General features: G+C 61.9%; 183 protein-coding genes, 15 tRNA genes, 6 rRNA genes, 9 pseudogenes, 2 riboswitches and 1 other annotated feature (2 of these 216 only partly in view). Of the genes and pseudogenes, 143 read left to right on the top strand and 70 right to left on the bottom strand.

Annotated features, from left to right (window positions below):
• The 13 genes and pseudogenes from TC41_RS01075 to TC41_RS01140 form a co-directional block, all read left to right on the top strand.
• Positions 1–296 carry the end of a ribose-phosphate diphosphokinase gene (locus TC41_RS01075; protein WP_008340731.1) on the top strand. The gene continues 649 nt to the left of window position 1, outside the view, so the window shows 296 of its 945 coding nt (coding positions 650–945); its start codon lies off the left edge, out of view; its stop codon occupies positions 294–296.
• A 13-nt stretch (positions 297–309) separates the two neighbouring features.
• Entirely contained in the window at positions 310–885 is a 576-nt protein-coding gene (gene pth / locus TC41_RS01080; RefSeq protein WP_014463133.1) for an aminoacyl-tRNA hydrolase, read from the top strand.
• A 93-nt stretch (positions 886–978) separates the two neighbouring features.
• Positions 979–1,218, top strand: a complete 240-nt coding sequence (locus tag TC41_RS01085) for an anti-sigma-F factor Fin (protein WP_014463134.1) — start codon at positions 979–981, stop codon at positions 1,216–1,218.
• 35 nt (positions 1,219–1,253) lie between these two features.
• Positions 1,254–4,676 (top strand): transcription-repair coupling factor, encoded by a 3,423-nt coding sequence (gene mfd / locus TC41_RS01090; RefSeq protein WP_041694854.1) that lies wholly within the window; start codon positions 1,254–1,256, stop codon positions 4,674–4,676.
• 243 nt (positions 4,677–4,919) lie between these two features.
• Positions 4,920–5,435: pseudogene (spoVT, locus tag TC41_RS17175) on the top strand (stage V sporulation protein T); the annotation flags it as partial.
• A gap of 345 nt (positions 5,436–5,780) precedes the next feature.
• The gene (gene mazG, locus TC41_RS17180; RefSeq protein WP_041695607.1) at positions 5,781–7,262 is read left to right on the top strand and encodes a nucleoside triphosphate pyrophosphohydrolase; all 1,482 of its coding nucleotides are present in this window, start codon (positions 5,781–5,783) and stop codon (positions 7,260–7,262) included.
• A 64-nt stretch (positions 7,263–7,326) separates the two neighbouring features.
• Positions 7,327–7,599, top strand: coding sequence for an HU family DNA-binding protein (locus TC41_RS01110; protein WP_014463137.1), 273 nt, complete (start codon positions 7,327–7,329; stop codon positions 7,597–7,599).
• A 3-nt stretch (positions 7,600–7,602) separates the two neighbouring features.
• Positions 7,603–7,905: an RNA-binding S4 domain-containing protein gene (locus TC41_RS01115; protein WP_014463138.1), complete on the top strand. Its 303-nt coding sequence runs from the start codon at positions 7,603–7,605 to the stop codon at positions 7,903–7,905.
• Between the two features lie 170 nt (positions 7,906–8,075).
• Positions 8,076–8,336, top strand: a complete 261-nt coding sequence (locus tag TC41_RS01120) for a YabP/YqfC family sporulation protein (protein ID WP_014463139.1) — start codon at positions 8,076–8,078, stop codon at positions 8,334–8,336.
• Complete coding sequence (gene yabQ / locus TC41_RS01125; protein WP_014463140.1) at positions 8,333–8,857, top strand: spore cortex biosynthesis protein YabQ; 525 nt, start codon at positions 8,333–8,335, stop codon at positions 8,855–8,857. Before TC41_RS01120 ends, yabQ begins: the two co-directional genes overlap by 4 nt.
• A 131-nt stretch (positions 8,858–8,988) precedes the next feature.
• The gene (locus tag TC41_RS01130) at positions 8,989–9,336 is read left to right on the top strand and encodes an FtsB family cell division protein (protein WP_041694856.1); all 348 of its coding nucleotides are present in this window, start codon (positions 8,989–8,991) and stop codon (positions 9,334–9,336) included.
• A 147-nt stretch (positions 9,337–9,483) separates the two neighbouring features.
• Positions 9,484–9,885, top strand: coding sequence for a S1 domain-containing RNA-binding protein (locus TC41_RS01135; RefSeq protein WP_014463142.1), 402 nt, complete (start codon positions 9,484–9,486; stop codon positions 9,883–9,885).
• A 162-nt stretch (positions 9,886–10,047) separates the two neighbouring features.
• Positions 10,048–10,248 (top strand): hypothetical protein, encoded by a 201-nt coding sequence (locus TC41_RS01140; RefSeq protein ID WP_014463143.1) that lies wholly within the window; start codon positions 10,048–10,050, stop codon positions 10,246–10,248.
• Positions 10,249–10,326: 78 nt separating this feature from the next.
• Here TC41_RS01140 and cmpA read toward each other — a convergent pair whose 3' ends face one another.
• A complete protein-coding gene (gene cmpA, locus TC41_RS16100) occupies positions 10,327–10,449 on the bottom strand; it encodes a cortex morphogenetic protein CmpA (protein WP_014463144.1) in 123 nt (40 codons plus the stop codon).
• A 144-nt stretch (positions 10,450–10,593) separates the two neighbouring features.
• Positions 10,594–11,049, bottom strand: a complete 456-nt coding sequence (locus tag TC41_RS01145; protein WP_067850158.1) for a ComE operon protein 2 — start codon at positions 11,047–11,049, stop codon at positions 10,594–10,596.
• Positions 11,050–11,187: 138 nt separating this feature from the next.
• Between TC41_RS01145 and spoIIE the strand changes: the two genes are divergently transcribed.
• From spoIIE to ftsH, 6 genes are all read left to right on the top strand, one after another.
• Complete coding sequence (gene spoIIE / locus TC41_RS01150; RefSeq protein WP_014463146.1) at positions 11,188–13,653, top strand: stage II sporulation protein E; 2,466 nt, start codon at positions 11,188–11,190, stop codon at positions 13,651–13,653.
• Positions 13,654–13,749: 96 nt separating this feature from the next.
• Complete coding sequence (locus TC41_RS01155; protein WP_014463147.1) at positions 13,750–14,469, top strand: vWA domain-containing protein; 720 nt, start codon at positions 13,750–13,752, stop codon at positions 14,467–14,469.
• Positions 14,466–15,371 (top strand): protein kinase domain-containing protein, encoded by a 906-nt coding sequence (locus tag TC41_RS01160; RefSeq protein ID WP_014463148.1) that lies wholly within the window; start codon positions 14,466–14,468, stop codon positions 15,369–15,371. The genes TC41_RS01155 and TC41_RS01160 overlap by 4 nt, the downstream gene beginning before the upstream one ends.
• A gap of 148 nt (positions 15,372–15,519) precedes the next feature.
• Positions 15,520–16,917, top strand: coding sequence for a tRNA lysidine(34) synthetase TilS (gene tilS, locus TC41_RS01165; protein ID WP_237699993.1), 1,398 nt, complete (start codon positions 15,520–15,522; stop codon positions 16,915–16,917).
• 43 nt (positions 16,918–16,960) lie between these two features.
• A complete protein-coding gene (gene hpt / locus TC41_RS01170) occupies positions 16,961–17,503 on the top strand; it encodes a hypoxanthine phosphoribosyltransferase (RefSeq protein WP_014463150.1) in 543 nt (180 codons plus the stop codon).
• Between the two features lie 90 nt (positions 17,504–17,593).
• A complete protein-coding gene (ftsH, locus tag TC41_RS01175; RefSeq protein ID WP_014463151.1) occupies positions 17,594–19,402 on the top strand; it encodes an ATP-dependent zinc metalloprotease FtsH in 1,809 nt (602 codons plus the stop codon).
• Between the two features lie 188 nt (positions 19,403–19,590).
• On the opposite strand, the gene TC41_RS01180 is transcribed toward ftsH, so the two are convergent.
• Complete coding sequence (locus TC41_RS01180; RefSeq protein ID WP_014463152.1) at positions 19,591–20,466, bottom strand: hypothetical protein; 876 nt, start codon at positions 20,464–20,466, stop codon at positions 19,591–19,593.
• Between the two features lie 614 nt (positions 20,467–21,080).
• Between TC41_RS01180 and TC41_RS01185 the strand changes: the two genes are divergently transcribed.
• From TC41_RS01185 to TC41_RS01235, 11 genes are all read left to right on the top strand, one after another.
• Positions 21,081–22,154 (top strand): HD-GYP domain-containing protein, encoded by a 1,074-nt coding sequence (locus tag TC41_RS01185; RefSeq protein ID WP_237699994.1) that lies wholly within the window; start codon positions 21,081–21,083, stop codon positions 22,152–22,154.
• 45 nt (positions 22,155–22,199) lie between these two features.
• A complete protein-coding gene (gene hslO / locus TC41_RS01190; protein WP_049784309.1) occupies positions 22,200–23,093 on the top strand; it encodes an Hsp33 family molecular chaperone HslO in 894 nt (297 codons plus the stop codon).
• Positions 23,090–23,878: a dihydropteroate synthase gene (gene folP, locus TC41_RS01195; RefSeq protein WP_014463155.1), complete on the top strand. Its 789-nt coding sequence runs from the start codon at positions 23,090–23,092 to the stop codon at positions 23,876–23,878. The genes hslO and folP overlap by 4 nt, the downstream gene beginning before the upstream one ends.
• Positions 23,856–24,356 (top strand): 2-amino-4-hydroxy-6-hydroxymethyldihydropteridine diphosphokinase, encoded by a 501-nt coding sequence (folK, locus tag TC41_RS01200; protein WP_014463156.1) that lies wholly within the window; start codon positions 23,856–23,858, stop codon positions 24,354–24,356. The genes folP and folK overlap by 23 nt, the downstream gene beginning before the upstream one ends.
• Positions 24,334–24,642, top strand: a complete 309-nt coding sequence (locus tag TC41_RS16665; RefSeq protein WP_014463157.1) for a helix-turn-helix domain-containing protein — start codon at positions 24,334–24,336, stop codon at positions 24,640–24,642. Before folK ends, TC41_RS16665 begins: the two co-directional genes overlap by 23 nt.
• A gap of 231 nt (positions 24,643–24,873) precedes the next feature.
• Positions 24,874–25,350, top strand: coding sequence for a transcription elongation factor GreA (gene greA / locus TC41_RS01210; RefSeq protein ID WP_012809648.1), 477 nt, complete (start codon positions 24,874–24,876; stop codon positions 25,348–25,350).
• A 235-nt stretch (positions 25,351–25,585) separates the two neighbouring features.
• Complete coding sequence (gene lysS / locus TC41_RS01215) at positions 25,586–27,073, top strand: lysine--tRNA ligase (RefSeq protein WP_014463159.1); 1,488 nt, start codon at positions 25,586–25,588, stop codon at positions 27,071–27,073.
• A 251-nt stretch (positions 27,074–27,324) separates the two neighbouring features.
• Positions 27,325–28,867, top strand: a 16S ribosomal RNA gene (locus tag TC41_RS01220).
• Between the two features lie 107 nt (positions 28,868–28,974).
• Positions 28,975–31,922 (top strand): 23S ribosomal RNA (locus TC41_RS01225).
• Between the two features lie 259 nt (positions 31,923–32,181).
• Positions 32,182–32,299, top strand: a 5S ribosomal RNA gene (gene rrf / locus TC41_RS01230).
• Together the 16S, 23S and 5S rRNA genes form the textbook arrangement of a ribosomal RNA operon.
• A 2-nt stretch (positions 32,300–32,301) precedes the next feature.
• Entirely contained in the window at positions 32,302–32,805 is a 504-nt protein-coding gene (locus TC41_RS01235) for a hypothetical protein (protein WP_014463161.1), read from the top strand.
• A gap of 83 nt (positions 32,806–32,888) precedes the next feature.
• Here the strand turns inward: TC41_RS01235 and TC41_RS01240 are convergent, their stop codons facing one another.
• Positions 32,889–33,356, bottom strand: a complete 468-nt coding sequence (locus TC41_RS01240; protein WP_014463162.1) for a DinB family protein — start codon at positions 33,354–33,356, stop codon at positions 32,889–32,891.
• Between the two features lie 154 nt (positions 33,357–33,510).
• On the opposite strand from TC41_RS01240, the gene TC41_RS01245 reads away from it, so the two are divergent.
• From TC41_RS01245 to TC41_RS01265, 5 genes are all read left to right on the top strand, one after another.
• Positions 33,511–34,347, top strand: a complete 837-nt coding sequence (locus TC41_RS01245; RefSeq protein ID WP_014463163.1) for an undecaprenyl-diphosphate phosphatase — start codon at positions 33,511–33,513, stop codon at positions 34,345–34,347.
• 141 nt (positions 34,348–34,488) lie between these two features.
• Positions 34,489–35,688, top strand: a complete 1,200-nt coding sequence (locus TC41_RS01250; protein WP_014463164.1) for an MFS transporter — start codon at positions 34,489–34,491, stop codon at positions 35,686–35,688.
• Positions 35,689–35,896: 208 nt separating this feature from the next.
• A complete protein-coding gene (locus TC41_RS01255) occupies positions 35,897–36,832 on the top strand; it encodes a DMT family transporter (RefSeq protein ID WP_041694858.1) in 936 nt (311 codons plus the stop codon).
• A gap of 97 nt (positions 36,833–36,929) precedes the next feature.
• Positions 36,930–37,541 carry a VanZ family protein gene (locus TC41_RS01260; protein ID WP_014463166.1) on the top strand — a complete coding sequence of 204 codons (612 nt, stop codon included), beginning with the start codon at positions 36,930–36,932 and terminating at the stop codon, positions 37,539–37,541.
• Complete coding sequence (locus TC41_RS01265; protein ID WP_014463167.1) at positions 37,508–38,290, top strand: SDR family NAD(P)-dependent oxidoreductase; 783 nt, start codon at positions 37,508–37,510, stop codon at positions 38,288–38,290. Before TC41_RS01260 ends, TC41_RS01265 begins: the two co-directional genes overlap by 34 nt.
• A gap of 86 nt (positions 38,291–38,376) precedes the next feature.
• On the opposite strand, the gene TC41_RS01270 is transcribed toward TC41_RS01265, so the two are convergent.
• Positions 38,377–39,540: an aminotransferase class I/II-fold pyridoxal phosphate-dependent enzyme gene (locus tag TC41_RS01270; protein ID WP_041694859.1), complete on the bottom strand. Its 1,164-nt coding sequence runs from the start codon at positions 39,538–39,540 to the stop codon at positions 38,377–38,379.
• A 73-nt stretch (positions 39,541–39,613) separates the two neighbouring features.
• On the opposite strand from TC41_RS01270, the gene purN reads away from it, so the two are divergent.
• From purN to TC41_RS01350, 16 genes and pseudogenes are all read left to right on the top strand, one after another.
• Entirely contained in the window at positions 39,614–40,234 is a 621-nt protein-coding gene (gene purN / locus TC41_RS01275; protein WP_041694860.1) for a phosphoribosylglycinamide formyltransferase, read from the top strand.
• Between the two features lie 30 nt (positions 40,235–40,264).
• Positions 40,265–41,251: an NAD(P)H-quinone oxidoreductase gene (locus TC41_RS01280; RefSeq protein WP_014463170.1), complete on the top strand. Its 987-nt coding sequence runs from the start codon at positions 40,265–40,267 to the stop codon at positions 41,249–41,251.
• A gap of 144 nt (positions 41,252–41,395) precedes the next feature.
• Positions 41,396–42,856, top strand: a complete 1,461-nt coding sequence (locus tag TC41_RS01285) for a PTS mannitol transporter subunit IICB (RefSeq protein ID WP_081462221.1) — start codon at positions 41,396–41,398, stop codon at positions 42,854–42,856.
• Positions 42,857–42,859: 3 nt separating this feature from the next.
• On the top strand, positions 42,860–44,884 hold the full coding sequence (locus TC41_RS01290) for a BglG family transcription antiterminator (RefSeq protein WP_014463172.1): 2,025 nt from the start codon (positions 42,860–42,862) through the stop codon (positions 44,882–44,884).
• A 6-nt stretch (positions 44,885–44,890) separates the two neighbouring features.
• On the top strand, positions 44,891–45,319 hold the full coding sequence (locus TC41_RS01295; RefSeq protein WP_081462304.1) for a PTS sugar transporter subunit IIA: 429 nt from the start codon (positions 44,891–44,893) through the stop codon (positions 45,317–45,319).
• Positions 45,316–46,467: a mannitol-1-phosphate 5-dehydrogenase gene (locus tag TC41_RS01300; RefSeq protein ID WP_014463174.1), complete on the top strand. Its 1,152-nt coding sequence runs from the start codon at positions 45,316–45,318 to the stop codon at positions 46,465–46,467. The genes TC41_RS01295 and TC41_RS01300 overlap by 4 nt, the downstream gene beginning before the upstream one ends.
• A gap of 30 nt (positions 46,468–46,497) precedes the next feature.
• Positions 46,498–46,767 carry an HPr family phosphocarrier protein gene (locus tag TC41_RS01305; RefSeq protein ID WP_041694861.1) on the top strand — a complete coding sequence of 90 codons (270 nt, stop codon included), beginning with the start codon at positions 46,498–46,500 and terminating at the stop codon, positions 46,765–46,767.
• A gap of 10 nt (positions 46,768–46,777) precedes the next feature.
• Positions 46,778–48,484 carry a phosphoenolpyruvate--protein phosphotransferase gene (gene ptsP, locus TC41_RS01310; RefSeq protein ID WP_041694862.1) on the top strand — a complete coding sequence of 569 codons (1,707 nt, stop codon included), beginning with the start codon at positions 46,778–46,780 and terminating at the stop codon, positions 48,482–48,484.
• A 313-nt stretch (positions 48,485–48,797) separates the two neighbouring features.
• Entirely contained in the window at positions 48,798–49,373 is a 576-nt protein-coding gene (locus TC41_RS01315; RefSeq protein ID WP_041694863.1) for an RNA polymerase sigma factor, read from the top strand.
• On the top strand, positions 49,366–50,199 hold the full coding sequence (locus tag TC41_RS01320; protein ID WP_014463178.1) for an anti-sigma factor: 834 nt from the start codon (positions 49,366–49,368) through the stop codon (positions 50,197–50,199). The genes TC41_RS01315 and TC41_RS01320 overlap by 8 nt, the downstream gene beginning before the upstream one ends.
• A gap of 111 nt (positions 50,200–50,310) precedes the next feature.
• Complete coding sequence (locus TC41_RS01325) at positions 50,311–51,324, top strand: amidase (protein WP_308727033.1); 1,014 nt, start codon at positions 50,311–50,313, stop codon at positions 51,322–51,324.
• A pseudogene (locus tag TC41_RS01330) lies at positions 51,311–51,898 on the top strand (IS607 family transposase). Before TC41_RS01325 ends, TC41_RS01330 begins: the two are co-directional and overlap by 14 nt.
• On the top strand, positions 51,870–53,021 hold the full coding sequence (locus TC41_RS01335; RefSeq protein WP_014463180.1) for an RNA-guided endonuclease InsQ/TnpB family protein: 1,152 nt from the start codon (positions 51,870–51,872) through the stop codon (positions 53,019–53,021). The pseudogene TC41_RS01330 and the gene TC41_RS01335 overlap by 29 nt, the downstream one beginning before the upstream one ends.
• Positions 52,984–53,652, top strand: a complete 669-nt coding sequence (locus TC41_RS01340; protein ID WP_237699995.1) for an amidase family protein — start codon at positions 52,984–52,986, stop codon at positions 53,650–53,652. Before TC41_RS01335 ends, TC41_RS01340 begins: the two co-directional genes overlap by 38 nt.
• Positions 53,653–53,815: 163 nt before the next feature.
• Positions 53,816–54,370, top strand: a complete 555-nt coding sequence (locus tag TC41_RS01345) for a hypothetical protein (RefSeq protein WP_014463182.1) — start codon at positions 53,816–53,818, stop codon at positions 54,368–54,370.
• Positions 54,371–54,372: 2 nt separating this feature from the next.
• Positions 54,373–56,007: a hypothetical protein gene (locus TC41_RS01350; protein WP_237700070.1), complete on the top strand. Its 1,635-nt coding sequence runs from the start codon at positions 54,373–54,375 to the stop codon at positions 56,005–56,007.
• 60 nt (positions 56,008–56,067) lie between these two features.
• On the opposite strand, the gene TC41_RS01355 is transcribed toward TC41_RS01350, so the two are convergent.
• Together TC41_RS01355 and TC41_RS01360 are read right to left on the bottom strand one after the other, a co-directional pair.
• A complete protein-coding gene (locus tag TC41_RS01355) occupies positions 56,068–57,744 on the bottom strand; it encodes an ATP-binding cassette domain-containing protein (protein ID WP_081462222.1) in 1,677 nt (558 codons plus the stop codon).
• Complete coding sequence (locus TC41_RS01360) at positions 57,674–58,621, bottom strand: ABC transporter ATP-binding protein (protein WP_014463185.1); 948 nt, start codon at positions 58,619–58,621, stop codon at positions 57,674–57,676. The genes TC41_RS01355 and TC41_RS01360 overlap by 71 nt, the downstream gene beginning before the upstream one ends.
• A 107-nt stretch (positions 58,622–58,728) precedes the next feature.
• Here TC41_RS01360 and TC41_RS01365 point away from each other — a divergent pair, with 107 nt between their 5' ends.
• Positions 58,729–59,322 carry a biotin transporter BioY gene (locus TC41_RS01365; RefSeq protein ID WP_014463186.1) on the top strand — a complete coding sequence of 198 codons (594 nt, stop codon included), beginning with the start codon at positions 58,729–58,731 and terminating at the stop codon, positions 59,320–59,322.
• A 148-nt stretch (positions 59,323–59,470) separates the two neighbouring features.
• Positions 59,471–61,093, top strand: coding sequence for a putative bifunctional diguanylate cyclase/phosphodiesterase (locus tag TC41_RS01370; protein ID WP_148260090.1), 1,623 nt, complete (start codon positions 59,471–59,473; stop codon positions 61,091–61,093).
• Between the two features lie 265 nt (positions 61,094–61,358).
• On the opposite strand, the gene TC41_RS01375 is transcribed toward TC41_RS01370, so the two are convergent.
• Positions 61,359–61,712, bottom strand: coding sequence for a DUF5684 domain-containing protein (locus TC41_RS01375; RefSeq protein ID WP_148260091.1), 354 nt, complete (start codon positions 61,710–61,712; stop codon positions 61,359–61,361).
• Between the two features lie 226 nt (positions 61,713–61,938).
• Between TC41_RS01375 and TC41_RS01380 the strand changes: the two genes are divergently transcribed.
• The 7 genes from TC41_RS01380 (at position 61,939) to crcB (ending at position 67,338) form a co-directional block, all read left to right on the top strand.
• Positions 61,939–62,616, top strand: a complete 678-nt coding sequence (locus TC41_RS01380) for an ArsR/SmtB family transcription factor (protein ID WP_237699996.1) — start codon at positions 61,939–61,941, stop codon at positions 62,614–62,616.
• A gap of 72 nt (positions 62,617–62,688) precedes the next feature.
• Positions 62,689–62,895 carry a hypothetical protein gene (locus TC41_RS01385; protein ID WP_014463191.1) on the top strand — a complete coding sequence of 69 codons (207 nt, stop codon included), beginning with the start codon at positions 62,689–62,691 and terminating at the stop codon, positions 62,893–62,895.
• An 86-nt stretch (positions 62,896–62,981) separates the two neighbouring features.
• The gene (locus TC41_RS01390) at positions 62,982–64,208 is read left to right on the top strand and encodes an MFS transporter (protein ID WP_237699997.1); all 1,227 of its coding nucleotides are present in this window, start codon (positions 62,982–62,984) and stop codon (positions 64,206–64,208) included.
• A gap of 148 nt (positions 64,209–64,356) precedes the next feature.
• Complete coding sequence (locus TC41_RS01395) at positions 64,357–65,586, top strand: alpha/beta hydrolase (RefSeq protein ID WP_237699998.1); 1,230 nt, start codon at positions 64,357–64,359, stop codon at positions 65,584–65,586.
• Between the two features lie 5 nt (positions 65,587–65,591).
• Positions 65,592–66,377, top strand: coding sequence for a 3-hydroxybutyrate dehydrogenase (locus TC41_RS01400; protein WP_041695619.1), 786 nt, complete (start codon positions 65,592–65,594; stop codon positions 66,375–66,377).
• Between the two features lie 43 nt (positions 66,378–66,420).
• Positions 66,421–66,483: riboswitch (Fluoride riboswitch) on the top strand.
• Positions 66,484–66,553: 70 nt separating this feature from the next.
• Positions 66,554–66,970 carry a fluoride efflux transporter FluC gene (locus TC41_RS01405; RefSeq protein WP_041695621.1) on the top strand — a complete coding sequence of 139 codons (417 nt, stop codon included), beginning with the start codon at positions 66,554–66,556 and terminating at the stop codon, positions 66,968–66,970.
• Positions 66,967–67,338: a fluoride efflux transporter CrcB gene (crcB, locus tag TC41_RS01410; RefSeq protein ID WP_014463196.1), complete on the top strand. Its 372-nt coding sequence runs from the start codon at positions 66,967–66,969 to the stop codon at positions 67,336–67,338. The genes TC41_RS01405 and crcB overlap by 4 nt, the downstream gene beginning before the upstream one ends.
• Before the next feature lie 739 nt (positions 67,339–68,077).
• Here the strand turns inward: crcB and TC41_RS01415 are convergent.
• From TC41_RS01415 to TC41_RS01430, 4 genes are all read right to left on the bottom strand, one after another.
• The gene (locus TC41_RS01415) at positions 68,078–68,938 is read right to left on the bottom strand and encodes a hypothetical protein (RefSeq protein ID WP_014463198.1); all 861 of its coding nucleotides are present in this window, start codon (positions 68,936–68,938) and stop codon (positions 68,078–68,080) included.
• A 991-nt stretch (positions 68,939–69,929) separates the two neighbouring features.
• Positions 69,930–70,403: a GtrA family protein gene (locus tag TC41_RS01420; RefSeq protein WP_014463200.1), complete on the bottom strand. Its 474-nt coding sequence runs from the start codon at positions 70,401–70,403 to the stop codon at positions 69,930–69,932.
• Between the two features lie 28 nt (positions 70,404–70,431).
• On the bottom strand, positions 70,432–71,547 hold the full coding sequence (locus tag TC41_RS01425) for a 5-methyltetrahydropteroyltriglutamate--homocysteine S-methyltransferase (protein WP_041694867.1): 1,116 nt from the start codon (positions 71,545–71,547) through the stop codon (positions 70,432–70,434).
• A 41-nt stretch (positions 71,548–71,588) separates the two neighbouring features.
• Positions 71,589–73,214 carry an MFS transporter gene (locus TC41_RS01430; RefSeq protein WP_158306707.1) on the bottom strand — a complete coding sequence of 542 codons (1,626 nt, stop codon included), beginning with the start codon at positions 73,212–73,214 and terminating at the stop codon, positions 71,589–71,591.
• Positions 73,215–73,348: 134 nt separating this feature from the next.
• Between TC41_RS01430 and TC41_RS01435 the strand changes: the two genes are divergently transcribed.
• The 3 genes from TC41_RS01435 (at position 73,349) to TC41_RS16510 (ending at position 76,315) form a co-directional block, all read left to right on the top strand.
• The gene (locus TC41_RS01435) at positions 73,349–74,278 is read left to right on the top strand and encodes a LysR family transcriptional regulator (protein WP_014463203.1); all 930 of its coding nucleotides are present in this window, start codon (positions 73,349–73,351) and stop codon (positions 74,276–74,278) included.
• Positions 74,279–74,408: 130 nt separating this feature from the next.
• Complete coding sequence (locus TC41_RS01440) at positions 74,409–76,013, top strand: S53 family peptidase (protein ID WP_014463204.1); 1,605 nt, start codon at positions 74,409–74,411, stop codon at positions 76,011–76,013.
• A 125-nt stretch (positions 76,014–76,138) separates the two neighbouring features.
• Complete coding sequence (locus tag TC41_RS16510) at positions 76,139–76,315, top strand: hypothetical protein (RefSeq protein ID WP_014463205.1); 177 nt, start codon at positions 76,139–76,141, stop codon at positions 76,313–76,315.
• A 71-nt stretch (positions 76,316–76,386) separates the two neighbouring features.
• Here TC41_RS16510 and TC41_RS01445 read toward each other — a convergent pair whose 3' ends face one another.
• Together TC41_RS01445 and TC41_RS01450 are read right to left on the bottom strand one after the other, a co-directional pair.
• On the bottom strand, positions 76,387–77,085 hold the full coding sequence (locus tag TC41_RS01445; RefSeq protein ID WP_014463206.1) for a response regulator: 699 nt from the start codon (positions 77,083–77,085) through the stop codon (positions 76,387–76,389).
• Positions 77,082–78,671, bottom strand: coding sequence for a DUF4118 domain-containing protein (locus tag TC41_RS01450; protein WP_237699999.1), 1,590 nt, complete (start codon positions 78,669–78,671; stop codon positions 77,082–77,084). The genes TC41_RS01445 and TC41_RS01450 overlap by 4 nt, the downstream gene beginning before the upstream one ends.
• A 274-nt stretch (positions 78,672–78,945) precedes the next feature.
• Here TC41_RS01450 and kdpF point away from each other — a divergent pair, with 274 nt between their 5' ends.
• Genes kdpF through TC41_RS01470 form a run of 5 tightly spaced genes read left to right on the top strand, consistent with a single transcriptional unit; the run spans position 78,946 to position 85,699 of the window.
• Positions 78,946–79,023 carry a K(+)-transporting ATPase subunit F gene (kdpF, locus tag TC41_RS17185; protein WP_148260233.1) on the top strand — a complete coding sequence of 26 codons (78 nt, stop codon included), beginning with the start codon at positions 78,946–78,948 and terminating at the stop codon, positions 79,021–79,023.
• 49 nt (positions 79,024–79,072) lie between these two features.
• Complete coding sequence (gene kdpA, locus TC41_RS01455) at positions 79,073–80,761, top strand: potassium-transporting ATPase subunit KdpA (protein WP_014463208.1); 1,689 nt, start codon at positions 79,073–79,075, stop codon at positions 80,759–80,761.
• A 17-nt stretch (positions 80,762–80,778) separates the two neighbouring features.
• A complete protein-coding gene (gene kdpB / locus TC41_RS01460; RefSeq protein ID WP_014463209.1) occupies positions 80,779–82,830 on the top strand; it encodes a potassium-transporting ATPase subunit KdpB in 2,052 nt (683 codons plus the stop codon).
• 14 nt (positions 82,831–82,844) lie between these two features.
• Positions 82,845–83,438, top strand: coding sequence for a potassium-transporting ATPase subunit KdpC (gene kdpC, locus TC41_RS01465; RefSeq protein ID WP_041694870.1), 594 nt, complete (start codon positions 82,845–82,847; stop codon positions 83,436–83,438).
• Positions 83,435–85,699: a universal stress protein gene (locus TC41_RS01470; protein ID WP_041694871.1), complete on the top strand. Its 2,265-nt coding sequence runs from the start codon at positions 83,435–83,437 to the stop codon at positions 85,697–85,699. Before kdpC ends, TC41_RS01470 begins: the two co-directional genes overlap by 4 nt.
• Positions 85,700–85,790: 91 nt before the next feature.
• Here TC41_RS01470 and TC41_RS01475 read toward each other — a convergent pair whose 3' ends face one another.
• A complete protein-coding gene (locus TC41_RS01475; RefSeq protein WP_041694872.1) occupies positions 85,791–86,390 on the bottom strand; it encodes a polysaccharide deacetylase family protein in 600 nt (199 codons plus the stop codon).
• A gap of 110 nt (positions 86,391–86,500) precedes the next feature.
• On the opposite strand from TC41_RS01475, the gene TC41_RS01480 reads away from it, so the two are divergent.
• A complete protein-coding gene (locus TC41_RS01480) occupies positions 86,501–87,625 on the top strand; it encodes an aldo/keto reductase (RefSeq protein WP_237700000.1) in 1,125 nt (374 codons plus the stop codon).
• Here TC41_RS01480 and TC41_RS01485 read toward each other — a convergent pair.
• Both TC41_RS01485 and TC41_RS01490 read right to left on the bottom strand, forming a co-directional pair.
• A pseudogene (locus TC41_RS01485) lies at positions 87,573–89,233 on the bottom strand (IS1634 family transposase). The gene TC41_RS01480 and the pseudogene TC41_RS01485 sit on opposite strands and share 53 nt — an antisense overlap.
• Before the next feature lie 250 nt (positions 89,234–89,483).
• Positions 89,484–90,695, bottom strand: a complete 1,212-nt coding sequence (locus TC41_RS01490) for an MFS transporter (RefSeq protein WP_041695628.1) — start codon at positions 90,693–90,695, stop codon at positions 89,484–89,486.
• A 151-nt stretch (positions 90,696–90,846) separates the two neighbouring features.
• Between TC41_RS01490 and TC41_RS01495 the strand changes: the two genes are divergently transcribed.
• The 5 genes from TC41_RS01495 (at position 90,847) to TC41_RS01515 (ending at position 96,508) form a co-directional block, all read left to right on the top strand.
• Positions 90,847–92,019, top strand: coding sequence for a glycosyl hydrolase family 18 protein (locus TC41_RS01495; RefSeq protein WP_014463217.1), 1,173 nt, complete (start codon positions 90,847–90,849; stop codon positions 92,017–92,019).
• A 345-nt stretch (positions 92,020–92,364) separates the two neighbouring features.
• Positions 92,365–93,477 (top strand): sugar ABC transporter substrate-binding protein, encoded by a 1,113-nt coding sequence (locus TC41_RS01500; protein ID WP_014463218.1) that lies wholly within the window; start codon positions 92,365–92,367, stop codon positions 93,475–93,477.
• A 75-nt stretch (positions 93,478–93,552) separates the two neighbouring features.
• Positions 93,553–94,335 carry an ATP-binding cassette domain-containing protein gene (locus TC41_RS01505; protein WP_014463219.1) on the top strand — a complete coding sequence of 261 codons (783 nt, stop codon included), beginning with the start codon at positions 93,553–93,555 and terminating at the stop codon, positions 94,333–94,335.
• A 1-nt stretch (position 94,336) separates the two neighbouring features.
• The gene (locus TC41_RS01510; RefSeq protein WP_014463220.1) at positions 94,337–95,542 is read left to right on the top strand and encodes a sugar ABC transporter permease; all 1,206 of its coding nucleotides are present in this window, start codon (positions 94,337–94,339) and stop codon (positions 95,540–95,542) included.
• A gap of 150 nt (positions 95,543–95,692) precedes the next feature.
• Complete coding sequence (locus tag TC41_RS01515) at positions 95,693–96,508, top strand: transposase (RefSeq protein ID WP_041695629.1); 816 nt, start codon at positions 95,693–95,695, stop codon at positions 96,506–96,508.
• Between the two features lie 547 nt (positions 96,509–97,055).
• Here TC41_RS01515 and TC41_RS01520 read toward each other — a convergent pair.
• Positions 97,056–98,180, bottom strand: coding sequence for a hypothetical protein (locus tag TC41_RS01520; RefSeq protein ID WP_237700001.1), 1,125 nt, complete (start codon positions 98,178–98,180; stop codon positions 97,056–97,058).
• Between the two features lie 246 nt (positions 98,181–98,426).
• Positions 98,427–98,683, top strand: a binding site (T-box leader).
• A gap of 65 nt (positions 98,684–98,748) precedes the next feature.
• Here TC41_RS01520 and TC41_RS01525 point away from each other — a divergent pair.
• From TC41_RS01525 to TC41_RS01535, 3 genes are all read left to right on the top strand, one after another.
• Positions 98,749–100,443, top strand: coding sequence for a 2-isopropylmalate synthase (locus TC41_RS01525; protein ID WP_193352812.1), 1,695 nt, complete (start codon positions 98,749–98,751; stop codon positions 100,441–100,443).
• 82 nt (positions 100,444–100,525) lie between these two features.
• A complete protein-coding gene (locus TC41_RS01530) occupies positions 100,526–101,023 on the top strand; it encodes a glutathione peroxidase (RefSeq protein WP_081462306.1) in 498 nt (165 codons plus the stop codon).
• 189 nt (positions 101,024–101,212) lie between these two features.
• Positions 101,213–101,536, top strand: coding sequence for a hypothetical protein (locus TC41_RS01535; protein ID WP_237700002.1), 324 nt, complete (start codon positions 101,213–101,215; stop codon positions 101,534–101,536).
• 41 nt (positions 101,537–101,577) lie between these two features.
• Here TC41_RS01535 and TC41_RS01540 read toward each other — a convergent pair.
• The 15 genes from TC41_RS01540 to TC41_RS01610 all read right to left on the bottom strand — a co-directional run bounded on the left by TC41_RS01540 (position 101,578) and on the right by TC41_RS01610 (position 102,924).
• Positions 101,578–101,654 (bottom strand) — tRNA-Ile (locus TC41_RS01540).
• 3 nt (positions 101,655–101,657) lie between these two features.
• Positions 101,658–101,734, bottom strand: a tRNA-Asp gene (locus tag TC41_RS01545).
• 4 nt (positions 101,735–101,738) lie between these two features.
• Positions 101,739–101,834, bottom strand: a tRNA-Ser gene (locus tag TC41_RS01550).
• Between the two features lie 7 nt (positions 101,835–101,841).
• Positions 101,842–101,917: transfer RNA gene (locus TC41_RS01555), tRNA-Glu, on the bottom strand.
• Positions 101,918–101,924: 7 nt separating this feature from the next.
• Positions 101,925–101,999 (bottom strand) — tRNA-Val (locus TC41_RS01560).
• A gap of 1 nt (position 102,000) precedes the next feature.
• Positions 102,001–102,074: transfer RNA gene (locus TC41_RS01565), tRNA-Gly, on the bottom strand.
• Positions 102,075–102,093: 19 nt separating this feature from the next.
• A tRNA-Gly gene (locus TC41_RS01570) sits at positions 102,094–102,168 on the bottom strand.
• A gap of 55 nt (positions 102,169–102,223) precedes the next feature.
• Positions 102,224–102,295, bottom strand: a tRNA-Glu gene (locus TC41_RS01575).
• 1 nt (position 102,296) lies between these two features.
• Positions 102,297–102,372 (bottom strand) — tRNA-Thr (locus TC41_RS01580).
• Positions 102,373–102,378: 6 nt separating this feature from the next.
• Positions 102,379–102,453 (bottom strand) — tRNA-Asn (locus tag TC41_RS01585).
• 5 nt (positions 102,454–102,458) lie between these two features.
• A tRNA-Ala gene (locus TC41_RS01590) sits at positions 102,459–102,534 on the bottom strand.
• Positions 102,535–102,540: 6 nt separating this feature from the next.
• Positions 102,541–102,617: transfer RNA gene (locus tag TC41_RS01595), tRNA-Pro, on the bottom strand.
• A gap of 7 nt (positions 102,618–102,624) precedes the next feature.
• Positions 102,625–102,701: transfer RNA gene (locus TC41_RS01600), tRNA-Arg, on the bottom strand.
• Between the two features lie 69 nt (positions 102,702–102,770).
• Positions 102,771–102,845: transfer RNA gene (locus TC41_RS01605), tRNA-Thr, on the bottom strand.
• A 3-nt stretch (positions 102,846–102,848) separates the two neighbouring features.
• Positions 102,849–102,924 (bottom strand) — tRNA-Lys (locus tag TC41_RS01610).
• A gap of 467 nt (positions 102,925–103,391) precedes the next feature.
• Here TC41_RS01610 and TC41_RS01615 point away from each other — a divergent pair.
• The 4 genes from TC41_RS01615 to TC41_RS01630 all read left to right on the top strand — a co-directional run bounded on the left by TC41_RS01615 (position 103,392) and on the right by TC41_RS01630 (position 109,177).
• Positions 103,392–104,936: ribosomal RNA gene (locus tag TC41_RS01615) — 16S ribosomal RNA — on the top strand.
• 108 nt (positions 104,937–105,044) lie between these two features.
• Positions 105,045–107,991, top strand: a 23S ribosomal RNA gene (locus TC41_RS01620).
• 41 nt (positions 107,992–108,032) lie between these two features.
• A 5S ribosomal RNA gene (gene rrf / locus TC41_RS01625) occupies positions 108,033–108,149 on the top strand.
• 476 nt (positions 108,150–108,625) lie between these two features.
• On the top strand, positions 108,626–109,177 hold the full coding sequence (locus TC41_RS01630; RefSeq protein ID WP_041694875.1) for a hypothetical protein: 552 nt from the start codon (positions 108,626–108,628) through the stop codon (positions 109,175–109,177).
• Here TC41_RS01630 and TC41_RS01635 read toward each other — a convergent pair.
• Positions 109,174–109,860 carry an IMPACT family protein gene (locus TC41_RS01635; RefSeq protein ID WP_041694876.1) on the bottom strand — a complete coding sequence of 229 codons (687 nt, stop codon included), beginning with the start codon at positions 109,858–109,860 and terminating at the stop codon, positions 109,174–109,176. The two genes, TC41_RS01630 and TC41_RS01635, sit on opposite strands and share 4 nt — an antisense overlap.
• A gap of 538 nt (positions 109,861–110,398) precedes the next feature.
• Here TC41_RS01635 and TC41_RS01640 point away from each other — a divergent pair.
• The 5 genes from TC41_RS01640 (at position 110,399) to TC41_RS01660 (ending at position 119,494) form a co-directional block, all read left to right on the top strand.
• On the top strand, positions 110,399–112,090 hold the full coding sequence (locus TC41_RS01640; protein WP_041694877.1) for a hypothetical protein: 1,692 nt from the start codon (positions 110,399–110,401) through the stop codon (positions 112,088–112,090).
• A 138-nt stretch (positions 112,091–112,228) separates the two neighbouring features.
• A complete protein-coding gene (locus TC41_RS01645; protein WP_041694878.1) occupies positions 112,229–114,268 on the top strand; it encodes a hypothetical protein in 2,040 nt (679 codons plus the stop codon).
• Positions 114,255–114,677 carry a hypothetical protein gene (locus TC41_RS01650; protein WP_014463230.1) on the top strand — a complete coding sequence of 141 codons (423 nt, stop codon included), beginning with the start codon at positions 114,255–114,257 and terminating at the stop codon, positions 114,675–114,677. The genes TC41_RS01645 and TC41_RS01650 overlap by 14 nt, the downstream gene beginning before the upstream one ends.
• A gap of 226 nt (positions 114,678–114,903) precedes the next feature.
• Positions 114,904–117,948, top strand: a complete 3,045-nt coding sequence (locus TC41_RS16125) for a beta strand repeat-containing protein (RefSeq protein WP_148260095.1) — start codon at positions 114,904–114,906, stop codon at positions 117,946–117,948.
• Between the two features lie 85 nt (positions 117,949–118,033).
• Entirely contained in the window at positions 118,034–119,494 is a 1,461-nt protein-coding gene (locus TC41_RS01660) for a tetratricopeptide repeat-containing glycosyltransferase family 2 protein (protein WP_158306708.1), read from the top strand.
• Between the two features lie 87 nt (positions 119,495–119,581).
• Here TC41_RS01660 and TC41_RS01665 read toward each other — a convergent pair whose 3' ends face one another.
• The 3 genes from TC41_RS01665 to TC41_RS01675 all read right to left on the bottom strand — a co-directional run bounded on the left by TC41_RS01665 (position 119,582) and on the right by TC41_RS01675 (position 122,661).
• Positions 119,582–120,943: an FtsK/SpoIIIE domain-containing protein gene (locus TC41_RS01665; protein WP_041694881.1), complete on the bottom strand. Its 1,362-nt coding sequence runs from the start codon at positions 120,941–120,943 to the stop codon at positions 119,582–119,584.
• Positions 120,944–121,035: 92 nt separating this feature from the next.
• Positions 121,036–122,244, bottom strand: a complete 1,209-nt coding sequence (locus TC41_RS01670) for a hypothetical protein (RefSeq protein ID WP_014463235.1) — start codon at positions 122,242–122,244, stop codon at positions 121,036–121,038.
• 195 nt (positions 122,245–122,439) lie between these two features.
• Complete coding sequence (locus TC41_RS01675; protein ID WP_158306709.1) at positions 122,440–122,661, bottom strand: hypothetical protein; 222 nt, start codon at positions 122,659–122,661, stop codon at positions 122,440–122,442.
• Positions 122,662–123,244: 583 nt separating this feature from the next.
• Between TC41_RS01675 and TC41_RS01680 the strand changes: the two genes are divergently transcribed.
• The 7 genes from TC41_RS01680 to TC41_RS01710 all read left to right on the top strand — a co-directional run bounded on the left by TC41_RS01680 (position 123,245) and on the right by TC41_RS01710 (position 130,371).
• Positions 123,245–124,048, top strand: a complete 804-nt coding sequence (locus TC41_RS01680; protein WP_237700071.1) for a helix-turn-helix domain-containing protein — start codon at positions 123,245–123,247, stop codon at positions 124,046–124,048.
• A 231-nt stretch (positions 124,049–124,279) separates the two neighbouring features.
• Positions 124,280–125,155 carry a tyrosine-type recombinase/integrase gene (locus tag TC41_RS01685; RefSeq protein ID WP_041694883.1) on the top strand — a complete coding sequence of 292 codons (876 nt, stop codon included), beginning with the start codon at positions 124,280–124,282 and terminating at the stop codon, positions 125,153–125,155.
• A complete protein-coding gene (locus TC41_RS01690) occupies positions 125,152–125,898 on the top strand; it encodes a hypothetical protein (protein ID WP_014463239.1) in 747 nt (248 codons plus the stop codon). Before TC41_RS01685 ends, TC41_RS01690 begins: the two co-directional genes overlap by 4 nt.
• Positions 125,899–126,088: 190 nt before the next feature.
• Positions 126,089–126,685 carry a hypothetical protein gene (locus tag TC41_RS01695; RefSeq protein WP_148260097.1) on the top strand — a complete coding sequence of 199 codons (597 nt, stop codon included), beginning with the start codon at positions 126,089–126,091 and terminating at the stop codon, positions 126,683–126,685.
• Complete coding sequence (locus tag TC41_RS01700) at positions 126,615–128,480, top strand: hypothetical protein (RefSeq protein WP_041694884.1); 1,866 nt, start codon at positions 126,615–126,617, stop codon at positions 128,478–128,480. Before TC41_RS01695 ends, TC41_RS01700 begins: the two co-directional genes overlap by 71 nt.
• Positions 128,393–129,526 (top strand): hypothetical protein, encoded by a 1,134-nt coding sequence (locus TC41_RS01705; RefSeq protein ID WP_158306710.1) that lies wholly within the window; start codon positions 128,393–128,395, stop codon positions 129,524–129,526. The genes TC41_RS01700 and TC41_RS01705 overlap by 88 nt, the downstream gene beginning before the upstream one ends.
• A 32-nt stretch (positions 129,527–129,558) precedes the next feature.
• Positions 129,559–130,371 carry a hypothetical protein gene (locus tag TC41_RS01710; protein WP_041694885.1) on the top strand — a complete coding sequence of 271 codons (813 nt, stop codon included), beginning with the start codon at positions 129,559–129,561 and terminating at the stop codon, positions 130,369–130,371.
• A gap of 59 nt (positions 130,372–130,430) precedes the next feature.
• On the opposite strand, the gene TC41_RS01715 is transcribed toward TC41_RS01710, so the two are convergent.
• Positions 130,431–131,675 carry an FtsK/SpoIIIE domain-containing protein gene (locus TC41_RS01715; protein ID WP_014463244.1) on the bottom strand — a complete coding sequence of 415 codons (1,245 nt, stop codon included), beginning with the start codon at positions 131,673–131,675 and terminating at the stop codon, positions 130,431–130,433.
• A gap of 411 nt (positions 131,676–132,086) precedes the next feature.
• Complete coding sequence (locus TC41_RS01725) at positions 132,087–133,286, bottom strand: transposase (RefSeq protein WP_041695631.1); 1,200 nt, start codon at positions 133,284–133,286, stop codon at positions 132,087–132,089.
• A gap of 297 nt (positions 133,287–133,583) precedes the next feature.
• Here TC41_RS01725 and TC41_RS01730 point away from each other — a divergent pair, with 297 nt between their 5' ends.
• A complete protein-coding gene (locus TC41_RS01730; RefSeq protein WP_041694887.1) occupies positions 133,584–135,407 on the top strand; it encodes a PucR family transcriptional regulator in 1,824 nt (607 codons plus the stop codon).
• Positions 135,408–135,716: 309 nt separating this feature from the next.
• On the opposite strand, the pseudogene TC41_RS01735 reads toward TC41_RS01730, so the two are convergent.
• Positions 135,717–136,043, bottom strand: a pseudogene (locus tag TC41_RS01735) (transposase); the annotation flags it as partial.
• 86 nt (positions 136,044–136,129) lie between these two features.
• Positions 136,130–136,426 (bottom strand): annotated as a pseudogene (locus TC41_RS15575) (IS1634 family transposase); the annotation flags it as partial.
• Between the two features lie 84 nt (positions 136,427–136,510).
• On the opposite strand from TC41_RS15575, the gene tnpA reads away from it, so the two are divergent.
• The 4 genes and pseudogenes from tnpA to TC41_RS15585 form a co-directional block, all read left to right on the top strand.
• A complete protein-coding gene (gene tnpA / locus TC41_RS15580) occupies positions 136,511–136,831 on the top strand; it encodes an IS66 family insertion sequence element accessory protein TnpA (protein ID WP_014463249.1) in 321 nt (106 codons plus the stop codon).
• A 53-nt stretch (positions 136,832–136,884) separates the two neighbouring features.
• On the top strand, positions 136,885–137,187 hold the full coding sequence (gene tnpB, locus TC41_RS01745) for an IS66 family insertion sequence element accessory protein TnpB (RefSeq protein ID WP_049784400.1): 303 nt from the start codon (positions 136,885–136,887) through the stop codon (positions 137,185–137,187).
• A 49-nt stretch (positions 137,188–137,236) separates the two neighbouring features.
• Positions 137,237–138,862 carry an IS66 family transposase gene (gene tnpC, locus TC41_RS01750; protein WP_014463251.1) on the top strand — a complete coding sequence of 542 codons (1,626 nt, stop codon included), beginning with the start codon at positions 137,237–137,239 and terminating at the stop codon, positions 138,860–138,862.
• Between the two features lie 81 nt (positions 138,863–138,943).
• Positions 138,944–139,171 (top strand): annotated as a pseudogene (locus TC41_RS15585) (transposase); the annotation flags it as partial.
• Positions 139,172–139,506: 335 nt separating this feature from the next.
• Here TC41_RS15585 and TC41_RS16130 read toward each other — a convergent pair.
• A pseudogene (locus TC41_RS16130) lies at positions 139,507–139,778 on the bottom strand (transposase); the annotation flags it as partial.
• A gap of 421 nt (positions 139,779–140,199) precedes the next feature.
• On the opposite strand from TC41_RS16130, the gene TC41_RS01760 reads away from it, so the two are divergent.
• Genes TC41_RS01760 through TC41_RS15325 form a run of 4 tightly spaced genes read left to right on the top strand, consistent with a single transcriptional unit; the run spans position 140,200 to position 145,163 of the window.
• The gene (locus tag TC41_RS01760) at positions 140,200–140,856 is read left to right on the top strand and encodes an HlyD family secretion protein (protein ID WP_014463254.1); all 657 of its coding nucleotides are present in this window, start codon (positions 140,200–140,202) and stop codon (positions 140,854–140,856) included.
• A gap of 24 nt (positions 140,857–140,880) precedes the next feature.
• A complete protein-coding gene (locus tag TC41_RS01765) occupies positions 140,881–142,461 on the top strand; it encodes a DHA2 family efflux MFS transporter permease subunit (protein ID WP_237700072.1) in 1,581 nt (526 codons plus the stop codon).
• 34 nt (positions 142,462–142,495) lie between these two features.
• Positions 142,496–144,655 carry an efflux RND transporter periplasmic adaptor subunit gene (locus TC41_RS01770; protein WP_041694889.1) on the top strand — a complete coding sequence of 720 codons (2,160 nt, stop codon included), beginning with the start codon at positions 142,496–142,498 and terminating at the stop codon, positions 144,653–144,655.
• Positions 144,656–144,701: 46 nt separating this feature from the next.
• Positions 144,702–145,163, top strand: coding sequence for a MarR family winged helix-turn-helix transcriptional regulator (locus TC41_RS15325; protein ID WP_193352813.1), 462 nt, complete (start codon positions 144,702–144,704; stop codon positions 145,161–145,163).
• A gap of 53 nt (positions 145,164–145,216) precedes the next feature.
• On the opposite strand, the gene TC41_RS01780 is transcribed toward TC41_RS15325, so the two are convergent.
• The 3 genes and pseudogenes from TC41_RS01780 to TC41_RS17190 form a co-directional block, all read right to left on the bottom strand.
• Positions 145,217–145,918, bottom strand: a complete 702-nt coding sequence (locus TC41_RS01780) for an FtsK/SpoIIIE domain-containing protein (RefSeq protein WP_014463258.1) — start codon at positions 145,916–145,918, stop codon at positions 145,217–145,219.
• Positions 145,919–145,994: 76 nt separating this feature from the next.
• Positions 145,995–146,616 (bottom strand): annotated as a pseudogene (locus tag TC41_RS17355) (transposase); the annotation flags it as partial.
• Between the two features lie 51 nt (positions 146,617–146,667).
• The gene (locus tag TC41_RS17190; RefSeq protein WP_374952861.1) at positions 146,668–146,997 is read right to left on the bottom strand and encodes a DUF6788 family protein; all 330 of its coding nucleotides are present in this window, start codon (positions 146,995–146,997) and stop codon (positions 146,668–146,670) included.
• Between the two features lie 263 nt (positions 146,998–147,260).
• On the opposite strand from TC41_RS17190, the gene TC41_RS01795 reads away from it, so the two are divergent.
• Genes TC41_RS01795 through TC41_RS01805 form a run of 3 tightly spaced genes read left to right on the top strand, consistent with a single transcriptional unit; the run spans position 147,261 to position 151,536 of the window.
• A complete protein-coding gene (locus TC41_RS01795) occupies positions 147,261–149,603 on the top strand; it encodes an HlyD family efflux transporter periplasmic adaptor subunit (protein WP_041694890.1) in 2,343 nt (780 codons plus the stop codon).
• Positions 149,600–150,319, top strand: a complete 720-nt coding sequence (locus tag TC41_RS01800) for an ABC transporter ATP-binding protein (protein ID WP_041694891.1) — start codon at positions 149,600–149,602, stop codon at positions 150,317–150,319. Before TC41_RS01795 ends, TC41_RS01800 begins: the two co-directional genes overlap by 4 nt.
• Positions 150,319–151,536: an ABC transporter permease gene (locus TC41_RS01805; protein WP_014463263.1), complete on the top strand. Its 1,218-nt coding sequence runs from the start codon at positions 150,319–150,321 to the stop codon at positions 151,534–151,536. The genes TC41_RS01800 and TC41_RS01805 overlap by 1 nt, the downstream gene beginning before the upstream one ends.
• Positions 151,537–151,608: 72 nt before the next feature.
• Here the strand turns inward: TC41_RS01805 and TC41_RS01810 are convergent, their stop codons facing one another.
• On the bottom strand, positions 151,609–152,307 hold the full coding sequence (locus tag TC41_RS01810; RefSeq protein ID WP_148260099.1) for a hypothetical protein: 699 nt from the start codon (positions 152,305–152,307) through the stop codon (positions 151,609–151,611).
• A gap of 97 nt (positions 152,308–152,404) precedes the next feature.
• Between TC41_RS01810 and TC41_RS01815 the strand changes: the two genes are divergently transcribed.
• The 3 genes from TC41_RS01815 (at position 152,405) to TC41_RS17110 (ending at position 158,382) form a co-directional block, all read left to right on the top strand.
• A complete protein-coding gene (locus TC41_RS01815; protein ID WP_041694893.1) occupies positions 152,405–153,325 on the top strand; it encodes a ribokinase in 921 nt (306 codons plus the stop codon).
• A gap of 111 nt (positions 153,326–153,436) precedes the next feature.
• Entirely contained in the window at positions 153,437–154,714 is a 1,278-nt protein-coding gene (locus tag TC41_RS01820; protein ID WP_014463266.1) for an exonuclease SbcCD subunit D, read from the top strand.
• Entirely contained in the window at positions 154,711–158,382 is a 3,672-nt protein-coding gene (locus tag TC41_RS17110) for an AAA family ATPase (RefSeq protein ID WP_014463267.1), read from the top strand. Before TC41_RS01820 ends, TC41_RS17110 begins: the two co-directional genes overlap by 4 nt.
• 146 nt (positions 158,383–158,528) lie before the next feature.
• Here the strand turns inward: TC41_RS17110 and TC41_RS01830 are convergent, their stop codons facing one another.
• The gene (locus TC41_RS01830) at positions 158,529–159,794 is read right to left on the bottom strand and encodes an MFS transporter (protein ID WP_014463268.1); all 1,266 of its coding nucleotides are present in this window, start codon (positions 159,792–159,794) and stop codon (positions 158,529–158,531) included.
• Positions 159,795–160,140: 346 nt separating this feature from the next.
• Here TC41_RS01830 and TC41_RS01835 point away from each other — a divergent pair, with 346 nt between their 5' ends.
• Positions 160,141–162,519 (top strand): heavy metal translocating P-type ATPase, encoded by a 2,379-nt coding sequence (locus TC41_RS01835; protein ID WP_014463269.1) that lies wholly within the window; start codon positions 160,141–160,143, stop codon positions 162,517–162,519.
• A 34-nt stretch (positions 162,520–162,553) separates the two neighbouring features.
• Here TC41_RS01835 and TC41_RS01840 read toward each other — a convergent pair whose 3' ends face one another.
• The 7 genes from TC41_RS01840 to TC41_RS01870 all read right to left on the bottom strand — a co-directional run bounded on the left by TC41_RS01840 (position 162,554) and on the right by TC41_RS01870 (position 168,478).
• The gene (locus TC41_RS01840) at positions 162,554–164,089 is read right to left on the bottom strand and encodes a class I adenylate-forming enzyme family protein (protein WP_014463270.1); all 1,536 of its coding nucleotides are present in this window, start codon (positions 164,087–164,089) and stop codon (positions 162,554–162,556) included.
• Positions 164,090–164,259: 170 nt separating this feature from the next.
• Positions 164,260–165,012, bottom strand: coding sequence for an anti-sigma factor (locus TC41_RS01845; protein ID WP_014463271.1), 753 nt, complete (start codon positions 165,010–165,012; stop codon positions 164,260–164,262).
• The gene (locus TC41_RS01850) at positions 165,009–165,548 is read right to left on the bottom strand and encodes an RNA polymerase sigma factor (RefSeq protein WP_014463272.1); all 540 of its coding nucleotides are present in this window, start codon (positions 165,546–165,548) and stop codon (positions 165,009–165,011) included. Before TC41_RS01850 ends, TC41_RS01845 begins: the two co-directional genes overlap by 4 nt.
• A gap of 64 nt (positions 165,549–165,612) precedes the next feature.
• Positions 165,613–166,254, bottom strand: a complete 642-nt coding sequence (locus TC41_RS01855; protein WP_041694894.1) for a hypothetical protein — start codon at positions 166,252–166,254, stop codon at positions 165,613–165,615.
• A 76-nt stretch (positions 166,255–166,330) separates the two neighbouring features.
• Positions 166,331–167,455 carry a molybdopterin-dependent oxidoreductase gene (locus TC41_RS01860; protein ID WP_014463274.1) on the bottom strand — a complete coding sequence of 375 codons (1,125 nt, stop codon included), beginning with the start codon at positions 167,453–167,455 and terminating at the stop codon, positions 166,331–166,333.
• Between the two features lie 4 nt (positions 167,456–167,459).
• Complete coding sequence (gene tatC, locus TC41_RS01865) at positions 167,460–168,200, bottom strand: twin-arginine translocase subunit TatC (RefSeq protein WP_014463275.1); 741 nt, start codon at positions 168,198–168,200, stop codon at positions 167,460–167,462.
• Positions 168,197–168,478, bottom strand: coding sequence for a twin-arginine translocase TatA/TatE family subunit (locus TC41_RS01870; RefSeq protein WP_041694895.1), 282 nt, complete (start codon positions 168,476–168,478; stop codon positions 168,197–168,199). The genes tatC and TC41_RS01870 overlap by 4 nt, the downstream gene beginning before the upstream one ends.
• 222 nt (positions 168,479–168,700) lie before the next feature.
• Here TC41_RS01870 and TC41_RS01875 point away from each other — a divergent pair, with 222 nt between their 5' ends.
• From TC41_RS01875 to TC41_RS01920, 10 genes are all read left to right on the top strand, one after another.
• The gene (locus tag TC41_RS01875) at positions 168,701–170,182 is read left to right on the top strand and encodes a UDP-N-acetylmuramoyl-L-alanyl-D-glutamate--2,6-diaminopimelate ligase (RefSeq protein WP_014463277.1); all 1,482 of its coding nucleotides are present in this window, start codon (positions 168,701–168,703) and stop codon (positions 170,180–170,182) included.
• A gap of 60 nt (positions 170,183–170,242) precedes the next feature.
• A complete protein-coding gene (locus TC41_RS01880) occupies positions 170,243–172,327 on the top strand; it encodes a peptidoglycan D,D-transpeptidase FtsI family protein (RefSeq protein WP_014463278.1) in 2,085 nt (694 codons plus the stop codon).
• A gap of 182 nt (positions 172,328–172,509) precedes the next feature.
• Entirely contained in the window at positions 172,510–173,469 is a 960-nt protein-coding gene (locus TC41_RS01885; RefSeq protein WP_148260100.1) for a hypothetical protein, read from the top strand.
• Between the two features lie 309 nt (positions 173,470–173,778).
• Positions 173,779–174,738, top strand: a complete 960-nt coding sequence (locus TC41_RS01890) for an MTP-1 family protein (protein WP_014463280.1) — start codon at positions 173,779–173,781, stop codon at positions 174,736–174,738.
• A gap of 122 nt (positions 174,739–174,860) precedes the next feature.
• Positions 174,861–175,481 carry a tetratricopeptide repeat protein gene (locus tag TC41_RS01895; protein WP_041694896.1) on the top strand — a complete coding sequence of 207 codons (621 nt, stop codon included), beginning with the start codon at positions 174,861–174,863 and terminating at the stop codon, positions 175,479–175,481.
• 117 nt (positions 175,482–175,598) lie between these two features.
• Complete coding sequence (gene panD / locus TC41_RS01900; protein ID WP_014463283.1) at positions 175,599–176,006, top strand: aspartate 1-decarboxylase; 408 nt, start codon at positions 175,599–175,601, stop codon at positions 176,004–176,006.
• 150 nt (positions 176,007–176,156) lie between these two features.
• Positions 176,157–177,239, top strand: coding sequence for a homoserine dehydrogenase (locus TC41_RS01905; protein WP_041694897.1), 1,083 nt, complete (start codon positions 176,157–176,159; stop codon positions 177,237–177,239).
• A gap of 79 nt (positions 177,240–177,318) precedes the next feature.
• Positions 177,319–178,383: a retropepsin-like aspartic protease gene (locus TC41_RS01910; RefSeq protein ID WP_014463285.1), complete on the top strand. Its 1,065-nt coding sequence runs from the start codon at positions 177,319–177,321 to the stop codon at positions 178,381–178,383.
• A 36-nt stretch (positions 178,384–178,419) separates the two neighbouring features.
• Positions 178,420–180,084, top strand: coding sequence for a GspE/PulE family protein (locus TC41_RS01915; RefSeq protein WP_041694899.1), 1,665 nt, complete (start codon positions 178,420–178,422; stop codon positions 180,082–180,084).
• 149 nt (positions 180,085–180,233) lie between these two features.
• The gene (locus tag TC41_RS01920) at positions 180,234–181,340 is read left to right on the top strand and encodes a type II secretion system F family protein (protein ID WP_237700004.1); all 1,107 of its coding nucleotides are present in this window, start codon (positions 180,234–180,236) and stop codon (positions 181,338–181,340) included.
• A gap of 305 nt (positions 181,341–181,645) precedes the next feature.
• On the opposite strand, the gene TC41_RS01925 is transcribed toward TC41_RS01920, so the two are convergent.
• Positions 181,646–182,998 (bottom strand): IS1380 family transposase, encoded by a 1,353-nt coding sequence (locus TC41_RS01925; protein WP_014462925.1) that lies wholly within the window; start codon positions 182,996–182,998, stop codon positions 181,646–181,648.
• Positions 182,999–183,188: 190 nt separating this feature from the next.
• On the opposite strand from TC41_RS01925, the gene TC41_RS01930 reads away from it, so the two are divergent.
• The 9 genes from TC41_RS01930 to gspM all read left to right on the top strand — a co-directional run bounded on the left by TC41_RS01930 (position 183,189) and on the right by gspM (position 190,455).
• Positions 183,189–183,707: a prepilin-type N-terminal cleavage/methylation domain-containing protein gene (locus TC41_RS01930; RefSeq protein ID WP_237700005.1), complete on the top strand. Its 519-nt coding sequence runs from the start codon at positions 183,189–183,191 to the stop codon at positions 183,705–183,707.
• A 136-nt stretch (positions 183,708–183,843) separates the two neighbouring features.
• The gene (locus TC41_RS01935) at positions 183,844–184,239 is read left to right on the top strand and encodes a type IV pilus modification PilV family protein (RefSeq protein ID WP_014463290.1); all 396 of its coding nucleotides are present in this window, start codon (positions 183,844–183,846) and stop codon (positions 184,237–184,239) included.
• Between the two features lie 59 nt (positions 184,240–184,298).
• On the top strand, positions 184,299–185,921 hold the full coding sequence (locus TC41_RS01940) for an IS1634 family transposase (protein WP_014463291.1): 1,623 nt from the start codon (positions 184,299–184,301) through the stop codon (positions 185,919–185,921).
• A gap of 67 nt (positions 185,922–185,988) precedes the next feature.
• A complete protein-coding gene (locus tag TC41_RS01945) occupies positions 185,989–186,531 on the top strand; it encodes a hypothetical protein (RefSeq protein WP_041694900.1) in 543 nt (180 codons plus the stop codon).
• A gap of 48 nt (positions 186,532–186,579) precedes the next feature.
• On the top strand, positions 186,580–187,233 hold the full coding sequence (locus tag TC41_RS17195) for a prepilin-type N-terminal cleavage/methylation domain-containing protein (protein WP_041694901.1): 654 nt from the start codon (positions 186,580–186,582) through the stop codon (positions 187,231–187,233).
• 195 nt (positions 187,234–187,428) lie between these two features.
• Positions 187,429–188,235 carry a hypothetical protein gene (locus TC41_RS01955; protein WP_014463294.1) on the top strand — a complete coding sequence of 269 codons (807 nt, stop codon included), beginning with the start codon at positions 187,429–187,431 and terminating at the stop codon, positions 188,233–188,235.
• A 51-nt stretch (positions 188,236–188,286) separates the two neighbouring features.
• Positions 188,287–189,255: a type IV pilus biogenesis protein PilM gene (gene pilM, locus TC41_RS01960; RefSeq protein WP_041694903.1), complete on the top strand. Its 969-nt coding sequence runs from the start codon at positions 188,287–188,289 to the stop codon at positions 189,253–189,255.
• A gap of 4 nt (positions 189,256–189,259) precedes the next feature.
• A complete protein-coding gene (locus TC41_RS01965; protein WP_014463296.1) occupies positions 189,260–189,868 on the top strand; it encodes a PilN domain-containing protein in 609 nt (202 codons plus the stop codon).
• Entirely contained in the window at positions 189,865–190,455 is a 591-nt protein-coding gene (gene gspM / locus TC41_RS01970; protein WP_014463297.1) for a type II secretion system protein GspM, read from the top strand. The genes TC41_RS01965 and gspM overlap by 4 nt, the downstream gene beginning before the upstream one ends.
• 268 nt (positions 190,456–190,723) lie before the next feature.
• Here gspM and TC41_RS01975 read toward each other — a convergent pair whose 3' ends face one another.
• The 4 genes and pseudogenes from TC41_RS01975 to TC41_RS01990 form a co-directional block, all read right to left on the bottom strand.
• On the bottom strand, positions 190,724–191,764 hold the full coding sequence (locus TC41_RS01975) for a type IV pilus twitching motility protein PilT (RefSeq protein ID WP_041694904.1): 1,041 nt from the start codon (positions 191,762–191,764) through the stop codon (positions 190,724–190,726).
• 66 nt (positions 191,765–191,830) lie between these two features.
• Positions 191,831–192,982, bottom strand: a complete 1,152-nt coding sequence (locus tag TC41_RS01980; RefSeq protein WP_014463299.1) for an RNA-guided endonuclease InsQ/TnpB family protein — start codon at positions 192,980–192,982, stop codon at positions 191,831–191,833.
• Positions 192,954–193,523, bottom strand: a pseudogene (locus TC41_RS01985) (IS607 family transposase); the annotation flags it as partial. The gene TC41_RS01980 and the pseudogene TC41_RS01985, both read right to left, overlap by 29 nt.
• Before the next feature lie 199 nt (positions 193,524–193,722).
• The gene (locus TC41_RS01990) at positions 193,723–194,508 is read right to left on the bottom strand and encodes a prepilin peptidase (protein ID WP_041694905.1); all 786 of its coding nucleotides are present in this window, start codon (positions 194,506–194,508) and stop codon (positions 193,723–193,725) included.
• Between the two features lie 178 nt (positions 194,509–194,686).
• Between TC41_RS01990 and TC41_RS01995 the strand changes: the two genes are divergently transcribed.
• Both TC41_RS01995 and TC41_RS02000 read left to right on the top strand, forming a co-directional pair.
• Positions 194,687–197,332, top strand: a complete 2,646-nt coding sequence (locus TC41_RS01995) for a DEAD/DEAH box helicase (RefSeq protein ID WP_014463302.1) — start codon at positions 194,687–194,689, stop codon at positions 197,330–197,332.
• Between the two features lie 137 nt (positions 197,333–197,469).
• Positions 197,470–198,786: an ArnT family glycosyltransferase gene (locus tag TC41_RS02000; RefSeq protein ID WP_041694906.1), complete on the top strand. Its 1,317-nt coding sequence runs from the start codon at positions 197,470–197,472 to the stop codon at positions 198,784–198,786.
• A 125-nt stretch (positions 198,787–198,911) separates the two neighbouring features.
• On the opposite strand, the gene TC41_RS02005 is transcribed toward TC41_RS02000, so the two are convergent.
• Complete coding sequence (locus TC41_RS02005; RefSeq protein WP_041694907.1) at positions 198,912–200,261, bottom strand: sigma-54 interaction domain-containing protein; 1,350 nt, start codon at positions 200,259–200,261, stop codon at positions 198,912–198,914.
• Positions 200,262–200,414: 153 nt separating this feature from the next.
• Here TC41_RS02005 and gabT point away from each other — a divergent pair, with 153 nt between their 5' ends.
• Entirely contained in the window at positions 200,415–201,737 is a 1,323-nt protein-coding gene (gabT, locus tag TC41_RS02010; protein WP_014463305.1) for a 4-aminobutyrate--2-oxoglutarate transaminase, read from the top strand.
• Positions 201,724–203,214 carry an aldehyde dehydrogenase family protein gene (locus TC41_RS02015; RefSeq protein ID WP_014463306.1) on the top strand — a complete coding sequence of 497 codons (1,491 nt, stop codon included), beginning with the start codon at positions 201,724–201,726 and terminating at the stop codon, positions 203,212–203,214. Before gabT ends, TC41_RS02015 begins: the two co-directional genes overlap by 14 nt.
• 58 nt (positions 203,215–203,272) lie before the next feature.
• Here the strand turns inward: TC41_RS02015 and TC41_RS02020 are convergent, their stop codons facing one another.
• Positions 203,273–204,211, bottom strand: a complete 939-nt coding sequence (locus TC41_RS02020) for a hypothetical protein (RefSeq protein WP_041694908.1) — start codon at positions 204,209–204,211, stop codon at positions 203,273–203,275.
• A 436-nt stretch (positions 204,212–204,647) separates the two neighbouring features.
• Here TC41_RS02020 and TC41_RS02025 point away from each other — a divergent pair, with 436 nt between their 5' ends.
• From TC41_RS02025 to TC41_RS02035, 3 genes are all read left to right on the top strand, one after another.
• Positions 204,648–205,916, top strand: a complete 1,269-nt coding sequence (locus TC41_RS02025; protein ID WP_237700006.1) for a transglutaminase-like domain-containing protein — start codon at positions 204,648–204,650, stop codon at positions 205,914–205,916.
• A 28-nt stretch (positions 205,917–205,944) separates the two neighbouring features.
• Entirely contained in the window at positions 205,945–207,000 is a 1,056-nt protein-coding gene (locus TC41_RS02030; protein WP_014463310.1) for a glycoside hydrolase family 130 protein, read from the top strand.
• A gap of 131 nt (positions 207,001–207,131) precedes the next feature.
• A complete protein-coding gene (locus TC41_RS02035; protein WP_041694910.1) occupies positions 207,132–207,413 on the top strand; it encodes a hypothetical protein in 282 nt (93 codons plus the stop codon).
• Positions 207,414–207,480: 67 nt separating this feature from the next.
• On the opposite strand, the gene rocF is transcribed toward TC41_RS02035, so the two are convergent.
• Genes rocF through pruA form a run of 3 tightly spaced genes read right to left on the bottom strand, consistent with a single transcriptional unit; the run spans position 207,481 to position 211,199 of the window.
• A complete protein-coding gene (gene rocF / locus TC41_RS02040) occupies positions 207,481–208,377 on the bottom strand; it encodes an arginase (RefSeq protein ID WP_014463312.1) in 897 nt (298 codons plus the stop codon).
• Between the two features lie 15 nt (positions 208,378–208,392).
• The gene (locus tag TC41_RS02045; RefSeq protein ID WP_041694911.1) at positions 208,393–209,604 is read right to left on the bottom strand and encodes an ornithine--oxo-acid transaminase; all 1,212 of its coding nucleotides are present in this window, start codon (positions 209,602–209,604) and stop codon (positions 208,393–208,395) included.
• A gap of 44 nt (positions 209,605–209,648) precedes the next feature.
• The gene (gene pruA, locus TC41_RS02050; RefSeq protein WP_014463314.1) at positions 209,649–211,199 is read right to left on the bottom strand and encodes an L-glutamate gamma-semialdehyde dehydrogenase; all 1,551 of its coding nucleotides are present in this window, start codon (positions 211,197–211,199) and stop codon (positions 209,649–209,651) included.
• Between the two features lie 262 nt (positions 211,200–211,461).
• On the opposite strand from pruA, the gene TC41_RS02055 reads away from it, so the two are divergent.
• From TC41_RS02055 to rpoN, 3 genes are all read left to right on the top strand, one after another.
• A complete protein-coding gene (locus tag TC41_RS02055; protein ID WP_041694912.1) occupies positions 211,462–212,925 on the top strand; it encodes a sigma-54 interaction domain-containing protein in 1,464 nt (487 codons plus the stop codon).
• Between the two features lie 262 nt (positions 212,926–213,187).
• Positions 213,188–214,576, top strand: coding sequence for an amino acid permease (locus TC41_RS02060; RefSeq protein WP_014463317.1), 1,389 nt, complete (start codon positions 213,188–213,190; stop codon positions 214,574–214,576).
• Complete coding sequence (rpoN, locus tag TC41_RS02065) at positions 214,576–215,841, top strand: RNA polymerase factor sigma-54 (protein WP_014463318.1); 1,266 nt, start codon at positions 214,576–214,578, stop codon at positions 215,839–215,841. The genes TC41_RS02060 and rpoN overlap by 1 nt, the downstream gene beginning before the upstream one ends.
• Here rpoN and TC41_RS02070 read toward each other — a convergent pair.
• The 4 genes from TC41_RS02070 to TC41_RS16520 form a co-directional block, all read right to left on the bottom strand.
• Entirely contained in the window at positions 215,826–217,511 is a 1,686-nt protein-coding gene (locus tag TC41_RS02070; protein WP_014463319.1) for an ABC transporter ATP-binding protein, read from the bottom strand. The genes rpoN and TC41_RS02070 overlap by 16 nt on opposite strands.
• 153 nt (positions 217,512–217,664) lie before the next feature.
• Positions 217,665–219,416, bottom strand: a complete 1,752-nt coding sequence (locus tag TC41_RS02075; protein ID WP_014463320.1) for an ABC transporter ATP-binding protein — start codon at positions 219,414–219,416, stop codon at positions 217,665–217,667.
• Positions 219,413–219,730, bottom strand: a complete 318-nt coding sequence (locus TC41_RS16515; protein ID WP_014463321.1) for a hypothetical protein — start codon at positions 219,728–219,730, stop codon at positions 219,413–219,415. The genes TC41_RS02075 and TC41_RS16515 overlap by 4 nt, the downstream gene beginning before the upstream one ends.
• A complete protein-coding gene (locus tag TC41_RS16520; protein WP_193352814.1) occupies positions 219,727–219,867 on the bottom strand; it encodes a hypothetical protein in 141 nt (46 codons plus the stop codon). Before TC41_RS16520 ends, TC41_RS16515 begins: the two co-directional genes overlap by 4 nt.
• Positions 219,868–220,131: 264 nt before the next feature.
• Positions 220,132–220,215, bottom strand: a riboswitch (cyclic di-GMP riboswitch).
• Positions 220,216–220,434: 219 nt separating this feature from the next.
• Here TC41_RS16520 and TC41_RS16145 point away from each other — a divergent pair.
• Together TC41_RS16145 and TC41_RS02095 are read left to right on the top strand one after the other, a co-directional pair.
• Positions 220,435–223,482, top strand: coding sequence for a DUF4855 domain-containing protein (locus TC41_RS16145; RefSeq protein ID WP_237700007.1), 3,048 nt, complete (start codon positions 220,435–220,437; stop codon positions 223,480–223,482).
• 11 nt (positions 223,483–223,493) lie between these two features.
• Positions 223,494–225,881, top strand: a complete 2,388-nt coding sequence (locus tag TC41_RS02095; protein WP_237700008.1) for a peptidoglycan-binding protein — start codon at positions 223,494–223,496, stop codon at positions 225,879–225,881.
• Between the two features lie 44 nt (positions 225,882–225,925).
• Here TC41_RS02095 and TC41_RS02100 read toward each other — a convergent pair whose 3' ends face one another.
• Both TC41_RS02100 and TC41_RS02105 read right to left on the bottom strand, forming a co-directional pair.
• Positions 225,926–226,822, bottom strand: a complete 897-nt coding sequence (locus TC41_RS02100) for an SDR family oxidoreductase (protein ID WP_014463325.1) — start codon at positions 226,820–226,822, stop codon at positions 225,926–225,928.
• 24 nt (positions 226,823–226,846) lie between these two features.
• Positions 226,847–227,959, bottom strand: coding sequence for a helix-turn-helix transcriptional regulator (locus TC41_RS02105; protein ID WP_014463326.1), 1,113 nt, complete (start codon positions 227,957–227,959; stop codon positions 226,847–226,849).
• 548 nt (positions 227,960–228,507) lie between these two features.
• On the opposite strand from TC41_RS02105, the gene TC41_RS02110 reads away from it, so the two are divergent.
• The 3 genes in view from TC41_RS02110 to TC41_RS02120 are tightly spaced (at most 54 nt apart) and all read left to right on the top strand, a layout consistent with a single transcriptional unit that may run on beyond the window.
• Positions 228,508–228,909 (top strand): MFS transporter, encoded by a 402-nt coding sequence (locus tag TC41_RS02110; RefSeq protein ID WP_014463327.1) that lies wholly within the window; start codon positions 228,508–228,510, stop codon positions 228,907–228,909.
• A gap of 54 nt (positions 228,910–228,963) precedes the next feature.
• Positions 228,964–230,493, top strand: a complete 1,530-nt coding sequence (locus TC41_RS02115) for a carboxylesterase/lipase family protein (protein ID WP_041695641.1) — start codon at positions 228,964–228,966, stop codon at positions 230,491–230,493.
• Between the two features lie 45 nt (positions 230,494–230,538).
• Positions 230,539–230,686, top strand: the 5' portion of a protein-coding gene (locus TC41_RS02120; RefSeq protein ID WP_014463329.1) for a glycoside hydrolase family 3 C-terminal domain-containing protein. Its footprint extends 2,129 nt past the window's final position; the window shows 148 of its 2,277 coding nt (coding positions 1–148); its start codon is at positions 230,539–230,541; its stop codon lies beyond the right edge, outside the window.

Below are 230,686 nucleotides of genomic sequence, written 5' to 3' on the forward strand. Positions count from 1 at the left end.
CCATCCTGATTGACGACATGATTGACACGGCGGGGACCATCACCGCGGGCGCGGCGGAGCTTTTGAAACGGGGCGCGCGCGGGGTGTACGCGTGCTGCATTCATCCCGTGCTCTCGGGACAGGGCGTGGAGCGCCTGCAGAACTCCGCCATCGAAGAGGTGGTCGTCACCAACACCATTGCGCTGCCCGAGCACAAGCGGATCGACAAAATCAAGGTGCTGTCGGTGGCGGAGCTCATCGCGGAGGCCATCATCCGCGTGCACACGCAGCGCTCCGTGAGCCAGCTGTTCGACTGAGGAGAGACGGACCTTGAAAGTCATCGTGGGACTCGGAAATCCGGGGCGCGAGTATGAGCGCACCCGGCACAACGCCGGGTTCATGGCCATCGACACCTTGGCGGAGAAACTCGCGGCGCGCGTGGACCAGGCCGACTTCCACGCGCTCGTCGGCGACGCGCGCTACGCGGGCGAAAAGGTTCTGTTGGTGAAGCCGCACACGTATATGAACGTAAGCGGCCTTTGCGTAGGCGAGATTGTCCGCTACTATCGGATCGATCCGGCCGAAGACCTGATGGTCCTCTACGACGACATGGACTTTCCCCCGGGCGTCGTTCGGCTGAAGGCGCAGGGGTCCGCAGGAGGCCACAACGGGATCAAGTCCATCATCGATTGGCTTGGCACGGAGAAGTTCGGGCGCGTCCGCATCGGCATCGGCCGGCCGCCGAAAGGAGCGCCGATTGTGCCGTACGTCCTGGGAGCGTTTTCGCGAGAGGAAGAGCCGCACATCCGCAGGGCGCTGGAAACGGCCGCAGAAGCGGCGCTGTACGCCGTCGAGCGCGGATTCGCCAACGCCATGACCCTCTACAACGCGGCGGCCAAGGCTTGAGCCGCCGCGAGCGGCGGAGGTATGGGAAGCGCATCGCGTCTCCATACTAAGGGGAGACCTGTCTGACAAACGTCTGACAAAGGGGCGATCCCGATGCGCTTCGAATACGTCTGCCGCTATTGCAGACAGAAAATTGGGGCGGTGGACGCGTCGCACTGGTCGCTGAGCGACGCGATGGAGCGGCTCGGCCTCCACCATCTCGAACCGGATCACCAGTGGGACGTCATCCGCCCTCGCGACAACCAGTTTGAGATTCAAACCGTCTGCGACGCCTGCGAGCAGGCCGTCGCGATGCATCCCGAACTGCTCTTGGAAGGAAGTATCATACAATAAATCCAGGTACATGCGTGTGCTGGGAGGGGGAAAAGGTGAAGGGTCTCGTCGAACTCATGGCCGCAGACGGGGCGCTTTCGTCATTGGCGGACGGGATGGGGCCGCGCAGAAACGACATGCTCATCACGGGCGTGACCGGAGCCGGACGGCAGCTCGTGATGGCGGCCTTGTACCATCTCCGCAATCGCCGTCTCCCAGAGTCGATGATTGTGGTGACGCATACGGCCAGTCACGCGCAGACCATCTGGGAGGACTTGAAGGAGTACCTGCCGGACGCGCGCGTCTATCTGTATCCCGAGCGAGACAACGCGCTCGTGGATTACCTGGCGTCGTCCTCGGATGTTCTGGCGGATCGGCTGCACGTCCTTGAGGCCCTCGCGCAGGAGGGCCCTGTCGTCGTGGTCACCACGCTTCTCGCGGCCTGGCAGCCGGTGACGAAAAAGCATCACTTTCTACACTCGCTGGTGAACCTCGCGGTAGGGGAGACCAAGCCCATCGACGACGTGGTGGCTCAGCTCGTGCGCGGCGGCTACGAGCGCGTCAGCCTCGTGGAGAGCCGCGGCCAGTTCAGCGTGCGCGGCGGCATCCTCGACGTCTTCCCGCTGGGCCACGACCTCCCATATCGCATCGAGTGGTTTGACACGGACATTGACTCCATTCGCACGTTCGATCCCGCGACGCAGCGATCCCAGGACAAGCGGGATCGCGTGTCGTTTGGCCCGGCGTTCGACCTGATGCTCCCGCAGCCCGTCGCGGACAAGGTGGCGGATGAGCTCGAGGCACGGCTGGAAGCCAGGCTGAAGACCGTGACCGATGCGGCGCTCCGGGATCGGCTGGAGCAGTCCATCTCGGCGGACATCCGCAAGTTGCGAGAGGGGCAGCCGTTTGCGGGCGTGGCTCGCTACCAGCTTCTGTTCCCGGATCACGCGGACACGCTGTTCGATCACGTCTCTCAGCCTGCATTTGTCTGCTTCGACGAGACGGCTCGGATCCTGGAGCGCGCGGAAGTGCTTGAGAAAGAGTTTCGCGAGTGGCTCTCAGGCGCCATCATGCGGGGCGAGGTGCTCTCGGGGACGGTCGACGCCATTCACTACGAGGCGAAGTTTCAGGAATTGAATCGGCCGAAGGTGCATTTTGCGACGTTCGCCCATACCCGCGGCAGTCAGCGGTATCAGCAGGTGCTCAACATCTCGGCGCGCAGCATGCAGAATTTCCACGGTCAGATGAACGTGTTGAAGCAGGAGCTCGCCCGCTGGGAGAAGGCGCACACGCAGGTGGTGTTTGCGGCTGCGACCAAGGAGCGGGCGGATCACCTGGCGCGCGTCCTGGACGACTATCGCATCCAGGCGGACCAGGTAGAGGTCTTTACGCCGGGATCGAAGGTGCCGCAAATTGTCGTCGCCAACCTGTCGAGCGGGTTCGAGTTGCCGATGCACCGCATCGCCGTGATCGTCGAGACCGAGGTGTTCACGGCAAAGCGCAAGCATCGCCAGACGCGCGCGCAGGTCTCGGATGCGGAGCGGATCAAGAGCTACCAGGAGTTGAACGTCGGCGACTACGTGGTGCACGTGAATCACGGCATTGGCCGATACATGGGCATCAAGACGCTCGAGGTGGATGGCCGCCGCAACGACTACCTGTACCTGAGCTACGCGGGCGGGGACAGCCTGTACGTGCCGGTGGACCAGATTGACCAGATTCAAAGGTACATCGGCTCGGGCGAGAAGGAGCCGAAGCTGCACAGCCTCGGATCGAGCGAATGGCAGAAGACGAAGAACCGCGTCAAGAAGTCGGTGCGCGACATCGCGGGGGATCTCCTGAAGCTTTACGCGAAGCGCGAAGCGACGCCCGGGCACGCGTTCTCGCCCGACACGCCCTGGCAGGCGGACTTCGAGAACATGTTCCCATACGAGGAGACGCCGGATCAGCTTCGCGCCATCGCGGAGATCAAGCGGGACATGGAGAAGCCGCGCCCGATGGATCGGCTCTTGTGCGGCGACGTGGGCTACGGCAAGACGGAGGTCGCCATGCGCGCGGCGTTCAAGGCGGTGATGGACGGGAAACAAGTCGCGGTCCTGGTGCCGACGACGGTCCTCGCGCAGCAGCACTATGAGACGTTCAAGGAGCGGTTCGCCGGATTCCCGGTGAAAATTGAGATGCTGAGCCGCTTCCGGACGCGCAAGGAGACGCAGGAGGTGTTGAAGGGCCTCAAGGAAGGGACCATCGACATCGTCATCGGCACCCACCGGCTTTTGCAGAACTCGGTGCAGTTCAAGGATCTTGGGCTTCTCATTGTGGACGAGGAACAGCGCTTCGGCGTGACGCACAAGGAAAAGCTGAAGCAGTTGCGCGCGAACGTGGACTGTTTGACGCTCACCGCGACGCCCATCCCGCGCACGCTCCACATGTCCATGCTCGGCGTGCGCGATCTGTCCATCATCGAGACGCCGCCTGAGAACCGGTTCCCGGTGCAGACGTACGTCGTGGAGTACAACGAGGGCCTTGTCAAGGAAGCCATCGAGCGCGAACTCGCCCGCGGCGGACAGGTGTACTTCGTCTACAACGACGTCCAGACCATCCACCGCATGGCGGAACGCGTGCAGTCGCTCGTGCCCGATGCGCGCGTGAGCGTGGCGCACGGTCAGATGGCCGAGGCAGAGCTCGAGCGCGTGATGCTCGACTTTCTCGAAGGCGAGTACGACGTGCTCGTCACCACCACCATCATCGAGACGGGACTCGATATTCCGAATGTGAACACCTTGATTGTCTACGACGCCGACAAGTTCGGTCTGTCCCAGCTTTACCAGCTGCGGGGCCGCGTCGGCCGATCCAACCGGATTGCGTACGCATATTTTACCTATCAACCGGCCAAGGTGCTGTCGGAGGTCGCGGAAAAGCGCCTGGCGGCCATCAAGGAGTTCACCGAACTGGGCAGCGGCTTCAAGATCGCCATGCGCGACCTGTCCATCCGCGGCGCGGGCAACCTGCTCGGTGCCGAGCAACACGGATTCATCAACTCAGTGGGCTTCGACATGTACACGGAACTTTTGCAGCAGGCCATCCGCGAGCTGCGCGGCGAGCAGCTGGAGAAGCCCGTCGAACCGACCATTGACGTGCCCGTCGAAGCGTACATTCCAGACACCTATATCTCGGATCCGTCGCAGAAAGTGGCCATGTACAAGCGGTTCCGGGCAATACAGGCGGTGTCCGAGGCGGACGATCTCGAGGACGAGCTCATCGATCGCTACGGCGATCCGCCGCAGGAGGTGCGCAATCTGCTCGACGTGACGAGGCTCAAGAGCCTCGCGATGCAGGCGCACGCGGATCACATCGCGACGCAGGGGGCCGAGACGACCGTGCGGTTCCCGAACGAAAGCAGGCGGCCGTCGATTATCCGAAGCTCCTGTCCATGGCGGTCAAGCACAAGGCGCAGGTCACCTCGCGGCCGAACGGCATGATCTTTGTGGCGTTCCGCACTAAGGGCCTGGCAGGGGACGAGATCGTCCGCAGGCTCATCGCCTTCTTGGCCGATTACCTGGAGATGGTGCGGCAGTCCAAAAGCAGGAAGAGGTGGCGGGCGTCTGACTCCCGCCGCGCCTGGCCCTCATGGCTTGGCTGGTGCATAGAGGATCTGGGCGAGTCGCATAATACAGTCACGTCGGATTCCGTTGCACCAAACTTCATGAGGGTGAGGGATCTTTTTGAAAGCCACAGGCATCGTGCGGAGAATTGATGATCTCGGTCGGGTGGTCATTCCGAAGGAAATTCGACGGACGTTGCGCATTCGCGAAGGCGATCCCTTAGAGATATTCGTGGACCGCGATGGCGAGGTCATCCTGAAGAAGTATTCGCCCATCGGTGAGCTCGGGGACTTTGCCAAGGAGTACGCGGATTCGCTGGCCGAAAACACGGGGCACATCGCGATGATTGCGGACCGGGACGTGATCATCGCCGTGTCGGGGGCGCCGAAGAAGGAGTTTTTGGACAAGCCTGTGAGCGAAGACATCGAGCAGGCGATGGAGGAGCGCAAGACCGTTCATAACTCGACGGCGGGGGAGTACGCCATCGTGCGAGACCGCCCGGAGCGATTCGGCGCGCGCGTCATCGCGCCCATCATCGCCGCGGGCGATCCAATTGGCGCGGTCATCCTCGCCACCCGCGACGAGAGCGTGCGGATGGGGGAGACCGAGGTCAAGTTGGCGGAAACCGCCGCCGGTTTTTTGGGAAGCAGATGGAACAATGAACAAGCGTCATCCATAATGTACCATATATGCATGGGGTGTTCAAGTGCGATTCGGACGGATGAGCGCCAACGGCGCATGTCGAAACCGACGGCCGATCGCCATCGGGCCTCCCGCACTGGGGAAACAGGAGCCAGCGGGAGGCCGTTTTGTGTTCGCGATCCGTGTGCAGTATCATGTGGACGATGCGTAGGGAGACGAATGGGACGGAGACGGCGCGCTGAGCCTCAAGTTCAGCATGCAAAAACGGACCGGTCTCCACCTAGAGGACCTCGAACGCCGAGGGTTGCACGGAAGCCAGTCCATGGAGGGGTAGGCGCATTGAGCACGGTGCACATTGTCGGATTGGGCCCTGGAGATCCGGACAGCATCCCGATTGGATCGTACGAGATCATGCGGCGCGGCTGGCCCGTCGTGCTTCGCACGCGCGAGCATCCCGCGGTAAAGCGGCTCGACGAAGCGGGCGTCACCTACCAGACGTGCGATGATCTCTACAAGACGTGCGACACGTTTGACGCCGTCTACGATGCGATTGTCGCGCGCCTGCTCCACCTCGCCGAAGGCCATCCGCATGTCGTCTACGCGGTTCCGGGCCACCCTCTCGTGGCCGAGCGCGCGGTCCAAATCCTGTTGGCGCAGCCTCACCCGGGTGTGGAGGTGGAGGTAGGCCCAGGTCAGAGTTTTCTCGATCTCGCCGCGGCGAGGCTCGGGATCGATCCGGTGGAGGGGCTCCTGTTGCTCGACGGCCTTGCGCTTCGACATGACCAACTCAACCCGCGCCTGCACACCTTCATCGCCCAGGTGTATGATCGCGCCGTGGCGAGCGAGGTGAAACTCACCTTGATGGAGCTCTACCCGGACGAGTACGAGGTCGTGGTGGTGCGCGCGGCCGGCGTTCGCGGAGAAGAACGGATGGAGCGCGTGCCACTGTACGAGATCGACCGTCTTGCGTGGATCGACCACCTCACGACCCTGTATGTGCCACCAGCCAAGGACGCGGCCGTGTTGTACCGGGATCTGCACGAGGCCCCGCGCATTGTCGAGGTCCTGCGCGGGCCAAACGGCTGCCCGTGGGATCGGAAGCAGACGCACGCGTCGCTGCGCAAGTACGTCGTCGAGGAGGCGTACGAGGTGGCGGAGGCCATCGACGAGGGCGATGCTGATCACCTCGCGGAGGAGTTGGGAGATCTCCTGCTGCAGATTCTCCTCCACGCGCGCATCGCGGAGGAAGCGGGCGAGTTCACGCTCCGCGACGTGTTCGCGGGGCTGGCGGCGAAGCTGGTCCGCCGCCACCCGCACGTGTTTGGGGACGAGGTGGCGAAGACGGCGGACGACGTCCGCGGCATTTGGGAGCAGGTAAAACAGGATGAGCGTAGAAATGAAGAGCGTGAAGAGAGCGCCTTGTCAGGCGTGAAGCTCGCCGGGCCAGCGCTCGCCGTGGCGCAGGCGGTCCAGAAGGCGGCGGCCAAAGTCGGGTTCGACTGGTCGGACGAGGCCGACGTATGGCAGAAGGTCAAAGAGGAAATGAATGAACTTGACATCGAGCGACGTCGGGAGCCGCGGGATGCCGCCAAGCTCACTGCGGAAGCCGGGGATGTGCTGTTTGCCGTCGTCAACCTCTGCCGGTTTCTCGATCTCGACGCCGAGACTGTCCTGGCCCAGGCGACGCGCCGATTTGTCCGCCGATTCCGGTACGTGGAGGAACGGCTGCGCTCCAATGGGGAAGCATGGGAAACCGCGTCGCCAGAAGCCCTTGACGCGTACTGGAACGAGGCAAAAATCGCATTTTCACAGTCGAACTAGCAGGATTCCCGGCGAGAAGAACGAATAACATTCCCGACATTCCCACGAAAGGGGTATCGCACGCGTGAACAAGATGGAACTCATCAACCGTGTCGCGGAAGAGACGGGATTGAAGAAGAAGGACGCCGAGGCCGCTGTGAACAAAGTGTTCGAGGTCATCGAGAAGGCCCTCGCCAACGGCGAGAAGGTGCAGATCATCGGCTTCGGCACGTTTGAGACGCGTTCTCGCGCTGCGCGCTCGGGCCGCAACCCGCAGACGGGCGAGGTCATCGAGATCCCGGCTTCCACGGTGCCTGCGTTCAAACCGGGCAACAAGCTCAAGGAAGTCACGCGCTGAACCTTGCGACTCGATAAGTTTCTCAAGGTGTCCCGCTTGATCAAACGGCGCACCCTGGCCAAGAAAATCTGCGATGCCGGGCGCGTGTTGGTGAACGGCCGCCCCGGCAAAGCGGCGACGGATGTGGCCGTGGGGGACGAGATTGTCATCCAATACGGCAACAAGACCGTGACGGTCGTCGTCCGGCGCCTCGCGGAGAATCCGCGGCGGGACGAGGCGGCTTCTCTTTACGACATGGTCCGCGTGGAACCGCGCGCGGGCGACGTCGACGAAGCGTTTGTCGACGATGAAGAGGAAACTCCATAAGCCCGGTTCGGGACCGGCCCGTGAAGGCCGGTCTTTTGCTATGGGCGAGGGCGCGGCTTGCACTTGTTCGGGCCGGCGTTCGGCGCCCAGACGGGGTTGTGCGCTCCCTCGGTCTACATGTCCACCCTCGGTCATACACTCGGAGCGACAGGGTGGTTGGAGGTGTCGGCATGGATCCGGCCGAGGGACACGATGTGCACATCTTCGGCAGGCGGGAGATCGAGGTGACCGGGGTCGAGCGCCTCGAGCGGTTCGATGCGGAGGCCTTCGTCATCGCGACGCGCGCGGGCGAGCTAAGCGTCCAGGGGAAATCGCTCGCCATTAAGGCGTTCGATCGGCAGACGGGGATCATTCGCATTGAGGGCGAGATTGGCGCGCTCCTTTACGGAGATCATCGCCGAGCGCCGCGGTGGGGGCGGCTTCGGCCATGAACGCGGGGCAGAACGTGGCCTATGTGCTGTGGATGCTCGCTTCGGGAGCGGCCATGGGCGCGGTGTTCGACTGGTACAACACCATCTCGGGCGGTTTCCGCTGGCTGCGGCGCCTGCGGCCGGTGTGCGATCTCGCCTTTTGGCTGTCGGCGGCCGTGGGCGTGTATCTGCTCACGTTTCGGACCATTGGCGGCGAATTTCGCATCTGGACGCTCGTGCTGCTCGTGGTGGGCTACGGCCTGTATCGCCTGACCCTCAGGCGGCGCGTCGTCCGCGGGGCGTTCGCCGTTGTGGCCGTCATCCGCTTCATCGTGCGAATGGTGCGCCGCACGTTGGAGATCTTCGTGGTCTGGCCACTCCGGATGGCGGCTCGGCTGGTGGTGGCCGTCGCGACGGTCTTGTACCGAGTGGGGCTGATGGTGGAGAACGCTGCGTGCCGCATCGTCGCCATCGCCTTCGCCGTCGTCACGTTCCCGGTTCGCCGCTACGTTCGCCGAGACGCCGGATGGCGAAAAAACTAGCCGCCTGGCAAGAGGATTTCTGGCAGCGCGCGTCGAATTGGTTGATCCAAAGCCGCGGATCGGCTCGCTGACGCGCCTTTGCCGGTATGTCGGCGTGCCAGGCGGTAAATCTCACAGAGGAGCGTTTCGCCATGCGAGCAGTCGAGTCGCGCCCGTTGCCAAGCGTCAGGCGAGAGCCTCAACGGCAGCGACGGAACTTCCCCGTGCGCATCCGTTACGTGGCTGCGCTGGCCATTTGCGCGTGGGCGTTCTTTTACTTCTGGCATGCGGAACGTCCCCAATTGCGCCAGCTCGCGGCGGAGAACGCCAAACTGGAGAAGCAGCTGACCTCGCTCCAGGCCGAGCAGCGCTCATTGCAGACGGAGAAGCAACAATTGAACAATCCGGCGTACATTGAAAAGTACGCGACGGAGCATCAGAACCTCGTGATGCCCAACACAGTGCCGTTCGATTTGCAGTCGCCGTCCAAGTCCCACTGACGTCGCGGACGTACGTGAGTCGAAAGGGCGCAAGGCGGATATCCTACGGATGAGCGGAGGTGGCCGCCGGGGCTTCACGCCGTTTGTCAGGCAAGCCGTTCATCGGATTCTTTTGGTCCAATCGGACAGGGAGGAACAAGCAACTTTATGGCCATTGAGGTCGGGAGCAAAGTGACGGGCAAAGTGACGGGAATCACGCGATTTGGCGCGTTTGTCACGTTGCCCGAAGGCGAGACGGGTTTGGTGCACATCTCCGAGATCTCGGACGACTATGTCCGCGACGTCAACGATTACCTGAAGGTCAACGACGAGGTCACCGTCAAGGTGCTGAGCGTCAGCGGAGATGGGAAAATCGCCCTGTCCATTCGCCAGGCCAACGAATTGTCTGGCCGCGCGCATCGCGGAGGATCGCGAGGGGGTCAGCGCCAGGACCGGCGCCAGGGATTCGAACAGATCATGAATCGATTTCTCAAAGACAGCGAAGAGCGCCTTGCGCAGCTCCGGCGGAGCGAGGCCAAGCGCGGCGGCCGCGGCGGTCGTCGCGGCTGACGTCGAGCCGCGGTGGCACCTGCTTTCAGCGCGGCGCACTTCGCGAGAAAATCGTGAAAAAAGCACCGGGTTCTGCGAAGGGCCCGGTGTTTTCGCGTCATAAAATGTGTCGCTTTCCCTCACATTCCTGCCGCGCGCCAAGCGCCTGAGAGGAGAAGTTTCGTGCAGGCCGATACCTACTACCTCGAATACGAGCTTCACGACGGCACGCGCGTCTTTCTCGCCTTCGACAACGAGAACGATCGCGACGGCTGCCACATCTCGCTCGATATGTACAAGGCCCAGCTCGGCCCCATCACGCAGGAGGTGCTGGACCGCATTCTGGGCAAATTCCATGGGCGGATCGCCGGGTTCCCGGGCTAAGGTGCGCTTCGGATCTGGCGCCGCGCCTAGGCGCACGGGGCGCGGCGGAAGGCCAGCTCAACCGTTTGGACGGCCCGCTCACGGCTCCGCTTTCGCGTCCGATTTCCGATATCGGTAATACGCTTCATTCAGCATCACGATGGCCTTGCGATCGCGATTGAGGAACGCTCTCCTGAGTTGACTCCGAAGCCATTCCGGCATTCCACATCACCTCGCTCGTCGCCAGTTGTTTGTAGTGTACGCGGCGGGGACAGAAATGGCGCCCAGCAATCTCGCGCTTTGAAGGCTCGCCTTCGGCTCGAAGCGCGCGAGGGCGACCGACCTCACGCCGCGCCTGGCACCGCCCTATACCAGAAGATCCAACCGGCTTCGCACCTGTTCGACAACCACGCCCGCCTTCGACAGCAGTTCCATCGCGTACGGGTCCGGCCGATACTCGAACTCGTAAAATACGCGCCGGATCCCGGCCTGAATGAGGCTCTTTGTGCACGTCAGGCAGGGCGTGTGCGTGACATACAGATCCGCGCCTTCCGCCGCGATGCCAAAGCGCGCGCACTGCAGCAACGCGTTCTGCTCCGCGTGAATCGCCCGCACGCAGTGGCCGTCCACCACTTTGCAGCCCACGTCCACGCAGTGCTCGTCCCCGTGGATGCTGCCGTTGTATCCGCTGGCGATGATCCGCTTGTCACGCACCAACACGCACCCCACCTGCAGCCTCGTGCAGGTGGATCTCGCCGCCATCACCCGCGCCTGCGACGCAAAGAAGCTGTGCCAGTCCATCCGCTCTCGCTTCATCTCCATGTCGATCACGCCCTCCCCGTGCCGAACGATGTCCAGAATTCTCGAAAATTTTCCCGCTGCCGCAGACGCCGTTTGACAAAATCTGCAGTTTTACCTGCCCTATAATGGCCATACACATGGATGAAAGGGGACGGATGTATGGTCGGAAAGCGAACACGGAGCGGGCCGAAACCTCATCTTGCTGAGCCGAATCGGGCGGCGCGCTCCAAACCTGCTTCTCGCTGGACCCTTCGGGCGTGGCGCCGCGCCCTGCTCATCGGCGCGCTCGCGTTCCTCCTCGGCCGCGCCTCCATCGATCACGCCGTGGCGCCGTTTGCCCTCGCCTATTACGCAGTCGTGATGGCGCTGGCGGGCGAGCGCCGCGCGTGGCCCGCATACGCCGGCATCCTCGGCGCGTTCACCGCGGGCGTGGACAGAGGACTGGAACTCGCCGCAGCCATCGTGCTGTACAAACTCGTGCACCGGATTATCTTCCGCCGCAAGACGGCGGACATCATCTGGGCGCCTATTCTCGCCGGCGCCGTGGGCTTCGCCGTTCACCTCGCCACGTTCGGGACAAGCCTCACGTTCGCCGAGGCGCTGCTCGCCTTCAGCCAGGGCGCCCTGGTCACCATCTTAGCGCTCATCTTCCTGCAGTGCATTCACCTCTTCCTCGGGCAGGAGCTCACGCGCACGCTGCGCTACGAGCAGGTGATGAGCGTCGTCATCCTCATCGCCTCCGTCATCATGGGCTTCGACGGGCTCGCCATCCACGGCGTTCCGCTCGCGCTCTTGGCCATCGACTGGATGGTGCTCGTGCTCTCCGCTACCGGGATTGGACCCGCCGTGGCCGGCGCCGTCGCCATCAGCATGCTGTCGCTCTTGAGCCACCAGGCGTCGCTCATGGAGGTGGGGGTGCTCGGCTTCATCGCGCTCATCTGCGGCCTGATGCGCGACGCCAACCGGTTTGCCGTGGCCGCCACGTTCGTGGCCGGCGTCGGCGTGCTCACGCTCGCCTACGCGCACGCCTATGCGCCCCTCCTCGTGCAGATGTCCGCCGCCGGCGCCGCGTCGGTGCTGTACCTCCTGACGCCCCGGAGTCTCTTTGCCGAGCTTCGCTCCTTCGTGCCCGGGACGCCTGAACATTCCGCCGACGAGCGCACGCGCGCTGAGCGGGTGCACGCGCTCATGACCGAGAAAATCCACGAGGTCAGCCAGATCTTCGAGGAGCTCGCCGACACCTTCTCCGACGTCAGCGGCAACGACTACCTCTTGATGCGCGATCTCGTCACGCAGACCATCCAGAAGACCCGCGACAGCGTCTGCTCGCTCTGCCCGCGCCAGACCCTCTGCTGGGGGCGCGAGATGATCCAGACCTACAACGCCATGAAGCACACGCTCGCGCAGATTGAGTCCGCGAACGGCCGCCGCGCCGCGCCCACGCCGGAACTCAGGGATCGCTGCATTCGCCTCGATCCCATGATGAGCACGCTGCGCTACAACCTCGATCTCACGCACCGGGACTACAAGTGGCTGAAAAAGATGATGGAAGAGCGAAAGCTCGTGGCGCATCAGCTGGCGGGGGTGGCGGATGTCGTCCGGGCCATCGCGAAGGAACTCGAGATGGAGCAGAAGACACTCCTGTCGGATCGCGAGAAGATTGTGAGCGCGCTTGAGGAACTCGGGCTCTACGTGGATGACGTCCGCATCGTAAGCCTCGAGCCGGGCCGCGTGGAAATTGAGGTGGTGCAGCCGTCCGAGAGCGCGCACGAGACGTCCGCGCGCATGATTGCGCCCCTTCTGTCGGGCATCCTCGGCGAGCACATCACGGTCGCCAAGCTCACCGTGCCGCCGCACGGCGGGCCCTGCACGGCGACCTTCGCCTCGGCGCGCCAGTATCAGGTGCATGCCGCGGCCATGGCCATCGCGAAGGACGGCCGCCCCGTCTCGGGCGACACGCATACCGCGGTCGATCTCGGCAACGGCCGCTACGCCCTCGCCATTTCCGACGGCATGGGCAATGGCGAGCGCGCGAAGCAGGAGTCGAAGTCGGCCATCGACCTCCTGAAGCGGCTCATGAAGGCCGGATTCGACGAAAAGCTCGCCGTGCGGACCATCAACTCCGCGCTCGTGCTCAGATCGCGCGAGGAAATGTTCACCACCCTGGACATGGCCGTGATCGACCTGTTCCACGCCAAGTGCGAGTTTCTGAAGGTTGGCTCTGCGCCGAGCTACATCAAGCGAGGGCAGGAGGTCATCAAGGTCATCGGGAATAGCGTGCCCATCGGCATCCTCGAGGAGATTGAGGTGCAGACCATCGAAGTCCAGCTCCTGCCGGGCGACGTGCTCATCCTCGTCTCGGACGGCATCTACGACGCGGCACCGGAAGGCGCGGAGGCGGACGACTGGGTGCAGGCGGCGCTCGCCCAGATCCGCTCGACAGATCCGCAGACCCTCGTGGACGAGCTCGTGGAGATGGCCGTCGAGGCTTCGCACGGCAAGGTGCGCGACGACATGACCGCGGTGGCGGCCGTGATCGAGAGGTATCAGGAGCAGTGGGCGGCCATCCGGCTGCCGAACGTGCCGAGTCTCCGGTCCGCCGAGCGCAAGCGCCGCATGGCTTGAGCGCAGCCTGCAACGGACTCTATCAAGCTTTTGGGAATGAAACGGTTCCACCTCGGCGATACTGGCGACTAGCAAGTTTCGCGGAGGTGGATTGTTTTGTCCAGGGAAGCGACCATCCGGCAGATCCTCGTCATCACCGACGGCTGTTCCAACATCGGGCCCGATCCCGTCGAAGCCGCGCGCAGGGCGCACCGGCACGGCATCGTCGTCAACGTCATCGGCATCGTGGGGCGCGGCGACGCGGGCGAGCAGGGCTATCAAGAGGCGCACTCCATCGCGGACGCGGGCGGGGGCATGTGCCGCATCGTGCAGCCTGCAGACATCTCGGCGACGGCGCAGATGATGACGCACCAGACCATGCAGATGACGCTTCAGCAGGTGGTTAACCAGGAGCTCCTCGCCGTCATGGGCAAGTCGGCGGAGGATTTGCCGCCCGCCGATCGCGCCCGCGTCATGCAGGTGGTGGAAAGGCTCGAGGACGAGGTGGCGCTGCATCTCGTCGTCTGCCTCGACACGAGCGCGAGCATGCGCGACAAAATCCCGACCGTGCGCGAGGCGGTGCGCGATCTCGCCTTGTCGCTCAAAGTGCGATCCGGCCCCCTGGCGGTGAGCGTCATCGCGTTCCCGGGCAAGGGCGAGGAGGCGACGCGGCTCGTGCAGCCCTTCTCCTCCGAGGTGAACGTCGCGGCGCTCGAGGCGGAGCTCGTGGCACGGGGCGGCACGCCGACCGGCCCGGCCATCGATCACGCCGCCGATCTTCTCCTCTCCTACGCGCGCAACGTCGACGAGGACGCGCCGCGGCGTGAGTTCGGATGACCCATTCCCGCCCGCTCGCGCCCGGCACGTGGGTGGAGGGCAAGTGGACGAACCGGCGCTGGCGGATCCGCGGCGTGCTCGGCACGGGCGCGAACGGGGTGGTCTACGCGGTGGAGCGGGACGACGGCCTTCAAGGCGCTATGAAAGTGTGCGAGACAGCGGGCCAGGTGGCGTTTGAGTGGTCGCTCTTGAACCTCGTGCGAGGGCCGGGATCGCCGTTTCCCGCGCCGCAGCAGATCGACGACTCCAATCGCGCCGGCGCCCGCTTCTTTTACGTCATGGAGCGCATTTCCGGCAAGCCGCTCGACAAGGTCTGGCCGGCGCTTGCGCCCGCCATGCGCAAGCAAGTCATGATCCGCATCGTCGAAGGGCTCGCCAAGCTGCACGCCACCGGCCACGCGTTCTGCGACGTCAAGCCGCAGAACGTGCTTGTCCAGGAGGCCAGTGGTGAGGTGCGCTTCGTCGATCCCGGCGGCGTGACGCCGTTTGGCAAAGCCGTCCGCCAGTTCACGCCGACAACCGACGGCGCCTTCTTCGGGCTATGCGACAGGCGCGCGAGCGCGGCGTACGACGTCATCGCCTTGGCGCTCATGGCCGTATCGCTCGAGGTGCCGTCGCCCGCGAACTTGTACCATCTGCCGCCGGAGAAGCGGAGGGAATGGCTCCTGCGCGCGGTGGCGGATCAGGTGGACGGCGCGTGGCGACCCGTGTGGCATCGCGTGCTGCGCCGGGAGATTCGGGACGCCGAGGCGCTTCGCGCCGCCGTCGCGGAGGTGCGCGTGAAGGAGAAAGTGAAACAAGGGGGCGGGCACGACTGGACGGCCGCGTTCATGTGGGCGAGCATCGCGTGCGCCGTGCTCACCACGGCCTGCGCCTGGGCACTCTATCTCCGGATTTTCTGACCCCTTGCACGGCTTCGACCGGCGGCTTCGCTTTGCTACAATGAAGGCAGACAGGGCACGCCCGCGCGCCGGACGAGGCGATCCGGGCGGCCGACATCGGAAACGGCGGGAACATCCTTTGGGACGAGCGCGCCATCTTCTCACGCACGTGATTTCCTTCTTCCAACAGCATCGGCTCGAGACCGCCCACGCGGTGTTAGGCGTATCCGGCGGCGTGGACTCGATGGTGCTCCTGCATCTGTGTCAGCGCGCCGCAGAGGAGGCGCCGCGCGCCCTGGGCGGTTTTTCCGTGGTCCACGTGCACCACGGTCTGCGCGAAGCGGCGGATGCCGACGCCGCCTTCGTCGAGCGATATTGCCGAGATCGCGGCATTGCGTGCGAAATTGTCCGCGTGACGGTCGAGGATGCGCGCGGAGAAGGGGTGGAGGCGGCGGCTCGGCGCGCGCGGTATGAGGCGCTCGCCGAACGCGCGCGGGCGAAAGGCGGTGTCATCCTCGTGGCGCATCACGCGCAGGACGAGCTGGAGACGTTCGTCATGCGCCTGTTGCGGGGCGCGGGCCCGGGGGGGCTTGGCGCCATGCGCACGGAGGCGGAGATGAACGGCGTGCGGGTGCTGAGGCCGCTCCTCGCGGTGGAGAAGCGCGAGATTGAGCGGTACGCGGCTCTGCATGGGGTGCCGCACGTGGAGGATGAGACGAACGAAGACCCCCGGTTTTTTCGCAACCGCGTCCGTCAGGTGGTGATCCCGGCGCTGCGCGCCGTCGAACCGCGCGCGGAAGAGAAGGTTCTGCAGGCGCTCGAGCTCTTGTGGGCGGAGGACGCGTTCATGCGCGAGATGGCGCGCGAGGCTGTGCGACGCGTTGCGGCGCGCGGCGCCGACGGCCGAATCGCCTTTTCTGCCAGCCGCCTTGGCGAACTTCACGTTTCTTTACAACGCAGGGTGATTCACATACTATTGAATTGTTTCTCCGCGCGCGAGTGGACGTTGGCTCACGTCGAGGCGGTTCGCCGCCTGGCCCTCTCGGGGCCCCCGTCGGGCGAAGTCCATCTCGCGGTGGATGTGCGGTGCGTCAGATCCTACGATAACCTGTACATAGGTCACCTGCCCATCGCTCGTCCCGCGGTGGAGGCCAAGGTAGCGTGGGAACTCCTTGCGGCGGCGGAGGTCCGCCTCGGGGAAGGCGAGGCGTGCTGGCGGTTTCGGCGGCTGCGCGTGGCGCATCCGGCGTCCGCCCGCATGCCGTCGCCCTGGTGGCTCCTGTTGCCTGCCGACGTGTCCCGCGCCGAAATCGTCACCGGGGTGCCGACGAGGGAGCGGGTGCCGCTCTTCGGCGGGCACGGAACCAAGAAACTGCAGGACGTCTTCACGGACGCCAAGCTGCCGCGGGAGTGGCGTGCGCGCTGGCCGCTCCTTCGGGTGGACGGCGACATCGTCTGGATCCCCGGCATTATGCGATCCGGCGCGCACCTTTGGCGCGGCGGACCCGCGTTTGTCATTCGGGCGCGACCGCCTGCGGCGTGCCTGCGCGCGCTTGGCGAGCGGTAGAGGCAGTGGGTAAACATTTCACAGCGGACATGGGGAGGCACTCATGCATCCTGATCTGGAGCGTATCCTGTTCGATGAGGAAACTTTGCAGGCCAAAGTGGCCGAGATGGGAGCGACGCTGAGCCGAGACTACGCAGACAAAACGCCTCTTCTCATCTGCATCCTCAAGGGCGCGGCGCTGTTCATGGGCGATCTCGTCAAGCGGATCGACGTTCCGGTCGAGATCGACTTCATGGCGATTTCAAGCTACGGCCAGTCGACCAAGTCGTCCGGTGCGGTCCGCATTTTGTACGATCTCGAGCGCCCGGTCGAGGGGCGCGACGTCATCATTGTGGAGGACATCGTGGACACGGGCCTCACGCTCGCGTACCTGCGCGACACGATGATTCGGCGCCAGGCGGCGAGCGTAAAGATTGTCTCCCTGTTCGACAAACCGAGCGGGCGAAAGGTCGACATCCAGCCGGACTACTTCGGCTTCACGGTGCCGGACGCGTTCATCGTCGGCTACGGCCTCGACTACGCGGAGCGGTACCGCAACCTGCCATACGTGGGCATCCTCAAGTCTGACATCTATGCGACAGGTTGACGCGCGTCTCCCTGGCGGGCGTCTTTCTTGCTAGGAACGCCTATCCCGGTATGGTACAATAGTCGCGCCGTAACCGAGAGGAGGTAAGGCATGAACCGTTTTTACCGGAGCGTTGTCCTGTACGTGCTGATCCTGTTCGTGCTGATCGGCGTACTGAGATACCTCACCGGCCCTGAGCAGGTTCGCGGGCCGATTCCATATAGCCAGTTCATTCAATATGTCGAGCACAACCAGGTCACGGGCACGCTGCAGGTCACGCCCGACGGCCTCACCGCGACCATCGACGGGACCCTCAAAAACGGGGAAAAGTTTGAGACTCGGGCTCTGTACGACAACAACCTCGAGCCCTTCTTGCAGAGCCACAACCTGTCGTTCAACGTCATTCCGCAGCCCCGCGGAAGCGTATGGCTCTCGCTCCTCGAGCAGGTGGTTCCGTTTGCCTTCCTCTTCATCTTAATGTTCATCCTGTTCAACCAGGCCCAGGGCGGCGGCAACCGGGTCATGAACTTCGGCAAGAGCCGGGCCCGGATGTACACGGAAGACAAGCGAAAGGTCACGTTCGCGGACGTCGCAGGGGCGGATGAGGAGAAGGCAGAGCTTGAGGAGATTGTCGAATTTCTGAAAGATCCGAAGCGCTTCACCGCGCTCGGCGCGCGCATCCCGAAGGGCGTGCTGCTGGTAGGCCCACCCGGCACCGGTAAGACGCTCCTCGCGCGCGCGGTGGCGGGCGAAGCCGGCGTGCCGTTCTTCAGCATCAGCGGTTCGGACTTCGTCGAGATGTTCGTCGGCGTGGGTGCTTCGCGCGTGCGCGATTTGTTCGATCAGGCGAAGAAAAACTCGCCCTGCATCATCTTTATCGACGAGATCGACGCCGTGGGGCGGCACCGCGGCGCGGGGCTCGGCGGCGGACACGACGAGCGCGAGCAGACGCTGAACCAGCTGCTCGTGGAGATGGACGGCTTCTCTTCGAACGAGGGCATTGTCATCATCGCCGCCACCAACCGCCCCGACATCCTGGATCCCGCACTGTTGCGCCCGGGCCGGTTTGACCGGCAGATTGTCGTCAATCGACCGGACGTGAAAGGGCGCGAGGAGATCCTGCGCGTGCACGCGCGGAACAAGCCGCTCGCGCCCGATGTGAACCTCGAGATCATCGCGAAGCGGACGCCGGGCTTCACCGGCGCAGATCTCGAGAACGTGTTGAACGAGGCGGCGCTGCTTGCGGCCCGCAAGAAGCAGAAGGAAATCACCAACGCGGATATCGACGAGGCTATCGATCGCGTCATGGCGGGGCCGGAGAAGCGCAGCCGCGTGATGAGCGAGAAGGAGCGCAGGCTCGTCGCTTATCACGAGGCGGGCCACGCGGTGGTGGGCTACTTCATCCAGCCGGATCGCACGGTGCACAAGGTCACCATCGTCCCGCGCGGCATGGCCGGCGGCTACACGCTGAGCCTGCCGAACGAGGACCGGTACTTTATCACGAAGCAGCAGATGCTCGATGAAATCTGCATGACGCTCGGCGGGCGCGTCGCGGAGGAGATTGTCTTCGGCGAGATCTCGACCGGCGCGTCGAACGACCTCGAGCGGGTCACGAACATCGCCCGGCAGATGATCACGGAGTACGGCATGAGCGACAGGCTCGGCCCGCTGCAGTACGGCAGCCGCGCGGGAGGGGCCATCTTCCTGGGGCGAGATCTCCAGGGCGAGCCGAACTACAGCGATCAGGTGGCGTACGAGATCGACCAGGAGATGCGGGAAATTGTCGAGACGTGCCACGAGCGCACGCGGCGCATCCTGACGGAGAAGCGCATGGCGCTCGATGCGCTGGCGGAGCGCCTCCTGGAGAAGGAGACGCTCGACGGCGAGGAAGTGAAGGAGATCCTCGAGCGGTATCGGTGAACAGGGGCCTAAGGCGAAAATGGAGAGCGGGATGCGCCAGCGGTGTGGCGGCATCCCGCTATTCTTTTTGAGGCAGCTCTACGCGTCAACATGGCGCGGAGCTTGACGGCCGACAAAGAGCACGTTGCGGTCGGTCGGGCAGGTGGCCTGCCAGTCGGTCCGCATGCCGCCGCCTTGCACTCAACTTTTCACGTTGAGCGGGGGATAATACGGGGAAGGATCTGCATTATGGAGTAGTTCAGCGTGTACATCCCCGGTCCGACAATTTCCTCGCCGCGAACGCCGTCTTTCTCCAGTACGGCCGCTACCTGGATGAGCTCATTGAAGTACCCACTGGGTTGTTTGAACTCCGCATACACGTTGCAGGTAGCGTGCGGCGGAATCACGACGCCGGCGCTTGTGAGCGGTCTCGCATCCTTTGGATAGCCACCTGGAACGTCCTTGCTGTTCATTACATAACCAACCCTTGAGAATTGAAACCCTCCGGCTGTTTCTAGACCCATGAAGCGCACCGGGACGTCCGAATGATTTGCAAATCGAAAGCCAAAATCGTGCGGCCCCGTCAGATAGTCGGGCTGTCCTGCTTCTCCGCCAGATAAGTAGGGGAGCGCGAGCCAATCGACGGGGTGCTTGACGACGCGGGTATACGCTTTACCGAGAACAAAGGACCGGTTTCCCGTCGCAAGACGAACGGTGACGCCGATTGGATCGCCTCGATAGGTGCCGGCAACGCGTGCGCTCCAGAGGAGTGCATATTGGAATACGACTTGACTCTCGCTCGTCTGGATGTGTACTGGTGTCTGGATGTGTACTGGTGCGACGGGGTGGAGCGCATTTGCGTGCAGATCTGCACCTTGCAGCGGAAGCCGTTCTTTTCGGTAAGGGTTTGTGATATTCGCCTGAATCGTGATGGTCTGGCTGGGGCCTGTGACCACAGAATACAGCCACTTGTTGAAGATGGTCCATCGATCCGTCGGGCCGCTCGGGTGCCCGCAACCCGTGGCCAGCCCTGTTACCAAAGCGACAAGTGAGGTGAAGGTGACGAGTCTGGATGACCGTGTCATGCGTTCGTCACATCCCGATGCCAGTGATGTGCCACTCATATGTTGGGGTTGAGTCAAGTGGAGTCACCGCGCCATGGACGACCGTCGAAGTGAATGCGCAAGTGACGGACATACCAGCCAGTGCAATTTGAGCAGTACGACTAAGGCGGAGAAAGCGCTGACTTTTCATGAGAATGTCCTCCCCGTATGAAATGGTTTAGACCCAGTTCTCCATGAACGCACGCGCCAAGCTCAGGGATTGAGTCGCTGGGGTATCCCCAGAGACGATGACCTTAAGCGTAGAGTCCGGGGCAGTTCTGGTTCCTCCTGTGGATTGGTTCTCACGGCCCGAAAATTCGTTCGACTGGTCACCCACTTGACGTTTCACCGCAGGTCTTGAAATGGATGTACATATCGCTTATACCCGAGACGCACAATTCGAACATGAGTCTTCAGGCCCATGTCGTGCTAGCATTCCGATAGCACTTCCCTGGTCCGGCCGTCCCCTTCTGGCGCTGCGCCGCGGTGAAATGTGTGAGCGGGCAGCAGGATCTGGACCACTTCGCCTTGAATGAAGATAGGGTGTTCGGCTCAACAGGGTTAGGACATGCGGAGGGATGCGCCCCGTGAGGTGGGTGGCCACACAGTACGTCAAACCGAATTCCATTTTGGCACAACGCGTGCCGGACAAGCGGGGCCGCACCCTGCTGGCGAGAGGCGTGGTCTTGACCGACAACTTGATTCGCCGACTCATAGAACTCGGTGTGCGGGCGGTCTGCATTGAGGACAAGGCCACGGAGGACATTGTGGTCCGGGAAGTGGTGAGGGAAGACACCAAAATCCGCCTGTTCGGCATGACATACGACACGCTTCATGAACTCGCGGTCACCCAATTTGCGCCGCACGTGCGGGCGTTTCAGATTCGGAAGATGTTCACGCCGGTGGTGGAGGACGTGATCGACGAGCTACGGTCCACGGGGGCGGCGGCGGATCAGCTGAGCACCGTGTACGTGCAGGACGGGGAACTCTTCCACCACTCGGTCAATGTGATGTTTTACGCGGTGACGCTCGGGCTGAAGCTCGGCCTGAACCGACACGACCTTGTCGATCTCGGCATTGGTACCCTCTTGCACGACGTCGGCAAGCTGCGACTGGATCGGAAGATTCTGCAGAAGCCGGGGCGACTCACAGACGAGGAGTTTCGCATCATTCAGCAGCACGCGCGCATCGGGTACGATATCCTGATGAGGCAGGGCGATATCTCGGTGAGATCGGCCGTGATCGCCCTTCAGCATCACGAGCGGCTGGACGGAAGCGGCTACCCGGACCGCTTGGTGGGCAGGGACATTCACCTGTTCAGTCAGGTGGCGATGGTGGCCGACGTCTACGAGGCGCTCACGGCCAACCGCGTCTATCGCCGGGCCTTCCTGCCGCACGATGCCCTTGCCATCCTGGAGAACGACACGGCGCAGGGCAAACTGCCAAAGCGCGTCATGGAGGCGTTTCTCGCCACGGTGTCCGTGTATCCGCTCGGCATGTCGGTGCGGCTGTCGGACGGGACGCTGGGCGTCGTAGTGGTACCGTCGGCCCACAACCGGCAGTACCCGGTGGTGCGCGTCATCGAGGATGCGGAGGGCCGCCCGGTGGAACCGTATGAGATCGATCTCGCCACTGCGCGCGACGTGCACATTGCGACCTGTGAGGCGTGAGACAAGGCGGCGGGACTGCGAGCCCGTCGCGCAGGGGGAATGGAGATGACGAAAGACCGCGTGATCCGCGCCATCGCGCGGGAGGGACGCGTGCGCGTCCTCGCCTGCCACACCACCGAGCTCGTGCGCGAGCTTGCGAGGCGCCACCACACTTGGCCGGTGGTCACGGCGGCGCTTGGGCGCACCGCCTCCATCGCCGCGATGATGGCGATGCTGCTCAAAAATCACGAGTCCATGACGGTCAAGATTGAAGGGGACGGGCCGATTGGATACCTGGTGGTGGAGGCGCTGCCCTCAGGCGACGTGCGCGGCTATCCGGGCAACCCGCACGTGCACCTGCCCCCGAACAGCCAGGGCAAGCTGGACGTGGGCGGCGCCATCGGGCGGGGGCACCTGTACGTGGTGCGGGATACGGGATTGAGATCGTACTACACGTCGTCGAGCGAGCTCGTCTCGGGGGAGATTGCAGACGATTTCACCTATTATTTTGCCACGTCCGAACAGACGCCGTCCGCGGTAGGCGCGGGCGTGCTCGTCGGCACGGACAACGTGCCCATCGTGGCGGGCGGATTCCTGATTCAGCTCATGCCCGGGCACACGGAGGAGGACGCCGCGTACGTGGAAGAGCGCCTGGCCGAGGTTCCGAGCGTCACGGGCTTTTTGGAGAAGTACCCGGCGGCGGATGCGCTTTTGTTCAAGCTCTTCCCGGACGCGCATATCCTAGCCATGCAGGACGTGCGCTTCCGCTGCAAGTGCAGCTATCCTCGCCTGCGCGACGTGTTGCTGAGCCTCGGTGCCAAGGAGCTCCGAGCTATCCGCGATGAGCAGGGCCAGGCCGAACTCACGTGCCATTTCTGCGGCAACGTGTACACGTTCGGGCGAGAGGAGCTGGACGAGATGATTGCCGAGATCGAGCAGCAGGGGGTGGGCGCGCCGTGACGGTGGTCATGGGGATTCTGAACGTGACGCCGGACTCGTTCTCGGACGGAGGCCGGTATCTGGATCCGGAGGCGGCCGTGGCTCGGGCGCTCGAGATGGAGGAGGAAGGCGCAGGCATCATCGACATCGGCGCGGAAAGCACGCGGCCCGGACACACGCCGCTCTCGCCGGACGAGGAGTGGCGCCGCCTGGAACCGGTGCTCGAGCGGCTCGCGGGGCGGCTCAAGGTGCCCATCTCCATCGACACGTACCACGCCGAGACCGCGCGCAGGGCCGCACAGTACGGAATCGCCATCGTGAACGACGTGTCCATGCTGCAGGATCCGGACATGCCCGCCGTCGTGCGCTATCACGGCCTGCGCTACGTGCTCATGCACACGCGCCGCGAGGTGCTGCCCGGGCTCCCCGTGGCCGCCATGGTGGAAGAACTCCGCCGCCCACTCGCGCGGCTCCTCGAGGAAGGCGTGCCCGCGCGAGACATCCTCGTCGATCCCGGCATCGGCTTCGGCAAGACGCGCGAGCAGGATCTCGCCTGCCTCGCCGAGATCGGCCGCTTTCAGGCGCTCGGCCATCCGGTGCTCGTCGGCGCGAGCCGCAAGCGGGTCATCGGCCACGTGCTCGGCGGCGTGCCGGTGGGCGAGCGGCTCGCCGGATCGCTCGCCGTGGTGGCGCACGCGTGCATGGCGGGCGTGGACATCGTGCGCGTCCACGACGTGCGCGATTCGGTGCGCGTGGTGCGGATGATGGAGGCGATTTTGGCGCATGGCGGATCGTTCGCTTCATGACGCGTACATCGGGGCCGGATCGAACGTCGGCAGGCGCATCGTTCATCTCGGCTTCGGCATCGAGAGGCTCAAGGGGCTTGGCGAGATCGCGGGCGTGTCCCAGGTGTACGAGACCGCGCCCGTGGGCTACCTGGATCAGGGCGATTTCCTAAATCTAGCCGTCCACCTGCGCACGCGGCTTTCGCCTCACGAGCTTTTGCGCGCGCTGCTCGCCATCGAGGCGAGGGCCGGGCGCACGCGCGAGATTCGCTTCGGCCCGCGCACGCTCGATCTCGACCTGCTCCTGTACGACGATCTTGTGCTCGATACGCCGGAACTCACGCTGCCGCACCCGCGCATGTGGGAGCGGGCGTTTGTCATGGTGCCGCTCGCGGATCTGAACCCGCACCGTCTCGCCCCGAGCGGCGAGACGTGGGCCGATCTCGCGGCGCGCCTTCGCCAGAAAGACGAGGTGCATGAGGTTGGACGCTTTTGGTAGGCGGCTGCGCGCCTTTCGCAAGCTGAAGCAGATGACCCAGGCCGATCTCGCCCGTGGCCTCGGCGTGAGCCTCGCGACCATTGGGGGCATCGAGCGAGGCACGCGGCAGCCGACGGAACATCTCGTACGCGCCATCGCGAGCGCCCTCTCCGTCGGCGTGGATGAGTTATGCGGCCGGGACTGGCCCGCGAAGGGTGAGGATGCCGAAGCGTGGGATGCGGCGGGTGATTCAGGTGCGGATCATGAGCCTGCGGTCCATGCGAGCGCCTTTCACGAAGGTACCTAGCGAAAAGGACCCGCATGGTCTGCGCGTGTCGCAGGATCAGGGCGCGATGGTACGTTGACAATGTGTGGGGCCGTCTCTATAATGGCGCATAGATCCGCGAGTGACGATTTCGTTTTCCGGACAATGGTATCCTGAATGGCTCACAGCGCGCGTGCTGCCAGGGATGGCATGCACGCTTCTCGCTATTCCGGGAGCCTTGAAGCATCGACTGGGAGCAAAGGAGAGACAGCCATGGCAGATAAAGAAGTGTTGCTGACGCCCGAGGGCCTGCGCAAGCTCGAGGAGGAGCTGGAACTCCTGAAGAGCGTCAAGCGGCGCGAGGTCGCGGAGCGCATCAAGGTTGCCATCAGCTACGGAGATATTAGTGAGAATTCTGAGTATGAAGACGCCAAGAACGAGCAGGCGTTTATCGAAGGCCGCATCATGACCCTCGAGAAGCAGCTGCGTAACGCGCGGGTCATCAACGAGGACGAGGTCGACACCAACGTCGTCAGCATCGGATCGACGGTCAAGGTGTTGGATCTGGACCTGGACGAGGAAGTGGAATACACCATCGTGGGATCTGCGGAGGCCAACCCCGCCGAGAATAAGATCTCGAACGAGTCGCCCGTGGGCAAGGCGCTGCTCGGCAAGCAGATTGGCTCGATTGTCGAAGTGAACGTTCCCGCAGGCGTCATCAAGTTTAAAATCCTTGAGATCAAGCGGTAAGCGTATTCCGCGGCAGCGCGCCCGACTTTTGGCATCCGGTTGTGCGGACGAGGCTCTGTGCCTCGTCCCTTTGCATGTCTGGCGGAGGTCGGGCGAGATCGCCCACTGTCCGCGCACTGGCGGGGGTGGAGGCGTTCGTGAGCCTTCGGTTTGCAACTTGCGCCGTTTTGTCCAATGATGATACAAGAAGCGCCGGGTCATCATTCCGGTCAACTTTCCTGAGGAGCGTGTCGGTTTGGAAGAGCAAGAGCTGATTCAACATCGCCTGGAGAAGATGAAAGCCCTGCGCCAGCGCGGCATCGATCCGTTCGGCGGCCGCTACGATGTGACGCATCACGCGGCCGACATCCATCGTTTCGGCGAGGGCAAGAGCCAAGAAGAACTGGAGCGCGAGAACCTTCGCGTGCGCATCGCCGGTCGCATGGTGGCCCGCCGCGGCCACGGCAAGGCCACCTTCGCCGTGCTGAACGACGTCACCGGCAACATCCAGATCTACGCCAAGTACGACGTCCTCGGCCCCGAGGCGTACGACGTCTTCCAGCACCTCGTCGATCTCGGCGACATCCTCGGCGTCGAGGGCACCGTCTTCCGCACCAATCGCGGCGAGATCACCGTGCTCGCGGAGCAGGTGACGTTTCTCACCAAGTCCCTTCGCCCCCTGCCCGAGAAGTGGCACGGGCTCAAGGACGTCGAGACCCGCTACCGCCAGCGGTATCTCGATCTCATCGTCAATCCGGATGTGCGCCAGATTTTCATCGCCCGATCCCGCATCATCCAGGAGATCCGCCGCTTCCTGGACGGCCAGGGATTCCTCGAGGTCGAGACGCCGACACTCCACACCGTGGCGAGCGGGGCCCACGCGCGCCCGTTCATCACGCACCACAACGCGCTCGACATGGACCTGTACCTGCGCATCGCCATCGAGCTGCACCTCAAGCGGCTCATCGTCGGCGGCCTCGAGCGCGTGTACGAAATCGGCCGCGTCTACCGGAACGAGGGCGTCTCGACGCGCCACAACCCCGAGTTCACCATGCTCGAGCTGTACCAGGCGTACGCCGACTTCCACGACATCATGGATCTCACCGAGAACATGGTGCGCCACGCGGCCAAGGCCGTGATCGGCAAGCTCCACGTTCCGTATGGCGATCACGTCGTGGACCTCGAGTCGCCCTTCAAGCGCGCGCACATCGCCGATCTCGTGCTGGAGCACACGGGCGTCGACTTCCGCCGCGTCACCTCGGACGAGGAGGCCCGGCGCCTGGCTGCGGAGCACGGGGTGAAGATTGAGCCGCACATGACCTACGGGCACATCCTGAACGAGTTCTTCGAGCAGCGCGTCGAGGACAAGCTCATTCAGCCGACGTTCGTCTACGGCCACCCGGTCGAGATCTCGCCGCTCGCCAAGAAGAACGCGGACGATCCGCGCTTCACCGACCGGTTCGAGCTGTTCATCGTCGGCCGCGAGCACGCGAACGCCTTCAGCGAGCTGAACGATCCCATCGATCAGCGCGAGCGCTTCCTGGCCCAGCTCCGCGAGAAGGAGGCGGGCAACGAGGAGGCGCAGGAGCTCGACGAGGACTTCCTCACGGCGCTCGAGCACGGCATGCCGCCCACAGGCGGGCTCGGCGTGGGCATTGACCGGCTGGTGATGTTGCTCACGGGCCAGCCGTCCATCCGCGACGTCCTGCTCTTCCCGCTCATGCGCGACCGGCAGGACGACTGAGCGCCGTGGGTGCGAGGCGCGGGCCGGGGCCGTCTGGCCCGGCCCTTCGCCCGCCGTGCATTTCATGGTCTAAAAATTTCCTTGCCCGATCCCGCTTGACACAGAGGGGGAGAGGGTGATAGTATCATTTTCGCCGCCCGCGAGGCGGCACGAAAAAACCGCGCGGCAGCGCGGGGATCGCTCCTTGAAAACTAAACACACGAGACCACCGAGCCCGCAAGTCTTTGCGATAGAGGTCAGGATAGAACGCTTGGATTGAGAGTTTGATCCTGGCTCAGGACGAACGCTGGCGGCGTGCCTAATACATGCAAGTCGAGCGGACCTCTTTTGAGGTCAGCGGCGGACGGGTGAGGAACACGTGGGTAATCTGCCTTTCAGACCGGAATAACGCCCGGAAACGGGCGCTAATGCCGGATACGCCCGCGAGGAGGCATCTTCTTGCGGGGAAAGGCCCGGATGGGCCGCTGAGAGAGGAGCCCCGCGGCGCATTAGCTAGTTGGCGGGGTAACGGCCCACCAAGGCGACGATGCGTAGCCGACCTGAGAGGGTGACCGGCCACACTGGGACTGAGACACGGCCCAGACTCCTACGGGAGGCAGCAGTAGGGAATCTTCCGCAATGGGCGCAAGCCTGACGGAGCAACGCCGCGTGAGCGAAGAAGGCCTTCGGGTTGTAAAGCTCTGTTGCTCGGGGAGAGCGGCATGGGGAGTGGAAAGCCCCATGCGAGACGGTACCGAGTGAGGAAGCCCCGGCTAACTACGTGCCAGCAGCCGCGGTAAAACGTAGGGGGCGAGCGTTGTCCGGAATCACTGGGCGTAAAAGGGTGCGTAGGCGGTCGAGCAAGTCTGGAGTGAAAGTCCATGGCTCAACCATGGGATGGCTCTGGAAACTGCTTGACTTGAGTGCTGGAGAGGCAAGGGGAATTCCACGTGTAGCGGTGAAATGCGTAGAGATGTGGAGGAATACCAGTGGCGAAGGCGCCTTGCTGGACAGTGACTGACGCTGAGGCACGAAAGCGTGGGGAGCAAACAGGATTAGATACCCTGGTAGTCCACGCCGTAAACGATGAGTGCTAGGTGTTGGGGGGGACACACCCCAGTGCCGAAGGAAACCCAATAAGCACTCCGCCTGGGGAGTACGGTCGCAAGACTGAAACTCAAAGGAATTGACGGGGGGCCCGCACAAGCAGTGGAGCATGTGGTTTAATTCGAAGCAACGCGAAGAACCTTACCAGGGCTTGACATCCCTCTGACGGGTGCAGAGATGCACCTTCCCTTCGGGGGCAGAGGAGACAGGTGGTGCATGGTTGTCGTCAGCTCGTGTCGTGAGATGTTGGGTTCAGTCCCGCAACGAGCGCAACCCTTGACCTGTGTTACCAGCGCGTTGAGGCGGGGACTCACAGGTGACTGCCGGCGCAAGTCGGAGGAAGGCGGGGATGACGTCAAATCATCATGCCCCTGATGTCCTGGGCTACACACGTGCTACAATGGGCGGTACAAAGGGAGGCGAAGCCGCGAGGCGGAGCGAAACCCAAAAGCCGCTCGTAGTTCGGATTGCAGGCTGCAACTCGCCTGCATGAAGCCGGAATTGCTAGTAATCGCGGATCAGCATGCCGCGGTGAATACGTTCCCGGGCCTTGTACACACCGCCCGTCACACCACGAGAGTCGGCAACACCCGAAGTCGGTGAGGTAACCCCCGAAAGGGGAGCCAGCCGCCGAAGGTGGGGTCGATGATTGGGGTGAAGTCGTAACAAGGTAGCCGTACCGGAAGGTGCGGCTGGATCACCTCCTTTCTAGGGAGAAGGACGGGGCTTGCGGGTTTGGGAGGTTGGGTGTGTTTAGTTTGAGGGAGCGAGAGCTCTCTCGGAGGACCTTGGCAAGTGCATAGGGAGAAAGGCAAGGTGAAGCTAGGAAGGGCACACGGTGGATGCCTAGGCGCCAAGAGCCGAAGAAGGACGGGGCGAACGCCGAAATGCCACGGGGAGCCGTAAGCGGGCTGAGATCCGTGGATGTCCGAATGGGGGAACCCGCTGGCGGGAAGCGCCAGCAGCTTAAGGCCGAAAGGCGTTAAGCGGGGAACCGGGGGAAGTGAAACATCTCAGTACCCCGAGGAAGAGAAAGCAAACGCGATTCCGTGAGTAGTGGCGAGCGAAAGCGGAGGAGCCTAAACCGCATGCGTGGGAAAGGCTGCAGCCGTTGCGCATGCGGGGTAGAGGGGGCTGTTTGCGGCGAGCTGCAGGGTAGCCAGCCCGAGTGGGTGCGTAGGAGAACGGTCTGGGAAGGCCGGCCAGAGACGGTGAGAGCCCGGTATCCGAAACGCGCGCACGAGGGTGGAAACAGACCCCGAGTACTGCGGGACACGAGGAATCCCGTAGGAATCTGGGAGGACCACCTCCTAAGGCTAAATACTCCTTGGCGACCGATAGTGAACGAGTACCGTGAGGGAAAGGTGAAAAGGACCGCGGGAGCGGAGTGAAAGAGAACCTGAAACCGTGTGCCTACAAGCAGTCGGAGCACCGAAAGGTGTGACGGCGTGCCTTTTGTAGAATGAACCGGCGAGTGATGCGGGCGAGCGAGGTAAAGGCGGAGGAGCCTAAGCCGAAGCGAAAGCGAGTCTGAAGAGGGCGTGAGTTCGTCCGCATCGACCCGAAACCGGGTGATCTACCCCTGGTCAGGGTGAAGTGCGGGTAACACCGCATGGAGGCCCGAACCCACTGGCGTTGAAAAGCCAGGGGATGAACTGGGGGTAGGGGTGAAATGCCAATCGAACCCGGTGATAGCTGGTTCTCCCCGAAATAGCTTGAGGGCTAGCGTCAGGGGATGAGTTGTGGAGGTAGAGCACTGATGGGGTGCGGGGCCCGCGAGGGCTACCAAGCTTCGTCAAACTGCGAATGCCACAATGTCGAGGAACCTGGCAGTGAGACTGCGAGCGATAAGGTCCGTAGTCGAGAGGGAAACAGCCCAGACCCGCAGCTAAGGTCCCGAAGTACCGGTTGAGTGGGGAACGATGTGGCGCTGCGAAGACAACCAGGATGTTGGCTTAGAAGCAGCCATCATTGAAAGAGTGCGTAATAGCTCACTGGTCGAGTGGCGCTGCGCGGAAAATGGAACGGGGCTAAACCGGACACCGAAGCTCGGGATGGCGACATGGTAGGGGAGCGTTCCATGTGCGGGGAAGCTGAGCCGGAAGGCAAGGTGGAGCGCATGGAAGTGAGAATGCCGGTATGAGTAGCGAAAAGAGGGGTGAGAATCCCCTCCGCCGAAAGCCCAAGGTTTCCTGGGGAAGGCTCGTCCGCCCAGGGTCAGTCGGGACCTAAGGCGAGGCCGAAAGGCGTAGCCGAAGGAGAACAGGTTGACATTCCTGTACCACCGTAGGCGCTTGAGCGAAGGGGTGACGCAGGAGGACGAGGGAAGCGGCCGGATGGAAGAGGCCGTCCAAGCAGCGAGCGTGGGGTGTAGTGAAATGCGCACCCTGGAAAGCGTGAGCTGTGATGGGGAGGGAAGGACAGTACCGAAGTCCCGACGTTCACACTGCCGAGAAAAGCCTCTAGCGAGCCGAAGGTGCCCGTACCGGAAACCGACACAGGTGGGCGCGTGGAGAACACGAAGGCGCGCGGGAGAACTCTCGTTAAGGAACTCGGCAAAATGGCCCCGTAACTTCGGGAGAAGGGGCGCTCTTCCTGGAGGAAGAGCCGCAGTGAAAAGGCCCAAGCGACTGTTTAGCAAAAACACAGGTCTCTGCGAAGCCGAAAGGCGACGTATAGGGGCTGACGCCTGCCCGGTGCTGGAAGGTTAAGAGGAGGGCTTAGGGGGTGTACCCCCGAAGGTCCGAATCGAAGCCCCAGTAAACGGCGGCCGTAACTATAACGGTCCTAAGGTAGCGAAATTCCTTGTCGGGTAAGTTCCGACCCGCACGAAAGGCGTAACGACTTGGGCGCTGTCTCAACGAGAGACCCGGTGAAATTGTAGTACCTGTGAAGATGCAGGTTACCCGCGGTTAGACGGAAAGACCCCGTGGAGCTTGACTGTAGCCTGATATGGGACAACGGTGTTCCATGTACAGGATAGGTGGGAGACGGAGAAGCTTGGGCGCCAGCCTGAGTGGAGTCGGCGTTGGGATACCACCCTTGGGACACGGTTGTTCTAACCGGCCTTGTGAGGACGCGAGGCGGGACAGTGTCAGGCGGACAGTTTGACTGGGGCGGTCGCCTCCTAAAGGGTAACGGAGGCGCCCAAAGGTTCCCTCAGCGCGGATGGAAATCGCGCGGAGCGTGCAAAGGCAAAAAGGGAGCTTGACTGCGAGACGGACAGGTCGAGCAGGGACGAAAGTCGGGCTTAGTGACCCGGTGGTGCCGAGTGGAAGGGCCATCGCTCAACGGATAAAAGCTACCCCGGGGATAACAGGCTGATCTCCCCCAAGAGTTCACATCGACGGGGAGGTTTGGCACCTCGATGTCGGCTCATCGCATCCTGGGGCTGAAGTCGGTCCCAAGGGTTGGGCTGTTCGCCCATTAAAGCGGTACGCGAGCTGGGTTCAGAACGTCGTGAGACAGTTCGGTCCCTATCTGCCGCGGGCGCAGGATACGTGAGAGGGGTTGTCCCTAGTACGAGAGGACCGGGATGAACCGACCGCTGGTGTACCAGTTGTCCCGCCAGGGCACCGCTGGGTAGCCAAGTCGGGAAGGGATAAGCGCTGAAGCATCTAAGCGCGAAGCCCGCCTCAAGATGACGTATCCCATTCCGTGAAGGAAGTAAGACCCCTCGAAGACGACGAGGTAGATCGGTCTGGCGTGGAAGCGCAGTGATGCGTGGAGCGGACAGATACGAATCGGTCGAGGGCTTCACCTGAAAGGCTCCCTATGCACGGTGGCAAGGGCCAAGAAGACAGATGTGAAGCGACACTGCGAGCGAGTAAGGCGCAGAAGCGCCGGCTCGGGACGCAAGCTTCGCAGAGAAATCTGAGGCGAAGAGAGACGTGAGCGGGTACGCTTGAAAGAGCGACTCGCAACCGAGCTTCGCCGACGATACAGATGCGAAGCGACATGCGAGCGAGGAGATCTGCAGGCCGAAGGCCGAAGCCCTCCGAGCGAGCATGGAGCGAAGCAGGTCTGGTGACCATAGCGGAGGGGCAACACCCGTACCCATCCCGAACACGGACGTGAAGACCTCCAGCGCCGAGAATACTGGGGAGGGCAGCCTCCTGGGAAGGTAGGTCGTTGCCAGGCGAGTGACAAAGGTCAGGCACATCAGCCTGGCCTTTTTGTCGTTTTTGCGGATGTTTTGGATCCTTGTCCAGGACGAGATGGAAGCGAAGTGCGAAGGGCGGGAGCAGATCTGCAGGCCGAAGGCCGAAGCCCTGCTCCCGCCCTTCGCACGAAGCTTGGCACGAGCCCCATCGTGCACACGCACCGCCTTTCCTGCGTACGCTGACGTCAAGGGGCGATCCGGCGTGCGTCCGTTGACTCCTCTTCAGGAAAACACGGTGACCAACGACATCAACACGCGCGTGACGCAGGTGAACACCGCGGTGACCGTGCTGAACACCGCAATCATGCTTGTCTCCATCGGCTTATCCCTCTACGCCCTGAGGGCCGCGCGCAAGGCGTCAGAGCCGTTTGTTGACGCGGCGCTGTCGCCTTCGACTACCACCAGGGTAGGTCGGGCGCGGCGATCCCGGCGCTTGGAACGGGCACGTCCCTCGCGACAGGTGTTGAACAGCCGGACCCGGTGAGAAAGGCCCTCAACTATCGCTCCAACCCAAAAGCAGGGCCTTGCGGAATCCAACTCCGCAAGGCCTTTCAGAGTCTGCTCCCTTTATCCTCGGTGCACGAAAAATGGGAGTTTCTCCGCGCCCATGATCCGCGCATACACGAATAACTGTCCCTTGTGGTGCACTTCGTGGTCGATCATGCTGCTAAGTAGCACGTTTACCGGCAAATCCGCTCCAAACACCGCCTTCGTGTCGACGAGGCTTTCCAATTGTTCGTCCGACACGGACGCGACGTCCGCATGCGTGCGGTCGGTCAAGGACGAGATCGCCTGCAAGATCGCCTGTTTCGTGCTGAGATCGGGTCTTTCGGGCTGGTTTGTGATGCGCCCGGTCTTGGCCGCGGCCGCAAACCATGCACCTGTCGAGAGAATATGCCAGACGAGATCGCGAAACGACATCGCCCCGTCCCACGGCTTGAAGTCGAGCTTGTCCTCGGGCACCGAATCCACGAGCGGCGCGAGGACGTCTCGATGCGAGTGCCAGTGCGTAAGCACGGACTCCACTTTGCTCATGCGACATCGCTCCTTTATCGCTCCTTTTTCTTGCTTCGCTTCGAGCTTAGCACGATCGCGTCCCGCACAAAAGGCCGGGATCAGGTGAGCGAGATCGAATCTTCTTGTACAATGGGACCGAGACCCCATCTTCCGAAAGAAAGGCAGGCGCTGTATGCACCTACTGCAGGTCATCATTTACGGAATCGTGCAAGGCATCACGGAGCTATTTCCTATCTCGAGCGTCGGACATGCGGTCATTTTGCCGTACCTGTTACGTTGGACGGAGTTTTCACAATCCAACCAGTTTCTCCCTTTCGTCGTGATGCTCCACCTGGGGACAGGCCTGGCGCTTCTGATTTACTTCTTGCCGGAATGGCTCCATCTCATCGCTTCGATTTTCGACCGGCGAAGAAACGTGGAGCGGCGGATCCTGCTCCTGATCATCGTGGCGACCATCCCTGCCGCGGTTCTGGGCAAGATCTTCGAACACAAACTTCAGGAATTGTTCCCATCCGCTTTGTCCGCCTCCATTTTCCTCATTGTGAACGGAGTTGTGCTGTTCTGGGCCGACGGCATGCGCCGTAAGCGGAGGAGAACGACGACTCGCATGGAGAATCTGTCGTACGGCCGGAGCTTCCTCATCGGCATTGTTCAATCGTTCGCGCTCATCCCGGGCTTTTCGCGAAGCGGCATCACGATGGCGGCTGGCTTGGCAAGCGGGCTCGAATACGAGGATGCGGCGCGCTTCAGCTTTCTCCTCGCGACGCCAGTCATTCTCGGGGCTGGCATCCTCGAAGTGCCGAAAATGCTGCACCAACACAATCACGTGATGTTTCACGATGGGCTGATCGGTGGCTTGTGCGCAGGCGTGATGGCGCTCCTCAGCACGGCCTTTCTCATGCGCTACTTCGAGACCACCGAAGTCCGCGCCTTGCGTCCATTCGGATGGTATTGTATTGTAGTAGGCGTGGTTGTTGCCATTCTGGCGGCGCTGCACATCCAATTTTGAATTCAGAGCGAAACGCTGCGACGGCGCGAGCGGGTGAGCCAACTGCTCGCCCGCTTTTTCGACGTTTGATTCGTGATGCGAAATAGCGGTGCGATTGCGCCTCGACGTTCCTAAAGAGAGATTCTGCAGGGGTGATGGTGCGTGGCTGTGGTGCAGGCGGTTCGCGAAAAGGGGCGGATGAACCGGGACGCCGTGTGGAGCATCAGCGGTTCCCACTTTCTCAACGACTTGTCGACGACCGGGCTTGTGCCGGCGTTGACGCAGCTGTACAAGCCTCTGTTTCACCTCAACTACACGGAGATCAGCCTGATTGTGCTTGTGTCCTATATCACGTCTTCCGTGGCGCAGCCCTTGTTTGGGGCGTGGGCGGATCGAAACCCGAAGGCGTGGATGCTGCCCTTGGGGCTCTTTCTGTCCACCCTGGGCATCACGTTGACCGGCATCGCGCCCAGCTATGGCGTGCTGCTTCTCATGGTGGCTGTAAGCGGCCTGGGGTCGGGGGCGTTCCATCCAGAGGCCTCGCGCGTGGCACACCTCGCGGCGGGCCGGGCGAAGGGCCTCGCACAGGCCATTTTTCAGGTCGGCGGAAACGGCGGCCAAGCGATTGGGCCCCTCATCGTGTCGCTGTTCATTCTCTCGGCTGGTCTTCACAGCATCCTCTGGATGCTCATAGGGGTGGCGCTGGGGTTGGTGTTCACGCTGCGCTTGTATCCGTGGTACAAGGCGGCGCTTCGCGACTATGCGAAGGTGCGCAGGACCATCGAGGGCGAAAATCGGATCGGCGCCGTCGCGCTCTTGGTGGTCGTGATTGTGCTTCGCTCCTGGTGCCAAATTGGCATCGCGCAGTTCATGCCATTCTACTATGCGCACAAATTTGGGATGTCGTATCAACTGTCCGATGCCCTCATGTTCGTGTTTCTGGGGGCCGGCGCGCTGGGGACGTTCATCGGCGGCGCCCTCGCGGATCGCATGCCGAAACAGCGCATTCTGTTTCTGTCGATGCTCTTGTCCATTCCGTTCGCCTTCGGGCTGCCGTTCCTACACGGCGCGTGGGCTGCCGTGGCGCTGTTGCCGTTCGGATTCTTTATCCTCTCGTCGTTTGCGGTCACGGTAGTCTACATGCAGATGCTGTTGCCGCGCAACGTCTCGCTCGCGTCCGGGCTCACCATCGGCTTCGGCGTGGGCGCGGGCGGGATTGGCGCGACCTTCTTCGGTGTCTTGGCCGATCACGTCGGCCTCACAAGCGTCCTCTACATCCTGATGGCAGTTCCCATCGTCGGGGCGATCCTCTCCGCCTTTTTGCCCGTTGATTCGAAGAGCGGATCGTTCGCTCGCGCTTGACGGATGGACTCGCGCACCGCTCGTACAGAGCGGTGTTTTTCGTTGCTGCGGGTTATCGACAGGCTGGGGCGAGGACGGTAGGATGGAGGCGACGGGAGGTGGCCACAGTGCCAGCGCGCTTCGAACTCGACGTGCCCCGTGTCCAACGCTGAAGGCGAGGGCACAACCCTTCGCCAGGTTCCACTACACAACGGGCGGAGGGATGGGGATGAAATCTTCCTGGATGGGCGCCTTGTGTCTGGCGCTTGCAGCTTCTCTTTGGGGCGGCACGTATGTGGTGAGCAAGGCAGTGATGAATTGGGTTGATCCGTCGGCGCTCATCTGGCTGCGGTACGCGCTCGGCGCGCTCGCGCTTGGTGCGGTCGGTCTTGTACGGCGGGTGAACTGGCGAATGTCGGCGCGCCATGTTGGCACGGTGGTCGCCATCGGCCTCGTGGGCTACGCGCTCTCCATCTGGGCGCAATTCGTGGGGACCCAATGGTCGACGGCGCAGATGGGGGCGGTCATCACCTCGGGGACGCCCGCGTTTATGGTCATCTTCGCGCGCGTCCTTCTTGGCGAAGCCATCACGTGGAGGCGGGCTGCGTCGGTGATCCTCGCGACGCTCGGCGTCATCGTCATGATAGGCCTCGGCCACCAGGCGCACAGCCGGGAGGCTTGGGGTGGCCTGATTCTCCTTGTTGCGGCCGTGACCTGGGGACTTCAGTCTGTGCTGGTGAAGCGCGTGCCCTCTGAATATTCGTCCATTGTCGTCACGGCGTATGCCATGCTCGTGGCCCTGGCTGTGATGACGCCTGTCAGCTGGCCGCACATGCCGCGCCTCGAGGCCCTCCTCGGTCACACGTGGGTGTGGCTGGGGATCCTGTACCTCGGCGTGTTGTCCACGGCCGGTGCGTTTCTTCTCTGGAACGAGGGTTTGCGGCGCATGCCCGCGGGCGCAGGGGGCGTGTACTTCTTTCTGCAGCCGCTCGTGGGCACCGCGCTCGGATGGATCGTTCTGGGGGAAAATGTGACGCCCTCCTTTTGGTTCGGGTCTCTGCTCATCCTCGGGGGTGTGGCACTCGTGATCCGTGAGCCCGAATCCTCTGAAAGATCTGTGAGATGGGCGTCTTCGCTATCCAAAGACGGGTCTCAAGACTCATGACGTCCGCGGCATTCCTGCGTTATGATCCGTGCGGATCGCCATGCTGGGACCGGAGGGCGAGGCATCCCCTCCGGATGCCAAGTCCAGGAGGAGATGCATGATCACGTTTCTCCCCTTCGGCCTTATGTTCTGGGGTGCGTACACGGCTTGTTGGGTGGTGCGCGCCGCGGTGCACCGGTGGCGCCTCGAGTGGCGCGCACTGTGCGCGCACCAAGCGTTGTTTCTCTACGCGCTGTGGCTGGTGGACGCCGCGCTCTTTCCCATCCCCCTGCACGGGGTGCCGTCGTGGCCCGAGATCGACCTGTCTCCTTGGGAGACCCTGAGGAACGCGCTGAATGTGCGCACGGGCGTTTGGGAGATCTTCGCGCGCTCTCTTGCGCAGTTTGTTCCGCTCGGCGCGGCGCTCCCTGCCCTGTACGTGTCGATGCGCCGGCTGTCCCTCGTCCTCATGGTGTCGTTTTTCGCGGGGTCCGCTCTTCAGGTGGCCGGGCTCATCATCTCGGCTCGCATCGGCATCCCCTACCGGCTGTTCGAGGTCGACGACATTCTGTTCAACTGTGTGGGTGCGGCCATCGGCTTTGGATTATGGCGCGCCCAGGCGCTCATTCGCGTTCTTCGCCCGGCATCCGCTACACTGGAGGAGATGGGTGACATGCCAAGAGGGGAGCGAGGAACATGGAGCTTGGGCTCAAAGGCAAAGTCGCCGTGATCACCGGCGCCTCGAAGGGCATTGGACTGAGGACCGCGACGTTGCTCGCGATGGAGGGCGCCGATGTGGCCATCTGTGCGCGCACGGAAGCGGCTCTCGAAGAGGCCAAGCGTGCCATCGAACAGGCGTCGGGGAGGCGCGTCTTCGCCATGCCCGTTGACGTGCGCCAGGCGCAGGCGTGTGAGTCGTTCATCGACGCGGTCGCGGAAGCGTTTGGCCGGATCGACATTCTGGTGAACAACGCGGGGACCGCCAACGCGCGGGACTTTCTCACGGTGAGCGATGAAGACTGGCAGGGCGATCTCGACCTGAAGCTGTTTGCCGCCATTCGCTGTTCGCGCCGCGCGGTGCCGCACATGCAGCGACAGCGCGGGGGCGCCATCGTCAATGTCACCGCGATTGGCGGCAAGACGCCTGGGCCGTCGTCGCTGCCGTCGTCTGTCTCGCGTGCCGCCGGGATCGCGCTCACCAAGGCCATGAGCAAGGACCTCGGCAAGCACGGGATCCGCGTGAACGCGGTGTGCATCGGGCAGATTCGAAGCGATCAGATTGAGAAGATGTGGAAGGCGCAGCGGCCGGACCTGACCTGGGAGGAGTTTTCGCGGCTCCCGGAGCACAACATTCCGCTGGGGCGCATCGGCGACACGGACGAAGCCGCGCGGGTCATCGCGTTTCTCGCTTCTGACGCGGCGTCGTACGTCACGGGCGTCGCTCTGAACATCGACGGCGGGCTCGCGGCGATGTGGTGAGGCAGGCCATGTGACAGGCGGCTGTGAAGCGCATCGGGCATGTGCACCGCACGCGCCAGTGTGCGGACGCGTGGGCGCATGCTCGTTCATCCGCGTTGCTGGCGGAGCCACGCACCGATGCGCCGCGCAGCCTCCCTGAGCACGGGGATGTCGTGGACAAACGCCATGCGGACATGCCCCTCGCCGCGGGACCCGAATGCGGTGCCTGGGGTGACCGCCACGCCGGTCTCTTTCAGCAGCGCGAGCGCGAACGGGTAGGAAGGCTGCCCGCCCGGCGTTTGGGCCCACAGGAACATCGTGGCCGCCGGTTTGCGCACAGGCCAGCCGGCTTCGGCGAGCGCTTCACAGAGCGCATCGCGCCGCTCCGCGTATACGGCTCGCTGATGCTCGTAGCCGTCCCACGGCGTCGTGAGTGCCGCGATGGCCGCGCGCTGCACGGGCAGAAACACGCCGAAGTCGATATGCGACTTCAGTTTGCGCAGCGCGGCGAGCGCGTCCGGGCGCCCGACGGCGTACGCGATGCGTGCGCCCGCGAGATTGTAAGTTTTCGAGAGCGAGTTGAACTCAATGGCTACTTCTTTGGCGCCCGGGATCGAAAGGATGCTGATGGGCTGAACCCCGTCGAACACGAGCTCCGAATAGGCGAAGTCGTGCACGAGCAGCAGGTCGTGCTGCTTCGCCAGCGCCACGGCCCGCTCGAGCGTGCCTCTCGTCGCCATCGCGGCCGTTGGATTGGACGGGAAGTTGAGGATCATCATCTTCGCCTGTCGCCACACCTCGGCTGGGATGGCGTCGAAGCGGGGCTGGAGCGTCTCGGCATCCACCGGGATGGGCTCCACTTGTGCGCCCGCGAGCCGAACCCCTGCGTCGTAGATGGGATACCCAGGATCGGGGATGAGCGCCACGTCGCCCGGATTGAGAAAGGTGAGCGCCAAGTGGCTCAGTCCGTCCTGCGATCCGGCGAGCTGCAGGACCTCCCGCTCGGGGTCCAGGGTCACGCCGTACCGCTCGTAGAAGCGGGCCACGGCCTCGTGGAACTCCGGCAGCGCCGTGATGGCGTACCGATATTCTCGCGGATCCCGCGCGGCGCGAATCAGGGCCTCGACGGCGTGCGGCGGCGGAGGGAGATCGGGCGAACCGACGCTGAGATCGATCACGTCGAGTCCCTTTTTGCGGCGCTCGTGGGCCGCGATGGCAAGCTCTTGGAACACGCCGTCTGGAAGTTGGTTGAGTCGATCCGATGGTGTCATGCTATCGTCCTCGCTCGTCGTTTGCAGATTCTCTTTCAGGATACACGCATTCAAAGGAGTGGAATAGTCGCCGATGCGAAAAATCGCGTTCCTCGCCTCCCACAACGGATCCGGCATGCGCTACCTGCTTGCGGCCCGGGCGCGCCACGAAATCGAGTTTGATCCGGTACTCGTGGTGAGCAACAATCCAGGCAGTGAGGCGCTCGCGTATGCGCGCGAGATGGGCATCCCGACCGCTATCCTCAACGAGAAGCGCTGCGGCGGCCAAGGGGAGGCGGATGAGGCGCTGTGCGAGGCACTGCGCGCCCACGGCGCGGAATGGGTGATCCTCTCCGGCTACATGAAGCGCATCGGACCTGCGACGCTCTCCGCCTACCGAAACCGCATCCTCAACATTCATCCGAGTTTGCTTCCGAAGTTCGGAGGGCCCGGCATGTACGGCATGCGCGTGCACGAGGCCGTGATCGCGAGCGGCGAATCGGTCACTGGCGCGACCGTCCATCTCGTGGATCACGAGTACGATCACGGCCCGGTGCTGGCGCAGGTCGAGGTCCCCGTTCTCCCGGGCGACACGCCCGAACGTCTGCGGGCGCGCGTCCTGGAGGTGGAAGGCCCCCTGTACCTACAGGTGCTCAAGAAGTTGGAGCGGGGCGAGATCGATCTGGATGCTTTTGGTGCGACCGCGTCCCTGTGATACGATGGTGAACGAAGGGGAGGCGACGACATGCTCGCGGTCATCATGAAGCAGTTCGGCGGGCCGGAGGTGCTCGAAATCGGCGAGGTGGAGACGCCAAAGCCCGGCCCCGGCGAGGTGCTGGTGCGCGTTCGAGCGACTGCTCTGAATCGCGCGGATCTTCTGCAGCGGCGCGGCCTTTACCCGCCTCCGCCGGGGGCGTCGGACATCCTGGGCCTCGAAATGGCGGGGGACGTGGAGGTGCTCGGCCCAGGCGTGACCTCGGTCCGCGAGGGCGATCGCGTCGCGGCGCTCTTGCCCGGCGGCGGCTACGCGCAGTACGCCGTGGTGCCGGCTGGCATGCTGATTCGGCTGCCTGACAACCTCTCGTACGAACAAGGCGCGGCCATCCCAGAGACCTTTCTCACCGCTTATCTGAACCTGTTCGTGCTCGGACGCCTGAGCCCAGGGGAGACGGTCCTCGTGCACGCGGGGGCGAGTGGCGTCGGCACGTCGGCGATTCAACTCATCCGCCTCGCGGGGGCGCATAGCATTGTCACGGCGGGTAGCGCCGACAAAATCGCCAAGTGCCTCGAGCTCGGCGCCAAGGCGGGATGGAATTACCACGACGGATCGTTCGTCGACTTTGTGCGCCGGGAGACAGATGGTCGCGGCGCCGACATCATCTTCGATTTCGTAGGGGCGCCTTACTTCCACGACAACCTGCGCGCGCTGGCCGTCGATGGGCGGCTCGTGGTCATCGGCACGATGGGCGGCACGAAGGTCGACGGGTTTGATCTCGGCCTTATCCTCGCGAAGCGGCAGCAGATCATCGGGACCGCTCTCCGCTCCCGCAGCTTGGAGGCGAAGATCGAGCTCACAGCAGCGTTTGTGGCGTTCGCCTACGACGCGCTGGCCAAAGGCGAGATCGCGCCGGTCATCGACCGGGTGTACGACTGGCGCGACGTCCGCGCCGCGCACGAACGAATGGAGGCCAATCAGAACATCGGAAAAATTGTCCTCAGGGTGACGGAATGACGAAAGAGCCTCGCCCTGACGGCACTCTTCGGGCCTGACGCGGTGTCCCGTGTCAGGCCTGAATTTGTTTGCGTTGATGCGCGCCACGCGCGTATGTATCTTGTTCGACAGAAAGCGATTACAACTGTCGAAGGAGGGCGTAACGTGGCGACCCAGGTAGCAGTACAACCGATTGCGTCGAGCGGCCGAGCTCGGGCGGCGATGCAAAAGTTCGGTGGTTTTCTGGCGGGCATGGTCATGCCTAATATTCCCGCGTTCATCGCGTGGGGGCTCATCACCGCGTTTTTCATTCCCACGGGTTGGACCCCGAACGCGAAGCTTGATCAACTGGTTTCTCCCATGGTCTCATTCCTCATTCCGGTTCTCATTGGCTTCACCGGAGGGCGTCTCGTGCACGGGATCCGCGGGGGCGTCGTCGGCGCCATCGCCACGGCCGGAGTGGCCATCGGCGCGTCTCAGCCGATGTTCATCGGTGCGATGATCATGGGTCCCCTCGGCGGCTACCTGATCAAGCAGTTCGATCGCGCCGTGGAAGGGCGCATCCGCGCCGGATTTGAGATGCTGGTCAACACGTTTTCCGCAGGCATTCTGGGCGGTGCGCTCGCGATCCTCGGCTTTCTGGCCGTGCAACCCATTATGGATCGCGTGTCGGCCTGGTTGGGCGCGGCGGCCGTGTGGGTGACCAACGCGCATCTTCTGCCGCTCATCGCCATCTTTATCGAGCCGGGCAAGGTCCTGTTTTTGAACAACGCCATCAACCACGGTATCCTTGAACCCATCGGCGTCGAGCAGGCCAAGGAGACCGGGAAGTCCATCTTCTTCCTTCTCGAGACCGATCCAGGGCCGGGCCTCGGCCTGCTCATGGCCTACTGGGCGTTTGCGAAGGGGGCCATCCGGCAGTCGGCGCCTGGCGCAATTCTGATTCAGTTCTTCGGCGGCATTCACGAGGTGTACTTCCCGTACGTGCTGATGCGGCCCATTCTGGTGCTTGCCGTGATCTTGGGCGGGATGGCGGCGGACACGACCTTCATGGTCCTGCACGCCGGCCTTGTGGCGACGCCGTCGCCCGGCAGCATCTTCGCCGAGATTGCCATGACGCCGAAAGGCGGCTACGTACCCGTGTTGTCGGGCATCTTTGTGGGCGCGCTCGTCTCATTCCTGGTGGCTTCCTTCTTCATCCGCCGGTCTCGAGACGAGATGGACGAGAGCACCTTGGCGTTCGCCCAGGCCGTGGTGCAGGACATGAAGTCTCAGTCCAAGTTTGCACCGTCCGCGCAGCCCACGGCGCAGGCTGTGGCGGAAGAAGCGGCGCTCGCAGGAGTCCCGCAGGCCGTGTATTTCGCGTGTGAAGCCGGCATGGGATCGAGCGCAATGGGCGCGTCGATTCTGAAGAAGCGGCTGCAGGAGGCTGGCTACGACATCCCTGTGCATCACGTGCCGGTGAACCAGTTGCCGCCCACGGCCGAGGTGGTGTTCACGCAGGCGAGTTTCGAGACGCGGGCGCGGCAGGTCGCGCCAAACGCGAAGATTTATTTGGTACAAAACTTCTTGAACAAGGCGACGTACGATCAGTTGATTGAGGACCTGAACCGTCTGAAGGGATGAGGCATGGCGAACGAACTGACGGATCGCCAAAAGCTCCTGCTCCTCGAACTGGTGCGGCACTCGGAAGGCGTGGATCCTTCCGAGGTCGCGCGCCGTTTGGACGTCAGCCGCCGCACGCTGCAGCGGGATCTGCGCGCCGTCGCTGGCTGGCTGCGCCCAATTCGGGCGCGGATCGAAAGCCAGGGAGGGCGGTTGTGCCTCCTGGCTTCGCCGCAGGAGTTGGAGCGCATTGAAGCGGCGCTGGGCTCAGTGAACGCGCGGACGGCGGCGATCACGCCGCGGCAGCGCGCTGCGCTTCTGGCCCTGTGGCTTCTTGCGGAGCCGGGGCCGCTCAAACTCGCCTATCTAGGCAAGGTCCTCGACGCCGCGCCCGCGAGCTTGAGCGGCGATTTGAACGATCTCGCCCCATGGCTGCGCGCTCGTCACCTGACGCTCGTGCGCAGGCAGGGTTTCGGCGTATTGATCGAAGGGAGCGAAGTGGCCAGGCGCGAAACCATGGCTGACATCGTCTACGAGCAGATTTCTCCGTATCAACTGGCTCGCATGACCACGCGAGAAGGCGATCTCAGCCATCCCGTCGCGCGCTGGCTCGTTGAATTTGTCCAAGAGCCGGTGCTCACGGCCGTCGCGGACGCCGTGGAGGCGGTGTTGGGCGCCGCGGAGCCGCCGGTAGAGGAGGCGGATCGGTTTGAGGTCTGGCTGTACGCGGTGATCCAATGCCTGCGGGTCGCCAGACGAGGGCTGGTGCGCGGAACGGATCTGGACGAGAGCGCAAGGCCTGGCGATGTTGCGCTCGCGAAGGAACTCTTGTCGAGTGTGGCGAAGGCGACTGGCCTTCCGGCCGTCTCGACCGAACCGGAGATCCGGTATATGGCCAGGCACCTCGCCGGCCTCCGCGTGCGCCTGGATGACGATTTCCGGCTGCTTCCGTCCAACGTGACCGCGCTCGATCTCGCCCATCGGTTCGTGCGCGCGGTCGAGGACATCACGCGGCTGCCGTTTGCGTCGGACCATCTGCTGGTGAGTGGGCTCGCGCAGCACCTCGCGCCTGTGCTCGATCGCGTCCGTGCTGGCCTGCCGATTCGAAATCCGCTGCTGGAGGAGGTCAAGGCCCGGTATCCGGATCTCTTTTCCGCGGCGGAATCGGCAGCGCACGAGGTGTTCGCCGCGCATGGGCTTCGGCTGCCGGATGAGGAAATCGGCTTTCTCGTCATGCACCTTGGGGCCTCCCGGGAGCGGCGATGGGCGGAGGAGAAGTGGCGCGCCGTCATTGTCTGCCCTCACGGGCTCAGCTCTGCGAGGCTTCTTGCGAGCCGTGTGCGCAAGGAGCTGCCCGAGATCTCGGTGCAGGAGGTGGCGTCGGCGAAATCCGCTGCGCACGTGAACGCCGATCTCATCCTGTCCACCGTTTCGCTGCCGGAGTCAGGCGTGCCTGCGGTGGTCGTGTCGCCATTTCTCACGGAGGAGGACCTCCGCGCGATTCGGCTAGCGCTTGCCAAGATGGAGCGGCCTGCGCGCACCTCGTTCAAGCCGGGAGAGACACTGACGGGCACATCCAAGTGGGCCTCGCGGCTCGCTTCTTTGGCCAGGACAGCCGCGATTCGAGCGGAGACCGTGGGCGAGGTCATTCGGCTCGTCGGGCTCGATCTCGTCCGACAAGGGCGCGCTTCCGACGCCGAATCGATTGCGGAGGCCATCGAGCGCAGGGAGCGGTTGGGGAGCGTCGTACTGCCGGATCGGCAGCTTGCTGTGTTGCATGCGAGGACCGACGGGATCGACGGCCCGTTTGTCGGCGTCTACCGCTTGGAGCGGCCAATATGGATGCGGGGAGTGGCGGAGGACGAGCCCGTGTCGGTCTTCCTGGTGCTGCTCGCCCCGGTGCACGAGGACCCAGTTGTCATCGACGGCCTCGGCCGCATCTCGGCGGCCTTGGTCGAATCGGAGACGCTGGCGGAGGCGCTGAAAAGCGCCGACGAAGAGGAAATTCGGCGGCGTCTGTACGACGCGATGGTTCGCCAAGGGGAGTGAATGAAGATGGTGAAATTGGACGCGCGCCACGTGGCGCTGAATGTGGGGACGGAGCCAAAGGAAGAGGCCATTCGCCGGGTTGGTCGCATGCTCGTGGAGCTCGGCCATGTCGAGCCGCCGTACGTCGACAGCATGCTCGAGCGCGAGGCTTCGACCACCACGTATATCGGCAACGGGATCGCCATTCCACACGGCATGCCGGACTCGGTGAAGTACATTCGCGAATCCGGCATTGTGGTGGCGCAGTACCCGGATGGCGTGGATTTCGGCGGGGAGAAGGCAAGGCTCGTCATCGGCATTGCAGGCAAGGGCGAGGAGCACATGGAGCTGCTTTCGCAGATCGCCACGGTCTGCATGGACGAGTCGAACGTCGCGAAGCTGGTCGGGGCGTCGTCGGCCGACGAGATTGTGCAGATTCTGGAGCGCGCGTCATGAGGCGGGCGCTGCACTTTGGCGCGGGCAACATCGGCCGCGGATTCATCGGCTGGTTGCTCGCAGAAGCCGGCTTTCAAGTGACGTTTGCGGACGTCGTGCCAAGCCTCGTGGAGGAGATTGCGGCGAAACGGAGCTACCGCGTCATTGAACTCGGCGAAGAAAAGCGCGTCGTCGAGGTGCAAGGCGTGGACGCGTGCCTGCTCGGCTCTGAGCGGTGCGTCGAGCTTGCGGCGACAAGCGATTGGATCACGACGGCGGTCGGCATTCGCCACCTCGAAGGCGTGGCCGAGGTGTTGGTGGAAGGATTTCGCCGGCGGATGAGAGCCGGGCGAGAAGGCGACGTGGTGGTCATTGCGTGCGAAAACGCGGTGCGGGCGACGTCCCAGCTGCGCCGTCACGTCGAGCGGCTGGCGGACGATGCGTTGCGCGAATTCCTGGATGCGCGCGTGCGCTTCCTAGACGCCGCGGTGGATCGCATCGCTCCAAACCGCGAGGGACACGCGGAGGATGCCCTGGACGCCGTGGTGGAGTCGTACTACGAGTGGGTGGTCGAGGGGAGTCCCGTGCGCGGCGCGCCGCACGGCATTTCGTGGGTCTCGGATCTCGTTCCGTATTTGGAGCGCAAGCTGTACCTCGTGAACGGGGCGCACGCCGCCATTGCCTATCTCGCGCATCTCCTCGGCATCGCGACCATCGGCGAGGCGCTCTCGCAACCGGACATCGAGCAGCACGCCGCGCGATTCCAGGAGGAAGCGGCGCGCGGGCTGGCGCATCGGCACCCCGCCTTCGATGTTGCAAATCTCACATCGTACGCGGCGAAGGTGCGAACCCGTTTCGCGAACCCACACGTGGTCGATCACGTCACGCGTGTCGCCCGCGACCCGCTGCGCAAGCTGGCGCCAGGCGAACGACTGGTGGGCCCACTCTTGGCGGCCGCCGAAGCGGGCTGCGAAACGACGGCCATCGAACGGGCCATCGCGTCCGCGCTGTGCTACCTGGACGAGCACGATGAAGCTTCGCTGGAGTTGCAGCGGCGGATTTCCGCGGAAGGCGCGGAGCAGGTGGTGCGCGCGGTGTGCGGCCTCGACGGGGCGCTGCTTCGCGCCGTGATGGCCGCGTACCAAGAACTGCAAGCCCGTATCCATTAAGAAGAGGCAAATCCACAGGAGGTTATGGAGATGGCAAAGGCACAGCGAGAAATCGAACTCAAAAACCCTTCCGGGCTGCATGCTCGGCCGGCTTCGCTGTTTGTGGCGGAGGCGAACAAGTTTCAGTCGGAGATTTTCTTAGAGGCGAAGGGCAAGCGGATCAACGCCAAGAGCATTCTCGGCCTGTTGTCGCTCGCCATTGGGCAAGGCACCGTCATCAAAATTGAGGCCGAGGGCGACGACGCAGAGCAGGCCGTCACAGCCTTGTGCGATCTTGTCGCCTCCGGGTTCGGCGAGTGAGGTGACCAAGATGGGCACGGTGTATCGCGGCGTGGCCGCGTCGGACGGGGTAGCGGTGGCGAAAGCGTGGCTCGTCGCCCCGAGAGAGCCGTCCGTCGAGCGCGCGGAGATTGCAGATCCTCAGGCCGAGTGGGCGCGCGTCGAGCGCGCCATCGCCGCCGCGAAAGAGGAACTCGCGGCGTTGCGCCAGACGGCTCTGGAAAAGCTCGGCGAGGCGAAGGCGCAGCTGTTTGTCGCGCACGCGCAGATGCTCGACGATCCCGAACTCACGGGGCAGATTCGCCAAGCCATTGAGGCGGAGCGCGTCAACGCCGAGTGGGCGGTGAAAACCGTGATCGACACCTTGGTGGGCCTGTTTGACGCGCTCGACGATGAGTACATGCGCCAGCGCGCGGCGGACGTCCGCGACGTGGGCAGCCGCCTGCTCCGCCATCTCCAGGGCGGGGACAGGGCGAGCCTCGCGGATCTCGCGGAGCCCGTCGTCCTGGTGGCGCGCGATCTCGCCCCCTCCGACACCGTCCAACTGGATCCCGCGCTCGTGCGCGCGTTTGTGACGGACATCGGCGGGCGCACCTCGCACACCGCCATCATGGCGAGATCGCTCGGCATCCCAGCGGTGGTGGGGCTCGGAGACATCACGGCGCACGTGGAATCTGGGCAGGTGCTCGCCGTCGACGGGAGCGAGGGACTCGTCGTTGTGGAGCCGAATGAGGAGGAGTTGGCGCGCTTCTCGGCGCAAGTGGAGCGGCAGCAGGGGGAACGCTCGCGCCTCGCCGCGCTGCGCGACGCCGAATCCGTGACGCCGGACGGCCGCAGGGTCGAGATCGCCGGGAACATCGGCACCCCGGCCGAAGTGGAGCAGGTGTTGGCTCAGGGCGGGGAGGGGATAGGGCTCTTCCGCTCTGAATTCCTATACATGAACCGCGAGACCGCGCCGACGGAGGAAGAGCAGTTTGCGGCGTACAAGGAAGTCGCGGAGGCCATGGCTGGGCGCCCGGTCATCGTGCGCACGCTCGACGTCGGCGGTGACAAAGGCATCCCGTATCTCGGCCTGCCGCACGAGGACAACCCGTTCCTCGGGTATCGGGCCATCCGCGTCTGCCTGGATCAAAGGGAACTGTTTGCGGCGCAGCTTCGCGCCATCCTGCGCGCGTCGCACTACGGCAAGCTGCGCGTGATGTTCCCGATGATCGCGACGGTGGAGGAGGTGCGGGCGGCCAAGCGCGAACTCGAGGCGGCGAAGCAGGCGCTGCGCGAAGAGGGCGTGCCGTTCGACGAGGACATCGAAGTGGGCATCATGATCGAGATTCCGGCGGCGGCCGTCATGGCGGATCGCCTGGCGAGGGAAGTCGACTTCTTCTCCATCGGCACGAACGATCTCGTCCAGTACACGCTGGCGTGCGATCGGCTGAACGAGCGGATTTCCCACCTGTACCAGCCGCTCAACCCGAGCGTGTTGCGGTTGGTGAAGATGGTCATTGATGGGGCGCACGCCGAGGGCAAGTGGGTCGGCATGTGCGGCGAGCTGGCGGGGGATCCGCGCGCGACCGCGATTCTCCTCGGCCTGGGACTGGACGAATTCAGCATGAGCGCCGGCTCCATCCTCAAGGTGCGCGACGTCGTGCGCAACACGCGCTACGAGGATGCGAAGGCTTTAGCGGCCCAGGCGCTCGAGGCCGATACCGAGGCGGATGTGTTGAAACTGGTGGAAGCCTGAGGCTCTGGAGTCGACGCGATCGACCATAAAAATCCCGCGGGGTGCACCGCCCCGTGGGATTTTTGCAGAAGGGCGTCGCTTGCCCATTCGAGCCTGGCGCGCGTTCGCAAGTACCTTCCTCTGAGCGCCCGTCCCTGCCTCATCACCCGCGTCCACTGATCCCATGTGGCCTTCATTGCGTATGATTCCGTGAAACGCGACGTCGGTCTTTGAGGAGCGGCAAGCCATGGCCTCCAGCTTGTCCCGTGCGGCAGCTTCCACTATCATACTTGACAGCACAACCAACTCCAGCGTCCGTTTGAGGAGAGTGGACATGAACGGTGAGCTGTCCGACGACATGCTGCTTGCCGCCATCGCGCGCGGCCAGCGCGACGCGCTCGAAGCGCTCTATGACCGCTTTGAGCGCCTCGTGTACAGCTTCGCCTACCGTGTGACCGGAGACGTCTCGCACGCCGAAGAGATTGTGCAGGACGTGTTTGTTAAGGTGTGGCGCCAGGCGCATGCCTACAATCCCGCGCTGGGCAAGGTTTCCACCTGGCTTTTGACCATCGCGCGCCGATCCGCCATTGATCTGCACCGCCGCGAGCGGCGCCAACAGCACGAGTCGGGCGAAGACGTGTTTCCCATCTTGCCGGATCACGGGCCCACGCCGGATCGCGTGGCGGAGCAAAGCGACTTGCGATCCCGCATCCGGGAGGCCCTTGCCAAGCTCCCGGAGGAGCAGCGGCAGGTTGTCGAGTGGATGTACTTCCAGGGATATACGCAAAACGAAATCGCGGAACGATTCGGTTGGTCGCTCGGGACGGTGAAGAGCCGCGCTCGGCTGGCGATGCAGAAGCTGCGCGAAGAATTGCAGGGCGTCGGATGGGAGGTGGAGGGCCGTGGCTGACAAGGTGTGCGAACTGTGTGCGCTCTACGTCCTCGGAGGGCTCGACGAAGCTGAACGGCGCTCGTTCGAGGAACATCTGGCCACATGCCCCGACTGCCAGGCCGAACTGGCCGAGATGAAACCCATCGCCGACGCCATGCTGTACGACTTCGACGAGGTGTCGCCGCCGCCCGAGTTGCGTCAGCGCGTCCTGGCAGCCGTCTTTGAGGAGATGGACGCGGAAAGCGGCGCGAAGGGCGTATCTGCATCGCCACGGGCCTCGAAAGAGGGCGCAGCGCCGCGTGACCGCGCGACCGACGACTGGCGTTCCGTGCAATTCTCATCTGCGTTCGAGCCAGCTTCGGATTCGAAATCGACGGTTGAAGCTTGGTCGTCGCGCCGCGAGCGGCGCCGGATTCGGACGTGGTGGATGGCGCCTTGGGCCGCGCTGGTGCTTGTCGCAGCAGGGCTCGGTTGGTCGCTGCATCGCGTCGCCCCGTACCAGACGATTGGCGAGGTGAAGACCCAGGTTCAGCTCGCGCCGACGGCAGGGATGGGTAGCGCGCAGATGTGGGTTATTGAATCGCCTCAGGGTAAAGAGATGCTCATCCGCTTTCACGGTTTGAAGCGACCGGTCGGATCGCAGGTCTACCAGGTCTGGGTGATTCACAACGGTCAGCCGCCGCAGTCCGCCGGTGTGTTTGTCCCGGACGCGCAGGGGAACGCCGTGTTTGCCTCGCTGATGCCGAACGAACCGGTGAATGTCGTGGCGGTGACGCTGGAGCCAAAGGCGATTGACGTGCGGCCGCTAGGCACGATGGTGTTCAAGGCACAGCTCTCCACCTGATGGCAAGCCGATGTGAGGCAAGTGCCGAGGCAGGAATTTGTTGCGGGGACATTGAAGGCATCCACCCTGAAACGGTCCATAGGAAGTGGGGCGATTGGGGTGTCGAGCCTCTTGACGGATCACGATGCGCTCGGCCTCGCGGAGCTGGTGCGGACGAGACAGGTCCACCCGCGGGAGCTCGTTCAGGCGGCCATCGAGCGCATTGAAGCGCTGAACCCAAAGCTGAACGCCGTCATTCACAAGCGCTATGAGAAGGCGCTCGCCGAGGCGGACACCGTGCCCCTCGACGCACCGCTGGCTGGCGTGCCGGTGCTCGCGAAGGACGTGCACCAGGAGATCCAAGGCGAGCCGATGACGTTTGGCTCCAAGGCGTATGCGTCGCACATCGCCAGTGAAGATTCCCATTTTGTGAGGCAGCTCAAACGCGCCGGAGCCATCTTCCTAGGTATCACCAATGTGCCGGAATTTGCGCTCATGGCCGTCACGGAGCCAAGGCACTACGGGCCCACGCGCAACCCTTGGGATTTGCAGGTGACGCCGGGCGGATCAAGCGGCGGTTCGGCTGCGGCGGTTGCCGCGGGCATGGTGCCGATGGCGGGAGCGAGCGACGGCGGGGGCTCCATTCGCATCCCCGCGGCGTATTGCGGCCTGTTTGGGCTGAAGCCGACGCGCGGGCGCACGCCTGTGGGGCCTAAGCTCGGGCGCCATTGGTTCGGTGCGTCGGTCAATCACGTCTTGACGCGAAGTGTACGTGACAGTGCGGCCGCCTTGGACTGTCTCGTGATGGAGGAGAAGGCGGCGGCGTTCACGGCGCCGAGATCGGCAGACCGATACCTTGACGTGATCCACCGCCCGTTGCCGAAGCGACTGCGCATCGCGTTTACCACGGAGTCTCCGCTCGGCACAGCGGTCGACCCGGCGTGCGCCGAGGCGGTGGTACGCGCGGTGAGGCTCCTTGAATCGCTCGGCCACGAGGTGGAAGAGCGAACGGCGCCGGTCGACGGCCGGCAGCTGGCCCAAAGCTACATCTGGATGTATTTCGGGGAGGTGGGGGTCAAGAACTGCTCACTGAATGATGGACAATCATGTACATTTGATGTATTTTATTTCTATGAAAATCAGTGATTGGGCAAGAAAGAATGGAATCACGTACAAGACCGCCTGGCGTTGGGTAAAAGAAGGCCGGATGCCCGTGCCTTTTGAGCAAACTCCTTCGGGCACCATCCTTGTTCACGAACCCGAGTCTTCCACGGAGAATGCCGTGGCCTTGTATGCCCGCGTGTCAAGCGTCGATCAAAAAGCCGATTTGGATCGCCAAATCGCACGACTCATGGAATTTGCAACGGAACAGAGGCTTGTCGTGGTCAAGGCAGTCACGGAAATCGGCTCGGGCTCAACGGACATCGACCGAAGCTCATGAAACTACTGTCCAATCCAGATGCGCATACGATTGTGGTGGAGCATCGGGATCGGCTCATGCGGTTCGGGTTTGAATACGTCGAGGCGGCTTTTGGCGGCTCAAGGCCGACGAATCCTCGTCGTGGAGTCAGACGAGGTCAAAGACGACTTGGTGCAAGACATGATCGAAGTCCTCACGTCGTTTTGCGCGCGGTTGTACGGGCGACGTTCCGCTCGTCATCGCGCCAAGCGCGCTTTGGAGGTTCTCGAGCATGAAGATTCATCGGGCGTATCGGTATGAGTTGGCGCCGAATCGGATGCAACGGAGCCTGCTTGCCAAGCACGCAGGTGCGGCCCGATTTGCGTACAATTGGGGGCTTGCCAGACGCATCGCGCTCTATGAAGAGACGGGGCAAAGCACGAACGCCATCGAACAGCACCGGGAACTCAACCGCCTGAAGAAAACCGACTTCCCGTGGATGTACGAGGTCTCCAAATGCGCCCCGCAGGAAGCGTTGCGGGACTTGGATCGCGCGTTTCAACACTTTTTTCGCAGGTTGAAGGAGGGGCGCAAGGCGGGATTCCCTCGGTTCAAGAAAAAAGGTCGCGACGATTCGTTTCGCCTGACGGGTTCGATTCGCGTCTTGGACAACGTTATACAACTGCCTCGGCTCGGGCGGGTTCGGCTGAAAGAGAAACCGCATGTCGAAGGCCGAATCCTGTCGGCGACGGTCAAGCGGGAGGCGGACCGTTGGTATGTGAGTTTGTCGGCAGAACGGAGATTCCCCGACCCTGTTCCACCTTCGGGCGAGCCGGTGGATGTGGATCTGGGGGTCTCGTGGTTTTTGACGTTGTCCGACGGGACGAAAATCGAGGCGCCAAAGCCGCTCGCCCGATACCTTCGCCGCTTAAGGCGGTTATCGAAGCGGCATAGCCGAAAGAAACCAGGCTCGCGAAATCGGCGGAAGTCGGCGCTGGCGCTTGCCCGGCTGCACCGGAAGATCCGCAACATACGGCAGGACTTTTTGCACAAAGTGACGACGGAGCTCGCGAAAACCAAGCGAGTGATCGTCATCGAAGACCTGCATGTGCGAGGCATGGTGCAGAATCGAGCGTTGGCGCGAGCCATTTCGGACGTGGGTTTTGGCGAGTTTCGACGAATGTTGACGTACAAGTGTACGTGGTACGGCTCGGAACTCATCGTGGCACCACGGTTTTACGCGAGCAGCAAGACGTGCTCGGCGTGCGGGTACGTGATAAGCGAGCTGCCATTGTCGGTGCGGGAGTGGACGTGCCCGGCGTGCAGCACGCGGCATGACCGCGACATCAACGCAGCGAAAAATCTTTTGAGAATTGGTACCGCGAGTTCCGCGGGAAGTGACGCCTGTGGAGATCCCTCTGGCGGGGCGGCCTTGGGCTGCTAGTCATGGGTCGTGGAAGCAGGAAGCGAGAAGTGGACATTTGTCCATGAATTGCAGAACGGCTCAGCTCCAATCTCTTCGCAGCGTCTTGGGGCGTAAACCCCGGCCGGGCGACGTGGAACCCGCCACCTGGCTCCTCGGAGCGATAGGGCAATTCGTCTCCGCTGCCGACTTTGTCGCGCGTCTGCGAACATGGGACGAGGCGGCCGCGCAGATGGAAGTGTTCCACGAAACGTACGACGTCTATCTCACGCCGACGACGGCCATGCCGCCCGCGCGCATCGGCGAGCTGTCGCTTGGATGGCGCGAAGAGCAGCTCGCTCGGTGGTCGCATCGATGGGGCATCGCGCGGCTGCTCAAGCGGGCTGGGATCGTGGATAAGCTCGTGCAGACAAGTCTCATGCGAACGCCGTTCACCCAACTCGCCAACTTGACCGGTCAGCCGGCGATGTCGCTTCCACTGTCCAGGTCCTCGACGGGCGTTCCGCTCGGCGTGCAGGTTGTGGCTGCGCGCGGTCGAGAAGACTTGCTTCTCCAACTCGCGGCCTTGTTGGAGCAGACGAGCCTCTGGGTGGATGTCAAGCAGAATCCCCCCGTTTGCGAAAATCGCCGCCCTCCATCGCAGGATGTGTAGATACCCACGTTTGCCCTCTCCAAAAAACCTCACATGAACTCGAGAGCGCCGTCCAAGGTCTGGGCGGCGTTTCTCTATGTTCCGCCCATTTCGTCGGTCGTGTGATCCATGAGCCGACCCCCTTCGTATCCTTAGGCGAGTGTCACAGAAAGGAGGGCGGCTGATGCGCTCCCACCGGTACCAAGCGTTTGTACTGCTTCTCGTCGGGTATGAATGGCTCATCTCTGGACTCGACAAGGTGCTCGCTCATCACTTCGCGCAGGGGCTGGCCGGTCAACTCGCGGCCGCGGAGCACGGCCTGCCGTATGGCTTCTACGTGTCGCTCTTGTCTCACGTGTTCGTCCCCGACGCGCAACTGTTCGCTTGGCTCGTGATGGTTGGCGAGTGTGCGAGTGGCGTGCTCCTGCTCGCGCTCGGCGCCGTCGCGTGGTTTCGCCCGCTGTCGCCGGTTCAGAAGGCCATCGCGGTTGTCACGCTCGCCGTCGCCAGTTTCATGGTGATGAACTTCTTCTTCTTTCAGGGCGGCAGCTACTTCCTCAATCCATCGGACCCCTACGATGAGGGTATTCCCGTTGATTTTGTTCTCTTCTGGATTCAAATTGGAACCATGATAGCGATTCTTCGAGAAAAATCGAATGAAGAAGTGATCCAACCTACCCTTTCATCCGTAGACACGAGTGAAAGATTCCACAGAACCCATGGAGGGATGTCGAAGTGAACATGCAAAACAAGGCCAAATGGCTCGGAGCTTCCGCCGCCTGCGCGATTGCGCTGGGGAGCATGTCGAGCGTCGCGATGGCGGGGACGACCTCCAACATGTGGCCGGTCAAGCCGGCGCCGGTGACGGCGAACGCGGCCATCAATTTGAGGGTGAGCCTCGACAACCTGCTCGCGCAACACGCCGTGCTCGCTATCAAGGCGATGGAGGCAGGCTATGACAACGCGCCGGACTACAAAAATTGGGTTTCCCTGCTGAACCAAAACACCGACGCCCTGTCCAATGCCATTGCCTCCGTCTATGGACCTCAGGCAGGTCAGGAATTCAAGTCGATGTGGAACGCTCATATTCAGGATTTCGTAAACTACGTCGTGGCCACCGTCAAGAACGATCCGGCAGGCCAGCAAGCCGCGCTCAACGCTCTGCAGCAGTATGAGGTCAACTTTGCCAAGTTCCTGGCTTCCGCGAACCCATACTTGAACGAGCAGGCGGTGCAGGACGGCCTTCGCCAGCACGTCCAAGAGCTTCTGACCGCGTTTACCGACTACGTCAACAAGGACTATAGCGACATGGCTCAGGAGCTTGTGCAGGCGTACAACCACATGTTCATGGTGGGTGACGCGCTCGCCGGCGCCATCGTGAAGCAGTTCCCGCAGAAGTTCGGAATCTCTTCTCCGGACACGGCGGCCGCTAACCTGCGCGTGACCCTGGATCAGCTTCTGGCCCTGCATGCCGATCTCGCCAACCTCGCCATGGAGGCCGGATACAGCGGAGCGGGCGATTTTCAAGCGCTCGCCAGCGTCCTCGGCCAAAACACGGATCAGTTGTCGAGCGCGTATGGCTCCGTGTACGGCGCGCAAGCAGGGGCGGAATATAAGCAGCTCTGGACGGATCACATCAATGACTTTGTGAACTACGTGGTGGCGACGGCCAAGAATGACGCGAGTGGTCGCCAGCAGGCCGTCAATGCCCTGGAGGACTACAAAGTCCACTTTGCGGAGTTCTTGGGCAGCGAGAACCCGAACCTCAACGTCCAGGCGGTGGAGGACGGCCTCGAGACGCATATCGACGAGCTGATTGCAACCTTCAACGATTACGTGAACAAGGACTATGCGGATTCCGCGAGTGAGTTCGCCATGTCCTACAATCACATGTTCATGACGGGCGATGCGCTCTCCGCCGCCATCGTGGCACAATTCCCCACGAAGTTCGAGAGCGCAAGTGACACGTGGACCTGGACCGGCATCTCGCTCGAGGTGAACGGCCAGGCGTGGAAGATGCCGCTTGGCGTCTGGGGCGTGAACCCGGCCACGAATCAGAGCGAGCAGTACGTGCCCATCTGGTACGTGATGCAGGTGCTCGACAAGCTGAACATTCACAACAGCTGGAACGGGCACGAGTGGATGATCCAGACGAGCGGATCGTACAACTGGAATTCGAAGTTCAGCGGTGGGTACATCACGCTCGACATCAACGGCCACGCGGTCGGCATGGCGAACGGCACAGTCCTCGTGGATCCGTATTCGCACAAGCCTACCACGTTCATGGCGATGTCGGACGTCGCCAAGATCCTGAACGATCTCGGCCTGAAGTACACGTGGGGCGGCTCGACGCTCAACATCATGACCTCGATGTGAGGACCACAAGCGCAACTCCAGACGCCTAAGAGGAAGCCCGGCGATGCCATTCGCCGGGCTTCAGCGCGTCCAGACGAGGAGCGCGATGCTCACGAGCGCCATGGCCATCACGCCTAGATCTCGGCCGCGCACCCGCCACTCGGGCAGCAAGGCGGAGGGAGGCGGAACTTCAAACAGCCGGCGCGCTTCCATGGCATCCGCCGTCGTTTCGCCGAATCGGAGCATGCGGATGACAAACGGCGCGATGACGTTCGCCACGTCCACGAGCGCCCGCGAGGTGCTAAGGAGACGGCCGGTGTTTTGCAGGCGGACCCGGTAGGCGTACCACTGTTCCCGGTAAATGACTTCGACCGCGGGGATGAACCGGGTGACAAGCGCGCCGAACCAACTGGCCAAAAGCCGCTGCCGGTGTGGCACGACGCGAGAAAGGGCGCCGTCGACGAGCGCCGCAAATTGGAGCGACGAAAATCGCGCGAGCGCCAGCTGGCCGATCTGCAAGAAGCACCAATACGGCACCACTTCAAGCAACGTGTGCTTCGCCGTGGCGGCATGAAAGGCCCAGAGCGCATGGAAGGGCGGTCCCAGCTGCAGGCCGCTCACGGCGCACGCTAGGGCGGCAAAGCTCACCCAGGTCCACGTCAGGCGCAGGCTCGTGCGCAGCGGCGCGCGCAGGGCGGCGAGCAGCGCAAGGGTGGCCAGCACGGCGACGAGATCGCCTGCAGGCCGGTGCACGAGCGCAATGGCGATGGTGATTGCGGTCAGCGACAGCCAGCGCAGGGCTGGGTGAAAGGCGCCCACACGGCTCTCAGCGCTGGCCTCCGGTGGCGGCATGTCCATGGAGGCGGACGCCAAGTCGCTGGAGGCGCCCGCAGCCGCGGGCACGGGCCCGGCTTCCTGGCTCAACGCCTCTTCGGAGCACCTCACTCCATCCTGCACAGCGGGTGACGCCAGGAGGCGGGCGGCGAGATCTTCCGGGCGACAGAGGCCAGGCTTTGGCCCGCCCGCGGACGCGATGGCCAGCGCCAGCCGCACCGACGGCGGAAGGGGGACGCCGTCTCGCTCCAAGGCCGCCGCGGATTCCGCGAAGGCCTGCGGCGTCCCGTCGAAGACGAGGCGGCCGTGGGCGAGCGCCAGTACGCGGGTGGCAGAAAACAGCGCCTCGTCGAGATCGTGCAGGGCCGTGATGGCAAGGCCGCCTTGTTGCACAAATCGCGCGATCTCGGCGAGCAGTTCGGCCCGAGACGGCGCGTCGAGCCCGCTCGTCGGTTCGTCGCAAAGGAGCACCTCGCCAGGCCGCGCGAGCGCCATGGCGTAGACAAACTTGCGCTGCATGCCGGTCGACATGCGGGACGGAAGATCGTCCGGCTGCAGATGGCCGAGGCCGAAGGGGGCGAGCCGCGGCACCACCCATTCGCCCCACCCGCGCCGGACGTCGGCGCTTGGCATCCGCAGGCTTGCGGCGAACTCGTCCGCGGCGGAAGTGGCAATGAGCAGCCGCTCCGGCGCTTGCGGGAGGTACGTTCGCCGCACGTCCGTGGCTCCTGCAGGCGCGCGGTATCGGATCTCGCCCGCCACGGGCTGCGACACGCCAGCCAGCGCGTCGAGGAGCGTCGACTTGCCCGAGCCGTTGTGCCCCACGAGCACAATCCACTCGCCGGCACAGGCTTCAAACGAGATATTCGACAGAATCGGCGCCTTTCTGCGCGCGAGAGTCGCCGATTTCACCTGCAACAGCACGCCGCCATCCCTCCACAAACTCGTCTTCTGTGAGCGGCGCGAAGTCCGCTCCGGTCGCTTCCCGGATCCGGCGCGCGGCTTGAACGAGGTACGGCGCCGCAAAGCCGAGATCGTCGCAAGGGGCTTGGCCGTCCGCTCCGTAAAAGAAGGCGCGGGGCGATATCGGCCCGCACATGGCGCCGTCCTTCACTACCACGACGGCGTCCGCCGCGAGCACGTCGTCCATGTCGTGCGTGACGAGGAGCACGGTTCGCCCGGTCTGCCCGAGCTGTCGGAACACGGCGCGCATGGAGACGCGCGCGTCGGGATCGAGCTCCGTCTGCGTCTCGTCCATCAGGAGCACGTCGGCCCCGGACGCGAGTGCGCCTGCCACCGCAAGTTTCGCCATTTCGCCGCCCGAAAGCGCGTCGACCGGGCGATCCAGCTGCACCTGGAGTCCGACGGTTTGCAGCCATTCGTGAATCTCGCTTCGAAGCGCGCGCCGGTCCGGTGCCGGATGGCCCAGGTGCGCGGCGCGCGCGGCGATGGCGACCGCGAGTTCCTCCTCGACCGTCTGCCCGACAAAGCTCGCCGCGGGCGGCTGAAAGCCCATCTGCACGCGCCACCTCGCTTCGCGCCACGGCTGACCGTGCACGTACATCTCGCCCTGAAACCGCGCCAATCCGACCAGGGCTCGAAAAAACGTGGTCTTACCGGCGCCATTTGGGCCCACGAACGCCACGATGCGCCCGCGGGCGATTTCACCGGACACGTCGCGCAAAACCGGCTTCGAAGCCCCAGGGGGCGAGACGGTCAGTCGCCGCCACGTGAGCGCGGGAGGTCCCATTTGGGCCGCGTCTTTGGGCCGCGTGGACACGTTCGAAGGTGAGTTCAACATGAGGCGCCCTCCGCTCGCATTCGAGGTTGTCTTTTGCTCCTATTGTCAACTATAATCCACTCGTAGGTTAACAATATCACATGGATTCGGAGGAGTGATCAAGTTCCATGGCCAAAGTTCGCGGTCTCATCTTCTGTGCGCTCTTCATCGCCATCTTCGCCGTGCTGAGCCTGGTTCAGATTCCGGTCGGCTCCGTGCCCATCACGCTCGAGACGCTTGTGGTGCAGGTGTGCGCCGGCTTGCTCGGGCCATGGTACAGCGCGCTGACCTTCGTGCTCCTCATTGTACTGGATCTCATCGGCCTGCCGCTCATCGGCGGTCACGCCGGTCCCAGCCTCATGCTCGGCCCGACGGCCGGCTACATCTGGGGCTGGCCGTTCTGCGCGCTCTTCGCGGGCCTCGCCATCTCGCGGGTGCGGCCCGGGTCGCGCGGCGAGATCGCCAAGCTCATCGCCATCTTGTTCGTGCTGGGCGATCTCGTCTGTTACATCCCGGGCGTGCTGTGGCTGCGGCACGTGGTGCCGTCGCTGCACCCGTGGGGCTCCGCGCTGGCAGGCGGCGTGTGGCCGTTTTTGCCCGGCGACTTCATCAAGAGCGTGCTGGCCGCCGTCATTGTGGCGCGAGTGCGTCGCGTCTATCCGACGGAGCGCATCCTCCGCGGCGAGCGGTATGCGGCGGAATCGAGTGCCGCGGAGTCCTGAGACCTAAGTGAGCTCGATGCATGGCGAGAAGGCCCGCGCCTTGTCTGAGGCGGCGGGCCTTCGTCGCGCTTTTTGCGAAGAGAAGGATTTTGCATTTAGAAGCACGAACTACATCGATACGCATGCTCCGCATGGGGGGCCGAAATCGATGCGGGCGTGGCTCAAGTGGCTCTTGTTGAAGCCGTTGGCGACCGAATATCGGCTGCTGGCGTACGTGGTCAGCATGCAGGTGGTGGTGCTGGCCATGGTGGCGGCCATTGTGTACGATGCCGCGGGCGGGGTGCACACGCTGGCGCATTGGGAACGAGCCATCGGGGTGGACAGCCTGCCCATTCTCCGCGCCATGGCCTCGCGTCCGCTTTATGTGACGCTTTGGATTGCAGGAATCGGCACCGCACTCCTCCTCGCTTTCTCCGCCTTTGCGTACCGCGAACTGTTTCTCGATCTGCGCCAAAAGCGGGACTTGCGCAGGCGCCTCGCGCACCAGTCGAGCCACGATGCGCTCACCGGGGTCCTCAATCGCGCCTACTTCATGGACTACTTCGAATACGCGGTGCGGGCAGCGGAGCGAGACGCGGATCGCCTCGCGCTTTTGTACATCGATCTCGACCGTTTCGAAGCGCTGAACGCCGCGTTCGGCTATCGCGCGGGCGACGACGTGCTGCGCGCCGTGGCTCGGGGGTGGCAGGCCGAAAAGCGCAGCGCGGACTGTTTGGCCCGCCTGGGCGGGGACGAGTTCGCCCTTCTCATGGCGCACGCCGGTCCGGAGCTGGATGTCCTCGCCGTGGCGAATCGGCTCATGGCTTCGTGCCGCGAAGTGGATGCGTGGGCGCATCGTTTCGATCTCGGCGCGTGTGTCGGGATCGCCTTCTTTCCCGAAGACGGCACCACCCCGGACGTGTTGCTGCGCAAGGCGGAGCTCGCGGTGCAGCGCGCGAAGCGGCGAGGGCGGCACCAGGTCTGCTTCTACCGGGAGTCCATTGCGGCGGCCATGTCGCGGGCGGATCGCCTGCGGAACGAATTGCCTCGCGCCATTGCACGGGGCGAGTTGTACGTGGTGTACCAGCCCGTCGTGGACGCGAAGTCGGGCGAGTTGGTGTCCGCGGAGGCGCTCGTGCGCTGGCGGCACAAGGAGTTCGGCGAATTGTCGCCAGGCGAGTTTCTCCCGGTTGCGGAGGAAGCGAGGCTGATGCCGGCCATCACCAGGCGCGTGATGGAGGAGGCCATCACCAGTCTCGCGGCGTGGCGGGAGAGCGGGCTGTCGCTCACCATCTCCTTGAACATCTCCGCGCAGGACTGCCAATTGTACGGCGATCTCGTCGACGACCTCTCGCGCGCGGTCGCCGAGCACGGCGTGAAGCCGGAAGACGTCGAGATCGAGCTGACGGAGCAGTCGCTGATGGAGCACGCGGCGGAGGATTTGGTCCGGTCGCTGTGTCAACGAGGCTTTCGCATCGCGCTCGACGACTTTGGCACGGGGTACGCGTCGCTCGCGTATCTGCGGCGGTTTCAGGTGACCCGGATCAAAATTGACCGGAGTTACGTGGCGCGCCTGTACACAAATGAGTACTATGAGCGGCTGATTCGCGCCGTGATGGCGCTTGCGAGTGAACTGGGGCTCGAGGTCACTGCAGAAGGCGTGGAGACCGCGGAGCAGGAGGCACTCCTGCGGGCGATAGGCGTGAACAGGCTGCAGGGCTTTCGCTACGGTCGGCCTGTGACCGCGTCGGCCCTGCAGGAGATGGCGGCGGGCCATACAGATCCGCTTTAGTGGAGATGGGCGAAAGGTGCGCCGATGAGACGGGGGTATCGGGCGTTGGCGGATTTGGCATACCCAAGCGCGTTGAAGCGATATGTGGCCCTTCTGGTCGTGAAGAAATTTTCCCGAGCATTGTGTTTTTATACGGCGTCGTTGCCTCGCTCTTCATGGTGCTTACCATGCGGCCGATCTGTTTGGCCAAAGGGACAGGATGCCATCCATCAGGGGTGCAGTTGATGGAAAAGGCCCGCCGGGCTCAGGCGAGCCTGTCGGGCCGTCATGCCCAGAACCCCACGTACTGAGTCTCGTTTTCAAAGCCCCACACAATCCAAATGATGTTGTACACGAAAGGGACCAGTATCCACCACACGTTCGCGCCGCTGTGCCCAAACGCGCGGCACAACTTCACCTGCCAGATGATGAAGAAGATCACGTTGACGATGGGCAAGAGCAAAATCAGCAGCCACCATGCGCTCTTCTGAATCATCTTGAGTTGCAGGACGAGGTTCAGGACAGGCACCCAGGCGAACCAGGCAATGCTCGCGAGTCCAGCTTTTTTTGCGAGTCGGTAAAAGGCTATGGATGTGAGAATATAAAGTGCGATGTAAATGAGGTACATAAGGACCAGCACTCAATCACCCCCTTCCATCGGCTGCAACGGCCTCAAAAGTAAACTTATGCTCGCACTCCCATCTTATGAAATTTCCATCCGCATGCCTAGGGGGCTGCATCTTTGATGGAATGACACTGAAGGTCACACCAAAGCGACCCGGTGCGGCCGCATGATAAACACAGGGGGAGTGAGATCGACTTGCTTGACTGAAGTGATAAAATCAGTCTAGTATTCAATTGATCAATTGAATAATGGTGGTGGGATGATGATCAATTCCCGTCCTTTCAAAACCGCTGTGTACGCTGAATTGGCTCGCCTGGGAAAAGCCTTGTCCAGTCCGTTGCGGGTTGAACTGTTGGACTTGTTGTCCAACGGGCCGAAGTCTGTGGAGAGATTGGCTCGCGAAACACTGCAAAGTGTGGCCAACGTCTCGCAGCATCTGCAGACGCTGCTCGAATGTCGGCTGGTGAAGTTTGAGAAGAGGGGCAATCTGTCGATCTACCAGTTATCCGATTCGAAAGTTGAAGATCTCATCTTGCAATTTCAGCGGGTTGGGGAGTGGCTCTATTCCGATATTGTCCGGCTACGCGACGAGTGGACGGCTGCGCTTGAGGCGCAGGATGTCATGGACATGAGCGAATTGACGTCGCTTATCGGGGGTCCCGATGTGGTGGTGGTCGACGTGCGTCCCAGGGATGAATACGAATACGACCATATTCCCGGAGCGTTCTCGATCCCCATCGATGAACTGGAATCGAAGATTTCCGAACTGCCTCGCGACAAGCGAATCGTGGTGTATTGCCGCGGTCACTACTGTTTGTACGCGCCAGAGGCCGTACACCTTCTTCGGCGCCACGGTTTCGACGTGGTTCGGCTCGATGACGGGGTTCGCGAGTGGAATCGTCTCGCTCATGCGAACTGAACGAATGTTGTCAGGCATGCAATCCGTGAGGTCTGCGACACTTTGGCAGAAGCCAGGTGGGAGGAGATCAGCATGATTTTTCGGCACTATCTCCATGAGGATCCGATTTCCATCTCGTATCTGTTCGGCTGCGGTAGCAAGAGCGAGGGGATTGTCCTCGATCGCGTGGGCGATGTCGAGTGGTACATCCGTGAGGCTCAGCACCTTCACACACCCGGTCACACGCCTGAGCACATCTCACTTCTGGGCACGGATCTACGGCTCAGTGAAGCACCGTAGTTTGTTGTCGCAAGCGGGAGCGTGTATCGAACACGCCCCCATTCCGCACTTGCCTGAAGCAGGGATACACGATGTCGACTCGACAGTTGCAACTGGGCTTACGCCCTAACATTGGCCAATTTACTTTACTCGCAATCAACAATGCGTTTGTGGGCGCCATGCTCGGCATCGAACGAACTGTGATTCCAGTTCTCGGCCAGCGAACGTTTCACTTGGCTTCACTGGCCGTACTCCTCTCCTTTATTATGTCATTTGGTCTCGTCAAAGGCCCCCTGAATCTCGTCGCTGGTCAACTGGGTGACCGGTGGGGGAGAAAGCCGGTCCTGATCTTAGGTTGGCTGTTCGCAATTCCAGTACCGCTGTTTGTCATTTTTGCGCCGTCATGGACGTGGGTGGTTCTGGCGAATCTTCTTCTCGGAGCGAACCAAGGGTTCGCGTGGTCCATGACCGTCACCAGTAAGGTCGACCTGGTCGGACCTAAGCGTAGAGGATTGGCCCTCGGCGTGAATGAATTTACAGGCTACATAGGGGTATCTCTGATTAGCACCGGTGCGGGATTCCTAGCTTCGACTTATGGTCCAAGACCGGCGCCCTTTCTACTCTCTGAGGCGATCGCGCTCGTTGGCCTGATGATGGCTCTTGTGACCATCCGAGAAACGTTGCCGTTCGCAAGGCTTGAGTTGCAGGCACATCCGCATCCCACGGAATCAAGTGAAATGCTGTCTCTCGGCAAGGTATGGAGATTGGTGAGTTTCCAGGACAAGACGTTGTTCGCGTTGAGTCAGGCTGGACTCGTGAATAAGCTCAGCGATACGGCGATTTGGGGACTGGTACCGGTCGAGATGGCGAACGCTCATATGACGGATGCCCAGATTGGACTGGTGAGCGGCATCTATACATTTACGTGGAGTGTCTTGCAACTCGGCTCAGGGGCTTTCAGTGATCGAATCGGGCGGAAATTCCCGATTGTACTCGGGCAGTTGGTCAATGCAGCCGGCACCGCCCTCATACTTGTCGCTCAGTCGTTTGCAGCCTGGGTCACGATGGCCGTGCTCATGGGCGTCGGCACTGCGTTGGTCTATCCGGTGCTGCTGTCAGCGGTTGGTGATGCCTCGCATCCATCCTGGCGCGGTGCGGCGTTGGGGGTTTATCGCATGTGGCGCGACGGGGGATACGCAGTGGGCGGAATTTTGTTGGGGTTTGGTGCAGACCTGTTGGGGATCCGGAGTACCTTTGCATTGCTGTCCATTGTGGTGTTCTTGTCCGGGATCGTCGTCATGATTCTCATGAGGGAAACCCTACGCGCCGAATGACGTACCTTGTGAAGCGGTTCATATGTCTCACTCAGGAAGTGTTCATGCGGTGCGTGAGACCTGTGGGACGGATGATCGGCAGGATCGTCGGGAGAAAGCTCGAAAGGATCGTGGTGAATCGCGAGGGCGGAGGAGGGAGGGCGTGGGCATGGAATCACCGCTTGTAGCCCGGGAGGCGGAGCGCATCGCCCAGGGCTTCGACAGGATGGAGGATCTCACCACGCAAGGGCAGGACGCGCACGAAGACGCGCAGGCGCTCGTGTACCGGCCGCCGCGCATTGCGCGCCCGGTGCCCGGGTATCAGTGGCATGGCGCGCTGGGGCGCGCGCAGGCCATCATCCGGGTGCCGCGCGACTGGAACGGCAAACTCGTCATCGGCGGAACGCCCGCCGTCCGATCGGAATTCGCGCTGGACCACCTCGTATCGGACATCGTGCTGCAGAGGGGCTACGCCTACGCCGCCTGCGATAAGGCGACGCCCGGCCCTTCTTTGCGCGATCCCGCCCGTTCCATGACCGAATGGGAGCAGGCGTACGTGCACCTGATCGAGGTGACCAAGCGTGCGTTCGCCCTGCGTTTCGCGCAGGTGCCGCTTCGCACCTACGTGCTCGGCGTGTCGAACGGCGGTTACGTGGCGCGCATCTTGGCCGAGCGGCATGCGGGCGAGATCGACGGCGTCGTCGACTGGGAGGGTGTGCACTGGGATCCGGAGGGACAGCACCTTTTGAAAACGCTTCCGGCATGGATCGCCGGGTTCGCTGCATATGCGCGGGCCGAGGGTGCCGAGCGAAATCGCCTGGGGGATCGCCTTGTGGAACTTGGGCTCCCGCCCGGCGCCGAGCGTCACTGGTCCATCTACTACCAGATGTACTGGCTCGTGACGCTCTGGCTCTACGGGCGCAATCTGGATCCCGACTGGCCAATCTTCGCCTTCCCTTGGTCGAACGACTGGCTGGGCGATCCGTCCGCCCTTGCGGCCTATCCAGCCGAGGAGCGGGCTTCGGGCGTCGCGTCCCGCATCCGCCCCATCGCCAACACCGGCCGGATTGGCGTGCCCGTGCTCACGGTGGCGGGAAATTGGGACTGCCTCTTGCCCTTTGCCCATCATCAGGCGGCGTACGCCGAGAAGGTCGCCGCGTCCGGCTGCGCGCACCTGCACCGGCTGTACGAGATCGATCGGGGCAATCACGTGGACGGGCTGTTGCGGCTGGATCGCGGCGACGAACAGCCGGTCTTTCCGTATTTTGAAGCGGCGTTCACGCGCCTCGAGCGGTGGGTGGAGCGCGGCGAGGAGCCGCCGCCAGGCGGCCTGTACCGCACGGTTGACGTTCTCGCAGCAGGCGCGGAACTGTACGCAGACACCAATTTGGAGGCGTGATGAAGATGGAGATTTCTTTGCAAGGGCGTGTCGCCGTCGTCACCGGTGCCGCGAGTGGGATTGGGCTCGCCGTCGCCACGGCCATGGCCGAAGCGGGGGCGAGCGTGGTGTTGTCAGACCTGCGCCAGGATGCGGCCGAAGCGCAGGCACAGGCCCTGCGGCAGCGCGGACTGGAGGTGACGGCCATTGCGGCGGACGCCTCGGACGAGGGCGAGATCGACCGGCTGTTCACGCAGGCGGAAGCGCAGTATGGCCGCGTGGATATTGTCGTCAATAACGCGGGCATGCAGCACGTGGCGCCCATCGAGACGTTTCCGACGGATGTGTTTCGCAAGATGGTGGACCTGATGCTCACGGGGCCGTTCTTGAGCATCAAGCGGGCGCTGCCCGGGATGAAGGCGCGCGGGTATGGTCGGATTCTCAATATGGCCTCGATCAACGGCCTCGTCGGGTTTGCCGGCAAGGCCGCGTACAACGCGGCAAAACACGGTCTCATCGGCCTGACGAAGGTGGCGGCGCTCGAGGCGGCCGAGCACGGTGTGACGGTGAACGCGCTCTGCCCTGGCTATGTGGACACGCCGCTCGTACGCAACCAGCTGGATGATCTCGCCCGCACGCGCAACGTCCCCGTGGAGCAGGTGTTGGAGGACGTGATTTATCCGCTCGTGCCGCAGAAGCGCTTGCTCGCGCCCGAGGAGGTGGCGCACTACGCCGTGTTCCTGGCGTCCGATCTCGCCGCGTCTGTCACGGGCCAGGCCGTCGTGATGGATGGGGGATACGTGGCGCAGTAAGGGATTTGTCTTCGGCGCTTTCCATCGGTTAAGATGGCTGTAGAATCGATGCGGTGATGGAGCTCACCGGAACCGCCCGCGACGGGCTGATGGCTCCTGCGATGCACGGACGCTTTCCTGGATGCGTCTGCGCGTGGCAGGAGCTATTTTCATGCGGAGAGAAGGGGGAGAAGGGCTTGGGCGAATGGAAAAAGATTGCCGCCGTGCTGATTGGCGGCGCGTTGGGCGGCGGGCTGCGCGATCTCGTCGACATCGCCGTGGGCCAGGTGCACCTGTTCCCGCTAGGCATCTTCGTGATCAACCTCACGGGTGCTTTTTTGCTCGGCGTGATTCAACAGCTTGCCGTGCGACACGCGTTTCCGCATTGGCTGGTAGCGGGCCTCGGTCCGGGCGTCATGGGCGGGTACACGACGTTTTCCACGTTTGCGGTTGGCGCGTGGGAGGCGCTGCGCCTTGCGCCGTGGCAAGGCGCGCTGTACGTGATCTTAACCGCTGTGCTGGGACCCTTATGCGCGTGGCTCGGGACGAAAGTTGTGCCCGCAAAGGCCACGCCTGAAGAGGAATGGGAAGCCGAAGAGGAGGTCTCGCTGTGAACGACGCCGTGCTTTGGTTGACCACGGGCGGATCGGCCATTGGGGCGGTCCTTCGCTACCTCGTGGGCCAGTGGATCGGCAAAGTGAACAAGACCCCCTTTCCATGGGGGACGTGGATCATCAACATGGTGGGCACGTTGTGCCTGGCTATCTTCACGGCTCGCCTGGCGCACGAAGATCCGCACCTTTTCGTCTTTCTCGGGGCGGGTTTTTGCGGCGGATTTACCACGTTTTCGAGCATGTCAACGGAGACAGTGGCGCTGTGGAGAGTGAGCCGCACGCTCGCCGTGACGTACGTAGCATCGTCTGTCATCTTGGGACTCGTCATCGCCGCCCTGGTGGACCTTTGGCTGCCACAGGCGGTCTGACCTGCGGCGCGCGAACCCTCAGCTCATACCGAAAGGCTTGACGTGGAGAGGCGGGCATGATAGTCTGGCGGACTTTACGAGGGCAAGCGTCGCTCGGCTGCGGTCAAACGCGATATCATGCCCGCGGAGGCTCCATGTCAAGCCCTGATCGCCGATATCGACGCCGCTCCGTGCACATTGAACAACATTCTCGGTTTTGGGGTGTCCACAAACTTCCTGAATCCGTGACAGGGCCGATGGAAAGAGGCTGATGTGTGTTCTCGCAAGCCCATTCACTGCGATTTCACGGATGTACATTCAATGTCGAATTTGAGGAATGAACGGATCCAGCTTCCTGGCCCGGTTTGGACGGGGTTTCATCCCCACTAGGTGGCCATCTCTCAGGTACTTTTTGACCGTGTTCTTGGAATGGCCAGTCTCTCGGGCAATTGTACGCCAACCCTTTCCTTCTGCCTGCAAACCCTGTAATCTTAACACAGACCCACCTCGTAACATTTGGATTTCCCCTTCGACAACATTCGCCAGTTATCGATGGGAGATATTCAACGCAGGTGGGTCAATTTCATTCCGACGTTACTGGGTCAATTTTAACCCGGCGGTCACAAAAGCGAAGGTTTCACCACTGTCACATCGAAAGAAGCCGATGCCATCGGTGATTGCACAAGCCCCCACGAGCATGCCTGCCATCGTTTGCGATGCGAAGTACCTCCTTTGCTGCACACAGACGACCCATCCTCGATTAAGAGATAGTGACGGGAATCGATATCCATTGAACCTTCTTGCCATGAACCAGGAGATAGGACGACGGCGTCGATCCGATGACCAGATAACCTTCACCGCGCTCCATGGTTCGCAGAATGACACAATCTCGATAGGGAGCCGGCTCAAACTGATAGAAGCCGCCCGGGTCTCCGTACTTCCGGTCCAAATCAGCGCCGAGTTCAACTACGTCTCCCGTTTCTGTCAAGACAATGTCCTGATGAAGATGAAGCGACAGGTGCGATGGGAGATTGGACACGTCGATCACATCGGGATGGCGCTGAACAAGATGCGTGTGAATGTCGATGAGCATCTGACCAGGACGAACAACCGGTGTTGAGGTCGGTGACTTCGCTGTGACACGACCGTTGTGGAACGTCACGAGGAGCGGGCTTCCCACGCCGAGTGACATGGGTTCAATGATCATGGCTTGTGAACCGTAGGGCAGGATGACCGCGTTATCCATGGCCGCATGGTAAATCTCTTCTATCGGTTTTCCACTCAGCACTCTGAACACGTCCAACTGGTTGGTACCATAGTCGGGATGCCAGTTGATCCACGTCCAGGAGACCAGCGCAGGGCTTCCGGGATCCTCGAAAATCCGCACGTTGCACATGTCCGCCCGCGAATGGCTGATGGACCTCATGAGTTTCCACCCGTCTGTCGTGCGTTCGAAAAGCTCGAAACGCTGGCCATATGGCGTCCAATCCAACTGCGGGATGAGGTGTCCCTTTTGCGCCAGCAGCCGAGCATAGACATCTCCGTCCGAGGAAAGCGACGAGTGCACGCTCACCATGCCCTTTGGAACAGGCGGCATGGCTGTGTCGGACGACGCTTCCATACCCGGGGCGGATGTTGAATGCGGCCGTGTGGCAAACCCGATGAATACACCGGTCATGGCGGCAAGTGCACCAATGAAAATTGAGCTTACAAGACCTCGGCGTGATCTTTTCATATCGCATTCACCCCTGTTAAAGATAGTTGAACGTCAGAAATCAATATGCCGGTGGATGGAGATAGGCACTAACCCTATAGAAACTTACGCTTAGGCGAGAGTGAGTGTTGGGATATAGGGTTGATAAAGGTACATTGCACCTATTATTAGTGTGGGAGGATACGAAAATCGTGCCCCAATCAGGCGTCCCGCTAACATTTGTAACGATTTCAACGTGTCCTGCACCAGATGAATCCAACATCACATCGCCCAGCGCCACACTGTTCACCGACTCCACGTACATTTGCACGCCATAATAGCCAGGCCATAGCCGCGGCCACCGACAAGGCTGCGAACGGAATAGCCTTCATGGTTCGAATCCTCCCCATTACAAAAAGTAGATAAAAGATGATCGGATCATAATTTGATAATCCATAATTGTCAATATCCAAGTTTTTGAGGGATTATTCACCTAATTATGAGGGGTGGCTCCCAATATGATTCATCAATCTTCAAAAATCAGGCCCATTTCTGGTGAGTAACTTTCTTTGAGAAGCAGACGATGTCGGCAAAACTGCCGAAGCGATGCTTGAGGACTGAATTCGTCGTGAAGCGAGCCTATCACAACGGGATGCCGCTCGATGCAGATGTCCAAGCCAGGGAGCTTCTATTCCTTCCTGATCCTATTATTTCTTTCATGGAAGTCAAGCACTTAGAGTGAAAAGAGAGGAAATCGTGTGGAGGAAACCAAATGCGCGCGCAGTCCCCGTGGACACCACCCTGATTTGAGGAATGCGCGCGCATGGGTGACAAGCTGATCATAGCATGGGTGGCGAGAATGTGGGGAGGTAATTGTTGATTTCAAAATAAATAAGTTGGTTCTGTTAGCGAAGGCTTCCTATCGGCGGTGCGTCTCCAGATGGAGCACATTGCGCCGCTTGAACACGAACATGCGCATGAACACGTACGAGACGGACGACGAGACGAACATCGCCCCGCCCTTGGCGAGGTTGCTCCCCAGCATGTAGGGGAGCCCGCGATGCGTGACCAGGTAGTCGTTCGCGCCCACCAAAATCGCGTCGTTCAGCACGAGATTGATGAGCGACTGAACGGCAAACTTCATCTTCTCCCGGCGCGATCCCGTCGCAATGTCGCCGAAGGTCCAGAATCGGTTCCACAGGTAGCTGTTGCAGATGGCCGCGATTACGCCGATGGTGTTGTACGCCGTCAGCACAAGCGATGACCTCGTCGGAAACGCCAGCAAAAGTGCGTTTAATACGCCGAGATCGACGGCCGCGTTCATCACGCCGACGAGCAAAAACTTGAAGTAACGCCGCACATAGCGGTAGACGACGCGCACCGCGTACACCATTTGACCCCTCTTTTGTTGTCCTTCTCTGTCATCCCCAGACTTCGTGCGCAATCTCGACGACGTGGCGCAGCTTGGCCCACTGTTCGTCCTCGGTCAGGAGGTTTCCCTCTTCCGTCGACGCAAAGCCGCACTGTGGGCTCAGGCAAAGCTGCTCGATCGGGACGTAGCGCGTCGCCTCGTCAATTCGCCGCTTGACCTCGTCTTTGTCCTCGAGCGCTCCGTGTTTGCTGGTGATGAGACCGAGCACGATGGTAAGCGACTTGCGGTTCACAAACCGGAGCGGCTCGAACCCGCCCGCCCGCTCTGTATCGTATTCGAGGAAGAAACCGTCGATGTCGAGTTTCTGGAACAACGTCTCTGCGACGGGTTCGTACCCACCGGACGAAATCCAGGTGGAGCGGAAGTTTCCACGGCAGATGTGCATGGTGATGGTCATGTCCGCGGGCTTCGCCTCGAGCGCCTTGTTGATGGTCTCCGCATACTTGGCCTCAAGCCGCTTCGGGTCCCAGCCCTTGGCCATCATCTGCTGCTTCTGCTCGTCCGAGCATAGATACGCCCAGGCGGTGTCGTCGAGCTGCAGATAGCGGCAGCCCACGTCGTAGAATGCGCGGATGGCGTCCTGGTAGGCCAGGGCGAGATCGTGGAACATCTCGTCCTCGTCTCGGTACACGCCATCCGCCAGTTCGCCGCGGAAGTGCAGCATGCTCGGGCTCGGGATGGTCATCTTCGCCACGTGTTCTCCCGCGATGTCATGCAGGAAGCGGAAATGCGCGAGCATCGGGTGACCTTTTGGGAAACCCAGCTTGCCGACCACGCGGATGGCGCGGGGGCGGGTGGTCACGTTGTGGAACTGAATGCCGCCCTGCTCGGGCTCGTAACCCTGCACGCCCTCGAGGTGCTCGAGGAAGTCGAAGTGCCACCACGAGCGGCGCAGTTCGCCATCGGTGACGGCGGCGAGCCCAATGTCCTTTTGCTTGGCGACAATCTGGCGGATGGCGTCGTTTTCCACAGCCGTGAGGGTGTCCTGGTCGATCTCGCCGGCAAAAAAGCGCCGGCGCGCCTCCTTGACAGGCTCGGGGCGGAGCAGGCTCCCCACTTGATCCGCGCGGAACGGCGGCTTGTGGCCGAGATTTGCGTGTGACATGGCGATCATCCTCGTCGTTCAAGATTTCGTGTTGGACGAGGTCATCGTACCACAAACGTGCGTGCTTTGGCTTCGGAGACTTCGCGCTGCGCGGGCACATGGCTCACCGCCGGCGCGGGGTGAGACAGCGGGCGCCCCTTGCCCGTCACTGCCATGGCGACGGAAGCTGACAACATGGCGCAGCCGATGACGAGCACGACGTCCGCGGTGTGATGCAGGGCGGCCAAGAGCGAAATGCGCTCCGCCTTTGCGAGCAGCGCGGCACCCGCGAGCTGCTCTGCTTTCGCAAGCGATCCCGTCTTGAGCTCGAAAGCCGCCACCAGCTTCTGATACGCGTACAGCGCGCTCGGCTGGAACAGCGTGGCGTGATCGCGCTGGTGTTCATAGGCGACGGCGGCGCTTCTGGCCATCCACCAGCCTGCGAAGGACGGGGCCAGGGCGCCAGCGAGGTTTCTGTGGAAGTGGAGCGAGCAGGATCGCAGCCGCGCTTCGTGGAGATCGCCAGCGAGTGCGGTGGTGAGCGCGCCCATGATGAGCACGAGCCCGATGAGGCAGAGCGCCACGGCCATTTCGCAGCTGACGCGGGTGACAGAAACGCCGGAGGTTTGCTCTCGCCACAGCCAGCCGACGGCGAGAACGCCGACCGATCCGATTGCGCCAAGGACGCCTGGGCCGACCACGGGATGTAGCCACATTGCCGCGACGGCCACGACGACCAAACAGCCGACGAAGAGGAGAGCGGCTGTCAGCCACTGGCGGGAAGCGGCATCATCCAATGCTTGCAGCCACTGGTACCCTGCGACGAGCACGAAGATGAGTGCGACGTGGGACAAAATGGCCATGGTCGCACCCGAAATCTGGCGCACGGTGTGGATGGCCCTGTACTGCACGAGCGGGGCGCGCGACTGGGTCTCCCAGGCTATCCAGATGAGAAAGAGGAGCGCCCCGGTGAGGAACCAAGGCCAGACACTTGTTGCGCCGAGGCCCGCGAACCGAATCTGGACCAGGGGCGGAGCAAGGGAGGCGGCCATCGCGGCAAGGAGCAGCGTGCCAGGGAAGTCCCACCGGGCCCCGGGCGCGTTCGGTTCGTGGGGCAACGACAGAAGTCCGAGGACGATTCCCAGTGCTGACAGGAGCCCCGCAATCGCAAAGACCCAGCGCCAGGACGTCACCAGAAGGGCGACGGCGCCGACGACGGTGCCGAGGGCCGACATGCCGTACAGGCCGCCGATGGCGTAGGCGATGAAGCGGCCGCGAATGGGCGCTGGGAACGAGGTGAGGCTCACGGGCAGGGTAGTGAGAAAGAGACTGCCCGCGGCGACACCTTCGACCGTGCGGCTGATGGCGAAGACCCGCGGATTGGGCGCCGTAGCCGACAGCGCGCAGGCTGCGAGGAACAGCGCGGCGAGCGGCAGATAGGTTTGCCTCAATCCGAACCGCTGCGTGAGCCGCAGCCCGATGGGCACGCAGGCGGCAAACCCCAGATTGGACAACGTCGCGGCGAGTGCGAAGGCGCGCGAGCCTTCGGCAAGCCCCGACTGAAGCAGCGACTGATCCAGGATGGAAGACACGTTGGCGATGTACTGGGGACCAAACGAAAGCGCCGTGGCGGCGAGAATCATGGCGAGACGCGCGTTCGGGCGCACATGTGCACTTAGGGCTTCCATGGTGGACTCCTTTCGGTTTCGTGAGTACTGGCTGTTCAAGCGAATCCCATTGTAGAGGGGTGGAACCATTCCGTAAAATACATAAAGAACTATGGAGTGATAATTAAAGAGGCATAATAGTTTGGGGGCTCACCATGGACCTTCTTCAGTTGACGTACTTTCGCACCCTGGCGCGGTGGGAGCATGTGACGCGCGCAGCGATGGAACTTCGCATCGCCCAGCCCTCTCTCAGCAAGACCATCGCCCGCCTAGAGGCAGAGCTTGGGGTGCCGCTGTTTGACCGCACGGGCCGGAATTTGCGCTTGAACGCGTATGGGCGGGCGTTTTTGGCCCGGGTGGATCGGGCGCTGACGGAGATTGAGGAGGGAAAACGCGAGCTCAGGCAGATGGCGAAGGCGAACGAAGAGACGGTCATCCTCACGGTGTCGACCACGCGCTTGTTGCCGGGGCTCTTGCGCGCGTTTCTCCGCGAGCACCCGCGCGTGAGGATTCGCCAGTACACGGGAAGCGCGGAGGAGATGGCCATGCAGATCGTGCGCGGAGAGGCAGATTTTTGTATCGCGGGCGCCGAGATCAAGGGGGACGAGATCGCCTGGGAGCCGCTCATGGTGGAAGAGGTGTATCTGATTGTGCCGCCCGACCATCCCCTGTCGGGCCGCGGAGTGGTTCGCCTGGCCGAACTCCGCGACGAGCCGTTCATCTGCGTCAACAAGGGGCACGAATTCCGGGAGCTGACGGACGGCTTCTGCAGACGAGCGGGCTTCGAACCGAAGGTGCATTTTTCGGGGGATGAGGCCGACGTGATTGCCGATCTCGTCCGCCAGGGCCTGGGGGTTGCGTTCGTGCCGGCCCTGACGTGGTGGGAAAAGGAGGAGCATGAGACGCGACGGCTGCGGATTGAGGCGCCGCGATGCGAGCGCGTCATCGGCCTCGCGTGGTCGAGGAGGCATCACCTCACGCGCGCCGCCGAGGCGTTTCGCGAATTCGCCCGGCGGTATTTCGCTCAACTGGTGGGCCATGAGGGCGTCCGCGGCGTGGAGGGATGGACGCCGTCGCCAAACTGACCATGGAGCACGAAGGGGAACCAGAATGCGATTCGGGTTCCTCTTTTTTAACTATAAATGTAATTCTCCTCCCTTTATACTGTCGGTTAACTAGAAAGAACAGAATCGACAGACACAGGGAGGGTTCCGCATGCGAGCGCTCACACGGCTGTCCGTCGCCGCAGCCGCTTCAATGGCTTTTGCCGCGCCGGCGGCAGTTTATGCCGCACCGCTTCAGGAACGGGTGGTGGTGGCCTCGCCAGATCCGCGCACGCGCGGCGCTCAACCGCATGGGGCGCTGTCGCCTTCGCAACCGATGCATCTGGTGATCACGCTCCGGCTGCGACATGAGGATGAGCTCGAGCGCCTCATTCAAAACTTGTACACGCCGGGATCGCCGGACGCGGGGCGATTTTTGACGCCCGCCGAATTCGACGCGGCGTTCGCGCCGACCGAGGCGGATGTGCAAGCTGTGGTTCAGGGGCTGCGGGCCTACGGGCTCAGCGCGGCGCAGACGGCTGACCCGATGGTGCTCACGGTGGTCGGATCGGCGCGCGACGTGGAGCGGGCGTTTGGCGTGCGCGAGGTGACGTATGAGAAGGGCGCGGCTACGTGTTATGCGCCGGATGGGGCCGCCACGCTGCCCGCGCCGCTGGCTGCACGCGTGTCGGCCGTCGTGGGTCTGTCAAGTGCAACGGTGGAGCGCCACCTCGTGATGGCGCATGCCGCGCCGGTGGGCGGTGGCTACACGCCCACGCAGATTCAGCGCGCCTACGACTACACGCCCCTCTACAGCCACTACATGGGTCGCGGCCAGGTGATTGCGGTGGTGACCTCCGGCTCCGTCCAGCTATCGGATATCCAGGCGTTCGATCGCGCCTTCGGCCTGCCGAATCCCGTGGTGCGCCAGCGCGTGATCGACGGATCGTACACGTCACCCGACGACGAGACCACGCTCGACTGCGAATGGGCGCACGCCATTGCGCCGACCGCGTCGCTTGCCGTGTATGAAGCGGCGCAGCCGGACGCCCAGTCGTTCATCGACGCGTTCGCGCAGGTCGCCGCGGACGACGGCGCGCACGTGGTCACGACGAGTTGGGGCGCGCCCGAATCGGAGACGGATTCGTCCACGATGCAGGCGGAGCACCAGATCTTTATGCAAATGGCCGCGCAAGGACAGAGCGTGTTCGCGGCGGCGGGGGACAGCGGATCGTCCGATGGAACGAGCGGGACGGACGTCGACTATCCTTCGTCCGATCCGTACGTGACCGCGTGCGGCGGCACGCGGCTCGTGCTCGGGGCGGGCGGCCAACGCCTTCAGGAGACGGCCTGGTCCGACACAGGCGGCGGCGTGAGCTCGGTGTACGGCGAGCCCTGGTGGCAGTACGGGCCGGGCGTGCCGCAGACCGGCTATCGCCAGACGTGCGACGTCAGCCTGAACGCGGACCCGGCCACCGGATACGACTTTTACTACCAGGGCCAGTGGGAGATGGCGGGCGGCACGAGCTTCGTCGCGCCAATGATGGCGGCCACGTTTGCGCTCATCGATCAGGCCCGCGCACTCGAAGGTAAGGCGCCCGTTGGACTGGCGGACGTAGGCATCTACGCGATGGCGCGGAACACGTCGTACGCGCCGTACGCGTTCCACGACATTACAGCTGGATCAAATGGGGCGTACAGCGCGGGGCCTGGATGGGATCATCCGACGGGCTTCGGCTCTATCGACGCGTACTACTTCTTGCACGGGCTCGACTGAACCGGGGCCCGGTCTCGTACTTGCCGAGCGCCCGGCGTCTCTTATCCTCGGGCCATGAGGAGGATTTAATCTAGATTTGAAGCGGGTGTGATACACTCAAACGTTGTGCGTGGGGAGGCGATCGCATGAGCCATCATAAGCATTGGATTGTTGAATCCATCTGCCCGCGGTGCGAGAAGAAAAACATCGTCGAGGTGCCTGAAGGCGAGCTTGTGGTACGCGTGCACTGCCAGCACTGTGAGCACGGCTACGATTACAATCACATCGTCCGCGAGCACAAAGAGGTCGACGTGGACGACTGAGCGCTGCGCGCCGTGTCCCGGAAGGCTCCTCTCGGCAAAGACATGTCGGCCGCCCGGCTTGGGCGGCCTTTTCACGCCTCCGACGGTTCAACCGCCAATCGATAGCCCACGCCCGGTTCGGTCACGATCCGCCAGGGGCGGGACGGATCGTCCTCAAGTTTTTTGCGCAGGTGTCCGATGTACACGCGCAGGTAGTGGGCGGCGTTGTCGGGATCGACGTCGCCCCAGACCTGGCGCAGGAGTTGCCTGTGTGTCACGACCTTCCCCGCATGTTGAGCGAGGGCTTTCAGGAGATCGTACTCAATGGGCGTCAGCTTCACCGTTTCGCCGTTCAGTTCCACGCGCCGCTCCGCCAGGTGGATGGTGAGGCCCGCCGCCTCGATGATGGGTTCATCCTGCACGCGCACGGCGTGCCGGAGGGCCACCCGGATCCGCGCGAGCAGTTCGCCCATGCCGAACGGCTTCACCACGTAATCGTCCGCGCCAGCGTCGAGCGCTGCAATCTTGTCCTCCTCTGCATCGCGCACGGTCAGCATGATGACGGGCATGTTCGACCACTCGCGAAGCCGCCGCAACACCTCGATGCCTTCCATGTCCGGAAGGCCCCAGTCGATCACGGCGAGATCTGGCCGCTTCGTGCTCGCCACAACCAGCGCCTCTTCTCCGCTCGAAGCTTCCAGCACCTCGTATCCATGTCCTTTGAGCGCAATCTGCATGAGCTTCAAAATGGCGCGCTCGTCGTCCGCCACCAGAATCTTGGCACCGCTCACCGATTCTCCGCCTCCTTGGGATGCGGCCGGGCCGCGAGCCGGACGCGAAAGAGCGTGCCGGGGTGCATCCGCTCCACGTCAATCTGCCCGCCGTGCGCCTCGACGACCGCTCGCACAATGGCGAGGCCGAGGCCCGTTCCTGGGATCTTGTCCACACGCCGGCCGCGGTAGAACTTGTCGAACACGCGGTCTAACTCGTCATCTGAGATGCCCATCCCGTAGTCGCGGACCTCGAGCGCCGCCTCCGCCTCGCGTGCCGCGATGGTCACGTCAATGGGAGCGGCGGGCGGCGAGTACTTGGCGGCGTTGGAGAGGAGGTTCACCACCGCCTGCTGGAACAGCGTCTCGTCGACTTCCACGATGGGCGACGGGTGCGGCGTTCGAACGCGCACAGGGTGATCGGCGGTCAATTCCGCCACTTCGCGCAGCGCGCCGCGGACGACGTCGGCGAGATCGGTCGGCCGCTTGTTGAGCACGAGCATCCCGCCTTCAATGCGCGCCATGCCGATGAGATTCGTGACGAGCCGGTTCATGCGCAGGGCGCTGTTGCGGAGTGTCAGCACGAGTTCTCGCCGGTCCGCCGGATCGAGCGACGCGCCAGGGTCGAGCAGGGCGTCCGATGCGCCGAGCATGGCGGTGATGGGGGTGCGAAGCTCGTGCGAGATGGAGTTGAGGATGGCGGTCCGGACGCGCTCGGATTCTGCCGCGATGTCCGCGATGCGCGCCCGCTCCTCGGACGCGATTCGGCTGAGCGCGATGGCCACGAGATTCGCCACGGCTCGCAGAATGTCGAAGATCTCGCCGCGCGTCGCGAGCCGAAACTGCCCGGGCTCGCCGACGATGAAGGCACCGTACACCTCGTCCTGTGCGCGGATGGGCACATACAAAAACGCGGCCTGGCCGTGGGTTTTCGAGCCGAAACTGGCGAGATCGCCGTGGCGAAGGACCCAGTCGAGGACCTGCCGATCGATCACGGGGGCCGCCTCGTCGCCGGGGAGGGCGTGCAGGTCGTAGCCGCTTGAGCGCTTGAGCGCGATGTACGCGTGCGTGTGCAAAAGCTCTCGGACCTGTTCGAGCGCGGTCTCCACAACGCGCCGCTCATCCGCAGCGGCGGTCAGGGCCCGGCTCATGCGAAACAGCGTCTGCGCGATGCGCGCGCGCTGGCTCGCCTCCTCCGCCCTTCGCCGCATGCTGGAGGCAAGCCCCGCGGTCGTGATGGCCACGACGAGAAACACTGCGAACGACACGAGAAAGCGGAGATCGCTCACGGCGTAGCTGAAGATGGGCGGCACAAAGAAGAAATCGAACGACATGAGGCCAAGGCACGCCGCGAACACGCCGGGCCAAAGGCCGTACACGGCCGACGCGACCACCACCGGGATCAGGTACAGCATGGCGATATTGACGCGATCGTAGTGAAAGTCGAACAGAAACACGAGGCCCGTGAGGAGGGCGTCCATGCCGCAAACGGCAGCGTACGCCCAGAGGGCGCGGGGGCGAGGCAGAGAGGGCTCCCCTTGGCGCCCTTCCTGCCACCACGTGGGCCAACGGACGTTCAGAATCTGCCATTTCGGGGTAAATCGCACGCGGATCCACTCCGTTCGGCGCGCATGCCGCAACTCGTCTCTAGAGAAGGGTAGCGCGCGAGAGGGGCCTTGCCAACGATTTTTATGCATTTTTTACGCCGTCCGAGCGGAATCAACATCCGAAACCTCACGAGCCGCTGGATAGACTGCGGAGTGTCGGTTGGGAGGAGGGAGTCTCGTGGAGGACATCGCGTCCGTCGCACTGTTTTTGACCGTGTTCGCCATCTTGTACGTCATTCACCGATCCTTCGATCGCTCGTAGGAGGTCGTGACCATGTGGTTTTTGCTCATGCTCTCCATCGCGGTGATGGTCTATCTCGTGTACGTGATGTTCCATCCGGAAAAGTTCTGAAGTCCTCGCGCTCGCTTCGAGGGCGCAATGGGAAAGGGAGGAACTCCGTGTGACCGCATCCGGCATCTTCGCGATTTTTCTCGTGGTGCTCGCGCTCGTCGCGTGCGGGTGGCCGCTCGGCGGCTACATCTATCGAACCTTCGCGGGCGAACGCACGTGGACGGACGCCGTGGCGGTGCCCGTCGAGCGGGCCATCTACCGGCTCATCGGCGTCAATCCGGACGTGGAGATGGACTGGAAGGCGTACCTGCGCGCCATGATGGTGTCCAATCTCGTCATGGCGCTCTTCGCGTACGCCGTATTTCGCCTGCAGGCCGTGCTGCCGCTCAATCCGGCCCATATCCCCGCGATGCCGCCCTATTTGGCGTTCAACACGGCCGCCAGCTTCATCACGAACACCAACTGGCAGAACTACGCTGGCGAGCAGTCGCTGTCGTATCTCAGCCAGATGATCGGCATCACCTTCCTGCAATTCACATCCGCGGCGACCGGGCTTGCGGCGGCCATGGCCTTTCTGCGCGGTCTGAGCCGCCAGAAGACCGACGCGCTCGGCAACTTCTGGGTCGATCTCGTCAGGGTGCACACGCGCCTGCTTCTGCCCGTCGCGGCCATTCTCGCCTTCTTGCTGCTCGCACTCGGCGTCCCCGAGACGCTCTCCGGGCCCGCCGTGGTGCACACGCTTTCCGGGAGCATGCAGACCATCGCGCGCGGGCCGGTGGCCACGCTGGAAGCCATCAAGCAGCTCGGGACGAACGGCGGCGGATTTTTCAATGCCAATTCCGCGCACCCGTTCGAAGATCCGAACGCGTGGACGTGCATCCTCGAGATCATGGGCATGGGGCTCACTCCCACCGCCCTTGTGTTTACCGCGGGGTATTTCCTGCGCAGCCGCCGGTTGGCCATCGTGCTCTGCACGTTGCTCGGCGCCATTTTGCTCGCGGGGGCGTACCTCGTGTACACGTATGAAGCGGCAGGAAACCCCATCCTCGCGCACGCGCTCGGCCTGCACGGCCCGAATATGGAGGGCAAGGAAGTGCGCTTTGGCCTGCCGTTGACCAGCCTGTTCGTCGCCGCCACCACCGCCTACACGACCGGCGCTGTGAACGCGATGCACGACAGCCTGATGCCAATGAGCGGCATGGTCCCTCTTCTCTTCATGATGTTCAACCTGATCTTCGGCGGAAAAGGTGTGGGGCTACTCAACATCCTCATGTTCCTCATCATCGCCGTCTTCATCTCCGGGCTCATGGTTGGACGGACTCCAGAAATTTTCGGCAAGAAAATCGAGGCCCGTGAGATGAAACTCGCGACGGCGGCCATGCTCGTCCACCCGTTTGTCATCCTCGTCCCGACGGCCATCGCCATGGCGCTGCCGAGCGCCCGGGCCTCCATGGGCAACCCTGGGCTGCACGGGTTCACCGAGGTCCTGTACGCGTTCACGTCGGCCGCGGCCAACAACGGCTCGGCCTTCGCGGGGCTGAACGGAAACACGCCCTTTTACAACATCTCCATCGGGCTCGTGATGCTGTTCGGCCGGTACGTGTCCATCATCGCCATGCTCGCCATCGCGGGTTCGCTCGCCGGAAAGGCACGCATCCCCGAGACGTCCGGCACGCTCAAGGTGGACACGTTCGCGTTCGGCTACGTGTTTGTGGCCGTGTTCGTCATCGTCGGCGCCTTGACGTTCTTCCCGTATCTCGCCCTTGGGCCCATTGGCGAACAGCTGCAGCTCGGCTGAAAGGAGAGCAGGTGTGTATGGCTCGAAAAGGTTCGTTCGATCGCGCCCTCGTCCTGCGCGCGTGTGTCGATTCGTTCGTCAAGCTCGATCCGCGCGTCCTGGTGCGCAATCCCGTGATGTTCGTCGTCGAGATCGGCATGCTGGTCACGCTCGCGCTAACTTTGGACCCCAACTTGTTTGGCTCCGCAGCGCGTTCTGGAAGTGCGGCCGGGGCGCGGGGATATGATCTGGCCGTCACCCTGATTCTGTTCATCACACTTCTCTTCGGCAATTTTGCCGAGGCGCTCGCGGAGGGGCGCGGCAAGGTGCAGGCGGAGTCGCTGCGCAGGACGAAGACGGAACTGATGGCGAACGTCCTGCGCGACGGGCGCTACGAGCGCGTTCCAGCGTCCGATCTGCGCAAAGGCGACGTCGTCAAGGTGGTAGCCGGCGAACTCATCCCCGCGGACGGCGAAGTCGTAGAGGGCATCGGCAGCGTGGACGAGTCGGCCATCACCGGCGAATCTGCGCCGGTCATCCGCGGCGCGGGCGGGGATTTCAGCTCCGTCACCGGCGGGACGAAGCTGTTGTCGGATGAGCTTGTCATCCGCGTCACCGCCAATCCCGGCGAGACATTCCTCGACCGGATGATCGCGCTCGTGGAAGGCGCGTCGCGGCAGAAGACGCCAAACGAACTTGCGCTGTCCGTGCTGCTCGCGGGGCTCACGCTCATCTTTCTCATCGTCATCGACTGCCTGCCGCCCATCGCCAAGGGGCTCGGTGCCCACATCGATGTCGCGACGCTCGTGGCGCTTCTCGTCTGCCTGATTCCCACGACCATTGGCGCGCTCCTGTCCGCCATCGGCATCGCGGGCATGGACAGGGTCATACGCTTCAACGTCATCGCCAAATCCGGCAAGGCCGTGGAGGCCGCTGGCGACGTGGATACGCTCATCCTCGACAAAACCGGCACCATCACCATCGGCAACCGGCTCGCGTCCGCGTTTCTCCCGGTGCAGGGCGTCGACGAGCGCGCGCTCGCCGAGAAAGCCGCGTTGTGCTCTCTGTTTGACGAAACGCCCGAAGGCCGTTCCGTCGTCGATCTCGCCAAGCAGCTCGGGCTCACCTTCCGCCGTGAGGACTACGCGGATGCCCGCAACGTCGAGTTTTCAGCGGATACGCGCATGTCCGGCCTTGACCTTCCGGACGGCACGCGTCTTCGCAAAGGCGCCGCCGACGCCATCAAGCGGTACGTCGTGGAACAGGGCGGAGATCTTCCGAGCGATCTCGACGAGGTGGTGGAGCGCGTCGCTAAGGAGGGCGGCACGCCGCTCGTGGTGGCCGAAAACCAGCGCGTCTACGGCGTCATCTACCTCAAGGACATCGTCAAGCCGGGCATCCGCGAGCGGTTTGAGGAACTGCGCAAGATGGGCATCCGGACCATCATGTGCACCGGCGACAACCCGCTCACGGCGGCCACGATTGCCCGGGAGGCAGGCGTTGACGAGTTCGTGGCTGAGGCGAAGCCCGAAGACAAGATGCGCTTGATTCGGCGCGAGCAGGAACAGGGGCGGCTCGTCGCCATGTCCGGCGACGGCACGAACGACGCGCCGGCGCTCGCCCAGGCGGATGTGGGGCTCGCCATGCAGAGCGGCACACAGGCGGCCAAGGAAGCCGCAAACATGGTCGATCTCGACTCGGATCCGACGAAACTCATTGAGGTCGTGGCGATTGGCAAGCAACTCCTCATCACGCGCGGCGCCATCACGACGTTTTCCATTGCGAACGACGTCGCGAAATACTTCGCCATCATCCCGGCGATGTTCACGAGCTTTCTGCCCGCCCTTGGCGCCTTGAACGTGATGCACCTGACGAGCCCGCGGAGCGCCATCCTGTCCGCGCTGATCTTTAACGCCATCATCATCCCGCTGCTCATCCCGCTTGCCATGCGCGGCGTGAAATACCGCCCAACGACCGCGATGCAGCTTTTGATGCGCAATCTGCTGTTGTACGGCGTCGGCGGCGTGATCGCGCCGTTTGTCGGGATCAAAATCATTGACGTCATTCTGCATGCGCTCGGCGCGGTGTGAAGGGGGAAGCGACTGTGATCAACGTGTGGAGAAGCCTTCGGTTCACCCTGGTCTTCGCCGTGCTTTTGGGCATCGTGTACCCGCTCTTCTTCGTGGCCTTGGGGCGAGTGGTGTTCCCGTGGCAGGCCCAGGGAAGCCTCGTCGCGGTCAACGGCCGCACCGTGGGGTCTGAGCTCATCGCGCAACCGTTTCCGCAGCCCATGTGGTTTGAGCCGCGCCCTTCGGCCGTGAACTACAACGCGGATGGATCGGGTGGATCGAATCTTGGGCCCACGAACCCGGCGCTCGTGCAGGAGGTCCGGCAAAACCTGCACGCTGTGCTCCGGCAAAACCTAGGGCTTCAGGTGGATGAGGTTCCTACGAGCATGGTGGAGTCGTCGGGATCGGGGCTGGATCCCGATATCGACTTGCAGGACGCGTATGATCAAATTCCGCGCATCAGCAAAGCCACGGGGCTCTCTGAAGCGTGGCTTCGCTCGCTCGTGCAGCGCGACGCCGAATTCCCGGTGCTCGGCCTGTACGGCGAGCCGATGGTCAACGTCATACAGCTCAATCTCGCCATCTGGGAGAAGCTCCACCCGAGCGCGCGGGTGGCGAGGACGACGTGACGGGGGGCGAGATCACTCGGCCCGCGGGTGATTCGGGGCGCCGAGGGCGTCTGCGGGTGTTCATCGGTGCCGCGCCCGGCGTGGGCAAGACCTACACCATGTTGCGCGAGGCGCGCCGACTGCGGGACGAGGGAACGGACGTGGTCATTGGCTGGGTCGAGACGCACGGCCGTCCCGCGACGGAGAGGATGCTTGAAGGCCTCGAAGTGGTTCCTCCGCGGGTGCTGAAGGTGGGGCAGGCCGCGTTCGAGGAGCCGGATCTCGACGCGATTGTCGCTCGGCGGCCGGAGGTGTGCGTGATCGACGAACTGGCGCACACGAACCCACCTGGCGCGATGCACGAAAAGCGATACGAAGACGTGATGTTCCTCCTCGAGCGCGGCATCTCGGTCATGACAGCGTTCAACATTCAACATCTAGAGTCCGTTCGCGACGAGGTTCAGCAACAATTAGGCATCCGCGTGCGGGAGGTCGTGCCCGATTGGTTGCTGCGCGAGGCGGACGAGGTCACGGTCATCGACGTGACGCCTGAGACGCTCAGGCAGCGGCTGCGAGATGGGGAGATTTATCCGCCCGAGAAGGTGGATGCGGCGCTGCAGAACTTCTTTCGCGTGGATCGACTCGCGTGGCTTCGACAGATGTCGCTTCGGGCCGTGGCGGACGACGTCGACGAGCGCTTGGAACATTCCTATGAGCGGCGCGCCATCCCTGGGCCCGTCGGCGCGAAGGAAGTGGTGCTCGTCTGCGTCAGCCATCCCGAACGCGCTGCGACGCTCATCGAGCGCGGGCGGCGCATGGCGATGCGTATGAAGGGCGATTTTCATGTCGTCTTCGCGGCCGAGACGGATGAGGACCGCATGACGGAACGCGCGCGCGCTGATGTCGAGGCGCTCCGCAGGTTGGCCGAGTTTCACGGCGCGGAGTGGGTGCTTGAGCCCAAGCGGGATCGGCCCGTCGGCGAGGTCATCCTCCGGGTGGCGAAGCGAATCAACGCGACGCAGGTCGTCCTGGGCCAACCGCGGAAAGGCGCGTCTCCGCGCCGCCTCATGGCCTGGCATCATCCTGTGCATTATCTGCTCAAACACCTGCAATACGTCGATCTGCGCGTGGTGGGCTGGCGCCCCTTGTCGCCGGAGGCAAGGGAACAGCGCAATTGGGCGAGCGAGCGCGTGGTGCGAGAGCGGAAACTTCCTGGGAAGCTCACGCTTTACATCGGTGCGGCGCCGGGTGTCGGCAAGACGTACCGCATGCTGCAGGACGCGCACGACTGGAAGGAACGCGGGATCGATGTCGTCATTGGCCTCATTGAAACGCACGGCCGTCCGGAGACGGAGGCGCAAATAGGCGACCTTGAGCGGATTCCGAAGCGGCGGATCGAGTACGGCGGCAAGGTGTACGAGGAGCCGGACCTCGCGGCCATCATCGCCCGGTGCCCGCAGGTCGTCCTGATGGACGAACTCGCCCACACGAACGCGCCCGGCAGTATGTTCAAGAAGCGGTACCAGGACATTCTGTATCTCCTGGAGCATGGCATTGACGTGGTGTCCGCCGTGAACGTGCAACACCTCGAGAGCCTGAAGGATCGCGTCGAGCACATCACGGGTGCCACCATCCGCGAGCGCGTGCCGGACTGGTTCATTAAGCTCGCAAGCGAGGTGAAGCTCATCGACGTGAGCCCGGAGACGCTCGTGGAGCGGCTCTTGGAAGGCAAGATCTACCCGCCTGAAAAGGTGGAGCAGGCGCTGAGCCACTTCTTTCAGCTAGCGCATTTGGCCGCGCTGCGCGAGATTGCGCTCCGCGAAGTGGCCGACGTCGTGGACGGCCGCTTGGCGCCACCGCCCCCCGCTGATCCGGAGCGGATCCTGGTCTGTGTCAACTATCGCCCTCACTCCGAAGCGCTCATTCGGCGCGGATGGCGCATTGCGGACCGCCTGCAGGCGAAACTGTATGTGCTCGTCGTTCAGACCGAGTTCCCTTTATCGAGCCAGAGCGAGCGCGATTTTGCGGCCGTGCGCGATCTCGCCGAGCAGTTCGGCGCGGAGTTTCTCCTCCGGCCCGCTCTGCACAAGTCGGTCGGGGAGGTCATCGTCGAGACGGCCGAGAGCGAGTCGGTTTCCCAAATTGTGATGGGACAGCCCTTGAACCGAGGTCTCGGCGCAAAATTCGCCCACCGCCCCATCACCTATGTGCTGAACCGCGCGGAATTCGTGGATCTCCACATCGTCGCGTACGCCGGCCGTTGGTCCCAGCCCTCCGCGTGAAGACAGGGCCTGTCGTCCGGGACCAGCGGGACCAGCCGGGCGGCAAAGCGAACGTCCGCGCGGAGGACGGGATATTCGCGCGGTGGAGGTCTTAGCCGTGAAGCTTCGCGAGCGGCACAAAGTCGTAGCCCATCGCCACCGCCACCTCGAGCACGTACGGGAGCGACTCGGGCGTGCCCTTCGCAAACGTCCCCGCGTGCATCAGGATGATGGCGCCCGGCTTGAGCTTCGGCAGCACGTTGGCTGCGACGGCCGGGCCGGGAATGCCCGACCAGTCGAGCGAGTCCACGTCCCAGAGGACCACCTCCTCGTGAAGCGAGGCCGCGATGCGGCGGACGCGATCGTCGATGTCGCCGTACGGCGGGCGAAAGTAGCGAATGGGCACCTGCACCACCTTCTCGATGGCCGCCTGGCATTCGCGCAATTCCCGTTCGATCTCGGCGTCTGTCAACTTCGTGAGATGGGGATGCGTCATGGTGTGGTTGCCGAGCTCATGCCCCGCGTCATGGATGGCTTTGAGGACGTCGGGAAACCGTTCCACCTGTTCGCCGATGCAGAAAAAGGTCGCGGGGACGCCGTAGTCCCGGAGCGTGGACAGGATCTTGGGCGTCATATCCCCGTCCGGGCCGTCGTCGAAGGTGATGGCGAGGTGACGCGGGGGCGGTGCGGTTTCGGGCGTTTGGTGCTGCAACCGGAGGTCCTCCTTCACGTGCGTTTTTTGAACTTTCCAGAAAGGATTATACTAGCTGCGCGGGCGCCTGTTGATGGCATGAAGCTGAAATTTGAAAGGTGGGGTGGCACGTGCAGACGAAAGCGTTGGGTACCCAGGGCCTCAGGGTTTCCGCGCTGGGGCTCGGTTGCATGGGCATGTCGGACTTCTACAGCGGCCGGGACGAGGCGGAGGCCATCCGGACCCTGGAGCGCGCCGTGGAACTCGGCATCACCTTCTTCGACACGGCCGACATGTACGGCGTCGGGGAGAACGAGAAGCTCGTCGGGCGCGTGCTCAGGCCGTATCGGGATGGCGTCGTGATCGCCACGAAGTTCGGAAACGTGCGCGCGCCGGACGGGACGTTCCTCGGCATCAATGGCAGGCCCGAATACGTGAAACAGGCCTGCGACGCGAGCCTGAAGCGGCTTGGCGTCGACTACATCGATCTGTACTATCAGCACCGCGTCGATCCGAACGTGCCCATCGAGGAGACGGTGGGGGCCATGGCGGAGCTGGTGCAAGCGGGGAAGGTACGGTTTCTCGGCCTGTCCGAGGCCGGGGCGCAGACCATCCGCCGCGCGCACAAGGTCCATCCCATCACCGCGCTCCAGACCGAGTACTCGCTTTGGAGCCGGGATGTGGAGGACGAGATCCTGCCGACGGTGCGGGAGCTTGGCATCGGCTTCGTGGCGTACAGTCCGCTCGGCCGCGGCTTCTTGACAGGCGTCATCCGCCGGTTTGAGGATCTGCCGGAGGACGACTACCGCCGTCAGTCGCCGCGCTTTCAGGGCGAAAACTTCAAGCGGAATCTCGATCTCGTCGAGAAAATCGAGCGCCTGGCGCGCGAAAAGGGGTGCACGCCAGCGCAGCTCGCCCTGGCCTGGGTGATGGCGCAGGGCGAAGACATCGTGCCCATCCCAGGCACGAAGCGCGTGAAGTACTTGGAGGAGAACCTTGGCGCGCTTGAGGTGCAGCTCACGGCGGAAGAGCTGCGCGAGATCGACGCCATCGCGCCGAAAGGCGTCGCCGCAGGTGAGCGGTATCCAGAGGCCAGCATGAGGTCCATCGGGATCCCGACTTCGACACTTGGTAGTCATACAAAGTCCCACGAACCCATGGCCGACGCGGGTTCGTGGGACCTGTGGATAACTCGCGTAGTGTCTACAGCCCTCTTGCTCGAGGTTCTACCTTCAGGATCCTCGGTGGTTCCTTGATCCTCAAGGCTCGCAGGGATCGTCCCGCTGCGCCTCTGTCGTCTCTGTCCGCTGCACGACAATCCCTTCCAGCGTGCTCTTCGTCACCCGGTGCATCGCTTGCATGTGAGAGCGGATGTCTGACCATGTCCGCCCAGTTTGGACCTCCGCGATGCGCACCAACAACAAGGCCAGCCAGCAAAGCAGCACATGCGACCGAATGCGCTCGTCCTTCCGGTGATACGTGGGACGGATGTCCAACGTCGTCTTCAGGGTACGAAACGCTGACTCCACCATCAAAAGCTGCTTGTATCCCAGCGCCACATCGTCCACGGACAGCGTGTCATCTGAGGTGCGGATCAGGTACTTCCCGTCCAGATGAGCCGCTTGCCGCACAGCCTCCGGGTCAATCCGCAGGTTTCCCCATCGGTCCTGTTTCAGATAGCGCTTGAACGTTGGATGGCTCGCAAGCCGACAGTGGGCCTTCGTGTGCGCTTCGCCCTGAAGCTCTTTGAGGCGTTCCAACTCCATCCGAAGCTCGCGCAACATCGCCTCTCGGCGCGCCGCATCGCGTTTGGCTTCCTCGGGATTGAACGCCAACACGTAACGGACCCGGGCCTCTCCGTCTCCCACCACGACCTCCTTCACTTTCAAGTTGGGGCGAACCTCACGAAAACGTCCAGGGTGCGCCAACGCCGCTTCCACCGCTGGTTTCCCGGAGGTCATCTTCTCCCCAGCGATGTAGTGACCCCCGGCGCGTTGCAGGATCCGCAAATTGCTCTCTGAGACGAAACCTCGATCCACGACCGTGATCACGCGACCAAGCCGCCAACCGATGAGGTCCTGTTTGACCTCCTCGACCACGCTCATGTCCGCTGTGTTGCCAGGCCACGTCCAGCAGCGCACGGGGATGCCCTCCCGCGTCACCGCAAGCCCGATCACCACCTGAGGCAAATCGGGCCGATGGTCTTTGGAATACCCCTTGCGTCGCAGGCCGTCGTCAGACTCGTCCTCCGTCTCGAAGTACGTGGAGGTCGTGTCAAAGAACAGAAGGTCCACGTCCAGGTTCAAGAGATCACTCACTCGCCGGAAGACCTCGTACTGCAGGTCTTCCGCCACATCCAGGAGAAAGTCCATAGCCCGATATGCCTGCCACACGTCCAACTCGGTCATCCCAGGGAGAGCCACTTCACGGTCGACCCATTCTTCCATGGCCAGCTTGCTGCTTGGCGCCAACGCGCGATTGGCGACCATGGCGAAGATGACACGCTCGACAGCCGCCTTAAACTTCCGGTCGGCAAGCCGCTCTCGCAGGACCTCATCCAATCCAAGCTGTCGCCACAGCTCGTCTAGCAGATACGCCCCTCCCATGGGACGGCTGTCCAGCAGCGTGGTTTGGATGCCCTCCGACTGACCACGTCCGGCGGTAAACTCGTCGCCAACGAAGCGATGGATGCTCTGGGCAAGGCGCCGGAGGGCCTCGAGGTCGATTTCGTCTTCGCGGCCGAAGGTGTAGAGGACCTTGGCCTTGGGCTGGCCGGTGTTGGGATCGCGATAGTTATGGGCCAACTGCACGTAACCGGTGACAGAACCGTTCTTGTTTTTTCGGCGAATGACTCGGATATACATGCCCACATGATACGGCATGTACTACGAACTTGTAAACGACAAAATAAAGTTATCCACAACAAAACGCATGCCTACAAAAATACAAATGAAAACACGGCGGATGCCTGTGGATAAGTCCGACAAGCCGCGCCGCAATAGGATCCCACATCCATCCATAGGTCTACGTGCTATGTCCAACTGTCGAAGTCGGGGGGATCTGAGGGCGAGATCGCCAGGGAGAAGTGGGACCGAGCGGCACAACCCCGCTCGGTCACCTGATGGCATCGCGCAGGCGGGACGGCGCCACCATGGCCACGCCGAGGATACCGATGGCAAGAAGGACGCACGCTGCAGCACAGACTCCACCGAAGTGAAATCGATCCCACGCGCTCGCCCCCACGAACGATCCCAAAGCGCCTCCGAGAAAATAGGTCACCATGTACACCGAATTGACGCGGCTGCGCGCTTCGTCCGACAGGCTGTAGATGCGCGCCTGGTTCGATACCTGCGTCGCCTGAACGCCAAGGTCCATGAGGACGACGCCGAGTGCCAGACCTGCGAGGCTGTGCCGAAAGGTCCAAAAGAGCCCGAACGAGGCGAGGGTCAGGCACGAGGCGAGTCGCGCCGTCCAGATGGCCGGAAGCCGCGAGGCCACGTGCCCCGCATATGGCGCGGCAAGGGCACCCGCGACGCCCGCGAGGCCAAACAGGCCCGTTACGCCTGGACCAAGATGGAAGGGGGGACCAGCAAGATACAGCGAGAGCACGGTCCAAAACGCGCTGAATGCCCCAAACGACATCGCGCCGAGCAGTGAGGCGTCGCGCAGGTCTGGATAGGCACGGATGAGGTGTAAAAGCGATAGAAGCAGCCGCCCGTACGGCGTGCGCGATTCGGGCGGCGACAAAGGCAGACTCGCGCGAAGCAGGGCCGCGAGGCCCATCATGGCGGCGGCCGCCAGGACATACACGGCGCGCCATCCGAGCGCCTGGCCCACCAGACCTGCCAGTGTGCGCGCGAGCAGCACGCCGATGAGCAGGCCGCTCATGACCGTGCCGACCGTTCGCCCGCGTTCTTCCGGAGGCGCGAGATGAGCCGCGAAGGGGACCACGAGCTGAGGAACGATGGTCGCCGCCCCCACCACCAGGCAGGAGCTCACGAGCCACCACACGTTGAGCGAGGCTGCCAAAATGAGGAGCACTCCCGCCGTCACGATGCACATCCGCACAATCAGGCTTCGCCGCTCGAGGCTGTCTCCAAGGGGCACGAACAAAAACAGCCCTAGCGCATAGCCGATTTGGGTCAGCGTGGCCGCCAGACCCACCTGCCAGGATGCCGCGTGGAAGCCAACCTGGATTTCGTGCAGAAGGGGCTGAAGGTAGTATAGGTTGGCCACGCCGACGCCCGCGGCCACAGCCATGAAGAGAACGAGCCGCCGCGATAGTGGCGGAGCTGGTGAAGGCCCGTTTTCGGGAACCGTTGCCATGTGCCACACCTCCCATTGCTTCGCCATGTCGATCATAGACGGTGTGGCATCCAACTCCAAATGGCCATGGCGATGGGCGTCCGCCCAGCCCACCTGCGGGCAGGGGGCATAGGCTGATGTCGAGATCGCCATCCATGAGGAGTGAAGGCAGATGCTCATTCACGTCGTCGAGCCTGGAGACACGCTGTGGGAGCTGGGCAAGCTGTACCACGTCTCGGCTGCCGATATCGCGGCTGCAAACGGCATTCGAAATCCCGAGCAACTGGTGGTTGGGCAGGCGCTGGTCGTGCCGACGCGCGAAGGTGTCGTGACAGGTGCAGAGCGGCGCACCATCGAGGTCAATGCGTACTTTGTTCAGTTCACCGATCCTGCGCCGCATCAGCTGGACGTGCTCGCCCCTGTGCTGACGTATGTGTCGCCATTTTCGTATGAGGCAGAGACGGACGGATCTATCCGGGCGCGATCGGACGACACGGCCTTGGTGGACGCAGCCCTCCATCAGAGCGTGATGCCGATGCTCGTGCTCACCAACTGGCACGGGGATATGTTCAACTCGGACGTGGCGCACGCCATTTTCACGTCGCCGTCGACGCAGGAGAAGATCCTCACGAACGTGCTTCGCGTGATGGGCGACAAGGGGTATCGAGCCCTCAATCTCGACTTTGAATACGTCTACGCGCACGATCGCGACCTGTATAACGCCTTCGTCGAACGTTGCGCGGAGCGCGTGCACAAAGAGGGATTCCTGCTTTCGAGCGCGCTGGCTCCGAAGCTGTACGCGGACCAGCCGGGGCTGTTGTATGAAGCGCACGATTATCACTGGCACGGGGAAGTGTGCGACTTCGTCATTCTCATGACCTACGAGTGGGGCTGGATAGGCGGTCCCCCGATGCCGGTGTCTCCTGTGGACCAGATACGCAAGGTACTGGACTACGCCGTCACCGCCATCCCACGCGACAAGATCATGCTGGGTGTGTCGGTGTACGGGTATGACTGGACGCTTCCGTATCGTCCCGGCACGCGCGCGGCGACGTTGACACCTGTTCAGGCGGTGAACCTCGCGTACCAGCAACATGTGCCGATTCAATACGACCTTCGGGCCGAGGCGCCGTATTTCACCTACTCGGACGCGCAAGGTCGGCACCACATCGTGTGGTTTGAAGACCCGCGCAGCTTTCAAGCGAAGCAGGACTTGGTTGTCGAATACAACTTGCGTGGCATGAGTTTCTGGTCCTATCCCACGAATTTCCCTCAGGTGCCCATCCTCGTCAACAACCAGTTCAACACGAAGAAGTGGACACGGGAAGACGTCCCCGTGCGTTGAGCGAAGGCGCGCCCTGCCGAGGTTAGCGGGGCGCGCTCGGTGACGTGCCTCAACGGCGAATTCCGGAGCAAAAACGCCGTTCGTTGTGCGCGTGAAACGCGAATGTTGGGATGGGAAGTGGCGCGCCGGCAGTGACGCGCCGGCGAAAAATCAGCTTCGCCTACTTAGTTGTTTGTGTTGACAAACTAGGTTCCGGTCTGGTATGCATAGATCAGGTTGTGGCGAGAGTGTCCGGGGAAAGAAGAATGCGAGACTGGGTGATGGCGCTTTCGCTACAACGTGAGTAAGCGGTTGCGACGGGAGCATGGTGCTTTCCATCGAAACTCAACAGGGGGGTAGTACGGAGTGGCCAAGAAGACATGGAAGAAGAGCGCAACGTGGATGGCGGCGGCAGCTGTCGTGACGGGGATTGTTGCCGGCTGCGGCACCTCTTCCACGAATGCGCAGAGCTCAACGTCGACGGGCGCGGCGTCTGCAGTGAATCCGCACCCGAGCGTCAAAATTGCGTTTCTGATGCCAGAGACGAACACGTCGCCGCGCTGGGAGTACGATGATAGGCCTGATTTCATCGCGGCGATGAAGAAGCTGGATCCGAACGCGCAGATCATTTACGCCAACGCGCAGGGGTCTGAGGCGACGCAGCTTCAGCAGGTGGAAAGCGCCATCACGGAGGGTGCGAAACTCCTCGTCGTGGCGCCGGTGAACGGATTTGCAGCCACGACCATCGTCACCGAGGCGGCCAAAGCGCACGTCCCCGTGATTTCGTACGATCGCCTCATTCAGAACGCCAAGGTCGACTATTACGTCTCGTTTAACAACGTCGAGGTCGGCAAGCTTCAGGGCGAGTATATCGCGCAGCACACCAAGAAGGGCGGCACGGTGGTCATGTTGGACGGCGCCCCCACAGATCCGAACGCGAAGCAGTTTGCGCAGGGCGCCCATGACGTCCTGGATCCGCTCTTCAAGTCGGGCAAGCTGAAGCTCGGCTATGAGCAGTTCACGCCGAACTGGGATTCGCAGCAGGCGCTGACCGAGATGCAGCAGGCGCTCACGCGGCTGCACAATCACGTGAACGCCGTGTTGGCTGCGAACGACAACCTGGCGGGTGCGGCCATCCAGGCGCTTGAGCAGCAGCACATCAAGGGCATCCCGGTGACCGGTCAGGATGCGACCGACGCTGGCCTGCACCGCATCTATTACGACGGCACCCAGTCGATGACGGTGTATAAGCCCATCAAGGAAGAGGCGGATGCCGCCGCACAGCTGGCGTATGACCTCATTACGGGCAAGAAGCCGCCTGCATCGCTCGTGAACGGCACAGTGAACAACGGTGCCACGAACGTGCCGTCTGTGCTCTTGCAGCCCATCGTTGTGACGAAGTCGAACATCGCAAGCACGGTCATCAAGGACGGCTTCACCACCTGGGCGCGCATCAAGAACCCGGCAGAGCAGCAGTAAGGGTCTGAGGACCGGCGCCGGAGCGCACGCGATGTGTTCTCCGGCGCTTCTTAACGACGAGAGGAGGCGCTGTACGTGGCAACGGAGGTCAAGACACAGCCGGTCCTCGAAGTGCGCAACCTTCGCAAACGGTTTGGCGCCGTTCAGGCGCTCGATGGCGTTTCGTTTTCCGTTCATGCAGGCGAAATCGTGGCGCTCGTCGGGGACAACGGCGCCGGGAAGTCGACCACCATCAAGATGATCGCGGGCGTCGAGCAGCCGGACGAAGGCGAGATCTTGTTCGAGGGCCAACCGGTCCGGTTGACGAGTCCAGCCGTGGCAGAAAGGTACGGCATCCAGACGGTGTACCAGGATCTCGCGCTCTGCGACAACTTGGACATCGTCTCCAACCTGTTTCTCGGCCGAGAGCTGCGGCGCAGCGTGATTCCCGGGCTGGTGCGCGTGATCGACCGGAACGAGATGGAGCGGCGCGCCATTCCTGTGTTGAACGAGCTCGGCATTCGCCTGCCCCCATTGCACACGCAGGTTGCATCGCTCTCCGGCGGTCAGCGCCAGACCGTCGCAGTGGCGCGATCCGTCCTGTGGGGTTCGAAACTCGTCATGCTCGACGAGCCGACCGCCGCGCTCGGCGTCGTGCAGCAGCGCGCGGTGCTTGAGCTCATCCAGAGGCTCGCGGCGAGCGGCCGCGCAGTGCTCGTCATTTCGCACAACATGAGCGACGTGTTCAAGATTGCGAACCGCATCGTGGTGTTGCGGTTGGGGCGCACTGTGGCGACGTTTGAGAGAGAGCAGGTCACGCCCGAGCAGGTTGTGGCGGCCATCACGGGCGCATCGGCGCAAGAGGAGGTCACGTCCTAACATGACGGTCAATATCGGTCAGGCCAAGCAGACGCAGACGCCCGCCGCGCGCAGCACGTCGGTGTTCGATCGCATCATTGGCGGGGAGTTTCAACAACTGCCCGTATTTTTGTCGCTCGTCCTCATCTGGATTGTGTTTGAGATCTTGAACAACAGCTTTCTCACGAGCCGAAACCTGTCGAACCTCGTGCTGCAAATGGCGGAATACGGCTTGCTCGGGGTCGGCGAGACGCTCATCCTCCTGCTCGGGGAGATTGACTTGTCCATCGCGGCCGTGAGTGCCATCGGTGGCGCGATCCTCGCAGTACTTGCGGGCAATGGCGTGAATCCGTACGTCGCGATCCTCGCCGGCGCTTTGAGCGGCACGGTGCTCGGATTTTTCCAGGGCTTTTGGGTGACGGTGCTTCGCGTGCCGTCATTTATCGTAACGCTTGCAGGTTCGCTCGCGTTCTTGGGGCTCTTGTTTGTCCTCATCGGCCAGGAGGGCACGGTGCCCATCATGAACAACACCATTAACGCCATTGCGGGCAACTACCTGCCTGACTGGCTGAGCTGGGTGTTGGTGGCGGTCGCGTTACTCCTCATGGTGTGGACAGCCGTGCGCGATCGCGCCAAGCGGCAGAAGCTTGGGCTTCCCCCGAAGTCTGCAGCCTCCACGTGGACGAAGCTCATCCTGAGTGCCGCGGTGATGATTGGCGCGACGGTGTTGCTCAATGCCTACCAGGGCGTGCCCATTGCGGGGCTGGTGCTGATTGTGTTTGTGGTGCTGCTCGCATGGATCTGCCAGAGTACCGCGTTTGGCCGTCACATCTACGCGGTGGGCGGCAATGCGGAGGCTGCGCGCCGGGCGGGTATCAGCGTGAAGGGCGTTCGGATCATGGTGTTCACGCTCGCGGGCACCATGGCGGCCATCGGCGGCATCGTCGGCGCGTCTCGATTGGGTGCGGCGTCCACGGCGTCCGGCGGCAGCGATTTGCTCATGGACTCGATTGCAGCGGCCGTGATCGGCGGCACGAGCCTGTTCGGCGGCTATGGGAGCGTGTGGAACGCGCTTCTCGGCGCGCTCGTCATCGGCAGCATCGAGAATGGCATGGCGCTGTTGAACGCGCCGACTAGCACGAAGTATCTGGTGGAAGGCGCCATCCTGCTGCTCGCGGTCACGTTCGACACGTTCACCCGTATGCGGCGGAAGCAGTTGGGCCGATGAGATGGGCCGATGACTTTGTAAGCCCGATCGAATCGAAACGCATGCAACCCTGTGGGACCTTGTTGGGACCCGAGGGTTGTTTTTTGCCTTCGTAACAATATTGGCCGCTCACGCACCACGGCAGTATACTGAAGGCAAACGGAGGTCATGATGGACATACCGAGGAATGCGAACGATTTGGTTGCGAAGCACTTGACGTTGGCGCTGCCCGGGGAAGTGCTGTCGGTGATTGGCGTACGGGACGCGCCGGTGGTGCGCGCCTTGGCGACGGAGATCCCCGAGGTGAGGATGCGCCAGACGATGACGGACATCATGCTGGAGCTTGCGGATGGGCGTTTGCTTCACTTGGAGTTCCAGTCGACGAAGGAACCTATGTTGTATCGGTTTGCGGCTTACGACGTGGCGCTCGTGGAACGCCACCGTCGGGCGGTCCGCACGGTGGTGTTGTACACGAGCGAAGTGCAGAGCGCGCCGTCGGAGCTCGACGCCGGGAGTTTCCGATACACGGTAGAGAACGTGTATCTGGGTCAGATGGACGGTGACGCGGCGTTGGAGACGGTGCGGCGGCACCTGGAGACGGGCGAGTGGACGCCGGAAGACCGGGTTCGGTTGGCGTTTGCGTTTCACATGCGATTTGACCGGCGGACACGGGACGAGGCGTTTGACGCCATTGTGGAAACCTTGCAGCGTGTGCCGGATCGCGAGGAGCAGAACTACCTGGCGGCGTTGGTGTTCGGTTTCAGCGCGAGGGTGTTGACGGATGAGCAAAAAGCGGTGCTAAGGAGGGTTTTGGCGATGACGGAGCTACTGAAGGAGATTGTGGAAGAAGCAAAGGATGAACGAAGCAAGGAAATTGCCGAGCGGATGTTCCGCAAGGGCGCTTCGGTCGCGGATGTCGTCGAGTTGACGGACCTTTCCGAGCAAGAGGCGCAGGAGGTCCTGAAACGCGTTCGGGAGGAGGCGTGATCTCTAGGTAAAGCCCGCAATCGCCGCGCGAAGCGCCGTTCGCGAAGGCGGTGTCGATCCGACGATTTCGCGAGGGATACGTGGTTGCGAAAGCCGAAGACGCAGGTGGTGCCGAATAAAAAGGCGGAGGGTCACCGCGCAGCTTGCCGGAATCGGACTTGCAGTGACTGCGCATCTTTACCACCGCCGCAAGTCGCGCCTGGATCTACGAGCACGGCTCTGAATTTCCTGTTCAGAAGATCCTGACTTCTACACTCCGTAGCCATGCGAAGTCCCACGCCCCCATGTCCAACGCGGGCTCGTGGGACCTGTGGATAACTCGTGTATTGTCTACAGTCCACGTGTTCGAGGTTCCATGAGCAGAATCCTTCGCAGCTTCGCGATGTGTAGCGCGTGCAGAATCTTTGACTGCGCCTCGGTCGTCTCCGTGCGCTGCGGTGCTCAAAAGGAGGGCTGCCCACGTACCGAGCTACGAGGCAGCCCTGTAGTACTTTCCTAGGTATCGGACATCCGAGGCGTCGTCCTGCTGCGTGCACCGGCACACCGACTAGTGTGCCGCGGCTCGAGGGGCGGATCGCCTTAGGCGCGTCCATGGCGACGATCCGTCCCGTGGCAGGGCGTTATGGACGAGTGTTAGCAGGAACAGCGGTAGCCCTGTATTGGGGTCCGTGCCTGCGCCACCCACCACGCCGAAATCCTGACCAAGCCACCACACGAGAAGCAGCACGACCCCGGTCGCTACCTGAACGGCGCGAGACTCGGGGGCTGTGAACCAACCGACAGCGAGTACCAAGGGCACGGCGACAAAAATCGCGTTCCACCCCATCGGCCCGTGTGACAAGGCGTGGGCCAAGGTGTAGAGCGGCGCCGACAGGAAGTGAGGCTGAGGCATCTGAGCCATTTCCATTTCCATATCGGCCAGCCCGTTTCCCGACCAGTAGCCTGCGCTCGGCAGAGCCTGAAGGATGGCGCTCGCCAAGAACCAAACGGTCACAAACCACTGCATGCCATGCTTGACGCGGCCGTTCTCCCACGCGTCAGCTTTCGCAAGCAGAACCACAGCGAGCGCCGCGTAGACAAGCACAGAACCAGGGCTCCCCATGAGCCATGAACCGCCGCTGAAGATCTGTCCGAAGCCCTCGCCGAAGGCCCACACCACGAGCGACCAAGCGATGGAAACCCGAAGGGCCAGCCGCCCGATGGACCGTTCGGGGCCGGCGAGAATGCCGAGGCCAAGAAGAACTTGGATCCAAACCGTCAGCGAGTCAAACCAGAGCGGGCGTGAGGTGAAGAGCAACTGCGTCACCGACAGAAATAGGTCGTTTACCCAGCGGGGTTGCCCTGACATCACGGGTTCAATGACCGCGCCGAAGAAGTTGGTGCCGAGCTCGGGCTGCGCCTGTAGGAGGCCATCCAGGATCCATAGGAGGCCCAGGGACCAGACGGCCAGCCTGCGCGCCTTAGCCTCCGATGGAGCCAGATAGTAGGGCGATCCGCTGCTTTGCTTGCTCCGGGGCTCGACGCCGAATTCCCGCAGAAACCCTTCGCCTTCTGATTTCCAGAATCGCGCGATGAGATAGATGATGGCCGATACGCCTAGCAACACAGCCCATTCGATCAGGAGCAGCTTATAAAACGCGCTTACCGTATGAACAGGCGGCGCGCTTGACATGTCCATATCTCCCATTGAATTCACACCTTTCTGCACCATGCGGCCAATGTCTCAATGAAATCGTACGGCGTTCTTGTTTCGCTGGCTAGACACGCTTCCTACGCAGCGATGAACAGTTTCTTACTGATCTTCTCCCCTGGTGAACATCGGCCTAGACACTTGTTCAAATCGCTTGACATCTCGCTCCATTCCCCTTACGATGGAATCACCTGAACTGTTGTGCGTAACACGGAAGCCGGAAAATGGAGAAAGGTGAAGAGTGGGAGTAGTAGGGGCGTCGCTGGAGTGCAGAGAGCCGATGGGTGGTGCGAATCGGTCGAAGGCGTGTCCTGAACTCGCCCATGAACCGCAGCCCGAAAGGCGGCCAATGTGGCCGTGGGAGTAGGGTGTGCCGCTTGCCCGCGTTACAGGGCTAGACGGTGATTGCCGTCGACAGAGGGGGCTTTTCCGCAAGGGAAGCCAAATAGAGTGGTACCGCGAGCCAACCCGGCCTCGTCTCTATGTGAGATGAGGCCTTTTTGTTTTCCCTTCTGGACCATTGAAGACAAGAGAAGAGGAGTGGATGGACGTGAAGCATGTGAACAAGTACACCCGCCAGTATTTTCTTCCCCCGAAACCTTGCTTCGATTGGGTACATCGCGATTACCTCGATCACCCGCCGATCTGGTGCAGCGTCGACTTGCGCGACGGAAATCAGGCGCTCATCGTCCCGATGAATCTCGAGGAGAAGCTTGCGTACTTTCAGCTGCTCGTCGAGATCGGCTTCAAGGAAATCGAGGTTGGCTTTCCGGCCGCATCAGACACGGAGTTCGAGTTCGTTCGGACGCTTATCGAGCGCGATCTCGTCCCGGACGACGTGACCATCCAGGTCCTGACGCAATCGCGCGATCACATCATCGAGCGCACGTTTGAAGCCATTCGCGGGGCCAAGCGCGCCATTGTCCATCTCTACAACTCCACGTCCGTGGCGCAGCGCGAACAGGTGTTCCGGGCGGACAAGGACGAGATCGTGAACATTGCCGTGACCGGCGCCGAGCAGATCCGCGATCTCGCCCGCACCACACCAGGCAACTTCTTCTTCCAATACTCGCCGGAGAGCTTCACCGGCACCGAACTCGACTTCGCACTCGAGATCTGCAACGCAGTGCTCGATGTGTGGCAGCCCACGCCGGATCGCAAGGTCATCATCAACCTGCCGGCGACCGTCGAGCTTTCCATGCCGCACGTGTACGCGAGCCAGATCGAATACATGGGTAAGCACCTGGCTCGCCGCGACGCCGTGATTCTGTCCGTGCATCCGCACAACGATCGCGGCACGGGTGTCGCGGCGGCGGAACTCGCCATGCTCGCGGGCGCGGAGCGGCTCGAGGGCACGCTGTTTGGGAATGGGGAGCGAACGGGCAACGTGGACATCGTCACGCTCGCGCTGAACCTGTACTCGCACGGCATCGATCCGGGGCTCGACTTCTCCAACCTCCCGGCCATCCAGGCCCGCGTCGAGGCCCTCACCAAGATGCAGGTGAGCAGGCGTCACCCGTACGCGGGGGAACTCGTCTTCACGGCGTTTTCGGGATCGCATCAGGATGCCATTGCGAAGGGCATGAAGTGGCGCGAGGAGAAGTCGCCTGAGCATTGGACGGTCCCGTATCTGCCCATCGATCCCAAGGATATCGGCCGCGAATACGAAGGGGACATCATCCGCATCAACAGCCAATCCGGCAAGGGTGGCATCGGCTACGTGCTGGAGCAGTCGCACGGCTTCGATCTGCCCCCCAAGATGCGCGAGCAGCTGGGATATGCGGTCAAGCGGGTGTCGGATCGCGAGCAGAAGGAGCTGTCGGCGGACGAGATCGCCGAAATCTTCATGCGCGAGTTTGTGAACCTTGGGCAGCCGCTCGATCTCGTCGAACTGACGGGCACGGATGCGAAGGGATCGCACCGCGTGCGCGCGACGGTGGTCTGGCAGGGCGAGACGGTCGAGATCGAAGGGGCCGGCAATGGGCGGTTGGACGCGCTGTGCCATGCGCTGGAGGAGGGGCTTGGGATCCGGGTCGCGAATCTCACGTACAAGGAGCATGCGCTGGAAGTCGGGTCGGGATCGCGAGCGGTGGCGTACATCAGCGTGGACGACGAAGAAGGGAATACGCATTTCGGATGCGGCGTGGATACGGACATTATGGAGGCGTCGGCGAAGGCGCTGGTGAGCGCGGTCAATCGAATGCTCGCCCACAGGCCGGAGATAGCCGTTCCTGTAAGCAAGTGAAGGAGGGCCCCGGGTTTGTGCCCGGGGCTCGATTATTTGCGCGATTAATTGGAATGCTACGATGGAACAGGAGGGGATGACGTTGACGATTTACGAGTTTGAGGTGGAGAAGGCTGACGGGACGAAGATATCGATGCGCGAGTACCAGGGCAAGGTGTTGCTCATTGTCAATACGGCGTCCAAGTGCGGCTTTACTCCTCAGTATGAAGGACTGCAGAAATTGTACGAACTCTATCGCGAACGCGGCTTCGAAGTGCTTGCCTTTCCTTGCAACCAGTTCGGCAATCAGGAGCCGGGATCGAACGAGGAAATCCAAACCTTCTGCAGCACGACGTACCGGGTGACGTTCCCAGTCTTCGCGAAAATCGACGTGAACGGGCCGAACGCACATCCGCTGTTCGAACACCTGAAGAAAGAGGCTAAAGGTGCACTCGGATCGGAGACCATCAAGTGGAACTTCACCAAGTTTCTCGTCGACCGGGAGGGTCGTGTGGTGAAACGCTACGCGCCGCAGACATCGCCGGAGAGCATCCGCGAAGACATCGAGGCTTGTCTTGTCCATGCATCAAGGGGCCAGTGACTTTCGCGCGATACCGCAGGTACGGACTGGGCGCCGCAGCGCATGGGAAAGGGGACGCTCGAATGGCGGAGGCATGTCTAGCGTGCCAGGTCAATCAGGGCATGCTTGTCCCTCCTGGAGGCGTAATCTATCGGGATGATCTCTGGCAGGTCGACCACCGTTTGGAGCCGTGTACTGGGGTGGTTGATTGTGAAGCCGCTCCAGCATGTCGAATTCTTCGATGAGCTTTCCATTGAGGAAGTCGAAGCCTTCGGCAGATTGCAGCGTATGGTGACACGAGCTCTTCGGGATATCGTTCCAGGGGTCCAAAAGGTGTATTCCATCATGCTCGCCGAGTCCGAGGATTGTCCGCATGTTCACGTGCATATCGTGCCGCGGACCGAGGACCACCCAGCGTCATTTCGAGGACTTCGTATCTTTGATTTTGATGGACCGAGTCTGCCTCGCGTCAAAGTCGAACGATTTGCAGCAGAGCTCCGGGAGTACCTTCAACCTGGTGGAGTTGCCGAATAAAAATCAAACCAGCAGCCGTCTCCAAACGGCTGCTGGTGAATTGGTGCGCCCAGGTGGATTCGAACCACCGACCTCACGATTATCAGTCGTGCGCTCTAGCCGACTGAGCTATGGGCGCACATGGCGGAACTGACGGGATTCGAACCCGCGATCTCCTGCGTGACAGGCAGGCATGTTAGGCCTCTACACCACAGTTCCAGTGTGGCGGAGTGAGAGGGATTCGAACCCTCGATACGGTCTTAACAACCGTATACTCGCTTAGCAGGCGAGCGCCTTCGACCAACTCGGCCATCACTCCATGTGGGTGGTGACCCTACGGGGATTCGAACCCCGATTTCCGCCGTGAGAGGGCGGCGTCCTGAACCATTAGACGATAGGGCCTTGCTCGTGGTGCGGCTGACAGGAATTGAACCTGTGACCCCTACCGTGTCAAGGTAGTGCTCTCCCTCTGAGCTACAGCCGCATGGAGCGGGTGAGGGGAATCGAACCCCCGACCTCAGCTTGGGAAGCTGATGTTTTACCACTAAACTACACCCGCGAGGAGGGAATCCTCCATGTGGAGCGGAAGACGGGATTCGAACCCGCGGCCCTCGCCTTGGCAAGGCGATGCTCTACCCCTGAGCTACTTCCGCACAACGGCTCGACTATTATACCTGCGAGAAGCTCGTAACGTCAAGCCCTTTGCGATGACCCCAGGGGGATTCGAACCCCCGTTACCACCGTGAAAGGGTGGTGTCTTAACCACTTGACCATGGGGCCATGGAGCTCCCAACCAGGCTCGAACTGGTGACCTCATCCTTACCATGGATGCGCTCTACCGACTGAGCTATGGGAGCATGGACTGGCTCCCCGAGCAGGATTCGAACCTGCGACCCTCCGGTTAACAGCCGGATGCTCTACCGCTGAGCTATCGAGGAATGGGTGGTGGAGGTAGCCGGATTCGAACCGACGACCCCCTGCTTGCAAGGCAGGTGCTCTCCCAACTGAGCTATACCCCCGGAGTATGGTCGGAGCAGCGGGATTTGAACCCACGACCTCCTGCTCCCAAGGCAGGCGCGCTACCAAGCTGCGCTATGCTCCGGATGAAATGGCGCGCCCGGAGAGATTCGAACTCCCGACCTTTTGATTCGTAGTCAAACGCTCTATCCAACTGAGCTACGGGCGCGCGTGGCGAAGTGGGTCCGCTGTCCAACCAAGTCCAGCGGGTGATGGGCAACGAAGTCCGTTGCCCATGTGGAGCCACCTGTCGGATTCGAACCGACGACCTGCTCATTACGAGTGAGCTGCTCTACCCCTGAGCCAAGGTGGCATATGGTGAGCCATGCTGGATTCGAACCAGCGACACCCTGATTAAAAGTCAGGTGCTCTGCCAACTGAGCTAATGGCTCTTAGCCCGTGTACAACGCTGGGCATTCGGTACTTTAACACGGAGGTGAGGGGTTGTCAAGTGAAAAATCAGATCCTGTGTGTGTGAAGTTGGCGCGAGCCAGTGCCCGTGATCGCACCTCGAAATGATTTACTTACGCATGGGATGTTTGCAAGGGTTCACATCACTGCGTCAATAGGTCTTGTGCCCATAACCATCACAGCATTCGCCGGGCGGCTTGACACGGATGCTGTAAGGGTGCTATTCTACGCAACGTCGCGTCTGCGGAGGGGCCGGAGGGCTTAACGCGATCGCGACATCGCAGTTCGAAAGACTTGACATAGTAGTGTGATGCGTGTTATAATAACCTGGCTGCCACGAGGCGGCAGGAAATCCGCGCGGTGGCGCGGGAATCGCTCCTTGAAAACTAAACACACGAGACCACCAAGCCCGTAAGTCCTTGTGACCGAACGGTCAGGATAAAGCACTTGGATTGAGAGTTTTGATCCTGGCTCAGGACGAACGCTGGCGGCGTGCCTAATACATGCAAGTCGAGCGGACCTCTTTTGAGGTCAGCGGCGGACGGGTGAGGAACACGTGGGTAATCTGCCTTTCAGACCGGAATAACGCCCGGAAACGGGCGCTAATGCCGGATACGCCCGCGAGGAGGCATCTTCTTGCGGGGAAAGGCCCGGATGGGCCGCTGAGAGAGGAGCCCGCGGCGCATTAGCTAGTTGGCGGGGTAACGGCCCACCAAGGCGACGATGCGTAGCCGACCTGAGAGGGTGACCGGCCACACTGGGACTGAGACACGGCCCAGACTCCTACGGGAGGCAGCAGTAGGGAATCTTCCGCAATGGGCGCAAGCCTGACGGAGCAACGCCGCGTGAGCGAAGAAGGCCTTCGGGTTGTAAAGCTCTGTTGCTCGGGGAGAGCGGCATGGGGAGTGGAAAGCCCCATGCGAGACGGTACCGAGTGAGGAAGCCCCCGGCTAACTACGTGCCAGCAGCCGCGGTAAAAACGTAGGGGGCGAGCGTTGTCCGGAATCACTGGGCGTAAAGGGTGCGTAGGCGGTCGAGCAAGTCTGGAGTGAAAGTCCATGGCTCAACCATGGGATGGCTCTGGAAACTGCTTGACTTGAGTGCTGGAGAGGCAAGGGGAATTCCACGTGTAGCGGTGAAATGCGTAGAGATGTGGAGGAATACCAGTCGGCGAAGGCGCCTTGCTGGACAGTGACTGACGCTGAGGCACGAAAGCGTGGGGGAGCAAACAGGATTAGATACCCTGGTAGTCCACGCCGTAAACGATGAGTGCTAGGTGTTGGGGGGACACACCCCAGTGCCGAAGGAAACCCAATAAGCACTCCGCCTGGGGAGTACGGTCGCAAGACTGAAACTCAAAGGAATTGACGGGGGCCCGCACAAGCAGTGGAGCATGTGGTTTAATTCGAAGCAACGCGAAGAACCTTACCAGGGCTTGACATCCCTCTGACGGGTGCAGAGATGCACCTTCCCTTCGGGGGCAGAGGAGACAGGTGGTGCATGGTTGTCGTCAGCTCGTGTCGTGAGATGTTGGGTTCAGTCCCGCAACGAGCGCAACCCTTGACCTGTGTTACCAGCGCGTTGAGGCGGGGGACTCACAGGTGACTGCCGGCGCAAGTCGGAGGAAGGCGGGGATGACGTCAAATCATCATGCCCCTGATGTCCTGGGCTACACACGTGCTACAATGGGCGGTACAAAGGGAGGCGAAGCCGCGAGGCGGAGCGAAACCCAAAAAGCCGCTCGTAGTTCGGATTGCAGGCTGCAACTCGCCTGCATGAAGCCGGAATTGCTAGTAATCGCGGATCAGCATGCCGCGGTGAATACGTTCCCGGGCCTTGTACACACCGCCCGTCACACCACGAGAGTCGGCAACACCCGAAGTCGGTGAGGTAACCCCGAAAGGGGAGCCAGCCGCCGAAGGTGGGGTCGATGATTGGGGTGAAGTCGTAACAAGGTAGCCGTACCGGAAGGTGCGGCTGGATCACCTCCTTTCTAGGGAGAAGGACGGGGCTTGGCGGGTTTGGGAGGTTGGGTGTGTTTAGTTTGAGGGAGCGAGAGCTCTCTCGGAGGACCTTGGCAAGTGCATAGGGAGAAAGGCAAGGTGAAGCTAGGAAGGGCACACGGTGGATGCCTAGGCGCCAAGAGCCGAAGAAGGACGGGGCGAACGCCGAAATGCCACGGGGAGCCGTAAGCGGGCTGAGATCCGTGGATGTCCGAATGGGGGAACCCGCTGGCGGGAAGCGCCAGCAGCTTAAGGCCGAAAGGCGTTAAGCGGGGAACCGGGGGAAGTGAAACATCTCAGTACCCCGAGGAAGAGAAAGCAAACGCGATTCCGTGAGTAGTGGCGAGCGAAAGCGGAGGAGCCTAAACCGCATGCGTGGGAAAGGCTGCAGCCGTTGCGCATGCGGGGTAGAGGGGCTGTTTGCGGCGAGCTGCAGGGTAGCCAGCCCGAGTGAGTGCGTAGGAGAACGGTCTGGGAAGGCCGGCCAGAGACGGTGAGAGCCCGGTATCCGAAACGCGCGCACGAGGGTGGAAACAGACCCCGAGTACTGCGGGACACGAGGAATCCCGTAGGAATCTGGGAGGACCACCTCCTAAGGCTAAATACTCCTTGGCGACCGATAGTGAACGAGTACCGTGAGGGAAAGGTGAAAAGGACCGCGGGAGCGGAGTGAAAGAGAACCTGAAACCGTGTGCCTACAAGCAGTCGGAGCACCGAAAGGTGTGACGGCGTGCCTTTTGTAGAATGAACCGGCGAGTGATGCGGGCGAGCGAGGTAAAGGCGGAGGAGCCTAAGCCGAAGCGAAAGCGAGTCTGAAGAGGGCGTGAGTTCGTCCGCATCGACCCGAAACCGGGTGATCTACCCCTGGTCAGGGTGAAGTGCGGGTAACACCGCATGGAGGCCCGAACCCACTGGCGTTGAAAAGCCAGGGGATGAACTGGGGGTAGGGGTGAAATGCCAATCGAACCCGGTGATAGCTGGTTCTCCCCGAAATAGCTTGAGGGCTAGCGTCAGGGGATGAGTTGTGGAGGTAGAGCACTGATGGGGTGCGGGGCCCGCGAGGGCTACCAAGCTTCGTCAAACTGCGAATGCCACAATGTCGAGGAACCTGGCAGTGAGACTGCGAGCGATAAGGTCCGTAGTCGAGAGGGAAACAGCCCAGACCCGCAGCTAAGGTCCCGAAGTTCCGGTTGAGTGGGGAACGATGTGGCGCTGCGAAGACAACCAGGATGTTGGCTTAGAAGCAGCCATCATTGAAAGAGTGCGTAATAGCTCACTGGTCGAGTGGCGCTGCGCGGAAAATGGAACGGGGCTAAACCGGACACCGAAGCTCGGGATGGCGACATGGTAGGGGAGCGTTCCATGTGCGGGGAAGCTGAGCCGGAAGGCAAGGTGGAGCGCATGGAAGTGAGAATGCCGGTATGAGTAGCGAAAAGAGGGGTGAGAATCCCCTCCGCCGAAAGCCCAAGGTTTCCTGGGGAAGGCTCGTCCGCCCAGGGTCAGTCGGGACCTAAGGCGAGGCCGAAAGGCGTAGCCGAAGGAGAACAGGTTGACATTCCTGTACCACCGTAGGCGCTTGAGCGAAGGGGTGACGCAGGAGGACGAGGGAAGCGGCCGGATGGAAGAGGCCGTCCAAGCAGCGAGCGTGGGGTGTAGTGAAATGCGCACCCTGGAAAGCGTGAGCTGTGATGGGGAGGGAAGGACAGTACCGAAGTCCCGACGTTCACACTGCCGAGAAAAGCCTCTAGCGAGCCGAAGGTGCCCGTACCGGAAACCGACACAGGTGGGCGCGTGGAGAACACGAAGGCGCGCGGGAGAACTCTCGTTAAGGAACTCGGCAAAATGGCCCCGTAACTTCGGGAGAAGGGGCGCTCTTCCTGGAGGAAGAGCCGCAGTGAAAAGGCCCAAGCGACTGTTTAGCAAAAACACAGGTCTCTGCGAAGCCGAAAGGCGACGTATAGGGGCTGACGCCTGCCCGGTGCTGGAAGGTTAAGAGGAGGGCTTAGGGGGGAGACCCCGAAGGTCCGAATCGAAGCCCCAGTAAACGGCGGCCGTAACTATAACGGTCCTAAGGTAGCGAAATTCCTTGTCGGGTAAGTTCCGACCCGCACGAAAGGCGTAACGACTTGGGCGCTGTCTCAACGAGAGACCCGGTGAAATTGTAATACCTGTGAAGATGCAGGTTACCCGCGGTTAGACGGAAAGACCCCGTGGAGCTTGACTGTAGCCTGATATGGGACAACGGTGTTCCATGTACAGGATAGGTGGGAGACGGAGAAGCTTGGGCGCCAGCCTGAGTGGAGTCGGCGTTGGGATACCACCCTTGGGACACGGTTGTTCTAACCGGCCTTGTGAGGACGCGAGGCGGGACAGTGTCAGGCGGACAGTTTGACTGGGGCGGTCGCCTCCTAAAGGGTAACGGAGGCGCCCAAAGGTTCCCTCAGCGCGGATGGAAATCGCGCGTAGCGTGCAAAGGCAAAAGGGAGCTTGACTGCGAGACGGACAGGTCGAGCAGGGACGAAAGTCGGGCTTAGTGACCCGGTGGTTCCGAGTGGAAGGGCCATCGCTCAACGGATAAAAGCTACCCCGGGGATAACAGGCTGATCTCCCCCAAGAGTTCACATCGACGGGGAGGTTTGGCACCTCGATGTCGGCTCATCGCATCCTGGGGCTGAAGTCGGTCCCAAGGGTTGGGCTGTTCGCCCATTAAAGCGGTACGCGAGCTGGGTTCAGAACGTCGTGAGACAGTTCGGTCCCTATCTGCCGCGGGCGTAGGATACGTGAGAGGGTTTGTCCCTAGTACGAGAGGACCGGGATGAACCGACCGCTGGTGTACCAGTTGTCCCGCCAGGGGCACCGCTGGGTAGCCAAGTCGGGAAGGGATAAGCGCTGAAAGCATCTAAGCGCGAAGCCCGCCTCAAGATGACGTATCCCATTCCGTGAAGGAAGTAAGACCCCTCGAAGACGACGAGGTAGATCGGTCTGGCGTGGAAGCGCAGTGATGCGTGGAGCGGACAGATACGAATCGGTCGAGGGCTTCACCTGAACACTCCCTATGCACAAAGGCAAGGGCCAAACGCAACCGGTCTGGTGACCATAGCGGAGGGGCAACACCCGTACCCATACCGAACACGGACGTGAAGACCTCCAGCGCCGAGAATACTGGGAGGGAAGCCTCCTGGGAAGGTAGGTCGCTGCCAGGCGTGAGATGAAGGTCAGGCTTTCCAGCCTGGCCTTTTGTCGTAGTTGCGGGACATCTGCGCTCCTTCCCGTGGCGAAAGCCGCAAAGAAAGCGGGTGAGAACTACAATCGGTCGAAACGCAGGACCTCGCCACAGCCGCCCATGCGTTCCATTCGAGGCGCAACTCGTTAAGTTCCTCCACGCATGCCTCACCAGGTAACGCGAGGCACCCCATCCCCTTCGACAGCAGAAGAGCGACATCTCCAGACCACCAGAAGCGAAGTGTCAAAGGGCGCGGGCAGATCTGCAGGCCGAAGGCCGAAGCCCTGCTCGCCCCCTTTGACACGCAGCCAAGTCCACAAACGTAGATTCCCATATTGACAGAATCGATTGAATCAAGATACCCTACGCTCAAAGAGGTAGGGATCTCCAATCATTCTAATCACGACGGAAGGAACAGCTTTCAAGAATGAAAGCCATGAAGGAGGAATGTGTTCAATGTTTATCCTGCCAGAACCCAACCACCACCCGATGGACAATGTCCCCGTGCACACCGAGGCGGATGCGCCGACGATGGGCGAGATTGCGCGCCACATCACTGCGTTTGTACCCGTGTATTGTCAAGGGAATCGCACGCTTGTCCTGCTCGCGAATGGTTCGATGTTCTACCTGCCCCGTCGCGCGCAATGGGTGCGAGAAACCCTGCTTCGCCATTTTGCCATCTCGCACCGGGACCTGCGCCGAGCGTGTGAGGAAGACCTGAATCGGAGTTTGTTTGCTCCCGTCGTCATTCCGGCGGCAGGACTTGCATATGCTCAACTTCGGGTGCGTACGCCCATCGGGCGGAACGACGGCGCGCAAGGGTTCTTCCGCATCGATGCCATTCGAGGCGTCCGTGCCATCAACACGGAGGAGACTGCGGTCCGAATGGAGGGCGGGATTGACTTCATGGTCCGAATGCCAAGGCCGCGCGTGGTGGAACGGGTCCTGGGTGCGCGCTCCGCCCTGATCCTGCAACTCGCTCGAGGCGTCGCGTATCCGCGCTTCTAAGTCTGTCTAGGCGCGTCGTGTTCGGGGAGCCACACGTCTCGGACCAGTTCACCGGCATCTGTGATGCCTACATAGGCGGGCGGGCGGACGTCGCATGTAGCCTGCCCGGACGTCGCATCGGTGACCAGCGCAACCGTGCGTGGCACATCCGCTTCACGCACCACCAGTCGAAACCGGACAACGTCCGTGAATTCGGCGTCGTACAGCCGGAGACCTGTCTGTTCGAGCAGGTGCAGCAGTCTGCCGTAGTGCTCATAACCGCAGGTGACGAGGATGTCGCACATTTGGGCGCACACGAGCTTGGGCGCCCGCTCCAAGACCACCGCCGCGGCCTCGGTGTACACCCGGACCAAACCGTTTGCGCCGAGCAGGATGCCACCGAAGTATCGCGTGACAATCACCAAGACGTTGGTCAGGTCTTTCCGGCGAATGACCTCGAGCACTGGCCGACCGGCTGTGCCGCTCGGTTCGCCATCATCGGAGAACCGCTCGTGCGGGACTTGGATCCCTATCCTGTACGCATACACGTGATGACGAGCGTCTCGGTGCTCATCGCGGACGCGCTCCAGGGCCGCGAGCGCCTCCGCCTCGGTTCGGACAGGGACGGCCGAGGCGATGAACCTGGATTTTTTCTCGACGATCTCGTCGGTCCACACGCCGGCCAGCGTCATAAACGATGTCATGGCGGCACCCCCAAAACGACGTTGCGGCGGACGAACATCACTGTATCAGAGCACCGGGATCAGACTCAATCGTGTGCCACAATGTGTGAGACGCAAATCGGGGAGACCCTCACAAACGAGGCGCGACCGTCGAACCATGTAGGCGTCAGCCTGTGAGTTGTGCACATAGCAACACGTCCCCCCGGAAGAGGAGCAGCAAGCTGCGCGACTCTTCCGCGCGAGCTCTTTACTTGCGAAGAAAGAACGCGTATAATGCGGCAATGAGGCTACTGTGTTACGATACATAACTTGATAGAGTGGCCTGCATTGCCGAGAACAGCCCTCGTGGTGTCGAATCCTGGCAGCAAAGGCCAGGAGGGGGATGGGTACAGGTAGCCACTGAAGGGAGGGATGTCTTCCTGCGGTTCGGAGAGGGCAAGACACTCGACGACCAAGCTTCGAACACGCGGGGGCAGTGACGAACGGCCAATACGGGTGACCTTCGTCACCGAACTTCGGTCTCGCTACACTCATGTTGCCGTAAGGAGGAGAAGGGGACTTGAAACGCACACTGAGTGGCATTGCTTCAGCTGCGATTGTCCTGGGTGCGATTAGCCCGATGGCGTTTGGGGCCACGTCCACGAGCGGTCTCACGCCAGCTGGCCAGCTGCCGATTGTGGTCAACGGCCAGGTGCTGTCGAATCCCTACGAGATGGTGGGGATCGACTCGGGCAACAAGACGGGATTCTTCCCGATCTACTATTTCAGCCAGGCACTCGCTAAGATTGGTATCCAGGCGACTTGGAACGGTGTGACCCACACTTGGGCGCTCACGGATTCTAACGTGAATGCTGCCAACGTCCAGGTTGCGGGTGGCATCGGGACGGGCAATACGACCGTCACCGTGAACGGCACCGTCGTGAAGAAGTTTAATACCCAAGTCGCTCGCGACCCGGCGGCCGGGCCGAAGGGGCCGATTACAACCTATCTGCCGATTTACTACATCAACAACATCCTGAAGGCGCTCAACATCAATGGCTCCTTCAGCGGTCAGGCGGGGCTCAACATCCAGACCCAAACGGCCGTGAACACCTCCACGGAGGCGCTCTCGCCGATCCAGGTCTCCGGGCAGACGGTCGGCACGGGTGCGGATAACGCGCCGGCTGTGGCTGCTGTGGGCAATGCCATTACGTTCTCGACCACGGTGACCGATGCGAACGGGAATCCGGTGCCGAATCAGGTCGTCCAGTTCTTGGTCTCGACTACGGACAACCTGACGGTGACCGATGCGAGCGGGAACACGCTGAACTACGCGAAGCTGTCTGCGCCGATCGTGATCGGCAATAAGACCTACGATGATTACTATCAGGTGACGACCAACAGCCAGGGTGTCGCCACCATGAAAGTGACGTCGAGCGCAAGCACGACGACGGAGCCGCTGTACGTGATTGCGCAGCTTCCGATTCAGTCGAACGGCCAGTACATCCGTTCGTCGGCGGTCACGGCGCAGTGGGGCCTGCCCGGCACGTTGGTTCTGGCGCCGCTCTGGGGCAACCAGACGAATCCGGATAATCTGACGTTCTCATCGTCGCAAGATCCGACCAAAGGTCTCATTGCGATGGTTGCCACCATGCTGCCTGGGAATGGTCAGAACGCTTCCTCGGTGGCGGGTCAGGCTGTGAAATTCTATGTCTCCGCTGCGAACGTTGCGGGAATCGGGGCTCCAACGGTCAACATCACGGATTCGCAGGGCAACGTGCTGAGCGGTGGCGTGGTCCAAGTGGGTGCGAATGGCCAGTTTGGTCCGCAGACCATCTACACGACCACCACGAACAGCCAGGGTCAGGCAATCATGTACCTGAATGCGAACGTCCCGACCCAGAATGGCACGCCGCTCACGGGCGCTGTGGCAATGGCGCAGGTCAGCGCGCAGCTGGTCAATGGTGGTTCCAGCCAGGGCAACAGCTACCTGCAGTGGTCGTTCCAGGATCAGCCTGCCAAGATTGCGAATGTCTCGCCTGCGAATGTGCTGAACTCGCCCTCGTTGACCGACCAAAACCGCGAGAATCCGACGTCGGGCTCCAACCTCACCATTACAGGTACGGCGGAGGATGCCGCGGGGCAACCCGGTGCCGAACGCGCAGTTGGTCATTGTGGACGCGCCGATTGGCAGCGGACAAATTGGCGCCGACGGTACGGACAGCTATGTGGTGAACGGGCAGAAGTACAAGTTCAGCGGCTCGTCGTTTGACCTTGTGACGACGGATGCAAACGGAAACTTCTCGTTCACGGTGTCCGATACGGTCAATGCGCAGGAGCAGCAGCAGGTGGACGACTACTTACGTCTACTATGCCGCCGCCGACCTCGGGTGTGGTGGAAGGTCAGCAGTTGCCTTCTGACTTGACGCTCCTGCCGGTGCTGGGTAGCTCGAATGGCGCGATGCAGGTCTCTTGGGAGCCTGGGCAGAGTGTCGGTGCGCTCGGATTGTCGAATCATGCCTTGCAGGCGAGCTACGCCGATGTCTCGCAGATTCCGAACAATCCTCAGGGTCTCGAGGAGACTGCAAGCTCGTCCGAAACGATGTACTTCGGTGCGTACACGGAGAGCGGCCAGGAGATTCTGCCTGCGCAGTTCCCGGATGATCAGCTGAGCTTCAATCTGAACGTACCGCAGGGCTTCACGATGAATTCGGCGTTCGGGTTCCAACTGGATCCGGCAGGTAGCGGTGATTCAACGGTTTATAACGCGATTGTGAAGCAGCTGCAAAGCAATTACGGCTACAAGACTGACGGTACCCAGACGTTTGACATCACGAACCTGTCCGTGTACGTCGACTACAAGACGAATCAGATTTACGTCGATAGCGTGCAGGGGTACCTGTACTCGAATTTGCAGTCTGCGACGGGAACGCCGTTCACCATCACGTTTGGTCAGGGTGAAAACACCAGCGTGACGGCGAAGCTGAACACCAACTACACGGTGGCTGTCAACTCGTCGAACGACCCGAATTCGAGCATCAATATCAACGGCGGCACCGCAACGTTGAATATCAATGTTCAGGTGAACAATCCGGACGCCAATCCGGTGGGTCAAGGCGGTGCGTCGGCTTCGGCGAACATCCAGTTCCAGCCGGGTAGCGGCGTGAGCGCGCTGGGTGAGGCGACGACCATTGAAGGCATTGAAAACTATGGTCCGTTGATCAACACCAACAGCGGGACGCCGAACACGATCTCGTTGCAGGGCATTCCGTGGGGGAACAACCAGAGCCAGTACTTCCTGCAACCGTCGGGTGAGGTCACGTGGCTCGTGGCTCCGTTCAACAACTACGTCAACCTGGCGAGTATCCCGAACGGTGGCCTGAACTACACGATCGCGTCCGATGGAAAGAACCAGGACTCGATCAATTTCATCGATGGTCACGAGATCAGCAATTCGAAGTACAACTACTCGGCTCAGGTGGTCATTTCGAAGAGCGGTAAAACCACTGTCAATGGCCAGGTGATCTTTGACCCGTCGGCGTACGGCCTGCAGACGGTCGTGGCGTACACGCCGGATGGCAACTACATCTTGGGTCAAGATTCAAGCGGCAACTACGTGCTGTACGATACCCAGACGGGCAAGCAAGTGGCGGACTTTGGTCAAGTGCCGATGCCGGCAGACGCGCAAGGCGACCCGATGATCGTGGGTGGTCAGGTATCGACGACGAGCGGCGGTTCGGGGACATTGACACTCACGTGGATTTCGGGCAACGGTCAGTCGAAGGCTACTGGAACGGCTACCAATGCGACCGAGACCGTGAGCGACGAGTTGATCCCGATCCAAATCGTCGAGGTGGGAGCGTACGGCCGCTTCACAGGTACGTACACGTACACGGCAACAGAAAATGGCCAGACCGCAACGGCGCAGGTGACTTACACCAGCGCAAGCACGGGTTCGGTGCAGGCGGTGTACGCAACGCCACAAAACATTACAGGCTCGGCCGACCAGACGAATACTGTGACCTTAGAGGCGCAGGATGCGTTTGGAAACCCGGTGCCGAATGCGACGATTACAATCACGCCGCAGAATCTGCCGGGCGTGTGGATCACGGCGGTCAACGGCGTGGCATTGCAGCAGTCCGTGCCGCAAGGCAACACGTCGCAGACGGAGCCTACGCCGGTGCCGTTGTTCAATCCAGCCGACATCCTGCCGAGCGGTTGGCAGCTTGACTACAACTCGATCTCGGTGCCGGGTGCGTTGGCGGCGACGAACATTGGCAGCGGCCAGGTGCCGACGATTACGCTCACCACGAACAACAATGGCGAAGTGCAGCTGACGCTCGAGGATGGCGCGGTGACGTATGCGGCGGTGAACACCACGAAAGGTACGGGTCAAAAATGCGACGTACCAACTGATTACCGCACCGTCAGTCCAGGTGTCGGGTGGTGAGCTGAACGCGTACTCGGCTGGCGGCACGACGGCCATTGGTGCGGTTCCGATTAACTGGCAGGGTACCGAGACCTTGCAGGGGTCAAACGGCAACAGCAATAGCAATGGCAACAGCAACAACGGCGGGTCGAACAACCAGCAGTCTACGCTCATCTCGAATGCTTCGGCGAGCTATGCGTTGGGATTGACCAACGTGAAAGCGACCGTTGCGTCGGGTGTGACGAGCGTCCAGATTATTGATGTGACGCAAAACAACAATTCCCTGCAAACGGCGCAGGTCAGCAACGGCCAGGTGGACACCTACGTGGTGGGTGCGAACGCGGGTGACACGTTGGAACTTGTGCCCTATGAAGGCAACACAGCAGAGAGCAATGCTGCGGTGACGGTGACCGTCCAGCAAGCTGAATGAGATTTGGGTGGTTGGATGTGGAGAGAGTGCCTGATCACTCTCTCCATCCTTCCATCGATGGGATAGGTACAGGGCACAGCCTTGGGTCAAATGGGCGATCGTCTCGGACAAGGGGTGACATACATAGGGTGGGCACCTGAGAGAATAAGTATCTTCTCCAGAAGACGTCCCTGGGTCCGAATCCGAATCCTCAAGTGACCACGTATGTGATCAAGGAGGATGCCGAATGGCAAAACGGAACAAATCGATGCGGAAGATGAACCTAGCCACGGCTGCCGCTGTCGCGTCGATGTTGTCCGCCATGACGGGTGGAACGGCATATGCGGCGACAGTCAATTCACAGGCACAGAGCACAGGCTACTATATTAATGGAGATTTCTTCAATGCAAGCGACGTGTTGAGCAATCCTTCTGAGCTTGCTGAACTCAATAACCTGTTGGCTCAGAACCCAACTGGGCTATACTTGGATTTGAATGGCCAAATTGCGAACTATGCTGGTTTTATCCAATATGTCCAGCAGAACCATCTTTCGGCGTCGAATTCGGTGTTTGACGCTTATGCGCAGGCAAATCCGTTTACTATTCCGAGCACGGCCACACTGGTAACGCCGTCAGGGAATGCACCGTATTACGAGCAGACGATTAGTGCTGTAAATTCCAGTGTGGGTGTCTTCCCGTCTTCCATCACTGATGGTCAGGCGTTTACGATGACGGTAACCGTCAATGATGCAAATGGCGATCCGGTCTCTGGATTGTCAGCGTCCAGTTTTGTGCTCAACGTGAATGGTAAGTTTGTGACAGCGTCAGCGGCAGTGTATCAAGGAAATGGGACCTATGTCCTAACCTTCTTGCCCACGACGTTGACCCCGGGTCCGGATGAATCAGAGGCGCTTGTCGTCGACGGTACCACTGTGGCGACGAGTGTCGGCGTGGATGTTTCGGCGGGCAGCGTTTCGACGAGTGGCTCAACGGCTGTCTTCCCGTCGAATAGCGTGTTAGATGCTAGCGGTACGTATACTGTTACTGTGAACTTGGAGGATGCGATCGGAAACCCGATTAGCGGTGCAACCGGAACTCCGACGGTGTCGTTGGGCACGGGTGCGAATGCGATTCCGTTGACCGCTACGGCATTGAAGGCTGTGACAAGCACGCCGGGTGAATATACATTCACCTTCACCGCACCGACTGTATCAGTGTCGACCGCTTTGCCGCTTGTGGTGAATGTCGATGGCGTCACACTGACTTCGACGCAGACCTATACGGTGACGTCCGACACGCCGACTGCGTTGGCGCTTGAATCGAGCTTGCCTGCGACACTTGAAGATGGTGCGACTTACACCGTGACGGTAGGTGCAGTGGACGCGAACGGTGAACTTGTGCCGACGACTTCGCTTGCTACAACAACAACAAGCTGGACCGTCGAGTTTGCTGGGAATTCAGCTACGATCAAAAGTGTAACCACGGCAAGCACACCGGGCGAATATGAAGTGACGTTCCAGATGCCAAGCGTCACCGCTGGTTATGTGAGCAAGCTGACAATTAGCGATACAACAAATAACTTGTCTTTAACGACCAGCAACTCGTACACGGCTGGTGCTGGGATCTCTAGTGCCGCGTCGAGCGTGACATGGCCGTCTACCACAACGTTGGTGGAGGGCCAGAGCTATACGGTGACAGTGGATGTCGTCGATACGTCTTCAAATCCCGTCACGGGGTTGACCACGAGCGACTTCTCGATTACGGGACCATCTACTACGATTGAATCGGTGACGCCAGGGTCCACGTCGGGCTCGTATGTGGTGACGTTCGAATTGACGACGACAACTCCTGGGACGCTTGATGTTGTGGTAGATGGCACAACGATTACGTCGTCCCCGCTCACTGTCACATCCGTCGAATCTACCTCCGTCAGTGCAGTGACCTTGTCGACGTTGGACGGGGCTACGGCTTCCTCTGTTTCCGCGCCGGTGTTATTGCCAGGTTCGTCGAATACGGTGACCTTGGATGCGGGTGCAGTGAACCTGACGTCGTCTGATTTCTCTGTGGAGCTTGGCAACACGCCGCTTTCGGTGACGAGTGTTGAACCAGCGACAACAGCAGGTTATTACACCCTGACCTTCACGGCGCCGAATACGACGGTGTCGACACCTGAAACATTGACGTTCACCGTCGGAACGGCAACGACGTCCATCAACGATGTCACGGTCGAGAACAACATCAGCGCTACAGCTTCAACTGTTGTGTCTGGTGGTCCATCGACAACTACTTGGACGGAAGGTTCAACGGCGACCTTTACTGTGAATGTGGAAAATGCAAGTGGCGACCCAGTACTTGGTTTGCCGACCTCTACGTTTGACATCACCCTTGGAAACAGCTCGAATCTGGTCACGAGTGTGACGGAGGATGGCGGCTCGTATACCGTGACGGTTCAAGCGCCGAATACGGTGGTGACGAGCGCAACGTTTTCGGTTTCGGTGGATGGTGTCACCATCACCAATGGAGTTCCGACCAGCTCGTACAATGTCGTCGCGAGCGAACCCGCAACGTTCAACTCGAGTGTGACCTTCCCGAGCGGGAATGCGTTGCATGAGTTAATTGCCGGCCAGACCTACACGATTACGGCAACTCTTGACAATGCGCAAGGGAATCCGGTGTTGGGGCTTACTACGAGTGACTTCGCGCTAGGATATACTACTTCTTCTGTTACAACGACCAATGGGGCGGATACTCTCCCTGAGCTTCCAACTTCGTCGTTTGCGGTAACGGGTAATAGTAACGGTACGTACACGATTACCTTTGTGCCGACGTCTGCTTCTTCGTCTGCTGAATACCTTGCACTCTTGGTGGATTCACAGGGCGTTACGACAAAGGGATCATCCGTGTCGACATCTACCAGTGGAGCTGTGTTTGGCGATTCCACATCGTTGTCGGTGTTGCCGGGCGCGCCTGAGCAGCTTGCTGTGACTGCGGCGACGGCTACTGTGTCAAGTACAAATAGCCCGGACGCAGTGACCGTGACTTTGGAGGATGCTTATGGCAATCCAATTACTTCTGACAGCAGCGATGTTGTAACCTTTAGCTTAGCGACCGGATCCGCCACGGGAGCAACATTGAGCGCAACGACCGCGACGCTTTCTTCAGGTACGGCTTCGGTGACGGTCACAACGCCGGCATCGTCTAGCGATTGGGGGACGGGAAGCTCAATCACTGTGGATGCGTCTGTGACAGTGAATGGCCATACGTATACGGGAAGCGTCACTATCGATGAGTAAGAGTTTGCTTTCGTTGCTCTGCGCACACTGACGGATGGAGAGCCGGGTGGAGACCCGGCTCTTTCTGTGGGAGGAGGCGCATCGATTGGTTTCAGATGAAGTGATTCGTCAAAAATTGTTGGATGGGGCGTTTGATGAAGCCAGAAAGCTTGCACTTGAACAGATTAAAGGGGTCTCTTGGCGGGCGCAAAGTTGGGTATTTTTAGGAGAAGCGTGTTTACGCCTTGGGAATGGAAAAATCGCAAGACGGTGTTTTGAGCGAGCGTGGTTGTTGGATCCTATGGCTCCCTGGGTGAATGCTGTGATGAAAGCATGCGACGAGGTGTCTGCAGGGAAGCGGGATCGAGAAGTCGAAAGTGCGCTCAGGGTACCCAAGACCACCGTGTCGGCACTTGTATTGTTTCGAGATGATGCAAGGACCATCAAGCGGTGTATCGAGGCGTTGCGTCCTGCGGTGGATGAAATCATCGCCGTGGATACGGGGTCTACGGATGGTTCAGACGTGATTGCCTCCGCTTTCGGAGCACAGGTCTATCGATTCGAATGGACGGGAGATTTTGCGGCTGCAAGAAACTTTGGGCTGTCGAAGGTAACAAGTCAGTGGGTCATTGCCATTGATTCGGATGAGATCTTGTATGCGGAAGATGTCGATGCGATTCGCACCATTGCAGGTGTGTTTGAATCGGTCCGAAAAGAATCGCCCGTGATTCTTCGGATTGTACAGATGAACCTTACGGGCGAGACGGTCACGCCTGCGACCTCCCAGTCGCGTATGTTCCCGACGGGAGAGGACATCGAATGGCGGGGATTGATTCATGAGACGCCGACGCTGACCAAGGAAACTGCGCGTCCCGCGGTACGGGCCCTTGTGCGAATTCGCGTCTACCATGATGGGTATGATCCCAAACACGTGGATTTGGAGAAGAAATTTCGGCGGAATCTCGAACTTCTCACGGAAGCCCTCGAACGCGAACCGAACAATCCGGTCTATGAGTTTTACATAGGGCGAGAAAGTCTATTCCTGAAAGATTATACAAAGTCCATCGAGTATCTCGAGCGAGCAGAGCAGCACGCGAAAGAGATCGCGGGCTTTTCGCTGCTTCCAGATATTCGACGCCGACTTGCTCAAGCGTACATGCTAGCTGGCAAAAACGAGCATATGGCGAACAAACTTGAAGATATGGTGAAAGAGCATCCTGAGTATCCGGATGGATGGTTTCTACGTGGAGAAAAGAAGCTTCGGGAAGCTGGTGTTCTTCTCCAAGAAGCCGCTCAGGATTTTGCAAAGGCACAAGAAGCCGCGCAAAAATATCGGGGAATCACGGAATATGACACAGCGATTGGGCTCTGGAAGGCACCTGCGCAACTTGGAGAAATCGCGCGGATGCGTGGCAATCTTGTGGAAGCCCGACGCTGGTACCAGCGCGTGCTTAAGCAAGAACCGAACCTGAAGACGATCCGAGAACGTCTGGAAAAGTTGGAACAGGAAGCTTGCGCGATTGCGCAAGATGTGCAGGAAGCCACGAAAAACACAAAAGATGAGTAGGGCTCTCCTATGCCCCATGAGCATGAGTGGACGAGGCAAAAGTAGCCTCAGCGGAACGTGTCGCTGAGGCCACTTTTGCCCTTAGGTTCAGGGGAGCGTGACTTGGAATTCCTTCAGTTCGCCATGCTCGACGTACAGAAACCGCCCTGGTTTGTCTGGCGGGAGTTTCTCTGCGCCGGGCACACCGAGAATGGTCCTGGATGCGACCTCGTCATCCACGCGTCCGCAGATGCGCCAAACCTGTTGGCGGATCTGGGAACCGAGGATCTCCGCCGTCGGATATTGCGCCGAGAGCAAGAGCGCAATTCCCGTCGCGCGCGACGCCAAGGCGAAACGTTCGAGATACGTGTGAGCGCGAACGCGAACCTCCTTCTCGTCCTTGCCGCCGGTGTTGGACGAAAAGATCGAAAGCTCGTCCACGACGAGAAGGATCGGCTTCTCCTCAAGCAGCAGCCCTTGTTGGTGCGCTTCCCGCAGTGAGGAGACGCCCGCCTCCTTGAGTTTCGTCAGCCGTTCGCGGTGTTTGGCCCAGAGTGTTTCGAGCAGTGGCAGCGCGTCTTGCGGGAACTCCTTCATGGGCTCTGCGAGCCACGTGAGAAGCTCCAGATAGTCGACGCCGCCTTTCGGGTCGATGAGATACACGAGCCAATCCCGGTCCAAGGCTTGCTGCATGATCAGGCGAATGAGCGTCGACTTGCCGCTACCGGTACTTCCTGCGACGAGCAGGTGCGGCCAGACGGGTGTCTGCCAGAACACCCGTCCGTCATGGCCATAACCGAGGAGAAACGACATGCGAGCCGCCGGATGCGCGTCCTCGTCATCACGGTCGCGCTTCACCTTGGGTTTCGGCAACCGTCGCGTGCCGGGTTCACGACCTGCCGCCTTGACGACCTGGTCCAGCGAACCGGAGGCGAGCACCAGATGTACGCGGTCGCGGCGCTTCGGGTCCTGTGTCACCGAGCGGAACCGCTCAACACCGAACGACGCGCAGAAGGGATCAGCGATCTCGGGCTTCTGCCAGATGGAAGCCGGAAGCCCTTGGACCACGAGCTCCACATCGCCATTCGCGCGCTCTTTCACCCGAACGAGCGACGGACGCTTATAGCGCGGGTTGTCCCAGAGGTCCGCGCGCCGAAGCGCCTCCTCGAACGAGAAGGCGTCCACGATCAGGCGGTTGCGGTCGATCCAGCCGGTCCAGGCGACATACGCCACGAGGACGGCGCCAGCACCAAGCAACCATTCGACCCATCGCCAGTGTTCCGGACCGTGCGTGACATGGATGGCCATGGGGAAGGCTTTGAGCCCATGCCACGCGAGAGTGGAGGCCCCTACCACTGCAGCCGAGAACAAGAGCGGGTGTCGGCGCAGTTGTTGCCATGCCCATCTGAAGACCCATGTGAGCAGTTCCCAAGCTTCGTTGGAACCGGAAGAAGACGTGGTCACACTCATGGAACTCATCCCTTTCTCTAGGTGTGTCTCATCCGTAGGGGGAATGCAGGACAATTCCTCCATCTTTTGCTTATGGGCGAGATGCCTCAAGGTCACTGCACCACTTTCGCCCATACTTTGTTATCTTGCAGGGTGGGCAGACGCGCACCGTGACGTCCCGCGAGTAGATGCATCTCTTTCTCCGTCGATAGGAGAAATTGCATCGGCGATAGGTGCAAGGCCTCCGCGAGTTGTCCAAGATACGCGTCGGTTACACATGCTTCCGGTGGCAGTCCACGGACCAGCGCCCATTTGGCGAGCAAGGTGCGTTGCTGGCGCGCCAAGCTTTGGACATCAAACGCCGGACCAGGCAGAACGCGCTCAAACAGGTCTGGATCTTCGCTCACCGCCTCAATCACACGCTGCCACTTCGCATCCAGAGGCCATCTTGAGCGGTTCGGATCCTCCGTGGGTTGACGAAGTGACATCCACTGGAAAAACCAATACTGGATCGTAACTGGAAAATGCGCCACCACTTCGTCCGCTTCCATGTCCGCGAATGTCCGTGCACCGTAGCGCATTTGGTGGAGAACCTCACGACGAAGCTCAATCTCCACGCGCCATACGGGTACACCGGTCCAGCCGTTTTGCTCCCACAGGCGCAAGAAGAATTTCGCTTTGGCCGGCTTTCGACTCGCGAACAGTTCATAATGTTTATCGTAAATTCGCACGTGGACGGGTGATTTCCCAAACGAGAACCCCGTAAATTGCCGATTCACGGCATGCGAGACTTCCGGCGTCTCCTGCACGTATTCAAGCCACTCGACTTCGCATTCGTGTTGATCCGTCATCCGCGATCGCGTCACAAAGCGCGGCAAGTCTTCAGGGACAAACGCCCACTCGTCGCTATCGATCGCCCAGTCGAGTCGGCTCACACGCGAACCGACGCACCATTCGCCATCAAATGTGTAAAGCTTGTGCGGCGCGTCCGCGATCCATCGCAAGGTTTGCTTGACGTCCTGCCACCAGTCGCGAAACGGCTTGGCCCAAAGCTCCATGCTCCCGAAGATCACTTCAATTGGCCACAGATTCGACTTGCGCGGCGGCTCCGTTTCGTACACCCGCCAACGGATACGCATTCCCTCCGCTTCCTTGGCCCAACTGCGAAAGGCGAGCCAACGCCCTACGGTAGACGCGGCGTCGTACACGAGATGCGGCCCATAGAAGGGAAGGGCTTGGCCATCGGGCGCTTGTTCGTCCCGAAACCTCCGAAGGGTCTGAATGAACTCGCGAAAGACCGTCGTATGGTCCTCGACCCACAAATGTGTTACGATCGTGTCAGGGTTGGATAGGATCAAGGTCCATCCCCCCTCTGCATTCCTGAAAAAGGTTTTGCGTATTTAGCAGGGTGCGTGTTACTCCCCGCACCCTTCGGCCATTCCTCTGCAATGGGCTGGGCCCAGGCGTTCGGCCGGCTCCGGTCCCCCAACCTCCGCCGGCCTCCGCCTGGGCCGCGCTCATGCCTTCGGAGCCTCCGCGGGCTTACGAGAATGAAGTTGCCCTTCGAACATCAGGCTTCCTGTCTTGCTGACCCGGATGTTCCGAACCTCGAGGTCTACTTTATCGCCTGCCTCAATGCCGGTATTGACCGGCAGCACAAACCGGAACCGCGTCAGGAGCACAGGATCGCCGACCTCCGCAAACACCCGGCTGTGATCCGCCGCCTCGCTCACCGACATCACGATCGCATCGCGCAAAAGCAGCATCTCCATCACCTTTCTTTCATGATGTGTGAGGCTCCTGTCCTGGAGGACGAGGAGAACAGAACGATACGCATCCTCATGAGACGATACGAATGGGTTTAACCCCTATTGGCATCACCTCGCATATTGCTAAAGCTCGAAAAGCGCGCCCCGACTAGGTTCGTAGGCATTGATTAAAGTTTGGGCGATCACCTTTCGGCTATGAGGATAGATCGAAGAATGGCGAATATCAATACCTTTCACCAAGTTTTTTATTAAAAACTTTTCGGTTAAGGTTGCCCTGGCGTAGAGGCCGTGAGAGACGGGAATTTACCACGAGCTAAGTCTGTAGTATAGTTTGGGATGAAATTCGGAAAGGATGTTCGATAGAACCTATGGAATGGGTTAAGACGTCTCCTGAGGGGAGCGTCGGCCCGTCCATCCCACATGACACTTAGCCATCCGGCTTGGAGATAGCTTGGGATTCCTTCTGTGATGAGGCTTTTCACATGCATGTCTGGAGGTGAACCGTATGGCTCGCGTCCCCAAACAAGAACGTGTCAGTGATGAACAGAAAAAGATGTTCGCACAATGGCTTCGACAGTTCCGCGAAGCTCGAGGATGGTCCCAAACAGAGCTCGCCCGGCACTTGGGCGTGTCCTTGGCGTATTACAACTCGTTGGAAAACGCGAATAAAACCGCGACCCGACGCAAGCTGTATGACATTGCGCAGAAACTCGGGGATGTGCGGATCATTGCCCAGCTTTTCGGCAAAGACGTCTTGGAGCGATTCCAGCGCGAACACGAGGCGCGGATGGTTCTCGCCACGTCCCATCCGGATTCCCCCTATGAAGAAGTGCCCATTGACCCGTTGCTCATGTGGTGGGGGTTTTCCCCGCGCGCCCGTGTTCGACTCATGCGCTACAGCGAGTGGAAGCGAGAACCGTTCCACGGCCAGCTCTTCTACGTCACCGAAGGACCGCTGGAAGAGGGGAGTTTCTACTTTGCGAATCTCCAGGAGCGGACGCCCCAACTTGAATCGGTGGCGTCCGTTCTCATCCGCTACTTTGATTTGGCGTGTGATCGGGAAATGCAACTCCTGGACCTCGATCTCTCGCAGATGAAGAAGATCCCGCTCTATGAGGGGGTCCGTCGCTTGTATGTCGCCATTCAGGTGTACGAGAGCTTGGATGACGCGGAAGAGGTCCATCGCCGCTTCACGCCGCTCATGACCCCGCGCATCCGCAACCTGGATGTCCACGCCAAGCGCCAAGTCAACCTGTTGGCGGGCTACCTGTCCGCGGTGCAAGCTGCCAGCCCGCCTCCCCATGCCGCCACCGGGGAGACCTCCGAGACCCTGGAGCCCTTCGTGGCGACTCCCTGACTCCACGGGCATCCGGCGGCCCCGAGTCTAGGCCATGCGCCTCATCGCCGGTCAAGGCCAAGCCGCTTACGCGGTGCTTCGCAGCCTTGACCGGCTCGGCGCATGGCCTTTTTGCGCAGTAGGCCGAATGCCCCCTTGTGCGCGAGGTCTGCGCGCAAGGCGGAGAAATTCGCGCCGAACCGCGACCTGGGTGCCAGTTCTCAGGCCGGGCGGCCTGTGGAGGCGAGTCGCATGTTGGGAGAGGAAGCCATCACGGAGTTCGGGGCGCACCTTTTGCGCCAGGGCCGGAGTCGGAAGACGGTCATCGGGTACCAGAGCGACTTGAGAGGATTCGCGGCCTTCTACGCCAAACGCCACAACCTGCCTTGGGTGGTGGAAGAGACAACGGTCGAGGACTTGCGGGCATACCTCGACGCGCAGCCCGCGCAAGCGCCGACTCTCAACCGGCGGTTGTACACGTTCCGCTCCTTCTTCAAGTACCTCGTGCGCCAAGGCGTCTTGACCTCGAACCCGGCGGAAATGCTCGAGGCCAAGCGCGTCGTGCAGAAGGAGCGGTACGCGCTCCCGGCGGACGAGCTTGCGCGGTTCATCCATCACATTCCGCATCCGCACGTCCAAGCGGCGGCCTGGACCATGGCGTACACCGGACTTCGCATGGCGGAAATCATCTTCCTTCGCATGATGGACGTCGACTTCGAGGAAGGCGTCGTCCGCGTGGAACACGGCAAAGGCGACAAACCGCGTGAAGTGCCGATTTCCGACGCGCTTCGACCCATCTTGTCGCAGTATGTCGAGCAATATCGAAAGGGCGCGAAACCCCACGAACGATTCTTCGCGACACCCTCGACGGGCGGTTTATCGCCGACACACATCAACCGGGTGCTCAAGCAGACAAGCCAAGCGCTTGGGTATCGCCGGTATGTCACTGCCCACACCTTCCGACACAGCTTTGCCTCGAACCTGATTCGCCAAGGCGTGCACATCACCTTGGTTCAGAAGCTCTTGGGCCACAGCTCCCCGACCGTCACGTCGGTCTACACCCATGCTACACGAGACGACCTGTACCGCGCCGTGCAGACGCTCTCGTTTGAGGAGGGACAAGCATGACGCTTCGACCGGAAGACGTGTTCCAACACCTTGCGGATGGGAAGACGCGAGACGAGATCGCGCAGATGTACGGGTACAAGGCGCGTCGGTACCTCGACCAATTCATGATGCGCCGCGGGTACCAATGGAGCGTGGAGCGCGAGACGTATGTCGAGCGGGTCACACCGAAGAAGAAGCGGCGCGGACAGAAGGTGGCGCGGGTCATTGAGGCGTTCCAAGCGGAGCCCTACGGCGATCCCAAGCGGATCGCCGAGGCGCTTGGGTTTGCGAGTGCGTTCGAGATGGCGCAGTACATGCAGGCGCACGGATACCTGTGGTCCAACACGGCGCGCAATTACGTCGCACAAGACCGCACACAAGACGAAGTCAGTCCATCGACGGAAGCTGACAGCCCTCGACAAGCGGTGTCGAACGAGGGCGAATCCGCTTCTCTGCCGCTTGGGGACGCGCTCGAGATTCTGGGGATGCTGGTGAAGCATCGTGCGAAACTGGAGCGGTTGCTCTTGCATACGGAGCAGGGCGCGACGGACGTGCCGCGCTACACCATCCCAGGGCTTTCGGTGGTGAAGAGCCTCCACATCTCGGTGGAGCTTGACCGACTGCTCCGGTCTGCGAGTCAGGCGTGGCGGATGTCCCAGCGCGAGATCCTGGAGGCGGCGGTCATCGAGTTTCTGCGCAAGCACGGTTACGACGAGGTTCTTCATCGCTTGCTCACCGGTCGCAAACAGGAACGAACTTCCTGACGTTTTGGGACTTGAAAAGGATGACGTAAGAAAGCTTTCAGCAAGCTTGCGCGTCACAAGCAAGGGCGTTGCAAGCTTGCTGCTTGCAAGCATGCGTCAAGATCAGGATTTGGGAGGGCCTGAGAAAGCGCATGGGATCCGGCATGTCCAACGTAAGGAAAGGAAGCGAATGGGTGATCATCAAGGGGACTTGAAACGCACACTGAGTGGCATTGCTTCAGCTGCGATTGTCCTGGGTGCGATTAGCCCGATGGCGTTTGGGGCCACGTCCACGAGCGGTCTCACGCCAGCTGGCCAGCTGCCGATTGTGGTCAACGGCCAGGTGCTGTCGAATCCCTACGAGATGGTGGGGATCGACTCGGGCAACAAGACGGGATTCTTCCCGATCTACTATTTCAGCCAGGCACTCGCTAAGATTGGTATCCAGGCGACTTGGAACGGTGTGACCCACACTTGGGCGCTCACGGATTCTAACGTGAATGCTGCCAACGTCCAGGTTGCGGGTGGCATCGGGACGGGCAATACGACCGTCACCGTGAACGGCACCGTCGTGAAGAAGTTTAATACCCAAGTCGCTCGCGACCCGGCGGCCGGGCCGAAGGGGCCGATTACAACCTATCTGCCGATTTACTACATCAACAACATCCTGAAGGCGCTCAACATCAATGGCTCCTTCAGCGGTCAGGCGGGGGCTCAACATCCAGACCCAAACGGCCGTGAACACCTCCACGGAGGCGCTCTCGCCGATCCAGGTCTCCGGGCAGACGGTCGGCACGGGTGCGGATAACGCGCCGGCTGTGGCTGCTGTGGGCAATGCCATTACGTTCTCGACCACGGTGACCGATGCGAACGGGAATCCGGTGCCGAATCAGGTCGTCCAGTTCTTGGTCTCGACTACGGACAACCTGACGGTGACCGATGCGAGCGGGAACACGCTGAACTACGCGAAGCTGTCTGCGCCGATCGTGATCGGCAATAAGACCTACGATGATTACTATCAGGTGACGACCAACAGCCAGGGTGTCGCCACCATGAAAGTGACGTCGAGCGCAAGCACGACGACGGAGCCGCTGTACGTGATTGCGCAGCTTCCGATTCAGTCGAACGGCCAGTACATCCGTTCGTCGGCGGTCACGGCGCAGTGGGGCCTGCCCGGCACGTTGGTTCTGGCGCCGCTCTGGGGCAACCAGACGAATCCGGATAATCTGACGTTCTCATCGTCGCAAGATCCGACCAAAGGTCTCATTGCGATGGTTGCCACCATGCTGCCTGGGAATGGTCAGAACGCTTCCTCGGTGGCGGGTCAGGCTGTGAAATTCTATGTCTCCGCTGCGAACGTTGCGGGAATCGGGGCTCCAACGGTCAACATCACGGATTCGCAGGGCAACGTGCTGAGCGGTGGCGTGGTCCAAGTGGGTGCGAATGGCCAGTTTGGTCCGCAGACCATCTACACGACCACCACGAACAGCCAGGGTCAGGCAATCATGTACCTGAATGCGAACGTCCCGACCCAGAATGGCACGCCGCTCACGGGCGCTGTGGCAATGGCGCAGGTCAGCGCGCAGCTGGTCAATGGTGGTTCCAGCCAGGGCAACAGCTACCTGCAGTGGTCGTTCCAGGATCAGCCTGCCAAGATTGCGAATGTCTCGCCTGCGAATGTGCTGAACTCGCCCTCGTTGACCGACCAAAACCGCGAGAATCCGACGTCGGGCTCCAACCTCACCATTACAGGTACGGCGGAGGATGCCGCGGGCAACCCGGTGCCGAACGCGCAGTTGGTCATTGTGGACGCGCCGATTGGCAGCGGACAAATTGGCGCCGACGGTACGGACAGCTATGTGGTGAACGGGCAGAAGTACAAGTTCAGCGGCTCGTCGTTTGACCTTGTGACGACGGATGCAAACGGAAACTTCTCGTTCACGGTGTCCGATACGGTCAATGCGCAGGAGCAGCAGCAGGTGGACGACTACTACGTCTACTATGCGCCGCCGACCTCGGGTGTGGTGGAAGGTCAGCAGTTGCCTTCTGACTTGACGCTCCTGCCGGTGCTGGGTAGCTCGAATGGCGCGATGCAGGTCTCTTGGGAGCCTGGGCAGAGTGTCGGTGCGCTCGGATTGTCGAATCATGCCTTGCAGGCGAGCTACGCCGATGTCTCGCAGATTCCGAACAATCCTCAGGGTCTCGAGGAGACTGCAAGCTCGTCCGAAACGATGTACTTCGGTGCGTACACGGAGAGCGGCCAGGAGATTCTGCCTGCGCAGTTCCCGGATGATCAGCTGAGCTTCAATCTGAACGTACCGCAGGGCTTCACGATGAATTCGGCGTTCGGGTTCCAACTGGATCCGGCAGGTAGCGGTGATTCAACGGTTTATAACGCGATTGTGAAGCAGCTGCAAAGCAATTACGGCTACAAGACTGACGGTACCCAGACGTTTGACATCACGAACCTGTCCGTGTACGTCGACTACAAGACGAATCAGATTACGTCGATAGCGTGCAGGGGTACCTGTACTCGAATTTGCAGTCTGCGACGGGAACGCCGTTCACCATCACGTTTGGTCAGGGTGAAAACACCAGCGTGACGGCGAAGCTGAACACCAACTACACGGTGGCTGTCAACTCGTCGAACGACCCGAATTCGAGCATCAATATCAACGGCGGCACCGCAACGTTGAATATCAATGTTCAGGTGAACAATCCGGACGCCAATCCGGTGGGTCAAGGCGGTGCGTCGGCTTCGGCGAACATCCAGTTCCAGCCGGGTAGCGGCGTGAGCGCGCTGGGTGAGGCGACGACCATTGAAGGCATTGAAAACTATGGTCCGTTGATCAACACCAACAGCGGGACGCCGAACACGATCTCGTTGCAGGGCATTCCGTGGGGGAACAACCAGAGCCAGTACTTCCTGCAACCGTCGGGTGAGGTCACGTGGCTCGTGGCTCCGTTCAACAACTACGTCAACCTGGCGAGTATCCCGAACGGTGGCCTGAACTACACGATCGCGTCCGATGGAAAGAACCAGGACTCGATCAATTTCATCGATGGTCACGAGATCAGCAATTCGAAGTACAACTACTCGGCTCAGGTGGTCATTTCGAAGAGCGGTAAAACCACTGTCAATGGCCAGGTGATCTTTGACCCGTCGGCGTACGGCCTGCAGACGGTCGTGGCGTACACGCCGGATGGCAACTACATCTTGGGTCAAGATTCAAGCGGCAACTACGTGCTGTACGATACCCAGACGGGCAAGCAAGTGGCGGACTTTGGTCAAGTGCCGATGCCGGCAGACGCGCAAGGCGACCCGATGATCGTGGGTGGTCAGGTATCGACGACGAGCGGCGGTTCGGGGACATTGACACTCACGTGGATTTCGGGCAACGGTCAGTCGAAGGCTACTGGAACGGCTACCAATGCGACCGAGACCGTGAGCGACGAGTTGATCCCGATCCAAATCGTCGAGGTGGGAGCGTACGGCCGCTTCACAGGTACGTACACGTACACGGCAACAGAAAATGGCCAGACCGCAACGGCGCAGGTGACTTACACCAGCGCAAGCACGGGTTCGGTGCAGGCGGTGTACGCAACGCCACAAACATTACAGGCTCGGCCGACCAGACGAATACTGTGACCTTAGAGGCGCAGGATGCGTTTGGAAACCCGGTGCCGAATGCGACGATTACAATCACGCCGCAGAATCTGCCGGGCGTGTGGATCACGGCGGTCAACGGCGTGGCATTGCAGCAGTCCGTGCCGCAAGGCAACACGTCGCAGACGGAGCCTACGCCGGTGCCGTTGTTCAATCCAGCCGACATCCTGCCGAGCGGTTGGCAGCTTGACTACAACTCGATCTCGGTGCCGGGTGCGTTGGCGGCGACGAACATTGGCAGCGGCCAGGTGCCGACGATTACGCTCACCACGAACAACAATGGCGAAGTGCAGCTGACGCTCGAGGATGGCGCGGTGACGTATGCGGCGGTGAACACCACGAAAGGTACGGGTCAAAATGCGACGTACCAACTGATTACCGCACCGTCAGTCCAGGTGTCGGGTGGTGAGCTGAACGCGTACTCGGCTGGCGGCACCACGGCGATCGGCGAAGTGCCGATTACCTGGCAGGGTGGAGCTGGCAATGTGGCGACGGTGACGTTAGGGACCTTCTCAACGTCTAGCTCAACTTCGCCCTATGACTACTCGGGTACCGTGACGGTGACGTATCCTGACGGAAACCCGGTTACCGGGCTCACGTATTCCAACTTCGCTGTCTCGGATAACAGCGGGGCAAGCGGTGTAAATTACACCGGCGTGGCGAGCAATAGCACTCCAAGCGCAGGAGACTTCACCGTGTCTGGTGGTACAAATGGGGTGTACACGTTGAATGTGTATACGTCGTCGGATGTGAAAGGTGACACGCTTACGGTGAAGGTTACTGCAAATGGTGTGTCGCAGACGGCAACCGCGACGTACTCGAACTGAGTTAAGTAGTCAAAAGAGCCGACAGCCCTTCCCTGGGCTGCCGGCTTTCTTTTTGCTCATCAGAACATCACTTGGAATTCCTTCAACTCGCCATGCTCCACGTACAAGAACCGCCCCGGTTTGTCCGGCGGGAGTTTCTCTGCACCGGAGATGCCGAGGATGGTCCGAGAGGCGATCTCGTCATCCACGCGCCCGCAGATGCGCCAAACCTGTTGGCGGATCTGGGAACCGAGGATTTCAGCTGTCGGATACTGCGCCGAGAGCAAGAGCGCAATGCCCGTCGCGCGCGAGGCCAAGGCGAACCGCTCGAGATATGCATGGGCACGGGTACGCATGTCCTTCTCATCCTTGCCGCCCGTGCTCGACGTAAAAATCGACAGCTCGTCCACGACGAGAAGGCTCGGTTTCTGCTCGAGCAAGAAGCCGCGTTCATGCGCTTCCCGAAGCGACGAGACGCCCGCTTCCTTGAGTTTCGTCAAACGCTCCCGGTGGGTCGCCCAGAGCGCTTCGAGGAGCGGCAGTGCGTCCTGCGGAAACTCCTTCATGGGCTCAGCGAGCCGCGGAAGGAGTTCCAGATAGTCCACGCCGCCCTTGGGGTCGACGAGGTAGACGAGCCAACCGCCTTCGAGGGCCTGCGTCATGATCAGGCGTATAAGCGTCGACTTCCCGCTGCCGGTGCTTCCCGCGATCAGGAGGTGCGGCCAAATGGGAAGGCGCCAGAACACCTTCCCATCATGGCCATAACCGAGGAGAAATGACATGCGGGCTACTGGATGCGCGTCCTCATCATCGCGATCGCGTTTGACCTTCGGTTTCGGAAGTCGGCGCGCGCCGAGTTCGCGACTTGTCGCTTTCACGACTTGGTCCAGCGAACCGGAAGCGAGCACCAGATGCACACGGTCGCGGCGCTTCGGGTCCTGCGACACCGATCGGAATCGCTCGACGCCAAACGACGCGCAGAAGGGATCGGTGATCTCGGGCTTCTGCCAAATGGAAGCCGGAAGCCCTGCCACAATAAGCTCTACGTCACCGTTGGCGCGCTCTTTCACCCGAACTAGCGTCGGGCGTCGATAGCGTGGATTGTCCCAGAGATTTGCGCGTCGAAGCGCCTCCTCAAAGGAGAAGGCGTCGACGATTACGCGGTTGCGGTCGAGCCAGCCGGTCCAAGCGAGATACACTGTGAACACGGCGGGAACGCCAAGGAACCACGCGAGCCATTGCCAGCGTTCTGGGCCATGTGCGAGATGAAGGCCCATCGGGAGGGCTTTGAGTCCGTGGCACACGAGAATCTTGGCGGATACCATCGGAGTCATGAATAAAACTGGTTGGCGACGCACTTCACGCGATTCCTATGGGAATAAAGTAGCAATGAGATCAAAGAATTGATCCCCGCCCGAAGTACGCGTATTCAAGCTTATTGTCTCCACCACCTTCTTGTAGTCATCTCATCCCATAAAGGATGGCAGGACAGGAGCTTGTCCTCATAGGACAAGCTCTGTTTGGGCTCGGAATGGTGTGAGGACAGCAGATTGCAGGCTGTGATCACATGCGAGCCGGCAAATTGCTTTCTTAGGTGAGCCTTTTGCAGAATGACTGATTCCATCGCGAGCAAAAACGACGTACACTTGTCGTGAAAGATAACCAGTTCCACAAAAACCCTTTTCTGTTGTGTGATCAATCACATCCCTTCAGTGGTGCCCGTTCGAAGCGTCAGGTTAAGCCACCTGCTCGATACGATTCGTCCGGTGCATCGCCAGAGCAGATGCCAAGAGCACAATCGCGTGGATGTACGCATGTACGGTGACTTTCTCGATACCCCGCACATGCAGGTCGTCAAGCATGAGCTGTTCTTTCAACCGTGAAAAGCAGCGTTCCACTGCGGTTCGTTCATCATAGAGCATCTTCCATGTGCGGGAACCGCGATGTGGATTCGCATATCGACGGACGTCCTCATCGATGTGCTTCTTCACAACCATGCCATAGTTCGATGCAGAACATGCTGCCATGCCAAGCGGACAATCGACATGTCCTGTCGCGTGCGGACAGCGAAACTTGAGCCAGTCGCCCTCTGCACCCCAATACGTCATCCGATACCCCATCGTGCAACGGGGCGTTCCGTCGAAATCCATCCCTTCCGGCGGCTCTCTCTCATTCCGGCGATTCAGCGGGATGAGAGCCTGAGCGCCCAACGCGCGAGCGGCTTCGTAGTTTTTCGTCTGGTCGTATCCTGCATCCATCAACACGAAGCGAATCCGCCAATCTTGGCGATGGAGCTCCTCCATCAAGGGAATGGCCATCTCTCCATCGTAGACGTTTGCTGGCGTTACCGTGAGCGCCATGGGAAGTTCACTCTTGGCATCGACCGCCAAATGGACCTTGTAGCCAAACCACGCCAGCTTGTTGCCAAAGGCATCGAACTTCGCGCCCCAGTTGGCCCGATTGGAGGGCTGGACACCTGAGCGTGGGTGTTTTCTCTCATAAGCATGGATGGCCGTGCTGTCGATGGCGACGTGTTCGCCCTCGATGAGCCCTTCGTCACGGCATTGACGCACCAAGTCAGCAAATAGCGTCGCTGCAATCCCTTTGTTCACAATGGCCTGAAAGACGCGGCTTAGGGTCGAGACGGACGGAACAGGTTCGTGAAGGGAGAACCCGCACTGGTAACGGAAGCGCAAATCGGTCTCCAAACGTCGATGAAGCTGCGTGAAGCTCGAGATGCCCTCAAGGGGGGCCACGAGAAATGCTCGCAAGATGGCTTCTCGAGAGATGGGCTTTGCCCCTTGGGGTGTCGAACTTCTCAGCTTCGCGGCATACGGACTCAAATCGAGTGCGGAGAAAAACCGTTCACGCCGCTCCGAAGGGTCAATTTCCATCCATTCGTCAAAGGAAAAGAGCCATGTCTGTCGAATGTACACGTTGGACTTCGCCCCCTTGAAATGGTTTGCTGGATACCATTTTCTTTCTCTCAAGTTGGGGTGAAGTCCTTCTTTGTGCTCGAAAAACCCTTGCCGCACAAGGGCCCGTGATTCTGCAAAAGGCTCAGACTTTAACTCAGAGCTCGAGGCTCGAGATATAATGAGATTAATCATGATTCCTAAAAAGCACTGAGAGGGGTCGCACGCATGGAGGAGCGTAAATCAGTGTCCAACTCAGTAACTGCTACACGTCCGAGACGACGGCGTCAACGATTACATCTAAACCTTCGCAACCTCGTGAGCCACCTAGAACAGGCAGAATCCACGGAACAGCAAATCGACATGATGCTCAAAGCGACGAGCGCCATCTTCCAGAGCGATATATCGATCGTCTACATCCGTAAGGATAACCAAGAGCTGTTTTATCCACATGCGTGTGCTCTCACTTCGAATCAGCAGAATATTTTGTCACAAGTCCCGATCGCTGCGTGCTGTCGACGCATATTAAGTTGGCCATTTCGATGGCCTTCCGATGACAGAGAGCCAGCGCTCCTGCATTGCGCCTTCTTCGATAATATGGATAAAATGGGGTTTTCGACATGGTTCTCATTACCTCTTTCGATCAGTGGGTTCCCCTTAGGCATCATCGCTGTTGGCTATTATCATTTTCAATATCTTGTTGACGACGTGGGGCATATCCTATGGGAATTCGCACAGGATGTTGCTCAGGCACTCGTTCCAAACCTACCGGAAGTGCTTCGCCAAGCCGTGCGACACGAGACTCCGGAGCTTCCAGACGCTCCGTATCAACAGAAAATGCGGCGGTTTTTGTCGAACCACTATCAGCTCACAAGTGCACTGTGGACCGACGACGGACTACATTCAATCGCGCACAGCGTGAAGCAGATGTTGAATCGTCCGACCGCAGTTCTAGATCGATTTCAATCCGTGTTATCTATCTGTCCAGAGGATGCGAGGTGGCATCAGCTTCTTCATCAGGTCAAACACTGGATGACACTTCGTTCGCCCTTTCAGGAGACGATGTGGCCACTTCCTGTGCGGACCGAACTCGAAGATCAAACGACTTTTGTTGTTGCGCCGATTCAGACAGGTGACGTGATACACGGCTACCTCGTCATTTGGGAGAATAGTGCGCAATTGGACGACCTTGACCTAATCGCTGTGCAAGAGGCCACGATGGCACTCGCCGTTCACTTTTACAAGCGAGGGTTTCAAATCCAAAGGCGCGGCCACGGGTTTCAAGAGCTCTTCAACTTCTTGCTCGATCAACCGGAGGCGTGGGGTGCAGCGGAGTCGGACGCGGCGCGCGCTGTCGGCTGGGACGTGGAGGCAGAGCAGCGCTTGCTCGTCGGCCTACCCAGTGCGCAATCGGTTTTGACCCACCCAGCTTACCTAGAACACTTGTCGGTTCTTGTGGACCATCTGCGCAGTCGCTTGGAAACGGAGTTCCCTCAAATTCTCGTCGCACGCCGCCATGAAGCCATTGTTTTGTCTTTGCCCGTGTCAATGCCTTTCGAAGAAATTGAACGCCTTCTGAATTCGATACAGACAATATCGCTTCACATGACGGGCCGCCTGTCAAACCACTTATCTGCTCGTCTGTTTTCGGAATTGGTGGAGCATATGAGATTCGGAATAAGCGGCCCCTGTACTCATCCGAGCCAGATTGTAAGCGCATTCGAAGAAGCATCATTCGCTTGCCGTTTGGCCCCCTTTATCACGCCGACGGAGCGAATCCTTTTTACAAAGGACGTGCAACTGTATCATTTGCTTCGGCCAATCGCAACTTCTCCAAAGGCGAAGCACTTCGTATCAGAGACAGCAGATCTGCTTCGTGCATACGATCAGCAGCATGGAAGCGAACTATTTAAAACACTTGAAGTATATTTACATCACAACTGTAACCTGACAGACACTTCGACAGCGCTCTACATTCACCGGACTACACTTCAATATCGACTGAAAAGGATTGAGAGTCTCCTTAATAGGTCTCTAGACGCCGCTGAGTCCAAGCTAGAAATGCAACTTGCCATCATATTCAGAAAAATCATGGATGCAGAACAGGTGATGAATTCGGTATACGATCCATTTTCCGACTAAGTAGTCGGACAAATTTTAACATAAAATGTTCGGGCTAAAGAATAACGTACCATATCCAGCAGAGTTACAAACGCTTACATCTGTTTACTATCCTGAATCCGTGACAGGGCCGATGGAAAGAGGCTGATGTGTGTTCTCGCAAGCCCCTTCACTGCGATTTCACGGATGTACATTCAATTTTCTTAGGGATTGTGAATATCGGTTGGAGCCAGTGCGGCGAAAAGGCAGATGTCCCCCCTGGACTCGTGAATGGTTGGTTCGGTTTCCATGTCAGGTCATATGCAGTGTCTTTGCTCGACACAGTTCACGTTACGCAAAGGCCAAGTACAATCGCCGAAATGCCGGGAGCCATCGATTCCCGTACCCCAATTTCAGCTTGGTCTGTCTGGCGTGTCGCACCATCTTCGCAGCCAGTGTCATCAGGTTCTGAATCACAGTCCGGATCCGGCGACGTTCTGCCTTTTTTCGTAGCGGCGCATCATTTCGCTTCAGACTCTCCTGGCCGATCACTCGCAGCAGATTGTACGCCACGCATACAAAGTGCAATACCAAGTTGTTCGTGGCGAATTTGCCCGAGGGCAGCCGCTCGGCGTCCAGATCCGTCTTGATTTCGCTGTGGAACTGTTCCATCACCCCGACTTCGACACTTGGTAGTCATACAAAGTCCCACGAACCCATGGCCGACGCGGGTTCGTGGGACCTGTGGATAACTCGCGTAGTGTCTACAGCCCTCTTGCTCGAGGTTCTACCTTCAGGATCCTCGGTGGTTCCTTGATCCTCAAGGCTCGCAGGATCTCCCGCTGCGCCTCTGTCGTCTCTGTCCGCTGCACGACAATCCCTTCCAGCGTGCTCTTCGTCACCCGGTGCATCGCTTGCATGTGAGAGCGGATGTCTGACCATGTCCGCCCAGTTTGGACCTCCGCGATGCGCACCAACAACAAGGCCAGCCAGCAAAGCAGCACATGCGACCGAATGCGCTCGTCCTTCCGGTGATACATGGGACGGATGTCCGTAAGCGTAAACTGAGACCCACATGGCTTCATCCTCTCGTCGCTTGAAATGTCATCATCAAGCCACGGGAGGGTTCTTGTATGCGAGAGCACATGTCTCACCAGGAGCGTCGTGAGCTTTGGCGTGAACGTATCGCTGCCTTCTACGACAGCGGCCAGTCCGCCAGTCAGTTTTGCGCTGAGCACGGTCTGAAACCCCATCAGTTCTGGTACTGGCTTCGCCGACTACGAAACGAAACCGCACCTGGCACGCATGACACGACGTTCGTGTCGGTCGTGACAACCTCTTCACCTTCGGACGCAGGCCGTTCGCCCCTGACCCTGCGCATTGGTTCGGTCGAGATTGACGTCCGTCCCGGCTATGACGCGTCGACACTTGCTGAGCTCATTCGGCTCGTGATGCATGTTTGCTAGCCTTCGACTGGACTTCGGATCACCGCGTGTATCTCGCCTGTGGCGCCACAGACATGCGCAAATCCATTGACGGACTCGCCGCACTCGTTCAGGCGTCGTTTCAACTCGATCCGTTTTCGCCATGCCTGTTTGTCTTCTGCAATCGGCAACGGGACAAGCTCAAAATCTTGCACTGGTCGCACAACGGCTTTTGGCTGTACTATCGGCGCTTAGAGCGCGGTCGATTCGATTGGCCAGAGACAGGAGATGCCAAGACCATGGTGATCACACGGCGAGAGCTGAACTGGCTCCTGGATGGCCTGCCGCTCGAGCAGCCGAAAGCGCATCGAGCTGTGCATGTCCGTTCTGCGATTTAAGTAGGCCACCTCAGCAGGAATCGGATCTAGGCCGTCGAATGCTTAGGGCATGACGCAGGAGAACGGCACCATCCTCATGACCGAACAAGAATACGAAGCCCTTCAGCGAGAAAAGGAGCAATTGCGCCAACAGGTGGCCTACCTGGAGGAGCAGATCCATCTGCTCCGTCATCGTCTGTTTGGGGCTTCCAGTGAAAAGCGGCGCAAGACCCCGGCTGAGTCGGACAGCGTCCAGCTCCCGTTGTTCAACGAAGCCGAAGTCGAGGCGGACGCCCAACCTTCGGAAGAGACCGGGGAAGCCGATGCAGAAGTGACGTCGGAAGGCGTGGAGACGGAGACCATCACGTATGAGCGCCGGAAGCCTCGTGCGGCACGGGAGCGTGACGCCTGGCTGTATCAGGGCGAAGCAGACGAGGTCGTCGAATACCGACTGTCAGATGACGAGCGAGTCTGCTCGAAATGTGCGGGTGAGCTTCACGAGATGAGCCGTGAGATCACGCGACGCGTGAAAATCATCCCGGCGCAGATGAAAAAAGTCGAGTACGTGCGGTACGTGTACGCCTGCCGGCACTGTGAAGCGCAGGACGTGGAGACCCCTGTGGTGCGCGCGCCGATGCCGAGGCCGGTGCAGGCGAAGAGTCTCGCGACGCCAGAAGCGGTGGCATACGTGATGACGAAGAAGTTCGTCGACGGGATGCCATTGTACCGGCAAGAGCAACAGTTTGCGCGGCACGGGTATCCGCTGTCCCGCCAAACGCTGGCGAATTGGGTGGTGCACGCGGCGGAGACGTGGTTAGAGCCGCTCTATGCGAAACTTCGCCAAGTGCTCCTGGCTCAGCGCTATCTGCATGCGGACGAAACGACTCTGCAAGTGTTGCATGAAGCCGGGCGCGCGGCGCAGACCCAGTCGTACATGTGGGTGTACCGGAGCGGTATGGACGGACCGCCTATGGTCCTGTACGACTACCAGGAAACGCGGAGCGCGGAGCATCCGCGACGGTTCTTGGCAGGGTTTCAAGGGTATCTGCACGTGGATGGATACGCGGGCTATGAGGGCTTGCCGGATGTCACCCTTGTAGGATGTTGGGCACATGCGCGGCGAAAGTTTGACGAAGCCCTAAAGGCAGTGCCTCCCAAGGAGCGAAAGGGCAAGACGGCTGCCGAAGAAGGATTGTCGTATTGCAACGCGCTGTATGCGGTGGAGAAGAAGCTGAAGAACGCAAGCGCCGAAGAGCGACAACGTGTGCGGATGGCCAAAAGTAAGCCCATCCTGGACGCGTTTTTGGCATGGCTTGAAAAGCAGGAACAGCAGATGTTGCCGAAGAGCGCGTTAGGACGGGCGGTGAATTATGGCCTGAAGCAGTGGCCCAAGCTGATTCGGTACGTCGAAGACGGGCATTTGGAGATCGACAACAACCGATGCGAGCGGTCATTGAAGCCGTTTGTGATCGGACGGAAGAACTGGCTTTTTGCCAATACGCCGCGAGGAGCACGGGCCAGTGCTGTGACATACAGCATCGTGGAGACAGCGAAGGAGAATGGACTGAATCCGACCGCGTATTTGACGTATCTCTTTGAACGGATGCCGAACATGGACCTCAAGGATGAAGCGGCGTTCGAGGCATTGTTGCCTTGGTCAGAAGGGCTCCCTGATGGGATTCGAGTGAGAAATTGAAAATTACAAAAGCCCTGCCCGATTGACGGCAGGGCGTCTTCGTGAATGCGATGCGCAAGGTATGGTTCGGTTGACGCTTACATCTGCTCGACCAATCCGCTGGAGCGCCTGAATCGGGAGATGCGGAGGCGGATGGACGTCGTGGGCATCTTCCCCAACCGGGACGCGGTGTTGCGACTGGCAGGCGCGATTTTGCAGGAGCAACACGAAGAGTGGCTCGTGGCACGGCGGTACTTCAGCTTGGAGTCGATGGCCAAGCTCAAACCGAACAAGCCCCAGCTCGCAGCGGCAGCCCTGTTACAAAAATAGACACATGAGGCGAGGTGGTGCTAACCCACGCACATCGAGGCTTTGGCCCTAACGACTTAGAATCGACCGGCGAGCGCTCCGTCAAGGGCGCCCGAGGGGCGAGCGAAGCGTCCCTTGACGAAGCGTGAAGGCGGTCGATAAGGTTCCCAAGGGTCAAAGCCGACCATGTCACACATGAGACACGCAACGGTGAAATTCCACCACTTGACGAGACACTACCCTACTGCGTGCAGTTTAAATTCTTTGTCGTACTTCTGTGTCACAAGGGCTCACCTCGAATTCAATTTATTTTTACATTCTCGATTCGCCCTGTCCACATTTTGATCCTAACATCAGAGGGAGAACCCGCACTGGTAACGGAAGCGCAAATCACTCTCCAAACGTCGGTGAAGCTGCGTGAAGGTCGAGATGCCCTCAAGGGGTGCCGCGAGAAATGCGCGCAAAATCGCTTCTCGAGAGATGGGCTTTACCCCTTGGGTGTCGAACTTCTCAGATTCGCGGCATACGGACTCAAATCGAGCGCGGAGAAAAACCGTTCACGCCGCTCCGAAGGGTCAATTTCCATCCATTCGTCAAAGGAAAAGAGCCATGTCTGTCGAATGTACACGTTGGACTTCGCCCCCTTGAAATGGTTTGGTGCATACCATTTTCTTTCTCTCAAGTTGGGGTGAAGTCCTTCTTTGTGCTCGAAAAACCCTTGCCGCACAAGGGCTCGTGATTCTGCAAAAGTCTCAGGTGTATAGTTCCGGCCATCAATACGTCGAAGACCACATCACAATGGAGCTTAGGTCCACTACTAGAGTCGACGGCCCCAATTGGGGCTGTCGGCTCTCTTACTTTTCACGCATAGTGGGCTAGCATAACATGGTCGTATTCCCTTTCAACCAGTCCAGTTGACATGTTCTTCAGACAAGGGTTATGCTTATGCAGGTGTCATGCTTACTAAACAATTGGGCTGCGGAATCATTAAGCTTGGATAATCGCCGCGTCGACAAGCCGCAGCACAAGAGAGGTGACGAGTGGAGCGTATGAAACCAGCCGTAAAACGTTCGCTGCAAGTGGGACTTGGCGTGGTCGTCGCGGCCGCGCTCGCGGGAGGAGGATATTACTGGTACAAATCGAGTCAGTACTTGACCACTGACGACGCTTACGTGGACGGATTCCAGTATGTCATTCAGGCGCCTGCAAGTGGGAAGGTCGTGAACTGGGAAGGGTATGTGGGCGCAACCCTGACGCCTGGCGCCGTGATTGGGGATATTGAAGCGCAATCGGGAAATGCCATGTCGGATGTGCCGGTGGAATCTCCGGGAAATGTGTCTATCGTTCAACGTGATGTGGCCGACGGCGAAGAAGTAGTCGCGGGGACACCTATGGCGTATGCGTATGACTTACACAATCTGTACGTCACCGCCAATGTGAAAGAGACCCTGATTCGGCAAGTTCATGTCGGCCAGAAAGTGAAAATCGACATCGACGCTTATCCAGGACAAACTTTCGAAGGCGTGGTGGCGAGAATTGGTCTTTCCACAGCTAGCGCTTTGTCAGAAATTCCGTCGACCAGTGACAACGCAAATTTCACCAAAGTCACTCAAGTGATCCCCGTGACCATTGACTTTACTACATACCCTGTCGAACCCATTGTACCGGGGATGGATGTCACCGTTCACATTGTCAAGAATTCATGACGGGAGATGAAGGGATTGGATGCTGTGAGCTCGACGCCGACCCAACACCGGTCATCTCCGTATCTCCAACTGGTCATTGTGCTCATAGGCACCTTCATGGCTGTGCTCGACACGAGTGTCGTAAACGTAGCCATTCCGAAGATGGAAGTCGCGCTCAACACCAACACGAGTAACATTCAGTGGGTGTTGACCGGCTACATGCTGGTCACAGGTGTCATTGTTCCGACATCAGGTTGGCTCATTGATACGCTAGGTCCAAAGCGCCTGTTTCTCTTTGCGCTCGTGGTCTTCACAGCAGGTTCGGCGCTCTGCGGATTCGCTTGGAACTTGCCATCCATCATTTTCTTTCGGATTATCCAGGGAATAGGCGGTGGATTGCTGCAGCCAGTTGCGCAGACCGTGATCTATCGGACCTTCCCGCCGGAACGGATCGGGTCCATCATGGGTGTGTTCGGCATTACGATTATGGGCGCACCTGCGTTCGGACCTCTCATCAGCGGATACTTCGTGGAATATTCGTCATGGCGGTGGATCTTCTTTGTCAATGTCCCTATCGGGATCTTGGCGCTCCTGTTGGCGATTCCGTACATGGACGATCTGCCTACCTCTCCTTCCTTCAAACTTGACGTGTGGGGGTTGACGTTTTCCACCATCGGATTCTTTAGCTTGCTCTACGGCTTCAATAACGTACCGGATCACGGATGGGGATCGACGCAGGTTCGCGTGGCGTTGGCCATCGGGGTGGTGTCGCTTCTCTTGTTCGTGATCACGGAGCTTCGAGCGGAGCGGCCTTTGCTCCAGTTACGCTTGCTCACGACGTACACGTACACCATGAGCTTAATCGTGGTCTCGATTTTGAGTGTGGCGCTGTTCGTCGGTATCTTCCTCATGCCGCTTTATCTCGAAAACATTCGCGGCTACAGTGCGCTGCGCACAGGACTCTTCGTGACGCCCGGTGCGTTGGTCAGCGCGTTGGTGATGCCTATCAGCGGTCGGTTGTTCGACAAGATCGGTGCACGACCTCTCGGGCTACTTGGCATTGGCATCCTTGCGGTTTCAACATACGCGTTCACGTTCTTAACCACCGATTCGACGGGTGCGCACATTCAGTTGCTCTACATCACACGAAGCCTCGCTATGGGCATCGCCATGATGCCCATCATGACGGCCGGGACCACGGCAGTGGTGTCGAAAAACCCTATGTTGGCGGGGCAAGCGGCCGCGTTAACCAACACCATTCGAAATGTCGCTTCGGGACTTGGGACGGCCGTCATGACCGTGTACATGACGAAGCGCGAAACCATTCGCGAGGCCCAGCTTGCCTCGCAATATGATCCGGGCAGTCCCCGCGCTTTGCAGTTGTCGCAGGCGACCGCTCACTACTTGGCGCAAGGCATGTCGCAAACGCAAGCTCATGCCCAGGCGATGCTTCAAATCACAGATAATTTGCAGGCCAACGCGTTTGTCCTCGGCATGAACGACACGTTTATGGTATCGACGCTGCTCGCAATTGCCGCTTGGATTGTGGTGCTCTTCATCTATCCGATTGGACAATCGCCGCAACGTCGGTCGTCGAATCCGCGGGTATCGCCCGCGATGGACTAAGCTGAACATTTGAACGGTAAGGGAGGTTCCCATGATGAGCACTCAACCGCCGATTCGAGAAGAAATTCCGGGGGGGAGAAGGCCCAATGCGAAGGTCGTGGCGGGTGTGGCCGCCGCGGTGGTCGTAGTTCTCGGGACTACGATCGGCGTTCTCAGTGCGCGCGCGTCGGAGGCCGCGACCATGTTGCCGACAAACGATCTGTACACCCTCCGTCCAGCTAGCGCTTCGCCGACGCTCGTGACACAAGGAACCATTGAGAGCAAGACCGAGGTGCAGGCGAGCTTTCAGGGACCAGGCGGGCGCGTATCGCAAATCGACGTCCAGGTCGGGCAACATGTTAAGGCCGGGCAAATCCTTGCGCAATTGGATGACTCAAGTACCAAACTCGCCGTGGATCAGGCCCGGGCCACCTACGAACAGGCGGTCGCCGCAGTCGCGGAAGCCCGAGCTTCTATGGTGGAAGCGGGTGGCGGGTTGCTCACGGCGCAGGGGAATGTGAGTCAAGCGAAGGCGGGCGTGAACGCGGCGCAAGCGGGCGTCACGCAAGCGCAAGCGGGTGTCAATGAAGCCGAAGGCCAATTGAACCAAGCCAAGGCGGGTCTCACCAAAGTGACCGAGGGCCCGACAGCGGCGGAAAAAGCAGTCGCGGAGCAAAATGTCCAAGCCGCCGAAGTCGCGGTGGAAAGCGCCCAAAAAGAGTATGAGGACGCGCTTGCAGCGTACAATGATCGCACACAGGCGTATCAGCAGCTGGTCGCCGCGCAAAACGCGTATAACCAGGCCAAAGTCGCCCTGCAGACCGCCGAGCAGAACCAGCAAGCGAACATTGCCGCTGCACAGCAAGCGGAACAGACCGCTGAGCAGAACTTGCAGATCGCGCAAACGCAACTGAATAACGCGGAGCAGAAGGACGGCTCCATCACCGAGCAACAGGTGCAGCAAGCCTACCAGAACTACCAAAACGCTTTGTCGAATTACAACGCGTATCAACAGCAATTCGGGACGGCCAACAATCCGTATGCGGAGGAAGTGCAAAGCTACGAGGCCATCTATCAGGGACTTGAGCAAGGATACGAAGAGCTGCAAAACGCGAAACAAGCCTACAGCGCAGCGCAAGCTCAATTAGCCCAAGCCCAGTCTCAGCTTCAGACGGCGCAAACGGCGGTCGCCAACGCCCAAGCGCAATATCAAGCGGCGCAGAGTGCACTTCAAGCGGCTGAGCAGGCGTACAATGACCGGACGGCTGAGCAAACGGCGGTGGACCAGGCGCTTGCGCAGTTGAACGCCGCAAAAGCGAACCTGGCGACGGCGAAGGCGCAGTATCAAGAAGTGGTTCAGCCGCCTGACCAAGGCTCCCTGCAGTCGGCCCAAGCTGGGATTCAGACGGCCAATGCGGGTGTGCAAAATGCGCAGGCGGGTGTCCAGGCCGCCAATTCGAAACTCCAAGCGGAGATTGCTGGGTTACAATCGGCTCAAGGCGGACTGCAAGAAGCGTTAGGATCTCAAGACGCAGCGCAAGCTCAGCTGCAGGCGGCTTTGGCTCAAGAACAAGCAGCCCAAGCACAGTTGCAACAAGCCGAGCTCAATGAGAGCTACATGACCCTTCGTGCGCCTGTCAGTGGCGTGATCGCGGCGAAAGACATCGAGGTGGGCGACACGGTGCAACCCGGGCAAACGGCGTTTGTCATCGACACCCAGGTGTATGAGGTGGTCTTCCCGGTCTCTGTGGATCAATTGAGCGAAGTGCACGTAGGGCAGCAGGTCACCATGACCGTGCCGGGGCTTTCGTCTACGTTTCATGCCACGATCTTCCGGGTGGACCCCACGCCTATCCAAAACAACGGGGACAGCTACGAAGTGGAGGCCATTGTCAATCAGCCACCGGCGAATCTGAAAAACGGCATGACGGGACAAGTGACGGTCAATCTGGGGCAATTGAAGTCCCAGTTTATCATCCCGAACATTGCGATCCAGTCGTGGAATGGCCAAGAAGGCGTCTTTGTGTACGAACCGCATGCGAAGGGTTCGGCTCAAGCCGGGTTGCCGCCGCATGTTGAATTTATCCCGGTCTCCTATACGCCTGTGAACGGCTATCAAGACGTGGTGAGCGGGAACCTTCAGTCTGGGGACCGGATCGTTCTTGGCGAAGGAGCATTCATCGTTGGGCGAAATGGGCAAGAAGACGAGAACTGAATCAAGTCAGATCGCGGACTTCGATCGGGAACATGAGGAGAGGTTCGTGGAACCGCTCGCGCGCACGCTAGCGGTAACCACGTATCTCTTGGTGCATTCCGCCTTTTTGCAGCCCTTTCGTTCGCTCACGCCAGGGCAATATGTGCTCATGGATTTGGTCCGGCGCAAGATCGCGACGCGAACCATGGACCTTGCCGATCATTTGGGTGTCACGCCGAGCGCCGTGACCATTATGCTCTCACGGCTGGAGAAGAGGGGTTGGATCCAGCGAAGCGAAGACCAGAGCGATCGGCGTGTCGTGCATATCGGCATCACCGAACAAGGACGAGCGGAGATGACGCGCGTGGAGCAAGCGTTCGCGCTCATCGTTCAACAATGTACACGAGATGGATCGGATTACGCATCGTTGGAACGCATCTTGAGAAGTTTAGAAGAAACGCTCATGCTCCACTTGCGCACGTCATGTCCGGTCTCCGCTTGGGTGCCAAAAGATGGAGGAGAGATCTAGATGAAAGCGGCCTCGCGGAACGTTCCGCAGAGGTCGCTCCCATTCGCTCCCATTCAGTACCGCATGACTTGGAATTCCTTCAGTTCGCCATGCTCGACGTACAGAAACCGCCCCGGTTTGTCTGGCGGGAGTTTCTCTGCGCCGGACACACCGAGAATGGTCCTGGATGCGACCTCGTCATCCACGCGTCCGCAGATGCGCCAAACCTGTTGGCGGATCTGGGAACCGAGGATCTCCGCCGTCGGATATTGCGCCGAGAGCAAGAGCGCAATTCCCGTCGCGCGCGACGCCAAGGCGAAACGTTCGAGATACGTGTGAGCGCGAACGCGAACCTCCTTCTCGTCCTTGCCGCCGGTGTTGGACGAAAAGATCGAAAGCTCGTCCACGACGAGAAGGATCGGCTTCTCCTCAAGCAGCAGCCCTTGTTGGTGCGCTTCCCGCAGTGAGGAGACGCCCGCCTCCTTGAGTTTCGTCAGCCGTTCGCGGTGTTTGGCCCAGAGTGTTTCGAGCAGTGGCAGCGCGTCTTGCGGGAACTCCTTCATGGGCTCGGCGAGCCGCGGAAGAAGTCCCAGATAGTCCACGCCCTTGGGATCGACCAGGTAGACAAGCCAGCCACCTTCAAGGGCCTGCGTCATGATCTGCCGAATGAGCGTCGACTTACCGCTTCCCGTGCTCCCGGCGATCAGAAGGTGCGGCCAAGTGGGAAGGTGCCAGAACACCTTCCCGTCATGGCCATAACCGAGGAGAAACGACATGCGAGCCGACTGTCGACATCGACGCCGATCCGTGCACATTGAATAACAATTCTCGGTTTTGGGGTGTCCACAAACTTGACTTAACACCAGTATGGCCCGCAGCATCAACCGCGTCGAGCAAGTGTTGGGTCAACTTCTCCTCTTTGGCCAGGTCCGGCTCGGATGCATTCGTGTACTCTTCTTGTAGCTGGTTCGCCGTCTCCGCAGCGGTCTTGGCATCTATGCGCTCCCAAGCACGGAACAGACGCCGCCGTGCAGCACGGAGTAACTCCTTCCGGTTTTGTACGGCTGCATTCGCCGAAATCACCGTGGCATCCACACACTGCCGTTTCCCTTCAAGAAGCCCCTTTTGGCGGGCCTGTTCCACGATGCGGTCCAATAGCCGGGCGCATCGTTCAGGTCCCAGTCGGCGGCGGAACACGACCAGGGTGGAGTCGTCAGGGGGTATCGTCATCCAGAGAAAAGTGGGCAAAGGCACGATACAACAGGTTGTACCGCAGCTCCTCTGCAACCCGTACGTCTGACAGGTTGTAGAAGTACGCGAGAAACAGCACACGCAGGAGCTGTTCAGGCGCATAGGCGGGACGGCCATGATGGAGACTATACAGATCGCGGGTTTCTTCTTCCACGAAAGAAAAGTCGATATGTTGGTCAATGGCAAGAAGAATGTGATTCTCCGGCAACAGCTTTCGAATCAACCAGTCATCCCATAGCGAACGTGAATCCGGGAAGCGCGTGTAGCATGAGGATCAGTCCTCCAGCATCAGACGGCGATTGTACTCGCCCAGTTTCTGTAGCGCCTCTCGCGCGGCGCGAAAACGCTCAACCCCAGTGCGTACGGCATCCACTTTGTCGGCGGGGACGTGGCAGGTACGCGTCCGGCCATTCTCCGACCACGTCAGCAGGTAGTACGGCCCGTGTTTTTGCCCGGAATGGCAGATGCAATTGGGTTTGCCACAAGTGCGGTAGGTTTCGACAAGTGAGCCAGCGATCGCTCCATCGAGATGAGCGAGCAAGTGTTGCTGTTGACGATTTCGATGTAGGACGAGGATGCTTCTTTTAGACAAAGGGATCACCACCTATCCGATGTGTTATACACATATAAGAATACCGTGAAATCGCCCAATGAACAATGACTTTTTCAGAGCTCTCGCTGCAAAGGCCGCAATTCAATACGCTTTCAATCCAATAGCCCTACATTATGTTTCGAGAGCTAGAGCAGCGGCGCATTTGCCGCATTCTAGCGAGACGTGTGTGGGGTGAAGTCGTGATGGCCATCGAGCCTGAATCAAATCCAAGAGTTCGAGTTCGCTGCGGTGGAAGGTCCCGGAGGAAGTGGATCTTGACCGGCGCCGCTGTCGTGGTCGTTTTAGGTGTCGGGATCCCTGTCGGGTTGAGCCTGACGAAGTCAGGAAGTACGGTGTATGCCGGCACGGAGTACACAGTGGCGTACCGTAACATTACAGAGACAGTGAGCACGTCCGGGACAGTCGCGTCGCCTTCGACGTACAATCTCGGTTTCCTGTTATCCAATGCTCCGGTCAGTGCCATCTATGTGAAAGTTGGACAGCGCGTGCAGGCTGGACAGGTGCTTGCCAAATTGGACGATTCATCGGAGCAAGTGCAGTTACAGCAGGCCGAAGCGGGTGTGACCGAAGCAAAAGCACAGTTGATGTCTGCAGAGGCGAAACTCGCTCAGGACAAGACCGGGGCTACTCCGCAAACGATTGCGCTCGATAAGAACGCCGTTGCCGATGATGAAACCGCCGTCCAGCAGGCAAAGCAGGCGTATCAGCTGGCGCTGCAGGCGTATAACGATCGTTCGTCGCAAGAACAGGCTGTTCAACAGGCCGAACTGAACCTGATGGAGGCCAAGCAACAAGAAACCGCCGCGTCCGATGCGGTCCAGTTGGATGAGCAGCAAATTGCAGCCGATCAGGCTGCGATCAAAAACGCCGAGCAGCAGTTGCAGAGCGATCAACAATCTGCGTCGAATTCACAGACGCTCGCCCAACAGGCACTCCAATCGGACGAAGATACACTCCAGGCTGATCAACAACAACTGCAACAAGATGAGCAACAGCTCCAGAAGGACGAGAATAACCTGCAGGTCGTGGAACAGGAGAACCCGAACGTTACCCAACAGCAAGTGGAGCAAGCATATGAGCAGTATCAGCAGGAATTGAGCTTTTACGACAGTTGGGCGCAGCGGGGTTATGCGGGATCGAACCCCTATCAAAGTGCCGTCAACAACGCTCAACAGATTTACGACAATCTGAACAACGCGTATCAGTCCATACAAAACGCGCAGAATCAAGTGACCCAAGATCAGGAGAAGGTAAATCAGGACGAGGATGCCATCCAGCAGGTGCAACTCAACATCTCAAAGGACCAGGCAGAGTTGCAGCAAACGCAATTAAATAACCAGCAGACCGTTTCCAAGGACGAACAGAGCATCCAAAGCGATGAGCAACAACTTCGGAACGAGGAGATCGTACTGCAAAACGACGAACAACAGGCTAAGCTCAATGAACAGAAGGCACAAGACACTGTGCTGCAGGACGAACAAGCCCTCCAAGCCGCCGAGCAAGCGTACAACGACCGTACGAGCGCTGAGCAGGCGCTCCAACAGGCCAAGAACAATGTGACGCAGGCGGAAGAACAACTTCGAACTGCCGAGCTTCAATTGCAAAATGATCAACAGCCCGCAACGCCATCGACCATCGCGTCTGACGAGGCTGCGGTGACCAATGCGCGGGGGCAACTCGCAACTGCCGAGGCCAATCTCCAGTCGGCCGAACTGTCGGAATCGGAGACCGTGCTGCGCGCGCCCATCGCCGGCGTGGTCACTGCAGTCAATGGCCAGGTCGGCGAGTTGCCGTCGCAAGGGGCTTCGGCGTCCAGCGCATCCAGCGGAGGTTCGGGAACAACGGGCTTTATTCAACTCGAAGATCTGAACCCTTCTGACCTCCAGGTGGATCTTGAAGTCAACGAGTCGCAAATCGGCCAGGTAAAGGCCGGGGATTCCGTGACGTTCACCGTCGACGCTTATCCCAATAGGACGTTTTCGGGCACCGTCGTGCAAGTATATCCAACACCAACCACAACGAATGACGTCACGCAATATGAAGTGGTCGCAAGTGTGGACAATGCCGGAGGGCTTTTGAAGCCGGGTATGACAGCGAGTGCCGACATCGTGACGTCAACGCTTCAACATGTGCTGGCAGTTCCGGCTATTGCCCTGCACCAGTTGGGATCCGTAGAAGGTGTGTTTGTCGTGGGAACGCGTCCTGTTGGTAGTGCCTTCTCGGGAGGCAATCAAGCCTCATTTCGTCAGTCTGGCAACGGGATCGGCAATGGGACATACAATGGTCCCGGGAATGGAAGCGGAAACGCGAGCGGTGGGCAGGGCGGCTTCTCGTCCTCTGGGCATGGAGGATTTCGGACGGGCAGTTTTGCGCCAAAAGGCACCTATTTTCAACCTGTTCAGGTGGGCGTGATGGGCAACAACTTGGTGCAAATCGTCGCTGGACTGCAAGCCGGTGAAAAGATTCTCCTGACGTTGCCTGAATCCACGGCAAGCGCCCTCGTGCAGAGCGAGTCGTCTACATCTCCGTTCCGGTTCGGGGCGGGACTCGGCGGAGGTTTTGCTGGTGGCGCTGCCCGGGGAGGCCGTCAAGGATGAGCCTCTCAAGTAAACATCAGCCCCTGGTGCACATGCAAAACATTGTGAAGGAATACTTCATCGGAGATCAAGTTATTCGGGCACTCAATGACGTCACGCTGGACATCTGGCCAGGCGAGTTTGTCGCCATCATGGGGCCGTCGGGATCGGGCAAATCGACGATGATGAACGTCATGGGCTGTCTGGACGTTCCCACGAGTGGCACGTACGTTCTGGACGGCGTTGAGGTGTCGACGCTGTCGGAGGATGAACTTGCCGCGGTGAGGAATCAGAAGATCGGTTTCATCTTTCAAAATTTTAATCTTCTGCCTCGCACGACCGCTCTCGAAAACGTCGAACTTCCGATGTTGTACATGGGGATCCCGCCTCGAGAACGGCGGGAGCGAGCGATGGCGGCGTTGGAGCAGGTCGGCCTGAAGGAGCGCGCATACAATCGCCCGAATGAACTTTCAGGAGGACAGCAGCAACGCGTCGCCATTGCTCGGGCGCTCGTCAATCAGCCGAACATCATTCTTGGAGACGAGCCAACGGGGGCCTTGGACAGTAAAACGACCGAGGACATCCTTGCGCTTCTTCACGAGTTGCACGGACAGGGCAACACCATCATTTTGGTCACGCACGACGCCGAGGTCGGCCGCCACGCGGAACGGGTGATCCGATTTCGTGACGGTCGCGTTGAGTCAGATACCGCTGCGGCCTACGAGGGGGAGCGCTGATGTTCGTCGAGATCGTGCGCGTGGCATGGAGAAGCATCCAAGCGAATAAGATGCGTTCATTCCTGACGATGCTCGGCATCATCATCGGTGTCATGGCGGTCATCCTTAGTTCTGCGATTGGTCTCAGCGCGAAAGCGGGCGTGACCAAACAGGTGGAGAGCCTTGGCTCAAACATATTGACTGTGCTACCGGGATCCGTCACCGTGGGTGGTGTCAGTCGCGAGTTTGGAGCCGTGTCAACGCTTACCGTGGCAGACGCGCAGGCTATTCTAGCGCAGGACCCAGATGTGGCCTATGTATCGCCGTTGGTGACGGCGAATGAACAGGTGATCTGCGGTGGTAACAACCTAAACACGTCCATTGAAGGCACGAGTGCGGATTATCCGTCCATCCGCAACGTCACGATGGCCAAGGGGCGCTACTTTCTCCCCTCAGAAGTACAGGACGCGTCGGATGTGGCCGTGTTGGGGAGCCAGGCATACCAGAGCCTCTTTTCGGGCACGGCCGTCAATCCTGTCGGACAAACCATCTCAATCGGCGGAATTCCGTTCACTGTTGTGGGCGTAGCAGCCAGCCAGGGCGCGAGTGGATTTTCGAACCAAGACGACGCCATCGCCATTCCATACACGACGGCTATGAACCTATTCGCAAGTGGCAACACGGTGAATGAGATCCTCGTGGCGGCGAAATCACCAGATGTTATGGACCGCGCGCAGTTGGAGATTGAATCGACGCTCAGGGCGATGCATCAGTTGGCTCCCAGTCAATCCGACGACTTCCAGATTGTGAATCAGGCGACCATTCTCAACGCGTTAAGCGGCGTTTCTCGCATTTTGACGCTACTCTTGGATGGCATTTCTGCGATTTCGCTTCTTGTGGGCGGTATTGGGATCATGAACATTATGTTGGTATCGGTGACGGAACGCACACGCGAGATCGGCATTCGCAAGGCGATAGGCGCTACGCGCCGCATCATTTCAGCCCAGTTCTTAACGGAGGCCACCATGTTGAGCGTTGCTGGCGCATGCTCAGGGCTCATTTTAGCCGGCGCAGGGACCTGGGTCATGTCCATGGTAACGGGGGACGGAGATCTGTTCTCTCCAGTGGCGGCACTCGCGTCACTCGGCTTTTCGCTCGCGGTTGGTCTCATCTTCGGTGTTTATCCGGCCCGAAAAGCGGCGAGCCTCAAACCGATTGATGCGCTGCGCTTCGAATGACGAGCGTCGCATCACGACGCGAAAAAACGCCGGGCAATCTCCCTTGCGTTGCCCGGCGCATCTTGTTGATCCTCAAGTTGTTGATGTGGTGTTGGCTTCGCCTGACGTGTTCGACGTACTGTTGGACGTGGTGGTAGCGCCGCTGCTCGTCGAGTTCGAGCTGGTGCTGGACGTACTCGAGCCCGTTGAGGTCTGTGTGGTTGTCGGCGTTGCGCCAAGCGCGCGGATGGCCTCGCGCAACTTTGCCATGAGCAGATTCTCGAGGTTCCAGAGCTGGCGCAGTTGCCCGGTCGGCACGTTGCTTTCGGACGTGACCTGGTTCAACTCCTGCGTGAACTGGCTGTACTCCTTTGAGATTTGCTGCTCGAGGGCGGCGAGGGCGTGCGTGTCGCGCAGCGCCGCCTCGGCCTGGGCGACCTGCTTGAGAATTTGGTTCATCGTCTGGCGCGCAGATTCGCTTGAGGTGGCGTTCTGAAGCGCCGTGAGGTCCGACTGCAACTCCGAGATGAGCTTTTGGACGGCGGCAGGCTGCGTGGACGAGCCGCTTGCCTGAACCAACGATTCATACTGTTGATACAGCGCGTTGACTGCGGAGGCATTCGCTTCCACATCCGTCAGCGTGATGCTCTCATGCAGGCCGCGGCTGACGGCAGCCGGATGGCCGAGGTGAAGTCCCCTGGGCGCGGCGAGTGCGATGGGGCTGGCTGCGGCCAGGACGGTGCCGGCCGTGGCGACTGCAGCGAGCCGGCGGGTCCAACGTGTGCTTTTCATCGACATACCCCCTTGTGATCACGTGAAAGATGTTCCTCTGTATCCATCGAAGCTAGGACAAGAACCTCAAATTTGCCTTGAAAGCGGAGGTGGCGGCGTGGACGCGGTCGTGATCGGCAGCATCAACGTGGATCTCGTCGCACGGGTGCAAGAGATGCCGGGGCCTGGTGCGACGGTGCTGGCGGAATCGGCGCGGTATCAGGTGGGGGGCAAGGGCGCGAATCAGGCCATTGCCGCGGCGAGGCAGGGCGTGCGCGTGCGCATCATAGGAACTGTGGGGACAGACGCATTCGCGCCGATGCTCAAGGATTCGCTGGCCCGTGCAGGCGTCGACGTCTCAGGCGTCGCAGAGGTGCCGGGGCCGAGCGGCACGGCGATCATCTTCCTGGAGCCGAGCGGGCAAAACCGCATCGTGGTGATTCCGGGCGCCAACGCGGCCCTCTCGCCGGAATCCGTGGAGCGCGCCTTGCTCGCGACGGAGGAGCCGCGCGAGACGGCCGTGATGCTGCAGAACGAGATTCCGCGGGACGCCGTGATGGCTGCCATTCGTGCGGCACACCTGCGCGGGTGGCGCGTGGTGTGGAACGTGGCACCGCCGTCGGAGGTGCCGGCTGGTGTGCTTCGCGGTGGCGACGTGATCGCGATGAACGAGGTGGAGGCTGCCCGGGTGACGGGGCGCGAGGTGTCCGACGGGCGCGCGGCAGCAGAGGCGGCGGAGGCCATGCTGGCGCGAGGGGCGGGGCTCGCCATCGTGACGCTCGGCCCAAAGGGCGTCGTGGCGGCATCGGCCCGCGGCATCGTCCACTTCCCTGCGTGGCAGGTTGAGGTTCGCGACACCACGGCCGCGGGGGACACGTGGCTCGGCGCCTTTGTGGCCGCGTGGGACGGCGGCGAGGATGTCCGCGAGGCCCTGCGCTACGCCACGGCCGCCGCATCGCTCTGTGTGTCACGCATGGGCGCGGCCGACAGCATCCCCGCGCGCAGTGAGGTGGAGGCATTTTTGCGATCTCGTCACTAGCACAAAATCGGTTGACGGGTCCGGCAGGAAATCCGATGTTCTCCGTCGAATCGAACATGTGTTTGCAACGGCCGTGCAAGGCCGCACTTCGTTCGGAAAGAAGGTCTCCCCATGCGCATCCTCCATACTGCGGACTGGCATTTCGGCAAGACGCTTGAAGGGCGGGATCGCGCGCCCGAACAGTGGAAGTTCATCGAGGAACTCGCCGCCATCTGTGACGACGAATCGGTGGATCTCGTCCTCATGGCGGGGGACGTGTATCAGACCGTGAATCCCAGCGCAGAGGCGGAGGAGATGTTCTACCATGCGCTCCACAGGCTGGCTGCGGGCGGGCGCCGCGGCGTGGTGATCATCGCTGGCAATCACGATCACGCCGACCGCATCCGCGCCCCGCGCTGGCTGGCGGATTCCCTCGGCATTGTGCTCGTCGGCTTGCCGAAGGACGAGATCCGCCCGACAGAAGCGCGCCGGGATGCCGTGTGGCGGCCGTGGGGCGGCGTGGGCGCCGTCGAACTGGCCGTCCCGTCGTGCCCGCACAGGGCCCGCATTGCCGCGGTGCCTTACCCCTCCGAGTCGCGGCTCGGCGAGGTCCTCTTCGACTCCCTCGAGGAGCGCGAGATGCGGCGCAGCTACAGCCAGCGCCTCGCCGACTGGTTTGCCGATCTCGCCCGCCACTTCCGCCCAGATACCGTGAATTTGCTCGCGAGCCACGTCTACGTCGCAGGCGGCATAGAGAGCGACTCGGAGATTCAAATTCAGGTGGGCGGCGCGTATGCGGTCGATCCGTCCGCGTTCCCCGCGAGCGCGCAATACGTCGCGCTCGGCCACCTGCACCGCCCGCAGGAGATGGAGGGCCCTGGCGGGGTGCCCATTCGCTACGCCGGATCGCCCATCGCGTACAGCTTTTCCGAGGCGGGGCAGCAGAAATCGGTGACGCTTGTGGAGGTGGAGCCGGGTGAGCACGCGCGGTGGCGGGAGATTCCGCTCGCTTCGGGGCGGCCGCTCGTGCGCTGGCGTGCGTCGAGCCTCGCCGAGGTGCACGCCTGGCTCGGCGAGGGGCGGGATGCGGATGCGTGGATCGATCTCGAGGTGCGCGTGGACACTGAGCTGGCGCTGCGCGACATCCAGGACCTGCGCGGTGCTGCGCCTCACATCGTCCACATCCGGCCCGTCCTGCCGTTGCAAGAGGCCGCCGAATCACAGGACGTGCAGACGTCGAGGTCCGCCTCGCCGGAGGCGCTCTTCCGCCGCTTCTTCGAAGAGAAGGTCGGCGTGCCGCCGGACGATGCGCTGGTCGAGCTGTTCCTCGAGCTCGTCCGGGACGTGGATGTGGACGAAGCCGAGGGCTCGACGGAATCCGCCGACGCCAGCGAGGAGGTGGGCGCATGAAGCCCATTCGTCTTGTCATCCAGGGGCTCCGGAGCTACCGGGAGCGGCAGGAGATTGACTTTCAGGCGCTGACCGAACACGGCCTGTTCGGCATCTTTGGGCCGACGGGAAGCGGGAAGTCGACCATTCTCGACGCCATCACCCTGGCGCTCTTCGGGAGTGCCACGCGGGCGTCTCACAACACGCAGGGAACGGTGAATCCGCTCGAGGCGCGGATGGAAATTGTGTTTGAGTTCGAGATTGGCACCGGGGAGAGGCGCAGGCGGTATCGCGTCGAGCGAGCGTTCAAGCGCGGAAACACCGCGCTTTCGGTGACGACGGCCGCGAGTCGTCTGCTCGAGCTGGAAAACCCGGAAAGCGGTGCGCCGGGGCTCGTCATGGTGGCGGAGGGCGCGAGAGAGGTGGACGCCGCCATTCAGCGCATCCTCGGGCTCACGGACAAGGACTTCACCCGCGCCGTCGTTCTGCCCCAGGGGCAGTTCGCCGAATTTCTCCGCCTGTCCGGCGCGGAGCGCGGCATGATGCTGGAGCGGCTGTTCGGCCTCGAGCGGTACGGCAAGAAGTTGGCGGACAAGGTGTCGCAGCGGTTGGCGGAGGGCAACCAGGAGGTCGGCCAGCTCGAAGCGGCCCTTGCCGAGGTGGGAGATGCATCCGAGGAGGCGCTGGCGCGGGCGCAGACCGCGCTTCAGGAGGCCACCTCGGCCCTTCGGTCGGCCGAAGCGGCGCGGCGAGACGCGGAGGCGCACCTGCGAGATCTCGAACGCGTGGCCGAGCTGGATGCGGAGCGTAGACAAGCGGAGGCCGAGGCGGATCGGCTGCGCGAGCGGGCGGACGAGATGGCGAGCGTGGAGGAGAAGCTTTTGCGCCATCGCCGCGCGTCCGTCCTGATGCCCTTGGTGAAGGCGTGGGAAGAGGCGGCGGAAGGGGTGCGAGCCGCCGAGGCGGGCGCGCAGTCTGCCAGTGCTGCGCTCCAAGAGGCCGAGGCGCGGGTGGATGACGCCGCGCGATCGGAGCGGGAGGCCGCGGCCAGGCGAGAAGCCGAGGAGCCCGCGCTTCTCGCGCAACAGGCCCTTCTCCGGGAGGCGGAGGCGCTCGAGCGCGCATGGCAGGACAAGGCGCGTGCTGCGGCGGAGGCAGAGGCAGAACTCCAGGCGCAGCGGGCGCGCTTGGCGGCTGCGCAGGAGACGTGCGCCCAGTTGGAGGCGGAGGCGCAGGCACTTCGGGATGGAATCGAAGAGGCTGAACGCGCGTTCCGGGCGCACCATGTGCCGCCAGAGGTGAGATCCGCCCTGGACCGCCTCCGCCGCGCGCGCGACGATTGGAAGGCCGCAGCCCTTGCCCGGGCGCAGGAAGCGAAGCGCCTCGACGTGCGGCGAGCGGAGGTGGAGGCCGCGGAACGGGCGTACCGCGCCGCGCAGGAGGCGAGAAGCGCCCTGCTCGACGAGGCGCAGGCGCTCGAGGCGGCCAAGGCGGCGCACGAAGGCTCGAAACCCCCGGTGTCGCGCGACGGGATCGCCCATCTGCGCGCCTGGCTTCTGCGCGCGGAGGAGCGCGTGCACGAGCTCGCGCAGGCGGAGCAGGCCGTCGCCGCGGCCCGAAAACGGCGGGAGACGGTGGAGCGCGCGCGGACACAGGCGGAGGAGGTCCGGAACGCGCGCGCGAACGCGGCTGAGGCGGCTCGGGAGGCCATGGAGCGGCTGCGGTCCGAGTGGGATGCGCGGTGGGCTGCGCGGGAGCGCGAGCTTCTCGCGGCCTTGGCGCGTGAACTCGTGGAGGGGCAGCCGTGTCCGGTGTGTGGTTCGACGCATCACCCAAACCCGGCTGCCGGCGCGGTGGACGAAGCGGAGCCATGGACCGACGCGGACGATCTCGCCCTGGCCGGCGCGGAATCCGCGTGGCGCGAAGCGGAGGACGCGCTTCGAGATGCGGAGCGACAGTATCAGGCGGCGTTTGCGCAGGCGGAAGTGGCAGAGCGCGACCTGGCGCGTGCGGAGGAAGAACGTTCGCGCAGGCTCACGGCGCTCGCGGAACTGTGGCCCGAGGCGCCGGGCGCGGCGGGGGCTGACGTGCCCGAATCGGCGGACGGCTTTCGACCGCATCTGCGCCGCGCGGCGGACGAGATTGCGGCGGGAGAAGAGGCGTGGGCGGCGTGGGAAGGTCGGGCGAAGGAACTGGCGGATCAGTGGGCGGTCCTCACCGAGCGCCTGCAGCGCGCCTCCGGGGAGGTCTTGGCAGCGGAGGAGCGCCTGAAGGCAGCGAAGGTCGAGTGGGAGCGCCAGCGCGCGAGCGCGGATCTGGCGGAGGAGCAGGTGCGGGCGTCGGCGGAGGCATTGTGCCGGGCCGCTGAAGCGGTGTCGTTTGGCGACGGGTTCGAGGGCGAGGCGCTCGCCCAGGCGGTCGAGGAGCGGCTGCGCCACCTGGAGGACGACGATCGCCAGGCTGCGGAGGCGGATGCGCTGCGCCAGCGGCTGGCGGCGGATCTCGCACAGGTCAACGCCCGCCTGCAAGAGGCGGAGCGGGAGAAACTTGAGGCGGAGCGCCTAGCGCACGAGGTGGAGATTCAGGTTGCGCAGCTTCGTTCAGCCGAGGAGAGCGACAGGCGCAGGCTTCATGAGATGACCGGCGGGCGGCCGGTGGCGGAGGCTCGCGCAGACGTGGAAGCGGCGCTCGAAGCCCTGAGGCGCGCACTGGCCGAGGCTGTTCGCTCGAGGCAGGAGGCCGACGTGGCGCACGACAAGGCTCGAACAGAGGCGGCGCAAGCCGAGGCGGCGCTGCAAGCCGCCCTTCGGTCGGAGACCCGCGCGCGAGAGGCCATGGATTCGGCGCTCGCCGAGTCCGACTTTGCCACGCCGGGTGACGTGCGGGACGCGCTGCTCGACGCGCGTGAAGCGGACGCGCTGGAGGCGGAGATGGAGCAGTACCGGGACGCGGTCCAGGCGGTGAGACAGCGATTGACCGATCTCGAGCGCCAACTCGCAGGCAGGCGCGTGGACGAGCAAGAGCTTGCCGCGGCCCGGGCCCGTGCACAGGCGGCCGAGGCGGCGCACGGCGAGGCGCAACAGCGCGTCGGCGCGTGCAGGCAACAACTGGAGGACCTCGAAGCCCGGCGCACCCGCTTCACGGAGGTGAGCGCGCAGCTCGAGCAGGCGCGTGAGATAGCACGCAGGCTGAAGACGCTTAGCGATGTGCTCCGGGCCAACGCGTTTGTGCAGTTCGTGGGGCGCGAGGAGATGGCCCAGGTAGTGCGGCAGGCGTCGGATCGGCTTGCTTCCTTGACCCACGGCCGATACCGCCTCGTGCTCGCGCCGAACGGCGATTTTGTGATGCGCGACGATCACCTCGGCGGCGTCGAGCGCCCCGTGTCGACGCTGTCGGGCGGGGAGACGTTTGTGGCCTCGCTGTCCCTCGCGCTGGCGCTCTCCGCGCACATCCAGCTTCGCGGCCAGCATCCGCTCGAGTTTTTCTTCCTGGACGAGGGCTTCGGCACGCTGGATCCCGAACTGCTGGACGTGGTTATGTCCTCGCTCGAACGGCTCCGCCACGAGCGCATGGCCATTGGGCTCATCAGCCACGTGCCGGAACTCCGCGAGCGCGTGCCGCGCCGGCTGGTGGTCGAACCCGCGGAGCCCGGTGGGCGCGGGACGCGCGTGCGGCTGGAGCGGGCGTGAGGGAGAGGGGGGCGTCGAGCGCGATATGCCCGAGGAGCCAACGTGCTCATGCGGTGGGCCGGATGCGAGCTCGACGAAACCGGGTGTTGCGCGCATGGCTGGGGCTGTCGAAGGTAGGCCCGGCGGATGGCGGTCGGTGCTCTGGGTCAACCTGTGAACTGCGTCCCTTCATCGGCGGATGGCGTGCGCATGCCGTTCGGCGCTCCGGGCGTGTCGCCGAGGCGCCTGACCACCCGCGAATACCCCGCGAACGCCGCCGTGGCCGCCGCACTTGCCCCTGTTGCCACCCAGAGGATGGGCGAGATGCCGGCGAGATCGAACAGATGGCCAAACAGGACGGGCCCGAGAAGGCTGCCGACGTTGCCGATGGCGCCGACAAGTCCGAGGTAAAACGCCGCATGCGGCCCGGTCATGCGCGTGACCAGTTCCGGCACCGTGGGGGCGTTCAGCATCTCGCCGAACGTCGCCACCACCATCCCAGCCACGAGCGCGGGATACGCTCGGTGCGCGACGGCCATCCCGGCAAAGGCGGCGGCGTACAGCGCGCTGCTTAAGACGAGCTGGGCGGTGGACTGGGCCACGCGGCGCTTGATCCACCCAATCACCGGCTGGCCCACGAGAATCAGCATGCCGTTCACCGTCCATAGTACGCTGTACGCGTCCGGGCGGTGTCCGGTCTGGTTGAGATACGGCGCCACGCCGGAGTTCCAGGCGGCGAGCGCGAGACTCAGAGCCAGCATGCCTGCCCCAAGCAGTGCATAGACCCGGTAGTTTCGAAAGAGTTGCCACGCCGACGCATTGATTTGTGGCATGGCGTCGACGGGGGCATCCTCGGACTCAGTCCCAAGCCTGCGCAGAAACCGCCACATGAACGCCGCAAACGACAGCGTGAGGAGGCCATTTAGGAAGAACGTGAGCGTGAACGACACGGAGGCGATCACGCCCGCGAGCGCCGTGCCGACGGCGATGCCGATGTTCGTCATCACGTACATGGTGTTGAAGAGCCGCGCGCTGACCGATTTCCACCGGTTGCCCACAAACGCGTTCAGCGCAGGCTGGGTGGCGGAGATGAGAAAGCTGTTCGCCGCGATGGCCGCGGCGTAGGGCGGCAGTGAATGCGCCAACATGAGGCTCCACTGCGCGAGCGCGGTCAAAAGCAGCGACCCGACGATGAGCCGCATCGGCCCGAGCCGATGATACATGGCGCCGCCCGCGAATTGGCCAAGGGCGCCCGCGAGCGACTGGCCGAACAACACCCAGCCTGCGGTCGCGTAATTGCCGTGAAGCACATTGTGTACGTAGATGGTAGTGAGCGGCCAAATGAAAGCGCTCCCCATCGCGTTGAACAGTCGCGCGACGAGAAACGCGTACGTCTCTTTGGGTAAGGACTGCGTGAAACGGTGCGAAAGCATGATCAGAGCTCCAGCGTGCGACGTATCGGCCCGTGCAATGGGCTGATTCTAAAGTTAACGCTTGTTTACGCGCGGCGCAACCAGATGGAACGGCGTGCAGCGTGGCCTGCGAAACAGGGGCTCGATTCGCATAGGCTGAGGTGCCAGTCTCTTCCATGAGGACATCGGCTCGTGGCCAGATCCCTTGACGCCAAATACCCTACAGGGGTATTGTTATTTCGGAAGGACTTCGTGTGCTGCGTATACGGTTGCCGCGCGACGTCGAAGACGCGCAAAGGCGAGTGTGACGCGTTGGCGGCCGTTTCTCTCTGGCCGCGATTTTAGGTCTACATGCGGGGGTGAGGACATGTCAGAAACCCGCGAATTGACGTTGCCTATCGAAGGCATGACGTGTGCCGCCTGTGCGGCGCGGATCGAGAAGAACCTGGCGAAGCTGCCGGGCGTGCAGCAGGCGAACGTGAATCTCGCGTCCGAGCGGGCCCGCGTGGTGCTGACCTCCAACACGCCGTGGACCGAGGTGATCGACAAAATTGAAAAGACCGGGTACTCGGTCCCGCTGCGCGAGGTGGACCTGCGCATCACCGGCATGACGTGCGCCGCGTGCGCGGCGCGGATCGAGAAGGTGGTCGGGCGCCTGGACGCGGTGAAAGAGGTAAGCGTCAACCTTGCGTCGGAGAAGGCGCGGGTGGCGTATGTGCCGGGCGTGATCGAAGTCGAGGATATCATTCGCGCGGTGGAGAAGGCGGGCTACGGCGCGGCGCTTGCGAGCGAGGTGGAGGCGGAGGAAGAGGCGCGCAAGCGGCGGGCGTATCGGCGCGATCTCGCCACGTTCGCCCTGTCCGCCCTGCTCACGCTGCCGCTCGTCGTCCAGATGTTTGTCATGCTCGCGGGCGGGCGCCCGTTTCTTCCGAACTGGGCCGCCTGGCTTCTCGCGACGCCCGTCCAGTTCCACGTGGGATGGCGCTTCTACAAAGGGGCGTACCACGCGCTGCGCGGCGGCGCGGCCAACATGGACGTACTCGTGGCGCTCGGCACCACGGTGGCGTACGTGTTCAGCGCCGTTCTGACGGTGGAGGGGCGCCGGGACGTGTACTTTGATAGCTCCGCCACGGTCGTGACGCTCATCTTCATGGGCAAGCTGCTCGAGGCGCGGGCGAAGGCGAGATCGAGCGCGGCCATCTCGTCGCTCGCGAAGATTGGGGCGAAGGTGGCGCACGTGCTGCGGGACGGCGAGGAGGCGGATGTGCCGGTTGAGGCGCTTGCGGTGGGCGATCTCGTCCGCGTGAAACCGGGCGAGCGGGTGCCTGCGGACGGCGTTGTGGTGGAAGGATGGACGAGTGTCGACGAGTCGTTTTTGACCGGCGAGCCGCTGCCTGTGACCAAGCGCCCGGGCGATGAGGTGGTGGGCGCGTCCCTGAACCAGGCGAATCCCTTCGTGATGCGCGTTGCGAAGGTGGGGAGGGACACGGCGCTGGCCCAGGTCATCCGGCTGGTGGAGCGCGCTCAAGGATCGAAGGCGCCGGTGCAGCGCCTGGCGGATCGCATCTCCGGCGTCTTTGTCCCGGCCGTGCTGGGGGTGGCCCTCGTCACGTTCCTCGTATGGGGCGCCTTGGGGCACTGGTCGCACGGGCTGTTTGCGGCGATTGCAGTGCTCGTGATTGCCTGCCCGTGCTCGCTCGGGCTTGCCACGCCGACGGCCATCATGGTGGGCACGGGGCACGGCGCCGAGCAGGGAATCCTCGTGAAGGGCGGCGAGCACCTGGAGATGGCAGCGCGCGTAGACACTGTCGTGTTTGACAAGACCGGGACGCTGACGGTGGGGAAGCCCGTCGTGACGGAAGTCTGGGCAGCCGAGGGCGTCCTGGAAGAGGACGTGTTGAGGTTGGCGGCCGCACTTGAGGCGCAGAGCGAGCACCCGCTCGGACGCGCGGTGGTCGAGGCGGCGAAGGCGCGCGGCGTGGAGATTCCGGCGGCGAAGGACGTGACGGCCGTGCCGGGGCGCGGCATCGAGGGCGTGGTGGAGGGTGTGCGCGTGCGGGTGGGCAGCCCGAGCTTCGTGTCCTCCGCTGCGCCGGGCCTGCCGGAGGAAGTGCGCGGCAAGCTCACGGGGCCGGGCCGCACCGTCGCGGTGGTGGCGCAGGGGAATCGGGTGATAGGTGCCATTGCCATGGCCGACGAGGTGAAGCCGGACGCGCGCGAGGCGGTGGCTGCGCTTCGGGAGATGGGCGTGGACGTGTGGATGATGACCGGCGACGCGGAGGAGACCGCGCGCGAAGTGGCGGCGCGCCTCGGCATTGAGCACGTGATGGCCGAGGTCATGCCTGGCGACAAGGCGGCGAAGGTGGAGGCGCTACGGAAGTCCGGGCGCGTCGTGGCCATGGTCGGCGACGGCATCAACGACGCGCCGGCGCTCGCCGCGGCGGACGTGGGCATGGCGATGGGCACGGGCGCCGATGTGGCGCTCGAGGTTGCGGACGTGGCGCTGATGCGCGGCGACGTGTGGGCCGCGGTGGACGCGCTGCGCCTCGCCAAGGCGACCATGCGCAAGATCCGGCAGAACCTGTTCTGGGCGCTCGTGTACAACGTGCTCGGGATTCCGCTCGCTGCCTTAGGCGTTTTGAGCCCCATCATCGCCGGGGCCGCGATGGCCTTAAGCTCAGTGAGCGTGGTGTCAAACAGCCTGCTCTTGCGGCGCACGCGCCTCGGCTCGCCGTTGCGCCAGTAGGCGGCGGGGGCTTAGGCTTCGGCCGGCGCTCCGCTCACATGGCGGCAGCCATCTGCCGGAGCTCCCGCCGCAACACCTTGCCGGTCGACGTCTTGGGGAAGGCATCCACAAAGTGATACCGGCGCGGGCGCTTGTACGGCGCGAGCTCCTCGCGGCAGAGCGCCTCGAGTTCCGCTTGCACGGCGGCCGGATCGGCCGATTCGTCGATGCGGACAAACGCCACGGGGATCTCGCCCTTCAGCGCGTCCGGTGCGCCGACGACGTACGCTTCCAGCACCGACGCGTGCCGATAGAGCACCGTCTCCACCTCTTTCGGATAGATGTTGAACCCCCCGTAGATGATCACGTCCTTCAGGCGGTCGACGGCGTACAGATAGCCGTCCGCGTCCCGGCGGAACACGTCGCCCGTGTGCAGCCAGCCGTCTTTCTCGATGGTCTCGGCCGTCCGCTCGGGTTGCCGCCAGTACCCCTGCATGACGTTGAATCCGCGCACCAAAAGCTCGCCGGGTTCGCCCACCGGCACGTCCCGGCCTTCCGCGTCGACGATGCGGACCTCCGTCCCCGGAATCGGCAGGCCGCAGGACGACAGCCGGCGCTTGTCCGGATGAGGCGGCTGCAGCGTCGCGAGCGGGGACAGCTCGGTCTGGCCGTAACCTTCCACAATGACGATGCCGGTCTGCGCCTCGAACTCGCGGATGGTCTCCACGGGGACCGGCGCGCCGCCGACAAGACCTACGCGCAGCGAGGACACATCGACCGGGTGCCTCTTCAGGGCCTCGTTCAGCAGCATGAAGATGCTCGGCACGCCGCAGATGAACGTCACCCGATGCCGCTCGATCTCGCCAAGCACGGCGCGGGGCGCGAACGTGCCGGATCGGATGAACAGCGTGCCGCCCGCAAGCAGCGCGTGCAAAATTTCGACGCAGATGGAGAAGCAGTGCGTCATGGGGAGCAGGTTCAGGATGCGCTCGCCGTCCGTCGACTCGAGGTAGTCGCACACGGTCTGCGCGGTGCGGAGCACGCCTTCATGGCTCAGCATGACGCCTTTCGGCCTGCCCGTGGTTCCCGAGGTGTAGAGGATCATGGCCGTGGAATCGGGGCGAACGTCCGCATTGTGCGGCGCCCCTTCGCCGCCCGACGCCACGCGATGCCACAGCACATCTGGCGTGAGCCACCGCTCTACGCTCGCCACATCGCCGTGCGCGGCGAGCGCTTCTGCGCGATCCGGCGGGCCGATGAAGGCGCTTGCTTCGACGTCCTGAAGGATGAACGCCATCTCCTGCAAGGACAGCGTCGGGTTGATGGGCACGGCGATGGCGCCCATGGAGGTGACGGCCCCGTACGCCACGACCATCTCGGGCGAATTCTCAAGCGCGAGCGCGACGCGATGGCCTGGCCGAATGCCCTCGTCCTGGAGCCACGACGCCACCGCGGCGCACGCGTCGGCATAGGCGCGGTAGGAGAGGGATGCTGGTTCTTCGCCATCGAGCTTCCAGACGAGGTACGGCGCGTCGCCCATGCGCTCCGCCTGGGCTTTGATGATGGCTGGATAGGTGAAGATTCGTTCCACAGGATAGCCCCCTCGCTTTCTACCGCGAGTATAGCACGCGGGGGAAGGCGCGGAGGCTCAATCGGGCAGGTCAAGGCGGCGTACCTTACCACGCGGGAGAAGGCGCGGCGGCTTGCCACGCGGGGGAGCCGCAGCGGCACGACCGCGGGGGGCAGCCCCGCAGCCAAGCCTCACAGCGCGTTGCTCGGCAGCTTGGCGATGAGCACGCGCGTCCCCTTCGGCCGCACATCCTTCGCGTCCGGCTCCCGCGTGATGCCCACCATCTCCGCTTCCCGCGGCGGGCTCGGGAGCATGGCAATTCCGACGCCGTGCGGATCCACCCTGAGCGTCGCCGCGAGCTGATGCACGTCACCGTGCACGTACCACACGCTGTACGCGCCGGGCGCCGATACCGGCTTCAGCCCCTCCACCACAAGGACGAGCCGCTGCGACGTTCCTTGGCGGAACACGTAAAGGCTGCCGCGCGCCTCTCCAGCGACGGGCTTCATCGCGACATCGGCGATGGGCGTGCTCGCCGCACTGGCGATGGCATTTGCGGGCGGGCCCTGCGGCGAGGAAGCGGACTTCCACACCAGCGCGAGGGCGAGCGAGGCCGCCGCAGCGGCGAAGGACGCGGCATACGCCCAGATCTGGTACACGCGCTCCGGCCGCACGCGCCAGCTGCGCCGCCCTGCCCGCGCAGGCACATCTCGCCCCAGCACGCGGGAGAGAATGTCCTTCTGCCACGATTCCGCGTACGCGCGATCCGCCTCGTCCGGTTCGACCTCGAGGAGCATTTGCCAGGACGGCATCACCTCGGCGAGCGCCCGCTGGCACGCGCTGCAGTGGGCCACGTGGTGCTCGAACGCCTCGAGCGTGGGCTCGTCGAGATCGCCCGTCAGGTACGCGCTGAGGTAACGGCACAGGCGCCGGGACGGACTCATGGTTCCACCTCCGGATATTCAGCCAACTGTTGTCGAAGCCCCCGAAGCCCTCGGTGCAGCCGCGTCTTCACCGTCCCGAGTGGAATCTGGAGGCGATTGGCGATTTCGCGCAGCGTCATGCCGTGCACGTACGCGAGGACGAGCACGTCGCGCTCCTCCGCCCGGATGGCGCGCAGGGCGCGGGCGAGATCGGCCCGGAGAAGTGCAGCGTCACTCGGAGCGTCGGACGGGGCGCGGGGGTCCACCTCGAGCTGGAGGACCTGCTTGTGGGGCTTGGCGCGGCGCAGCTGATCCACCGCGATGTGGCGCGTGACGACGGCCAGCCAGTGGGCGACCGGCCCCAGCGCGGGATTGTACGATCGCGTCCGCCAGACGCGCAAAAAGACGTCCTGCACGACGTCTTTGACCGCATCCGAATCTCGTATCATGTTGCGCGCGATGGCGGTCACGCGCGGCGCGTATCGCTGGTACAGTTCTTGGAGCGCGTCCGCATCGCCCGCCGCCACGCGCATCATCAGTTCCTCGTCAGATACCACGCAATTCTCTCCTCGCGCACCGCCGCGGCGCGTGTGCCGCGGCGGCGCGGATGGCGTGATCGCGTCACTTCCTGCCGGCCGTGTGGGCGTGCGCGACGGTGGTCTTCACGGGCTTCGCCGCGTCCATCCGTGCGGTGCCCGTTGCCTGGCCGTAATCCGCGAGGAAGTCGGACGCCGCAAACCACGCCAGGAGTTGGCCGTTCTTCTCCGGGCCGATGAGCACCACCGGCTGCGCGGCTCCCTTCGGCCACTGGATGGCGTCGTGGAACGAGAAGTCGCCCTGGCTGTCGAGCTTCACCGGCGGCAGCACGATGGGCGCCGCGTTGGCGAAGGTGATTTCCGCGCCCACCTCCGTAATGCCGTTGGTGGTGCCGCCAATCTTCGCGGGGACGGGTTGGCCGTTCTCCATGTAGCCCTGCTTCGGAATGATGAGCCACTTGCCGCTCGCTGTGAACAGGTTGCTCTTCAATTGGTACCATCCGTCCACCACCCACGGCGCCTTACCTGCCGGCACGCCGCGGATCACCACGTTCGGAATGTTGCCGTACAGCTTGCCCGCCATCACCACGGCTGGGCTCATGCTCGCCTCTCCGTGGCTCGCCTTCGGTGCCTTCGCGGCAGCGAAGACCGGCGAGACCGCGATGGCCGACGCCGCCATCACGGCTGCGGCAGCCCCAAGTGCGCGCTTCCAGTTCCCCTGACCCATGAAATCTACCTCCTCTTTCGTTTCGGGCTTCAAGCCCATTTCACCTGTCCATACGAGGCGCAACGCCGCTTCGGTTTCAGCGAGATCCGAAATACGCCTCGGTGGGATAGCCGAAGTGCTCCCAGTAGCCCGTGATGGGCTCCGCCGAGAAGCTCACGCGCACCACCCACTTGATGGATTTGTACCCGTACATCTTCGGGACCACCAGGCGGAGCGGATAGCCCTGTTCACGCAAGAGAGGCGCGCCGTCCATCTCGTACGCCAAAAGCACGGTTGGGTCGAACGCCTCCGCAAGTCGCAGGCACTCCGTGTACACCCCGTCGCCGGAGTAAAAGTGCACGTACTGCACGCTGGAACGCGGCTTGGCGAGCAGGGCGAGCTGGCTCAGGTGCACGCCCTTCCAGCGGACGTTCGGCACGCTCCAGCCCGTGACGCACTGGAAGTTTTGCGTTTCGTGCACGGCCGGAAGCGATCGCAATTCCGCGTACGTGAGCGAGAGCGGGTGCTCCACGTCGCCGTCCACCACCAGGCGATAGCGCGCGACGTCGATCTCGGGGTAGCCATTGACCACCGTGTAGTACGCCGGGAAGGTCTGCACGCCGGGCGGGGGTCCTGACGATCCGGCTCTTGACGCGCTTCGCAGGCTGCGAAGCCAGGCGGCCGGATCGACCACGGTGAGGACCAGCGCACCGAGCGCGCCGGTGGCGAGCGACACGAGGAACCGCCGCCGCTCCCAGTCGACGCGCTCGTACAACAGGCGGGAGCGGGGCCGGATGCCGGTGACCTTCAGGAACGCGTGGATGAGGATCCACGTCCCGAGGCAGGCGGTGAGCCAGCCGTGCCATGTGAACGCGCGGCTGCGCATGCCGGATGGAAACGCGGACACCCACCACAGCATCATCCCGGTTGCGACGATGGGGCTGCCGAGCAGGACGGGGAGGGTCCAGTCCCACTTTGAAATTCGCCGTCCCTTCGGGAGCACGCGGACAAACGGCACGAAGAGCGTGACGGCAAACACGAGGCCGAGCAGGATGTGCAGTCGGTAGACCAACGGAATGTACGGGATCATGAATCGATGGATGGCTGGCAGGTACAGCGCGAGGCCGCTCGCGACGAGGAGCGCGAACGAGACGATGGTGTAGTGATGCAGATAGCGTAAGGGCCTCGGCCAGCGCCGGGCCTTGGACGGCGCGGATGGCATCGTCTCACCCCTCCGACAGCGCGGTGGTCTGCGCCTTTTCGCGCGACTTGCGGCGCTGGATGACGGACGCGATGGCGACGCTCGCCTCGTACAGGGCGAAAAGCGGCACGGTCACCGTGAGATGGGCGATGAGCTCCGGCGGGCTGATGAGGACGCCGACGATTACCAGGGCGAAGTACGCGTACTTGCGCTTCGCCTGCAGCGCGCTCGGCGTCAGAAGGCCCATCGCGGTGCCGCAAGCGACAAGGACGGGCAGCTCAAACGCGGCGCCAAACGCCAGCACCACGGTGCCGACGAACGACAGGTAGCTTCCGTAGCGCAGGTAGACGCTGAGGTGGGACCACGCCGCGATGGCGACCAAGTACCGCACGAGTCGCGGCACCACAATCCACCAGGCGAACGCGGCGCCTGCTAAAAACAGCAAGAGCCCCGCCGCCAGCGCCGTGCGCACGAGCCGCCGCTCGGAGGCGGTCAAGGCCGGCGCGACGAATCGCCACGCCTCGTACGTGAAATAGGGCAGTGCGGCGAAGAAGGCGAGGGAGAGCGCCAGTTTCAGATCTTGCACGACGACCTCGTCCAGGCTCGTGACGATAAGGGCAACGTGCAGTTGATGCACGGGTCGAATGGCATCGCGGATGAGAACAGGCAGCCAGGCCACCGCCGCCGCAAACAAGACCGCGTAGGCGATGGCTGCTCGAATCAAGAGCCTCCTCAGCGCGCGGAGATGGGTTTCCCAGCCGCTCATGGGCGCGCGCCACGCTCTCCGGGCGATTCGGGGACCGTCGCAGCCTGCTCCATTGCTCGGCGCTCGCTCGAGGTGCGGGAAGGCTCGTCCGGCGCCGCTCCCTTCGCGGACGAAGGCGTCGCCGACGCTTCTCCGTCGCGATCGCCGAGCGCGGTGCGAAATTCGCGCAGGAAGTGGCCGACGGATCGCCCGAGTTCGGGGAGTTTCTTCGGCCCAAAGACAAACAGGGCGGCGACGACGATCAGCAGCGCGCCTGACCAGCCGATGTTGCTGAACATCGCGCATCCTCCTCCCATGCTGCGTGATGGGGCGAGGCCATCGCGTGCCAAGCCGGGTGTCGAAACCAGGTCACGCCCTTCTATGTCTTTCATACGAGATCAACATCAACTTCGGTTTTGAAGAGGTCGATCCGGCTGGCGAGCCAGGCCAAGGTTCCAAGCCGAATTTGAACGACGACACCTATGCTTCCTCCGCAGACCATCCTGCTCGAGTCATGAGAGGTGCATGTCGCGTTGACGCGTGGGACAACGCATTGGGAAGACCTTTGGAAACAGGGGCGGATTCGAGGCGTGGCCACGGATTCGCGCGAGGTACGGCCGGGGGACCTCTATGTGGCCATTCGCGGCCGGCGCTGGGATGGGCACGCGTTCATCCGCGAGGCGGTGGCGCGTGGGGCCGTCTGCGTGGTGGGGGAGGACGACCCCTCATCGGTCGACATACCGCCGGGCGTTCCCTATGTGCAAGTGCCTTCCTCGCGGAGGGCCGCGAGTGCGCTGTCGGACAGGGCGTACGGTTTTCCGTCGCGGCGTCTCACGGTCGTCGGCGTCACAGGGACGAACGGCAAGACGACGTGTGTCCATTGGTTGACACACATGTTGCGGTCTGTAAGCCTGCGCGTCGGCATGCTGTCCAGTGTGAGCAACGAGACCGGGCTCCGAACGGTGCCGGCGGAACTGACGACGCTGGAGGCGCCCAAGCTTCACCACGCGTTGCGCGAGATGGTCGACGCGGGATGTACCCATGCGGTCATCGAGGTTTCGTCGCACGGCATCGTTCAGCATCGCACGTCGGACGTGGATTTCGATCTCGCCATCTTCACGAATCTCACGAGGGAGCACTTGGACTTTCACGGCTCCATGGAGAACTATGCGGCTGCAAAGGCCCGTCTCTTCAGCGGGCTGTCCGCGGAAAAACTGGGCGCCGTTTTGAATCGAGATGACCCCTACGCCGACGTCATGGCCGAAAACTGTACCGCTCCCATCATTACGTACGGTTTGCATTCGGGTGACGTCCGGGGGCGCGTAGTGGAGACGGACGGATGGCACACTCGGTTGTCCGTTCGGCTTCCGGACGGTGAGGAATTCGAGGGCATTCTTCCGCATCCCGGGGTGTACAACGTGTACAACCTCCTCGCAGTTGTCGGGGCCGCGCACGCGTTAGGTCTGCCGGTGGATGCCATCCAAGGTGCCCTTTCGACGTTGCCGAGTGTCCCGGGCCGAATGCATGTCATCCGCCCCGAGCGCGGTCCGACAGTCGTCGTGGATTATGCTCACACGCCAGATGCGCTGTACCAGCTTCTGAACACCGCGCGCCAGTGGACGCGCGGGCGGGTGTGGCTCGTCTTTGGCGGGCGGGGCGAGCGCGATAAGGGTAAGCGGTCTGAGATGGGGTTCATTGCGGCATCTATGGCAGATGAGGTCATCATCACCACGGACAATCCGTATTCCGAAGAACCTGCGCGCATCGCCGATGAGATCTTGTCCGGGGCGCGGAGGGTCTACGGCGCCCAGTGTGACATCGTGCTGGACCGCGCGCAAGCCATCGAGCAAGCAGTGCTCGAAGCGAGCGATGGAGATGTTGTGCTCATCACCGGGCGCGGTCACGAATCGTTTCAGGTGATCGGGGCGCTTCGGCTCGAGCGCACGGATGAAGACATGGTCCGCGAGGCGCTTGGGCGGCGGCCTGGCGCAGGCGCGATTTGAGGCGAATTTTACAGGCGTGCGATAAGAACGACTCAAAGACACCGAGGGAGTGCGAGAGCCATGCGACGTCGGAGACGGGATCGCCAGGTCAGGCGCGCGGACATTGTGCGCCAGCACCGCGCGCGGCTGGGGGTCTTATACGGGGGCGTCTTGCTCGCCCTGAGTTCCCTCATTGTCCGCCTCGGAGAGGTCCAGGTCGTGCAAGGCGCCGAATACCGGGCCAGCGAGCAGGTCATCCACTACGCCCGCATCCCGGTTCTGCCTCAGCGCGGCTGGATCTACGACGCGAACGGCCAGGTGCTGGCTTGGGATGTGCCGGTCGTCAAGATTGAGCTCGTGCGATCTCGCCCGATCCCAACCGCCACACTTCGGCGGGAGGCGCAGTTGCTTGCGCCTGTTCTCGAAACCACTCCGAGCGCCCTGTATCAGAAGATGACGTCCAACGCGTCCGCCCTGCAGGTGACCCTGGCCACGCATGTGAGCGACGCGCAGGTGGCGTTCGTCGTGGAACATGAGGCGGAACTCCCGGGGATTCAGGTCATTCAGGACTACGAACGCCAGTATCCATACGGCGATCTCGCCGGGCAGGTGCTCGGCTACGTGGGCGCCATCACGGCGAAGAACGTGGGGCAGTACCCAGGCTATTTGGAGAATCAGCAGGTAGGAGAGACGGGGCTTGAGTACGAGTACGAACACTTGCTTCAGGGTAAGCCAGGGTATCGCCTCGTCGCCATCAACAGCACGGGAGTAGGAGTCGGCGTGATGAAAGAGGTCAAACCCGTGGGAGGCGACAACATCCAGCTCACGCTGGATGGGCGCGAGCAGGCGGCAACGCAGGAAATCATTCAGCAAATGCTTGCTTCGTCCCCCAGGCAGCACATCGCCTATGTCGCAGCGGTGATGCTCAACGTGCGAACGGGCGGCGTGATCGCCATGGCCAGCTACCCATATCTGGACCCGAATTGGTACGTGAATGGCTCGTATGTCCAACATGCGCACTACCTCGAGACGTCCGGCGCACAGATGAACTACGCGATTCAGGCCATCAACTATCCTGGATCGACGGTGAAGCCGGCTAACCTCATCGCGGCGATGAACGCGGGCGTGGTGAATCCGCAGACGCGCATTCTCGACAACGGCTACATTTACGTGGGAACGCAGATCATTCACGAGGACGGCGGGATGGCGTTTGGGTGGGTCAATCCGGTGGAGGCGCTCACGGTGTCGAGTGACGTGTTCATGTACGAAGTCGGACTGCGCTTGGGCAAGTGGCTGGGCTCGAGCGACACGTCCGGCGGGACGTACCCTCCCTCGGCGGGATCCTACCAGCATTATCTCGACACGGACTTCGCCAAGGGCATCAATCAGATCTTTCAGGAGGAAGAGGACTTCGGCCTTGGCACGAAGACGGGGATCGATCTGCCGTACGAAGTGCCGGGAGAGTTCTTCATCGAGGACTACCGCAAAGGAAATATCCAGGTTCCATACAATTTGCAGGCGAGTGAAGCCTCCATTCGCAAGACGGGCCAGTATGTGAACTACGGATCGCCCGCCAGCCTTGCCGACGCGGACATTGGGCAGTCGCAGATGTTCAGCCCCATCCAGCTCGCGGTCTACGCGATGACGCTCGCGGATCAGGGCATCAGGCTGAAACCGCACCTGTTGGAGCGCGTGTACGCGCCGAATGGCACGCCCACGAACGGGGCGAAGCCGATTTTCACCTACAAGCCGCAGGTGAAGGGTGTGGTGAAGGCCAAGCTGTGGGAATGGAACTTGGTCAAGCAGGGCATGCATGGCGTCACGTCCAATCCAGCCGGGACGGCGTACTACGCCTTCCTTGGGGCACACTATGAGGCAGCGGGCAAGACAGGGACGGCGCAAATTGTGATGAACGGCAAGCGCACGGACAATTCTGTGTTTATCTGTTATGCCCCGCTCAACCACCCCTTGGTGGCCGTCGCCGTGATGGCGCCGGGCGGGGGATATGGTGCGCAGTTTTCAGCCATCATCGCGCGGAAGATGATCGACGCGTATTTCGACGAGCACCACGAGCCCTGGATGCCGAAGAGCCAGTGGACGAGCACGCGGATCCCGCAGAGCTGGTTCTCCTCGCCGGCATACCTCGTCCCGGAGAAGTCACCGTGATGGCGGGCGTTTTGGCCTTTTGTTGAGGCAGGTCAACGAGTGGCAGGAGATTCCTCGCGCGCGGCGAATTCCACAAATGAATGTCGAATGGGGTAGAACGCGGTCGAATGCTTCTCGCTGCATCGTGGTTCATCATCTGCGCCTGCGCCATTCCGGCGCGATGGCCAAGGGGAGGAAGGAACATGCTGCGCCGCGCTCGCACGTATCTCGCCGGCCTGGGTACCGCCTCGTTCCTGTTGCATCCCTATGTTGCATGGGCTGCGGCCTCCGCCCAGCCGGTCCCCGTGGGCTTCTATTACGGCTGGGTCACGCCGGAGACCGCGGCGGACGTCCAAGGCTACCAAGCCATTGTTCTCGGTGCAGATTCCGAATCTTCTGGCTACGCCAATCAGCAAGCGGTGGAGCAGCTCGTCTCCTCCAGTCCAAACATCTCGTTCTACGGTTACGTCAACCTGTCGGACGGATCGAACCCCATTCCCATGCCCGAGCTGGCCCAAGAGTTCGCCGAATGGAAAGCGCTCGGCGTGCGCGGCATCTTCCTCGATCTCGCCGGGGCCAATTACGGCGTTCCGCGTGCGCTCCGCGCGTGGGCCGTCGCGCAGGTGCACGCTTTGGGCATGCGCGCCGCCGTGAACGCCTGGGATCCGATGGACGCGCTCGGCGTGGGTCTGGGCCCCGGCGACGCGTACGTGGCGGAGGACTGGTACATGGTTTCGCGCCAGCCCGCCGTCGAATACCCGAACAACGCGCCATCGCGCGATCTCGCCGCGCTCAACCAGCTCGAGGCGCAGGGCGCCGGGGTCTGGGCCGTGACGCAGGAGAACGAGTTCACGCCGTCCATCACTGGGGCCGAGGTGGCGCGCGACGTCCAGGCCATGCGCCAAGTGATCCCGATGGCGACGGGGTTTGCCGTCGGCGGTCTGAACTATGGCGCGGACTCAAACGCCATCGTGCCCGCGAGCAGCATTGCAGCGGCATTGGCCACGAGCCCGCCTGCGGCGCCGTCCGCTCAGCCTACGAGCGGGAATGCCGTGGCCAGTGCGGATGCAGCGTTACATCGCGCCGATCCGCTGGGTGCAAAGCGGGCGCTCATCTCGGGGTTTCGCGCGCTCTTCCATCCCCTGAAAGACGGGGCGATTTGATCTGGAGGCCGCGTCGTTCGCTTGGCGCGACAACTCTGGCGAACCCGTTTGCGTCTGCGCGGATAGACTTGGGTAAAGCGGCTGCGATGGGCCCTTGAATCCGTGGGTCAAAGCCAGTATGCTGGGGCTGATCGCGTCGAAAGATTGCGCGCCGCGCGAGCCCGTGCGGGCGAAAGGGAAACTTTCTCGCGCACGCAGGCGTCTTTCGTACAAGCCGCTGGCGTGGGCGCTTCTCATTTCTCGCGCGATGGCGGCGTCGCTTTGCATACAATGTGTACTACATCAAGGGAGTGCCCAACGGTGAAATCTATGAGTGCCGCGAAGCCATGTGAGTGGCTTGCACAGGAGTATCGGCAGCATCGTCAGGTGTTCCGAGCTGAGAAGATTCGCTTTCGCGGCGTCGACGGGCGCGACGTGTACAACATCGCGGCGCCACTGATCGATGAAGGTCGGGCTATCATCCCGGCTCGCGTGGAGCCACGCGACAGTGAGTTTTCCGAAGTCATCTTTTTTCACGAGGCTCCAGACGGCGTGTGGTCGCGGGCTGAAGAGTTGCGGACGTTCCGCGGGCTTCAGGATCCGTTTCACGCGCGCATTCACGGTGAGCTGGTGTTCGGGGGCGTCGAGATCTGGACGAATCCGTTCCACAACTACGAGATCGAATACCGAACCGTGTTCTACCGCGGCAAGTCGGTGGGCGATCTCCGGCTCTTTGCCGTGGGGCCGCAGTGGATGAAGGACATTCGGCTCGTCGAATTGCCGGACGGGCGAGTGGGCGTGTTCACACGGCCTAACGGCAGTCGGTACGGCGGTCAGGCGCAAATCGGCTGGACCATCCTGTCCTCGCTCGACGATCTGTCGCCCGACTCGATTCTGAAAGCCGAGTGTTTGCCGGATCGCTTCCACCCGGGCGAGTGGGGCGGCGTCAACGAGGCGCAGCTCCTGGACGAGCGCACGGTCGGCGTGCTGGGGCACATCGCGTATCGGTCAGAGGACGGATCGTTGCATTACAAGGCGATGTGTTTTTCCCTGCATCTTGATGAGGAAATTGTCACACCGGTGCGGGTCATCGCCGAGCGAAGCGACTTTCTGTTGGGCGATGCGAAACGGCCGGAGCTCGCCGATGTGGTGTTCAGCGGGGGCCTCGTTCGGTATGAGGACGGCACGGCGCATCTGTACGCCGGTGTGTCGGACGCCGAAGCGCAGCGCCTGTTGATCCCGGATCCGTTTGCCGCCCAGGTGCGATATGCGCTGGAAATGGAGGCGTGACGCTTCGGCGTCGCGCCTCACAGGTGCGCAGAGTTTGTCAGGGGCTCGCTCCAAGTTGTCCTGCCGTGTGTCGGCAGATGTGGTACAATGGCCAAGAAGTCGGGACCTTGGGAGGAGATTGGATGAACCGCAAGCTTGTTGTATCTGCTGGGTGTGCCGCACTGATGGTGGGCCTGGTAGTAGGGTGCGGCACAGGCAACAATACGACAAATTCGGCAAACACGGCCGTGCAAAGCCCCGCGGCGAAGAGTAACACCACGGTCGTCCAGCAGGGGCACAACAACCTCGTGGTGGCGCCCACGAGTGTGGTGGGCAGCGCCAACCTGAAGCGGCTCACGGCCATTGCGGACAAGGAGCCGTCCAACTTCGAGGCGCAGCTCAACGCGGCGCAGAGCGCGTCCGCAAACGGCAACACGGCGCTCGCCATTCAGTACTTCAAGCGCGCCGTGCAGGCGAATCCCAAGTCTGGTCTGGCGTTGACGGCGCTCGGCAATATGTACCGCGAGCGCGAGAATCAGCCGAAGGAAGCGATTCCGTACTACCAGAAGTCCATTCAGGTGGATCCGTCGTACGGATGGGCCTACTGGCAACTGGCGCAGGCGTATCTCACGCTCAAGGAGACCAGCCTCGCGAAGCAGACGCTGGAACAGGGCCTGAAGAACGTCAGCAAGAAGGACACGGCCTATGCGGATATCCAGTCGACGCTCGCGCAGTTGAACGGCTCGCAGAAGGCGTCCAAGTGACGCGGACGAGCCTCGCATTTCGACTTGCCTCGCGCCGCGCGAACGCGTAACATGTCGGAGGAGGCGTCTGACGATTCCGCTCTGCTGCGAAAGCCCCGCGGGAATGGAGGGGGTTCGATGTTTCGCACGCTGATGAAGTCCAAGATCCACCGCGCCACCGTGACACAGACCAACCTGCACTATGTCGGCAGCATCACCATCGATGAAGATCTCATGGAAGCTGCCGATCTCGTCGAGAACGAGAAGGTCCAGGTGGTCAACATCCACACGGGCGCGCGGTTTGAGACGTATGTGATCCCTGGTGACCGCGGCTCGGGCGTGATCGGCTTGAACGGCGCAGCGGCGAGGCTGGCCGAGCCGGGCGATTTGGTCATCATCATTTCGTACGCGACCTACAGCGAGGAGGAGGTCCGACGTCACCGCCCGACCGTCGTGGTGGTGGACGCCGACAATCGGCCCGTCGAGGCCCTCGCCTCCGAGGCCGAGGAGAACAAGCGCATCGAACACGCCACAGCGCGCGTGTAACGCGGCTTCGTTTTTCAGGAAGGGCATCCGAAAGGGTGCCCTTTTGCTATATCGGCGGCGTTCTCCCTGATGCAGGGGGCGCCTTCCCCGCCGATGGGGATGGCAAGCGCCTCAAACACTCCTCACAATGGAAAGGCGGCGAGAGATAGATTGAAACGCGTTCGACTGGGTCTCATCGGTTGCGGTGTGGTGGGAAGCGGTGTGCTCCGCGTGTTGAGCGATCGCGGCGGTGTCATTGGGGACATGCAGGTGGAGCCTGTGCGCATCGCCGTCAAGCACCTGTCGCGCCCGCGGCCTTCCTATGTGCCGCGGGAGAAACTGACGGACGACTGGCGATCCGTCTGCCTCGCGGACGACGTGGATGTCGTGATTGAGGTGATGGGCGGCGTCGACGTGGCGCACGAGGTGGTCCGCACGGCCATCCGCGCAGGCAAGCCCGTGGTGACCGCGAACAAGGCGCTCATGGCGGCGCACGGCCCGGAACTCCGGGCGCTGGCGCGGGACCAGGGCGTGGCACTTCGATACGAGGCGAGCGTGCTCGGTGGGGTGCCCGCCATTCACACGCTGCAGACCTACTTCCGCGTCAATCGCGTCACGGCCCTGCGTGGCATCGTGAACGGGACGAGCAACTACATCCTCACCCGCATGACGCACGAGGGCGCGAGCTTCGCGGACGCGCTCGCCGAAGCGCAGGCGCTCGGCTACGCCGAACCCGATCCCACGTCGGACGTGGAAGGCCACGACGCGTTCTTCAAACTTCAGGTGCTTCTCCAGGTGCTCGGCGTCGACACCGAGCCGCTCAGGAATGAGGTCTTCGCTCCGGCGTTGGGGAAGCGGCCGGCAAACGCGTGGCCGGCGGCCTACCTCGCGGCGCCGCGGGAAGGCATTTCGCACCTTCGCTCGGACGATGTTTTACGGGCGAGATCGCGCGGGGAGAAGCTGAAGCATGTCGCCACCGCCCGCTGGCGTGAGGACGGCGTGGTGGAGGCCTTCGTCCGCGTCGAATCGCTCCCTTCGTCCGATCCGCTGTTTGGCATCGATGGGGTCGAAAATGCACTCGCCATCACGGGCGACGTGGTGGGCACCGTGACGCTCACTGGCCCCGGCGCCGGCGCGCTCCCGACCGCGAGCGCGGTGCTGGAGGACGTGGTCCAACTGGTCGAGGTGTCGCATGCAGGAAACGCAGGCGTCGAGGACGAATTAGAGTGGCGAGTGAATTCATCCAGAAGGTAGGCGAACTATGATCTCTCGTCGCTCTTGGCTCGCAAGCCTCGCATCGTTTGCTCTCGCATGCGCACCACTGGCGGCTCCCATGGCGCAGGCCGCGGCGCGCCCGTCTTCGAGCGTGCCGCACGTCAAAGTCGCGCCTGGACACGTGCGCGTGATTATCGACGGAAAGCTGTACGACGCCATTCGCGTTGGCAACGATACGTACGTCGAGGAAGCCGCGTTCAACGCCTTTGGCACGCCGCATGTCGATCTAGGCAACGGCAGCATCGCGCTCACGGGTCGCAACGTGCAGGGGGTCATCTATTACGGGAAGACGTACGTGCCTTGGTCGGCGCTCGCCCCGTCGGTCCGTGCCATTCCGCTCAAGGGCGGGGGTTTTGAGTTGGTCAGCCAGCCGGTCAAGCATAGCTACGCAGTTTTGATTCAGACCTCGCAGGCGGTGGCGGGCAGCGTAGCGGTGTTGAACGTGGAGACCGTGGACGGAGACAACACCGTGCCGGGGCAGGCCATCACCATTTCGAGTACAGGCTTCAGCCAACTGGAACCGTCCTCCGGCGCGTCTGCCATCCACGTCACCACGGATAGCTCGGGCACGTGGCAGGGCGGATTGACCGACTCGACGGCCGAAACGGTCTATGTGACCGTCTCGTGGAAGACGCCGTCGGGCGGCGTGGTGCGTCAGACCGTACCCGTGCCGTTCCAGGCGCAAAAGACGAATGGAACGTCGGGCAACGCCAGTGGCCCCGCCTCGCAGTCTCCACCCTCGCTCAGCTCGGAGCATCTCGTGGCCTCCACGCCGGTGAGCTTCTATCAAAACGGCGTGTTCCTGCAGGCCTCGAGCGGGGATGAATCCATCACGTTCCAGTTGGACACGGGCGCGTATGAAACGCTTCTCGGCGGGTCGCTTGCCGCCCAGCTCCATCTGCCGAATCTCGGCACCATAGAGGTCGGCGGGATCGGCGGGACGGATGAGGCGTACATGAGCAAGGTGACGCTGAACATCGGCGGTCACGTCTTTCCGGACATCCCTTGCATCGTGGATCCGAGCTGGACCGGGGTTCCGCTTTTGGGATACGGGTTCTTCCAACAAAATGGGTATGATCTCTTGATCTCCCAGACGCAGAGTGCCTTGTACATCATGAAGTGAGGACGTCGGCCAGCGGCGCATGTGGAGGTGACAGCGTTGGCGCGAAAGCGAATGGGTGAGTTGCTCGTGGAGTCAGGCATGCTCGCGCCGGAGCAGTTGGAGATGGCACTCGCGGAGCAGCGGGAGACTGGCGCCCGGCTCGGGGACATTCTCATCAACAACGGCTACATCACCGAGCAGCAGCTCGTGGAAGTCCTCGAGTTTCAGCTCGGGATCCCCCACGTCATCCTGGCGAATATGAAGATCGATCCCGAGGTGTTGAAGCTTATGCCCGAACGCCTCGCGGAGACGTATGTTCTGATTCCGTATCGAAAGAGCGGGAACCGCCTGTACGTCGCGATGGCCGATCCGCTCGACTACTACGCCATCGACGATCTGCGCCGGTCGACCAACCTCGTCATCGTGCCTGCCATCGCGACGCGGCAAGACATCCAGGCTGCCATCTCGCGCCACTATCGAGGGAACGAGGTGTTCGAGACGGCGGTGAGGTCCGTGGCTGAAGCCGCGCCGCAGCGCGCGGAGCCTGAACCCGAGAACCGCGCCGACTCGCCCGTCGTTCGCGCGCTCAACCAGATCCTCATTGAGGCATCGGACGCCGGCGCGTCCGATGTGCACCTGGACCCGCAGGCAGACGGCGTGTTGCTTCGCTTCCGCGTGGACGGCTTTCTCCGCACGGAGCGCGTGATTCCTCGCAATCTTCAGAGCGGCCTCGTGGCGCGCGTGAAGATCTTGGCCCGCCTCAACATCGCGGAACAGCGGCTGCCGCAGGACGGGAGGTTTGAGTTTGCGGAGGGCGGGCGCAAGGTCGACGTGCGAGTCTCTACCATGCCTACCGCGCACGGCGAGAAGGTTGTGCTCCGCGTGTTCGATCTCGCCAAGCGCGCGTTCAGCCTGGACGAGCTCGGCTTTTCGCCTGCGAATCGGGCGGCGTTCGAGCGCATGATCACGAAGCCCTACGGCGCCGTGCTCATCACTGGGCCGACGGGATCGGGCAAGACGTCGACGCTGTACGCCGCGCTGAAGCGGCTGGCGACGCCGGAAGTGAACGTCATCACCATCGAGGATCCCATCGAGTATCAACTCGAGGGCGTGAATCAGGTCCAGGTCAACCCGGCCGCTGGGCTCACGTTTGCGCGCGGCCTGCGCGCCATCCTCCGCCAGGATCCCGACATCATCATGGTGGGCGAGATCCGGGACAACGAGACGGCCGAGATCGCCATGCGCGCCGCGCTCACGGGCCACCGCGTCCTCTCGACGCTGCACACGAACGACGCGGCGAGTGCCATCAACCGGCTCATCGACATGGGCGTGCCGGCGTATATGATGGCGTCCGGCGTGATCGGCGTGGTGGCGCAGCGCCTGGTGCGACTCGTGTGTCCGCGCTGCAAGCATGAGCGCCCGGCGACTCCGCTGGAGCAGGAGCTTCTCGAGCAAAACGGTTTTTCTGCGGATGGGCTGGTCGAGGGTCGCGGCTGCGCCGCCTGCGGCAATACGGGGTACAAGGGCCGCATGGCTGTTCAGGAAGTGCTGGAAGTGGACGACGACATCGCGCGGCTCATTTTGACGTCGAGATCGACCGAGGACTACCTGCGAGCGGCGAAGGAGCGCGGCATGCGGACAATGTTCCAGGACGGGTTGGAAAAGGCGCTGCAAGGCAAGACGACGGTGCAGGAAGTGCTGCGCGTGACGGCTGCGACGTGAAGGGGGTGAGACGAGGTGAGCGTGTACCGGTATGAGGCCATTGCGCGCCCCAACCGGCGTGAGCGGGGGAAGATTGAAGCGCGGATTCGGAGGCGGACGCCATTCGCGCGCTTGCGGAGCGCGGCCTGTTTGTGGTCGGGCTCAAGGCGATGAGTGAAAAGTCGGATCTCTGGAACCGCGAAATCAAACTGAGCTTTCTCGAGCCGAAGGTCAAATCCGAGGATTTCGTCCCTTTCTGCCGGCAATTCGCGACGCTCGTTCGGGCCGGCGTGCCTCTTGTGCCTGCACTTCAGGTCTTGGAGGAGCAACTCAAAAAGGGGCCGCTGAAGAAGGCGGTGGCCGAGGTGGCTGCGAAGGTCGAGGGCGGAACCGCGCTTTGGGAGAGCTTGGCGGAGTACCCGAAGGTGTTCCCGCCGATGTTTGTCCAGATGGTGCGCGCTGGCGAGGCCAGCGGTTCCCTCGAGGAAGTCCTGGAGTCCACGGCCAGATTCGAGGAGGGCCAGCGCGAGACCGTGTCGAAGATCAAGTCCGCGCTCATGTATCCGGCGCTCGTCTCGGTGATGTCGGTGCTAGTGGCCGGGTTTTTGATGATCAATGTGATTCCGTCGTTTGTGTCGGTGTTCGCCTCGATGCACGTGACGCTGCCGCTTCCGACGCGCATTGTGTTGTTTTCTGCGGACGCGGTGAAGCGATTCTGGTACGTGGCGCTTATCTTGGTGGTGCTGTTGATAGGCGCGTGGATTTTCGTCAGTCGCCATGGCGAAAGCCGATACTGGCGGGATCGCCTGCTTTTGCACATTCCCATCTTCGGAAAGCTGATGCGCTATCGGGCCATGGCGCAGGCGTCGCGGACGCTGGCGATGCTGTTTCATGCGGCTCTGCCGGCGCTGACCGCAATGTCGCTCGCGGCCGACGCGGTGAGCAACCACTATGTCCGCATGAGCCTGCGGCAGGCGCGCAACACCCTGGGAGAGGGGGGCGCGCTGTCCGAAGCCCTGCAGCGGGCAGGCGCGTTCACGCCGCTCATGGTGCAGATGGTGCGCGTCGGCGAGACCACAGGCCATCTCGACGATATGCTGGCACGCGTGGCGACGTTCTACGAGTCCGAGCTGGAGGTGATGGTGGAGCGACTCCGGCAACTGCTCGAGCCGTTGTTGACGACGGTGCTGTCCGGCGTGGTGGGCATCATCGCGTTGTCGGTGCTGTTACCCATGTTCTCGCTGTACAACAACCTCGGGTCGTACGGCGTCTCGTGACAGCTCGCGCCGGTGTCTACGAAAAATGTGGCCAAATTAACTAGAATGCATGTACAAGTGCACTTCCTTCCAGTATAATAGGTGCCCCTGAATCCGTGACAGGGCCGATGGAAAGAGGCTGATGTGTGTTCTCGCAAGCCCCTTCACTGCGATTTCACGGATGTACATTCAATTTTCTTAGGGATTGTGAATATCGGTTGGAGCCAGTGCGGCGAAAAGGCAGATGTCCCCCCTGGACTCGTGAATGGTTGGGTTCGGTTTCCATGTCAGGTCATATGCAGTGTCTTTGCTCGACACAGTTCACGTTACGCAAAGGCCAAGTACAATCGCCGAAATGCCGGGAGCCATCGATTCCCGTACCCCAATTTCAGCTTGGTCTGTCTGGCGTGTCGCACCATCTTCGCAGCCAGTGTCATCAGGTTCTGAATCACAGTCCGGATCCGGCGACGTTCTGCCTTTTTTCGTAGCGGCGCATCATTTCGCTTCAGACTCTCCTGGCCGATCACTCGCAGCAGATTGTACGCCACGCATACAAAGTGCAATACCAAGTTGTTCGTGGCGAATTTACCCGAGGGCAGCCGCTCGGCGTCCAGATCCGTCTTGATTTCGCTGTGGAACTGTTCCATCACGGCGTGGTCGTGATACAGGTGAATGATCACAGCCGGGTCATCCGGCAGTGAGGTCCAGTAGGCGCTGACCTCAATGTCCGGTACCAATAAGATTTGGCCGTCGGCCGTCGTGGTCCGTTCGATAACTTCGAACACCATGCGAACCGGTTCGGATACACCCTTGACGGGACACATCAGCGAACCGTGATATACCTTCTTGCCGGGACGAGGTTCATGACATGTCCCGTGTCGCTGGGCAATCACAAGCCAGGCCTCGGGGCTCTCCTTTCGCAAGTTGCGCTTGATGATGAACTCGGCCCTGCTGTCCTGGGAGCGACACACGGCGATGTTTTCTGCACTGTCATTGCCGGCATCCAGACGAACCAGAAGCGGGAGGTCCGTCACCTGCCTTGCATACTGAATACTCTCCCGCAGGAAAGTCGACGTGCCCTTTTGTACGTGGGTACTGCCTTCACGCAACTGGACATTGACCACGTAGCCCTCTTGGCCAAGGTAAGCAAAGATGGGAGCATATCCGTCGTGCCCCTTGTATGTACGGGACACGCCTTCCTTCTTCGTGCCGGAATTATCAAAGGGACTGACGTCGATATCCAGCGGGATGTAAGTTCGACGCTCTGCAGGCACGCCCAGTTCAATCGGATGCAGAGTTACATCGAGGGCTCTCAGGAGCCTTGCGGACTCTTCCCGGAGAATGGACTCCCAGCCGGATTTTCCGGCAACCATGTCCAAACGCTGGCGCAGCGTCGGGCTCGAAGGCACGTTGTCTACTTGCAGTGCGATCATGAAAAACTCGTCATCTCGAAACGCTTCGATGTGGTCGAAGTCGGTCTTGCCTTGGCAAAGCAGCCCGATGTATGAGTATGCCACGTCCCGGTTTGAAATATCCGGTTTGCCCATACCAGGCAGGCGGGTCTGATTCAACCGCTCGCCGATTCTGGTTTTATCAAGCAACACGCCGACAAGGGTCATTCCCGAATGCGTGACGATGACTTCATCGGATTCTTCAATGATGAAACGCAAGTGGTTCACCCCGATGGTGAAGAGGGATTGAATACAGCCGATATCCGAACTATCTCAATTCTACAGGACCAACCACGAGCGCTTCAGCAATTTTCGCACCTACTCGTCACGGATTCAGGAGGTGCCATCAAAGGTCCTCATTCGACACGTAGGCTCGTACTTAGTCGAGCAGAGGGGAAGGGGAGTTCTGATGGGTCAGATGAGAACGAAGATTTCGAATGTGAGACAAAAGCTCCGGGATCAGCGCGGCGTGACGCTGATCGAAATGCTCGCCGTGGTCGTCATCCTGGCGATTCTCGCGGCGGTCGGCGTGCCGATTGTGCTGGCGCAGATTCAGAAGGCGCGCGTGAACACGGATAAGTCGAACGAACAGTTAATTGCGGACGCGCTGCAGCGGGCGGAGTATGATTATCAGTCGAACTCGACGAACCAGGGGAGTCTGGGTATCACAAATGGCGCTATTGTTAATGGGAGCGGTGCACAGATCGGTGTGGTGTCGAACGGATCTCTGTCGAATGGCACGGCCGTTTACAACTATCTGCTCGGTAACGGCAGCGGCAACGGGTATCTGACGAGCATTCCAACGCCGCAGTCCCAGACGGGCAACTTTACCATTGTGACGACTCCGCCGGCAAATAACTCTACTGTACCGTATGTCACGTTTACGTACCCGAACAGCACCGGCAACATTCAAAGCTGGTATATCACGATTCAATAATTGTTGCTATACACGTCAGCTAAAAAAGAGTAGGAAAGCTCCCCGCGTGGGGGCTTTCTGTGTAGATGCGGGCCGACGAATATGGGGTTCAGTCCCCCAGTTACACGGGGGTGTGGGGGCGTTGGAGGGACTGAGGGTGCGCACGTGCAAGCTTGACAACAAGGTCCATGGTTGGAGGTCGCGGTACAAGGGCTTCACACTGATCGAAGTGTTGGCGAGCGTTGTGATCATTGTGATGGCGGGAACAGCTGCCCTTTTTGCGGTGGAGTCGGTGCAGGCGGGGCAACTGAAAGAGGCCGAGTATTCGAAGGCGTTGGGGCTTGCCACGACGATTGCAGAGGAGATCCGGGACAGGAATCCGAATGCGCAAATTCAGATCTTGGAGCCTATTATCACACAGAGTTTATCTGGCGGCTCGACCGTCTCGGCGTTTCAACAGAGTCTCAACTTAACCGGAAGTTCACTCCCCCTTAGGTCCCCTGAAGCCTTGCACGACGAGGTTTCGGGGGCCGTTTTATTGCATATGATGTAGCCACTAAAATTTTTGTTTCCAGGGAAGGAGTTTCTCGCCCAACGTCGAATATGACTAACATGAAGACAAAATCGAACGCCATGCACGTAGCCATTACCAAACGTGAATACAAGGGTAAGACCTACACGTCTGTCCTTCTGCGTCAGACTTACCGGGAAAACGGCAAGGTCAAGCACCGGACCCTCGCCAATCTGTCGGCTCTCCCGCCGGAGATCATTGACCTCATACGCCGGGCCCTCAAAGGCGAGAAGTTTATGTCCGCCTCGGACGCGTTTAAGATCACGTCTTCGAAGGCGCACGGGTCTGTCTTTGCTGTTCTTTCGACCCTCCGCCAAACCGGACTGGATAAGGTGCTGGGCGGTGATGAGCGCTGGCGTTCGATTGTGCTCGGCATGATAGTTGCCCGTCTGGTGAAACCGGGGTCGAAACGGTTCACGGCCGCGTACTGGCAGGAAACCACCCTGGGCTCCCTGTTGTCACTTCCAGAATCAGTCTCGCCTAATGCCCTTTACGACGCTATGGATACCCTGTTAAAGCGTCAGGCTGCCATCGAGAAGAAGCTGGCCAAGAAGCACTTGGAAGACGGCGCCCTCGTCCTGTATGATTTGTCCTCCTCGTACTTGGAGGGGTCACACTGCCCACTGGCGGAGTTCGGATACAGCCGGGATAAAAAGCGCGGAAAAAAGCAGTTTACATACGGACTGTTGACCAACAAAGAGGGCTGCCCTGTCGCGATAGAGGTCTTCCCTGGAAACCGAACGGACGCCAAGACACTCGAGGACCAGATCACCCGTTTGCGCGAGCAGTACGGCTTTCGGCGGGTGGTTCTGGTGGGAGACCGAGGGATGATCACCAAGACCCGAATCGCAGACCTGAAGGAGATTGGGTACGACTGGATTACGGCACTTCGGGCGAGTGATATTCAGCACCTGTATGAGGATGGCTGTTTCCAACTGTCCTTGTTCGACCAACAGGACATTGTTGAGATTGAACATCCAGACTACCCGGATGAGCGTCTTGGTGTGTGCCGTAATCCGTTGATGACCGAGGAGCGGCGCCGCAACCGAGAGCAGTTACTTGCCATCACGGAGGCGAACCTGGAGAAGATTCGCCAGCGGGTGGAGGCTGGCAGGCTCGTCTCCGCGGACAAAATCGGTCTTGCGGTGGGCAAGGTGATTGCAAAAAACAAGATGGAGAAGCACTTCATCCTGGAGATTGCGGATGGGGTATTCAATTATGCCCGGGATGAGGAGCGGATTCAGAAGGAAGCCTTGTTGGACGGCATCTATGTTGTCCGCGCGAGCGTTCCAAACGAGAAAATGGCCATGACGGAGGTGATCGAGACCTACAAAGGTCTGCAGGAGGTGGAGCAGGCATTTCGGAACATGAAGTCGATGCAACTCGAACTGCGCCCCGTGTTTCACCGCCTGGAAGACCGAGTTCGAGCTCACGTATTCCTGTGTATGCTGGCGTACTATGTGCAATGGCACATGATGAAAAAGTTGCGCCCGCTTCGGGAGGAGGACGAGAACGAGTACGGGAGCTTCAAGCTTGTGATGGAACGGCTGGATTCGATTCAGCAAAACACCGTTGAGTTCGCAGGACAGGTCTTCCAGCAGCTGACCGAACCAAACGAACAGCAGCGAAAAATCCTCGACGCTTTGGGGGTCAAACTGAAGTAGCCAGAATCATTCATCCCAAAAAGGCGTAAACTCCTTGCCGGGATTGGGATTCTGGCGTCGGCCTCGAGTGAACTTCCGCTTAACGCAGCAGCTTGCAATGACTCTGGACTCTGCTCTCAACGCCGTGCTGTCCAATCTGGGTGCATTAAACGGCTTGCTTCAACAAGGCGCGACATTCGACCAAATGGTCCAGGCCATTTTGAATTTCCCGTCGACGGTCTACTCGCAGATGCTGTCGATGTCATCCGCCCCCATCAACGCGATGGCCGTATCGCCTTCTATGCTGTGGCCGTTCGCGGTGGTTATCCCCGGTGACGCGCTTGGAGACGCGTCCTTGAAGAATCAAACCGCGACGCTATATATCCCGTCTCCTGCGGTGCTCGGCACGCCTTCGGGCAGCGGCATGACCTTCACGGAATTTATGCTCGATGAGGCTCTTGGTAGGAAATCATGGAACGGTCCCTATCTGCTCCCTGACGGGTACACGTGTACGGTGAACGCGGCGCCAGTCGGGGGGAGTGGTTCGTCCCAGTTGGCACCGATGTGGAGTTACACGATTCGCGTTAAGAGTCCACACGGCGCCGTCGCACAGGAGACGGTGACTGTCTGATGTGCCCTGCGTGAAGGGGGTGTCTGCTTGAGAACGTGTAGCGCACGGTTGGCGCAGCGCGCGGGAATGACGCTCATTGAGGTGCTCGTGGCGATTACGATTACAGCCATTGTGATGGGCGGGCTGATCACTTCAATTTGGCAAATTTCCCTTCGTGCACAACGTCTTACAGCGGCGAATCAAGCCATGGAGTCCGTCCTGACGGTGAACCACATGCTGACGCGCATGATTGGATCGTCTAGTTATGTTGAAATCACGTATGATGCCTCGAGCGGGTTGACGCGCCTCTGGTTATTCCGCGGGGGCGTACCTTCGGCTTCCGCCGTCTTGCCATCGCAGCCATGGATGTATAACTCTTCGACCAGGCTGGCTTTCGGCATGAGCGGCTTAGCGAACGTATCCGCGACACCTCCCGCTATCTACAATGCTAACTGCTATTATTTGATCGAGTTTGTACCAAACGCAACCACTGGGTCGAACAACGTGTATGCCATGCCCGCGACCCAATCCGTCGTCCCCGCCTCCGCTGCCGAGTCAGCCACTGGCTCAGAACGTGAACGTCACTTGGTACCTGCCTGCATTGTCCGCCGGAACGACCGGATCAGGTTCCATCGCGCAATCCTGGTTACAGTCCGCTTCGAACTTGTTTTACAACGGATCCGGTGCCGGTTCATCGGGAACGACCAGTCTATTTGTCAATAGCATCATTCTGAAATTATCCTCTACATATATCGCGCCTAGCGGGCAAACGGCGACTTACGCGCTCACCGCAGGTTACCACGATGCGGAGGTGGGCTGAGCATGTTTGCGAGAGGTTTAGGCGGGCGGGGCCCAGTAGCACTGCACTCACCACGTCCGCGTAGCTTCCGCTCTCGGGGATTTTCCCTTCTCTGGTCAATGGTCCTTGTTGTGCTTCTGGCGACCATCGTGACCACGCTCCTCGTATGGAGCCGTTATACCCTGCGGGTAGGCGGGTTTACGCAGATTCAGGACACCCAGCAAGCTATGGCGAATCGGGCGAACCTTGAGCAGACGGCCCTGAATGCGGTGAATTCCGTCAGTCTGCAGGCGTCCGTGCCCATCTCCGTGAGTCAATCTCTAGTGCCCACGGTGACGGGCGTGAACACAAGTCAATTGCAATCGACGCTGACGAATACAGTGTTTCCTGCCTTGCAGAAGCAAGGTTTGACGGTTAAATCGTATTCCCTGTACACGACGCCGGCTTCAGCCGTGTTGCAGACACAGCTGTCCCAAGTCCAGTCTGTTTTGAATGCCGCCGTTAACTCTCTGAATGTCATCTTGCAAACCGTGGTGAACGATGCCGTTCGATTGGACTTCTCGGGGGCGATTTCGGCTCTGAACGCGTCTTTTACCGCGATTCAAAATGTCCTGTTTTTGAACATGATTGCTAGTGCCTTGAACGCCGTTGTATCGACGACATCGGGTGTCCAAATCCCGCACGCCATCGTGGACGTGGCAAGTGCCACCGGCAACACCATCGTCTTGGATATCTCGTACGCCTTTCAGGAATACGGCCCAAAGTCCATGCCTCTCACGCCAGCGAACGCCTTATCCCTCTTGACCAGCGTCCAGGGAATCGGAACTTTCGTTTCATCCATCCCTGCCTTGTTGGGCTCGCTCATCACCGGATCGCAGCTCATCATTCCACTGCCCGACTGGGCACTCCAGGTGGCCGTCGTGTAGCGACAGTCCGTCTGCCGTAAGCTCCGCGGGAGCATTGAAAGGAGTTCGAGCATGCTGCTTCGTCTCACCACGTCATCGCGTTCCCCCTCGGTTGGTGTGGAGATCTGCGACGCAGGTCTGCGCATCGCGGAGGTGGAACCCGGAAAGCCTCTTCGCGTATCGCGGCTCGAAACCGCGCCTTGGGATCTTTCTCAAACGGTGCGCGATCCGTATCCCACGTTCGCGCTGGCGCCTATCTTGTCGCACGCATTTGACGCCAATCGGCGTAAAAAGTTGACTGTCCACGTCGCACTGCCTTCAAGGTTCACCGTGATCCGCCAGCTCACGCTTCCGGCGGTGGGTGAGAAAGAGCTCCAAAGTGCTATCGAACTTCAAATCCAGCACAACATTCACCTGCCGTTTGACGAGGCGGCCTACGATTACGTGCGCTGCGATCCGCCCGAGGACGAGGCCGACAGCGTCAGCGTGCTGCTCGTCGCAGCGGACAAGTCGCGCGTCAACGATGTCATCCAGGGGTTTCGAGCTGTCGGTATGCGTCCGAAGACCATCGACATTCACGCGCTAGCACTGTATCGCTTGATTCGGCGCTTTCGTCCGGACCTGCCCCAGAACTTTCTGTTGTTGGAGACCAGCGAGGATACCGTGGACCTGCACGTCTTTCACGATGGTTTGCTCTATCTCACGCGCCAAGTTCCGGTCGCACTTGCGCCCACGTCCGACGTTCCAGCCTTCGACTATGTGAGTCAGTTTGACGTCGAGATCGAGCGCACGCTGAACTTCTTTATGTACACGTTGAATCAGCGCGAGGCGGGGTTTGAGCGGGTTTTCGTCACGCTGCCGCGCGACGTGGACGCGTCCGAACACCTGCAGGCTCTTGAGGAGCGCATCGGTATGCCGTGCGAAGTCTTGCCGCTGGCGGAAATGATTCGGCGCAACTGCGAAATCGGGCCCGAGGCACATCGGATGCCAGATCTCGCGGATTACGCAGCGGCCATCGGGCTCGCGCTGAGGGGGGTGTGACGCGGTGGACATCAACCTTATGCCCAAGCCCGTCAGTCGATCCGTCCGCATGCGCACGCCGGTGCGCGGCCGGTGGCCGTGGATGGTCATAGGAAGTGGTGTGGCTGTCGTGTGTATCGCCGCAATTGTGGTGTCTCATCTCGCGGTGGCGCGGTCGGCGGCATCTCTGAATCAGCTCCAGCAGCAGGTTCAGCTTTTGCAGGCGCAGACGAAATCCGTCTCGACGAGCCAATCCGCGCAAGAGGAGACGGCGGCGCGGCAGATCGTCCAGTCGAGCGTGCGGTACGACGTGATTCTGAAAGATCTCGCGCATGATCTCTCGCCTTCCACCACAGTCGATTCGATGCAGCAGGCCGGCACCACCCTGACGCTCGCCGGGCGCACCAACAGCGTCGCCAGCGTGGCGGCGTTCGAAGCAGCGGTTTCGCGTGAACCGTTCACGTTAAGTGCGTTCTTTACGGCAGCGGCTCTGCAGGGCAGCGGCTCCAACGTGCCGGGCTCCAGCCAGATGGCGCTGGGGCACGCCATCGTCGCGGGGGCAAGCGGATCATCCAATTATCGCTACGATTACACGCTGACGGTGGTTCTGAAGTCAGGAGGTGGGGCCCCTTGAAGCTGACCCTGTCGAGATCGCTCTCGCAGCGGGACAAGTCTATCCTGCTCGTGCTCGGCGTCGTGGTGGTGCTGTTGCTGGTGTACCTGATTGGCGTACGACCGGCTCTTGATCAACTGTCCAACTTGGCGCAGGAGCGGTCGTCTTTGGAGCAGACGCTCGCATCTCTGGGTCAAGTCCATGCGCAGCAACAACAGGTGGAACAGCAGGGCAAGAACGTGCTCTCCCGTGTCCCTATCGGCCCACACGAGGCGAACGCGCTCGAGGTCATCAATGAGATTGCGCAGAAGGATAAAGTGACGCTCGTTTCGGTGGAACTGGGTCAGGGGACGGGATCGACAGGGGCGTCGCCGACGATGCCGTCGGGATCGGGAAGCGCGACGAGTTCGTCCCAGGTGCAAGGTGGGGCGCTTCCGAGCCTTCAGTACACCATTTCGGCCACAGGCAGCACCTCGGACCTCGAGGCGTTCTTCGCTGATCTCGCCACAGCGCCGCGCCTGATGACGGTGCAACTGCAGAGCGCCGTGGGGACTGCGAGCGGCGTCACGGCGAACTTTACGCTCACGGCCTACTATCGCAACGGCTGACCATCATCGGCCGCAGACCGTGGGCTGGGGAAGGATACGAGAGGAGCGCGACGATTTTTACGGGTGCTCGAACTACCCTCGTTGCCGCTTCACGTGGCCAGTGTGACTGCGGCTTCTCCCCGCGAAACCGCGGGTGCGAACCCGCGCGACTCGGCGTTTGGGCCCTCTGCTCCGTCCCTGCTGCGCCCACCCACGAGAAATCCCCGCTGGTCCTCGTCAGCGGGGATTTCTCGTGGATTCGGCCCGCCGCCCGGTCACGGGTCACGGGTCACGACTGCTGCGTGAGTTGCGCAGGCTGCCACTGCCGCAGGATGGCTGGCGAGATCTTCCCTTGCTGCACCAACTCCCGAATGCTCATCTCCATGGTGATCATGCCGAACTGGCGGCCCGTCTGCATCATGGCGCCAATCTGGTGTGTCTTGCCGCTGCGGATGAGGTTGGCCACCGCGGGCGTGTTCACGAGCACCTCGAACGAGGCCACGCGCCCGCGCCCGTCGCGCGTGCGATGCAGGCGCTGCGAGACGACGCCCGCCAAAACGCCCGCGAGCTGGATGCGGATCTGCCCCTGCTGCTCGGGCGGAAACACGTCGATGATGCGCTCCACCGTCTGCACCGCGTCTGACGTATGCAGCGTGGCAAACACCAAGTGACCGGTTTCCGACGCCGTGATGGCCGTCGCGATAGTCTCGAGGTCGCGCATCTCGCCGACGAGCAGGATGTCCGGGTCCTGGCGGAGTGCCGCGCGCAGCGCGGGCGCAAAGCCCGACGTGTCTTGGCCAATCTCGCGCTGGTCGATGATCGACAGCTTGTGCGTGTGCAAGTACTCAATCGGGTCCTCCAAGGTGATGATGTGCTTGCGCTGGGTCTGGTTGATGGCGTCAAGTACCGCCGCGAGCGTGGTGCTCTTGCCGCTCCCAGTCGGGCCTGTGACGAGGACCAGCCCGAAGGGCCGGTTCATCAACGATTTGAGCACGCTTGGCAGTCCGAGTTCTTCCATCGTCGGGATGCGCTGTGGGATGAGCCGTGCCGCGATGCTGATGGAGCCCCGCTGCCGATACGCGTTCACGCGGAAACGCGCCACACCTGGAATGCTGTAGGAAAAGTCGATCTCGCCCGCCTCCATGAAGCGCTCCCAGCGATCCTCCGAGAGCATTTGGCGAGCGAAGGTCTCGAGATCGATAGGCATGAGCTTGGCACCCATCGGCTCGAGATCACCGTGCACGCGATAGGTGACCGGCGCACCCGCTGAGAGATGAACGTCTGAAGCTTCTTTCTCTTTCGCCAAGGCTAAGATCTCGTCGATTTGCACCCTTGAACCGTTCTGCGATTCATGGACAAATGTCCACTTCTCGCTTCCTGCTTCCACGACCCATGACTAGCAGCCCAAGGCCGCCCCGCCAGAGGGATCTCCACAGGCGTCACTTCCCGCGGAACTCGCGGTACTGATTCTCAAAAGATTTTTCGCTGCGTTGATGTCGCGGTCATGCCGCGTGCTGCACGCCGGGCACGTCCACTCCCGTGCCGACAATGGCAGCTCGCTTATCACGTACCCGCACGCCGAGCACGTCTTGCTGCTCGCGTAAAACCGGGGTGCCACGATGAGTTCCGAGCCGTACCACGTACACTTGTACGTTAGCATTCGTCGAAACTCGCCAAAACCCACGTCCGAAATGGCTCGTGCTAACGCTCGATTCTGCACCATGCCTCGCACATGCAGGTCTTCGATGACGATCACTCGCTTGGTTTTCGCGAGCTCCGTCGTCACCTTGTGCAAAAAGTCCTGCCGTATGTTGCGGATCTTCCGGTGCAGCCGGGCAAGCGCCAGCGCCGACTTCCGCCGATTTCGCGAGCCTGGTTTCTTTCGACTATGCCGCTTCGACAGCCGCCTTAAGCGGCGAAGGTATCGGGCGAGCGGCTTTGGCGCCTCGATTTTCGTCCCGTCGGACAATGTGATAAACCACGAGACCCCCAAATCCACACCCACCGGCTCGCCCGAAGGTGGAACAGGGTCCGGAATCTCCGTTTCTGCCGACAAACTCACATACCAACGGTCCGCCTCCCGCTTGACCGTCGCCGACAGGATTCGGCCTTCGACATGCGGTTTCTCTTTCAGCCGAATCCGCCCGAGCCGAGGCAGTCGTATAGCGTTGTCCAAGACGCGAATCGAACCCGTCAGGCGAAATGAATCGTCGCGCCCTTTTTTCTTGAAGCGAGGGAATCCGACCCTGCGTCCCTCCTTCAACCCGCGAAAAAAGTGTTGAAACGCGCGATCCAAGTCCCGCAACGCTTCCTGCGGGGCGCATTTGGAGACCTCGTACATCCACGGGAAGTCGGTTTTCTTCAGGCGGTTGAGTTCCCGGTGCTGTTCGATGGCGTTCGTGCTTTGCCCCGTCTCTTCATAGAGCGCGATGCGTCGAGCAAGCCCCCAATTGTACGCAAATCGGGCCGCACCTGCGTGCTTGGCAAGCAGGTTCCGTTGCATCCGATTCGGCGCCAACTCATACCGATACGCCCGATGAATCTTCATGCTCGAGAACCTCCAAAGCGCGCTTGGCGCGGTGACGAGCGGAACGTCGCCCGTACAACCGCGCGCAAAACGACGTGAGGACTTCGATCATGTCTTGCACCAAGTCGTCCTTGACCTCACCTGGCTCCACGACGAGGATTCGTCGGCCCTGAGCCGCCAAAGCCGCCTCGACGTATTCAAACCCGAACCGCATGAGCCGATCTCGATGCTCCACCACAATCGTATGGGCATCTGGATTGGACAGTAGTTTCATGAGCTTCGGTCGATGCCCGTTGAGCCCCGAGCCGATTTCCGTGACCGCCTTGACCACGACAAGCCTCTGTTCCGTTGCAAATTCCATGAGTCGTGCGATTTGGCGATCCAAATCGGCTTTTTGATCGGCGCTTGACACGCGCGCATACAAGGCCACGGCATTCGTCGTGGAAGGCTCGGTTTCGTGGACGAGGATGGTACCCGAAGGAGTTTGTTCAAAAGGCACGGGCATCCGGCCTTCTTTGACCCAACGCCAGGCGGTCTTGTACGTGATGCCATTCTTTTTTGCCTAATCACTGAGTTTCATAGAAACAAAATACACTAAATGTACATGATTGTCCATCATTCAGTGAGCAGTTCTCAACCCCTCCTTGAATCGGCGACGTCGCCACTCACCTGGGTGTCGCGGCGCGGCGGGGTGAAGCGCGGTACCCTGCATCGCCATTGGCGTGAGTGTTGCATGGCCGCATCTTCCCGCTGCGCAGGCGTCACGGCCCGAGCCCCGTTAGGCGCGCGTACCAATGCCACAGGTCTGGTCCCACAAACGCGCATGTGGCCGCGGCCAGCGCCAGAAACGGCGCAAACGGGATGGGCTGCTGGGGCTTGACGCGCCCCGCGAGCCGCAGGGGCAATGCGGCCAGCATGCCGTAGATGGCGGCCAGCACGAACGTCATCACCATGTAGCCCGGACCGAGCATGGCCCCAATTCCGAGGTTCAGCTTCGCGTCACCCATCCCCATCTTTCCGCCCGTCACAAAGTGAATGGCCGCCACGATGACGTACCCCACCGCGGCGCCGGCAGCCGCCAAGAGCCACGTGCGGACGCCGGTCAGGCCGCTCCCCAAGAAGAAGATGACGCCCGCCGGGAGCGTCAAGACGTCCGGCAGGATGAGCGACGTGAGATCGCACGCGACAGCCGAGGCGAGATACATCCAAAACGCCCACCAGACCGCGAGCTTTGCATCGTGACCGCTTGAGGTGGCGGCGGAGAGCGCGTAGGCCGCGCCCGTGGCGAGCTCGATGGCCGGGTAGCGCCATGAGATGGGAGTTTTGCACGTGCGGCAGCGCCCGCAAAGCACCAGCCACGACAGCACCGGCACCAGTTCCCACGCCGCAAGGTCCCGGCCACAGTTTGGGCAGTGCGATCCCGGCCAGACCACGCTCTCCCCGCGCGGGAGCCGATAGCCCACGACGTTGGCGAACGATCCGAAGATGAGTCCGTAGATGAAGGCCAGTGCAATGAAAATCTCGTGGGTTGCGGATTCCTGCGCCATTCCGAAACTCCCTTGTGGCACCTCTGGCTGACCTGTGCGCGTCTGGTGATACAAACCAATACGCTCTTCCTCGCCCAAATTCCTGCTGAGTCGACGCAAATGGACAAGCTTTTGTGCGTTCCTACCATGACAACTTCGCCCAACTTGGTATGTTGAAGAGGATGAGCGAGGCGGAGGGATGGTTGTGGACTTACAAACCTTTTATGAGAAGCATGGGTTTGCGCGCTTGTACGAGTGGACGCTGCCCCCGCGAGAGGCTGGGTATGAGCCGGTCTCCGCCCTCGGGGAGGACGTTGCTCCTGAGGTGCGGCGGTATCTGGAAAACACTTATCACCAAGGGCTGTATCGGCATCAGGTGAAAGCCATCCGCGCGGCGTGCCAAGGGGAGAACGTGTGCCTCGCGACCGGCACGGCCTCCGGCAAGAGCGCGCTGTTTTTCGCGGCCGGGATCGACGTCATGGCGAAACGGTACAAGGCGCGCGTGCTCGCCATGTATCCGACGCGCGCCTTGGGGCGGGAGCAGGCCGACCGGTGGCGGGAGGCCATTCAAGCGGCCGGTGCGGATTGGAAGGTCAGTCTCATGGATGGCGGGGTACCGGTGGCCGAACGGGAGTCGCTGTTGCGGAAGAGCGATGTCATTGTCATGACGCCGGACGTGGTGCATACGTGGTTGTTGCCGACACTCTCCTCAGCGGCCGTGCGCACGTTTCTGACGCACCTTCGACTGGTTGTGGTCGACGAGGTGCACACGTATTCGGGCGTCATGGGGACGAACAGCGCCTTTTTATTTCGGCGCCTGGCGCACGTGGCGGACGTGCTGGGCGGGGCGTTTCGCATCGTGTGCGCGTCCGCCACCATCGCAAAGCCGGAAGAGCACGTCGCGAAATTGTTTGGGCGGAGGTTCTTCGTCGTTGGAACAGAAGACGACACCTCGCTGCGCCATCTCACGCAGGTGGATTTTGTGGCTCTTCCTGCGGGCGGCGATTTGCTGCAGGCGGTGGCACTTCTCCTTCGTCACATCGCGGGCCAGGGGAGACGCGCCATCGCCTTTCTCGACAGCCGCCAACGGGTCGAGATCATCGGCTCCATCTTACAGCGCCAGGACGAGGACGAGCCCGACGATGGTGAGGCGTTGGGCCGGAACTTGCGGGAACTGGAGCAGGTCGGAATCCTGCCGTATCGGTCCGGGTATGAGGAGGCGGATCGCCAAGCCATTCAGCGCGGACTGACATCCGGCGCGCTGCGGGGCGTCGTGAGCACGAGTGCGCTCGAGCTCGGCATGGACATCCCGAATCTCGACGTCGCCGTGCTCGTTGGCGTCCCACAGTCGCAGACAAGCCTTCTGCAGCGCATTGGGCGCGTCGGGCGCCGTGGGCCAGGTCACGTGGTCATCCTACACGCCCAAACGGCCCTCGACGACGCGGTGCTCGCGAATCCGTCGTTCCTCTGGGAGCGACCGCTCACCGAGGCCGTCCTGTACCTTGATCACCGTCGGGCGCAGTACATCCACGCCATGTGCCTCGCCGGGATCGGCGGCGAGCACGATCTCGCCCTCAACCGTCGCCCGGGCGATCCGGACGCGTTTCAGCTCTCTGAAGCGGTGGAGTGGCCGGATGGCTTCGCTGAATTGTGCTTGGCTGAGCGATCCGGCCAGATCCCTCCCGAGTTTGAGACCATGCGCATTGAGGCAGGCGACAGCCCGCACCGCACGTATCTCTTGCGCGACATGGAGCGGCGGTTCACGGTCGAGCTGCAGGCGGCAAACGAGTTGGACAAGCTTGGAGACCTGTCGATGTCCCAGGTGATGCGCGAGGCGTATCCCGGCGCCATCTACCGCTACATGGGCCGTTGCTATCGCGTCATGCGCGTGTATCATCCGTCGGGAAAGATTGTCGTGCGGCCTGAGAAACGGTACCACACCAAGCCGAGCGCCATCCCGGCGCGCATTTCGCCCCAGATCGACCGCCCCGGCACGACCGTGTATCAGGCGGGCACCGGTTTCATCGTCGCGAGCGATCTCTTGGTGCACGAGATGGTCACCGGCTTCGTCGAGTATCGCGGCAGGACACCCCACCGATTCGATTACCCTATCCACAATGATCCCGATCTGCGCGGCGTCCAGTTCGACATGCCGCTGTTCCAGCGCCGATATGTGACCCACGGCGTGTCCTTCTTCCACCCCGACCTGCGCGATCACGACGCCCTGAACGCGCTCATGTCCCTTCTGTTGGAGGCGTACGCCTTCGTCGTTCCCTTCGACACCCAGGACGTCGCCGTAGGCATTGCGCGCGTGAGCGGCGTGCGAAACCCATCGCTGCCACAGGACGCCCGCCTCCTCACGCTCTACGATCGCGTCTACGGCAGCCTGCACCTCGCGGCGCGCATCCTGGAGCCCGGCGTGTTGCCGCGGGTGGCTGAGCAGATGGAGGCATTTTTGCATGCGCGCTTCTGGAATGAGATCGATCCCGACCTCAGGCCCATCGCCAAGGCGTGGGTCTCCTCGTTGCGCGAGCCGCTCGTCTCCGTGGGTAGCGAGGCAGAGGCGGCCGCAGCGAGCGAGGGCGAGTCGCGTGTGCGGGTCATTCTTCCGGGCAGCGTCGGCTACGTGGAACTGGAGGGCCGCCGATTTCTCGTCGACGCCGTGTTTTTCAAGCCGTCGGGCCTTCACTACCGCGGCAGGTACCCGGACGACACGTCGCACCAGTCGTGCGAGATTCAGCTCCCCGTGCATCTGGTGGCCGAGATGCCCGGAGAGTCGCGGTGGGGCTTCTACGACATCGAGCGCGGCGAGGTCGTCGAGGTTTCTCCTGAAGGCAATCGGTGACGCCGGACGCGCAAGGCTACGCGCGGGCGCCTGCCGCCCTATCGCACGGGAGGTGTGATAGACTAGCTTTCGAGGCTCGCTGTGCCGAAACGCGGTGAGCCGGGGTGAAATTCATCACGGGCACAGGAGTTATCACCATGCGAATCAGACGGACATGGCTCGGTGCGCCAGCGTGGTTGTGGCTGCTCGCGCTCGCGCCACGCCTTGCGACCATCTTCGTGTATGGACCGCATCTCACGATTCACAGCGACGACGAAGGTTACTACCGAAGTGCACTTTGGCTCCTGCAAAAGGGCACCTTTTCGTATTACACGCCGGACGCGCCGACGGTGCACATGATGCCCGGGATTACGCTTTTGTTGGCCGGGATCCTCTGGGTGTTTGGGACGGGGACCGTCGGTCTGTATGCCGGGAAAATCGTGTTCACCCTCATTGCGACGCTCGGCATCGCGGGCATCTACCGCGCGGTGAGCCGGATCAGCCGGCCCTGGGTCGGTGCCGTGGTCGCCGCGGCCATCGCGCTGTATCCGCCTGAAGTGCTGGTGGACACGCTCTTTCTCACGGAGCCGCTTTTCATGGCGGCCTTCGCCTGGTTGTTCGATTTCACGTTCAAAGTCGCGGAGTCCAGGCGGCTGCGGGACGTGCTTGGGCTCGCCGTCCTGTTCATGCTCGCCATCTATGTGCGCCCGAATGTCGCGCTCTGGGTTGTCCTCGCCCTCATATACTTCCTGATGAAGGGCTATCCCCGTCCGCTCTTCTGGCGACATCTCGGGGCGGCCGTCGTGGTCGGGCTCATCTTCATGGTGCCTTGGTGGATCCGGAACGAGATGGTGTTTCACCGATGGATCCTCTTCACCGACGACAGCTGGAACCCGCTTCTCCTCGGCACTTTTGAGGGGTACGGCTATCCGCCTCCAAGCAACGAGGGCGCCATCGAGCACCAGTTGCTGCGCGAGTATCCGAGCCTGCGGCCGCAGTCGATGCACGAGTTGACGTGGTTTCACCTGCAGAAGCAGATTGCGTTCAAGCGCATGGGCGAATGGTTGAAGACCAATCCGTCCTCCTTCTGGACGACCTATCTCTGGCTGAAGCCGCAGATTCTCTGGCTGCGCGCCTACTTGCCTATCCCCATCTTCGGCATCACCGAGGCTTCCCTCCGCGGACTGCAGACCTGGGTGGTCGATGCGTCCATCATCGGCCACTTCGTCGCGATGGTGTTTGCCCGCGGGCGGCGGCGCGAGCTCTTGCTCGTCTGGCTCACGTTGCTCTATTACACGGCCTTGTTCTCGTTCTTCTTCGCGTTCGAGCGGTACAACGTGCCTATCGACTGGCTGATGTTTTCGGGCGTGCCCTTGGCCGTGTGGGCGCTTCTGCGCGCCATCGTGGGCGAGGAGCGCAAACGCGGGCGTGCCAAGTCAGGGCGTGGGCGATCGCGCCGCCGCGCCGCTCGCTGACCCACGCTCTGGCGTTCTGCGGCAGGCAGCCGGCCGCGCGCCCGAATGGCGAGCAGCCAGCGCGCCCGCCGGGTGCGCCGCATCTTTCCGGACGCGGTGGCGTTATGGGAGGCGGCGCATCTGGGTCACGTGTCTTGCCAAGCGGAACGTAACCCAAGGCGCCGCGCGTGGTACTGCATGCGCTGACGGCTGATGCCTAGCGATCGCGCCGCGCGGGTGAGGTTGCCGGAGGCCGCTTCGTACGCCCGGCGAATGGCGTCGTCGGAGGGGCGTTCGGCGCGCGCCACGTGCGCGTCTTCTTGCGGGGCGCCTTCGGCGAGGAGCGGGTGTGCGGACCGAAGCATCGCGGCCGTGATTTCCACGGCTTCGGGCCAGAGGGCCAGGGCGGATCGGATGGTCTGCTCCAGCTCGCGCACATTCCCAGGCCAGTCGTGACTCGTCAAGAAAGCCAAAGCGCCGCTCGTGAGCCGCGCGTCGCGCCCTTCCCCATACTTGCGCAAGAAGGCCCGGGCCAAAAGCGGGATGTCCTCAGGCCTTTCCCGAAGCGGCGGCAGGTGGATGGCGACAGCGCCGATGCGGTACAGGAGATCCGGGCGCAGGAGCCCACGCTCCATCGCCTCCCTTGGCGGCACGTTCATGGCGGCCACGACGCGCGCGTCCGTCTGGACGGATCGCCTTGCGCCAATCGGCCAGATCTCGCCGTCTTGCAGTGCGCGCAACAGCTTCGCCTGCACGGCGGGGGACATGGCATGGACCTCGTCGAGAAACAGCGTGCCACCACTTGCGAGCTCGAGGACCCCCGCGCGGTCCACAGCGCCCGTGAACCCGCCTCGCCTCGTGCCAAAGAGGACGCTCTCCGCGAGCCCTTCCGGCCACGCTGCGCAGTTTTGCGCCAAAAACGGGCCGTGTTTGCGCGCGCTCGCCTCGTGAATGGCCCAAGCGAACAACTCCTTGCCCGTGCCCGTCTCGCCCACGAGGAGCACCGGCAGGTCCGTCCGCGCCGCGCGCTCGGCGAGATCGAGCGCACGCCGCATCGCCTGACTTTCGCCGAGAATGTCCGCGAACGAGTATCGGCGCCTGACGCGCGCGTCCGCCGCTGCCTGCGCGCCTCCGGTCTCGCGTGGCACCGCAATCTCTATGGCGCCGATGATCTCCCCCGCAACGACGACGGGCTTGGTGCGATTCTGGGTCACCACGCGCCGCCCGTTGCGCGCCACGTAGACCTGCTCGTCAATCTGCACCGGATGGCCGGTCTTCAGCGCCCGCCACAGCGTGCTCGTCTCCTCGTTGAGCTCGTACAGCTCAAACACGTTTTTCTCCAGCACCTCGTCCGGCCGATACCCGTCGATCTCGCCCATCACTCGGTTGTACACGCGCGTCCGCCCGTCGCGATCGACCGCGTGGACGCCGACCGGCGCGAATTCGAGGATCTCCTGATACAGCTTCCAGACGTCCGCCACCACGCTCGGTTCCATGCGCTCGCCTCCTCGCCGCCTGCCTCCGTTTTGCGCTTTTGCGCGCCGATTTTGCACCGTCAGAATCATCATACACCGTTCTAGCGCGGCTCCGCACCTGGCACGGCGCTTGCTCGTATCTTGAGGCAGACTCGCTGAAGGAGGCGGTGCACGATGGCCGACGTGAAGACGCTCCCTGGACGGGCGAGCGCACCTCATCTGCAGGACGCAGAGGCCTATCTGGCGCGCGCGTATCGCCCGTTTTTGCCCGCGATGATCGCCAGAGCCGAAGGAAGCCTGCTCTTCGATCTCGACGGCAACCGGTACATCGACTTCGTGGGCGGCGTCGGCTGCCTGAACGTCGGGCACAGCCACCCGAAGGTGGTGGCGGCCGTCGTGGAGCAGGCGAAGCGGTTCACGCACACGGATTACACGATGTTCCCCTATGTGCCGCTCATCGAGCTGGCGAAGCGCCTCGCGCCGAAGACGCGCATTCCAAACGCGAAGGGGCTCTTCTTCAACTCCGGCGCCGAGGCCGTGGAGAACGCGGTGAAGATCGCCAGGTGGGCGACGGGGAGACCGGGCGTGATCGCGTTTGACGGTGCCTTCCACGGGCGGACGTACATGGCCATGAGCCTCACGAGCAAGCTCCACCCGTACAAGGCGCACTATGGCCCGTACGCGCCGGAGGTGTACCGGCTCCCGTACCCGAGCGCGACGCACGGGCCGCGTCTCGACGAGTTTCGGCGGTTTCTCGAGCGGGCCGCGGTGACGTGGTTCGATCCGGCCCAAATCGCGTGCGTCATCGCGGAGCCCATCCAGGGCGAGGGCGGGTACATCGTGCCGGTAGAAGGGTTCTTCCCGCTTCTGCGCGAATTTTGCGATAAGCACGGGATCCTGCTCGTCGCGGACGAAATCCAAACCGGCTACGGGCGCACGGGGCGGTTTTTCGCCATGGAGCACGAGGGCGTGGTGCCGGATCTCATGACGTGCGGCAAGTCCATTGCTGCCGGACTGCCGCTTTCCGCCGTGTTCGGCCGGGCCGAGATCATGGACGCGCCAGCTGAGAACACGCTCGGCGGCACCTACGTCGGCAACCCGGTGGCTGCAAGCGCGGGGCTCGCGGTGCTCGACGTGATGGAGGAGGAGGGGCTCGTGGCGCGGGCCGAGGAGGTCGGCGCGCGCATCCGGGCGAAGCTCCTCGAGCTCATGCGCGAGTGCCCGTTCATCGGCGACGTGCGCGGGCGCGGCGCCATGCTCGCCGTGGAGTTTGTGCGCCATCGCGCCACGATGGAGCCGCACCCGGGCATGGTGGCGCAGATCCTGCGCCTCGCGATGGAGCGGGGGCTTCTGCTCATGAAGTGCGGCGTGTACAACAACGCGATTCGCTTCCTGTGCCCGCTCAACATCCCCTGGGACGTGCTGGACGAAGGGCTGGAGATTTTCGCGGCGGTGGTCCGCGAGGTGAAGGAGCGTGAGGCGCATGCATCGGTTTGACCCTTGTCTAAACTTCATCGGCGGCAGGTGGTGCGAGCCGAAGACGGGGCAGTACGGGGACAACGTCAACCCCGCAAACGGCGAGGTGCTCGGGGTGTGGGCGAGATCGGGCCCGGACGATCTCGACGACGCCGTCTTGGCGGCCCGCGAGGCGCAGGCCGCGTGGCGCCTCGTGCCCGCACCGGAGCGCGCGAAGGTGCTGCGGCGCGTCGCGGATCTGTTGCGGGATCGCAAGGAGGAACTCGCGCGGACGCTGACGATGGAGATGGGCAAGGTCATCGAGGAGGCGCGCGGCGAGGTGCAGGAGGCCATCGACATGGCCGATTACATGGTGGGCGAGGGGAGGAGGCTCTTCGGCCAGACCACGCCTTCGGAACTGCCGGACAAGTTCGCCATGAGCGTGCGCGCGCCGGTGGGCGTGGTGGGGATCATCACGCCGTGGAACTTTCCCATCGCCATCGCGTCGTGGAAATTGCTCCCAGCCATTGTCGCCGGCAACGCCGTGGTGTGGAAGCCCGCGGAGGAGACGCCGCTTCTCGCGCGGGCGTTTGCCGAAGTGTATCAGGAGGCCGGGCTGCCCGCGGGCGTGCTGAACGTCGTGTTCGGCGACGGCCCGGTGGTCGGCGAAGCGATGCTCAGTCACCCTGGCATCGACGTCATCTCCTTCACCGGATCCACCGAGACCGGGCGGCACATCGCGAGCCGCGCGGGCGCGAATCTGAAGCGCGTGTCGCTCGAGATGGGCGGCAAAAACGCCATCACGGTGCTCGCCGACGCAGATCTGGACCTCGCCGTGGACGCCATCGTCTGGAGCGCCTACGGCACGAGCGGCCAGCGGTGCACCGCGGCGAGCCGCGTGATTGTGGAGCGAGAGGTGGAGGAAGCGTTGCTCGCTCGCCTGCTCCCGCGCGTGCAGGCGCTCCGAGTTGGCGACGGGCTGGATCCGGCCGTCCAGGTTGGCCCCGTCATCCACGAGGAAGCGCTCGCGAAGATCGATGGGTACGTGCGGCTCGGTGTCGACGAAGGCGCGCGGCTCTTGACCGGCGGCCGCAGGCTGACGGAGGGGCCGCTGGCACGTGGCTTTTACTATGCGCCGACCGTGTTCGCGGGCGTCCGCCCCGACATGCGCATCGCCCAGGAGGAGATCTTCGGCCCGGTGCTCTGCGTGATGGCCGTGGACTCGTTCGAGGAGGCCATTCGCGTCAACAACGGCGTGAAGTACGGGCTCTCGGCCAGCATCTTCACGCGCGACGTCAACCGCGTGTTTCGCGCCATGCGCGATCTCGACACCGGTATCGTCTACGTCAACGCGGGCACAACCGGCGCGGAAATTCATCTGCCCTTTGGCGGCACTAAGGCCACCGGAAACGGACACCGGGATTCCGGCCAGGCCGCCCTCGACGTCTTCACGGAATGGAAGACCGTGTACGTCGACTACAGCGGTCGACTGCAGCGCGCGCAGATCGACAACAACTGATGAGACGAGATGGGCGCACCGCCGTGTTCCGGCGATGCGCCCTCGCGTTCTTTTGCTCTCACGACCAGTAGGACCGCATCGATCCCGCCATCTGCAGCGCGGACTGGATGGGCGACGCCGCGCTGTTGGTGGTCTGGACCTCGTACACGTTCCCCTTCTGGCTCCAGATGACCGTCACGGTGACATTCATGCCAGACGGGTTTTGGTTGTCCACAATCACGCGGCCAACGCCGTCCGTCGCGGGAAGGGACGTGCTTGAGAGCGCGCTCACGAGCTTGTCCACAATCGGCGTCGGCGGCACCGACGTGTTCTCGTTCACCACCTGGAAGTTCCATCCGTTGTCCGACCAATACACGACGGTGGAGTTGCCCACGGTGGCCATTTGGGCCGAGTGGTTGTTCGGCAGCACGATGCCTGTGCCGCCCGAGGGCATGGCGCCGCCGTGGACAGCGCTCGCGAACGAGGAAATGCTCGACGCCGCCTGGCTCGTCGAGACAAAGTGGTCCACTTCATATGACGCGTACGGCTGCCCGCCCGTCAACAGATCCACGTGATAGCCCACGAGGAACTGAGGCCCGTGCGCGCTCGGCTGTGTATTGTGGGCGTTGTACGACGTCGATCCCCCTCCCGCCGGCTGCGGCACGTAGGTCGGCGCATCCGCCCCTTGGAATCCGTTCTCGCCGAGGCTCGTCATGGCCTGCTGCACAATGGTCGGGAACGCGCTGGCGTCGGCCGGCTGCGATCCGCCCTGCGACGAGTTGCTCGTGTTTTGCATCGACGTGCTGTTTTCCGCCGCATTGGTCGTCGAGCCGCTGCCCGTGGAGTTCGAGACATTCGTGGTGTTGTTCTGCGGCTCTTGGGTCACATTGGTCGCGTTGGTCGTGTTGTTCAGAGGCGGTGGGCTTCCGCCTGACGATCCGCCTCCGCATCCCGTCGCCAGGAACAGGGCTGCCGCCACTGAAAGCAACGCGTATCCGTAGGTTCTGGATTTCGGCATGTCGTGATCCTCCTCGAGGTTGGAAGCGCCGACGCGGGTCGGCTCCCTGGCCCACGCGAATGGTATCTCTCCCTAAATCTCTTCGACGCCACCCCCCATTTTCCTGTCCGTGCCGAGCTTCGCCACCATTCTCTATTTCCCGAGAAATGTCGACGGCGCCCGACAGCGTTCGCAGGATTTGGTCGATGCGCGGCGTATTGTTCCAGCATGTGTGTCCTGCGTTCGAATCGAGCCCCATCTTATCGAAGCATTCGGAGGTGCTCGCCGTTTGTTTCGCCCTCGCGCTCTCGCAACGTTTGGTAAGCTTGGCGCGCTGCCGATTGCCGCGGTTGTTTCCGCGTATTTCGCCGCGTTTCCAAGTGTCTCTGCATCCATCCATGCCGCCACTCCTTCCTCGAGTTCGGCGGGCGCATTCGTCGTCCCAGGAGTGGGGCAGGTGTCGGTTGCGTGGTGGCGGGAGGGTGGGCGCGTGTATGCGCCGCTTTCCGCCTGCGTCGCCTGGTTCAATCTCATGCACGTTCCTCAGGCGTTCACGTCGAGCGGATGGGTGGTGGGAGATCTCCCGTCTCCTGCGCAGGCGCCCCCATCTTCGGGCCCGCTTTTCATCTGGTATTGGCAGCCCGCTCACGGCGACGAGGTGACGTACGCGGGGCCCATCGACGCGCATGCCATCGCCAAAAGCGGTCAAGTCTACGTGGATGTGGATGCGCTGCAGCAGCTGTTGGCCGCCTTTCACGTCCAGACGCGCTGGCAAGGCTCGCAGTTGGCTGTGATCGATCCCGCCCCACAGGTTTCGCTCCCATCCTGGGGCGTCGCCTCATCCGCGTACCAAGTGCAGGGAGATCTGTGGCCCGAGCCGTGGTTCTACGGGGAGGCAGGCGTCACCTCTTCGGCGCTCTACAATCCGCTTACACCGGTTCTCCCTCTTCGCCTGAAGGCTCAGGATGGATTTTCGGGCGAGGCGATGATTACGGTTCGCTCGCTTGCGCGCGCGGACGAAGTGCATCGCTACAGCGCCCGCATGATCCATGGCGCGCTCGACGCCACCATCCGCCTGCCTTTCACGGGACTTCTGGGCGTCGAGGTGGATGAAGTTCTCAACGCGTCGACGCTCAAGCTGCGCCTATTGGCTTACAGCCGCGCCATCGAGTCCGCGGCGCCCAATCTCTCGCTTCAGAGCCTCGGGCTCCTTCAGAGTTGGTTTGTGAACCACAACGAGTCGCCGCAGGTAGCAGAACTTGCGGCTTCCATCGCGCACACGAGCCCAGGCGCACGGGCGCTCTCGCCGCAGCAGGTGGACGCAGAGATCCAGGCCATTTCGGACTGGGCGTCGCTGCACATCTGGTACAATTGGCCGGCTTACCTGCACGGTCAGGTTCCGTGGCAGCAGATGACCACCACGCTATCCCTTCACGAAGGCGTGTGCCAGGACATCTCGGGCGTCGCGGCGGGACTCCTGCGCGCGCTCGGGATCCCGGCGCTGGTCGTGCAGGGGCAGGGCCTGGGACAACTTGGATGGGGCCCCCATCAGTGGGACGAGGCCTGGGACGGGCAGCGGTGGGTGGTCTTCGATCCAACGTTTGACGCCGTGTACACGAGCGATCAAGGCATCGCGCCGCCCTCTTCCGTCACGCACCACGACTTCGATCCGCCTCCGAGCGAGTTTGGTCAAACCCACCGTGGCGGCCAGATCGCCGATTGGTAACCCGAATTTTGCAGCAGACGAGGAGAGGATGTTTGTGAACGTGCATCGATATGCGGAAAACCCGCTCATCACCCCGAAGGACGTGCCACCTTCGCATTCCGATATGCGCGTCATTGGCGCCTTCAACGCAGGTGTGGCTCGCGTGGGCGACGAGACCGTGCTCGTGCTGCGCGTCGCGGAGCAGGCGAGCGCGGACGAGGACGCCGTCGGCGTGCCCGTGTACAATCCCGCGCACCGAACGGTCGAGGTCCACTGGTTCAAACGTTCGGATCCGCACTACGACTTCTCCGATCCGCGCGCGGTGCGCCGCAAAGACACCGGCGAAACGGTGTGGCTCACGTCCATGTCTCACCTGCGCCTCGCCCGAAGCCGCGACGGCCGCCATTTCACCGTGGACGAGAAGCCGTTTCTCGCCCCCGAGACGCCCTATGAGGCGTTTGGCGTCGAAGATCCGCGGGTGACCGAGATCGCTGGCGTCTACTACATCACCTACACCGCCGTGTCCGATCACGGCGTCGCAGTCGGCCTCGCCGCCACGCGGGATTTTCACCACGTCTGGCGCCTCGGCCTCATCCTGCCGCCGGAGAACAAGGACGCCGTGCTGTTTCCCGAGCGCGTCGGCTCTCACTACTACCTGCTCCATCGTCCTGCGCCGCGCGGCCTCGGCGAACTCGACATCTGGCTTGCCGAATCCCCCAATCTTCGCGCCTGGGGCAATCACCGCTTTCTGCTCGCACCCCGCAAGGACAGCTGGGACAGCCTGCGCGTCGGCGGAGGCGCCGTGCCCATCCGCACGGACAAGGGCTGGCTCATCCTGTACCACGGCGCCAACGCGAAGAACGAGTATGCCATGGGCGCTTGCCTCGTGGACCTCGGCGATCCGTCGCGCGTCCTGGCGCGATCGGCCGAGCCCATTCTCAAGCCCGAAGCGCCGTACGAGCAGGCGGGCTTCTTCCGCGGCGTCGTGTTCTCCTGCGGGGCATGGGTCGAGGGCGACGTCGTGCACATGTATTACGGGGTCGCCGACGAGTCGCTCGCGGGCGCGGACCTTTCCCTGCGCGACATTCTGGATACGCTCGCGTGAGGACCCACGCGCGCCCGCTCGCGCAGCCCCATGTCTCGCGCAGCCATCGCTTTTTTAGAGAATTTTTGATGTCGTGTCCGTCTTTTTCTTGTATATTGATCTTTAACAAGCGATAGGTGGTGGAATGCAGTTTGGACCAGGAAATCTTGTATCTGACGCGATCCGGCAAGGACCTCGCGCGCAAAACCCGCCGCTGGCTTCGCCAACATCCGGAGGCGACCCTCGGCGAGGTGGCCGAGCAGGTGCGCGACCTGTTTCAACTTCGCGATCTCGGCGATCTCGCCGATCGCCCGCTGCGCGAGCTGCCCGAGTGCCGCTGGATTGTCCTCGGCGAAAACGATAGGGGCCGCATTGAGGTGCAGAAGGACGTGGCTGGTCTGGGCGACGTCCGCTACGTGGAGACGAGAGGCTGAAGTCTTGGTCCCTTCGCAGGCGACGCAAAACAGGGGGCTGCCGAACTACGGCGCCCCCTGTTTTCTTTCACATCACGCGCTTGCCAAACAGCGATTCCAGGAGTTCCACGGCCATGCGGCCCGTCTGGTTCCGGTGATCCAAAATGGGGTTCACCTCGACGACGTCGACCGAGAGCAGCTTGCCGCTCGCGGCCAAGAGCTCCATGGCGAGATGGCCCTCGCGGTAGGTAAAGCCGCCGTTGACCGGCGTGCCGACGCCTGGGGCGAACATGGGGTCGAGGGCGTCGAGATCGAGACTCAGGTGAATGCCGCGCGTGCCGTCCGACGCAATGCGGATGGCCTCCTGCATGACCGCGTCCATGCCTCTGCGATCCACGTCCTGCATGGTGAACACGTGAATGCCGGATTGGCGAATGAGCTCCCGCTCCTCCGGATCGATGGACCGCGCGCCGACGAGCACCACGTTTTTCGGCTTCACTTTCGGGCATACCCCCCCGATGCCGGTGAGCGCTTCGTGGCCGAGGCCGAGGCTCGCGGCGAGCGGCATCCCGTGGATGTTGCCCGAGGGTGTCGTCTCGTCTGTGTTCATGTCGCCGTGCGCGTCAAACCAAATGACGCCAAACGGCTGCCCCGCGCGCGCGATGCCCGCCAGGCTGCCGATGGCGATGGAGTGATCGCCGCCCAGAATGACGGGCGTGTGACCGCCCTTCAGCACGCCCTCCACCTTCTCGCAGAGCGCCTCGCAGACGGAGACCACCTCGCGCAGGTACTTCAGCTTCTGATGCTCAATCCGCCTCGTCTCCGGCGTCGGCACCGGCACGTCGCCGAGATCGGACACCTCATAGCCGAGCCGCTCCAGCTTCTCTTTCAGCCCCGCGTAGCGGATGGCGCTCGGGCCCATGTCCACGCCGCGTCGGTTCTGGCCGTAGTCGGACGGGACGCCGATGATGTGAATGTCCTTCATGTCTATCCCTGCTTTCTAGCGCGCCTCTCCCGCGAATACGCTCCGGATCTGCTCAAACGCCCACGCTAGTTCGTCTTCCGTGATGACGAGCGGCGGTGCGAAGCGAATGGTGTTTTCGTGCGTCTCTTTGCACAAGAGCCCCGCCTCTTTCAGCCGTTCGCAGTACGGCCGCGCCTTCTCGTGAAGCTCCAGGCCGATGAACAGCCCCTTGCCGCGCACTTCTTTGATGGCGGGGTGCTTGAGTTCGCGGAGCCATCCGAGGAACTTCTCGCCCAGCGCGCGAGATTTCTCCGGCAGCTTCTCCTCGACGATCACGTCGAGCGCCGCGATGGCCACCGCCGCGCCGAGCGGATTGCCGCCGAACGTCGACCCGTGCGATCCGGGTTCGAACACCCCGAGAATGTCCCGGTTTGCCGCCACGGCGGACACGGGGAACACGCCGCCGCCGAGCGCCTTGCCGAGGATGTACACGTCCGGCACGACGCCCTCCCAGTCGCACGCGAACATCTGGCCGGTGCGGCCGAGGCCCGTTTGAATCTCATCTGCCACAAACAGCACCCCGTGCTGACGGCACACTTCGTACGCCTCTCGCAGATAGCCTTCTGGCGGCACGATGATGCCCGCCTCGCCTTGGATGGGCTCGACGAGGAACGCCGCAGTGTTCTCTGTGATGGCCCTCTTCAGCGCCTCAATGTCCCCGTAGGGAATGATGCGGAAGCCGGGTGTGAGCGGGCCGAAGCCGCGCCGGTATTCCGGATCGCTCGAGAACGAGATGATGGTCGTGGTCCGCCCGTGGAAGTTGTGTTCGGCCACGATGATCTCGGCCTGGTCGTTCGGCACGCCCTTGACGTCGTACGCGTACCGCCTGACCGCCTTGATGGCCGTCTCTACCGCCTCGGCGCCCGTGTTCATCGGCAGCACCATGTCCTTGTGCGTGAGCTTCGCGATGCGCTCGTACAGCTGGCCGAGCTTGTCGTTGTAAAACGCGCGCGAGGTGAGTGTGATGGCGTCCGCCTGATCCTTGAGCGCCTGGATGATGCGCGGATGGCGGTGCCCCTGGTTGAGCGCCGAGTACGCGCTCAGCATGTCAAGGTAGCGGTTGCCCTCCGCGTCCCACACCCATACGCCCTCGCCCTTGACGAGCACCACGGGAAGCGGGTGGTAGTTTTTCGCGCCATATTGCTCCTCGAGCCGCAGCGCTTCGCGGCTCGTCAACTGTGTCGCCATGCGATTCACCTCAACAGGCGGGCGAAACCGCCCGCCGAATTCCGTTACAGAAGCTCCGACACGCTCTTCATCTGCGTGAAGAGGAGCAGGTAATCCGGGCCGCCCGCCTTCGAATCGGTGCCGGACATGTTGAACCCGCCGAACGGGTGCACGCCGACGACGGCGCCTGTGCACTTGCGGTTGAAGTACAGGTTGCCGACGTGGAAGTGATGGCGCGCGTAGGCCAGGTGCTCGCGGTTCGTCGACAGGACAGAACCGGTGAGGCCAAATTCCGTGCCGTTGGCCACGTCGATGGCCTCTTCGAACGACTTCACCTTCGTGAACGCCACCACTGGGCCGAAGATCTCCTCCTGCATGATCCGCGCGTCCGGCTTCACGTCCACGAATACCGTCGGCTGGATGAAGAAGCCGGTCTCGTTGGACGCCGTGCCGCCCGCGACGAGCCGCCCTTCGCCGCGCCCAATCTCGATGTAGGTGGTTACCTTCTCAAAAGCCTTCTGGTCGATCACCGGCCCCGTGCCGACGCTCGCGTCCCGCACGTCGCCCACCTTGAACGCCTTCGCGATCTCGGCGACGCGATCGACGAGTTCATCGTAGAGCGACTCGTGCGCGATGACGCGCGAGCACGCCGAGCACTTCTGGCCGGAGAAGCCGAAGGCGGACTGGGCGATGATCTGCGCGGCCGCCTGGACGTCGTAGCCCTCGTCCACGACGATAGCGTCCTTGCCGCCCATCTCGGCGATGAACCGCTTGATCCAGCGCTGGCCGGGGATGCGCTTGGCGGCGAGCTCATTCAGGTGCAGGCCTACCTGCTTCGAACCGGTGAAGGAAATGAACCGCACATCCTTGTGGCCGACCATGAAGTCGCCGATTTCGGCCGGATCGCCAGGGACAAAGTTGACCACGCCCGGCGGCATGCCGGCCTCTTCGAGCGCCTCCATCAGCTTGTAGGCGATGACGGGCGTCTGGATGGCGGGCTTCAAGAGGACGGTGTTGCCCGCGACGACGGCCGACACGGTCATGCCCGTCACGATGGCGAGCGGGAAGTTCCACGGCGGGATGATGGCGCCCACGCCGAGCGGGATGTATTCGATGTGGTTGTCCTCGCCCGAGATGGGTGTGAGGAGATCGTCCGCCCGGCGGGCGAGATCGATCATCTGGCGCCCGTAGTATTCGAGAAAGTCGATGGCCTCGGCGGTGTCCGCGTCGGCCTCCGCGCGGCTCTTGCCAGCTTCGAGCAGCATCCACGCGGAAAACTCGTGCTTTCTCCGGCGGATGATGGCCGCGGTCTTGAAGAGGAGCGCGGCGCGCTCGATGACCGGCATGCGCGACCAGGTCCGGTAGGCGTCCCAGGCCGCCTCGAGCGCCTGCTCAATCTCGTCCTTGCCGGCCATGGCGACGCGGCCGATGACCTCCGCCTTCTTGGACGGGTTGATGGACTCGATGTAGCGGCCGGTATCGATGCGCTTGCCGCCGATGATGAGCGGATACGTCCGGCCGAGCTCTCGTTCGACCTTGGCGAGGGCTGCGGCGAATGCCTCCTGGTTGGCCGGGTTGTGGAAGTCCGTCAAAGGCTCTGGGCGATACGGAATCATCGTATGGCCTCCTTCGAAATCGTGTGATACGTAGGGCCAGGGTCCGCGCAGGCTCTACGAGTACTATCGAAGCAAACTTTGTGCCAAATGGCCAGCGCAGGGTCAGGCAGGTGTCGCATCCGAAGCGACAGGCACAAAAAGGGCCTTGCGCTTTTCGGACTCGGACTGCAAACTATGCTTGCATGCCGATTCGGGCAGGCGCGACATGGCTCTTTGTATATTGATGCAAGCGAGGCTGGAACATGCGGAGAGGAGGCGAGGAATGCACGCGCAAGATGCGGAGGCTCGCCGCACGTTGTTGGAGGCGGCGCTCGACGCGCTAGACGAGGGCGTGCACGTGGTGGACGCGGCGGGCGTCACGGTGTTTTACAACCGGAAGATGGCGGACATCGAGGCAATGGCGCGGGAGGACGTGCTGGGCCGTCGGATTGACGACGTGTTCTCGTTTCCGGACGCAGCGGGGAGCACGCTGCTCGACGCGGTACGGCGAGGCGTGCGGCGCGACGACGTGCGCCAGACCTACTTTAACCGGCGGGGGCAGGCCATTACCACGGTGAATCGGACGTTCCCCGTCTATGCGGAGGGGCGAATACTGGGTGCGGTCGAGATCGCCCGGGATGTGACGAGCGTCGAACAGTTGAGGAGCACGGCCTTTGGACAGGCGGGCGTGCGCTACACGTTCGCGTCCATCATCGCGGAGAGCGCTGCGATGCGCGAGGTGCTCGAACAGGCGCGGCGCGCCGCGCGCACGGACTCCTCGGTGCTCATTGTCGGGGAGACGGGCACGGGCAAGGAGCTTCTGGCGCAGGGCATCCACGCGGCCAGCCCGAGGAGGGACGGGCCGTTTGTGTCGCAGAACCTCGCTGCCATTCCGGACACGCTCGTCGAGGGCATCTTGTTTGGCACGGCGCGCGGGGCGTTCACGGGCGCGGTGGATCGGCCGGGGCTCATCGAGCAGGCAAACGGGGGCACGCTCCTTTTGGACGAGCTGAACGCCATGTCGGCGCCGCTCCAGGCCAAGTTGTTGCGCGTGCTCCAGGAGCGCGTGGTACGCCGCGTGGGGGACCTGAAGGATCGCCCCGTGGACGTGCGCATCCTCGCCACGATGAACGAAGAGCCAGGCCACGCCATCCGCGAGGGCCGGCTGCGGGCCGATTTGTTCTATCGCCTGAGCGTCGTGACGCTCACGGTGCCTCCGCTGCGGTCCCGCCGCGAAGACATTCCGCCGCTCGTGGCTCACTTCATCCGCCGGCTCAACGGCGCATTTGGGCTCCGGGTGGAGGGTTGCGAGCCGACGCTGATGGACGCGTTCCTGGCGTACGACTGGCCCGGCAACGTCCGCGAGCTGGAGCACGTGATTGAGGGCGCCATGAACCTCATGGAGGATGAGGCGAAGATCGGGTTTCAGCATCTGCCGGGGCACGTGCGTCGCAGGCTGGAACAGGCGCTCGACGAGATGCAGGGAGACGGGGAACAGCGTCGGCGTGACGCGCGCGACGAGGTGGTGCACGAGCCTGCGCCTGAAGGCGCTGCGGATGAGATCGGCCGAGATCGCCCATCGTTTCGCCAACTCGTCCGCGATTACGCTCGGACCGTGTTGCAGTCGGCGCTCGAAGAGACGCGCGGGAATGTCTCGGAGGCGGCGCGGAGGCTCGACATGTCTCGGCAGAACCTGCAGTACTGGCTGCGAGAGGTGGGGGTCGATCCAGCGCGGTACCGCGCCTGATGTATAGGCATGCAGGCTTGGATGGGCTGTTTGCATCGAAGCAAGCGATTGTTTCGCATGCAAAGATGATGGGCACCGCCAAGCGCCATTGCACCCTGCTTCAGCGTGGGTGTGGCCTCGCGCGATGCAGGAAGTGGGCGCGTCCGATGCTGCGCTCCATCGCGCGCTTGGCACAAGATTTGCTAAACTACGGGAGTCAAACACGCCGCGGCCGCACGTGTAAGCGTTGTCGCGAGCCAGATGAGGAGAGACGACGTCGCGCATGAAGCAATTGGACGACATTCTGGAAAAGGAATCGAAGCTGCGCCGCGGGATGCAGGCGCGCCACATGTTCATGATTTCCATCGGCGGGGTCATCGGGACGGGGCTGTTTCTGAGCTCCGGCTACACGGTGAACCAGGCCGGGCCGGGCGGTGCCGTGCTGGCGTACGTGCTCGGCGGCGTCATTGTGGCCATCGTCATGATGTGCCTCGGCGAACTGGCGACGGCCATGCCGGTGGCGGGATCGTTCAAGACGTACGCGCAGGAATTTATCAGTCCATCCATTGGCTTTTTGAGCGCCTGGCTGTATTGGCTGAACGGCGCGTTTACCATCGGCGGCGAGTGGATTGCCGCGGACATCATCATTCATCAGTATCTGCCGCACGTGCCGGACGTGGTCTGGTACGCGATTTTCGCCGCCATCTACCTGGTGCTGAACCTCACGCGGGTCGGGGTGTACGGCGAGAGCGAATTCTGGTTTGCGAGCATCAAGGTCATCGGCATCATCGCGGCGTGCGTCGCGGGCGTGCTTGCGCTGTTCGGCCTCACCGGTCACCCGGCGATTGGATTGCGCAACTACACCGGGCAGGGCGGGCTCTTTCCGCATGGGCTCGGCGCGGTGTTCCTCGCGCTCGTGCCCGTGAGCTTCGCGTACAGCGGCACAGAGCTCATCGGCATTGCGGCCGGGGAGAGCAGGGACCCGGCCAGGTCGGTTCCGCGCGCTGTGCGGACCACGAGCGTGCGCATTCTGCTCTTCTACGTCATCTCGATGATCGTCCTCGTCGGCATCATTCCCTGGCAGAAGGCGGGCGTGAACGACAGCCCGTTTGCGACCATCTTCCAAGTGGCAGGAATCCCGTACGCGCACCTCATCATGGACCTCATCGTCATCACGTCGGCGCTGTCGGCCGGATCGTCCTGGACGTACGCCTCGTCGCGGCTGCTCTGGTCCATGGCGCTGGACGGCATGGCGCCGCGGTTTTTGACGTATCTCTCGAAGCAGAAGGTGCCCGTGTGGTCGGTGGTGGTCACCCTGTTTGTCGGCACGCTGTCCCTGTGGTTGTACGACGTCTCGCCGAATACGCTGTACCTGTGGATTGTCTCCGGCATTGGGCTCATCGCCGTGCTGTCGTGGGCCATCATCTGCGCCTCGCAGATCGGCTTCCGGCGCAAGTACGTGCGCGAGGGCGGCGACGTGTCGAAACTCGCGTACCGCACGCCCGGTTACCCGGTGGTGCCGATTCTTGGCGTCGTGCTGAACCTTGCCATCGCGGTCAGCCTGCTCTTTATCCCCGGCCAGCGGGTCGCCATTTACGCCGGCGTTCCCATCATCCTGTTGGTGCTCCTAGGCTACTACTTCATCTACAAGCCGAGGATGGCGAAGTCGTGATGCAATCGCTCGGTCTCGAGCTCTCCATGAAACAGGAACTCAGGCTCACGGCGGAGATGCGGCTTTCGCTGCGCATCTTGGCGCTCTCGTCTGCCGATCTCGCCGACGAACTGGAGCGATTCGCGGAGGAAGAGCCGTGGTTTCGTTATGAGCGACCACGGCCAGCCATCGTCTCGCGCGCCGACGATGTGGATCCCCTGGCGCGCGTGGCGAGCCGCGAGCCGCTTGAGGAGCGGCTGAAGCAGGAGCTCCGGCTCATGGGGCTCCCGGCCCCGGTGCTGCGCATCGCGCTCTATCTGGCGGACGATCTCGACGAGCGCGGCTACCTCGCCGAACCCCTCGACGTGATCGCCCGGCGCCTCGGCGCCTCGCCAGCCCAAACGCGCGAGGCGCTCGCCGCGCTCCAGTCGTGCGATCCGCCCGGCATCGGCGCCGAAGACCTCACATCCTGTCTCCTCCTGCAACTGCGCGATGAGCGGGAGCCCCTGAAGTCGCTCATGGCCTCCATCATCCGCTGCCATCTGAGCGACGTCGCGGAAGGTCGCTTGGAGGACATTGCGTCGAGCCTGTCGGTGTCCTTGGAACAGGTGGAGGAGGCCGTGCGCCGCATCCGCCGCCTGACGCCCGCGCCAGCCGTCGCCGCCTCGAACGATCCCGTCGCCCCGTTGATGCCGGACGTCGTCGTGCGAAAGGCGGAGGGCGAGTGGATTGTCGAAGTGACGGAGTGGGCCGCGCCGCGCTTGGAACTTCGCGTGGAATATCGGCGATTGATGCAGCGCGGAGAGGAAGAGGCGCGCCGGTTTGTCTCGGCGCGGCTCAAGCGCGCGGCCTGGCTCACACGCGCCATTGAGCGCAGGCGCTTGACGCTCCAGATGGCGGCGGAGGCGCTCGTGAGGCGCCAGCAAGCTTATCTCGAGCGAGGGCCCGTGGCCATCCGCCCCCTCCGCTTGGCCGACATCGCCGAGGAGCTCGGCGTGCACGAGTCGACTGTGAGCCGCGCCGTCAAGGACAAGATCCTCGGTTCTCCCCAAGGTTTGATTCCGATGGAGCGCCTATTTTCGGTGGAGGTGGCCCCGGGGTGGTCGCAGGAGGCGGCGAAAGCGCGCCTCGCCGAAATTGTGCAGGCGGAGGACAAGGAGAGCCCTTTGTCCGACCAGGCGATTGCGAATCTTCTGGCTTCCGAGGGCTGCAGGCTCTCGCGCCGCGCCATCGCGAAATACCGCGAGGCGCTCCGCATCCCGAACTCCTTTCAGCGCAGGCGCTGAGCCGCTTGTTCAACTGCTCCCCACTGCAGGCGGCACAGTTCGAAGTATGCACCGCAGCGGCGCACGAGCTGCTCGTGTGTGCCTTCTTCCACGATGCGGCCCCCCGCCATGACATAGATGCGATCCGCTCTGCGCACGGTGGAGAGCCGGTGGGCGATGATGATGCTCGTGCGCCCGCGCATGAGCCGCGCCAGGGCCTCCTGCACGCGCATCTCCGTCCGCGTGTCCACGCTCGACGTGGCTTCATCCAGGACCAGCACGGAAGGATTCGCGAGGAGCGTTCGCGCAATCGCAATGAGTTGGCGCTCGCCCTGGCTGAGACCGGCGCCTCCGGGGCCCACTTGCGTGTCATACCCCAGTGGCAGTCGCCGGATCAACGCGTCCGCATTGGCCTGCACCGCGGCTTGTTCGATCTCGTCGTCCGTCGCGTCTGGACGGCCGATGCGGATGTTCTCCCGGATCGTGCCGCTGAAAAGCTGAGCCTCCTGCAGAACCAGGCCGAGTTTGCGACGCCAGGCTGTCTTGGCAATGTGCCTCAAATCCACCCCGTCCACCAAAATGTCGCCTTCGTCAGGATCGTAAAACCGCGCCAGCAGTTGCACGAGCGTCGTCTTGCCAGAACCTGTATGTCCGACAATGGCGATTTTTTCGCCCGGGCGCGCTTGAAGGTGAATGTGGTGGAGAACGCGCGGTCCTCCCGGATACGCAAAGCTTACATCGCGGAACTCAATGTGCCCTTTCACCTCCTGAACCGAGACCGCGCCAGGCGGATCCGCATCATCGGGCTCGTCCAAGATTTCGAATATCCTTTCCGCACCGGCGAGCGCGGCCTGAAGGAGATTGTACTGGTTGGCGATTTGATTCAATGGCTGGCTGAACTGGCTTGCGTAATTGAGAAAGCTGACGATGGTGCCGACCGATACTAGCCCGTGCACGGCGAGCAGCCCACCCGCGAGGGCGATGAGGGCGTAGGCGAGGTTGCGCATCAGGTTCATTGCGGGCCCCATCGAGCCTGCCACAGCCTGGGCGCGCATGCCTGCTTTGCGCAAGCGCTCGTTTCGGGTGTGAAAGGAGTCTAAGATCCTCGTTTCTTGGTGAAACAGTTGAATGGTCTCGATGCCCGCAATCATCTCCTCGACGAAACCGTTCACTTGCCCCAGCTCGCGCTGCAGCGTTTGAAAGTGACCGCGCGTCAGACGAGCGACGGCGCGCGTTGCGCCGGCGGTGAGGGGCACAACCGCGAGGGCAACCAGGGCCATGCGCCAACTCTGCCAGAACATGATGGCGACACAGCCGAGGAGCGTCCCCGCGCTCGCCATGAACTGAGCGAGCGTCTGGTTCAGCCCATTGGAAACGTTGGCGAGATCGTTCGTACTGCGGCTCATGAGTTCGCCGACGTTCCTCGCATCGAAGAAACGCATCGGCAGAACGAGCAGTCGTGAAAACAAATCCCGCCGCATGGCGCGCGTGGCATCCTGGGACACATGGGCAGCAATCAAGTTTTGGATAAAGCCAGAGGTGAGGCCCGCGAGGTACGCTCCCGCAAGGTATGCGCAGAGCGAGACAACTCGATGGACATCGTGCCCTTGGATGGTCGCGTCGATGGCTCGGCCCACCAGGTAGGGCGCAACAAGCGACATCACGCTCGAAAGAGCGGTGGCCAAGGCCATCCAAGCGAACGCAAACCTTCGATGCCCAAGGTACGAGAGCAGGCGGGATGCCGTTTGTCTAGGGGCGCCGGCGCGTACCGTGGGCGCGTGGTGATTCCGTGGCCCCCGGGACTTGGCAGCGCAAAGGCATGGGGAGCGCGGGACGATGCGGAATCATTCACCGGAAATCACCCCCTCGGCCATACCCATTTGTGAATCCCAGATCTCGCGGTAAAGCTCGCAGGATGCCAGGAGTTCCTGATGCGTACCGACGCCCACGAGATGTCCGGCGTGGAAGACAGCTATTCGGTCGCAGTTCAATAGGGTGCTTAAACGGCTGGACGCTACGACCAAGGTCATGTCACGAAGGCGCCTTAGCTCACGTAGGAACGCGGCCTCCGTCGCGGCGTCGAGCGCGCTCGTCGCGTCGTCGAGCAGCAGCAGGCGCGGTTTTGAGACAAGCGCCCGGGCGATGGCGACTCGCTGGCGTTGGCCCCCCGAGAGGGTTGCGCCTCGCTGACCAACTTCGGCCTCCCATCCGCCCGGCAATCGTTCTATGAACTCGAGCGCCTGCGCAATCCGAGCAGCTTCGACGAGATCGGCATGTGGCGCATCGGGCCGTCCAAATGCGATGTTCTCGCGCAAAGTTCCGCGGAACAGGGTAGGCTGTTGCGTCACCCATGCCACGCGGTGTCTAAGCGAACCAAGTTCGAGGGCTCGCAAGTCTTCCCCATCCCAGGCGATCCGTCCTGCAGATGGATCGGCCAGACGCGGGAGAAGTGCCAGAAGCGTCGATTTGCCCGCTCCCGTAGTGCCCGCGATGCCGAGCATTTCACCCGGGCGTATTTCGAGGCACACGCCTGCCAAGGCGGGATGGCTTGCGCGCGGGTACGCGTAGTCCACGCGTTCGACGAGCACATGTGGGCAATCCGACGCCCGCTTCGCGTTCGCCTCTTCAAGCATGGCGGGCTCCATCGAAAGCAGGGCCTGGATCCTGTCCGTAGAAGCCATGGCCTGCGCGGCCGAAACCATCATCGATGCCGACATCAAAAGCGAAGAGAGCGCCTGTGTCGCGTAGTTGATGGCTGCCACGAGGTGGCCTGGAGAGAGGGAACCTTGCAAGACCCGTGGCGCGCCCCATCCCAGCAGAGCGACGATGGCCGCGTCAAGCACGAGATTGACGAGTGGAGTGTTCGCCACAAGGATATAGAGAGCCTTCAGGGACGCGATCGCGTAATCGCGGTTTGCCGCGTCGAATCGATCGAGGGCCCGTTGTTCGAGCGAAAAAGCCCGCACCACGCGAAGGGCGATGAGGTGTTCCTGGGTCGTCTGGTTCATCGCATCGAGCGCGCGTTGAGCGCGCATAAACCGCTGATACGACAGCCGCGTGGTCCAAGCGAGCATTGCAGAGATGAGCAAGGCGGATGCGACAAGCAACAGGCCCATGCGTCCATCGAGCCCGACGGCGAGCGCGATGCTGCCGAGCGCGAGCCCAGGGCCTCGGACGAGTCCTTGCTGCAGCTGCTGCATGAGCGTCTGCACCTGCGTGACATCTTCCGTGAGGCGCGTGATCAGGGAGCCAGTGGTAACGGTCTGTATCTGTTCGCGAGACAATCTGATCGTCCGCCGAAACAAGGCCGAGCGGATGTCGGCACCCACGTTTTGGGATACGTGGCTCGCCAACACGTTGCACATCACGCCTGCGATGAGACCAGCCCCGGCTGTTGCCATCATCCACATGCCGGTTTCGAGCGCGGACCGCGTATCGCCTGCCAAAATTCCGCGGTTGATGAGCCGCGATACCAGGGCGGGCTGAGACAGATCCATGCCGATCTCGACGCACATCATGGCGGGGGCGAGAAGCGCGAACAAGCGGTAGGGTCGGACGAACGTCGCGAGGACGCGAAGCCCGCCGCCAAATGTCACAAGTCATTCTCCTCGGGATTTCCGCCCTGTTCCTCGCGAGCGGACCTGCTTTGTCCTGACTCGCCGGTCTCTTCCGCCTTCGGTTCCGTCTCGGCCCCCTGTTTCGTGGACGTCGTTTCACCGAGCGCCGAAGTAGGGGCGTTCGGTGTTCTAGGGTCTGGCCTGTCTTCTGTGTCCGGCCACAGGTCGAACATCGCGACGAATTCGTCGCGCACGCTCTCGACCGCCTTCAATTCGCCGAGGAGCGTCGGCCTTAGATCCGCGAATTCTGGCTGATCCAGTTGGCGCAGAAGCGTCGCTCGGCGAACATTCAAGAACTCGAGAAACTGCAGTGCGCGCCCACGGCGGAACGTCTGCGGGCCCGCAGGTCGGCCGAGCCCCAGGTGTTCTCCATGCCCGCGAAGATGGCCGCCGTGAACTTCCCGCCCGCGATGATGATGGGGATGCGCATGTCGCATGCGATCACGACCTTTCGAATTCTTTTGTATACGTTCGTATGCGATCTTACACGTCTCATCCGTAAGTGTCAACTTTCTTCGGCGTACGCCGTGGTTTGCCGGGACCGCTGAAGACGGAAAAACGACCGGGACATCACGCATCCCGGCCGTTTTTCACGCCATCCGGCCATTTTCTTTGGTTTTCCCCTTTACCCCTACATGGGGCCGCGCCAGATGACCACGAAGATTGGAGAAAAGCAAAGGCCACCCACGCGCTAACCGCGGGTGGCCGGTTGCACAACTCGCTCCCTCAGGCCTTATGTGCCCAGATGACGACCTGAGATCTTCGCGTCCACCGTCATGCCGAATGTACACTACCCTATGCTGAGTATACCCTCGGGAGTGGGGCAACGTCAATCGCCTCGAACCTGGTCGTCGCATGGTTTCACCCCTGCCCGGCTGGTGACACTCCGAATCCAATGAGAAATGTTTCCGATCTGCCCTTAAAAAATCGTCTTGACGATCGAACCGTATCCATGTCGCTGGTTGTCGATGAGGTCCGATTACCAGGAGAGAAGGGTGTGTTCACATTGGCGTTCAGCTTCCGCGGAGCCATCGCTCGAAGCGCGAGTGCGGTGGTCGCCGCCATGGCCGCCTCGCAGGTGCAGCTGCACGCGCAGACCGCGCCGGCCGGTGCTCCGCAGGACCTGACCGGACTGGGCCAAGTTTCGGTGTCCATCGATGGTGTGCCGGATCCGGTGTTCGCGGCCGAAGAGGCCAAGTATCCAGGGGACGTCACCTCGTTCGACACGTGGCGAGGTTTTAGCCACCAGGGCAAGCGCGTGATCACCCTCGCGCTGCCGAAGACCGCGGACGTCGTCTCCGTGTCGGTCCGAGCACTTCAGGATTTTCCTCTGGGCATCTACTTTCCGCGCTACGTCGAGTTTCAGTTTGAGTCGAACGGCAAATGGTATAGCGCCGGGCGCGAAGCTTCCGCATATCCATTGAGCACGCGCAATGTGATGGCGCAGACCTTTACGTGGTCGTCGCAAACCGGCGTGGAAGCGTCAGCGGTCCGAATCATCGTCCCTGTCGACGTGTGGGTCTTCCTTGACGGTTTTGACGTCAAGGGCTTCTTGAACGTCAACGGGGCGCCTGCCAGCAAGCTGACACCGGTTGCTTCCAATCCGGACAAGCCGCTTGGGCCCCTTCTGCCCACGGCGCCGAACGCGTACGGGATTCGCAACATGTTGCTGGTCGAGACGGGTGCCAACGGCTCGCTTGGGACGTGGAGCGACCAGGACTTCGTGCCGATGCTTGCCTACGTGAATGACAGTGGTCAGATCACGGCGCCTTTATTCGACACGATACTCTTCCTTCCCTACGGTTCCGTGCCGACAACGCAGGCGGGACTTTCCGCGTATCTGCAAGACCTGTTCTCGCCCGGTAAACAACTTTCTGCGCTCAACGAGGCTGTGGGTTACGTCAATCAGGTGCTGCACCGCCCCGGTTACAAGGAGCGCGTTGTGCTCTCGTTGCCCTACTTCGCCTACGGCCAGACCACCTTCGGCACCATCGGCGGGTCCACCGTGACCTTCGCCGGTTCCCCGGCCGATCCCGACGCCCTTGCGGCCCGCGAAACCGCCGAAACGTGGTACTTGCAGCAGTTGCTCGACGACTGGAACCGCGCGGGATTCAGCCATTTGCAGCTCGTCGGCCTGTACTGGAACGAGGAGCAGTTCCGCGAAACCATGCCGGGCGAAGCGGCGTACGTGGCGTTTGCCTCGCAGCTGGCTGCTGCGCATCATCTCCCTCTGTTTTGGATCCCGTTCTACGGGGCAGCGGGTATCCCCGACTGGAAGAGCCTCGGCTTCTCCGCCGCATGGATTCAGCCGAATTTCGTCGAGCAGGGTTCGCAAGCGTACCTCGCCCGCATGGTGAATGCTGCGCAGACCGCCGCCCAGTACGGCATGGGGGTCGAGGTGGAGCTCACCGGCATCAGCCAGCAGGACCAGGCGCTTTACGACAGCTCGCTGGCGCAGCTGTCCGCGTATGGTTTCGGAACCAATCAGGCATCGCACGCGTACTACGACGGATCAAAGCTTCTCTTGACCTCGGCGAAATCCACGGGACAGGCCCGGGTCGCGTACGACACGACGGCGAGCTTTATTGCGGGGTGGCCATTCGTGGCGGTTCATAATGCCTGGTTCGCCGCGCCTTTGTGTGCGGGCGCGCTTTGTCTTCCCTGGCCGGTTCAGGCCGCGGCCGCGACCGCGTTGGCCAAGGGGCAGGCCAGTTTCTCGTCCATCCGCGTGTCGGTTGGCACTTCGACCCTGTCCGTCCCGACACTCCTCCAAGGCACTCAGACGGATATCGCCCTGTGGGACTTGATGCAGGTATTGAACCAGATCGGTTTCTCCGCCTCGTGGTCAAAGGGCCAGTTCGTCATCTCGGCGCCGGTGTCCGTGCCCGTCAACGACGCGCCGGGTCCCGCAGGCAAGGGAGGAGCAGAGGTCGTGATCGACGGCCAAGTGGTCGAGCGCGTTCCCACGGCCATCGCCACACCGCCTGGTGCGTCGTCGCCTGAGGTGTTCCTCCCGCTCTCCAATGCGGAAGAGATCCTCGCGCGGCTGGGCATCCAGACGACGTTCAATGGGAACCAGTTGGACCTTGACACGTCGGCCGTGCCGCAGCCCTTGCCGAACAACGAGGTGGCGGTGTGGAACGTGCTCGCTGCGTTTGCGTCCGATCTCGGCCTGCCCTCGGCGCCGGCCGGATCGAGCGCCTACACGGATCTGTCGGCGGCGTCCCCTGCCTGGGGCGTGGTGCAGGCCGCGATTCGCGAGGGCTGGTACCAACCTCCAACGCCGACATCGTCTGGGGCGTTTCAGCCCATCACCTGGGGTGAGGCCGCGCAAATTCTGTGGAATGCCCTTGGCATCTCGATGCAGGATGCGGCGTATCAGCCCGGGGGATCGCCTACGGCGTGGGCAAGCGCCATCGGGCTCGTTCCAGAAAACTGGGATCCAGCTTCGAACATGACAGCGCAGGAATTGGACACGCTGGCGTCGAATTTGCACGAATGTCTGCAAGGTGATGTCGAAACAGCTGCAAACACCTGGCGGCTGTGGTATCCGCCGGCCGATGAATATCAAGCCACGCTCCAATCCGGGGGTGGTCAGCCGCTGTTTGCGTCCACGGCTGACGCGCAGGCGGCCATCTCGGCGACCTACCAATTTTTCAATCAGCTTGTGGTGACGCAGAGCGGCCAGCATTGGTTTCTGACCCTGCCCTCCGTCCCGAGCGGGTACGGGTTTGCCACCCTCTCCGCGCTCGGCGGTCTGTCGTACCAGACGAAGCCGGGAGGCGCGTGGATTTCGGCGCCGTCTGTGGATACGCGGGACGTGTCCGTCCCCAAGCAAGGCAGGCTCACCGTGACCATTCCTCCGGATGGTCTCATGATCACCTGGAACCAGATGATGCCATCCTTGGGCGGGACGGTGGCGCTCGGGGCATTGGACGTGAGCCCTGGCGTGTCGGGGCCGTCAGTCCAGCGCGTGAACATCGCATCGCCCAACTTGCCTCCACCCATCACGTCGTCGGTCGCTTCCCTGCATGTGCAGCAATGAGAATGGAGGTCATGGTTGTGAAGACGCATCGCCTGCTCGCGGTCATGGCGCTGCCAGCCACGGTGCTTTGGATGACGCCGGCGTCTGCGCTTGCGCAGACCTCGAGCTCGCCGAGCGCTTCGGCGTCGTCGCTTAACGTGCCCGTGGCAGCTCTCACACTTGCGGGCGTTCAATCGTATCCCATGTTGAGCTATGGATCCACAGGCGCCTATGTGGCCATTTTGCAGAATGCGCTGAATGCACTGGGCTATGACGTGGGACAAGCCACCGGTGTCTTCGACGCCACCACACAGGCACAGGTCAAAGCGTTTCAACAGGCCGAAGGCCTCGGCGTCGATGGAATCGTCGGGCCGCTGACGTGGGGGGCTTTGGCCAAGGCTGTCGCGGATTATCGCCAGGTGATGACCGTGCTCACGCGTCAAAGCTCCCTCGTTCAGAACGTCGAATGGAAACGGATTGTCTGGAACGGGCAACTCATTTCGAAGCCCGTCGGCTTCACGTATCAGGGGACGGCCTACATGCCCATTTGGTATGTGATGGAGGCGCTTCGCAAGGCCGGGATCGCGAGCACGTGGTCGGGGGGTGTGTGGACGCTCACACCGCCTAAGGGACAGAACGTGGACTACGGCAAAATCTCTTACGGCCCTGGCAGCGCCGCCATCGCCATCGGCCAGACGGTGGTCGCGAATGTGCCCGCGGTGGTGTATCCAGATCCGGCGTCGGGCAAGCTGACGACGTTCATGCCCGTGTGGTATGTGATGAACGCGCTTCAGCGGCTTGGAATCGCGTCGACATGGCAGGGCACCGAATGGGATATGAAGCCGGCTCCGGTCGTCATCGAAACGGGCGATCCGTCCTCCAACTCCACGGGTTCAGAGGGGCCTGGCGCGGACAACGGCACAGGCAACTCGACAGGCAATAGCACAGGCAACGCTACCGGCGCCCTGCCCGGCGGCAACACCGTGACCAACGTGACGAATGCGACCGGACCAGCCAACGCCACAGGTAACGGCGTGAGCAACGGAACCGGGAACGCCACGAGCCCCGGGAATTCCACGGGGAACACTGTCGGAAACAGCACGTCAAATGGCACGGGCAATTCGGCGGGGAATTCCACCGGCAACTCGTCGGGCGGATCGAGTGGACTGTCGTTCACCAATGTGGATCTCCGCTATCCGGCGCCGTCCAACATCAATGCGCAGAGCATCAATCAGTTCTTGCTGGAGAACAGCTCCCCGCTGAACGGGCTCGGCAATTCGTTCATGGATGCGCAGAACCTGTACAGTGTGGACGCCAACTATCTGGTCTCCCACGCCATCCTCGAGAGTGCATGGGGCCAGAGCCAGATTGCTCTGCAGAAGAACAATTTGTTTGGCTATGGCGCGTACGACTCGAATCCGGGGCAGGACGCGGGCGTGTTTCCAAGCGACGACTACGCCATTCGCTTCGAGGCGTGGACGGTGCGGATGAACTATCTCACGCCCGGCGCGAGCCTGTATGTCTCTCCGACGTTAAGCGGGATGAACGTCAATTACGCGACGGCGAAGACGTGGGCGAGTGGCATCGCGGCCCTGATGACGCAGTTCGCGACATCCGTTGGGTCGAGCGTGAGCGCGTATGTGCAGTATTCGCCGTCCAACAATCCGCCAGCCCCGAAGTCGACGGCCGAGCCAGTGTATTACGTGAACGGGGCGCAGGGTGTCACACAGCCGGATCCGTATTACCCCAACCAAGGCGTTCCGTACTACCCGAGCATCGCCCAGGGCGAGAATCAGCAGTTCTTCGGCCAGCTCAGCGTCGGCAGCTTCGGGCAGCCTGTGGTGGAAATCCAGCGATTCCTCAACCAAACTATCAACGCGGGGCTCACGGTCGACGGCCAGTTCGGCCCCCTGACGCAAGCGGCGGTGGAAAAGTTCCAGTCGCAGGTCATGCACATGTCGAACCCGAATGGCGTCTGGACGTTCAGCATGTGGGTCCAGTACATTCAGCCCTCGCAGTCGAATGCAAATTTGATTCCTGCGGGCACGACGGTGAAGATCGATCAGATTGCCGAAGGCATGGCGGGGCCGTACGTCGTACCTTGGTACCACGTCGTGGGCTACGGCTGGGTGGACTCGCAGTATATCAAGCTGACCAACGTGTATCGGGTCATTGTCCGGAACCCGGCGGGGACAGCGACGACGATTCCGGTCTATCAGGTAGGGGATCTGTCGAAGGTCTTGTTGAACCTGCATAGCGGCGATTGGGTGGTGGCCAATTCCGCGCAGCCCTCGGGCGGCGTGTACACGATTCAAATTGCCGCGCAGGATCCGGTGGTTTCGAACGGTTACGCGGCCGACACGCTGCTGACCGGCGTGGTACCTGCCAACGGCACCGTGACCCTAGTGCCGCAAAGCTGAAGACGCAAGGGCGCCGCCTGCGACGGGCGGCGCTTTGCGCTTGATTATCCGTTGACAATCTCGCCGCCATTCACATGAAGAACCTGCCCCGTCATGTATGACGAGTCGGCCGACGCGAGGAACACATACGCTGGCGCCAACTCTGCCGGCTGGCCGGCGCGCCCCATCGGCGTGTCGCTTCCAAACTTGTCCACTTCGTCCGCCGCGAAGCTCGCCGGAATGAGCGGCGTCCACACGGGGCCAGGCGCCACGGCGTTTACGCGGATGCCCTGTTTCGCCAGCGACACTGCGAGCGATCGCGTCAGGGTCACAATGGCGCCCTTGGTGGCCGCATAGTCGATGAGGGTCTCGTGGCCGCGATAGGCCGTGATCGACGCGGTGTTGATGATGCACGCGCCCGGCTTCATGTGCGGGAGCGCGGCCTGAATCATGTAGAAGTAGCCGAAGACGTTTGTTGCGAACGTCATCTGCAACTGTTCCGGCGTGATGTCGAGAATACTCGGCTGCGGATGCTGGCGTGCCGCGTTGTTGACCAGAATGTCGACTTTGCCGAATTGTGCGATGGCCTGCTGCACGACGCGATCGCATTCGGCCTTGTTGGACACGTCAAATGCCAACTGCTGCGCGCGGCGACCGTACCGCACGACGTGTTGCACCGTCTCCTCGGCGTCCGATTCTTCGTCTCGATACGCGATGACGACGTCCGCACCCTCTTTGGCAAACGCGACGGCCACGGCGCGGCCGATGCCACTGTCGCCGCCCGTGATGAGTGCCACCTTGTCCTTCAGTTTGCCCGCGCCGCGGTACTCGGGGTGATCGAAGAACGGGCGCGGATTCATCTGTGACTCGATGCCAGGCTGGCGATCTTGATGCTGCGGCGGAAACGACGTCGGATACGATGGAACCTGTCCGGTTTCTGGAGGTGCCGTGATGGTGGACATTCGTCATTCTCCCCTCGAATGGCATCACTCCTTAACCTGAGTGCTCCTCGCCTCTCGTATGCATTGCTGCCGGAAGACCCGCGGCGTGACGCCGACGGCCTCGCGAAATCGCCTCGCAAAGTGGCTCTGGTCCGTGAACTGGAGCAACCCGGCGATCTCGCCCATCGAAAGCGCGGTGTTGCGCAGCAGATCCTTGGCCGCCTTGATGCGCAGGGCAAAGAGCGCCTGGCGCATCGTCTGGCCCGTCTCCGCCTTGAAGCGAGCCGCAAGATGATGAGGGTGAACTCCGACGTGACGCGCGACCTCTCCGATGCGGACAGGCTTCGTGACGTGTTGGCGCAGGTAGGCGTACGCCTCGCGCACATGGCGCGAGTGCGCGGCCAGCTTTGCGGTGTGCACGGCCCGCGCAAACGAAACCAGTGCGCGATCGAGGGTTGACTCGATCTCGACCATGCCCTGCGCGTCCTCCAGCGCCTGGATCCACACGTCGCTCATGCCGTAAGCCGTCTCGACATCCACGCCCGCTTCCACCGCGGCGCGGGTGGCGAGCGTGATGGCGCAGATGCCGAGGTTCTTTCGGTTGCGCGCTTCACTCCTCTTGGAGAGGACGCCGAGGCCAGAGCGGTCCTCCCACATGGCCGCCCGCAGTGCCCGGAGGCCCTCCACGTCGCCTTCTCGGATACAGCGCAGCACCTGCCGTTCGCGCTCGACGTCGTGGCGGCCCGTGTAGATGAATCGATGGTGTTCGATCCAGGCTTCATCCGGTACGATGTCTTCCTCCGCTTCGACGCCCTTTCCCTCCCGCCCGGCTCCCGGCATTACCCACGCCACGGATGGGTGACGTTCTGGGGAGACGTCCGCGCCGCACAACCGGTCCAGCGTGTGCGCCACGGCAACCCATCGGCCGTGCGACAGCGCGGCGAGCGACGCGGCGTACCGCCGGAACTCGGCTTTCGACACGGGAGCATGCACGCCGTCGCCTGTCGCTCGCTCGATCTCGGCCGGATCGATCGGGTGGTCCGCGCCGGGGCCAATGGCGACCCAGGTGTTGTCGCCAATCCGTCTAATGGCGAATCGTTCGAAGTATCGGAATAGGACGATCGCGGAGGCGTCCGGGGCCTGCAACTGGTCCTCCACGTACGAGGCGAGCTGCAGGCAAATCTGCGCCCACGCACCTTCCGACAGTCCGGACGCTTGGCCGGCGATAAGACGCCCGTCCCTCTAGGCGCACCACGGGAGGTGAATCGCTGCGGCAAACGCCTCAACCGCGTAAAGCGCGGGACCTATGGATGCTTCCATGGTTGCCGCCTCACTTTGGATGAGATTCGTACGGTTGATCTGAGAAACATTCTAGATGGGCCATTTCCTCCGCGCTAGATTGACGTCAAAGGGTGAAAGCGGTTGCGAAGGACTGCTTATCACACCACGTAACGCTCCTTGAAAGGGGATGGTGCATCGTATGACGGTAAATGTGACTCCACAGCCACAGGAAAGCGCGTTCATCACGTCCGCTGCGCGGAGGAATCTGTTGTTTGCTTCTCTTGGGACGTCCTACTTGGGTCTCTTCATGACGTACGCCGGACTGATTGTCGTCTTGCTTCCAGAACAGGTGGCTATCCTCGATCCCGCTCGTAAGGTGGACGACCTTGCGGTTGTCACCAGTATCTCCTCCGTCGCCACGATCTTTGTTCAACCGATCGTGGGGGCGCATCTCCGACAAGCTGCAGCGCCGAAAGGTTTTTGTGTTCACGTCCACGCTCTTCATCGGGCTGGGCGCGATTGTACCGGTCTTTGCAGTCAGCACCACTGGTATGCTGATTTCGAGCATCATCATCGGTTTGGGGTACGGAGCTTACATGGCCGTTGACATGGCGCTCATGGTCGATGTCTTGCCGGCGCGCGATGACGCTGCAAAGGACCTCGGAATCCTGAACGTCGCTGCAAACGTGCCACAAGCTTTGACGCCCGTGATTGTCGCGGCCTTGCTCGGAGCCTTTCACGGGAATTATGCTACCATCTTTGTCTATTCGGCCGTCGCCACGGTGATATCGTCGCTCTTCGTATTTCCGATCAAGTCAGTTCGTTGATAGGCTTAACAGCCAGACAAACCCCGTATGGATGGAGGAGGATGCAGCGTGAGCATGACGGAAACCACATCCGAACACGAGGTGCTCGAAGCACCGGCCGTGCAGACGAAATCCGGCTGGGTGCGGGGCACATGGCAGACGGGCAGTTCGGCCGCGTACCTCGGGATTCCATTTGCCGCGGCTCCGCTCGGGTCGCTTCGGTTTCAGGAACCCAAGCCTCCCGAACCGTGGACCGGCGTGCGGGACGTCACGCGCTACGGCCCGACGCCCCAGCGCCGGCCGTTCGCCGAGGTCACGACCATCCCCGAGCCGTCCATTCCAGGCGACGACATCCTGAACTTGAATGTGTTCACGCCGGCCCCTGGCGATTGCGAGGCCAAGCTGCCGGTGCTCGTGTGGATCCACGGAGGGGGATACTTCGCCGGATCCCCCGCCTCACCGTGGTACAACGGCAGGTCGTTCAACGAGCGCGGCATCGTCGTGGTGACGCTCGCATACCGCCTCGGGTTCCAGGGATTCGGCTGGATGGAGGGCGCGCCCTTGAATCGCGGGATTCTGGACCAGATCGCCGCCCTACGCTGGGTGCACGAGAACATCCGGAACTTCGGCGGCGATCCCGACCGCGTCACCATCGCGGGTCAGTCGGCGGGGGGCGGATCCGTGCTTACGCTCCTGTGTTCGCCGCTCGCGGACGGGCTGTTTCGCGCCGCCATGCCCATGTCCGCCGCCATCGGCCAGTTGGATCTCGATGCGGCGCAGGAGGTGGGACGGCGCATCGCTCGCCACTTTGGAATCGAACCGAAGGCGTCCGCGTGGGCGAACATCCCGCAAGACGACATCCTGGACGTCGAGCGGAGCTACAATGTGGTCCCCGGCGATGCGCCCGTGGCATCGGTCGCGGCGATGATGGAGAAGCTTCGGGCCCGCCGCTTCGGGGACGGCGCCCTGGCGTTCCGACCGGTGGTGGATGGCCGCGTGATCCCGAACCCGATCGATCACCCGGAGACGCTGCGGCGCACCGCACGGATTCCCGTGCTCATCGGCAGCACGCGCAACGAATTCTCCTTCCCTGGGAGCGATGCTCCCTCGTTCGACGAGATCGTGCGAGAACTGGGCCAATTCGGTTTGCCGGCCTCCGCCGTCGAGCAGTACGAGAACGACGTGGAGCGAATCGGCCGCGATCGCGCGTGGGGGCAGATGATGACAAGCTACATTTTCCGAACGGGGCTCGCGTACCTGGTGGAACGGCGGAAGCGCGCTGGAGCGGGGGCCCGGACGTGGGTGTACGACTTTGCGGCCATGTCGTCCCGCGCGAGAGGCTCCTTTCACTGCCACGATCTCCCGTATTTCTTTCATCTGCTCGACGCGCCCCAGGTGGATCGCGAGCTTGGCACGGGGCTGTCTCGGCCTTTGGCCGACGCGATGCACGAGGTCATGTGCACCTTCGTCCGCGACGCCGCACTGCCCCATCCGTCGGCAGAGGAGAGCCCGGCCGGCGCCATGCGCTTTCAGGGGCTCGTGCGGTATGATGAGCACGCCTACGCATTTGAACGCGAGCTCCTGATGCGCGCCCGTGCGCTTTGACGCCAGCGGAAGGCACGAAGGTAATTTCAGAAAGGAGAGGAACGTGTGGCTTACCGCGATCTCGTCCCACACCTCACCCTCGAAGAAAAAGCATCCCTCTGCTCCGGGCTCAACTTCTGGCAAACGAAGCCCATTGAGCGCCTCGGCATTCCGTCCATCTGCATGACGGATGGGCCGCACGGCGTTCGCCTGC

The organism is Alicyclobacillus acidocaldarius subsp. acidocaldarius Tc-4-1 (genome assembly GCF_000219875.1).
GTDB classification, from domain to species: Bacteria; Bacillota; Bacilli; order Alicyclobacillales; family Alicyclobacillaceae; genus Alicyclobacillus; species Alicyclobacillus acidocaldarius_A.

Bases quoted from the DNA above. Each gene is read 5' to 3' on its own strand.
- spoIIE (WP_014463146.1), top strand. From the start codon at position 11,188: ATGGTCGGAAAGCGAACACGGAGCGGGCCGAAACCTCATCTTGCTGAG.
- TC41_RS16665 (WP_014463157.1), top strand. From the start codon at position 24,334: ATGAGGTTGGACGCTTTTGGTAGGCGGCTGCGCGCCTTTCGCAAGCTG.
- TC41_RS01885 (WP_148260100.1), top strand. From the start codon at position 172,510: ATGCTGCGCCGCGCTCGCACGTATCTCGCCGGCCTGGGTACCGCCTCG.
- ptsP (WP_041694862.1), top strand. From the start codon at position 46,778: ATGGGCACGGTGTATCGCGGCGTGGCCGCGTCGGACGGGGTAGCGGTG.
- TC41_RS01490 (WP_041695628.1), bottom strand. From the start codon at position 90,695: ATGGCAACGGTTCCCGAAAACGGGCCTTCACCAGCTCCGCCACTATCG.
- TC41_RS01510 (WP_014463220.1), top strand. From the start codon at position 94,337: ATGACGGTCAATATCGGTCAGGCCAAGCAGACGCAGACGCCCGCCGCG.
- TC41_RS16125 (WP_148260095.1), top strand. From the start codon at position 114,904: ATGGCAAAACGGAACAAATCGATGCGGAAGATGAACCTAGCCACGGCT.
- TC41_RS01630 (WP_041694875.1), top strand. From the start codon at position 108,626: ATGTTTATCCTGCCAGAACCCAACCACCACCCGATGGACAATGTCCCC.
- TC41_RS01930 (WP_237700005.1), top strand. From the start codon at position 183,189: ATGAGAACGAAGATTTCGAATGTGAGACAAAAGCTCCGGGATCAGCGC.
- TC41_RS01315 (WP_041694863.1), top strand. From the start codon at position 48,798: ATGAACGGTGAGCTGTCCGACGACATGCTGCTTGCCGCCATCGCGCGC.
- rpoN (WP_014463318.1), top strand. From the start codon at position 214,576: ATGCAATCGCTCGGTCTCGAGCTCTCCATGAAACAGGAACTCAGGCTC.
- TC41_RS01370 (WP_148260090.1), top strand. From the start codon at position 59,471: ATGCGGGCGTGGCTCAAGTGGCTCTTGTTGAAGCCGTTGGCGACCGAA.
- TC41_RS01520 (WP_237700001.1), bottom strand. From the start codon at position 98,180: ATGTCAAGCGCGCCGCCTGTTCATACGGTAAGCGCGTTTTATAAGCTG.
- TC41_RS01400 (WP_041695619.1), top strand. From the start codon at position 65,592: ATGGAGATTTCTTTGCAAGGGCGTGTCGCCGTCGTCACCGGTGCCGCG.
- TC41_RS01980 (WP_014463299.1), bottom strand. From the start codon at position 192,982: ATGAAGATTCATCGGGCGTATCGGTATGAGTTGGCGCCGAATCGGATG.
- TC41_RS02095 (WP_237700008.1), top strand. From the start codon at position 223,494: ATGGTTGTGAAGACGCATCGCCTGCTCGCGGTCATGGCGCTGCCAGCC.
- TC41_RS01835 (WP_014463269.1), top strand. From the start codon at position 160,141: ATGTCAGAAACCCGCGAATTGACGTTGCCTATCGAAGGCATGACGTGT.
- TC41_RS01425 (WP_041694867.1), bottom strand. From the start codon at position 71,547: ATGTCACACGCAAATCTCGGCCACAAGCCGCCGTTCCGCGCGGATCAA.
- TC41_RS01990 (WP_041694905.1), bottom strand. From the start codon at position 194,508: ATGGCGCAGGAATCCGCAACCCACGAGATTTTCATTGCACTGGCCTTC.
- panD (WP_014463283.1), top strand. From the start codon at position 175,599: ATGTTTCGCACGCTGATGAAGTCCAAGATCCACCGCGCCACCGTGACA.
- TC41_RS01305 (WP_041694861.1), top strand. From the start codon at position 46,498: ATGGCAAAGGCACAGCGAGAAATCGAACTCAAAAACCCTTCCGGGCTG.
- TC41_RS01365 (WP_014463186.1), top strand. From the start codon at position 58,729: ATGGCCAAAGTTCGCGGTCTCATCTTCTGTGCGCTCTTCATCGCCATC.
- TC41_RS01350 (WP_237700070.1), top strand. From the start codon at position 54,373: ATGCAAAACAAGGCCAAATGGCTCGGAGCTTCCGCCGCCTGCGCGATT.
- TC41_RS01440 (WP_014463204.1), top strand. From the start codon at position 74,409: ATGCGAGCGCTCACACGGCTGTCCGTCGCCGCAGCCGCTTCAATGGCT.
- TC41_RS01870 (WP_041694895.1), bottom strand. From the start codon at position 168,478: ATGTTCAGCAACATCGGCTGGTCAGGCGCGCTGCTGATCGTCGTCGCC.
- TC41_RS01680 (WP_237700071.1), top strand. From the start codon at position 123,245: ATGTTCGCACAATGGCTTCGACAGTTCCGCGAAGCTCGAGGATGGTCC.
- gabT (WP_014463305.1), top strand. From the start codon at position 200,415: ATGGCCGACGTGAAGACGCTCCCTGGACGGGCGAGCGCACCTCATCTG.
- pilM (WP_041694903.1), top strand. From the start codon at position 188,287: ATGCTGCTTCGTCTCACCACGTCATCGCGTTCCCCCTCGGTTGGTGTG.
- TC41_RS01255 (WP_041694858.1), top strand. From the start codon at position 35,897: ATGAAATCTTCCTGGATGGGCGCCTTGTGTCTGGCGCTTGCAGCTTCT.
- TC41_RS01160 (WP_014463148.1), top strand. From the start codon at position 14,466: ATGACCCATTCCCGCCCGCTCGCGCCCGGCACGTGGGTGGAGGGCAAG.
- TC41_RS02000 (WP_041694906.1), top strand. From the start codon at position 197,470: ATGCGAATCAGACGGACATGGCTCGGTGCGCCAGCGTGGTTGTGGCTG.
- TC41_RS01270 (WP_041694859.1), bottom strand. From the start codon at position 39,540: ATGACACCATCGGATCGACTCAACCAACTTCCAGACGGCGTGTTCCAA.
- TC41_RS01880 (WP_014463278.1), top strand. From the start codon at position 170,243: ATGCGACGTCGGAGACGGGATCGCCAGGTCAGGCGCGCGGACATTGTG.
- TC41_RS01845 (WP_014463271.1), bottom strand. From the start codon at position 165,012: ATGAGTCCGTCCCGGCGCCTGTGCCGTTACCTCAGCGCGTACCTGACG.
- TC41_RS01920 (WP_237700004.1), top strand. From the start codon at position 180,234: ATGAGTGAAAAGTCGGATCTCTGGAACCGCGAAATCAAACTGAGCTTT.
- TC41_RS01515 (WP_041695629.1), top strand. From the start codon at position 95,693: ATGGACATACCGAGGAATGCGAACGATTTGGTTGCGAAGCACTTGACG.
- TC41_RS02005 (WP_041694907.1), bottom strand. From the start codon at position 200,261: ATGGAACCGAGCGTGGTGGCGGACGTCTGGAAGCTGTATCAGGAGATC.
- TC41_RS01810 (WP_148260099.1), bottom strand. From the start codon at position 152,307: ATGAAAAGCACACGTTGGACCCGCCGGCTCGCTGCAGTCGCCACGGCC.
- pruA (WP_014463314.1), bottom strand. From the start codon at position 211,199: ATGATTCCGTATCGCCCAGAGCCTTTGACGGACTTCCACAACCCGGCC.
- TC41_RS01280 (WP_014463170.1), top strand. From the start codon at position 40,265: ATGCTCGCGGTCATCATGAAGCAGTTCGGCGGGCCGGAGGTGCTCGAA.
- TC41_RS02020 (WP_041694908.1), bottom strand. From the start codon at position 204,211: ATGCCGAAATCCAGAACCTACGGATACGCGTTGCTTTCAGTGGCGGCA.
- hslO (WP_049784309.1), top strand. From the start codon at position 22,200: ATGACGAAAGACCGCGTGATCCGCGCCATCGCGCGGGAGGGACGCGTG.
- folK (WP_014463156.1), top strand. From the start codon at position 23,856: ATGGCGGATCGTTCGCTTCATGACGCGTACATCGGGGCCGGATCGAAC.
- rocF (WP_014463312.1), bottom strand. From the start codon at position 208,377: ATGAAGGACATTCACATCATCGGCGTCCCGTCCGACTACGGCCAGAAC.
- TC41_RS01860 (WP_014463274.1), bottom strand. From the start codon at position 167,455: ATGCCATCCGCGCCGTCCAAGGCCCGGCGCTGGCCGAGGCCCTTACGC.
- TC41_RS01435 (WP_014463203.1), top strand. From the start codon at position 73,349: ATGGACCTTCTTCAGTTGACGTACTTTCGCACCCTGGCGCGGTGGGAG.
- TC41_RS01690 (WP_014463239.1), top strand. From the start codon at position 125,152: ATGACGCTTCGACCGGAAGACGTGTTCCAACACCTTGCGGATGGGAAG.
- TC41_RS01180 (WP_014463152.1), bottom strand. From the start codon at position 20,466: ATGACACGGTCATCCAGACTCGTCACCTTCACCTCACTTGTCGCTTTG.
- TC41_RS16510 (WP_014463205.1), top strand. From the start codon at position 76,139: ATGAGCCATCATAAGCATTGGATTGTTGAATCCATCTGCCCGCGGTGC.
- TC41_RS01895 (WP_041694896.1), top strand. From the start codon at position 174,861: ATGAACCGCAAGCTTGTTGTATCTGCTGGGTGTGCCGCACTGATGGTG.
- tnpB (WP_049784400.1), top strand. From the start codon at position 136,885: ATGCGCAAATCCATTGACGGACTCGCCGCACTCGTTCAGGCGTCGTTT.
- kdpF (WP_148260233.1), top strand. From the start codon at position 78,946: ATGTGGTTTTTGCTCATGCTCTCCATCGCGGTGATGGTCTATCTCGTG.
- TC41_RS01130 (WP_041694856.1), top strand. From the start codon at position 8,989: ATGCGAGCAGTCGAGTCGCGCCCGTTGCCAAGCGTCAGGCGAGAGCCT.
- TC41_RS02060 (WP_014463317.1), top strand. From the start codon at position 213,188: ATGAAGCAATTGGACGACATTCTGGAAAAGGAATCGAAGCTGCGCCGC.
- TC41_RS17110 (WP_014463267.1), top strand. From the start codon at position 154,711: ATGAAGCCCATTCGTCTTGTCATCCAGGGGCTCCGGAGCTACCGGGAG.
- TC41_RS02055 (WP_041694912.1), top strand. From the start codon at position 211,462: ATGCACGCGCAAGATGCGGAGGCTCGCCGCACGTTGTTGGAGGCGGCG.
- TC41_RS01430 (WP_158306707.1), bottom strand. From the start codon at position 73,214: ATGGAAGCCCTAAGTGCACATGTGCGCCCGAACGCGCGTCTCGCCATG.
- TC41_RS01085 (WP_014463134.1), top strand. From the start codon at position 979: ATGCGCTTCGAATACGTCTGCCGCTATTGCAGACAGAAAATTGGGGCG.
- yabQ (WP_014463140.1), top strand. From the start codon at position 8,333: ATGAACGCGGGGCAGAACGTGGCCTATGTGCTGTGGATGCTCGCTTCG.
- TC41_RS01120 (WP_014463139.1), top strand. From the start codon at position 8,076: ATGGATCCGGCCGAGGGACACGATGTGCACATCTTCGGCAGGCGGGAG.
- TC41_RS01260 (WP_014463166.1), top strand. From the start codon at position 36,930: ATGATCACGTTTCTCCCCTTCGGCCTTATGTTCTGGGGTGCGTACACG.
- TC41_RS02030 (WP_014463310.1), top strand. From the start codon at position 205,945: ATGTTTGTGAACGTGCATCGATATGCGGAAAACCCGCTCATCACCCCG.
- TC41_RS01830 (WP_014463268.1), bottom strand. From the start codon at position 159,794: ATGCTTTCGCACCGTTTCACGCAGTCCTTACCCAAAGAGACGTACGCG.
- hpt (WP_014463150.1), top strand. From the start codon at position 16,961: ATGCATCCTGATCTGGAGCGTATCCTGTTCGATGAGGAAACTTTGCAG.
- TC41_RS01780 (WP_014463258.1), bottom strand. From the start codon at position 145,918: ATGTCGTTTCTCCTCGGTTATGGCCATGACGGGAAGGTGTTCTGGCAC.
- TC41_RS02100 (WP_014463325.1), bottom strand. From the start codon at position 226,822: ATGTCCACCATCACGGCACCTCCAGAAACCGGACAGGTTCCATCGTAT.
- TC41_RS01300 (WP_014463174.1), top strand. From the start codon at position 45,316: ATGAGGCGGGCGCTGCACTTTGGCGCGGGCAACATCGGCCGCGGATTC.
- TC41_RS01820 (WP_014463266.1), top strand. From the start codon at position 153,437: ATGCGCATCCTCCATACTGCGGACTGGCATTTCGGCAAGACGCTTGAA.
- TC41_RS01805 (WP_014463263.1), top strand. From the start codon at position 150,319: ATGTTCGTCGAGATCGTGCGCGTGGCATGGAGAAGCATCCAAGCGAAT.
- TC41_RS01955 (WP_014463294.1), top strand. From the start codon at position 187,429: ATGGTCCTTGTTGTGCTTCTGGCGACCATCGTGACCACGCTCCTCGTA.
- TC41_RS02115 (WP_041695641.1), top strand. From the start codon at position 228,964: ATGACGGAAACCACATCCGAACACGAGGTGCTCGAAGCACCGGCCGTG.
- TC41_RS01715 (WP_014463244.1), bottom strand. From the start codon at position 131,675: ATGGTATCCGCCAAGATTCTCGTGTGCCACGGACTCAAAGCCCTCCCG.
- TC41_RS01420 (WP_014463200.1), bottom strand. From the start codon at position 70,403: ATGGTGTACGCGGTGCGCGTCGTCTACCGCTATGTGCGGCGTTACTTC.
- tnpC (WP_014463251.1), top strand. From the start codon at position 137,237: ATGACGCAGGAGAACGGCACCATCCTCATGACCGAACAAGAATACGAA.
- ftsH (WP_014463151.1), top strand. From the start codon at position 17,594: ATGAACCGTTTTTACCGGAGCGTTGTCCTGTACGTGCTGATCCTGTTC.
- TC41_RS01145 (WP_067850158.1), bottom strand. From the start codon at position 11,049: ATGGAGATGAAGCGAGAGCGGATGGACTGGCACAGCTTCTTTGCGTCG.
- tnpA (WP_014463249.1), top strand. From the start codon at position 136,511: ATGTCTCACCAGGAGCGTCGTGAGCTTTGGCGTGAACGTATCGCTGCC.
- TC41_RS01890 (WP_014463280.1), top strand. From the start codon at position 173,779: ATGAGTGCCGCGAAGCCATGTGAGTGGCTTGCACAGGAGTATCGGCAG.
- TC41_RS01265 (WP_014463167.1), top strand. From the start codon at position 37,508: ATGGAGCTTGGGCTCAAAGGCAAAGTCGCCGTGATCACCGGCGCCTCG.
- TC41_RS01855 (WP_041694894.1), bottom strand. From the start codon at position 166,254: ATGGGTCAGGGGAACTGGAAGCGCGCACTTGGGGCTGCCGCAGCCGTG.
- TC41_RS01345 (WP_014463182.1), top strand. From the start codon at position 53,816: ATGCGCTCCCACCGGTACCAAGCGTTTGTACTGCTTCTCGTCGGGTAT.
- TC41_RS01495 (WP_014463217.1), top strand. From the start codon at position 90,847: ATGCTCATTCACGTCGTCGAGCCTGGAGACACGCTGTGGGAGCTGGGC.
- TC41_RS01245 (WP_014463163.1), top strand. From the start codon at position 33,511: ATGCACCTACTGCAGGTCATCATTTACGGAATCGTGCAAGGCATCACG.
- TC41_RS01770 (WP_041694889.1), top strand. From the start codon at position 142,496: ATGAGCACTCAACCGCCGATTCGAGAAGAAATTCCGGGGGGGAGAAGG.
- tatC (WP_014463275.1), bottom strand. From the start codon at position 168,200: ATGAGCGGCTGGGAAACCCATCTCCGCGCGCTGAGGAGGCTCTTGATT.
- TC41_RS01295 (WP_081462304.1), top strand. From the start codon at position 44,891: ATGGTGAAATTGGACGCGCGCCACGTGGCGCTGAATGTGGGGACGGAG.
- TC41_RS01635 (WP_041694876.1), bottom strand. From the start codon at position 109,860: ATGACATCGTTTATGACGCTGGCCGGCGTGTGGACCGACGAGATCGTC.
- TC41_RS01685 (WP_041694883.1), top strand. From the start codon at position 124,280: ATGTTGGGAGAGGAAGCCATCACGGAGTTCGGGGCGCACCTTTTGCGC.
- TC41_RS02045 (WP_041694911.1), bottom strand. From the start codon at position 209,604: ATGGCGACACAGTTGACGAGCCGCGAAGCGCTGCGGCTCGAGGAGCAA.
- TC41_RS01135 (WP_014463142.1), top strand. From the start codon at position 9,484: ATGGCCATTGAGGTCGGGAGCAAAGTGACGGGCAAAGTGACGGGAATC.
- TC41_RS01385 (WP_014463191.1), top strand. From the start codon at position 62,689: ATGATTTTTCGGCACTATCTCCATGAGGATCCGATTTCCATCTCGTAT.
- TC41_RS01360 (WP_014463185.1), bottom strand. From the start codon at position 58,621: ATGTTGAACTCACCTTCGAACGTGTCCACGCGGCCCAAAGACGCGGCC.
- TC41_RS01675 (WP_158306709.1), bottom strand. From the start codon at position 122,661: ATGTCGGTGAGCGAGGCGGCGGATCACAGCCGGGTGTTTGCGGAGGTC.
- purN (WP_041694860.1), top strand. From the start codon at position 39,614: ATGCGAAAAATCGCGTTCCTCGCCTCCCACAACGGATCCGGCATGCGC.
- TC41_RS01800 (WP_041694891.1), top strand. From the start codon at position 149,600: ATGAGCCTCTCAAGTAAACATCAGCCCCTGGTGCACATGCAAAACATT.
- TC41_RS01665 (WP_041694881.1), bottom strand. From the start codon at position 120,943: ATGAGTGTGACCACGTCTTCTTCCGGTTCCAACGAAGCTTGGGAACTG.
- TC41_RS01910 (WP_014463285.1), top strand. From the start codon at position 177,319: ATGGCGCAGGCCGCGGCGCGCCCGTCTTCGAGCGTGCCGCACGTCAAA.
- TC41_RS02070 (WP_014463319.1), bottom strand. From the start codon at position 217,511: ATGGCCTTGGCCACCGCTCTTTCGAGCGTGATGTCGCTTGTTGCGCCC.
- TC41_RS01395 (WP_237699998.1), top strand. From the start codon at position 64,357: ATGGAATCACCGCTTGTAGCCCGGGAGGCGGAGCGCATCGCCCAGGGC.
- TC41_RS01290 (WP_014463172.1), top strand. From the start codon at position 42,860: ATGGCGAACGAACTGACGGATCGCCAAAAGCTCCTGCTCCTCGAACTG.
- greA (WP_012809648.1), top strand. From the start codon at position 24,874: ATGGCAGATAAAGAAGTGTTGCTGACGCCCGAGGGCCTGCGCAAGCTC.
- TC41_RS01995 (WP_014463302.1), top strand. From the start codon at position 194,687: ATGGTTGTGGACTTACAAACCTTTTATGAGAAGCATGGGTTTGCGCGC.
- TC41_RS02015 (WP_014463306.1), top strand. From the start codon at position 201,724: ATGCATCGGTTTGACCCTTGTCTAAACTTCATCGGCGGCAGGTGGTGC.
- TC41_RS01240 (WP_014463162.1), bottom strand. From the start codon at position 33,356: ATGAGCAAAGTGGAGTCCGTGCTTACGCACTGGCACTCGCATCGAGAC.
- TC41_RS01415 (WP_014463198.1), bottom strand. From the start codon at position 68,938: ATGGAAGCGTCGTCCGACACAGCCATGCCGCCTGTTCCAAAGGGCATG.
- cmpA (WP_014463144.1), bottom strand. From the start codon at position 10,449: ATGCCGGAATGGCTTCGGAGTCAACTCAGGAGAGCGTTCCTCAATCGC.
- TC41_RS01760 (WP_014463254.1), top strand. From the start codon at position 140,200: ATGAAACCAGCCGTAAAACGTTCGCTGCAAGTGGGACTTGGCGTGGTC.
- kdpB (WP_014463209.1), top strand. From the start codon at position 80,779: ATGGCTCGAAAAGGTTCGTTCGATCGCGCCCTCGTCCTGCGCGCGTGT.
- TC41_RS01940 (WP_014463291.1), top strand. From the start codon at position 184,299: ATGAAGACAAAATCGAACGCCATGCACGTAGCCATTACCAAACGTGAA.
- TC41_RS01335 (WP_014463180.1), top strand. From the start codon at position 51,870: ATGAAGATTCATCGGGCGTATCGGTATGAGTTGGCGCCGAATCGGATG.
- TC41_RS16520 (WP_193352814.1), bottom strand. From the start codon at position 219,867: ATGCGCATCCCCATCATCATCGCGGGCGGGAAGTTCACGGCGGCCATC.